Source organism: Streptomyces cyaneofuscatus (assembly GCF_033109485.1).
Taxonomy (GTDB): domain Bacteria; phylum Actinomycetota; class Actinomycetes; order Streptomycetales; family Streptomycetaceae; genus Streptomyces; species Streptomyces cyaneofuscatus.
On record NZ_CP137002.1, the window covers coordinates 3,930,182 to 4,158,411 of the forward strand.

Annotated in this window: 210 protein-coding genes, 6 tRNA genes and 3 pseudogenes (2 of these 219 running past the window's edge); 103 read left to right on the forward strand and 116 right to left on the reverse strand. The window is 70.6% G+C overall.

From position 1 onward, the window contains the following. From R2B67_RS17325 to R2B67_RS17370, 10 genes are all read right to left on the reverse strand, one after another. Positions 1-860: the 5' portion of an ArnT family glycosyltransferase gene (locus R2B67_RS17325; RefSeq protein ID WP_317819340.1), read on the reverse strand. 1,306 nt of this gene lie to the left of the window's left edge; the window shows 860 of its 2,166 coding nt (coding positions 1-860); its start codon is at positions 858-860; the stop codon falls past the left edge of the window. Then, entirely contained in the window at positions 857-2,233 is a 1,377-nt protein-coding gene (locus R2B67_RS17330; RefSeq protein WP_317819342.1) for a bifunctional glycosyltransferase family 2/GtrA family protein, read from the reverse strand. The genes R2B67_RS17325 and R2B67_RS17330 overlap by 4 nt, the downstream gene beginning before the upstream one ends. A 26-nt stretch (positions 2,234-2,259) precedes the next feature. Beyond that, complete coding sequence (locus R2B67_RS17335; protein WP_317824891.1) at positions 2,260-3,867, reverse strand: sensor histidine kinase; 1,608 nt, start codon at positions 3,865-3,867, stop codon at positions 2,260-2,262. A gap of 46 nt (positions 3,868-3,913) precedes the next feature. Further along, on the reverse strand, positions 3,914-4,660 hold the full coding sequence (locus R2B67_RS17340; protein WP_018513669.1) for a response regulator transcription factor: 747 nt from the start codon (positions 4,658-4,660) through the stop codon (positions 3,914-3,916). A gap of 78 nt (positions 4,661-4,738) precedes the next feature. After that, positions 4,739-5,623 carry an amidohydrolase family protein gene (locus R2B67_RS17345; RefSeq protein ID WP_317819344.1) on the reverse strand — a complete coding sequence of 295 codons (885 nt, stop codon included), beginning with the start codon at positions 5,621-5,623 and terminating at the stop codon, positions 4,739-4,741. Positions 5,624-5,664: 41 nt separating this feature from the next. Continuing rightward, the gene (locus tag R2B67_RS17350; RefSeq protein ID WP_317819345.1) at positions 5,665-6,567 is read right to left on the reverse strand and encodes a DUF2797 domain-containing protein; all 903 of its coding nucleotides are present in this window, start codon (positions 6,565-6,567) and stop codon (positions 5,665-5,667) included. Positions 6,568-6,637: 70 nt separating this feature from the next. Beyond that, positions 6,638-7,276: a hypothetical protein gene (locus R2B67_RS17355; protein ID WP_317819346.1), complete on the reverse strand. Its 639-nt coding sequence runs from the start codon at positions 7,274-7,276 to the stop codon at positions 6,638-6,640. 88 nt (positions 7,277-7,364) lie between these two features. Beyond that, positions 7,365-7,973: an excalibur calcium-binding domain-containing protein gene (locus R2B67_RS17360; RefSeq protein ID WP_109978690.1), complete on the reverse strand. Its 609-nt coding sequence runs from the start codon at positions 7,971-7,973 to the stop codon at positions 7,365-7,367. A 225-nt stretch (positions 7,974-8,198) separates the two neighbouring features. Then, entirely contained in the window at positions 8,199-8,534 is a 336-nt protein-coding gene (locus R2B67_RS17365) for a hypothetical protein (protein ID WP_317819347.1), read from the reverse strand. 33 nt (positions 8,535-8,567) lie between these two features. Beyond that, complete coding sequence (locus tag R2B67_RS17370; RefSeq protein ID WP_317819349.1) at positions 8,568-9,272, reverse strand: signal protein; 705 nt, start codon at positions 9,270-9,272, stop codon at positions 8,568-8,570. A 172-nt stretch (positions 9,273-9,444) separates the two neighbouring features. Between R2B67_RS17370 and R2B67_RS17375 the strand changes: the two genes are divergently transcribed. Both R2B67_RS17375 and R2B67_RS17380 read left to right on the forward strand, forming a co-directional pair. After that, a complete protein-coding gene (locus tag R2B67_RS17375) occupies positions 9,445-10,389 on the forward strand; it encodes an RNA polymerase sigma-70 factor (protein ID WP_317819350.1) in 945 nt (314 codons plus the stop codon). Between the two features lie 93 nt (positions 10,390-10,482). Next, on the forward strand, positions 10,483-11,703 hold the full coding sequence (locus tag R2B67_RS17380; protein WP_317819352.1) for an NAD(P)/FAD-dependent oxidoreductase: 1,221 nt from the start codon (positions 10,483-10,485) through the stop codon (positions 11,701-11,703). Between the two features lie 1,328 nt (positions 11,704-13,031). On the opposite strand, the pseudogene R2B67_RS17385 reads toward R2B67_RS17380, so the two are convergent. Beyond that, positions 13,032-13,331, reverse strand: a pseudogene (locus tag R2B67_RS17385) (hypothetical protein); the annotation flags it as partial. 251 nt (positions 13,332-13,582) lie between these two features. Between R2B67_RS17385 and R2B67_RS17390 the strand changes: the two are divergent. Together R2B67_RS17390 and R2B67_RS36035 are read left to right on the forward strand one after the other, a co-directional pair. Then, complete coding sequence (locus R2B67_RS17390; RefSeq protein ID WP_317819354.1) at positions 13,583-14,185, forward strand: dihydrofolate reductase family protein; 603 nt, start codon at positions 13,583-13,585, stop codon at positions 14,183-14,185. A 163-nt stretch (positions 14,186-14,348) separates the two neighbouring features. Further along, positions 14,349-14,678: pseudogene (locus tag R2B67_RS36035) on the forward strand (protein kinase); the annotation flags it as partial. 227 nt (positions 14,679-14,905) lie between these two features. On the opposite strand, the gene R2B67_RS17395 reads toward R2B67_RS36035, so the two are convergent. Further along, a tRNA-Arg gene (locus R2B67_RS17395) sits at positions 14,906-14,978 on the reverse strand. Between the two features lie 224 nt (positions 14,979-15,202). Next, positions 15,203-15,293, reverse strand: a tRNA-Ser gene (locus tag R2B67_RS17400). A 298-nt stretch (positions 15,294-15,591) separates the two neighbouring features. Between R2B67_RS17400 and R2B67_RS17405 the strand changes: the two genes are divergently transcribed. Beyond that, a complete protein-coding gene (locus R2B67_RS17405) occupies positions 15,592-16,143 on the forward strand; it encodes an SSI family serine proteinase inhibitor (protein ID WP_018513694.1) in 552 nt (183 codons plus the stop codon). A gap of 247 nt (positions 16,144-16,390) precedes the next feature. Next, entirely contained in the window at positions 16,391-20,590 is a 4,200-nt protein-coding gene (locus R2B67_RS17410; protein ID WP_317819356.1) for a response regulator, read from the forward strand. Positions 20,591-20,674: 84 nt separating this feature from the next. Here R2B67_RS17410 and R2B67_RS17415 read toward each other — a convergent pair whose 3' ends face one another. From R2B67_RS17415 to R2B67_RS17455, 9 genes are all read right to left on the reverse strand, one after another. After that, complete coding sequence (locus tag R2B67_RS17415; RefSeq protein ID WP_317819357.1) at positions 20,675-22,327, reverse strand: long-chain fatty acid--CoA ligase; 1,653 nt, start codon at positions 22,325-22,327, stop codon at positions 20,675-20,677. 153 nt (positions 22,328-22,480) lie between these two features. Further along, positions 22,481-23,047, reverse strand: a complete 567-nt coding sequence (locus R2B67_RS17420; RefSeq protein WP_018513697.1) for a SigE family RNA polymerase sigma factor — start codon at positions 23,045-23,047, stop codon at positions 22,481-22,483. A 181-nt stretch (positions 23,048-23,228) separates the two neighbouring features. Further along, positions 23,229-24,395, reverse strand: a complete 1,167-nt coding sequence (locus R2B67_RS17425) for a lipid-transfer protein (RefSeq protein WP_317819358.1) — start codon at positions 24,393-24,395, stop codon at positions 23,229-23,231. Then, positions 24,392-24,862, reverse strand: a complete 471-nt coding sequence (locus R2B67_RS17430) for a MaoC family dehydratase (RefSeq protein WP_317819360.1) — start codon at positions 24,860-24,862, stop codon at positions 24,392-24,394. The genes R2B67_RS17425 and R2B67_RS17430 overlap by 4 nt, the downstream gene beginning before the upstream one ends. Further along, positions 24,859-25,902, reverse strand: coding sequence for an acyl-CoA dehydrogenase family protein (locus R2B67_RS17435; RefSeq protein ID WP_317819362.1), 1,044 nt, complete (start codon positions 25,900-25,902; stop codon positions 24,859-24,861). Before R2B67_RS17435 ends, R2B67_RS17430 begins: the two co-directional genes overlap by 4 nt. Before the next feature lies 1 nt (position 25,903). Beyond that, complete coding sequence (locus R2B67_RS17440) at positions 25,904-26,893, reverse strand: bifunctional MaoC family dehydratase N-terminal/OB-fold nucleic acid binding domain-containing protein (protein ID WP_317824892.1); 990 nt, start codon at positions 26,891-26,893, stop codon at positions 25,904-25,906. A 44-nt stretch (positions 26,894-26,937) separates the two neighbouring features. Next, positions 26,938-28,116, reverse strand: coding sequence for an acyl-CoA dehydrogenase family protein (locus R2B67_RS17445; RefSeq protein ID WP_317819364.1), 1,179 nt, complete (start codon positions 28,114-28,116; stop codon positions 26,938-26,940). A gap of 237 nt (positions 28,117-28,353) precedes the next feature. Next, positions 28,354-28,668 carry a hypothetical protein gene (locus R2B67_RS17450; protein ID WP_317819366.1) on the reverse strand — a complete coding sequence of 105 codons (315 nt, stop codon included), beginning with the start codon at positions 28,666-28,668 and terminating at the stop codon, positions 28,354-28,356. 257 nt (positions 28,669-28,925) lie between these two features. After that, positions 28,926-29,471 (reverse strand): pyridoxamine 5'-phosphate oxidase family protein, encoded by a 546-nt coding sequence (locus tag R2B67_RS17455; RefSeq protein ID WP_317819367.1) that lies wholly within the window; start codon positions 29,469-29,471, stop codon positions 28,926-28,928. A gap of 101 nt (positions 29,472-29,572) precedes the next feature. Here R2B67_RS17455 and R2B67_RS17460 point away from each other — a divergent pair, with 101 nt between their 5' ends. Beyond that, positions 29,573-30,460: a bifunctional DNA primase/polymerase gene (locus tag R2B67_RS17460; RefSeq protein WP_317819369.1), complete on the forward strand. Its 888-nt coding sequence runs from the start codon at positions 29,573-29,575 to the stop codon at positions 30,458-30,460. 127 nt (positions 30,461-30,587) lie between these two features. Continuing rightward, positions 30,588-32,729 (forward strand): LamG domain-containing protein, encoded by a 2,142-nt coding sequence (locus R2B67_RS17465; RefSeq protein ID WP_317819370.1) that lies wholly within the window; start codon positions 30,588-30,590, stop codon positions 32,727-32,729. 170 nt (positions 32,730-32,899) lie between these two features. On the opposite strand, the gene R2B67_RS17470 is transcribed toward R2B67_RS17465, so the two are convergent. Then, a tRNA-Ser gene (locus tag R2B67_RS17470) sits at positions 32,900-32,986 on the reverse strand. An 86-nt stretch (positions 32,987-33,072) separates the two neighbouring features. Then, positions 33,073-34,791 carry a S1C family serine protease gene (locus R2B67_RS17475; RefSeq protein WP_317819371.1) on the reverse strand — a complete coding sequence of 573 codons (1,719 nt, stop codon included), beginning with the start codon at positions 34,789-34,791 and terminating at the stop codon, positions 33,073-33,075. 201 nt (positions 34,792-34,992) lie between these two features. On the opposite strand from R2B67_RS17475, the gene R2B67_RS17480 reads away from it, so the two are divergent. From R2B67_RS17480 to R2B67_RS17490, 3 genes are all read left to right on the forward strand, one after another. Beyond that, entirely contained in the window at positions 34,993-35,838 is an 846-nt protein-coding gene (locus R2B67_RS17480; protein WP_317819372.1) for a glycerophosphodiester phosphodiesterase, read from the forward strand. A gap of 94 nt (positions 35,839-35,932) precedes the next feature. Further along, a complete protein-coding gene (locus tag R2B67_RS17485; RefSeq protein ID WP_109978635.1) occupies positions 35,933-36,541 on the forward strand; it encodes an ATP-binding protein in 609 nt (202 codons plus the stop codon). 179 nt (positions 36,542-36,720) lie between these two features. After that, positions 36,721-37,686 carry a DUF5926 family protein gene (locus R2B67_RS17490; protein WP_317819374.1) on the forward strand — a complete coding sequence of 322 codons (966 nt, stop codon included), beginning with the start codon at positions 36,721-36,723 and terminating at the stop codon, positions 37,684-37,686. Positions 37,687-37,907: 221 nt separating this feature from the next. On the opposite strand, the gene R2B67_RS17495 is transcribed toward R2B67_RS17490, so the two are convergent. Further along, a complete protein-coding gene (locus R2B67_RS17495) occupies positions 37,908-38,270 on the reverse strand; it encodes a hypothetical protein (RefSeq protein ID WP_317819376.1) in 363 nt (120 codons plus the stop codon). A gap of 451 nt (positions 38,271-38,721) precedes the next feature. Next, on the reverse strand, positions 38,722-39,405 hold the full coding sequence (locus tag R2B67_RS17500) for a bifunctional DNA primase/polymerase (RefSeq protein ID WP_317819377.1): 684 nt from the start codon (positions 39,403-39,405) through the stop codon (positions 38,722-38,724). Positions 39,406-39,976: 571 nt separating this feature from the next. Between R2B67_RS17500 and R2B67_RS17505 the strand changes: the two genes are divergently transcribed. Continuing rightward, positions 39,977-41,467: a PP2C family protein-serine/threonine phosphatase gene (locus tag R2B67_RS17505; protein ID WP_317819379.1), complete on the forward strand. Its 1,491-nt coding sequence runs from the start codon at positions 39,977-39,979 to the stop codon at positions 41,465-41,467. A gap of 142 nt (positions 41,468-41,609) precedes the next feature. After that, a complete protein-coding gene (locus R2B67_RS17510) occupies positions 41,610-43,091 on the forward strand; it encodes an aminopeptidase P family protein (protein WP_237326911.1) in 1,482 nt (493 codons plus the stop codon). Between the two features lie 30 nt (positions 43,092-43,121). Here R2B67_RS17510 and R2B67_RS17515 read toward each other — a convergent pair whose 3' ends face one another. Further along, a complete protein-coding gene (locus tag R2B67_RS17515; protein ID WP_317819381.1) occupies positions 43,122-43,709 on the reverse strand; it encodes an ATP-binding protein in 588 nt (195 codons plus the stop codon). 302 nt (positions 43,710-44,011) lie between these two features. Here R2B67_RS17515 and R2B67_RS17520 point away from each other — a divergent pair, with 302 nt between their 5' ends. The 9 genes from R2B67_RS17520 to R2B67_RS17560 all read left to right on the forward strand — a co-directional run bounded on the left by R2B67_RS17520 (position 44,012) and on the right by R2B67_RS17560 (position 54,147). After that, positions 44,012-44,863, forward strand: a complete 852-nt coding sequence (locus R2B67_RS17520; RefSeq protein WP_317819382.1) for a hypothetical protein — start codon at positions 44,012-44,014, stop codon at positions 44,861-44,863. Between the two features lie 210 nt (positions 44,864-45,073). Further along, a complete protein-coding gene (locus R2B67_RS17525; RefSeq protein ID WP_317819383.1) occupies positions 45,074-45,832 on the forward strand; it encodes a YcnI family copper-binding membrane protein in 759 nt (252 codons plus the stop codon). 115 nt (positions 45,833-45,947) lie between these two features. Further along, positions 45,948-46,607: an SCO family protein gene (locus R2B67_RS17530; RefSeq protein ID WP_317819384.1), complete on the forward strand. Its 660-nt coding sequence runs from the start codon at positions 45,948-45,950 to the stop codon at positions 46,605-46,607. Next, positions 46,604-47,053 carry a copper chaperone PCu(A)C gene (locus R2B67_RS17535; RefSeq protein WP_317819386.1) on the forward strand — a complete coding sequence of 150 codons (450 nt, stop codon included), beginning with the start codon at positions 46,604-46,606 and terminating at the stop codon, positions 47,051-47,053. The genes R2B67_RS17530 and R2B67_RS17535 overlap by 4 nt, the downstream gene beginning before the upstream one ends. Before the next feature lie 13 nt (positions 47,054-47,066). Further along, positions 47,067-48,977, forward strand: a complete 1,911-nt coding sequence (locus R2B67_RS17540; RefSeq protein WP_317819387.1) for a copper resistance CopC/CopD family protein — start codon at positions 47,067-47,069, stop codon at positions 48,975-48,977. A gap of 40 nt (positions 48,978-49,017) precedes the next feature. Then, positions 49,018-50,310 (forward strand): iron uptake transporter deferrochelatase/peroxidase subunit, encoded by a 1,293-nt coding sequence (gene efeB, locus R2B67_RS17545; protein ID WP_317824893.1) that lies wholly within the window; start codon positions 49,018-49,020, stop codon positions 50,308-50,310. 91 nt (positions 50,311-50,401) lie between these two features. Then, positions 50,402-51,337 carry a prephenate dehydratase gene (pheA, locus tag R2B67_RS17550; protein ID WP_018513722.1) on the forward strand — a complete coding sequence of 312 codons (936 nt, stop codon included), beginning with the start codon at positions 50,402-50,404 and terminating at the stop codon, positions 51,335-51,337. Between the two features lie 711 nt (positions 51,338-52,048). Beyond that, positions 52,049-53,326 carry a serine--tRNA ligase gene (gene serS, locus R2B67_RS17555; RefSeq protein ID WP_317819389.1) on the forward strand — a complete coding sequence of 426 codons (1,278 nt, stop codon included), beginning with the start codon at positions 52,049-52,051 and terminating at the stop codon, positions 53,324-53,326. Next, a complete protein-coding gene (locus R2B67_RS17560; RefSeq protein WP_317819390.1) occupies positions 53,323-54,147 on the forward strand; it encodes an HAD family hydrolase in 825 nt (274 codons plus the stop codon). Before serS ends, R2B67_RS17560 begins: the two co-directional genes overlap by 4 nt. A 98-nt stretch (positions 54,148-54,245) precedes the next feature. On the opposite strand, the gene R2B67_RS17565 is transcribed toward R2B67_RS17560, so the two are convergent. From R2B67_RS17565 to R2B67_RS17585, 5 genes are all read right to left on the reverse strand, one after another. Beyond that, positions 54,246-54,953 carry a hypothetical protein gene (locus tag R2B67_RS17565; RefSeq protein ID WP_317819392.1) on the reverse strand — a complete coding sequence of 236 codons (708 nt, stop codon included), beginning with the start codon at positions 54,951-54,953 and terminating at the stop codon, positions 54,246-54,248. A 329-nt stretch (positions 54,954-55,282) separates the two neighbouring features. After that, a complete protein-coding gene (locus R2B67_RS17570) occupies positions 55,283-56,002 on the reverse strand; it encodes an ABC transporter permease (RefSeq protein WP_018513726.1) in 720 nt (239 codons plus the stop codon). A gap of 30 nt (positions 56,003-56,032) precedes the next feature. Then, positions 56,033-56,944, reverse strand: a complete 912-nt coding sequence (locus tag R2B67_RS17575; protein ID WP_317819394.1) for an ABC transporter ATP-binding protein — start codon at positions 56,942-56,944, stop codon at positions 56,033-56,035. Continuing rightward, positions 56,941-57,849, reverse strand: a complete 909-nt coding sequence (locus R2B67_RS17580; protein WP_317819396.1) for an ABC transporter permease — start codon at positions 57,847-57,849, stop codon at positions 56,941-56,943. The genes R2B67_RS17575 and R2B67_RS17580 overlap by 4 nt, the downstream gene beginning before the upstream one ends. Continuing rightward, a complete protein-coding gene (locus tag R2B67_RS17585) occupies positions 57,846-58,952 on the reverse strand; it encodes an ABC transporter ATP-binding protein (protein WP_317819398.1) in 1,107 nt (368 codons plus the stop codon). The genes R2B67_RS17580 and R2B67_RS17585 overlap by 4 nt, the downstream gene beginning before the upstream one ends. A gap of 198 nt (positions 58,953-59,150) precedes the next feature. Between R2B67_RS17585 and R2B67_RS17590 the strand changes: the two genes are divergently transcribed. The 4 genes from R2B67_RS17590 to R2B67_RS17605 all read left to right on the forward strand — a co-directional run bounded on the left by R2B67_RS17590 (position 59,151) and on the right by R2B67_RS17605 (position 63,457). Beyond that, entirely contained in the window at positions 59,151-60,011 is an 861-nt protein-coding gene (locus R2B67_RS17590) for a M24 family metallopeptidase (protein WP_317819399.1), read from the forward strand. Continuing rightward, entirely contained in the window at positions 60,008-61,780 is a 1,773-nt protein-coding gene (locus R2B67_RS17595) for an SDR family oxidoreductase (protein WP_317819400.1), read from the forward strand. Before R2B67_RS17590 ends, R2B67_RS17595 begins: the two co-directional genes overlap by 4 nt. After that, complete coding sequence (locus R2B67_RS17600; protein WP_381074351.1) at positions 61,777-62,766, forward strand: MerR family transcriptional regulator; 990 nt, start codon at positions 61,777-61,779, stop codon at positions 62,764-62,766. The genes R2B67_RS17595 and R2B67_RS17600 overlap by 4 nt, the downstream gene beginning before the upstream one ends. Before the next feature lie 148 nt (positions 62,767-62,914). Continuing rightward, a complete protein-coding gene (locus R2B67_RS17605; RefSeq protein WP_237326895.1) occupies positions 62,915-63,457 on the forward strand; it encodes an RNA 2'-phosphotransferase in 543 nt (180 codons plus the stop codon). 13 nt (positions 63,458-63,470) lie between these two features. Here R2B67_RS17605 and R2B67_RS17610 read toward each other — a convergent pair whose 3' ends face one another. Then, complete coding sequence (locus R2B67_RS17610) at positions 63,471-64,373, reverse strand: LLM class flavin-dependent oxidoreductase (RefSeq protein WP_317819402.1); 903 nt, start codon at positions 64,371-64,373, stop codon at positions 63,471-63,473. 150 nt (positions 64,374-64,523) lie between these two features. Here R2B67_RS17610 and R2B67_RS17615 point away from each other — a divergent pair, with 150 nt between their 5' ends. Beyond that, complete coding sequence (locus tag R2B67_RS17615) at positions 64,524-65,369, forward strand: Cof-type HAD-IIB family hydrolase (RefSeq protein ID WP_317819404.1); 846 nt, start codon at positions 64,524-64,526, stop codon at positions 65,367-65,369. A 78-nt stretch (positions 65,370-65,447) separates the two neighbouring features. Here the strand turns inward: R2B67_RS17615 and R2B67_RS17620 are convergent, their stop codons facing one another. From R2B67_RS17620 to hisC, 5 genes are all read right to left on the reverse strand, one after another. Beyond that, positions 65,448-67,157, reverse strand: a complete 1,710-nt coding sequence (locus tag R2B67_RS17620) for a sensor histidine kinase (RefSeq protein WP_317819405.1) — start codon at positions 67,155-67,157, stop codon at positions 65,448-65,450. Positions 67,158-67,267: 110 nt separating this feature from the next. Next, positions 67,268-70,816 (reverse strand): thiol reductant ABC exporter subunit CydD, encoded by a 3,549-nt coding sequence (gene cydD, locus R2B67_RS17625; RefSeq protein ID WP_317819406.1) that lies wholly within the window; start codon positions 70,814-70,816, stop codon positions 67,268-67,270. Between the two features lie 102 nt (positions 70,817-70,918). Further along, on the reverse strand, positions 70,919-71,920 hold the full coding sequence (cydB, locus tag R2B67_RS17630) for a cytochrome d ubiquinol oxidase subunit II (RefSeq protein ID WP_317819408.1): 1,002 nt from the start codon (positions 71,918-71,920) through the stop codon (positions 70,919-70,921). Positions 71,921-71,938: 18 nt separating this feature from the next. After that, positions 71,939-73,450: a cytochrome ubiquinol oxidase subunit I gene (locus R2B67_RS17635; protein WP_317819409.1), complete on the reverse strand. Its 1,512-nt coding sequence runs from the start codon at positions 73,448-73,450 to the stop codon at positions 71,939-71,941. A gap of 294 nt (positions 73,451-73,744) precedes the next feature. Beyond that, positions 73,745-74,824 (reverse strand): histidinol-phosphate transaminase, encoded by a 1,080-nt coding sequence (gene hisC, locus R2B67_RS17640; protein ID WP_317819411.1) that lies wholly within the window; start codon positions 74,822-74,824, stop codon positions 73,745-73,747. A gap of 409 nt (positions 74,825-75,233) precedes the next feature. Here hisC and R2B67_RS17645 point away from each other — a divergent pair, with 409 nt between their 5' ends. The 3 genes from R2B67_RS17645 (at position 75,234) to R2B67_RS17655 (ending at position 78,709) form a co-directional block, all read left to right on the forward strand. Beyond that, positions 75,234-76,346 carry a LacI family DNA-binding transcriptional regulator gene (locus R2B67_RS17645; RefSeq protein ID WP_076967683.1) on the forward strand — a complete coding sequence of 371 codons (1,113 nt, stop codon included), beginning with the start codon at positions 75,234-75,236 and terminating at the stop codon, positions 76,344-76,346. Between the two features lie 196 nt (positions 76,347-76,542). Beyond that, complete coding sequence (locus R2B67_RS17650) at positions 76,543-77,706, forward strand: metallophosphoesterase (RefSeq protein WP_109978617.1); 1,164 nt, start codon at positions 76,543-76,545, stop codon at positions 77,704-77,706. 181 nt (positions 77,707-77,887) lie between these two features. Next, positions 77,888-78,709 carry a hypothetical protein gene (locus R2B67_RS17655; protein WP_317819413.1) on the forward strand — a complete coding sequence of 274 codons (822 nt, stop codon included), beginning with the start codon at positions 77,888-77,890 and terminating at the stop codon, positions 78,707-78,709. An 88-nt stretch (positions 78,710-78,797) separates the two neighbouring features. On the opposite strand, the gene R2B67_RS17660 is transcribed toward R2B67_RS17655, so the two are convergent. After that, complete coding sequence (locus R2B67_RS17660; RefSeq protein WP_109978615.1) at positions 78,798-79,154, reverse strand: DUF805 domain-containing protein; 357 nt, start codon at positions 79,152-79,154, stop codon at positions 78,798-78,800. Between the two features lie 372 nt (positions 79,155-79,526). Between R2B67_RS17660 and R2B67_RS17665 the strand changes: the two genes are divergently transcribed. Next, complete coding sequence (locus R2B67_RS17665; RefSeq protein WP_317819414.1) at positions 79,527-80,243, forward strand: hypothetical protein; 717 nt, start codon at positions 79,527-79,529, stop codon at positions 80,241-80,243. 58 nt (positions 80,244-80,301) lie between these two features. Here R2B67_RS17665 and thiC read toward each other — a convergent pair whose 3' ends face one another. Continuing rightward, the gene (thiC, locus tag R2B67_RS17670; RefSeq protein ID WP_317819415.1) at positions 80,302-82,107 is read right to left on the reverse strand and encodes a phosphomethylpyrimidine synthase ThiC; all 1,806 of its coding nucleotides are present in this window, start codon (positions 82,105-82,107) and stop codon (positions 80,302-80,304) included. 196 nt (positions 82,108-82,303) lie between these two features. Here thiC and R2B67_RS17675 point away from each other — a divergent pair, with 196 nt between their 5' ends. After that, entirely contained in the window at positions 82,304-83,656 is a 1,353-nt protein-coding gene (locus R2B67_RS17675) for a YibE/F family protein (RefSeq protein WP_317819416.1), read from the forward strand. 29 nt (positions 83,657-83,685) lie between these two features. On the opposite strand, the gene R2B67_RS17680 is transcribed toward R2B67_RS17675, so the two are convergent. The 4 genes from R2B67_RS17680 to R2B67_RS17695 form a co-directional block, all read right to left on the reverse strand. Further along, complete coding sequence (locus R2B67_RS17680; RefSeq protein ID WP_026241793.1) at positions 83,686-84,123, reverse strand: SsgA family sporulation/cell division regulator; 438 nt, start codon at positions 84,121-84,123, stop codon at positions 83,686-83,688. Positions 84,124-84,224: 101 nt separating this feature from the next. Continuing rightward, positions 84,225-84,995: an IclR family transcriptional regulator gene (locus R2B67_RS17685; protein WP_317819418.1), complete on the reverse strand. Its 771-nt coding sequence runs from the start codon at positions 84,993-84,995 to the stop codon at positions 84,225-84,227. 268 nt (positions 84,996-85,263) lie between these two features. Beyond that, positions 85,264-85,491, reverse strand: a complete 228-nt coding sequence (locus R2B67_RS17690; protein WP_317824895.1) for a DUF5326 family protein — start codon at positions 85,489-85,491, stop codon at positions 85,264-85,266. A 139-nt stretch (positions 85,492-85,630) separates the two neighbouring features. Beyond that, positions 85,631-85,948 (reverse strand): cupin domain-containing protein, encoded by a 318-nt coding sequence (locus tag R2B67_RS17695; protein ID WP_018513840.1) that lies wholly within the window; start codon positions 85,946-85,948, stop codon positions 85,631-85,633. A gap of 87 nt (positions 85,949-86,035) precedes the next feature. On the opposite strand from R2B67_RS17695, the gene R2B67_RS17700 reads away from it, so the two are divergent. From R2B67_RS17700 to R2B67_RS17715, 4 genes are all read left to right on the forward strand, one after another. Beyond that, a complete protein-coding gene (locus R2B67_RS17700) occupies positions 86,036-86,413 on the forward strand; it encodes a phage holin family protein (RefSeq protein ID WP_018513841.1) in 378 nt (125 codons plus the stop codon). 43 nt (positions 86,414-86,456) lie between these two features. Next, positions 86,457-87,581, forward strand: a complete 1,125-nt coding sequence (locus R2B67_RS17705) for a cystathionine gamma-lyase (protein ID WP_317819420.1) — start codon at positions 86,457-86,459, stop codon at positions 87,579-87,581. Positions 87,582-87,625: 44 nt separating this feature from the next. Further along, positions 87,626-88,105, forward strand: coding sequence for an NUDIX domain-containing protein (locus R2B67_RS17710; RefSeq protein WP_018513843.1), 480 nt, complete (start codon positions 87,626-87,628; stop codon positions 88,103-88,105). A gap of 129 nt (positions 88,106-88,234) precedes the next feature. After that, positions 88,235-89,101 carry a GNAT family N-acetyltransferase gene (locus tag R2B67_RS17715; RefSeq protein ID WP_317819423.1) on the forward strand — a complete coding sequence of 289 codons (867 nt, stop codon included), beginning with the start codon at positions 88,235-88,237 and terminating at the stop codon, positions 89,099-89,101. Between the two features lie 25 nt (positions 89,102-89,126). Here the strand turns inward: R2B67_RS17715 and R2B67_RS17720 are convergent, their stop codons facing one another. Both R2B67_RS17720 and R2B67_RS17725 read right to left on the reverse strand, forming a co-directional pair. Further along, on the reverse strand, positions 89,127-89,552 hold the full coding sequence (locus R2B67_RS17720; protein ID WP_317819424.1) for a GlcG/HbpS family heme-binding protein: 426 nt from the start codon (positions 89,550-89,552) through the stop codon (positions 89,127-89,129). An 87-nt stretch (positions 89,553-89,639) separates the two neighbouring features. Then, positions 89,640-90,851 carry an MFS transporter gene (locus R2B67_RS17725; protein WP_317819426.1) on the reverse strand — a complete coding sequence of 404 codons (1,212 nt, stop codon included), beginning with the start codon at positions 90,849-90,851 and terminating at the stop codon, positions 89,640-89,642. Positions 90,852-90,991: 140 nt separating this feature from the next. Here R2B67_RS17725 and R2B67_RS17730 point away from each other — a divergent pair, with 140 nt between their 5' ends. Both R2B67_RS17730 and R2B67_RS17735 read left to right on the forward strand, forming a co-directional pair. After that, positions 90,992-91,450: a MarR family winged helix-turn-helix transcriptional regulator gene (locus R2B67_RS17730; protein ID WP_161266402.1), complete on the forward strand. Its 459-nt coding sequence runs from the start codon at positions 90,992-90,994 to the stop codon at positions 91,448-91,450. A gap of 28 nt (positions 91,451-91,478) precedes the next feature. Then, positions 91,479-91,931, forward strand: a complete 453-nt coding sequence (locus tag R2B67_RS17735) for a GNAT family N-acetyltransferase (protein ID WP_018513848.1) — start codon at positions 91,479-91,481, stop codon at positions 91,929-91,931. An 86-nt stretch (positions 91,932-92,017) separates the two neighbouring features. Here the strand turns inward: R2B67_RS17735 and R2B67_RS17740 are convergent, their stop codons facing one another. From R2B67_RS17740 to R2B67_RS17750, 3 genes are all read right to left on the reverse strand, one after another. Further along, positions 92,018-93,397, reverse strand: coding sequence for a serine hydrolase domain-containing protein (locus R2B67_RS17740; RefSeq protein WP_317819430.1), 1,380 nt, complete (start codon positions 93,395-93,397; stop codon positions 92,018-92,020). Positions 93,398-93,436: 39 nt separating this feature from the next. Beyond that, entirely contained in the window at positions 93,437-94,093 is a 657-nt protein-coding gene (locus R2B67_RS17745; RefSeq protein ID WP_317819431.1) for a M15 family metallopeptidase, read from the reverse strand. A 79-nt stretch (positions 94,094-94,172) separates the two neighbouring features. Next, positions 94,173-94,751, reverse strand: a complete 579-nt coding sequence (locus tag R2B67_RS17750) for a winged helix-turn-helix domain-containing protein (protein ID WP_317824896.1) — start codon at positions 94,749-94,751, stop codon at positions 94,173-94,175. 112 nt (positions 94,752-94,863) lie between these two features. On the opposite strand from R2B67_RS17750, the gene def reads away from it, so the two are divergent. After that, on the forward strand, positions 94,864-95,526 hold the full coding sequence (gene def, locus R2B67_RS17755; RefSeq protein ID WP_317819433.1) for a peptide deformylase: 663 nt from the start codon (positions 94,864-94,866) through the stop codon (positions 95,524-95,526). 58 nt (positions 95,527-95,584) lie between these two features. Here def and dnaB read toward each other — a convergent pair whose 3' ends face one another. Next, positions 95,585-97,063, reverse strand: coding sequence for a replicative DNA helicase (gene dnaB, locus R2B67_RS17760; protein ID WP_026241797.1), 1,479 nt, complete (start codon positions 97,061-97,063; stop codon positions 95,585-95,587). A gap of 459 nt (positions 97,064-97,522) precedes the next feature. On the opposite strand from dnaB, the gene R2B67_RS17765 reads away from it, so the two are divergent. Further along, complete coding sequence (locus R2B67_RS17765) at positions 97,523-98,860, forward strand: MATE family efflux transporter (RefSeq protein ID WP_317819434.1); 1,338 nt, start codon at positions 97,523-97,525, stop codon at positions 98,858-98,860. Between the two features lie 189 nt (positions 98,861-99,049). Here R2B67_RS17765 and rplI read toward each other — a convergent pair whose 3' ends face one another. The 4 genes from rplI to rpsF form a co-directional block, all read right to left on the reverse strand. After that, complete coding sequence (gene rplI / locus R2B67_RS17770; protein ID WP_018513854.1) at positions 99,050-99,496, reverse strand: 50S ribosomal protein L9; 447 nt, start codon at positions 99,494-99,496, stop codon at positions 99,050-99,052. Between the two features lie 18 nt (positions 99,497-99,514). Further along, a complete protein-coding gene (gene rpsR / locus R2B67_RS17775; RefSeq protein WP_003967857.1) occupies positions 99,515-99,751 on the reverse strand; it encodes a 30S ribosomal protein S18 in 237 nt (78 codons plus the stop codon). A gap of 43 nt (positions 99,752-99,794) precedes the next feature. Then, entirely contained in the window at positions 99,795-100,400 is a 606-nt protein-coding gene (locus R2B67_RS17780; protein WP_317819440.1) for a single-stranded DNA-binding protein, read from the reverse strand. 74 nt (positions 100,401-100,474) lie between these two features. Next, positions 100,475-100,765 (reverse strand): 30S ribosomal protein S6, encoded by a 291-nt coding sequence (rpsF, locus tag R2B67_RS17785; protein ID WP_015609864.1) that lies wholly within the window; start codon positions 100,763-100,765, stop codon positions 100,475-100,477. Between the two features lie 350 nt (positions 100,766-101,115). On the opposite strand from rpsF, the gene R2B67_RS17790 reads away from it, so the two are divergent. The 3 genes from R2B67_RS17790 to R2B67_RS17800 all read left to right on the forward strand — a co-directional run bounded on the left by R2B67_RS17790 (position 101,116) and on the right by R2B67_RS17800 (position 103,848). Beyond that, positions 101,116-101,457 (forward strand): hypothetical protein, encoded by a 342-nt coding sequence (locus R2B67_RS17790; RefSeq protein WP_317819443.1) that lies wholly within the window; start codon positions 101,116-101,118, stop codon positions 101,455-101,457. Positions 101,458-101,619: 162 nt separating this feature from the next. Further along, positions 101,620-102,738 carry a lipid II:glycine glycyltransferase FemX gene (locus R2B67_RS17795; protein WP_018513857.1) on the forward strand — a complete coding sequence of 373 codons (1,119 nt, stop codon included), beginning with the start codon at positions 101,620-101,622 and terminating at the stop codon, positions 102,736-102,738. 78 nt (positions 102,739-102,816) lie between these two features. Further along, positions 102,817-103,848, forward strand: coding sequence for an alanine racemase (locus R2B67_RS17800; RefSeq protein ID WP_018513858.1), 1,032 nt, complete (start codon positions 102,817-102,819; stop codon positions 103,846-103,848). A 46-nt stretch (positions 103,849-103,894) separates the two neighbouring features. On the opposite strand, the gene R2B67_RS17805 is transcribed toward R2B67_RS17800, so the two are convergent. Both R2B67_RS17805 and R2B67_RS17810 read right to left on the reverse strand, forming a co-directional pair. After that, positions 103,895-105,397 carry a glycosyltransferase family 87 protein gene (locus R2B67_RS17805; protein ID WP_317819447.1) on the reverse strand — a complete coding sequence of 501 codons (1,503 nt, stop codon included), beginning with the start codon at positions 105,395-105,397 and terminating at the stop codon, positions 103,895-103,897. 171 nt (positions 105,398-105,568) lie between these two features. Further along, positions 105,569-108,277: a transglycosylase domain-containing protein gene (locus R2B67_RS17810; RefSeq protein ID WP_317819449.1), complete on the reverse strand. Its 2,709-nt coding sequence runs from the start codon at positions 108,275-108,277 to the stop codon at positions 105,569-105,571. Positions 108,278-108,676: 399 nt separating this feature from the next. Here R2B67_RS17810 and R2B67_RS17815 point away from each other — a divergent pair, with 399 nt between their 5' ends. The 3 genes from R2B67_RS17815 (at position 108,677) to R2B67_RS17825 (ending at position 111,896) form a co-directional block, all read left to right on the forward strand. Next, on the forward strand, positions 108,677-109,360 hold the full coding sequence (locus R2B67_RS17815) for a PadR family transcriptional regulator (RefSeq protein ID WP_018513862.1): 684 nt from the start codon (positions 108,677-108,679) through the stop codon (positions 109,358-109,360). A gap of 59 nt (positions 109,361-109,419) precedes the next feature. Further along, positions 109,420-110,502, forward strand: coding sequence for an inositol-3-phosphate synthase (locus tag R2B67_RS17820; RefSeq protein WP_026241799.1), 1,083 nt, complete (start codon positions 109,420-109,422; stop codon positions 110,500-110,502). A 125-nt stretch (positions 110,503-110,627) separates the two neighbouring features. Beyond that, positions 110,628-111,896 carry an MFS transporter gene (locus tag R2B67_RS17825; RefSeq protein ID WP_317819450.1) on the forward strand — a complete coding sequence of 423 codons (1,269 nt, stop codon included), beginning with the start codon at positions 110,628-110,630 and terminating at the stop codon, positions 111,894-111,896. Positions 111,897-111,997: 101 nt separating this feature from the next. Here R2B67_RS17825 and R2B67_RS17830 read toward each other — a convergent pair whose 3' ends face one another. Further along, complete coding sequence (locus R2B67_RS17830) at positions 111,998-113,440, reverse strand: CCA tRNA nucleotidyltransferase (RefSeq protein ID WP_317819451.1); 1,443 nt, start codon at positions 113,438-113,440, stop codon at positions 111,998-112,000. 182 nt (positions 113,441-113,622) lie between these two features. Between R2B67_RS17830 and R2B67_RS17835 the strand changes: the two genes are divergently transcribed. The 7 genes from R2B67_RS17835 to trxA all read left to right on the forward strand — a co-directional run bounded on the left by R2B67_RS17835 (position 113,623) and on the right by trxA (position 123,305). Beyond that, positions 113,623-115,917: a DUF6049 family protein gene (locus R2B67_RS17835; protein WP_317819452.1), complete on the forward strand. Its 2,295-nt coding sequence runs from the start codon at positions 113,623-113,625 to the stop codon at positions 115,915-115,917. A 50-nt stretch (positions 115,918-115,967) separates the two neighbouring features. Then, the gene (gene murJ / locus R2B67_RS17840) at positions 115,968-118,130 is read left to right on the forward strand and encodes a murein biosynthesis integral membrane protein MurJ (RefSeq protein ID WP_317819453.1); all 2,163 of its coding nucleotides are present in this window, start codon (positions 115,968-115,970) and stop codon (positions 118,128-118,130) included. 129 nt (positions 118,131-118,259) lie between these two features. After that, a complete protein-coding gene (locus tag R2B67_RS17845) occupies positions 118,260-120,002 on the forward strand; it encodes a protein kinase family protein (protein ID WP_317819454.1) in 1,743 nt (580 codons plus the stop codon). A 111-nt stretch (positions 120,003-120,113) separates the two neighbouring features. Next, positions 120,114-120,839, forward strand: a complete 726-nt coding sequence (sigM, locus tag R2B67_RS17850; protein ID WP_317819456.1) for an RNA polymerase sigma factor SigM — start codon at positions 120,114-120,116, stop codon at positions 120,837-120,839. Continuing rightward, positions 120,836-121,840: an anti-sigma factor family protein gene (locus tag R2B67_RS17855; protein WP_317819458.1), complete on the forward strand. Its 1,005-nt coding sequence runs from the start codon at positions 120,836-120,838 to the stop codon at positions 121,838-121,840. Before sigM ends, R2B67_RS17855 begins: the two co-directional genes overlap by 4 nt. A gap of 113 nt (positions 121,841-121,953) precedes the next feature. Beyond that, on the forward strand, positions 121,954-122,925 hold the full coding sequence (gene trxB / locus R2B67_RS17860) for a thioredoxin-disulfide reductase (protein WP_317819460.1): 972 nt from the start codon (positions 121,954-121,956) through the stop codon (positions 122,923-122,925). Between the two features lie 44 nt (positions 122,926-122,969). Further along, entirely contained in the window at positions 122,970-123,305 is a 336-nt protein-coding gene (gene trxA, locus R2B67_RS17865; protein ID WP_018489839.1) for a thioredoxin, read from the forward strand. A gap of 86 nt (positions 123,306-123,391) precedes the next feature. On the opposite strand, the gene R2B67_RS17870 is transcribed toward trxA, so the two are convergent. The 9 genes from R2B67_RS17870 to rpmH form a co-directional block, all read right to left on the reverse strand. Continuing rightward, positions 123,392-124,009 (reverse strand): GNAT family N-acetyltransferase, encoded by a 618-nt coding sequence (locus R2B67_RS17870; RefSeq protein WP_317819463.1) that lies wholly within the window; start codon positions 124,007-124,009, stop codon positions 123,392-123,394. 323 nt (positions 124,010-124,332) lie between these two features. Then, the gene (locus R2B67_RS17875; RefSeq protein ID WP_317819464.1) at positions 124,333-125,412 is read right to left on the reverse strand and encodes a ParB/RepB/Spo0J family partition protein; all 1,080 of its coding nucleotides are present in this window, start codon (positions 125,410-125,412) and stop codon (positions 124,333-124,335) included. After that, positions 125,409-126,482: an AAA family ATPase gene (locus tag R2B67_RS17880; RefSeq protein ID WP_078533204.1), complete on the reverse strand. Its 1,074-nt coding sequence runs from the start codon at positions 126,480-126,482 to the stop codon at positions 125,409-125,411. The genes R2B67_RS17875 and R2B67_RS17880 overlap by 4 nt, the downstream gene beginning before the upstream one ends. Before the next feature lie 317 nt (positions 126,483-126,799). Next, positions 126,800-127,516 carry a 16S rRNA (guanine(527)-N(7))-methyltransferase RsmG gene (gene rsmG / locus R2B67_RS17885; RefSeq protein ID WP_018513875.1) on the reverse strand — a complete coding sequence of 239 codons (717 nt, stop codon included), beginning with the start codon at positions 127,514-127,516 and terminating at the stop codon, positions 126,800-126,802. 109 nt (positions 127,517-127,625) lie between these two features. After that, positions 127,626-128,138: a Jag family protein gene (locus R2B67_RS17890; protein ID WP_109978597.1), complete on the reverse strand. Its 513-nt coding sequence runs from the start codon at positions 128,136-128,138 to the stop codon at positions 127,626-127,628. Positions 128,139-128,152: 14 nt separating this feature from the next. Beyond that, positions 128,153-129,406 carry a membrane protein insertase YidC gene (yidC, locus tag R2B67_RS17895; protein WP_317819467.1) on the reverse strand — a complete coding sequence of 418 codons (1,254 nt, stop codon included), beginning with the start codon at positions 129,404-129,406 and terminating at the stop codon, positions 128,153-128,155. A 3-nt stretch (positions 129,407-129,409) separates the two neighbouring features. Then, a complete protein-coding gene (gene yidD, locus R2B67_RS17900) occupies positions 129,410-129,769 on the reverse strand; it encodes a membrane protein insertion efficiency factor YidD (RefSeq protein ID WP_076967656.1) in 360 nt (119 codons plus the stop codon). After that, on the reverse strand, positions 129,766-130,137 hold the full coding sequence (rnpA, locus tag R2B67_RS17905; protein WP_076967655.1) for a ribonuclease P protein component: 372 nt from the start codon (positions 130,135-130,137) through the stop codon (positions 129,766-129,768). Before rnpA ends, yidD begins: the two co-directional genes overlap by 4 nt. Before the next feature lie 19 nt (positions 130,138-130,156). Further along, positions 130,157-130,294 carry a 50S ribosomal protein L34 gene (gene rpmH / locus R2B67_RS17910; protein ID WP_003967884.1) on the reverse strand — a complete coding sequence of 46 codons (138 nt, stop codon included), beginning with the start codon at positions 130,292-130,294 and terminating at the stop codon, positions 130,157-130,159. A gap of 381 nt (positions 130,295-130,675) precedes the next feature. Here rpmH and dnaA point away from each other — a divergent pair, with 381 nt between their 5' ends. From dnaA to R2B67_RS17960, 10 genes are all read left to right on the forward strand, one after another. Continuing rightward, on the forward strand, positions 130,676-132,523 hold the full coding sequence (gene dnaA / locus R2B67_RS17915) for a chromosomal replication initiator protein DnaA (protein ID WP_109978595.1): 1,848 nt from the start codon (positions 130,676-130,678) through the stop codon (positions 132,521-132,523). An 895-nt stretch (positions 132,524-133,418) separates the two neighbouring features. Next, the gene (dnaN, locus tag R2B67_RS17920; protein WP_015609839.1) at positions 133,419-134,549 is read left to right on the forward strand and encodes a DNA polymerase III subunit beta; all 1,131 of its coding nucleotides are present in this window, start codon (positions 133,419-133,421) and stop codon (positions 134,547-134,549) included. Between the two features lie 172 nt (positions 134,550-134,721). Next, positions 134,722-135,606, forward strand: a complete 885-nt coding sequence (gene gnd / locus R2B67_RS17925) for a phosphogluconate dehydrogenase (NAD(+)-dependent, decarboxylating) (RefSeq protein WP_018513881.1) — start codon at positions 134,722-134,724, stop codon at positions 135,604-135,606. A 66-nt stretch (positions 135,607-135,672) separates the two neighbouring features. Continuing rightward, on the forward strand, positions 135,673-136,803 hold the full coding sequence (recF, locus tag R2B67_RS17930; protein WP_109978594.1) for a DNA replication/repair protein RecF: 1,131 nt from the start codon (positions 135,673-135,675) through the stop codon (positions 136,801-136,803). 101 nt (positions 136,804-136,904) lie between these two features. Continuing rightward, entirely contained in the window at positions 136,905-137,408 is a 504-nt protein-coding gene (locus R2B67_RS17935) for a DciA family protein (RefSeq protein ID WP_018513883.1), read from the forward strand. A 421-nt stretch (positions 137,409-137,829) separates the two neighbouring features. Next, positions 137,830-139,899, forward strand: coding sequence for a DNA topoisomerase (ATP-hydrolyzing) subunit B (gene gyrB, locus R2B67_RS17940; RefSeq protein WP_018513884.1), 2,070 nt, complete (start codon positions 137,830-137,832; stop codon positions 139,897-139,899). Positions 139,900-139,946: 47 nt separating this feature from the next. Then, on the forward strand, positions 139,947-142,586 hold the full coding sequence (gene gyrA, locus R2B67_RS17945) for a DNA gyrase subunit A (protein ID WP_018513885.1): 2,640 nt from the start codon (positions 139,947-139,949) through the stop codon (positions 142,584-142,586). A gap of 93 nt (positions 142,587-142,679) precedes the next feature. After that, positions 142,680-143,300, forward strand: a complete 621-nt coding sequence (locus R2B67_RS17950) for a DUF3566 domain-containing protein (RefSeq protein WP_030563083.1) — start codon at positions 142,680-142,682, stop codon at positions 143,298-143,300. 78 nt (positions 143,301-143,378) lie between these two features. Beyond that, positions 143,379-143,452: transfer RNA gene (locus R2B67_RS17955), tRNA-Ile, on the forward strand. Between the two features lie 332 nt (positions 143,453-143,784). After that, a complete protein-coding gene (locus tag R2B67_RS17960; RefSeq protein ID WP_317819474.1) occupies positions 143,785-144,018 on the forward strand; it encodes a type II toxin-antitoxin system RelB family anti-toxin in 234 nt (77 codons plus the stop codon). Positions 144,019-144,165: 147 nt separating this feature from the next. Here the strand turns inward: R2B67_RS17960 and R2B67_RS17965 are convergent, their stop codons facing one another. The 3 genes from R2B67_RS17965 to R2B67_RS17975 form a co-directional block, all read right to left on the reverse strand. Continuing rightward, entirely contained in the window at positions 144,166-144,345 is a 180-nt protein-coding gene (locus R2B67_RS17965) for a hypothetical protein (RefSeq protein ID WP_317819475.1), read from the reverse strand. Positions 144,346-144,751: 406 nt separating this feature from the next. Further along, the gene (locus R2B67_RS17970; protein ID WP_317819476.1) at positions 144,752-144,940 is read right to left on the reverse strand and encodes a hypothetical protein; all 189 of its coding nucleotides are present in this window, start codon (positions 144,938-144,940) and stop codon (positions 144,752-144,754) included. Between the two features lie 14 nt (positions 144,941-144,954). Then, a complete protein-coding gene (locus tag R2B67_RS17975) occupies positions 144,955-145,224 on the reverse strand; it encodes a hypothetical protein (protein WP_317819478.1) in 270 nt (89 codons plus the stop codon). A gap of 368 nt (positions 145,225-145,592) precedes the next feature. On the opposite strand from R2B67_RS17975, the gene R2B67_RS17980 reads away from it, so the two are divergent. Continuing rightward, positions 145,593-145,721 carry a hypothetical protein gene (locus R2B67_RS17980; RefSeq protein WP_317819480.1) on the forward strand — a complete coding sequence of 43 codons (129 nt, stop codon included), beginning with the start codon at positions 145,593-145,595 and terminating at the stop codon, positions 145,719-145,721. Between the two features lie 522 nt (positions 145,722-146,243). Here R2B67_RS17980 and R2B67_RS17985 read toward each other — a convergent pair. From R2B67_RS17985 to R2B67_RS18020, 7 genes are all read right to left on the reverse strand, one after another. Then, positions 146,244-146,582, reverse strand: a complete 339-nt coding sequence (locus R2B67_RS17985) for a hypothetical protein (RefSeq protein WP_317819481.1) — start codon at positions 146,580-146,582, stop codon at positions 146,244-146,246. 118 nt (positions 146,583-146,700) lie between these two features. Beyond that, positions 146,701-147,132, reverse strand: a complete 432-nt coding sequence (locus R2B67_RS17990) for a DUF6941 family protein (RefSeq protein WP_317819482.1) — start codon at positions 147,130-147,132, stop codon at positions 146,701-146,703. Continuing rightward, a complete protein-coding gene (locus R2B67_RS17995) occupies positions 147,129-147,593 on the reverse strand; it encodes a hypothetical protein (protein ID WP_317819483.1) in 465 nt (154 codons plus the stop codon). Before R2B67_RS17995 ends, R2B67_RS17990 begins: the two co-directional genes overlap by 4 nt. Then, positions 147,578-147,982 (reverse strand): hypothetical protein, encoded by a 405-nt coding sequence (locus tag R2B67_RS18000; protein WP_317819485.1) that lies wholly within the window; start codon positions 147,980-147,982, stop codon positions 147,578-147,580. The genes R2B67_RS17995 and R2B67_RS18000 overlap by 16 nt, the downstream gene beginning before the upstream one ends. 268 nt (positions 147,983-148,250) lie before the next feature. Further along, entirely contained in the window at positions 148,251-148,931 is a 681-nt protein-coding gene (locus tag R2B67_RS18005; protein ID WP_317819487.1) for a hypothetical protein, read from the reverse strand. A 33-nt stretch (positions 148,932-148,964) separates the two neighbouring features. Continuing rightward, positions 148,965-149,192 carry a hypothetical protein gene (locus R2B67_RS18010; protein ID WP_317819488.1) on the reverse strand — a complete coding sequence of 76 codons (228 nt, stop codon included), beginning with the start codon at positions 149,190-149,192 and terminating at the stop codon, positions 148,965-148,967. A 720-nt stretch (positions 149,193-149,912) separates the two neighbouring features. Then, the gene (locus R2B67_RS18020; protein WP_317819490.1) at positions 149,913-150,155 is read right to left on the reverse strand and encodes a VWA domain-containing protein; all 243 of its coding nucleotides are present in this window, start codon (positions 150,153-150,155) and stop codon (positions 149,913-149,915) included. On the opposite strand from R2B67_RS18020, the gene R2B67_RS18025 reads away from it, so the two are divergent. Both R2B67_RS18025 and R2B67_RS18030 read left to right on the forward strand, forming a co-directional pair. After that, positions 150,088-151,371 (forward strand): tyrosine-type recombinase/integrase, encoded by a 1,284-nt coding sequence (locus R2B67_RS18025; RefSeq protein WP_317819492.1) that lies wholly within the window; start codon positions 150,088-150,090, stop codon positions 151,369-151,371. The two genes, R2B67_RS18020 and R2B67_RS18025, sit on opposite strands and share 68 nt — an antisense overlap. Beyond that, positions 151,350-152,183, forward strand: coding sequence for a hypothetical protein (locus R2B67_RS18030; RefSeq protein ID WP_317819494.1), 834 nt, complete (start codon positions 151,350-151,352; stop codon positions 152,181-152,183). The genes R2B67_RS18025 and R2B67_RS18030 overlap by 22 nt, the downstream gene beginning before the upstream one ends. A 441-nt stretch (positions 152,184-152,624) precedes the next feature. On the opposite strand, the gene R2B67_RS18035 is transcribed toward R2B67_RS18030, so the two are convergent. Then, positions 152,625-152,993: a DUF6344 domain-containing protein gene (locus tag R2B67_RS18035; RefSeq protein WP_317819496.1), complete on the reverse strand. Its 369-nt coding sequence runs from the start codon at positions 152,991-152,993 to the stop codon at positions 152,625-152,627. 291 nt (positions 152,994-153,284) lie between these two features. On the opposite strand from R2B67_RS18035, the gene R2B67_RS18040 reads away from it, so the two are divergent. Together R2B67_RS18040 and R2B67_RS18045 are read left to right on the forward strand one after the other, a co-directional pair. Beyond that, a complete protein-coding gene (locus R2B67_RS18040) occupies positions 153,285-153,419 on the forward strand; it encodes a DLW-39 family protein (RefSeq protein WP_003958712.1) in 135 nt (44 codons plus the stop codon). Between the two features lie 332 nt (positions 153,420-153,751). Continuing rightward, positions 153,752-155,071, forward strand: coding sequence for a hypothetical protein (locus tag R2B67_RS18045; protein ID WP_317824897.1), 1,320 nt, complete (start codon positions 153,752-153,754; stop codon positions 155,069-155,071). A gap of 9 nt (positions 155,072-155,080) precedes the next feature. Here R2B67_RS18045 and R2B67_RS18050 read toward each other — a convergent pair whose 3' ends face one another. Beyond that, a complete protein-coding gene (locus R2B67_RS18050; protein WP_317819497.1) occupies positions 155,081-156,445 on the reverse strand; it encodes a serine/threonine-protein kinase in 1,365 nt (454 codons plus the stop codon). Between the two features lie 126 nt (positions 156,446-156,571). Next, positions 156,572-157,120 (reverse strand): helix-turn-helix domain-containing protein, encoded by a 549-nt coding sequence (locus tag R2B67_RS18055; RefSeq protein ID WP_030563091.1) that lies wholly within the window; start codon positions 157,118-157,120, stop codon positions 156,572-156,574. 180 nt (positions 157,121-157,300) lie between these two features. Between R2B67_RS18055 and R2B67_RS18060 the strand changes: the two genes are divergently transcribed. Continuing rightward, positions 157,301-157,373: transfer RNA gene (locus tag R2B67_RS18060), tRNA-Ala, on the forward strand. A 123-nt stretch (positions 157,374-157,496) separates the two neighbouring features. Here R2B67_RS18060 and R2B67_RS18065 read toward each other — a convergent pair. Then, positions 157,497-158,009 (reverse strand): DUF3515 family protein, encoded by a 513-nt coding sequence (locus tag R2B67_RS18065; protein ID WP_317819500.1) that lies wholly within the window; start codon positions 158,007-158,009, stop codon positions 157,497-157,499. Between the two features lie 238 nt (positions 158,010-158,247). Further along, positions 158,248-158,964, reverse strand: a complete 717-nt coding sequence (locus R2B67_RS18070) for a DUF5324 family protein (RefSeq protein WP_317819501.1) — start codon at positions 158,962-158,964, stop codon at positions 158,248-158,250. Between the two features lie 298 nt (positions 158,965-159,262). On the opposite strand from R2B67_RS18070, the gene R2B67_RS18075 reads away from it, so the two are divergent. Next, entirely contained in the window at positions 159,263-159,790 is a 528-nt protein-coding gene (locus R2B67_RS18075) for a peptidylprolyl isomerase (protein ID WP_237326855.1), read from the forward strand. Between the two features lie 116 nt (positions 159,791-159,906). Continuing rightward, on the forward strand, positions 159,907-160,812 hold the full coding sequence (locus tag R2B67_RS18080; protein ID WP_018513894.1) for a rhomboid family intramembrane serine protease: 906 nt from the start codon (positions 159,907-159,909) through the stop codon (positions 160,810-160,812). 292 nt (positions 160,813-161,104) lie between these two features. On the opposite strand, the gene crgA is transcribed toward R2B67_RS18080, so the two are convergent. Beyond that, on the reverse strand, positions 161,105-161,359 hold the full coding sequence (gene crgA, locus R2B67_RS18085) for a cell division protein CrgA (RefSeq protein ID WP_018513895.1): 255 nt from the start codon (positions 161,357-161,359) through the stop codon (positions 161,105-161,107). A 142-nt stretch (positions 161,360-161,501) separates the two neighbouring features. Here crgA and R2B67_RS18090 point away from each other — a divergent pair, with 142 nt between their 5' ends. The 6 genes from R2B67_RS18090 (at position 161,502) to R2B67_RS18115 (ending at position 165,904) form a co-directional block, all read left to right on the forward strand. Continuing rightward, on the forward strand, positions 161,502-162,269 hold the full coding sequence (locus R2B67_RS18090; RefSeq protein WP_317819505.1) for a DUF881 domain-containing protein: 768 nt from the start codon (positions 161,502-161,504) through the stop codon (positions 162,267-162,269). 31 nt (positions 162,270-162,300) lie between these two features. Continuing rightward, positions 162,301-163,005 (forward strand): class E sortase, encoded by a 705-nt coding sequence (locus R2B67_RS18095; RefSeq protein WP_381074318.1) that lies wholly within the window; start codon positions 162,301-162,303, stop codon positions 163,003-163,005. Positions 163,006-163,094: 89 nt separating this feature from the next. Continuing rightward, positions 163,095-163,283 (forward strand): hypothetical protein, encoded by a 189-nt coding sequence (locus R2B67_RS18100; protein WP_018513898.1) that lies wholly within the window; start codon positions 163,095-163,097, stop codon positions 163,281-163,283. After that, the gene (locus R2B67_RS18105) at positions 163,280-163,918 is read left to right on the forward strand and encodes an aminodeoxychorismate/anthranilate synthase component II (RefSeq protein WP_018513899.1); all 639 of its coding nucleotides are present in this window, start codon (positions 163,280-163,282) and stop codon (positions 163,916-163,918) included. The genes R2B67_RS18100 and R2B67_RS18105 overlap by 4 nt, the downstream gene beginning before the upstream one ends. Beyond that, entirely contained in the window at positions 163,915-165,150 is a 1,236-nt protein-coding gene (locus R2B67_RS18110) for a class E sortase (protein WP_317819508.1), read from the forward strand. The genes R2B67_RS18105 and R2B67_RS18110 overlap by 4 nt, the downstream gene beginning before the upstream one ends. A 25-nt stretch (positions 165,151-165,175) precedes the next feature. After that, positions 165,176-165,904, forward strand: a complete 729-nt coding sequence (locus tag R2B67_RS18115) for a class E sortase (RefSeq protein ID WP_018513901.1) — start codon at positions 165,176-165,178, stop codon at positions 165,902-165,904. 102 nt (positions 165,905-166,006) lie between these two features. Here R2B67_RS18115 and pknB read toward each other — a convergent pair whose 3' ends face one another. The 6 genes from pknB to R2B67_RS18145 form a co-directional block, all read right to left on the reverse strand. Beyond that, positions 166,007-168,010 (reverse strand): Stk1 family PASTA domain-containing Ser/Thr kinase, encoded by a 2,004-nt coding sequence (gene pknB / locus R2B67_RS18120; protein ID WP_237326850.1) that lies wholly within the window; start codon positions 168,008-168,010, stop codon positions 166,007-166,009. Between the two features lie 172 nt (positions 168,011-168,182). Beyond that, complete coding sequence (locus R2B67_RS18125) at positions 168,183-169,640, reverse strand: peptidoglycan D,D-transpeptidase FtsI family protein (protein WP_109978578.1); 1,458 nt, start codon at positions 169,638-169,640, stop codon at positions 168,183-168,185. Continuing rightward, positions 169,637-171,037, reverse strand: coding sequence for an FtsW/RodA/SpoVE family cell cycle protein (locus R2B67_RS18130; RefSeq protein WP_317819511.1), 1,401 nt, complete (start codon positions 171,035-171,037; stop codon positions 169,637-169,639). Before R2B67_RS18130 ends, R2B67_RS18125 begins: the two co-directional genes overlap by 4 nt. Positions 171,038-171,059: 22 nt before the next feature. Further along, a complete protein-coding gene (locus tag R2B67_RS18135) occupies positions 171,060-172,508 on the reverse strand; it encodes a Stp1/IreP family PP2C-type Ser/Thr phosphatase (protein ID WP_018513905.1) in 1,449 nt (482 codons plus the stop codon). Between the two features lie 135 nt (positions 172,509-172,643). After that, complete coding sequence (locus R2B67_RS18140; protein ID WP_003967913.1) at positions 172,644-173,162, reverse strand: FHA domain-containing protein FhaB/FipA; 519 nt, start codon at positions 173,160-173,162, stop codon at positions 172,644-172,646. Positions 173,163-173,172: 10 nt separating this feature from the next. After that, positions 173,173-174,027 carry an FHA domain-containing protein gene (locus tag R2B67_RS18145; protein ID WP_109978576.1) on the reverse strand — a complete coding sequence of 285 codons (855 nt, stop codon included), beginning with the start codon at positions 174,025-174,027 and terminating at the stop codon, positions 173,173-173,175. A 318-nt stretch (positions 174,028-174,345) separates the two neighbouring features. Here R2B67_RS18145 and R2B67_RS18150 point away from each other — a divergent pair. Continuing rightward, positions 174,346-174,428, forward strand: a tRNA-Leu gene (locus tag R2B67_RS18150). 304 nt (positions 174,429-174,732) lie between these two features. Continuing rightward, positions 174,733-175,596: a ScbR family autoregulator-binding transcription factor gene (locus R2B67_RS18155; RefSeq protein WP_317819514.1), complete on the forward strand. Its 864-nt coding sequence runs from the start codon at positions 174,733-174,735 to the stop codon at positions 175,594-175,596. Positions 175,597-175,724: 128 nt separating this feature from the next. On the opposite strand, the gene R2B67_RS18160 is transcribed toward R2B67_RS18155, so the two are convergent. Beyond that, positions 175,725-176,336, reverse strand: a complete 612-nt coding sequence (locus R2B67_RS18160; protein WP_317819518.1) for an FMN-dependent NADH-azoreductase — start codon at positions 176,334-176,336, stop codon at positions 175,725-175,727. Positions 176,337-176,471: 135 nt separating this feature from the next. Here R2B67_RS18160 and R2B67_RS18165 point away from each other — a divergent pair, with 135 nt between their 5' ends. From R2B67_RS18165 to R2B67_RS18180, 4 genes are all read left to right on the forward strand, one after another. Continuing rightward, positions 176,472-176,825 carry a winged helix-turn-helix transcriptional regulator gene (locus tag R2B67_RS18165; RefSeq protein ID WP_317819519.1) on the forward strand — a complete coding sequence of 118 codons (354 nt, stop codon included), beginning with the start codon at positions 176,472-176,474 and terminating at the stop codon, positions 176,823-176,825. A 125-nt stretch (positions 176,826-176,950) separates the two neighbouring features. Beyond that, the gene (locus tag R2B67_RS18170) at positions 176,951-178,423 is read left to right on the forward strand and encodes a DUF2252 domain-containing protein (RefSeq protein WP_317819521.1); all 1,473 of its coding nucleotides are present in this window, start codon (positions 176,951-176,953) and stop codon (positions 178,421-178,423) included. Positions 178,424-178,539: 116 nt separating this feature from the next. After that, complete coding sequence (locus tag R2B67_RS18175; protein WP_317819522.1) at positions 178,540-179,436, forward strand: J domain-containing protein; 897 nt, start codon at positions 178,540-178,542, stop codon at positions 179,434-179,436. A 69-nt stretch (positions 179,437-179,505) separates the two neighbouring features. Beyond that, the gene (locus R2B67_RS18180) at positions 179,506-179,850 is read left to right on the forward strand and encodes a rhodanese-like domain-containing protein (RefSeq protein WP_317819523.1); all 345 of its coding nucleotides are present in this window, start codon (positions 179,506-179,508) and stop codon (positions 179,848-179,850) included. A 40-nt stretch (positions 179,851-179,890) separates the two neighbouring features. Here the strand turns inward: R2B67_RS18180 and R2B67_RS18185 are convergent, their stop codons facing one another. From R2B67_RS18185 to paaA, 6 genes are all read right to left on the reverse strand, one after another. After that, positions 179,891-181,039 carry an acyl-CoA dehydrogenase family protein gene (locus tag R2B67_RS18185; RefSeq protein WP_317819524.1) on the reverse strand — a complete coding sequence of 383 codons (1,149 nt, stop codon included), beginning with the start codon at positions 181,037-181,039 and terminating at the stop codon, positions 179,891-179,893. 105 nt (positions 181,040-181,144) lie between these two features. Further along, positions 181,145-182,203, reverse strand: a complete 1,059-nt coding sequence (locus R2B67_RS18190) for a 2Fe-2S iron-sulfur cluster-binding protein (RefSeq protein WP_317819525.1) — start codon at positions 182,201-182,203, stop codon at positions 181,145-181,147. Then, positions 182,204-182,701, reverse strand: a complete 498-nt coding sequence (gene paaD, locus R2B67_RS18195; RefSeq protein WP_018513915.1) for a 1,2-phenylacetyl-CoA epoxidase subunit PaaD — start codon at positions 182,699-182,701, stop codon at positions 182,204-182,206. Further along, complete coding sequence (paaC, locus tag R2B67_RS18200) at positions 182,695-183,411, reverse strand: 1,2-phenylacetyl-CoA epoxidase subunit PaaC (RefSeq protein ID WP_317819529.1); 717 nt, start codon at positions 183,409-183,411, stop codon at positions 182,695-182,697. The genes paaD and paaC overlap by 7 nt, the downstream gene beginning before the upstream one ends. Continuing rightward, a complete protein-coding gene (gene paaB / locus R2B67_RS18205; protein WP_018513917.1) occupies positions 183,408-183,698 on the reverse strand; it encodes a 1,2-phenylacetyl-CoA epoxidase subunit PaaB in 291 nt (96 codons plus the stop codon). Before paaB ends, paaC begins: the two co-directional genes overlap by 4 nt. Next, a complete protein-coding gene (gene paaA, locus R2B67_RS18210; protein ID WP_018513918.1) occupies positions 183,695-184,756 on the reverse strand; it encodes a 1,2-phenylacetyl-CoA epoxidase subunit PaaA in 1,062 nt (353 codons plus the stop codon). Before paaA ends, paaB begins: the two co-directional genes overlap by 4 nt. A 115-nt stretch (positions 184,757-184,871) precedes the next feature. On the opposite strand from paaA, the gene R2B67_RS18215 reads away from it, so the two are divergent. From R2B67_RS18215 to R2B67_RS18225, 3 genes are read left to right on the forward strand one after another with little or no spacing between them, the layout of a single operon-like run. Continuing rightward, a complete protein-coding gene (locus R2B67_RS18215) occupies positions 184,872-185,690 on the forward strand; it encodes a DUF5819 family protein (RefSeq protein WP_317824898.1) in 819 nt (272 codons plus the stop codon). Continuing rightward, a complete protein-coding gene (locus R2B67_RS18220) occupies positions 185,687-187,051 on the forward strand; it encodes an HTTM domain-containing protein (RefSeq protein ID WP_317819532.1) in 1,365 nt (454 codons plus the stop codon). Before R2B67_RS18215 ends, R2B67_RS18220 begins: the two co-directional genes overlap by 4 nt. After that, positions 187,048-187,758, forward strand: a complete 711-nt coding sequence (locus R2B67_RS18225; RefSeq protein ID WP_317819533.1) for a TrmH family RNA methyltransferase — start codon at positions 187,048-187,050, stop codon at positions 187,756-187,758. Before R2B67_RS18220 ends, R2B67_RS18225 begins: the two co-directional genes overlap by 4 nt. A gap of 5 nt (positions 187,759-187,763) precedes the next feature. On the opposite strand, the gene paaN is transcribed toward R2B67_RS18225, so the two are convergent. Then, positions 187,764-189,464: a phenylacetic acid degradation protein PaaN gene (gene paaN, locus R2B67_RS18230; RefSeq protein ID WP_317819535.1), complete on the reverse strand. Its 1,701-nt coding sequence runs from the start codon at positions 189,462-189,464 to the stop codon at positions 187,764-187,766. Positions 189,465-189,620: 156 nt separating this feature from the next. Here paaN and R2B67_RS18235 point away from each other — a divergent pair, with 156 nt between their 5' ends. Continuing rightward, entirely contained in the window at positions 189,621-190,226 is a 606-nt protein-coding gene (locus R2B67_RS18235) for a TetR/AcrR family transcriptional regulator (RefSeq protein ID WP_317819536.1), read from the forward strand. A gap of 34 nt (positions 190,227-190,260) precedes the next feature. Here R2B67_RS18235 and R2B67_RS18240 read toward each other — a convergent pair whose 3' ends face one another. Beyond that, positions 190,261-190,866, reverse strand: coding sequence for an Lrp/AsnC family transcriptional regulator (locus R2B67_RS18240; RefSeq protein WP_381074307.1), 606 nt, complete (start codon positions 190,864-190,866; stop codon positions 190,261-190,263). Between the two features lie 260 nt (positions 190,867-191,126). On the opposite strand from R2B67_RS18240, the gene pdhA (R2B67_RS18245) reads away from it, so the two are divergent. From pdhA (R2B67_RS18245) to R2B67_RS18275, 7 genes are all read left to right on the forward strand, one after another. Then, on the forward strand, positions 191,127-192,284 hold the full coding sequence (pdhA, locus tag R2B67_RS18245; RefSeq protein ID WP_317819539.1) for a pyruvate dehydrogenase (acetyl-transferring) E1 component subunit alpha: 1,158 nt from the start codon (positions 191,127-191,129) through the stop codon (positions 192,282-192,284). Next, positions 192,281-193,312 carry an alpha-ketoacid dehydrogenase subunit beta gene (locus R2B67_RS18250; RefSeq protein ID WP_073875095.1) on the forward strand — a complete coding sequence of 344 codons (1,032 nt, stop codon included), beginning with the start codon at positions 192,281-192,283 and terminating at the stop codon, positions 193,310-193,312. The genes pdhA (R2B67_RS18245) and R2B67_RS18250 overlap by 4 nt, the downstream gene beginning before the upstream one ends. Beyond that, complete coding sequence (locus R2B67_RS18255; RefSeq protein ID WP_317819542.1) at positions 193,312-194,754, forward strand: dihydrolipoamide acetyltransferase family protein; 1,443 nt, start codon at positions 193,312-193,314, stop codon at positions 194,752-194,754. The genes R2B67_RS18250 and R2B67_RS18255 overlap by 1 nt, the downstream gene beginning before the upstream one ends. 91 nt (positions 194,755-194,845) lie before the next feature. Continuing rightward, entirely contained in the window at positions 194,846-195,775 is a 930-nt protein-coding gene (locus R2B67_RS18260) for an NTP transferase domain-containing protein (RefSeq protein ID WP_317819544.1), read from the forward strand. Continuing rightward, positions 195,772-197,283 carry a molybdopterin molybdotransferase MoeA gene (locus tag R2B67_RS18265; protein ID WP_317819546.1) on the forward strand — a complete coding sequence of 504 codons (1,512 nt, stop codon included), beginning with the start codon at positions 195,772-195,774 and terminating at the stop codon, positions 197,281-197,283. Before R2B67_RS18260 ends, R2B67_RS18265 begins: the two co-directional genes overlap by 4 nt. Before the next feature lie 31 nt (positions 197,284-197,314). After that, positions 197,315-198,436 (forward strand): potassium channel family protein, encoded by a 1,122-nt coding sequence (locus R2B67_RS18270; protein ID WP_317819548.1) that lies wholly within the window; start codon positions 197,315-197,317, stop codon positions 198,434-198,436. Between the two features lie 48 nt (positions 198,437-198,484). Next, positions 198,485-199,471 carry an NAD(P)H-quinone oxidoreductase gene (locus R2B67_RS18275; protein WP_317819550.1) on the forward strand — a complete coding sequence of 329 codons (987 nt, stop codon included), beginning with the start codon at positions 198,485-198,487 and terminating at the stop codon, positions 199,469-199,471. A gap of 60 nt (positions 199,472-199,531) precedes the next feature. Here the strand turns inward: R2B67_RS18275 and R2B67_RS18280 are convergent, their stop codons facing one another. The 6 genes from R2B67_RS18280 to R2B67_RS18305 form a co-directional block, all read right to left on the reverse strand. Beyond that, on the reverse strand, positions 199,532-200,080 hold the full coding sequence (locus tag R2B67_RS18280) for a bacterial proteasome activator family protein (RefSeq protein WP_026241814.1): 549 nt from the start codon (positions 200,078-200,080) through the stop codon (positions 199,532-199,534). Positions 200,081-200,178: 98 nt separating this feature from the next. Then, on the reverse strand, positions 200,179-203,040 hold the full coding sequence (locus R2B67_RS18285; protein WP_317819551.1) for an FtsX-like permease family protein: 2,862 nt from the start codon (positions 203,038-203,040) through the stop codon (positions 200,179-200,181). Continuing rightward, positions 203,037-203,861: an ABC transporter ATP-binding protein gene (locus tag R2B67_RS18290; RefSeq protein ID WP_317819553.1), complete on the reverse strand. Its 825-nt coding sequence runs from the start codon at positions 203,859-203,861 to the stop codon at positions 203,037-203,039. Before R2B67_RS18290 ends, R2B67_RS18285 begins: the two co-directional genes overlap by 4 nt. 159 nt (positions 203,862-204,020) lie before the next feature. Beyond that, positions 204,021-204,644, reverse strand: coding sequence for a PadR family transcriptional regulator (locus R2B67_RS18295; RefSeq protein WP_030563167.1), 624 nt, complete (start codon positions 204,642-204,644; stop codon positions 204,021-204,023). Between the two features lie 94 nt (positions 204,645-204,738). Then, on the reverse strand, positions 204,739-205,041 hold the full coding sequence (locus R2B67_RS18300) for a hypothetical protein (protein WP_317819554.1): 303 nt from the start codon (positions 205,039-205,041) through the stop codon (positions 204,739-204,741). 634 nt (positions 205,042-205,675) lie between these two features. After that, a complete protein-coding gene (locus R2B67_RS18305) occupies positions 205,676-207,334 on the reverse strand; it encodes a protein kinase domain-containing protein (protein WP_317819555.1) in 1,659 nt (552 codons plus the stop codon). Between the two features lie 370 nt (positions 207,335-207,704). Here R2B67_RS18305 and R2B67_RS18310 point away from each other — a divergent pair, with 370 nt between their 5' ends. Continuing rightward, entirely contained in the window at positions 207,705-209,354 is a 1,650-nt protein-coding gene (locus R2B67_RS18310) for a protein kinase domain-containing protein (RefSeq protein ID WP_317819556.1), read from the forward strand. Between the two features lie 15 nt (positions 209,355-209,369). Here the strand turns inward: R2B67_RS18310 and R2B67_RS18315 are convergent, their stop codons facing one another. From R2B67_RS18315 to R2B67_RS18325, 3 genes are all read right to left on the reverse strand, one after another. After that, entirely contained in the window at positions 209,370-210,401 is a 1,032-nt protein-coding gene (locus R2B67_RS18315; RefSeq protein WP_237329491.1) for a phosphotransferase enzyme family protein, read from the reverse strand. 63 nt (positions 210,402-210,464) lie between these two features. Continuing rightward, positions 210,465-210,902 (reverse strand): pyridoxamine 5'-phosphate oxidase family protein, encoded by a 438-nt coding sequence (locus tag R2B67_RS18320; RefSeq protein WP_018513940.1) that lies wholly within the window; start codon positions 210,900-210,902, stop codon positions 210,465-210,467. Positions 210,903-210,991: 89 nt separating this feature from the next. Further along, the gene (locus R2B67_RS18325) at positions 210,992-211,651 is read right to left on the reverse strand and encodes a response regulator (RefSeq protein WP_018513941.1); all 660 of its coding nucleotides are present in this window, start codon (positions 211,649-211,651) and stop codon (positions 210,992-210,994) included. A 349-nt stretch (positions 211,652-212,000) separates the two neighbouring features. Between R2B67_RS18325 and pdhA (R2B67_RS18330) the strand changes: the two genes are divergently transcribed. The 3 genes from pdhA (R2B67_RS18330) to R2B67_RS18340 are packed head-to-tail and all read left to right on the forward strand — an operon-like array spanning position 212,001 to position 215,584. Continuing rightward, a complete protein-coding gene (gene pdhA / locus R2B67_RS18330) occupies positions 212,001-213,161 on the forward strand; it encodes a pyruvate dehydrogenase (acetyl-transferring) E1 component subunit alpha (RefSeq protein ID WP_018513942.1) in 1,161 nt (386 codons plus the stop codon). A 2-nt stretch (positions 213,162-213,163) separates the two neighbouring features. Continuing rightward, a complete protein-coding gene (locus tag R2B67_RS18335; RefSeq protein WP_237326821.1) occupies positions 213,164-214,144 on the forward strand; it encodes an alpha-ketoacid dehydrogenase subunit beta in 981 nt (326 codons plus the stop codon). Positions 214,145-214,159: 15 nt separating this feature from the next. Then, complete coding sequence (locus R2B67_RS18340) at positions 214,160-215,584, forward strand: dihydrolipoamide acetyltransferase family protein (RefSeq protein WP_317819558.1); 1,425 nt, start codon at positions 214,160-214,162, stop codon at positions 215,582-215,584. Between the two features lie 70 nt (positions 215,585-215,654). On the opposite strand, the gene R2B67_RS18345 is transcribed toward R2B67_RS18340, so the two are convergent. Then, positions 215,655-216,281: a TetR/AcrR family transcriptional regulator gene (locus R2B67_RS18345; protein ID WP_317819560.1), complete on the reverse strand. Its 627-nt coding sequence runs from the start codon at positions 216,279-216,281 to the stop codon at positions 215,655-215,657. A 61-nt stretch (positions 216,282-216,342) separates the two neighbouring features. Here R2B67_RS18345 and R2B67_RS18350 point away from each other — a divergent pair, with 61 nt between their 5' ends. Further along, complete coding sequence (locus R2B67_RS18350) at positions 216,343-216,825, forward strand: SRPBCC family protein (protein ID WP_317819561.1); 483 nt, start codon at positions 216,343-216,345, stop codon at positions 216,823-216,825. Between the two features lie 116 nt (positions 216,826-216,941). Here the strand turns inward: R2B67_RS18350 and R2B67_RS18355 are convergent, their stop codons facing one another. From R2B67_RS18355 to R2B67_RS18365, 3 genes are all read right to left on the reverse strand, one after another. Next, positions 216,942-217,844: a D-alanyl-D-alanine carboxypeptidase family protein gene (locus tag R2B67_RS18355; RefSeq protein ID WP_317819563.1), complete on the reverse strand. Its 903-nt coding sequence runs from the start codon at positions 217,842-217,844 to the stop codon at positions 216,942-216,944. 143 nt (positions 217,845-217,987) lie between these two features. Continuing rightward, positions 217,988-218,653: a cation efflux transmembrane domain-containing protein gene (locus tag R2B67_RS18360; RefSeq protein ID WP_317819565.1), complete on the reverse strand. Its 666-nt coding sequence runs from the start codon at positions 218,651-218,653 to the stop codon at positions 217,988-217,990. A 3-nt stretch (positions 218,654-218,656) separates the two neighbouring features. Then, entirely contained in the window at positions 218,657-218,992 is a 336-nt protein-coding gene (locus tag R2B67_RS18365) for an ArsR/SmtB family transcription factor (RefSeq protein WP_317819567.1), read from the reverse strand. A 230-nt stretch (positions 218,993-219,222) separates the two neighbouring features. On the opposite strand from R2B67_RS18365, the gene R2B67_RS18370 reads away from it, so the two are divergent. Together R2B67_RS18370 and R2B67_RS18375 are read left to right on the forward strand one after the other, a co-directional pair. Then, positions 219,223-219,906: a GntR family transcriptional regulator gene (locus tag R2B67_RS18370; RefSeq protein ID WP_018513949.1), complete on the forward strand. Its 684-nt coding sequence runs from the start codon at positions 219,223-219,225 to the stop codon at positions 219,904-219,906. After that, entirely contained in the window at positions 219,903-221,210 is a 1,308-nt protein-coding gene (locus R2B67_RS18375) for an MFS transporter (RefSeq protein ID WP_030563201.1), read from the forward strand. The genes R2B67_RS18370 and R2B67_RS18375 overlap by 4 nt, the downstream gene beginning before the upstream one ends. A 71-nt stretch (positions 221,211-221,281) precedes the next feature. Here the strand turns inward: R2B67_RS18375 and R2B67_RS18380 are convergent, their stop codons facing one another. Then, the gene (locus tag R2B67_RS18380) at positions 221,282-222,106 is read right to left on the reverse strand and encodes a maleylpyruvate isomerase family mycothiol-dependent enzyme (RefSeq protein ID WP_018513951.1); all 825 of its coding nucleotides are present in this window, start codon (positions 222,104-222,106) and stop codon (positions 221,282-221,284) included. A 211-nt stretch (positions 222,107-222,317) separates the two neighbouring features. Between R2B67_RS18380 and R2B67_RS18385 the strand changes: the two genes are divergently transcribed. Beyond that, positions 222,318-223,112: a carbon-nitrogen family hydrolase gene (locus R2B67_RS18385; protein WP_317819570.1), complete on the forward strand. Its 795-nt coding sequence runs from the start codon at positions 222,318-222,320 to the stop codon at positions 223,110-223,112. Positions 223,113-223,184: 72 nt separating this feature from the next. On the opposite strand, the gene R2B67_RS18390 is transcribed toward R2B67_RS18385, so the two are convergent. Further along, positions 223,185-223,676 (reverse strand): LURP-one-related/scramblase family protein, encoded by a 492-nt coding sequence (locus R2B67_RS18390; protein WP_317819572.1) that lies wholly within the window; start codon positions 223,674-223,676, stop codon positions 223,185-223,187. Between the two features lie 64 nt (positions 223,677-223,740). Between R2B67_RS18390 and R2B67_RS18395 the strand changes: the two genes are divergently transcribed. Beyond that, on the forward strand, positions 223,741-225,558 hold the full coding sequence (locus R2B67_RS18395) for an NHL domain-containing thioredoxin family protein (RefSeq protein ID WP_317819573.1): 1,818 nt from the start codon (positions 223,741-223,743) through the stop codon (positions 225,556-225,558). 50 nt (positions 225,559-225,608) lie between these two features. On the opposite strand, the gene R2B67_RS18400 is transcribed toward R2B67_RS18395, so the two are convergent. The 4 genes and pseudogenes from R2B67_RS18400 to R2B67_RS18415 all read right to left on the reverse strand — a co-directional run. Next, on the reverse strand, positions 225,609-225,830 hold the full coding sequence (locus R2B67_RS18400; RefSeq protein WP_018513955.1) for a DUF6458 family protein: 222 nt from the start codon (positions 225,828-225,830) through the stop codon (positions 225,609-225,611). A 100-nt stretch (positions 225,831-225,930) separates the two neighbouring features. After that, positions 225,931-227,229: a M18 family aminopeptidase gene (locus R2B67_RS18405; RefSeq protein WP_317819574.1), complete on the reverse strand. Its 1,299-nt coding sequence runs from the start codon at positions 227,227-227,229 to the stop codon at positions 225,931-225,933. 137 nt (positions 227,230-227,366) lie between these two features. After that, a pseudogene (locus tag R2B67_RS18410) lies at positions 227,367-227,615 on the reverse strand (Uma2 family endonuclease); the annotation flags it as partial. A gap of 109 nt (positions 227,616-227,724) precedes the next feature. Next, on the reverse strand, positions 227,725-228,230 hold the final stretch of the coding sequence (locus tag R2B67_RS18415) for an acyl-CoA dehydrogenase (RefSeq protein WP_018513957.1). The gene runs 1,321 nt beyond the window's last position; the window shows 506 of its 1,827 coding nt (coding positions 1,322-1,827); the start codon falls outside the window, past its right edge; the stop codon is at positions 227,725-227,727.

Here is a 228,230-nt window from a genome sequence, read left to right on the forward strand (position 1 = left end):
CCGCCCCCACCGACGCTCCCGGTCTCCTCACCGTTGAGCCGGCCGAGCCCGTTGTAGCCGAAGGTCAGCTCCAGGAACGAGTTGCTCTGCGAGCCTCCGACGTACGGCCGCGACGACGCGGGCATCAGCTCCACGATCGCCACCCACCAGCCCCCGGCGACAGCCATCGTCAGTGCGGACAGGGCGAGTTGGCCGAGCCGCTTCCGTACGGAAACCGGGGCGCACACCGCGTACAGCACGGCCAGCGGCGGCAGGATCAGGAACGCCTGCAAGGTCTTCGTCAGGAACGCGAACCCCACCGCGACGCCCGCCCAGAGCAGCCACTTCGTCCGCCCGTCCTCCAGCGCCCGCAGCACGCACCACACGGTGACGGTCATCAGCAGGGCGAGCAGCGCGTCCGGGTTGTTGAACCGGAACATCAGCGCGGCGACCGGCGTCAGCGCGAACACGCCGACCGCGATCAGCCCGGCGACCGGCCCGAAGCGACGGCGTACGGCGGTGTTGAGCACGGCCGCCGTGGCCACGCCCATCAGGACCTGCGGGGCCAGGATCGCCCAGGAGTTGAGCCCGAAGAGCCGTACCGACAGGGCCATCGGCCAGAGCGCGGCCGGGGGCTTGTCGACGGTGATGGCGTTGGCGGAGTCCAGCGAGCCGAAGAAGAGCGCCTTCCAGCTCTGGCTGCCCGCCTGGACGGCGGCGGAGTAGAAGGAGTTGGCGTAACCGGAGGCGCTGAGGTTGTAGAAGTACGCGAGCCCGACGGCCAGGAGGAGCCCGTACAGCGCGGGGCGTGCCCAGCGGGGGCCGGGCACCGGGCCGGGCGTCGGCGGGGCCGGCATCGCCGGGGCGAGGGTCGTGGTCATCGGAGGTCCTCGGGTTCGGAGCAGGTGGAGGCGTGGGTGGAGGCGTGGGTCGTGGCATGGGTGGTGGCATGGGCATGGCCGTGGGCGCGGGCCGGGAAGACCCAGGCGCGCAGGAGCAGGAAGCGCAGCACGGTGGCGGCGAGGTTGGCGGTGATCAGCACGGCCAACTCGGCACCGTGGGAGGGAGATCCGGAGGCCACCCCCAGGGCCGCGAGCGAACCGCTGGTCAGGGCGAGGCCGATCGCGAAGACGACGAGGCCCTGGGCCTGATGGCGTACGGCTCCGCTCCGGCCGCGTACGCCGAAGGTGAGCCTCCGGTTGGCGGCGGTGTTGGCGACGGCGGAGACGAGGAGCGCGCCGCCGTTGGCGAGCTGCGGGCCGACGCCGAGCCGGAAGAGGGAGTAGAGGGCCAGGTAGAAGAGGGTGGACAGGGCCCCGACCACACAGAACCCGACCAGCTGCCGGGCCAGTCCGCGCGGCACCCCGGTCAGCGCGCGGTCGCGCGGGTCGTCGCCGAAGGGCCGGGCCAGCCGGCCCAGCGGCAGGGCGCCCACGGCGAGCGCACGCCCCACCCGCCACACCCCTTTCAGGTCCTCGGTGGCCGTCCGCACGATGTGGACGGTCGAGTCGGGGTCGTCGATCCAGTCGACGGGCACCTCGTGGATGCGCAGCCCGGCCCGTTCGGCGAGGACCAGCAGCTCGGTGTCGAAGAACCAGCCGCTGTCCTCCACCAGCGGCAGCAGCCGCTCGGCCACCTCGCTCCGGATCGCCTTGAACCCGCACTGGGCGTCGCTGAATCCGGCGGCTAGGGAGGAGCGCAGGATGAGGTTGTAGGCGCGCGAGATGAACTCCCGCTTCGGCCCGCGCACCACCCGCGCACTCCGGGCGAGCCGCGAGCCGATGGCCAGGTCGGAGTGGCCGGAGATCAGCGGGGCGACCAGAGGGAGGAGGGCGTTGAGGTCGGTGGAGAGGTCGACGTCCATGTAGGCGAGGACGGGCGCGTCGGAGTCGGTCCAGACCGTACGGAGCGCCCGCCCGCGCCCCTTCTCCTCCAGCCGTACGTACCGCACCCCGCGCAGCTCCGCCGCGAGCCGGGCCGCGACGGCGGGCGTGGCGTCGGTGCTGGCGTTGTCGGCGACGGTGATGCGGAAGGCGTACGGGAAGGTGCGGGAGAGGTGGTCGTGGAGGCGCAGGACGCAGGGGCGGAGGTCCTTCTCCTCGTTGTATACGGGGACGACGACGTCGAGGACGGGGACGGCGGAGGGGGCGGCGGGGAGGTGATCCCGGACCGGCAGATGGCCTGTGTCCCCTCCCGTCCCGCTGCCGCGGCCGTTGGCGACGGGGCCGCTCCGGAGGCTGTCGGTGGTGGTCATGGCACCGAGATTCGCCAACCGCGCTGTCACACCGGTGTGGTGAGCCTGTCCCTGCCCTGTGAGTGCTCGTACGGGTCTGCTTCCGCCGGCAGCTCGACCGCGAAGACCGTACGGCCGGGCGTCGAGTCGACCCGTACGCGGCCGCCGTGCGCGGAGACGACGGCCTGCACGATGGCGAGACCGAGGCCGGTGGAACCGGTGGCCGTCCTCTCGTCGGCGGCCCGGCGCGAACGCGAGGCGTCACCGCGCGCGAACCGCTCGAAGACGTGCGGCAGCAGCTCGGCGGGGATGCCCGGCCCGTCGTCCCGCACCTCCAGCGTGACCGGCTGATCGGCACGTACGGACGGCTGGACGGACGGCCGTACGGAGACCGTCACCGTGGTCCCCGGCGGGGTGTGGGTACGGGCGTTGGCCAGCAGGTTGACGAGCACCTGCTGGAGCCGGGCGGGGTCGGCGCGTACGGTCACGGGCTCGTCCGGCAGCTCCAGCCGCCAGCGGTGGTGAGCGTCCTGGCCCTCCCCGCCCTGGTCGGCGGCCCGGGCATCGCTGACCGCGTCCACGACCAGCGGCAGCAGATCAGTGCTCTCGTACGAGAGCGGGCGTCCGGCATCCAGCCGGGCCAGCAGCAGCAGATCCTCCACCAGCCCCGTCATCCGGTCCGCCTCCGACTCGATCCGCCCGAGCGCGTGCCGGATGACGGGGTCGGACTCGGACGCCGACGCCTCGCGCCCCGTCGCCCGCCGGGTCAGCTCGGCGTACCCGCGGATCGAGGCCAGCGGGGTGCGCAGCTCATGGCTGGCGTCGGCGACGAACTGCCGTACCCGCGTCTCGCTCTCCTGCCGGACCACCAGCGCCGAACCGACGTGCCCCAGCATCCGGTTGAGCGCCGCACCGACCTGCCCGACCTCGGTACGGGGATCGGCCTCGGCGTCCGGGACGCGTTCGAGGAGCGCCACCTCACCGCTGTGGAGCGGGAGTTCGACGACCCGGGTGGCGGTGGCGGCGACCCGGCGGAGCGGGCGCAGGGCGACGCCGACGAGGACGGTGCCCGCGAGGGAGGCGGCGATGAGCCCGGCGGCGGTGACGCAGACCTCGACGACGATCAGGGTGGTGAGCGCCCCGCTCACCTCGGCGGTGGGGATCCCGACGAGGACGGTGCGGCCCTCGGTGGTGGTGGCGGCCTCGACGCGGTAGCCGCCGAGGCCGGGCAGCTCGACGCTCCGTGCGTCGACGCCGGCCGCCGGGGCCGCCGCCTCCAGCGCCCGCTGCTGGGCCTCCGTCAACGGCTTCGCGCTCTCCTGGGAGCGCAGCCCGCTGTCCTCGACGACCGTCGACGCGGTGATGTCCCCGCCGTCGTCGACGAGGGCCCCGAACGTGCCGAGCGGCTGCCCGCCCCCGCCGACGAAGCCGAGCGGACCGGCGTCCCGCAGGGCCTCGGGCAGCGGCCCGGGGCCGGGCGGCCGCTCCGCGCGTACGGCGATGGAGCGGAGCTGGTCGTCGAGCTTGCCGTACATGTAGCTGTGGAAGGCGATGGCGGTGACGGACCCGATGACGGCAGCGACGACGGCGATCAGGGACACGGCGGACACGACGAGCCGGGTCCGCAGGGTCCAGGGCCGCCGCAGCCCTTCCACAGCCACGCGCTCACTCACCCGCCTACTCACCCGCCTACTCACCCGCCTACTCACCGGGCTTGATCAGATACCCCGCCCCACGCCGGGTGTGGATCATCGGCGTCCGTCCGGCGTCGATCTTCTTGCGGAGGTAGGAGATGTAGAGCTCGACGACGTTGGCCTGGCCGCCGAAGTCGTAGTTCCAGACCCGGTCGAGGATCTGCGCCTTGCTGAGCACCCGGCGCGGGTTGCGCATCAGGAACCGCAGCAGCTCGAACTCCGTGGCGGTCAGGTGGATCGCGTCCCCGCCCCGGCTCACCTCGTGGCTGTCCTCGTCGAGCACCAGGTCCCCGACGGTGAGCGTCGACTGGCTCCGCTCGGCCGCGAGCGCCGTACCGGAGCGGCGGATCAGCCCGCGCAGCCGGGCCACGACCTCCTCCAGGCTGAACGGCTTGGTCACGTAGTCGTCGCCGCCCGCCGTGAGCCCGGCGATCCGGTCCTCCACGGCGTCCCGGGCGGTGAGGAAGAGGACGGGCACGTCGGAGAGGTCGCGCCGGAGCCGGCCCAGCACGGCAAGCCCGTCCATGTCCGGGAGCATCACGTCCAGGACCACCGCGTCCGGGCGGAAGTCCCGGGCCGCACGGACGGCCCCGGCCCCGTCGGCGGCGCTGCGCACCTCCCAGCCCTCGTACCGCAGGGCCATCGAGAGCAGCTCGGCGAGCGGAGCCTCGTCGTCCACGACCAGGACGCGCACGGGCGTACGGTCCGGCCTGAGCAGTTCGGTACGCCCCTGGGGCGCGGTCGTCGTCGTCATGGGCACCAGCCTGTGAGGCGCCCGTGAGAGAAGCCTGACCCGTTTCTGTGAATTGCCTGAGAAAGCGGGCCCTGGCTGTCAGGCTACGGGGCTTCCGAACAACGCCTCCGCGTTCCGGTAACAGACGGCCCGCAGCCACTCATCCCCCAGCCCCAGCCGCTCCAACGCCTCCAACTGGTGGACGTACGGATACGGAATATTGGGGAAGTCCGTCCCGAGCAGGATCCGGTCCCCGAGATCGGCCAACCGCCCCCTCTGGCCGCCCGGGAACGGCGTGAACCCCTCACTGAAGTCGGTGAACGCCATCGTCGTGTCGAGCCGCACCTCCGGGTACGCGGCCGCCAGCGCCAGGAACTCCGCGTACTCCGGCATCCCCATGTGCGCCACGATCAGCCGCAGCCGGGGATGACGCGCGAGGAGCCGCCCGATCGGCTCGGGCCCGGTGAACCTCCCCGGCGCCGGCCCGGACCCGCAGTGCATGACCACCGGCACCCCGGCCTCCGCGAGCAACCCCCAAGCTCCCTCCAGCAGGGGGTCGTTGGCGTCATAGTCCCCGACCTGGAGATGCGACTTGAAGACCCGCACCCCGCCCTCCACTGCCTCCTTCACGTACAACTCCACGCCCTCCTCCGGGAAGAGGGTCGCGGTGTGCAGGCAGTCGGGCACCCGGGCGGCGAAGCCGACGGCCCAGTCGTTGAGCCAGCGGGCCATGCCGGGCTTGTGCGGGTAGAGCATGGAGGTAAAGCGGAGCACCCCGAACGACCTTATGAGGGCGAGCCGTTGCTCCTCCTCGTACCGATAGGTGATCGGCCACTCCAGCCCGGTGAGCGGCCCGGCGGAGTCGAAGTAGGCCCACACCTTGCGCAGGACCTGCTCGGGCATGAAGTGGGTGTGCACGTCGATGATGCCGGGCAGCCCGAGCCGCTCCCAGAACCGCACGACGTCAAGGGTGCCGTCTTCCACACCCAACTCCTCACCGGTCGACGGGCCCTCACGGGGCAAGGTCAGAACAACCCACCCTGCACGCCCCCACCCCCGATGTCGACGAGAGGGACACGTACATCGTTCGCCGCGGCCGGGTCCACGGCAGCGAGCTCCCACCCGGTGATGAGCCGCGTATCCAGCACCACCACGCCACCACGCCCACCCTCGCCCCCGTCCACGGCCAGATGAAGATCAGGCCCGGCGGCAGCCACCAACTCACCTTGCACCAAGCCCCCGTCGACCAGCTCACGCACCGACCGCGTGGCGTGGGGAGCACGGTCCAGCCCGAAGATCCCGCCGTGATCGACCACGTCGAGAGGCAGCCGCTCCAACGACTCGGGCCACCCGCGCCCTTCAAGCTCCGCGGCCCGCCCGTACAACTCCACCACCTCACCGAACCGCTCCCGCTCACCCGGCAGTTGGCCCCGCACGGCCCGCTTGCGGGTGTACGGAATCCGGTCCGGCACCCCGAGGGCGGTCCGCAGCACCTCCTCGGTCCGCCGGGCGGCCATCAGGGGCCCGCGCCCCAGCCAGCTGAAGACCACGGCCCCCTGCTCGCGGAGCCGCGCGGCACCCCGCTCCTCGCGGGTGATCCCGACCTTGACCAGGCCGGGCCCGAACCAGGCGAGATAGACGCGGTACGTCCGCGGGTCGTCCAGCAAGGTATCGGCGGCCACCGAGTGGGCCCGGTCCAGCCGCGCACACTCCGGGCACCGGGCCCCCGTACTGCGCACGGACACCACGGCCCCCAGCGGGCACGCGTTCCCCCGGGCCCCCACACAGTGCCGCTCCCCCACCGCGCGGAACCCGAGCCCGACCCCGTACGCAAGGGTGCTCACCCGCCGCTCGGCACCCTTGCTCCACCCCAGCTGCGGCACATCCCCCGGCCACGCGACCCCGGTACACCGCCACCCGAAGGCCACGCGAACTCCGCCTCTCTCCGCCACGCCCCGGACAACCCCGACGACGCCGCCCCTCACTCCTCCGCGAAGGCTAACGGGCCCCGGGAGCGAGCCCCTCCGCACCACCGACGAGGCGCCCCTCACCACCCTCGACACCGCCACCCTTGATACGGGCACCCTCGATACGGGCACCCTCAGTACCGACACCCTCGATCCGCTGCCGCATCGCGGCCATCCGGCGGACGAAGCGCCGGTTGAACCAGACCATCCACCCCAGGAACGCGGCACCGAACGCGAGCCCCCACAGGCCCGCCCCCACGTTCCCGGCGGCGAACCAGAACATGGGGGTCCCGAAGAAGATCAGCGCCAGCAGCGGGAAGGCCCACCACCGGTTGCGCCGCAGCTTCTCCTCCCGGCGCCGGATGAGCCGGATCATGGCAGCCTGTTCGGCCGGGTCCTCGGGCAGCTCGCCGTTCTTCGCGATACGCCGCTCCAGCTCCGGCACACGCGCGGCATCGGTCCCTACCGCCCGGGCGTCACGGCGCCGGCGCCGCATCACGAACCACGTCATGAACCCGGCGTAGACGAGCCCGCCGACCAGGATGCCGGGCCACCCCGACCACCCGTCGAAGGCCAGCCGGATGCCGACCCACACCACCAGCACCAGCAGCCCCACCGCCCACCACCGGTCCTGCCACCGCTGCACCTGGCCGTGCTCCTTCGACCCCATCGGTAACCTCCGAGCCGGGCGCGCCCATCACGCCCCGTGCCCTTCCGGCTACCCCGGCACCGGACCCTGATGCGGCGGGCGCGGCGGCTCAGGGGATGTACGGCTCGCAGGCGACCCCGTCACCGTCCCGATCGAGATGGTCCCCATATCCGGGGTCACCCGTGTACAGGGGCGCGTCCCCGGCCTCCTCCGCCGCATCACAGTTCTCGTACGACGGGGACGGCGAGGCCTCCGGCTCGTCGCTCGGCGTGGTCCCGTCCTCCTCCGGCCCCTCGACCTCCCGCACCTCGGCCGACGTGATCACCCCTGAACGAACGGTGTACGTCCCCTCGAAGAGCTTCACGCTGCCGTCGCTCTGGAGCGCCTCCAGCTCCGCCCGGACCGTGTCCCCTGCCACGCCCAGGATCCGGACGGTGTCGCGCTCCGTCCCGGCGAGGCCATCGACGAAGGTCTCGTAATCGCCGGCGAGGTTCTTACCGCCCAGCTCCCAAGCCGCCCGGTAGTCCTGGGCGTTGATGGCGTCGAAGTAGGCGACCACGGTCGCCTCCGCGCCCAGGGCACTCGACGTGGACGGCGCCGGAGGCGGTGCACTCTTCTCCGGGGAGGGCGGCCTCTTCTCCGGGGAGGCGGTGACGGTACTGGTCACCGTGGCGGTCACCTCGGCCGGGGCCGAGGAGGTGGAGGCAGGCGCGGCCACGGACGTCGAGGCGGCCCCTCCGTCGGCTCCACCACTCCCGGCACACGCCCCGGCCCCGACGATCCCGACAGCTCCCACGACCACAGCGCACCCCGCGCTCCGCAGCCCCGACCGAACAAGCCTGTTCACGCCATCACCTCGCCGAGGAGCCCCGAGAGGAGGACCATCCCTTCCAGCTTCCTCCCGGCCGGACGCCTCCGCCCCTCGATCTTGGTCGGAGGGCCCTCACACGCGGCCAGGGGCGTCCCGCCCACCCCGCCGGGCCGCGTAACGCCTGCGCAACTGGACGACGACCCCCACCGCCGTCGAGATCAGCATGAGTACCAGACCGGTGCCACGCACCGGACCCAGCGGCCAGTCCTCCTCACTCCCGGCCAGGGAGTACCCGCCGAGGGACGCGACCGAGCACCCCATCAGCACCCAGCCGACGGTCCCGCACCGCACCACCCACAACGGGCCGGCCGGCACCGGCGCAGAACTCTTCCTGCGCCACGACTGCCCGCCGACGACGGCAACCAGCAACCCTCCCGCCACGAGGAGCACCCCGTGCACCGCATCCATCACCGGGTTGGTGTCCTCTCCACTCCATGCTCGTCAGAACAGCCGGGCCTCGTCCGCGACGGGTGCCGCGTCAGTGATCGGCCTGAGCATCGCCTGCCCAGGCCCGGACGACTCCTCCGGCAGCTGCCCGGCCGCCTCCTCCGACGGCTGCCCGGACGGCGCCCCGGACGACTCCTCGACGGTCAGCCGGTATTCCGCGCCGACCGAAAGACCAGTCGACCGACCACTGAACTTCAGGATGTGCTGCCCCGGCCCCGGCGCGGGCAATCGGACCCACAGGCCGCACCCCGTGGTGGTGAAGCGCCCCGCTTCTCCCGTGATCGCGTTCCCCTCCAGCCCCTGCACGGTGATCGACTCGCCTGCGTAGACCTCCGGTTCGACCGGCATGCCGTCCAGGAGCGCGGTGCCCTCCGCATCACGCAGGAAAGCCAGGCAGTCCTGCGCGCTCCCGAACAGGTTCACGAGCGGAAACACGATCGGCCGCCCTTGCGGAACGGTGCACGCGCGCTCGACCTCACCACCGAAGGTACCCGCCAGGAACCAGACGTCCTCCGGCTGATTCCGGTCGCAGACGCTTCCGTCCTCGTCGGCGACGGGGTTGGTCTCCTCCGGCTCGGACGCCGCCCACGTCCACCACTTGCCCTGCAACTCGGCCGAGGCGGAAACCGGTTCTCCCGCCGTCGTCATGGCCGGGCCGCAGCCCGCCGCCGAAACCACCGCCAGGGCGGCAAGCCCCATTGCCCACGTGGATCTCATACGTCCCCCTGACTCACCGAGCGGCTGCCAGAACCCCCCGGCGCAGCGCGAAACCGTTGGCGCGCACCCTACCGACAGGGCCGCGAGCCTGACTTCCTCGGCAAGGCCCCGCATGCCCAAGGCTCCACACACCGGCGAGCGTAGGATCCGGACCATGGCTCTGACGCGGACCCACATGGACCGGTTCGAGGCCTCCATGCCCCGCCTGGAGGCCATCGCCTACCGCCTGCTCGGCTCGGCGAGCGATGCCGAGGACGCCGTGCAGGACACCTTCCTGCGGTGGCAGGCCGCCGACATCGACCGCATCGAGGTCCCCGAGGCCTGGCTGACGAAGGTCCTCACCAACGTCTGCCTCAACCAGCTCACCTCGGCCCGCGCCCGGCGTGAGTCGTACGTCGGCCAGTGGCTGCCCGAGCCGCTGCTCGCCGGGGACCCGATGCTCGGCCCCGCCGAAACCGCCGAGCAGCGCGAGTCGGTCTCGTACGCCGTCCTCACCCTCATGGAGCGCCTGACGCCCAACGAGCGGGTGGTGTACGTGCTGCGGGAGGCGTTCGACTACCCGCATCGGAAGATCGCGGAGATCCTCGACATCACCGAGGCCTCCTGCCAGCAGATCTTCCACCGCGCCAAGAAGCACGTGGCGGAGGGCAGGGCCCGTACCGAGATCGACGAGGCAGCAGCCAGGCGGATCGTCGAGGAGTTCCTCACGGCCGCCACCAGCGGCCGGACCGAGCCGCTCGTCCGCCTCCTCACCGCGGACGTCGTCGCGATCGGCGACGGCGGCGGGAAGGTGCCGGCGCGCACCAAGCCGTGCCAGGGCGCGCTCGCGGTCGCGAAGTTCATGCGGGGCCTGTTCAAGCCCGGCAAGGCCAAGCGCGATCTGGTCGGCGGCTCCCCCGAGGTCCACCTCACGACCGCCAACGGCGCCCCGGCCGTCGTGGTCGTCCTCGACGGCCGGGTCATCGGCGTCCTGTGCGTGGAGATCACGGCGGAGGGCATCGCCGCGTTCCGCAGCCAGGCCAACCCCGACAAGCTCGAACGCGCGACGAGGCAGTGGGCGGCCACGGACCACGGAGAGCCCCTGCTCCACGCCTTCTGACCACCCTGTGATGCAGGTCACACACTCCACCTGTCAGGAAACAGCGGGCTGCCCGGTTCAAGGGACGAAACCGCGCGAGACAGGAGTCGGGACATGCAGGTCAGGCAGCTCACGCAGCACCGCATCATCGTCATCGGAGCCGGATACGCCGGAGCGATCGCCGCCGGCCGCCTCGCCAGGCGGCTGCGCCGCGAGGACGTCGCCATCACCCTCGTCAACCCCGAGCCGGACTTCGTGGAGCGGGTCAGGCTGCACCAGCTCGCGGTCGGCCAGGAGCTGAGGCCCCGCCCGTTCGCCGAGATGTTCGCGGGTACGGGGGTCCGGCTGCGGCTCGCGAGGGTGACGGCCGTAGACGTGGACCGCAAGACGGTCACGGTCACCGCCACCGACGCCACAGCCGGGGAGGAACTCACCTACGACACCCTCGTGTACGCCCTGGGCAGCGCCTGGAACACCCACGACGTCCCCGGCACCGCCGAACACGCCCACGACATCGCCGGCCGCCCCGGAGCACTCCGGCTGCGCGAGCGCCTGGCCGCCCTGGGCGCCGGGCAGCCCGTGGTCGTAGTAGGCGGCGGCCTCACCGGCCTGGAGGCGGCAACGGAGATCGCCGAGGCCCGCCCGGACCTGGACGTGGCCCTGGCCGCCCGCGCCGCACTCGGCGACTGGCTCTCCCCCAAGGGCCGCCGCCACCTGCACAAGGTCTGCGACAGGCTCGGCATCACGGTCCACGAACACACGACGGTCACCGCCGTAGCCGCGGACCACGTCACCACCGCGTCCTCCGTCATCCCCGCATCGGTCACGATCTGGACGACAGGCTTCGCGGTCCACCCGATCGCGCAGGCAACCGCGCTGAAGACCGACACCACGGGCCGAATCGAGGTCGACAACACCATGCGCTCGGTCTCCCACCCGGACGTGTACGCCATCGGCGACGCGGCCCTGGTGACGGGCCCGAACAACAAGCCGCTGCGCATGTCGTGCGCCTCGGGCGTCCCCACCGCATGGCAGGCCGCCGACTCCATCGCGTCCCGCCTCACCGGCACGAAGCCCACGACGGTCCCGCTGCGCTACTTCAACCAGTGCATCTCGCTGGGCCGCAAGGACGGCCTGATCCAGTACGTCACCGCCGACGACCAGTCCCGCCCCGCCGCCCTCACCGGCAAGACCGCCGCCCTCTACAAGGAACTGGTCTGCAAGGGCGCGGCCTGGGGCGTAGCCAACCCCACCCTCGCCAAGCCCACCCGCCGCCTCAGCGTCGTACAGGGACCGACCCCCTTGCCGCACCCCACCGCCGCGAACGCCGGATAACGCGAGAGGCCCCCCAGGATCTCCCCTGGGGGGCCTCTCGCCTGCTGTGCACTCGGCAGGATTCGAACCTGCAACCTTCTGATCCGTAGCTCTAGCCGGATCGGTCAGCTACGGCCATACCAGCCGCTACGAAGCCCCGGAGAGCCGATAGCGGACGGGGAAGGCAACTGAGGTTGCGGTACTCCGCTGGTGTACCCAGGTCGTGATCAGCATGGCCGCGACTGCGGCAGCATCGGCATACGCTCCGATCAAATCTCCCAGCGTGGGCCACGTGATCATCACGACGGCGATCACGGTGACAAGCCGCCTCCGAGCAGGGGGGTTTGACAGCTCCCATGGTGCACGGGTCAAACTCATAGATGAGCCTCCATTGGTTCACCGCCCGCCCCACCGCTGCGCTTGCAGGCTTTTGCGGTGCGGGCGGGCTTTCCTGTGCCCATATTGAGGGCTGCCGTGGCGGAGAAGCCAACCGGAACTTGTTGAGGAAAAGAGGGCCACCAACATGCCTATTGTGGGGGGTTGGGGCAGACCGGCAGGTCTGAGTTAGAGGCTCTGAACTGCCAATTCGTCGGGTACTTAGCACATGCCGCTGACATCCATTAAACGAATACCACCTTTGAACCGGGTGCAATGTCGGCATAGAGTGCAACTTCTTTCGCAATTAGGCGTGTTGCAGATCACGTGACATGCGCAGCTCCCAGTAGCCGAACCACGCCAACCCACCACTCACCTCGGCTCCCATCCCGTCCGCCTTCGACCCACACACTGTGGAGCGGTCGTGGTTCAGGGCGTCAAGGTGGAGCGCGCCACTGTACGAACGACCTTGACGCCCTGGGCCGCGACTGCTCGGCTCTGCCTGGGTCGAAGGTGGTCCGGATGGGAGCCCCACGACGCTCGCCCCGCTCCGGCCCGCACTCGCGAACGGCACCCCTTCCATCCCGGAGTCTGAGCGCCCTCGCCGGAGGCATCCTCGTGAAGCCGCGGGCTTGGTTCTCGACTCAGGGGCCGTAGTTCGCTGCGGCCCCATGGGCCCGGCCTGGGTGCCGAAGGCACAGAGGGCCGGGCCCAAGGGGCCAGCCCGCGCCTCGCACGGGCACTTGATGACGTAGCGAAACCTGTAACAACTCCAGGCGACGCCTGCGTCGGCTCGGCCGTTCGCCGGGTGGGCTCGGGGAGCGTTCCTCTCACTTCTGCATGCTGCCTCTGCCAGCACCAGCCGGTGCACTACAGATCGGTCGGGGCGTGAGCGCTTCGCTGACCCGTGATCCGTCTCCTGCCTCCCCCGCCGAATGCATCTCTCGTATGCGTCAGTGTGACGCGAACTTGCCTGGGTCCGGATCGCCGGTGCTGATCCGGCCGAACTGGGTGTGGGCTTCCGAGATCGCGGTGTGGGTCGCGCCGTGGTTGCCGAGGGCTGCGTCGGCGAGGGCTTCGCGCATCGCAAGCATGGCCAGTACGCGCGTCGTCGTCCCCGCAGGCGCTCTGGCCTGGTCCTGAGCGGCTGTGACGAGTGCGAGGGCGTCGCCGGGCTTGTCGTGGTAGGTGGCCTGGAGGCTCATGCAGGCGAGGACATCGGCCATGAACTGGTGGTCACCGATGGCCTTGGCCAGGCTTAGGGATTCGGTGAAGTTGTCGACTGTCGCCATCTGTTGTCGTCGGCCGCCCTCGGACGGCCCACAGACGGCCCAGGAATGGAGCGCTGCCGCAGGGCACCTGAGGCTCAGCCTCCGGCAGTGCTCGCATTCGTACTCCCGATGCGCGACCTTCGGAATCTCCCAACAGCCTGTGCGAAGATCGCCATGCGATCGGGGGGCCGTCAATTCTGCACGAAACGGTCGCTTCGAGCCGCACATCGCAGCCAATCGACGAAAGGCCATCCGTGCGCAGGCTCGTCTACTACATCGCCACCACGCTCGACGGTTTCATCGCCGGACCGGACGGCGCCGATCCCACCGGCCCGAACGGCTTCTGGCCCATTCCTGACGATTACCTTCAGCACATCGTGACCGAGTACCCGGAGACGCTGCCCGCTCCAGCCCGAGCGGCACTGTCCGTCACGGCCGAGGGGACGCGCTTCGACACCGTCCTCGAAGGACGACGCAGCTACGAGATCGGCCTCGCGGCCGGGATCACCGATGCCTATCCCCACCTGCGTCATCTCGTCTTCTCACGAACCCTGCATGAGAGCCCGGACCCTGCCGTCGAGCTGGTAGCTGATGATCCAGTGGCGAAGGTGCGAGAGCTGAAGCAAGAGGACGGCAAGGACATCTGGTTGATCGGTGGCGCGGAGCTGGCCAACGCTCTGTATGCCGAGATCGATCAGCTGATCCTCAAGGTGGGATCACTGACTATCGGTGCCGGAATACCGCTCTTTTCTCATAAGTCCACCTTCGAACCGCGCCGCTGGGAACTCACAGACCACACAACCCTGAAGAGCGGAGCGCTCTTCCTCACCTATACGCGCGCCACCGACCAGACCTGACCCTGCCGACGAGGTCGGCGAAGCCTCAACGACCGCGTCAAGGCGACGGGCGCCGGCCGACACTGAGGGCGGCGCCCGTACGAGGCCGAGGCTTTGAGGTCTGTGCTCATCCTTATCAACAGTGCGACGCGGACTGCGGCTGACCGTAGGGCCGACCGGCCCTACCGCGCTCGCCCCCGCACGCGAGGGGGCCGTGCTGCGTCGCCTCGGCTTGGACGACCTGGCGTACGGCCAGTGGCAACGCGGAACGTGGAACCTCCAGCCGTGGCACGAAGGGCCGGACCTCTACCGGCTGTGGGAGCCCTGCCGCGCGAAGGAATCGCCCGCCGAACCGCCTGCCGGCGTCGCACTGGGCTGTGTCGAGGCGCTGGCCGAGCTTCACACAAGGGGCTGGGCACACGGTGACGTACAGCCCGCCCACTTCATCATCGGGCCGGAGCGCACGCACATCATCGACCTCGCTCTTGCCGGAGGCTGGCACGTACCCGCTGGGCGACCTGATCGACACCATGCTCAGTCCGGTTCCCGGCGACCGGCCCACGATCCAAGAGGTCCGTGAGGCACTGCGCTAAGCCTCGCCGGCCCGCCGGCATCGTCCCGAAGCGTCCCAGGCGAGGCGGGGGTCGGCTGACACGGTTGCTGTACGTCTGCTGTACGTCGCTGCTGTCCGCCCCTGAAACGGCAGAGGCCCCGGATTTCTCCGGGGCCTCTGGCCTGCTGTGCACTCGGCAGGATTCGAACCTGCAACCTTCTGATCCGTAGTCAGATGCTCTATCCGTTAAGCTACGAGTGCTTGGCGTTCCGGGCTTTTCTGCCTGGTCGGCGTTGCGGGAACAACATTACATGACCTGCGCCGTGACGCGAAATCCATTGCCCGCACCGCCTCTGACCTGCGGAAACGCTCTTCTGAGGCCGATCCCGGGCGCCCCCTTGACCGCGCCGTCCGCCGGCGCAGGACGGCCACGCTCCGGGAACGGCCGAAGCCCCGTGCCAGGGGCACGGGGCTTCGGGGTGGAGCGGAGGCGGAGGGATTTGAACCCTCGATGGGCTTTAAGACCCAAACCGCATTAGCAGTGCGGCGCCATAGACCGGACTAGGCGACGCCTCCTCCACACACCTCGCGCGGACGCGAGTGGTGCGTGCAGATGATGACACAGTCGAACGTCGTGCCACCAATCGCCGCTCAGGTTACTAGCCATGCGGGGGCCAGGGCAAAGCACTTCGGCGTGGTGGCGCAACGTCCGGGCGGGAGAGGCGTTAGAGAGGCGGGGAGGCTTCGGCCTCCGCCGGTCGGGAGCGGCCGGGTGCGGCCGTGAGCGGTCGGCCCGCCGTCCAGCACCCGGCCGCCCGACTCGACTACCCGTCGCATCCGCGGTCGTCCGTGACGCGGAGATACAGGAGCCCGCATGTTGCGCCGTCTCGCTCTCGCCGCCGTCGTATCGCTCGCCGCCCTGGCCACCACAGCACCCGCCGCGACCGCCACCGGCCCGGTGCCCTCGGCCGTGCCCACCGCCGGGCCCCTCTCCTCGGCCTTCCCCGCCCTCGGGCCGCTGCCCGTGCCGCTCCCGCCGCTCCCCTCGTTCCTGGACGGCGGCAGCGGTGTCGGCCAGGAGAAGCCCGCCGCGCGGACCCGGCTCACCGTGACCGTGGAGCGCTCCGGGGTCGCCGGTGCCGACGGGACGTTCGAGCTGACCTGCGGGCCCACCGGGGGCACCCACCCCGAGCGGCAGGGCGCCTGTGACCGGCTCGCGGAGGTCGGGGCGACCCGGGCGGGGCAGGACCTGTTCCAGCCGGCGCCCCAGGGCACCATGTGCACCATGATCTACGGCGGCGACGCCTCCGCCCGCATCGTCGGAACCTGGGAGGGCCGGGCCGTGGACACCACCGTGACCCGGGGCGACGGCTGCGAGATCGCGCGCTGGAACAACCTGGTTCCGGTGCTCCCCGATCTCCGATAGAGCCGTCGGCGATCTTCGACGACGCCCTCGCCGTACCGCGTCCGCGCACGTCACAGGGTGCGCGGACGCTCACGTCATAGGCCGGCGGCGTACACGCCGTGCACAGAACCTTGGTGAGAGCTCCCCCTCATCCGCCGCCCCCGGGCCCTCCCCTGGCCTTAGACTCCTCCAGTGACAGTCTGCGGCCCGAGGGGCAAGATGGGGCCCGCTGTCGGCAAGGTGCGGTAATCAGGGAGGAAGCGTCGTCGTGAGCAGCAGGCCATCCCGAGGCACTGCTCGCCTCGCAGCCATACTCGATGCCCTTCCGGACGGGCTTCTGCTCGTCAATTGCAACGGCACGGTCGTCAACGCCAACGCCATCGCCCTCGAAATGTTCGAGACCCCGGGCACCGCGCTCGTCGGTCGCGGGCTGCTGGATCTGCTGCCGGAGTTCGACTCCAAGCTGATCCCGGGATCGATGCGCCGGCCCGAGGCTGCGGACGAGCAGGGCAGGACCAAGCCGACGCGCATGATCGCGCGCCGCACCGACCGGCACGAGTACCCGGTCGAGGTCACCAGCGCCAGCCTGGACAGCGGCCAGGCCGCGTACAACGACATCCACTCCAGCTACACCGGTGACGAGCTGCTCATGCTCGTCGTACGGGACCTCTCCGGCACCGTCGACACCGAGGCCGAGCTGGCCCGCTCGCAGCGCCAGACCGAGATGATCCTGCGCGCCGCCTCCGAAGGCGTGGTCGGCACCGACACGGACGGGCGCGTCGTCCTGGTCAACCCCGCCGCCGCCCAGATCCTCGGCTTCCGGGCCAGCGACCTCGGCGGCCAGGAGCTGCACCCGCTGATCCTGCACTCGCGTGCGGAGGGCGAGCCGTTCCCGTACGAGGAGTCGCCGCTCGCCGACACCCTCAAGTCCGGGCGCAAGCACCGCGTGCGCGGGCAGGTGCTCTGGTCCAAGAGCGGTGCTCAGGTGCCGGTGGATCTGACGACCGCGCCGGTACGGGACGGGGACCAGCTCGTCGGTGCGGTGATGACGTTCACCGACCGTCGCCCGTACGAGGAGCTCTCCGCCCAGCACAAGAACGTCGTCGCCGAGCTGACCACCAGCCACTCCGACGAGGTCACCGCCCTCAAGGAAGCGCACGCGGCCGAGCTGGAGGCGCTCAAGGAGGCCCACGCCGCCGAGCTCGCCGACCGGACCGAGCGGTACGCCGCCGAGGCCGAGGCGCAGGCCGAGCTCCTCGCCTCCGTGGGCGCCCAGCACTCCCAGCTCACGGCCGTCCTCGGCGGTTCGCTGCGCGGGCCCCTGGAGGAGCTGCGCGGTGAGCTGTCCATGCTCGCCGCCGACCCGGCCGGGCAGCTGTGGCCCGAGGCCAACCAGATCCTGCACCACCTCGCCGCCGGGTACGCCCGGATGACCACCCTCGTCGACAGCGTGCTGAGCTACCAGCGCCTCGACGCGGGCGTGGAAGGGCTGCACAAGGCCCCCGCGATGATCGACGGGATCGTGACGGGCGGGATCGACGGGGCGGTCGAGCTGATCGGCCCCGGGCGCGCCCAGTTCGCCGTGCACGCCCCGCCCATCGAGGCCGAGGTCGACGCGGTCCGGCTCGCCACCGCCCTCGCCCATCTCGTCGCGGACGTCTGCGGTGTCGACTCGACCGGCAAGACCCGGGCCGTCCCCGGCGGCGGATACGTCGATTCCACCGTCGTCGTGGCCGCCGCCCAGCGCGGTGACGTCGTACGGATCGAGGTGCGCGGGCCGTTCGCCGGGGGAGACCCGGTGCACGAGCCGATCGTGCGCGGCATCGTGCAGGCCCACGGCGGTGTGCTCCAGACCCACGAGATGCCGGGCATGAGCGGCAGCGCGTACGTCCTCGACATCCCGATCGGTGCCGGCTCGGGCGCCATCGTGCCCCCTGAGGTGCCGGTGGAGACCTCCCTGGCTCCGCCCCCGCCGCCCGCGCCGTCCGAGGGTGTCGGGGCTCCGGGGGTCACCAGCGGCGGGCGGCGCCGGGCGCGCCGGTCGTCGACCGACGCGTTCCTGGACAGCCCCGGCGGTGCACCCGACGCCGAGGCCGCCGTCGCGGAGGGCCAGGGAGCGGCAGGCCCCGGGGACGGGCCCGTCGCCGAGCCGACCGGGCGGCGCCGGGCGCGCCGTGGTCCGGCCGCGGACGAGGAGCAGGTGGTTCCCGAGCTGATCCCGGCCCAGCAGGGCGAGGGGTCGGGGCGCAGGCGCGGACGGCCCAGCCCGGCGGAGAGCGGGCCGGAGGGCACGGTCGCAGCCGGAGTCGGAGGCGGAGGCGAAGCCGGGGGGAACGGTGGTGCGGAGAGCGGGCCGCCGCAGATCGGGCCGCCGCAGATCGCATCTGAGACCGGATCGCCTCAGACCGGATCGCCTCAGATCGCCCAGCAGCAAGCTCAGCAGCAGCCGCAGCGCCAGGCCCTCGCGCTGACCTCCGCCGCGTCCTCCGCGCCGTCCGAGGGCTCCGTCGTCACCGCGGCCGAGGGTGCCCAGGGTGCCGGACGTCCCCAGCGCGGGCAGACCGTGCCGCCGCAGGGCGTACCGGTGGACCCGCAGCAGCCGGTACCGCCCGCCGGACGGCGGGCACGGCGTGAGGGCGAGCACCGCCCTGCCCTCCCCGCCCTCGCGGCCGGCAGCGGCGGTACGAGCCCGGAGCACGGCCCGAACGGACAGAACGGGCAGCACGGCCAGACTCAGCAGGCCCAGGCCCAGCAGCCCGGTGGCCGTCGGGCCCGCCGCGCGCTCGCCGCCGCCCAGGAGCGCACCGCCGCCGAGCCCGGTCCGCGTACGGCCTTCGCCCTGCCGCCCGCCGACGCGGACCGGGCCCCGGCCACCGCGTCGGCCACCGCACCGGCCCCCGCCCCCGCGTCGGTCCAGGCACCGGGCCCCGCCCCCGTACCCCCGTCCGGCGACGACAGCCACCACGGGCGCACCGCCCCCGAGGCCGGCCACACGCCCCCGCAGGCCCATCCCGTGGCGCCGCAGGCCGACTGGGCGGGAGCCCCGGACCAGGAAGCACCCCTCCACGGCGACGCGGCACCGGACGACCGGTCCTGGGGCGACAACGGGCAGACCGCCCACGCGACCGGCACCGGGCAGACCGCCCACACCACCGGCACCGCGGCCGTCCCGGCGGCGCATCCGGCCGACTCCGGCGCGGGCGTTCCGCTGCCGGACGCGCGGCGGCAGCCGCTGCCCGCCGAGGAGCCGATGGCGGGCGTCAACCCGGACTCCACCCAGGGGCGCGCGTTCAGCGTGCGGACGCTGGGCCAGGGGGTGCCGTTCGCGCAGCACCTCACCCAGCAGCAGAACCAGCCCGCCCCCGCCCCGCCGAGCCAGCAGCACAGCCTCGGCGGTGCCGGCCGGCGCCGCAAGCTCTCCGCCCCGCCGGAGGGCGAGCGCCCCACGGCCCCGCCGCCCGCCGCAGGCATGGACCCGGCCACGGCTCAGGGCACCCAGGGACAGCAGCCCTCAGCTCCCCAGCAGCCCCAACAGCCCCAGCCCCAGTCCTCGGAGGGGCAGGGGCCCACCGACCCCACCAACCCGGGCTCCGGCCAGTTGCTGGCGCCTCCGGTGGCCGAGGGGCGCGCGTACGCCATAGGGGCACCCGACGAGGGCGCCGAGGGTCCCGAGCCGCTGGACGGGCCCGGCGGTGCGGTCGAGGTCGCCAACCGGCCCCAGCCCCGCCCCCTCGACGACGAGCTGCCGCCCGAGCCGCTGGACAACCCGCGCCGGCTGCTGGTCTGGCCCGCCCCCGACGTACCGACGCAGCAGGCGCTCAGCGACCGCGGCTACCGTCCGGTGATCGTCAACTCCCGTGAGGAGGTCGACGCCCAGATCGCCGCGTTCCCCGCCGCGCTCTTCGTCGACCCGCTGACCGGGCCCATCACGCGTACGGCGTTGCAGTCGCTGCGCCAGGCGGCCGTCGCCGCCGAGGTCCCGGTGCTGGTCACGGCCGGGCTGGGGCAGGCGACCCGGGAGGCCGCCTACGGTGCGGACCCGGCCGTCCTCCTCAAGGCGCTGGCCCCCCGCGACAGCGAGCAGCATCCGCCCCGTGTCCTCCTGATCGAGGAGCACGAGGAGATCGCGGCGGCGCTGGCGCAGACCTTGGAGCGGCGCGGGATGCAGGTCGCCCGGGCGGCGACCGACAGCGAGGCCGTCGACCTGGCGGGCCGGATGCGGCCGAACCTGGTGGTGATGGACCTGATGCAGGTACGTCGTCGGCGCGCCGGGATCATCGACTGGCTGCGGGCCAACGGCCAGCTCAACCGCACCCCGCTGGTCGTCTACACCTCGGCCGGGATGGACCCCTCGGAGCTGCCGCGGCTCGCTTCCGGGGAAACCGTTCTCTTCCTGGCGGAGCGGTCGACCAGCGACGAGGTGCAGTCCCGGATCGTCGATCTGCTGGCGAAGATAGGCACCAACTGACCACGCACAGAGGCGGGGGCGGTACGGGAGTTCCCGTACCGCCCCCGCCCTGTTTCACGTGAAACCAAGGCCGGAACCGACGCCTCAGAGCTGGGTGACGTCCAGCTCCCCGGCCGCGTACTGCTTCCGGATCACCTTCTTGTCGAACTTGCCGACGCTCGTCTTCGGAACGGCGGGGATCACCGACCACCGCTCCGGCAGCTGCCACTTGGCGATGCCCGACTCGGCGAGGAACGCCTTCAGCGCCTCGTAGTCGACATCGGCGGCACCCTCCTTGAGGACCACCGTCGCCAGCGGCCGCTCGCCCCACTTCTCGTCCGGTACGGCGACGACGGCCGCCTCCGCAACGTCCGGGTGGGCCATCAGCGCGTTCTCCAGCTCGACGCTGGAGATCCACTCGCCGCCGGACTTGATGACGTCCTTGGCCCGGTCGGTGAGGGTGAGGTAGCCGTCGGTGCTGATCACGCCGACGTCGCCGGTCTTCAGCCAGCCGTCCTCGCTGAACTTGTCCTCGGGCCGCAGGTGCTCGCCGTCGGCCCCGCCGTAGTACGCGGCGGCGATCCAGGCGCCACGGACCTCCAGCTCACCGGCCGACTCGCCGTCCCACGGCAGGTACTCGCCCGCCGGGCCGACCAGCCGCGCCTCCACACCGGCCGGGAAGCGGCCCTGGGTGATGCGGTACGGCCACTCCTCCTCGGCGCTCAGTCCGGCGGGCGGGTGGGCCATGGTGCCGAGCGGCGAGGTCTCCGTCATGCCCCAGGCGTGGCAGAGCCGGACGCCGAGCTTGTCGTACGCCTCCATCAGCGACGGCGGGCAGGCCGCACCGCCGATGGTCACGTTGGCCATGGAGGTGAGGTCGCGCGGGTTGGCGGTGACCTCGGCGAGGAGGCCCTGCCAGATGGTGGGCACCGCGGCGGCGTGCGTCGGGCGCTCGCGCTCGATCATCTCGGCGAGCGGGGCGGGCTGGAGGAAGCGGTCCGGCATGAGCATGTTGACGCCGCTCATGAAGGTGGCGTGCGGCAGGCCCCACGCGTTTACGTGAAATTGAGGGACCACGACGAGCGTGGTGTCCTTGTCGGTCAGCCCCATCGACTCCGACATGTTGACCTGCATGGAGTGCAGGTAGATCGAGCGGTGGGAGTAGACGACGCCCTTGGGGTCCCCGGTGGTGCCGGAGGTGTAACACATGGCGGCGGCCTGGCGTTCGTCCAGCTCCGGCCAGTCGTACGTGGTCGGGCGGCCCGCGATCAGCTCCTCGTAGTCGTGCACGCGCGGCGCGACCCCGGCGAGCGCCGAGCGGTCGCCCGGTCCGGAGACGACCACGTGCTCGATGCTCGGCAGGTGCGGCAGCAGCGGCACGAGGAGCGGCAGCAGCGTGCCGTCCACGATGACGACCTTGTCGTCCGCGTGGTTGACGATCCAGGCGAGCTGCTCCGGAGGCAGCCGGAGGTTGAGGGTGTGGAGCACAGCCCCCATGGAGGGAATCGCGAGGTACGCCTCCACGTGGACCGAGTTATTCCACATGAGAGTCGCAATACGCTGGTCGCCGTCGACGCCCAGTTCGTCGCGGAGCGCGTTGGCCAGCTGGGTCGCGCGGGTGCCGATCTCGGCGAAGGTGCGTCGATGCGGCTCGGGTTCGCCGGTCCAGGTCGTGACCTGCGACTTCCCATGGATCGTCATCCCGTGGTGCAGGATGCGGGTGACAGTCAGCGGTACGTCCTGCATGGTGCTCAGCACGGCGTCCTCCCGGTGGGCGCTACGCGGCAGTAGGGTTGCGCTGATTCTGCGCACATACCAAGCGGTATGTCACTACTCGCGGGAGAAAATTCCTCTCCGGGGCACGTGGGCGGGCCTGTCCGGGGGGTGCCAGGGGATGCCCGGTCGCGGTCCTCAGCGGACCGGTGTCAGCTCCGGGTCCTCGCGGAGCTTGCCGAGGGCGCGGGAGACGGCGCTCTTCACCGTACCGATCGACACCCCGAGCACCTCGGCCGTCTGCGCCTCGCTGAGGTCCTCGTAGTACCTCAGGACGACCATCGCCCGCTGGCGGTCCGGGAGCTTGAGCACCGCGCGCCACATCGCGTCGTGCAGCGACTGCTGCTCGGCCGGGTCGGGCGCCGCGGCACCGCCCTGCTCGGGCAGCTCCTCGCAGGCGAACTCGTCGACCTTGCGCTTGCGCCACTGCGAGGTCCGGGTGTTCAGCAGCGCCCGGCGGACGTACCCGTCCAGCGCCCGGTGGTCCTCGATCCGCTCCCATGCGACGTACGTCTTGGCGAGCGCGGTCTGCAGCAGGTCCTCCGCGTCGCACGGGTTCGCGGTGAGCGAGCGTGCGGTGCGCAGCAGGACCGGGCCCCGGGCCCGGACGTACGAGGAGAACGACGCGTACGGCGCGTGGGTCGGGTGGCCGGCGGCGGTGGCGGAAGCCGCCCTGGAGGCGCCCGTGCAGACTGGCGTGGTCATGTACTCAACGCTAGGAGCGGGGCCCGCCGAGGGGATCGCCCCCAGGTCCCGAAGGGCCGTCCGCCTCAGGTTGTAGGGCCGGCTCGCCCTCCACCTCCTGAAGGTGGACGGGCCGTCGTCCGGCCTTAAGGGTCCCCCCTGCCCCGCCATCAGGGTCCGGCCCGGCGGCGGCCCGGCCGGTTCAGCCGTCCGCGCCGAGGATCAGCCCGGACGTCGGGACCCCCGTACCGGCCGTGACCAGGGACCTCGACGCCCCGGCCACCTGGTTCACCGAGGTGCCGCGGATCTGCCGGACGGCCTCCGCGATGCCGTTCATCCCATGGAGGTAGGCCTCCCCCAGCTGACCCCCATGGGTGTTCAGGGGCAGCGCGTCCGCCGCGACGAACGCCCCTCCCTCCCCCGGACCGCAGAAGCCGAACTCCTCCAGCTGCATCAGGACGAACGGCGTGAAGTGGTCGTAGAGGATGCCCACGTCGATATCGGCCGGGGCAAGACCCGAGCTCCGCCAGAGCTGCCGGGCGACCACCCCGGTCTCGGGCAGCCCGGTCAGCCCGTCGCGGTAGAAGCTCGTCATCTGCTCCTGGGACCGGCCCGCGCCCTGCGCAGCCGCCACGACGACGGCGGGCGGCCGGGGCAGGTCGCGGGCGCGCTCCACGCTGGTGACGACGAGGGCCTGGCCACCGTCGGTCTCCTGGCAGCAGTCGAGCAGCCGCAGCGGTTCGACGATCCAACGGGAGGCGGCGTGGTCGGCGAGCGTGATCGGCTGCCCGTGGAAGTACGCCGCCGGGTTCCGCGCCGCGTGGCGCCGGTCGACCACCGCCACGTGTCCGAAGACCTCGGGGTCGAGCCCGTACGTGTGCAGATAGCGCTGGGCCGCCATCGCCACCCAGGAGGCGGGGGTGAGCAGCCCGGACGGCAGGTTCCAGCCGAGCGCCGTGCCCTCGGCGGTGGGCTCGCGCCGCTGGACGCCGGAGCCGAAGCGGCGGCCGGAGCGCTCGTTGAACGCCCGGTAGCAGACGACGACGTCGGCCACCCCGCTCGCCACCGCGAGGGCGGCCTGCTGGACGGTGGCGCAGGCGGCGCCGCCTCCGTAATGGATGCGGGAGAAGAACGACAGCTCGCCGATGCCTGCTGCCTGGGCGACGGTGATCTCGGGGCTGGTGTCCATGGTGAAGGTGACGAGGCCGTCGACGTCGGCGGGGGTGAGTCCCGCGTCGTCGAGGGCGGCGCCCACGGCCTCGACGGCGAGCTTGAGTTCGCTGCGGCCGGAGTTCTTGGAGAACTCGGTGGCCCCGATGCCGACGACGGCCGCCTTTCCGCCGAGGGTGTCGGGCCTGCGGATGCTCATGCGCCGCCCTCCCTGGTGACGGCGATGGCGACGGCGACAGCGCCGGCGATGGCGACGGTGGCCTTTCCGCTGACGTGACGCCCTATACGGTTGTCGCCGGTGACCGCGACCTCTATAAGGGTGTGGTTTTCGCTTTTCGGAGCCACGTTCTCCAGGTTTTCCAGGGCGGTGATACGACCGGTCAACCTGAGCAGATCCCCCGGGTAGTTGGGCGCCCCGAGGCGGATCGCGACCTTCCGGAGAACGGCCGTCGGCCCGAAGTGGTCGGTGATGTAGCGGCCGACGAGCCCGTTGGTGGTGAGGATGTTCATGAAGATGTCGGGGGAGCCCTTCTCCCGGGCCAGTTCGGCGTCGTGGTGCACGTCCTGGTAGTCGCGGGAGGCGAGGGCGCCCGCGACGATCAGGGTGCGGGTGACGGGGATCTCCAGAGGGGGCAGTTCGTCGCCGACGCGGTAGGCCTCCGTCATGACGTGCCCTCCATCCGGTCGCTCCCGATCAACAGGCCGAGCTCCTCCAGGAGTTCCGCGCCGCACCCCAGGTACGCGTCGAGCTGACGGCCCCAGAGGAAGTGCCGGTGGACCGGGTGGTCGAGGTCGGCCCCGGTGCCGCCGTGCAGGTGCTGCCCGGCGTGCACGACCCGCCGACCCGCCTCCGAGGCCCACCAGGCGGCCGTCAACGCCTGTGCCTCGTGGTCCAGTTGCCGGTCGCGCCGCCACGCCGCCTCGTACGCCGTGACCCGGATCGCCTCCGTGTCCATGTGGGCGTCGGCGGCACGGAGCAGGACCCCCTGGTTGGTGGAGAGCGGCCGCCCGAACTGCTCCCGGGTCGTGGTGTGCTGGACCGCCCGGGCGAGGGAGCCCGCGCAGACGCCCGCCTGAAGCCCGGCGAAGGCGGTCCGGCTCGCGGCGAGGACCGCGGCGCAGGCCCCCGGGCCCGTACCGAGGGGCTCTCCCCGTACGCCGTCGAGGCCGAGCCGCCCCGCCGACCAGGGCGCGGTCGTCTCCACGGCCACCACGGTCACCCCCGGCGCCCGGGTGTCGACGATCCACAGCCCCCGCTCCGCGTCCGCCACCAGCACATGGGTGGCGTCCCGCAGCCACGGCACCCAGGGCACGACCCCGTACAGCGCCCCCTCCACCGCCCGCACTCCGCCCCGCGCCGGGAAGGCGCCCGTCGCCACCGCCGTACCGTCGCGCAGGGCGGGCAGCAGGCGCCCCCGCTGCTCCGCCGTACCGTGCTCGGCGACCGCGAGGAGCCCGTACACACAGGTCGCCGCCAACGGGACCTGGGCGGTGGTCCGGCCCTGTTCCTCCAGGAGCAGGACCAGGCCGAGGAGCCCGATGTCCTCCACCGCGCCCGGCAGCCCGGCCGCGCACAGTTCCTTCCACAGCTCGGCGTCCGTGCCCGTCCCGGCCGTCACCAGCCGCTCGTGCGTCGAGAGATCGCCGAAGATCCGCGCGGCAAGCCCCTGCGCCGCCGCCTGCTCCTCGCTCGGGGTGAAGTCCATCTCAACCGCCTTCGCTCGCCCGGAAGACCGGAAGTTCCAGATCGGGGTCCGTACGCAGGAACTCCAGGCGTACGGGCAGGCCGATGCGCACCTTGTCGTACGGCACCCCGACCAGGTTGCCGACGATCCGTACGCCCTCGGCGAGCTCGATGAGCGCGACGGCGTACGGGCCGCCCTCGCCCGACGGGTCGAAGGCGGGGAAGGACGGGTGGTGCATCACGACATGGCTGAATACCGTGCCCTCACCGCTCGCCTCGACCGTGTCCCACTCCTGGCCGGCGCAGGCGTTGCAGCCGGGGAGCCAGGGGAAGCGGAGGGTGGCGCAGCCGGTGCAGCGCTGGATGAGGAGGCGGTGCTCGGCGACCCCGGCCCAGAATCCGGCGTTGTCGCGGTTGATGACGGGCCGGGGACGGAGAGGTGCTTCGTGCTTCGCCTTCGCGGTTCTCGGTTGCGCGGGATTCCGTTGCGCGGGTTGGTACTTGAGGATGCGGAAGCGGTGCGTCCCGGCGGGTTCGCCGTCGGCGCGGACGTCCATGCGGGTGGTGACGAAGTAGCCGGTGCCGAGCCTGGTGGTCTTACGGCGGGAGACGGCCTCGATGACGGCGTCGAAGGTGATCAGGTCGCCGGGGCGGAGCGGCCGCAGATACTCCTGCTCGCAGTCGGTGGCGACGACGGAGGTGTACCCGGCGCCGTCGAGCAGCCCGAGCAGTTCGTCGTACGCCGCCGAGCGGCCGGTGCCGTGCGAGTGCCCGGCCAGCCCGCCCATGGTCCAGGCCTGGAGCATGGTGGGCGGGGCCACGGCGTCGGGGCCCTGGTAGGCGGGTGAGGTGTCGCCCATGGCCTCGCACCAGTGCCGGATCATGGGCAGGTTGACGGGGTCCTTGCCGGTGCCGGCGGTGGCGGCGGGGCGGCCGGCGTAGGCGGTGAGCCGTTCGTACAGGGGGTCCGGGGCATCGGCCGGCATGTCCTGGCCGTCCCGCACGTCCCGCATGTCCTGGCCGTCCCGCGCGTCCTGGCCGTCCCGGCCGCCCGGCTTCACCGCTTGCCCCGCGTCATCCCGAGCCGCATGGTCGCGACGATCTCGCGCTGCACTTCGCTGACGCCGCCGCCGAAGGTGTTGATCTGCGCGGCCCGGTTCATCCGCTCCAGCTCACCGCCGGCGCTGCCTTCCGCGCCGAAGCAGCCGGCCGACCCGCCCCGCAGAAGCCCGACGTCCCCCACCACCTCCTGGCACATCCGATAGACCTCCACCGCGCTCTCGGTCCCCGCGAACTTCACGCCGCTCGCCTCCCCGGGAGCCAGCGCGCCCGACCCCACGGCCCCGACCAGCCGCCAGTTCAGCAGCCGGGTCGCCGCGAGCCGGGCGTACGCCTCCGCGAGCCGGGCACGTACCCACGGCTCGTCGATCCGGCGGCGCCCCGTGGCGGGGTCGGGGGTACGGACGTGGGCGAGGGCCTCCTCGTAGAAGTCCTCGGCCTGCATGCCGATGGCGGCGAGGGCGACGCGTTCGTGGTTGAGCTGGTTGGTGATGAGCCCCCACCCCTGATTCTCCTCCCCGACGAGGTTCGAGGCGGGAACGCGTACGCCGTCGTAGTAGGTGGCGGTCGTGGTCAGCCCGCCCACCGTCTCGATGGGTGTCCAGGAGAAGCCGGGATCGTCGGTCGGCACGAGGATGATCGAGATGCCGCGGTGCTTGGGGGCGTCGGGGTCCGTACGGCAGGCGAGCCAGATCCAGTCGGCCTGCTGGGCGTTGCTGGTGAAGATCTTCTGCCCGTCGATGGCCCAGTCGTCGCCGTCGCGCACGGCGCGGGTGCGCAGGGCCGCCAGGTCCGTACCGGCTTCGGGCTCGCTGTAACCGATCGCGAAGACGAGGTCGCCGCTGAGGATGCGGGGCAGGAAGTACGCCTTCTGCTCCTCGGTGCCGTACTTCATCAGGGTCGGGCCCACGGTGTTGAGGGTGACCATGGAGACGGGGGCGCCGGCCCGGTACGCCTCGTCGAAGAAGACGAACTGCTCGTCGGGCCCCCGCCCCTGCCCGCCGTACGCGACGGGCCAGCCGAGGCCGAGCATCCCGTCGGCGCCGATCCGCCGGAGCAGCCGTCGCTGCTCACCCGGATCGTCGCGCCGGCTTCCTCGCTCGGGCAGCACGGCCGCGAAGTACGCGCGCAGTTCGGTACGCAGCTGCTGCTGGCGCTCCGTCGGGACGAGGTGCACGGCGGACCTCCAGGGCGGGATTCACGTCAGCGGAACCGTTTCTGACTGTCCGTCAGTTCTACTTCCCCTGTCAAGAGTCGAGGGTCAGGAGCAAGCGCAACGGCAACGCCAACGGCAGCAGCCCGCACGGGGCACCGAAGTGCCGCCGCACGGGCTGCTGTTCAACCGACCGGAACCCACCCCCCGGGAGGTCCCGGACGCCTGATCACCGAGGAGGCGTGGTGGCTGCCGGGGTCATCACCAGAAGAACGGGGTGAAGTTCACGTCGACGCTGTGGTCCGACTGGTCGATGGCGGTGAAGGCCGAGCCGCTCACCTGGGCCGAGGTGTTCTGATTCGACGCACCGGCCCCGACGGCCTGCTGCTGCGTCGTGGACGCGTTGCCGGTGTTGTTGCCGCCGACGCCACTGCCGCCGACCGTCGCCACGGCCGCGTTCGATCCGTCGTTCGCGAAGGAGCCGTTGTCCGCCAGGGCCACACCGCCGCAGAGGGCGACGGTCAGGGGCAGCGCGGCGACTGCGGCGAGAACACGAGCGGTACGGATGCTTGCCATGTCATTTCCTCCAGGAACCGGAAGTCCGGCTTCAGTTGGTTCATGTGCGGTGGTTCATGTGCGGCTGGTTCCGGGGAAGTTGGCCGACCGCCCCGGTGCTGGTCACGACGTCGCGAGACCAGAGTTGCCCAGCACATCCCCGGTGAACCATGCTGTGCCGCCCGATTCCCCCGCAAGCATGAAGAAGAGGCGATAAACCCCTCCGGGACAGCGAAGGCGAGAAGGCAAGGCCCCGACGTCCTCGAACAGCAAGCCCGCTAGAAGGTGTACCGGGTATGACTGAACACCTGGCCGTCGTGCCCGAAGCCGTACGCCGTGATGGGGGCCACCGCGAACAGCAGGTCCCTGCCCTCGCGGATGCTGTCGCCGAAGCCGAAGAAGGCGCCCTCCGGCGAGGTGATGTGGTCGCCGTACTGCGCCTCGAACGCGGCGATGGCCTCGTCCTGCCGCGCCGGATCCGTCACCTGCTCCGCCGTGCCCTCGACCACGATGTCGAGGCCGCCCGCGAGTGAGCCGTGCCCGGTGGTGAGCGCGCAGTGGGCGTTGCCGGCCAGATTCCTCGCCTTCTGCCCGCCCGGCCCGGTGCTGAAGAACAGCGTCCCGTCGTACCAGGCGGCCATCAGCGGTGTGACGTGCAGCCGGCCGTCCGCCCGGACGGTGGTGATCCAGAAGACCTCGGCGTCACACAGCCGGCGCTGGGCCTCGGCCCAGTCGGTGGCGGTGACGTTCTCCGCACCGGGGCGCGGGTTGAGCGCGGAGCTGTAGCGGGCGTCGAGCTCGGTCGTGGGCTGCCGAGGAGTCATGCGGAACCACTTCCCTCTCCTTACGACAAAGGCTACGCAGCCCGGACCGGTGGCGCTCGCCCCCACTTCCCTTATTCGAACTCATGTACGAAACTAAAACCATGGCCACCATCGACCGGCAGACCGCCACCTTGGCCCTCGCCCACGCCCTCTCCGCCGCCGGGCGCGGGCTCCCCGTCTTCCCCCTGTCCGCCACCAAGCTCCCCGCGCTGCGCTCCCCCCACCACAGCGAGCAGCCGCCGGTCCACTGCCGGGGCGAGTGCGGGCTGCCGGGCCACGGGGTGCACGACGCCACGACGGACCCCGCGGCCGTCCGGGCCCTCTTCGCCGCCGCGCCCCGGGCCACTGGCTACGGCATCGCCTGCGGACGCGCCCCGCACCGGCTCATCGGCATCGACCTGGACATCGACACCGCGCACGGCAACGACTCGGTGGGCGCACTCCAGCAGCTGGCCCTCCAGCACCTCTTCACGATCCCGCCGACGGTCACCGTCCTCACCCCGAGCGGCGGCCGCCACCTCTGGCTCACCGGCCCCGCCGACACCACGGTCCCCAACTCGGCCGGCCGCCTCGCCCCCGGCATCGACGTCCGCGGCACCGGCGGCTACCTGGTCGGCCCCGGCTCGGTCACCGCCCACGGCCGCTACCGCCTGGCCCCCGGCACCGCCCACCTCCCCCCGGCCCCCTGCCCCCGCGCCCTCCTCCGCCTCCTGACCCCGCCACGCCGCGAACCCACTCCTTCCGGCCATCCCGGCAAGGAAACGCCCCCCGGCCGCAGGGGCGAGGGCCTGATCCAGTTCGTCCTGGCGGCCCACGAGGGCCAGCGCAACACCCGCCTGTTCTGGGCCGCCTGCCGCGCCTACGAACACGGCTTCGGCGACGCCCTGGCCGACGCCCTCACCACGGCGGCGGTCCGCACAGGCCTCACGGAACAGGAGGCGCGCGCGGCGATCGCGTCGGCGGAGCGGCTGACGCGGGGGCGGGGGTGACATCACCCGGCGGACGACCGCCGAACCGGGTCCTGACCCGGCGATACTCAGGAGCGGTCCGCGCGCGCCGCTGCTAGCCTCCCACCGCCGACGATCTTCGATGGCGTCACAGGGGAGGGGTACAAGCATGGTGAGACGTACGGGAGTTGGACGGGCGAGACGGGCGACCGCGGTTGCGGTGGTCGCCGCCGGGACGGTGCTGGCGGCGCCGGGCACCGTACTGGCGGCGACCGGCGCGCTCCCGCCGAAGCAGCCGCTGACTGCCGACCTGGAGACGGGCGGCGAACCGTGCGTGTCCGGGGACGAGCGGCCCTACGTGGGATCCGTCCCGCGGCTGACGGCACAGCTGTACGGGCCCGGCGGCGGACAGCCGGGCCAGGTGAACCGCGTACGAGGTGAGTTCGAGGCCTGGTGGCAGGGCGAGGGCGGCGCCGAGGAGCGCGTGACCATGACCACCACCACGATGTCCGACAGCTCCCCGTTCAGCTGGCAGCTGCCGAGCGAGATCCCCGACGAGACCGTCATTTCCTGGCGGGTACGTGCCGTCAACGACGCCGGGGCGTCGGCCTGGAGCAGCGAGGGGGCGGGAGCGCCCTGCCAGTTCGTGTACGACCGCACCCTGCCCGACGCCCCGGTCGTCACCTCCGGCGACTACCCCGATGACCACACCTGGACGCCCGGAGTCGGCGTCCGAGGGACCTTCCACGTCACGGCGCAGGCCGACGACATCACGGCCTACGCCTACTCCTTCATCGGCGGACCGGCGAAGACGGTCGAGGCCGGGCCCGACGGATCGGCCGAGATCCGCTTCCTGCCGGAGAGCGCCGGCGTGCAGACCCTCTCCGTACAGGCACAGGACCGGGCGGGCAACCGTGGCCCGCGCACCAGCTACACCTTCCGGATCGGGGAAGGCCCCGCCCCGGTGGCGCGATGGAAGCTCGCCGACGCGGCGGGCTCCCGCTCGGCCGCCGCGGAGACCGGTGCCGCCGCCCGTGCCGGTGCCGGCGTCACCTTCCGTGCGCCCGCGCCCTCCGGCACGCCGCTCACCGCCACCGCCTCGCTCGACGGATCGGGGCACGGCTTCCTGACCCCGGGCACCCCGGTCGTCACCGACACCGCAAAGACCTTCGCGGTCGGCGGCTGGGTGCGGCCGGGACGCGTGGACGGCACCCGTACGGTCCTCTCGCAGGACGCGGGCACGGCACACGCCTTCGCCCTGGGCCTGACCCAGGTCGCGGGCGCCCCCCAGTGGTCGTTCTCCGTCGGCGGGGCGCGGGTCACGGGCGGACTTCCCGAGACCGGCGCGTGGGCCCATGTGCTGGGCCAGTACGACGCGGAGACCGGCACGGCACGGCTGTACGTGAACGGCCGTGCGTCCGGCGAGGAGGTGGCCGTCACCCCCGTGGCGGGCGAGGGCGCCTTCCAGATCGGCAGGGCGCGTGGCGCGCAGGGGTACCGGGACCGATGGCAGGGCGAGATCGGTGACGTACGCGCGTACGACCGGATCGTCGTGGCCTCCGAGGTGAAGGACCTCGCCACCCGTGCCCCGCGGCGGCTCGGCCACTGGGCGCTCGACACCGCGCCGGACGGCCTCGCCCCGGAGGAGGGCGGCGGCGCGCCGCTGAAGCTGGGACCGGGCGCTTCGCTCTATCGCCTCGACCCGTGCGACCCACTGGATCCTGAGTGCGGGCAGGACTTCCCGCTGGAGACGGACGGCGACGGCCACCTCCGACTCGACGGCGTAACGGGCCACGCCGCCACGGACACGCCCGTGGTCGACACCTCGGGGAGCTTCACCGTCAGCGTCCGGGTCCGGCTCGCCGACGACGAGCCGGCAGGACCGATGACCGCGATCTCCCAGGGCGGCGAGCACGGCGACGCCTTCAAGGTGCGCTTCGACCCGGAGAACTCCAGCTGGGACCTGGTGTTGGCGCACGCCGACGCGCCGGCCGCGCCGGAGACCGTGCTGAGCCGGATCGAATCGCCGGACGGCAACAGCGGGCCCGGCCACCGGGTGACCGTCGTCCATGACGCCTCCGCCCGACAGGTGTCCCTCTACGTGGACGGGGTGAAGTTCGACGACGGCGGAACGGCCGACTTCGCCGCCGCCTGGAAGAGCACGGGCGGGCTCCAGCTCGGCCGGGGCCGCACCGCTGACGGATGGGGCGAGTATCTGCACGGTGCGGTGGACAGCGTGTTCGCCTACGAGGGCGCGCTGAGCCAGGAGGAGATCCGCCGGCTGCCGTGGCTGCCGGCCACCGGCCGCTGATGAAAGCCACCGCCGCCCCGGGCCTCATCCCGGAGCGGCGGTCGCGCTCCGTGCACTGCTCGGCATCCGGAAAGCCGCGGTCGTGACACACGTCCGGCGGCGGTGGCCGGGGGTGCCCGGGCATGGCGGAGGCCCCCGACCGGACGTACTGGTCGGGGGCCTCTCGCCTGCGGTGGGTGTGGGATTTGAACCCACGGTGACATCGCTGCCACGACGGTTTTCAAGACCGTTCCCTTAGGCCGCTCGGGCAACCCACCCCGCGTCGGCGGCCCCCGGGCCGTGACGGCCGACGGGCCGTCAGGGCCCTGTGGGGCCGGTTCGACGCTCGGTACAGCCTAGCCGGTCAGCTGTCGCCCTCGCGCTGGCCCAGGGTGACTTCGGCCGTCGCCGTCTTGCCGTCGCGCTCGTAGGTGAGGGTGACCTTCTCGCCGGGCTTGCGGGTCCAGATCTCGCCGATCAGGGTGGGGCCGCTGTCGATCACGGTGTCGTTGAATTTGGTGATCACGTCGCCCGCCTTGAGGCCCGCCTTGGCCGCCGGGCCGTTCGGGGTGACGGAGGGGGTGTTGCCGGCGCCCTCGGGGGAGATCTCGGCGCCGCCGGTCTTCTCCTCCATGGAGACCGTCGCGCCGATCACCGGGTAGACCGGCTTGCCCGTCTTGATCAGCTGCTCGGCGACGTTCTTCGCCTGGTTGATCGGGATCGCGAAGCCGAGGCCGATGGAGCCGGCCTGGGACTGGCCGAGGCCGCCGCCCGTCGACTGGATCGCGGAGTTGATGCCGATGACCGCGCCCGTGGCGTCCAGCAGCGGGCCGCCGGAGTTGCCCGGGTTGATCGAGGCGTCGGTCTGCAGGGCGCTCATGTAGGAGTTTTTGTTGCTCTGGCCGTCCCCGGAGGCGACCGGGCGGTTCTTCGCGCTGATGATGCCCGTCGTCACCGTGTTGGACAGGCCGAAGGGGGCGCCGATCGCGATCGTCGAGTCGCCGACCGCCACGCCCTCCGAGTTGCCGAGGGGGAGCGGGGCCAGGCCCGCCGGGGGGTTCTTCAGCTTCAGCACGGCCACGTCGTAGCCCTGCGCCCGGCCGACCACCTCGGCCGCGTACTTCTTGCCGTCGGAGAACGTCGCCGACAGCTCGCCGGACTCCGCCGCGGAGGCCACCACGTGGTTGTTCGTGAGGATGTGGCCCTCCTTGTCGTACACGAAGCCCGTGCCCGTGCCGCCCTCGCCGTCGCCGCCCTGCGCGTCGATCGTGACCACGCTGGGAAGCGCCTTCGCCGCGACGCCGGCCACGGTGCCCGCCGGGCGCTTGAGGTCCCTCGGGCTGTCCGACGCCGAGACGGTGGTCGAACTGCCGGAGGAGCCGTTGTCGTTGCGGTCGGCGGCCCAGAAGCCGAGCGCGCCGCCGATGCCGCCCGCGACCAGGGCCGCCACCGCGACCGCCGCGACCAGGCCGCCGGCGCCCCGGCGCTTGCCGTTGCCGTGGGAGGGGTCGTGGCCGGGCTGCGGGACCGGGGCTCCCCAGGCCGGGCCGTGGCCGCTCCCGTTGCCGATGCCGCCGCCGGGGGTGTGCGCCGCGCCGCCGCCCGCGTAGGAGGGGACCGCGGGCGGAGGCGGGGGCCAGGAGGCGGCGTCCGCGGGGGGCTCGGGCGCCGCCCCGTAAGGGGAGTGCGGGGGCTGATGGGGCTGCTGGGGGGTGTGGGGCTGGTGAGCCTGGGGGGCCTGGTGGGTGTGCGTGCCGGGGTACGCCGGGGGGTCCTGGTGGGTGCCCGTCTGCGCCGGGGAGCCCTGGTGCGTGGGGGTGTGGCGCGGTGCGTCCGCGTGCGTCGGAGTGGGGGGCGGGGTCGGGGCATCAGCCGGGGGCGTCGCCCCCGTACCGGCGCTGTCCGTGGCTCCGTCGCGTACGCCGTCGTCCGCTGCCGGGGACGCCGGGGACGCCGGAGTGGGCGCAGCAGGCGTAGATCCCGCGGCCGGGTCGGGAGTGGTGGCCGGCACGGGAGGTGCGGGCGGAACGGACGGCACGGCCGGTACCGCGTTGCCCTCGGTGCCCTCGTTCTCGGTGCTCACAGCTCTTTACTCCTCGGTTCCACTCGGCATCCAGTCGGCATTCGGCAAGAAATCCGCTGTGCACGTGTCTGCGGTCAGCTTTTCCCACAGCACGTCGGGCCACTGTAAGCAGGACCTGTGCATCCGCACACCAATCTTTACATCAGACAAAACGGTCCTCCAGGGTGACATGTGCTCGCCTACCCCCACGGCGGTGACACCATGACCCGGGTGACCCACGCACGGCAGCGCAGCCCGCAGACCTCGATCCAGGTCGTCGCCCATCGCGGAGCGTCCGACGACGCCCCCGAACACACCCTGGCCGCCTATCGCAAGGCGATCGAGGACGGTGCCGACGCCCTGGAGTGCGATGTACGGCTGACCGCCGACGGCCATCTCGTCTGCGTGCACGACCGCCGGGTGAACCGTACGTCGAATGGGCGCGGCGCCGTCTCCGCCCTGGAGCTCGCCGATCTCGCCGCCCTCGACTTCGGCTCCTGGAAGGACCGCGAGGAGTCGCCGGACTGGGATCCGGTGCCGGGCGAGCTCACCTCCGTACTCACCCTGGAACGGCTCCTGGAGCTCTTCACCGAGGTACGGGCCACCGGGCGGCCGCTGCAGCTGGCCATCGAGACGAAGCACCCCACCCGTTGGGCCGGACAGGTCGAGGAGCGGCTCCTCCAGCTGCTGAACCGCTTCGAGCTGGCCTCGCCGCCGGCCGACGAGCCCTCCCCCATCCGCATCATGAGCTTCTCCGGCCGCTCCCTGCACCGCGTCCAGGCCGCGGCGCCCGCCCTGCCGACCGTCTACCTGATGCAGTTCGTGTCACCCCGGCTGCGCGACGGACGGCTGCCCGCCGGTTCCCGGATCGCCGGACCCGGCATGCGGATCGTGCGCAGCCACCCCGGGTACATCGAGCGGCTGCACCGGGCGGGCCACCGGGTGCACGTGTGGACCGTGAACGAACCGGCCGACGTGGAGCTCTGCGCCGAACTCGGCGTCGAGGCGATCATCACCAACCGCCCGAAGCAGGTTCTGTCCCAACTGTCACAACTCGGGCGTATTTAGCACAGAACGGCACCCCACTGGCACGCGACAGCACCCCCGCACCACCATGACGGGGAGTACACCGGCGCATTCGCTGAGCGTTCAGTTGTGTCGAGTGCGTCACCGGCAGCCCCTTGGCCGGTTTCCGGTGCAGCTCAGTGGGGCATCCAACCCGTGGCGTGGGGCAAAGGAGGTCTCGGGGGTGGCGTTGGTGGTGGCACAAGAGGTGCCTGCGTCGTCGAGCATGGCCGTTCCCCATGGCCCTGCGGGCGTGGGGCAGGCACGGCACCGGATGCGTGAGCAGTTGCGCAGCAACGGGGTGTCGGACGCGGTCGTGGACGACGCTGTTCTCATTCTTTCCGAACTGCTCAGCAACGCCTGCCGGCACGGCAGGCCGCTGGGACGGCACACCGATGTCGGTGACGGCGACATCCGGGCCGCCTGGCGCGTGGACACGGGCGGCGGTCTGACCGTGGAGGTCACGGACGGCGGCGGGCCCACCCGGCCCGTTCCGGCCACCCCTTCGGTGACGGCACGCGGCGGCCGGGGGCTCAACATCATCAGCGCCCTGGCCCAGGAGTGGGGTGTACGGGACGACTCGTCGGGCGAGGTCACCGTCTGGGCCCACGTCCCCTGCCCGAAGCCGCCCGAGCTGGGCGCGGTCGGCGGACTCACCGGGTTCGAAGGGCTCGACTTCTCCGACGTCCTCGACGACGCGAGCTGAGACGGCCGCCCAGGCGACGCGAGCTGAGAAGGCGGCCCATCGGCGACACCACTCGGCTCGCCGACACCGTTCGGCAGGGCGGCCGGTGAGGGCGGAGGCAGGCGCGTGTGCCGCGGTGGTGCCGCGGGCGGCTAGGCTCGCGCCGAGACCGCACCGTCGCAATCAGGAGAATGCCCACCATGGCCAAGAAGCGCCCTCAGACCAAGGCCGGGAAGCAGCAGCTCAAGGACGGTGAGATCCCGGTCGTCGGGGCCCGTGAGCCCTGCCCGTGCGGTTCGGGCCGTCGCTACAAGGCGTGTCACGGACGCGCCGCCGCCCAGGCCGTGACCGAGCTCGTGCACCGCCCGTTCGAGGGACTCGCGGGCGAGTGCGACTGGGTCGCCCTGCGCGAGCTGGTGCCCGCCGCCACGGTCGAGCTGACGCTGAAGGGCGGGCTGCCCGAGGGCGTTCCGTCGGTGACGCTGGCGACCGTCCTGCCGATGGCCTGGCCCGCCCTGCGCCGCGACGACGGTTCCGTCCTCCTCGCCCTGCAGAACGACACCTCCTCCGGCGACCTCAGCCGCGACCTCGCGGACACGCTCCAGCGCGCGCTGGAGGTCGAGCCCGGCACCCCGGTCACCGCCCGCCGCGTACCGGCCGACGGGCCGCGCCTGCAGGATCTGCTCGACCCGGACGCCGCGTTCGAGCCGGTCGTCCACACCGGGTTCGAGTTCTGGGTGCCCGACGCGGAGAACGCCACCCCCGAGGTGGCCGCCTCCCTGGAGCGCGCGAACGCCGCCGCGATCCCGACGGTGCTGCTCTCCGGCGCGGACGCCGCGTACTGGTGCGAGACCCCGGAGAAGAACCACCTGCGCTGGGTCATGCAGCACCCCGAGGAGCAGCTCCTCGACGCGCTCGCCCGGCTGCACGCCGCCGGCACCTCCTCGCTGGGCGAGGACACCCGGCTGGTCGGCTCGTTCCGCGCGCACGGCCTGGTCGTTCCCGTCTGGGACCTGCCGAGCTCGATGGGGGCCGAGGCGTGCGAGAAGCCGGCCGTCGCGTTCGCCGAGCGGCTGGCGGCGGCGCTCGCCTCCGACGCCCCGCTCACCGCCGAGGAGCGCCGGGCCCGTGGCGGGCTCACCAACCGCCAGGTGACGCTCAGCTGACCCTGGTGGGGCGCCGCCGAGTCGGTGACCCGCGTCACAACTCACCGTACTCACAAGTAAATCGCCGCCCTCATAGGCGAGATCGAATTTGCGAACGGCAGATCTCTTGTTACCGTTCTAGAAGCCCGGTCGCTGGTGCATCCCCCGTCGCCAGCGACCGGGCGTCTTCGTTTCCGGCCGTGACCCGCACCGGCCGGGCCTACCGCGACCCGCCCGCGCACTCAGTCCGATGCGCCCGGCGCACGGTGCGATCCGGCCCTCAGCAGCAGCGGCGCCTGCTCCACCGGCCCCGCGCCCGCGTACTCCGCCACCGCCGCATAGGCGCCGGGACCACCCGCCGACGCGCCTCGCGGGGTCTCACAGCTGCCCGGCTCGTCGTCGGCCGCCAGGACACAGTGCAGCTCCACGGTCCGCCCGCCCGGCCCCACCAGGGTGAGTACGGCGCGGAGTTCCTTACCGGAGGTGTTGCGGTGGTACGCACGCGCCCAGGTCTCGCCGCCCCCGGTCATGACACAGGTCTGCGCCTCGATGCCCTCCGGCGAGACGAGCTCGGGACCGCACCGGGCGGCGCCCTCGCGACTCATTTCCGTTGGCGATAGCGATGACGACGCCGACGGATGCTGAGAAGGGGAGTGGTCCACCTCGTCACCGGATGGTTCATCAGAAAGCTTTTTCTCCAGCATTTCTGATGAACTGTCCGGATATTTCTCCTCTGTCGATACGGGGGCCGGGGAACCGCCGGGATCCGCGGAAGCAACGATTGGAATCAGGCACGCGAACGCGGCGACAGCCGTCAGAGCGATCATGCGGAGATTCATGGTGGCCCCCTTGCCGACCGCGCGGGCAATCACGGAAACGCGACTACGCGGAAACCCGACTACGCGACTACGCGGGTATTCGGGGCGACGATATCGACGTGAGGCACGCGGCCGGGCCGTCCGGCACCCGTTCACCGCGCATACGGCCCGGCTCACACCCGTACGAGTGAGACGCACGCGCGAGACGTACGCGAATGGGGGCCGGGCCGCCCGCCCGTCAGTACGCGAGCCGGCTGCCACCGTCCGGGGCGCCGGTGCTCGCCTCGACCAGGGCGTCCAGGACCGCCTCGACATCCGGGAGCCAGGGAGCCGCCGCCCCCGGCGAAGGGGGCCGCTCCCAGCGCACCTGGCCCGCGCCGGTCTCGGACGGGGGCAGGACGAGATAGCCGCCCTCCCCGTGGAAGCGGAGCGAGCTGGGCACCCAGTCCTTGCTGTACAGCAGCTCACCGAGCCGTTCCAGCGTGTACGGGGCCACCAGCAGCGACCACCGGGTGGGTGTCGCCACCACGGGGCCCAGCCGCATGCCCATGCGGTCGAGGGCGACCAGGGCCTTCGCACCGGCCAGGGCGGGCAGGCTCACCGCGCAGGGGGCCCGGCCGCCGGTCGCCAGCATCACCGGGGCCGTGGGGCGGCTGGTCCACCACCAGCGCACCATGCGCTCGTCCGTGGTGGCCGCCAGCAGTCCGGGGTCGAAGGGGTGCGCGCCGGGAACGGCGCAGTCGGGGTCGCGGCAGGCGCAGCCGAGGCCACGCCCGTCGGGCAGGGCGGCCGGCGCGGTCCCGGCTCCGGGGAGCACGGGCCACTGCCATGCGGTGGCGAAGGTCAGGGCCGCGTCGCGCCGGGCGGCACCCTCCTTGCGCCGGAGCCGGAGCCTGCGTCGCCTTCCGAGGATCTCGCGCATGAGCGCTCGTTCCTTTCCGTTGAACGCCGAGTCCACATGACGCTCGCGCGGGGGTGGGACATCGCGCGAGCGTCTCTTCGCTGTGCGTACGTGCTCATCAAGTTCTGCGGTACGGGTTCTGCCGTACGGGCGTGCCGTCGGTACCGAGCGTGAGCCGAGCCGAGCCGAGTGGAACCGATCCGAGTGGAACCGATCTGAGGTGGTGCCGAGCTGCGTGGAGCCGGGGGCGCCCGCCACGGGCGCCGCGTGCCTGCCGGCCGGGCCCGAACCCGCCGCGTGGGGCGGAGGCGTGACCGTCACTGATCGCGACCGTCACGGGTAAGGACGTCCGGACCCGCTGTCAGGTTCCTGAGCGATCACATCCGCCCGTGAGCGTCTGCCCCGGGCATCGCCGATTACGTACCCAGCCTGCCCGGAATGACGCCGCCCCTGGGATTTCCTCCCGGAGACACCCCTTGTTGAGCCTTGTTGAGCTGCCCTAGTCGACCGCAAATAGCTGCCGCAGGGTGCATTTTTCGGCCAAGTTGACTCACACTGGAGGGGAGCGAATCCGGCGAGCCTCCAGGGGACAATGCTGGACATCGGGTTACTTGTGCGTGTACATGTGGATGCACTGATAGTGGCGCAGAATCACATGGGGGTTTGCGATGCTATTCGACGAATCGCACCGGCCGGAAAGCTGGCTGCCATGAGCGCCCCACACCTGCCGAAAGTGGCTGGAATCGATCCAGAAGTTGCGGTTTCAACGCACACTGCCGCTCCTCTGAGAGAGGTTCCGGCAGCGCCCGGAGCCTTCATCCAGGACCGGCTCGCGGGCTGGGTCTCGGACCTCACGACCCTGCACGAACTCACCGAGCGGCTGGCCTCCACCGCCACCCTCGATACCGCCCTGAACGAGCTGCTGCACGCCGGAGCCGCCCTCGTGGGAGCCCGCCGCGGACTCCTCGTCCTGGAACCGGCGGACACCACGGCCACGCCGTCCACCACCCTCGGACTCGGGCTCAGCCACGCCGATCTCGGCCACATCGAGACCGTGGAGCGCGGCGCCACCGCCCTGGGCCGCGTCCTCGACGGGCACCCCGGCACCGCGGACGGGCTCACCACCCCCGACCTGTTCGGCGACCCGGACCTGGATCCCCGCCACCGCGAGGTCGCCACCCGCCTCGGCTATGCCGCCAGTTACGCCCTGCCCCTCGCCTCCGAGGCGGCCGGACGGCTCGGCGCGGCGGTCTGGCTCTACGACGAGCCCGGCGAGCCCTCGGAGAAGCAGCGCCACCTCGTCGGCCTCTACGCCCGGTACGCCACCGAGCACCTGGCCCGCCTGACCGAGCTGGAACGCGCCCGCGCCGATGTGGCGACCGTCGCCGAGGAGCTGCTGCCCAGCCGGCTGCCCCGCATCCCCGGCGTCCAGCTGGCCGCCCGGCACCGGACCGGCCCCCGAGGCGGCGGCGACTGGTACGACGCGCTGCCGCTGCCCGACCACGCGCTCGGCCTCGCGGTCGGCTCGGTGGGCGGATCGGGGCCGAGCGCGATGGCCGCGATGGGCCGGCTGCGCGCCAGCCTGCGGGCGTACGCCGTGATGGAGGGCGAGGACCCCGTCGCCGTACTCTCCGATCTCGAACTCCTGCTCCGGCTGACCGAGCCCGCGCGGACCGCCACCGCCCTCTTCGCCTACTGCGAGCCCGCCGCCCGCAAGGTCGTCCTCGCCGGGGCCGGGCACACCCCGCCGCTGGTGCTCGGCGACCGGCGCTGCGAGTTCGTCGAGACCACGCTCTCCGCCCCGCTCGGGATGCTCGCCTGCTGGGAGGCGCCGAGCGTGGAGTTCTCCCCCGCGCCGGGAGAAACGGTGCTGCTCTACACGGACGGTCTGCTGCGCCGCACCGGCGACGCGATGGACCGCGCCTTCGCCCGGCTGCACTCCGCCGCCGCCTCCGTACCGAAGGCGGGCCGGCACGATCCGGACGCCGTCGCCGACCACGTCCTGCGCACGATGCTGCCCGACGGGCTGGACCGGAGCGACTCCACCGAGGACGTGGTCATCCTCGCCGCGCACTTCGACTGAGACCGCACACGTCGACCGAGACCGCGCACGTCGACCGATCTCCCGGTGGCCTCTCCGGTAACAGGCCTTTCGGCCCTGGGCCCCCTTCCGTACGCCCGTACGATGGGTGTTGGTCCAGTGTCGTATCAAGGAGAGTCACATCGTGTCTGAGGAGCTCATCCCGGAGACCCCGGAGCAGGAGACCGAAGAGAACGAGGCAGCGGAGCCGATCAAACAGCGGAAGAACGGCCTGTACCCGGGCGTCTCCGACGAGCTCGCCGAGAACATGAAGTCGGGCTGGGCCGACACCGAGCTGCACGGGCTCGAACCGATCGCCCAGGCCGAGCACACCGCCGCCCGCCGCGCCGCGCTCTCCGCGCGCTTCCCCGGCGAGCGCCTGGTCATCCCCGCGGGCAACCTGAAGACCCGCTCCAACGACACCGAGTACGCCTTCCGCGCCTCCACCGAGTACGCGTACCTCACCGGCGACCAGACCCAGGACGGCGTCCTCGTCCTGGAGCCGACCGGCGACAGCGGCCACCAGGCCACCATCTACCTGCTGCCCCGCTCCAACCGCGAGAACGGCGAGTTCTGGCTGGACGGCCAGGGCGAGCTGTGGGTCGGCCGCCGCCACTCCCTCGCCGAGGCCGAGCAGCTGCTGGGCCTCCCCGCGAAGGACGTCCGCGAGATCGCCGCCGCGCTCACCGAGGCCACCGGCCCGGTCCGTAACGTACGCGGCCACGACGCGTCCATCGAGGCCGCCCTCACCGACAAGGTCACCGCCGAGCGCGACGAGGAGCTGCGCGTCTACCTCTCCGAGGCCCGCCTCGTGAAGGACGCCTTCGAGATCGCCGAGCTCCAGAAGGCCTGCGATGCCACCGCGCGCGGCTTCGAGGACGTCGTCAGGAGCCTGGACAAGGCCGAGGCGACCAGCGAGCGCTTCATCGAGGGAACGTTCTTCCTGCGCGCCCGCATCGAGGGCAACGACATCGGCTACGGCTCGATCTGCGCCGCCGGACCGCACGCCACCACCCTGCACTGGGTCCGCAACGACGGCGCCGTCCGCTCCGGCGACCTGCTGCTCCTGGACGCCGGCGTGGAGACCAACGAGCTCTACACCGCCGATGTGACGCGCACCCTGCCGATCAACGGCACGTTCTCGCCGCTCCAGCGCAAGATCTACGACGCGGTGTACGAGGCCCAGGAGGCGGGCATCGCCGCCGTGAAGCCCGGCGCCACCTTCCGCGACTTCCACGACGCCTCGCAGCGGGTGCTCGCCGAGAAGCTCGTCGCGTGGGGCCTGCTCGGCGACCTGTCCGTGGACAAGGTCCTGGAGCTCGGCCTCCAGCGCCGCTGGACCCTGCACGGCACCGGTCACATGCTCGGCATGGACGTCCACGACTGCGCCGTCGCGCGCACCGAGGCGTATGTCGACGGCATCCTGGAGCCGGGCGTCTGCCTGACCGTGGAGCCGGGCCTCTACTTCCAGGCCGACGACCTGACCGTTCCCGAGGAGTACCGGGGCATCGGCGTCCGGATCGAGGACGACATCCTCGTCACCGAGGACGGCAACCGGAACCTGTCCGACCAGCTGCCCCGCCGGGCCGACGAGGTCGAGGCCTGGATGGCTCAGCTGAAGGGCTGATCCCGTCCGCCCAGTGGCAGGGCGCGCCGCTCACACCATGAGCAGCGCGCCCTCCCGCCATTTCAGGACCTTGTCGAAGCTGACCACCGCGCCCCGGCCCGGCCGGTTGCCGAACTGGACGTGGTCGGCGAGCTGCTCGATGAGGTCCAGCCCGCGGCCGCTCTCGGCGACGCAGGGGATGTACGGGGCGAACGTGGGCTGGGCACCGACGGGCTCGGCGCCCTGGGTTTTCTCGGTGTGCTCCGGGTGCTGAACCCGTTCGATGTGCTCCGCGTGTTCGGTGTGCGCGGCTGGGCGAAGCGCGCGCCGGGCGGGGAAGCCCGGCCCCGAGTCGGCCACCTCGATACGGCATTTCTCGCCGTCCAGATAGGCCGTGACCCGGTACTGCCCGGAGTCCGCCGGGGTCCTTCCGGTTCCGCGATCCCCGTGCTCCGCCAGGCCCGACCGGTCGCCGCCGTGTTCGACGGCGTTGGCACAGGCCTCGCTGAGCGCGACCGAGAGGTCGAAGGAGATGTCCGGATCCACCCCCGCGGTTTCCATGGTGCCGAGCAGAAAACGACGGGCGAGCGGAACGCTCGCAGCTTCGCGCCGCAAATGGAGTGACCACCAGATGCTCATGCTCCAGCCTCCTGGCTGCGGCTCGACGTACCGATACGTATTGCCGCACAAGGCACTTCGTAAGCACGGATCGGCCGTGAGAGCCCTCATTCGGCGGATGCGGATATTCCGCGCACCGGTGTATGGCCTCGACCACGGAAGCCGGGCGGGTCCCGGAGGATGAGCGTCCACAGTCCGTACATCCCCCGCCAACAGCCACGACAAGCACGCTTTGCGGACGGAGGCTCGCGCATGGGGACGGAGGCTGACCTTCCGGACCTGCCGTACCGCGGCGGGGTACGCAGTGCGATGATGTTCCGGCCATGTCCACGCCTGTCGCACACGCCGGAGCCGGTCTGCGGCTCATGAGGGCCGCGGTGTTCACCGCGGTCTGCGTCGTGCTGTCCGCGGCGGGGCACGCGTTCGCCGCCGGGGCGCCCGTCCCCGCGTGGACCCTGCTCGCCGGATTCCTCGGCGTCCTCGCCGTGGCCTCGGCCCTCGCCGGACGGGAACGCTCCCTGCCGTCGATCGTGGGTGCGCTGGCGGGCGGCCAGGTCGCCCTGCACGTCCTCTTCGCGTACGGCAGCCACGGCAGCGCGCAGGCCGTCGTCGCCGCCGCGCCCCGGGGCAGCGGCGAGAACCCGCTGATCCGTTTCGCCGCCGGGCTGGTGTGCGGTGGAGGGCCGGGGCAGATCGACGCCGCCGACGCCCACCGCATCGTCACCACGGCGGGCATAGACCCCTCCACGGTCGCGGGCCACGGCCACCTCGCGTCGGGAGCGGCGGCCACGGCGGCTCCGGACGGTGGATCCGGCCTGGCCGCGGCGTACGCCTCGGTGGCCGCGCTGCTGCCCGGCCTGCCGATGTTCCTGGCCCACCTGCTGGCCGCGCTCGCCGCCGGCTGGCTGCTGCGGCGCGGCGAGGCCGCCCTCTTCCGGCTGGCCCGGCTCTCGGCGTACGGCGCGCAGGCGCTCGCGGCCGGCGCCCGGCTGCGCTCCCTGCGCGCGGCGCTCGCGCTCGTACGCGCCCTGCGCGCCGGAGCGCGTGAACAGCTCGCGAACGGCCCGCGCGCCCCGCGTACGGCCGACGACGAGCCGGCCCCCGCCACCGGGGACCCTCTGCAGCACCTGGTGATCAGGCGCGGGCCTCCGGCCCCGTACGCCCTCGCAGCCTGACACGACACCTGCGCCCACCGCCGCCGTACCCGAGCACCGACCGTCCACACCGGGCGGCTCCTCAGGGGCGGCTCTCCCGGGCATGGCCGGATTCCTCATTCCTCGACGGACGGACCGGACGAGGTGTCGTGCCGCCGTCGTGCACCCGCGCGCCGGACCACCGTGTTCCTCTTCCGACGTATCCCTCTTCCTCTGTGGAGTGTTCCTGCCATGAGCGCCACCAACGTCTCCCGCATCGCCATCGCCGCCGGCGTCGCCGCGTCCACCGTCCTGCTGCTCGCCGGTCCCGCCGCCGCGCACGTCAGCGTCCAGCCGCAGGGCGAGGCCGCCAAGGGCGGTTACGCCACCCTCAACTTCAAGGTCCCCAACGAGCGGGACCAGGCCTCCACGGTCAAGCTCGAAGTGAACTTTCCGGCCGACCACCCGCTCTCCTCCGTCACCCCCGAGGCCGTGCCGGGCTGGAAGATCGCGATCACCAAGGGCAAGCTCGACAAGCCCCTGGAGGTGCACGGCCGGAAGATCACCGAGGCCGTCACCAAGGTCACCTGGACCGCCGACGGCTCCAAGATCGCGCCCGGCTACTTCCAGCAGTTCCCGGTCTCCGTCGGCCAGCTCCCCGAGGACGCCGACCAGCTGGTCTTCAAGGCCATCCAGACGTACGACAACAAGGAAGTCGTCCGCTGGATCGAGGAGCCCAAGGGCGGCGAGGAGCCCGACAGCCCCGCCCCGGTCCTGAAGCTGACCGCCGCGACCGAGGACCACCACGGCGGTGGCGCGGCCGCCCAGGGCGACGACGACCACCAGGCCGACGACAAGGCGGCCTCGGCGGAGGGCGACAAGAAGGAGACGCACGCCGCGTCCTCCTCCTCCAGCGACACCACGGCCCGCACCCTGGGCATCATCGGCATCCTCATCGGGATCGCGGGCGTCGCGTTCGGCGTGCTCGCCGGCCGCCGCCGTACGGCCTGATCCACCGGACCGGGCCGTACGGCGTACGCGTACGGCCCGGCCCGCCCGGTCAGGCCGTCGACGTACGGCCCGGCCCCCGGTCCCACCACCCGCACCACATTCAGGACACCCCCTCATGCGCAACAGAAAAGCAGTGACGGCCCTGGCGTTCGCCGCCGCGGCCGCACTGGCCCTCTCGGCCTGCGGAACCAGCGGCGGCAAGGCGGAATCCTCGTCGATCGCCGATGTCGAGGCCTCGCCGAAGACCCAGGCCGCGACCGTTCTCGACCAGCCGTTCACCAAGCCGGACCTCGTCCTCACCGACACGAACGGCAAGGAGTACGACTTCCGCGAGGCGACCAAGGGCAAGCCGACGCTCATCTACTTCGGCTACACCCACTGCCCCGACGTCTGCCCGCTGACCATGAGCAACATCTCCATCGCCAAGCGGGACCTGCCCAAGGCCGACCAGGACAAGCTCCAGGTCGTCTTCGTCACCACCGACCCCGAGCGCGACACCCCCGCCTCGCTCGGCAAGTGGCTCAAGGCCCAGGACCCCACCTTCACCGGTCTCACCGGCGACTTCCCCACCATCCAGGCGGGGGCGCGCAAGATCGGCATCGGCATCGAGCCGGCGACGAAGGACAAGAACGGCAAGCCCGTCTCGATGCACGGGGCGCAGGTCGTCGCCTTCTCCCCGAAGACGGACGGCGGCTATGTGCTGTACGGCGAGGACACCACCGCCGAGGAGTACGCGAAGGACCTCCCCAAGCTGATCAAGGGGGAGAACCCGTGAACCGCCGCACGGTCCTCGCCGGTGCTCTCGCCCTCACCACGGGGCTGGCGCTGGCGGGGTGCTCCACCGGGAGCGACGAGCCCGAGCTGAAGGTCGTCGGCGCCTATCTGCCGCAGCCCGTCAGCGACATGGCCGCCGGCTTCCTCGTCGTACAGAACAGCGGGGGCGCCGCCGACCGGCTCACCTCGGTGACCAGCCCGCTCTCCGACGACGTCACGATCCACGAGACGAAGAACCAGCAGATGCGCGAGGTCGAGTCGTTCGAGGTGCCGGCGGGCGGTGAGCTCGACCTCGAACGCGGCGGCAACCACATCATGTTCATGGACCTCAAGAAGCAGCCCAAGCAGGGCGAGAAGGTCTCCGTCGAGCTGCACTTCGAGAAGGCCGGCCGCATCACGGTCGACCTGCCGGTGAAGGAAACCACCCACAACCCGAAGAAGCAGTGAGGGTCCGACCGTGATGACTGCCACCGCCCCGCGCCCCGGAGCGTCCCCGATACGGCGGCCGTTCACCGCCGCCGCGCTCGCCGTCGCCCTCGTCAGCCTGGTGTTCGGGCTGATCCTGGCCGGCGCCGGACCGGCGTCCGCGCACGCCGCCCTCACCGGGAGCGACCCGCAGGACGGGGCGGTGGTGGCCACCGCGCCGAAGGAGGTCACCCTCACCTTCTCCGAGGCGATCGCCGTCGGCGACGGATCGATCCGGGTCCTGGACCCCAGCAGCAAGCGCGCCGACACGGGCGTCGAGCCGAAGGACCTCTCCGACGGCTCCACCGTCCGGTACGGCGTCGAGCTGCTCCCCGGCCTGCCCGACGGCACCTACACGGTGGCCTGGCAGGCGATCTCCGCCGACAGCCACCCCATCTCCGGCGCCTTCACCTTCTCCATCGGCGCCCCCTCCGAGACCACCGTGGCCCTGCCCTCCGAGGAGGTGGGCGGTGGACCGGTCGGCGTGGTCTACGGCATCGCGCGGTACGTCGCGTACGCCGGGTTCACCCTGCTCGTGGGCGGCGCGGCCTTCGTCCTGGGCTGCTGGCCCCGGGGCGCGTCCGTGCGGCCGATGCAGCGGCTCGTGGTGCGCGGCTGGGTCACGCTGACCGCGGCGACGCTGGTCATGCTGCTGCTGCGCAACCCGTACACGGGCAGCGGGAAGTTCGCCGACGCCTTCGACCTGGACGGGCTCCAGGCCGTCCTGGACACCAAGCCGGGCGCCGCCCTCGTCTCGCGGCTGCTGCTGCTCGGCGCGGCCGCCCTGTTCATCGCCGTCCTGTTCGGTACGTACGCCCGGCGCGAGGACGTCGTCGAGAAGAAGGACCTCACCTTCGGCCTCGCGGTCGGCGGCGGGGTCGTCGCGGCGGGCATCGCCGCCACCTGGGCCATGTCCGAGCACGCGTCGACCGGCATCCAGGCGGGGATCGCCATGCCGGTGGACGTCCTGCACCTGCTGGCCGTCGCCGCCTGGCTCGGCGGGCTCGTCTCGCTCCTGGTGGCGCTGTACCGGACGCCGGACATCGGGAGCGAGGCCGTACGGCGGTTCTCCCGGGTCGCGTTCGGCAGCGTCCTCGTCCTCGCGGCGACCGGGATCTACCAGTCGTGGCGGCAGGTCGGCTCCTGGTCGGCGCTGACCGGGACGCGGTACGGGCAGCTCCTGATCCTCAAGGTCGCGCTGATCGCGGTCCTGCTCGCCGTGGCGTGGTTCTCGCGGCGGTGGACGGGGCGGCTCACGGATACGGCGGTGCCCGCCTCGGTGGAGCCGGAAGCCGCCACGGAACCGGATGCTGAGGTCGCGGACGGTGTCGCCCCCGAGCGCGCCGCCCAGCTGGCCCGTCAGCAGGCCGTCCTGACCGCCACGAAGAAGAAGCGGATACGGGACGCCGACCCGGAGCGTTCCGGGCTGCGCCGCTCGGTCCTGGCCGAGGCGGCGATCGCCGTGGTCCTGCTGGCCGTCACCACCGTGCTGACGTCGACCGAGCCTGGCCGTACGGAGGTGGAGGCCAAGGGCGCCTCCAGCTCGGCACCCGCCCCCGCGGCGGGGCCCGTCAACCTGAGCATGCCCTTCGACACCGGCGGTCAGAACGGCAAGGGGACCGTCCGGATCGACATCGACCCCGGGCGCACCGGCTCCAACGAGATGCACGTGTGGGTCGACGGCAGCGACGGCAAGCCGATGGACGTCCCGGAGCTGAAGGTGGCCCTCACCCTGGAGGCGCAGGAGATCGGGCCGCTGCCGGTCGTACCGGACCGGCTCGCCGAGGGGCACTGGTCGGCGAGCGGCGTCCAGATCCCGATGGCGGGGGAGTGGAAGGTCGACGTGACGGTACGGACCTCCGACATCGACCAGGTCACCATCGACAAGAACGTGAAGATCGGCTGAGTACGTGAGCAGGACCGAGAACGTGAGCAGCACTGAGAACGTGAGCAGGGCTGAGAACGGCGAACCGGCTCCGGCCCCCGCTGCGGGCCGGGTCTCGCGGCGGCGGCTGCTGGGCGGCGTGGGCGCGGCGGGTGCCGCCGGGCTGGTGCTGGGCGCGGGCGGCGGGGCGACCGGATACGCCGCGACCCGCCCCGATCCGCCGACCGCACTGACGACCCTCGGCTCCACCGAGGCGATGTTTCACGGGAAACATCAACCGGGGATCACCACTCCGCTTCAGGCCCGGGGCCATCTCGTCGCCTTCGACCTGGTGGCGGGCGCGGGCCGCAAGGAGGCCGTGGCCCTGATGCGGCGCTGGTCGGCGGTGGCGAGGGAGCTGATGGCGGGCCGCCCGGCGGCGGGCGCGGCGGACGGGCCCGGCCACGACACCGGCATCGCGCTGGACGCGGGGCCCTCGTCCCTCACGGTCACCTTCGGCTTCGGCCGTACGTTCTTCGCGCGTACGGGCCTCACCTCGCGGCTGCCCGCAGGCCTCGACCCGCTGCCCGCGTTCTCCTCGGACCAGCTGGACGCCAGGCGCTCCGACGGCGACCTCTGGGTGCAGATCGGCGCCGACGACGCCCTGGTCGCCTTCCACGCCCTGCGGGCCGTACAGAAGGAGAGCGCGGGAACAGCAAAGGTGCGGTGGCAGATGAACGGCTTCAACCGCACCCCTGGGGCCACGGCCCGGCCGATGACCGCCCGCAACCTGATGGGCCAGATCGACGGGACCGGCAACCCGAAGCCGGCCGACGAGGACTTCGGGCGGCGGGTGTTCGTGCCGGCCTCCCCCGGCACCCCGCATGAGTGGCTGGAGGGCGGTTCGTACGCCGTGGTCCGCCGGATCAGGATGCTGCTGGACGACTGGGAGAAGCTCCCGGTGGACCACCAGGAGCGGGTCATCGGGCGGCGCAAGGCGGACGGCGCCCCGCTGAGCGGCGGGGGCGAGACCACGGAGATGGACCTCGACAAGGCGGGCCCGGACGGCCGGCTCCTGATCCCCGACAACGCCCACGCCCGGATCTCCTCCCCCGAGAAGAACGGCGGAGCCGCCATGCTGCGGCGGCCGTTCTCGTACCACGACGGGATCGCGGAGGACGGCACCCCGGACGCCGGGCTGCTCTTCGTCTGCTGGCAGGCGGACCCGTTCAAGGGGTTCGTGCCCGTGCAGCGCAAGCTCGACCGGGGCGACGCGCTGTCGCCGTTCATCCGGCACGAGGCGAGCGGGCTGTTCGCGGTGCCGGGCGGGGCGGCGGAGGGAGAGTACGTGGGGCAGCGGCTGCTGGAGTCCTGAGGCGGGGGTGTCGTACGGGGGTTGCGCGCTCGGCCCCGACCGGATTCTGAGACGGCGAGGCCCTCGCCGTACGGCGCAATAGGGTGAGCGTATGTCAGCCACGCGCTACGCCTATCTCGGTCCCGAAGGGACCTTCACCGAGGTCGCCCTCCGCACGCTCCCGGAAGCCGCCACCCGCGAGCTCGTCCCGATGGTCTCCGTACCGGCGGCCCTGGACGCCGTACGCAACGGGGAGGCGGCGGCGGCTCTCGTGCCGATCGAGAACTCCGTCGAGGGCGGCATCACGGCCACGCTCGACGAGCTGACCAGCGGCGAGCCGCTGATGATCTACCGCGAGGTACTGCTCTCCATCACCTTCGCGCTGCTCGTGCGGCCAGGCACCAAGCTGTCGGACATCAAGACGGTCACCGCTCACCCGGCCGCCCAGCCGCAGGTGCGCAACTGGATGGCGGCCCACCTCCCGCAGGCCGCGTGGGAGTCGGCGGCGTCCAACGCGGACGGCGCCCGGCTGGTCCAGGAAGGGCGCTACGACGCCGCGTTCGCCGGTGAGTTCGCCGCCGCCACCTACGGGCTCGAACCGCTGGTCACGGAGATCCACGACGCGGAGAACGCCCAGACCCGCTTCGTCCTGGTGGGCCGCCCGGCCCGGCCGTCCGCCCCGACCGGGGCCGACAAGACGTCCGTGGTGATCTGGCTGGGCGACGACCACCCCGGTGCGCTCCTGGAACTGCTCCAGGAGTTCGCGGTGCGCGGCGTCAACCTGATGCTGATCCAGTCGCGCCCGACCGGCGAGGGGATCGGCAACTACTGCTTCGCCGTGGACGCCGAGGGGCACATCGCGGACCGGCGGGTGGGGGAGGCGCTGATGGGGCTGAAGCGGATCTGCCCGAAGGTGCGGTTCCTCGGTTCGTACCCGCGGGCGGGCGTATCCGCCGAGGAGGTCCGGCCGCTGCGGGCGGGCACCTCGGACAGCGCCTTCACCGAGGCCTCCGACTGGCTGGCGCGCAGCCAGGACGGCCGGATCTGAGAGCGGATCCGACGGCGGATCTGACGGCGGTCGACGGCGACTCGTCCCGGCCCGGACCGCTCCGGCCCGGACCGGACCGGACCGGACCGGAGCAGAGTGCTCCGTTTCGGGTCGTCCTGCGCGCTCCGCTGTGGTCCTACCTACAGATAGTCATCCGCCCACAGAGTTATCCACAGGCTGGCTTCTCGACCTGGGGACAAGTCGACACCCCAATACGACATCATCGACAAATCAACGCAGTGGGTCCGGGTGCATCCACAGGGGGCCGTCCCGGTGCGAGCCCTCCCGGGTCGCGCGAATTCCCTTGATCAACTCACCAGAGCGACACATTGCCACCCGAATGAGCGTGCGGGGCAGGTTTCGGCTGCGAACACCGGGGGATCGACGGCCCTTCGTCCAGCCTCCGGAACATTCCGTTCCTGGATCCACAGAACTTCTTCACAGCCTGTGGATAACCATTCCGGAACGCCCCCTCCTGTGGACAACACAAGGGAGAGCGGCCCCAACTCCCCCTCGGCCGAAGGCTCGTACGTCAAGAGAGCCTGCACCTTCTGCCCTGTTCAGGGGAGTTAACCGCCGTTATTGACGCAGCCCGCCGGATCGCGCCCCGCGATTCCCCCTCAGAAATATCAATTCCGGCAATTCGGTCAAAGTGACACGCTCGGCAATATCGGTTCGAGTGCGAGATCCACGCACCGGTAGCCTGGAGGGGTGATTGACCTTCGCCTGCTCCGTGAGGACCCCGACCGTGTTCGCGCCTCCCAGCGCGCCCGTGGAGAGGACGTCGCGCTCGTCGACGCCCTGCTCTCCGCCGACGAGCTGCGCAGGTCGTCCGGCGTCCGCTTCGACGAACTCCGCAACGAGCAGAAGTCGCTCGGCAAGCTGATCCCCAAGGCCACTCCCGAGGAGCGCGCCGAGCTCCTCAAGAAGGCCGAGCAGCTCAAGGCCGACGTCAAGGCGGCCGACGCCGCCCAGGACGAGGCCGACGCCGAGGCCAAGCGGCTGCTCCTCCAGCTCGGCAACATCGTCCACGAGGACGTGCCGGTCGGCGGCGAGGAGGACTTCGTCGTCCTGGAGACGCACGGCACCATCCGCGACTTCGGCGCCGAGGGCTTCGAGCCCAAGGACCACCTGGAGCTCGGCGAGGCGCTCGGCGCCATCGACATGGAGCGCGGGGCCAAGGTCTCCGGCTCGCGGTTCTACTACCTGACGGGCGTCGGCGCCCTCCTGGAGCTCGCCCTCGTCAACGCGGCGATCGCCCAGGCCACCGAGGCCGGCTTCATCCCGATGCTGACTCCCGCGCTGGTCCGCCCGCGCGCCATGGAGGGCACCGGCTTCCTCGGCCAGGCCGCGGAGAACGTGTACCACCTGGAGAAGGACGACTACTACCTGGTCGGCACCTCGGAGGTGCCGCTCGCCGCGTACCACATGGACGAGATCGTGGAGGCGGACAAGCTGCCCCTGCGCTACGCGGGCTTCTCCCCCTGCTTCCGCCGCGAGGCCGGGACGTACGGCAAGGACACCCGCGGCATCTTCCGCGTCCACCAGTTCGACAAGGTCGAGATGTTCTCGTACGTCGACCCGGCGGACGCCGAGGCCGAGCACCGCAGGCTCCTGGAGTGGGAGAAGCAGTGGCTCACCGGCCTCGAACTGCCCTTCCAGGTCATCGACGTCGCCACCGGTGACCTCGGTGCGTCCGCCTCGCGCAAGTTCGACTGCGAGGCGTGGATCCCGACCCAGGGCAAGTACCGCGAGCTGACCTCCGCGTCGAACTGCGACAGCTTCCAGGCCCGCCGCCTCTCCGTCCGGATGCGCGAGGGCAAGAAGGTCCAGCCGCTGGCCACGCTGAACGGCACCCTTTGCGCCGTACCGCGCACCATCGTGGCGCTGCTGGAGAACCACCAGCTGCCCGACGGTTCGGTCCGGGTGCCCGAGGTGCTCCGTCCGTACCTGGGCGGGCGCGAGGTCCTGGAACCGGTCGCCAAGTGACCTTCCCCTTCAAGCTCGTCGCGACCGACCTCGACGGCACCCTGCTGCGCGGGGACGACACGGTCTCCGAGCGCACGCGCGAGGCACTGGGCGCCGCCACGGCGGCCGGTGCCGCGCACATCATCGTCACCGGGCGTTCGGTCCCCTGGACCCGGTACATCCTGGACGACCTGGGCTACGACGGCCTCGCCGTCTGCGGCCAGGGCGCGCAGGTCTACCACGCGGGCGAGCACCGGCTGCTGACCTCGCTGACCCTGGACCGGCAGCTCGCCGGGCTCGCGCTCTCCAAGATCGAGGCGGAGGTCGGCCCGCTGGCGCTGGCCGCCAGCCGCGACGGCCTGGAGGGCGAGGTGCTGGTCGGCCCGGGCTACCGGGTGCAGGAGGGGCCGCTCCCGTACGTCTTCGTGGACGACCACACGGAGATGTGGACCGCCCCGCTGAACAAGGTCTACCTCCAGCACCCGGAGCTCGACGACGACGCCCTGGCCACCGTCGCGCGGTCCGCCGTCGGCAATCTGGTCGACGTGGTCATGGCGGGCCCCGGCGTGGTGGAGATCCTCCCGCTCGGGCTGAGCAAGGCGACCGGCCTCTCGCTGGCCGCCCGTCGGCTCGGGGTGAAGGCCGCCGACACCATCGCGTTCGGTGACATGCCGAACGACATCCCGATGTTCGGCTGGGCGCAGCACGGCGTGGCCATGGCCAACGCCCACGACGCCCTGAAGGCCGTGGCGCACGAGATCACCGCGTCCAACGAGCACGACGGCATCGCGGTGGTCCTGGAGGAGCTGCTCCGCACGGGCTCCCTCGCCGCACCCCACTGACGTAACACCGCTGTCGGCCCTGTTGACGTAGCACCGCTGTCGGCCCTGTCCGGACGCCACTGGATCCCAGCGGCGGCCGGACAGGGCCTTTTCACGGCTCAGCGGCGTCCGGTACGGCGCCGCAGGTCCTTCAGCTGATGCGCGAAGGCCTCCATGCGCGCGTCGAAGCGGGCGTCCATCCGTACGACGTCATGAGACAGGTCGGAGAGCCGCACGCTCATCGCGCCGACCAGCTGCTGCGTCACCTCCACCTTCCGGTCCAGGCTGTCCAGCCGCTCCGACATCCGGCAGAGCACCGGCCCGAGCTCCTGGAGCGCACTGCCGACATCGGCGAGGCAGCTCTCGATCCGGGTGACCCGCACTTCGAGCGCTTCGTACTCGGCCCGGAGCGTCCCCTCGGCGTCGAGGAGGTACGTACGGACGCAGCGGGCGATGTCGCTGTCGCGAAGAAGCATGGCGACATTGAGGACGGTTCGGCGGGTGTAGAGGGTCAGCTGAGTAGCTGCCTGTGGATAACTTTCCCCCTCCCCACCTCCCCATAGGGACAACATGTCCCTATGGAAGACGCGCAGCTCAGAGCCTCGAAGCAGCGTCAGCCCGTTCTCGATCACCTCTTCCCGATGGCGCTGGGTCACCTTTTTGACGGCCTCTGTGGATACTTCGAAGTAACGTGCCACATCCTCTGTGCGAACGTGAATTCCGTCCGGGAGCATGACAAGGCTCTTCACCTTGTCGAGGATGTCGACGCGCCCCATCTGCTCGACGCGCAGCGCGCGCGATTCGAGCAGGGCGACTTCCGTGGACATGGGCATGCCTTCCGTACGAGGGAATGACAAGGGACGGCCCCTACCCCGGGCTGCAGGGGTGGAGGACGCTCACGGTTGCCACTCACTCGATGACCGGACCGGTGGGCTGAGCCTCACCCGGGTCCGGCACTCCCCGATTTCACGCACGCTACGACGCCACGGATTCCAGTTGCCTCCACGCACCCTGCCCAACGACCCGATAAACGTACGGTTACGCGCACATCTGTCCCGCTCTTACGACTGTCCCGTACATACGACAACCCCCGCCCTCCGGGAAACAGGGGACGGGGGTCGCAGGGGATGGCACCGGGATCAGGCCCGGCCAGGGCTCACTCCTCCCCGGCCAGCTTCAGCGCGCGCAGCTTCTGGCCCGCGTACCAGGTGGCGGCCACGGTGACGGCGGCCAGCAGGACCGTCGCGAGCGGCAGCCCCACGTCCGAGGTGACCATGCCCTGGCCGGCCACCTTCTCGGCGACGGCGAGGGACCACTGCTGGACGCTGAGCGTCCGCGCCCCCGGCACCAGGCTGCCGAAGAGGGCCTCCCAGACCAGCGCGTACACCAGGCCGATGACCACCGCGTGGCGGCTGACCGTGCCGAGCAGCAGGAACAGCGCGCTGTACGCGATCGAGGCGACGAGCGCCGCGATCGTGTAGGCGATCGCGATCTGCTGCCCGTTGCCGTTCAGGATCAGCCCCGCGAGCAGGGTCGGCAGGGCGGAGAAGACCATGGTCACCGCGATGGCGACGATCAGCTTGGTAAAGATGATCGTGGGGCGCTTCACCGGCTTGGCCAGCAGGTAGACGATCGAGCCGTCGTCGATCTCGGGGCCGATCGCACCGGTTCCGGCGATCACCCCGATCAGCGGCACCATCGTGGCGATGGCGAACCCGCCGAGGACGTTGGCGGCGACCTGGTCATCGGCCCCGGCGAACATGCGCACCGCCGCCGCGAGGAGCAGCAGCAGCGCGGGCAGGACGAACAGGATGGCGGCCCGGCGCCGGCCGAGCAGGGCCCGGTAGGTGAGCCGGGCGACTGTGGGGTCGTACATGACGGTGCACAGCTCCTTTCAGGCCACTACTCAGGCCGCTACGAGGTAGGAAAAGACCGATTCGAGGGACTCGTCGGACGGGGAGACGGTCAGCAGCCGGATGCCCTGTTCACGGGCGACCTTCGGCAGCAGTTCGGTGAACCGTCCGAAGTCGACGGCCTGGATCCGCAGGGCCTTCTCCGTCAGGTCGACCTCGATACCGGCCGTCGACGGGTCCGCGATGAGCGCGGCGGCGAGCGCCCGGTCGTCGCTGGAGCGGACCAGGTAGCGGTGCGGCCGGTCCGTCATCAGGCGGCGGATCTTGCGGAAGTCGCCGGAGGCGGCGTGCCGGCCCGCGACGATCACCTCGATGTGCGAGGCCAGCTGCTCGACCTCTTCGAGGATGTGCGAGGAGAACAGGACCGTACGGCCCTCGGCCCCCATCCGCCGCAGCAGCTCCATCAGCTGCATCCGCTGCCGCGGGTCCATCCCGTTGAACGGCTCGTCGAGGAGCAGCACCGAGGGCTCGTGGACCAGCGCGGACGCCATCTTCACGCGCTGGCGCATGCCCTTGCTGTACGTGGAGATCTTGCGGTCCTGCGCGTACTCCATCTGGACCGTGGCCAGGGCCCGCTGCGCCTCCACCCCGCCCAGGCCCTGGAGTTCGGCGTTGGCGACGACGAACTCCTTGCCGGTCAGGAAGTCGTACATCCCTTCCCGCTCCGGGACGATGCCGATCTTCTTGTAGACGCTCTCGTTGCGCCAGATCGGCTGCCCGTCGAGCGTGACCTTCCCCGTCGAGGGGGCGAGGAAGCCGCCCATCATGTTGATGAGCGTGGACTTTCCGGCACCGTTCGGGCCGAGCAGTCCGGTGACACCGGGGCCCACCGTCATGGAGACGTCGTTGACGGCGACCACATTGCCGAACCAGCGGGAGGTGTGGTCGATCTCGATGGTGGTCACAGCCCGACCCTCCGGTAGCGGCGCATCAGGACGGCGTACGAGCCGGCGACGAGCGCGAGAACAACGAACAGGTAGACCACTCCCGTACCGGCCCCCGGGCCTTCCCCTCCGGGGAAGGCGGAGGTGGCGCCGAGGAACGCGGTCTGTACGCCGTCGATCAGCGTGATCGGCGAGAAGAGGCCAAGCCACTCCACGGCCCCGGGCGAACCGGTCTCCCAGGCGATGGCCTGGACCGTCGAGACGGCGCCGTAGGAGATGGTCAGCACCGCGATGACCGCGGCGACGCCGAAGCCCCGGCGCGGGGTCAGGGCGGCCATCACCAGGCCGAGCCCGGCGAACAGCACGGACAGCAGCGCCACCGACACCAGCCCCTGGCCGAACCACTTGGTCTGGTCGGCGAAGTCGAACTTCGCGAGCAGAGAGCCCACATAGAGGATGAGCAGCGGCGCCCCGGTGAGGATGAAGAGCGCGGACGCCGTGGCGGCGAGCTTCGCCAGCACGTAGTCGGCCCGTTCGATCGGCCGCGAGAAGTACAGGGGGACGCTCTTGAAGCGGAGGTCCCTGGAGACCGCCTGTGGGGCCTGTGCGGCGATGAAGAGGCCGATGACCGCCTGCAGATAGATCGCGTACGACGTGTATTTGACGACGAGTTTGGTGGCGTCCGGCGCTGCCATGGAGACGGCCACCAGGATCGCCGCGACCAGGGTCATCACGCCGAACAGCAGCATGGGCAGCACCTTGGACTTGGCGGAACGGCCGAGTCCGAAGGAGCCGCGCAGGGTCTGCGAGTAGAGCGAGCGGCGGGCGTAGGCCCGGCCGAGCCGCCTGCCGTCGTAGGAGCGGTAGCCGATGTTGTGGATCCGGGACGTGTCGCGCCCGGCCGCGGCCTTGGTCTCGGTGCTCATCGCGACCGCTCCCCTTCCTTCTGGTACGGCCCCGGCGTGGCGGCCTGCTGTACGGCACCGGCGGCGGGGGCCGGGACGGTGTGCGCGGCGCCCTGTTCCGTACGGAAGACCTCGGCGATGTGGTGGCGGCGCTGCTCCATGCGGATCAGGCCGAGCCCGAGCCCGGCGACGCTGTCGCGGACCAGGTCGTACGTCTCCTCGCCGGTGGCCTCGACCAGCAGGATGTGGCCCGCGCCCGGCAGCCCTTCCGCGTCGAGCCCGTCCTGGCCGACCAGCGCGACGCCGGCCTTCGTGAGGACCTGGCGCAGGGCGCCGGTGCCGTCGGGGTGGGTGTCGCTGTCGGTCACCTCGACCGCGAGGGTGGTGGTGATCTGCGTGAAGTCGCTGGTGGAGCTGGAGCGCAGGAGGGCTCCGCCGTCGATGACGACGACGTGGTCGCAGGTGCGTTCCAGCTCACCCAGGAGGTGCGAGGTGACCAGGACGGAGATGCCGAAGTCGGTGTGGATGCGGCGGATCAGGCCGAGCATCTCGTCGCGGCCGACCGGGTCGAGGCCGTTGGTCGGCTCGTCGAGGAGGACCAGCTGAGGGTCGTGGACCAGGGCCTGGGCCAGCTTGACCCGCTGCTTCATACCGGTCGAGTAGCCGCCGATGGGGCGGTAGCGCTCCTCGTAGAGGCCGACATGGCGCAGGGTGTCCGCCGTACGCTCACGGGCCGCGGTCGGCGGCAGCCCCGACATGCGGGCCATGTGCACGACGAATTCGGTGGCCGACACATCGGGCGGGAGGCAGTCGTGCTCCGGCATGTACCCCACCCGCTCCCGGATGGCGGCACCGCTGGTCGCCACATCGAGCCCGAGCACCGCGGCCCGGCCTTCGGTGGCGGGGGAGAGACCAAGAAGGATCTTGATCAGCGTGGACTTGCCGGCTCCGTTGGAACCCACCAGACCGGTCACACCTGGTCCGATGTCCAACGTGAGCCGGTCGAGCGCGGTCACCCGGGGGAACCGCTTGCTCAGGGCTTCGGTAGCGATAACGGCAGTCACGGATATGACGGTAGTGGCGCGGGCCACAGGGATCGTCAGCCCTGACGGCTGGATCGGCATCAGACTCCAGACGTACGGCCCCGTAGGGGGACCCCGCGAAGGAGGAGTTCCGGACTCCGGGGGTGGGGGCGAGAACTCTCCGGCCCGGAGTTGTCCACAGGCCCGTGCACACCCCTTGACGTAGCCGCTGGACATTGTCACATTCATCAGTGTCACGTTACGGGCACGTACCGCACACGGCAGGGAACGGACGGTGGCATGACCGGCATGACCTCGGCAGTGCAGAACGAAATCTCCCCGGAGCTGCGGGGGTTCAGGGAAGTGCAGCGCCTCGCCTACGCCTGCGCCGAGGCCGTCGCCGGTCAGCTCAGATCAGGGGTGACCGAGCGCGAGGCGGCCCGGATGCAGCGGGTGTGGCTGCGGGAACGGGGCGTGCGGGACTGGTTCCACCTGCCCTTCGCCTGGTTCGGCGACCGGACGGCGTTCGCCGGGTTCAAGGTGCCGCTCCAGTTCTTCCCGACCGACCGGAAGCTGGAGCCGGGCATGCCGTTCATCCTGGACATGGCTCCGGTCTACCAGGGATATACCGCCGACGTCGGATACTCGGGCTGTCTCGGCCTCAACCCGCTCCACGACAAGCTCCTTGCCGACCTGGAGGCGCACCGCGAGCTGATCCTGCGGGAGGTGCGGGAGCGCCGTTCGCTGCGCGAGATCTATGAGGACGTCGAACGCCTCATGACCGCCCAGGGGTACGCGAACAGGCACCGGGCGTACCCCTTCGGCGTGATCGCGCACAAGGTGGACCGCGTCGCCGAACGGCGGTGGTCCCCCAGTGTGTTCGGGTTCGGCACGCAGTCCCTCAAGGGGCTGGTGAGCGACGCGGTGCACGGCCACCGGGACGGCTGGTCGCCGCTGTGGAGTCCTTACCGCTTCTCCGACCATCCCCCGCAGCCCGGTCTGTGGGCGGTCGAACCCCACCTCGGATTCCGGGGTACGGGCGCGAAGTTCGAGGAGATCCTGGTCGTCACCGACTCCAAGGACCCCGAGCAGAGCGCTTTCTGGCTGGACGACGATCTGCCGCATGTGCGGCGCTGGGCCGAGGAGAAGGTGTCGGCGTGAATCTGCCGGGAGCGCGTGAGCGCCGGGTGCGTACGGGTGGCGTGGAGCTGTGCGTCGCCGAGCTGGGGGACGGGGACCGGCCGACGGTGGTGCTGGTCCATGGGTACCCGGACAGCAAGGAGGTCTGGTCCGAGGTCGCCGTGCGGCTGGCCGAGGAGTGGCATGTCGTGCTCTACGACGTGCGGGGCCACGGCAGGTCGACGGCGCCCAAGCCACTGCGGGGCGGCTTCACGCTGGAGAAGCTGACCGACGACTTCCTCGCGGTGATCGACGCGGTCAGCCCGGACCGGCCGGTCCATGTGGTGGGGCACGACTGGGGCTCCGTGCAGTCCTGGGAGTTCGTCACGGTCGGCCGGACCGAGGGCCGGATCGCTTCCTTCACCTCGATGTCGGGGCCGTCCCTGGACCACTTCGGGCACTGGATCAAGCAGCGGATGACCCGGCCCACCCCGCGCCGGGTCGGTCAACTGCTGGGCCAGGGCGCCAAGTCCTGGTACGTGTACATGCTCCATACGCCGGCGCTTCCGGAGCTGGCCTGGCGCGGGCCCCTCGGCAAGCGGTGGCCCGGGATCCTCCAGCGGCTGGAGAAGGTGCCCGCGGGCGACTACCCGACCGCCTCCCTGCCCGACGACGCCGCCCACGGGGCCTGGCTCTACCGGGACAACGTCCGGGCCCGGCTGGGCAGGCCGCGCGCCGACGCCTACGCCCACGCACCGGTCCAGCTGATCACGCCGACCGGCGACTCCTTCCTCTCCGAGCGGCTCTACGACGACCTGGAGCAGTGGGTCCCCCGTCTGGTGCGCCGGTCGCTGCCGGCCAAGCACTGGGTGCCGCGGACCCGGCCCGACCAGCTGGCCGCGTGGGTCGGGGAGTTCGCCGCCGCCCACGAGACGGGCGGCCAGGAGGGGACGCCGGTCCAGCAGCCGGCGGCGCAGGGGCGGTACGCGGAGCGGTTCGGCGGTCAGCTGGTCCTGGTGACGGGTGCCGCCTCCGGGATCGGGCGGGCCACGGCCTTCGGCTTCGCCGAGGCGGGCGCCCGGGTGGTGGCCGTCGACCTGGACGCGGAGGGGGCCGCCAGGACGGCGGAGCTGGCCCGGCTGGTCGGGGCTCCGGCGGCCTGGGGAGAGGCGGTCGACGTCAGCGACGAGGCGGCGATGGAGAAGCTCGCCGCCAAGGTCGCCGCCGAGTACGGCACCGTCGACGTCCTGGTCAACAACGCGGGGATCGGCCTCTCCGGCTCCTTCCTGGAGACCACGAGCGAGGAGTGGAAGAGGGTCCTCGACGTCAATCTCTGGGGTGTCATCCACGGTTGCCGGATCTTCGGCAAGCAGATGGCCGACCGGGGCCAGGGCGGCCACATCGTCAACACGGCTTCGGCCGCGGCCTTTCAGCCCTCCCGGGCGCTGCCCGCCTACAGCACGTCGAAGGCGGCCGTGCTGATGCTGAGCGAGTGCCTGCGGGCCGAGCTGGCGGAGAAGTCGATCGGGGTCAGTGCCATCTGCCCCGGCATCGTCAACACCAACATCACCGCCACCTCCCGCTTCGCCGGGGCCGACGCGGCGGAGGAGCAGCGGCTGCGGGAGCGGGCCACCCGGCTCTACGGGCGGCGCAACTACCCGCCGGAGAAGGTCGCCGACGCGATCCTTGACGCGGTCGTGCGCAACCGGGCCGTGGTGCCGGTGACCCCCGAGGCTCGCGGTGCCCGGCTGCTCTCCCGGGTCAGCCCCGGTGCGCTGCGACGGCTCGCCCGGCTGAAGCCGCCGCTGTGAGCGGGCGCGCGGCGGGCGCGGGCTCCGGACCGGGGCCCGCGGCGGCGGGGGGCCGGAGCGCCACCGAGTACCGGATCGAGGACCTGGCCCACGCCAGCGGGGCGACGGTGCGCACGATCAGGGCGTACCAGGACCGGGGGCTGCTGCCGACGCCCGAGCGGCGTGGGCGGGCCAATGTGTACGGGGAGGCGCATCTGGCCCGGCTCCTCCAGATCGCGGACCTGCTGGAGCGCGGCTACACCCTGGCCAGCATCAAGGAGTTGCTGGAGGCGTGGGACGCGGGGCGGGGGCTGGGCGGGGTGCTCGGCCTGGTCGCCGAGGTGCACGGGCCCTGGACCGACGAGGAGGCCGACCGGATCACCCGCGAGGAGCTGGACGCGAGGTTCGGCGGCTCGCAGGACGACGAGGCGATCGCCGAGGCGGTGGAGCTCGGGGTGCTGGAGCGCGTGCCGGGCAAGACCGACGAGTTCCTCGTACCGAGCCCGCAAGAGCTGGCGGTGGCGGTCGAGTTGCACGCGGCTGGTGTCCCTCTGCTCGCGATCTCCGGGCATCTCAAGGAACTTCGCGGCCAGGTCGAGCACATAGCCTCCCGTTTCCTGGAGTTCACCACCGAGCACGTCTTCGCCCGCTATCTCGGCCACCGGCCGCCCACCGACTCCGACGCGGCCGAGGCGGCGTCGATGGTGCGCCGACTGCGACCGCTCGCGCAGCAGACGGTGGACGCCGAACTGGCGCGCGCAATGCAGAGGTTCGCCACCCGTCACCTCCATCACCACCTCGGCTCGTCGGAGGACGCCATCGAGGGGAGCGAGACCCGTCCGGTGCTGCTCCCGGCGAGGACAACGCAGGCCGTGCAGGATCTTGTTGGCGCCGACCAGGTGGCGGCCTTCGTCACCGCTGCCGCCGAACGTGAGCTGCAGGCACGTACGTTGGACGCGCTTGCCTCATCTCATGCAATAGCCAACAAAGTTGACGAAAAGGGCTAAATCGTAAGCTCGTTGTCCACAGAACCGTCAAATAGCCTGTGGATAAGTAGAGTTGGCTGTGGATCAAACATGAGTGCGGAGAAAGACGAAAAGAATCCTGTAAGAAATCCGGATGCACCGATGAACGGCCCAGGGGCACTCTGGCGGGATGGACGAACGCCGCACCGTCAAGGTGTCCAAGTACCTCTCAAAGCATCTGCGCCATGAGCCGGGGCGCATCGGCATCACCCTCGACGACAACGGCTGGGTGGGCGTCGAGACGCTGCTGGGCGCGGCGGCCCGGCACGGTTTCGCCATCACCCGCGCCGAGCTCGACCACGTCGTCGCCGCCAACGACAAGCGCCGCTTCACGGTGGACGGCGACCGCATCCGCGCCAACCAGGGCCACACCGTCACCGTGGACCTGGACCTGCCGCCCGCGGAGCCACCGGCGTACCTCTACCACGGCACGGTGGCCCGGGTGCTGGACGCGATCCGGGCCGAGGGCCTGCGCCCCATGGCCCGCCACCACGTCCACCTGTCCCCCGACCGCGAGACGGCCACCCGGGTCGGCGCCCGGCGCGGCCGCCCCCTGGTCCTCACCGTGGACGCGGGCGCCATGCACCGCGCCGGCCATGTGTTCCGGGTCAGCGCCAACGGGGTCTGGCTCGCCGACGCCGTACCGCCGGAGTTCCTGCTGCTCAGGGAGTGAGTCCTCCCGGCCGTCAGGCCAGCTGGGCGGGCGCCTCCGTCGCGATGCGCTCGTAGACGGCCGGATCGATGGCGAAGTCGGAGTCCGGGATCGGGGCGTGGACGGCGATCTCGGTGAAGCCGAGCTCCGCGTGGCGGCCCGCGAAGTCGACGAAGGCGTCCACCGACTGCATCGGGGCGTTGCGGTCGGGCGTGAACCCGGTGAGCAGGATCCGGTCCAGCTCCGAGGCGTCCCGGCCGACCTCCTCGCAGGCGGCGGCGAGCTTCTTGCTCTGCTCCCGGAGGGCCTCCACCGACTGCTCGGGGGTGCCGGTCTCGTACAGCTTCGGGTCGCCGGTGGTGACCCACGCCTGCCCGTACCGGGCGGCCAGCTTCAGACCGCGCGGCCCGGTAGCGGCGACCGCGAAGGGCAGCCGGGGGCGCTGGACGCAGCCCGGGATGTTGCGGGCCTCCACGGCGGAGTAGTGCGTCCCCTGCTGGGTCACCGCGTCCTCGATGAGCAGGCGGTCCAGGAGCGGAACGAACTCGCCGAACCGGTCGGCCCGCTCCCGCGGGGTCCACGCCTCCTGCCCCAGCGCGGTGGCGTCGAACCCGCTGCCCCCGGCGCCGATGCCGAGGGTGATCCGGCCACCGGAGATGTCGTCCAGGGAGATCAGCTCCTTGGCCAGGGTCACGGGGTGGCGGAAGTTCGGCGAGGTGACCAGCGTGCCGAGGCGCAGCCGGCTCGTGGCGGTCGCGGCGGCGGTGAGCGTGGGGAGCGCGCCGAACCACGTCCTGTCACGGAAGGACCGCCAGGAGAGGTGGTCGTACGTGTACGCGGTGTGGAAACCCAGCTCCTCCGCGCGCTGCCAGCGCTCACGGCCCCCTTCGTGCCAGCGGTGGACGGGCAGGATCACAGTGCTCAGGCGCAAGGTCATGCCTCTGAGCCTACGGCCGCCCCCGAGTGGAACGACCTTCCCAGGATCGCTTGGCATATGCCTCAGGAATGTTCCGCAGCTCAGGGGCGCGCCCACTCAAATGTGCGCCCCTCCGCACGCACGTGCACCCCGGTGGGCGAGAATGGCGGGGTGACCTCAGCTACCGATGCGCCTCTGCCTGCCGTGACCCGGCTGATCGCGACCGACCTCGACGGCACCCTGCTGCGTGACGACAAGACGCTCTCCGCGCGCACCGTCGCCGCGCTCGCCGCGGCCGAGGAGGCCGGCATCGAGGTCTTCTTCGTCACCGGCAGGCCGGCCCGCTGGATGGGCGTCGTCAGCGACCATGTGCAGGGCCACGGGCTGGCGATCTGCGCGAACGGCGCCGTGGTCACCGATCTGCGGGCGGACCGCGAGCTGATCACCGTACGGGCGCTGGAGCGCGAGGCCGCCCTGCACGTCGTGCACACCCTGCGCGACGCCGCCCCCGGCACCTCCTTCGCCGTCGAGCTGACCACCGGCATCAACTACGAGCCGTCCTACCCGCCCTTCCATCTGGACCCGGGCGCCACGGTCGCCATCGCGGAGAAGCTGCTGCACGAGGACGTGCCGGGCGACGGCGCCCCCGTGCTCAAACTCCTCGCCCACCACACCGAGATGCCCCCGGACGCCTTCCTCGCCCTGGCCCGTACGGCGGCCGGTGACCGGGCCTCCATCACCCGGTCCAGCCCCTCCGCGCTCCTGGAGGTCAGCGGGCTCGGGGTCTCCAAGGCCAGTACGCTCGCCGCCTGTTGCGACGAGCGCGGCATCTCCGCCGCCGAGGTGGTCGCCTTCGGCGACATGCCGAACGATGTCGAGATGCTCGGCTGGGCCGGTTCCTCGTACGCGATGGGCAACGCCCACCCCGCCGCCCTGGCCGCCGCTTCGGGTCAGACCCTCACCAACGAGGAGGACGGCGTGGCCGTGGTCATCGAGCGGATCCTCGCCACCCGCTGACCACGCGCACCGCCCGGCGCACAGCGCCTCCCCTGAAGCCAGCGGCTCCCCTCCAGCTCACAGCGGCTCCCCTGAAGCTCACAGCGGCGCCTCCCACACCACCGTCGTACCGCCCCCGTCCTCCCCGATGCCCGGGCCGAACCAGCTCGCCCCGCCCAGCGACTCGGCCCGGCGCGCCAGATTGCGCAGACCGCTGCGGCGGCCGCCCTCCGGGATGCCCACCCCGTCGTCGGACACCGTCAGCCGCACCGCGGCCCGGCCGTCCGGCAGCACCGCCGTGGCGTCGACGACCACGTCGATCACCGAGGCTCCGGCGTGCCGGAAGGCGTTGGACAGGGCCTCGCGGAGCGCGGCGACGAGGTTCTTGCCGGTCAGCTCGCCGACGAGCGCGTCCACAGCGCCCAGGAAGCGGTGCGAGGGCTTGAAGCCGAGCGGCACCGCCGCCATGTTGATCTCCCGCAGGACGCGGGTGCGGAGCCCCGAAGGGGCCTCGGCCGGTTCCTGCTGGAGCGCGAAGATGGCCGTACGGATCTCCTGGATGGTCACGTCCAGCTCGTCGACCGCCCGGCCCACCCCGGTCCGCACCTCGGGGACCACCGACCTGCGCTGGGCGCTCTCCAGCATCATCCCGGTGGCGAACAGCCGCTGGATGACGAGGTCGTGGAGGTCGCGGGCGATCCGGTCCCGGTCCTCGTAGACCGCGAGCCGCTCCCGGTCGCGCTGCGCCTCGGCCATCATCAGCGCGAGGGCGGCCTGCGAGGCGAACTGGGTGGCCAGCGTCCGCTCGGCCCGGCTGAACGGGCGCGCCCCCCGCGCCCGGGGAGTGGCCAGGGCGCCGAGCACCCGGCCGCCGCTCTGCAGCGGCAGCAGCATGCTGGGCCCGAACCGGCTGGCCAGCCTGGTGACCATCCGGCTGTCGGTGGCCGAGTCGTCGACGAAGACCGCCTCGCCCGCCAGCAGCTTCGCCACCACCGTGGAGCGGGCCGGGATGATCACCCCGAGCGAGTCCGCGGGCTCGTCGGCGGAGACGGCGACGATCTCCAGACCGCCGTCCTCCGTGGGCAGCAGCACGATCCCGGCCGCCGAATCGGCGAGGTGGCGGGCCTGCTCGGCGACGACGGAGAGCGCGTCGTCGGCGTCCCCGCCCGAGAGGAGGGCGGTGGTCACCGCCACCGAGCCGTCGATCCAGCGCTCCCGCTGGCGGGCCGCCTCGTACAGCCGGGCGTTGCCGATGGCGATCCCGGCCTCGGTGGCGAGCACCCGCACCATGTGCAGGTCGTAGTCGCTGAACTCGCCGCCGCCCAGCTTCTCGGTCAGGTAGAGGTTGCCGAAGACCTCCCCCTGGACCCGGATGGGTACGCCGAGGAAGCTCCGCATCCGGGGATGGCCCGCCGGGAATCCGGCGGACCGGGGATCACTGCTCAGATCCGCCAGCCGTACGGGGTCGGGGTCGTGGATCAGCGCGCCCAGCAGGCCCCGGTGGCCGTCGGGTCTGCGCCCGATCGCCCGGGCCACATCGTCCGGGACCCCGTGGGTGACGAAGTCGGAGAGCCCCTCGCCCGCCTCGTCGACGACGCCGATGGCGGCATACCGGGCATGGGCGAGCTCGGCCGCGGTCGCACAGATGCGGTCCAGGGTGGAGTGCAGCTCCAGCCCCGTGCCGACCGAACGCATCGCCTCCAGGAGCTGCGGGACCCGGGCGGTGAGCTCGGCGGAGAGGCCCTGCAGGCTGCGAGCGGCCTCGGTGGCGGGATCGAGTGAGTCCTGCGGGTCCGGCTGCTCTGCCATGACCTGAGCCTAGTTAGTGGCGATAGGGGAGGAAAGTCGGATTTCTCTCCCCGGTAGCCGTGGAGATCACGTTGGTAGCCGTGGAGATCACGTTTCGGGCCCCACGGGGCTCACACCGCCACCGTCTCCGCCTCCCGCTCCAGCATCCGGCGCAACGGTCCCTCCTCGGCGGCGAGCTCCGCGTACGGGCCGCGCTGCACCACCCGGCCCGCGTCCAGCACCAGCACCTCGTCGACCGCCTCGACCCCGGCCAGCCGGTGGGTGATCAGGACGGTCGTCCGCCCTTCGGTCGCCGCCAGCAGGTCGGCGGTGAGCGCGTCGGCGGTCGCCAGGTCGAGGTGCTCGGCCGGCTCGTCCAGGACCAGGACCGGGAAGTCGGCCAGCAGCGCCCGGGCCAGGGCGAGGCGCTGGCGCTGGCCGCCGGAGAGCCGGGCGCCGTGCTCGCCCACCGGGGTGTCGAGCCCCTCCGGCAGGGAGCGGACCCACTCCAGCAGCCGGGCCCGGGCGAGCGCGTCGTCCAGCTCGGCGTCGGTCGCCCCGGTACGGGCGAGGCGCAGGTTCTCCCGGATGGAGCTGTCGAAGACGTGGGCGTCCTGGGCGCACAGGCCGACGGAGCGCCGTACGGTGTCGCCGTCCAGAGCGTCCGCCCGTACACCGCCGAGGCTGTACGTCCCCGAGGACGCGTCCAGGAAGCGGAGGAGGACCTGTGCGAGCGTCGTCTTGCCGGAGCCGGAGGGGCCGACGACCGCGATCCGGCGGCCGGGCACCAAGGTGAGGTCGAGCGCTGCGAGGGCGTCGCGACCGGCCCCCGGGTAGCGGGCCGACAGACCCCGCACCTCCAGCGGGAACGGCGAGGCGGGCGCATCGGCCGGGGTCACGGGCTCCTGTACGGGGACGGGGGCGTCGAGCACCTCGTACACCCGCTCCGCGCTCCGCAGCACCCGCTGGCGGTACTGCACCGCGAGCGGCATCCCGGTGACGGCCTCGAAGGCGGCGAGCGGGGTGAGCACCACCACCGCGAGCGCGACGCCGGTCAGGCGCCCGTCGTTCACGGCGGGGACGGCGACGGACGCGGCGGCCACCACCGTGAGCCCGCAGACCAGGGCGGAGAGCCCGCCGCCCAGGGCCGTCGCGGTGGCCGCGCGGGAGGCGATCCGGGTCAGCAGGGTGTCGGCTCCCCGCATGTGGGCCTGCCGGGCCGGGAGCGCCCCGGCGACGGTCAGCTCGGCCGTGCCGCCGAGGAGATCGGTGACCCGGATGGCCAGGGCGGCCCGGGCGGGGGCCAGCTGACGCTCCGTACGGCGGGCGACTCCACCGCTGACCAGCGGCACCCCGGCCCCGGCGACCAGCAGCCCGACCGCCAGGATCACGCCCGCCTCGGGCAGCAGCCAGCCGGTGAACCCGGCGGCGGCCACGGAGACCGTGAGCGCGGTCCCGGCGGGCAGCAGCCAGCGCAGCCAGTAGTCCTGGAGCGCGTCCACGTCGGCGACGAGCCGGGAGAGCAGGTCGCCCCGGCGGACCGTGCGCAGCCCGGCGGGCGCGACGCGTTCGAGGCCCCGGTAGACCGCCACCCGGAGTTCGGCGAGCAGCTTGAGCACGGCGTCGTGGGAGACGAGGCGCTCCGCGTACCGGAAGACCGCCCGGCCGATACCGAAGGCGCGCGTCGCGGTGACCGCCATCATCAGGTAGAGCACCGGCGGCTGTTCGGAGGCGCGGGAGATCAGCCAGCCGGAGACGGCCATGAGCCCCACGGCCGACCCCACGGCGAGGCTGCCCAGCAGCAGTGCCAGGGCGAGCTGCCCGCGCTGCGCACCCGCCGTCTGCCGGACCCGCGCAAGGACGGAGCGCGCGTCGGTCTCCCGCAGCACGTCGGTCGCGCCCTCCCGTACGTCCCCGGACTCCAGCAGGTCCGCCGCCTCCAGCACATCCCCGGGGCGCCGCGCGTCCAGCGGCTCACCACCGGCGAGGGGCTGCGGAACGGGCAGTCCGGGCGCGTCTGTCGTGGCGGGCACGGAAGCGTCCACGTCCCGCGGCTCCAGCGTCACCACCCGGTCCGCCACCGCCAGCAGCGCCGGGCGGTGGACGACCAGCAGCACGGTCCGGCCCGCCGCCAGCCTCCGTACGGCCTCGACGATCCCCGCCTCCGTCTCGCCGTCCAGGCTCGCGGTCGGCTCGTCCAGGAGCAGCAGTGGCCGGTCGGCCAGGAACGCGCGGGCCAGGGCGAGGCGCTGGCGCTGACCGGCGGAGAGCCCGGCCCCGTCCTCGCCCAGCAGGGTCCGCTCCCCGTCGGGCAGCTCCCCGACGAAGTCGTACGCCCCCGCGTCCCGCAGTGCCGCCACCACCGCCTCGTCGTCGGCGTCGGGCCGGGCGAGGCGGACGTTCTCCGCGATCGTGCCCGCGAAGAGGTGCGGGCGCTGCGGGACCCAGGCGATCCGGCTCCGCCAGCGCTCCGGGTCCAGCTCCGCGAGGTCCCGGCCGCCGACCCGGACGCGCCCCTCATCGGGTTCGGCGAACCCCAGGACCACGTTCAGCAAGGTGGACTTGCCGACGCCGCTCGGGCCGACCAGGGCGACGGTCTCCCCCGGCTCGACGGTGAGGGACGCGGCGTCCAGCGACGGGTCGGTGCGGCCCTCGTGGCGTACGGTCACGCCCTCCAGCTCCAGGCGCACCGAGTCCGGGACGTCCTCGGTGCCCGCTGCCCGGGGCTCGGTCTCCAGGACCGCGAAGATCTCCTCGGCGGCCGACAGTCCCTCCGCCGCCGCGTGGTACTGCGCCCCGACCTGCCGGATCGGCAGATATGCCTCCGGGGCCAGGATCAGGACCACCAGGCCGGTGTAGAGGTCGAGTTCCCCGTGGACGAGCCGCATGCCGATGGTCACGGCGACCAGGGCGACCGACAGGGTCGCGAGCAGCTCCAGGGCGAACGAGGAGAGGAAGGCGATCCGCAGGGTGCGCAGGGTGGCCCGCCGGTACTGCGTGGTGATGGTGCGGATCGACTCGGCCTGGGCCTTGGCGCGGCCGAAGACCTTGAGCGTCGGCAGCCCGGCGACGACGTCCAGGAAGTGGCCGGAGAGCCGGGAGAGCAGCTGCCACTGCCGGTCCATCCGGGACTGCGTGGCCCAGCCGATCAGAATCATGAAGAGGGGGATGAGGGGCAGCGTGACCACGATGATCGCCGCCGAGACCCAGTCCTCGGTGACGATCCGGGCCAGCACCGCCACCGGCACGACGACCGCGAGCCCGAGCTGCGGCAGATAGCGCGCGAAGTAGTCGTCGAGCGCGTCGACCCCGCGGGTCGCCAGCGCCACCAGGGAGCCGGTGCGCTGCCCGCTCAGCCAGCCGGGGCCCAGGAGCGCGGCCCGCTCCAGGAGCCGGCCGCGCAGCTCGGACTTGACCGCCGCACTCGCCCGGTGGGCCGCCAGCTCGGTGAGCCAGGCGACCAGGGCGCGGCCGACGGCGACCGCCGCGAGCAGGAGCAGCGGGGTACGCAGCTCGGTGACCGTGAGCCCGTCCTCGAACCCGCCCACCACGATCTCCGCGATGAGCATCGCCTGGGCGATCACCAGCGCGGCGCCGACCAGGCCGAGACCCACCACGGCCGCCAGGAAGAAGCGGGTGGCCCGGGCGTACCGCAGCAGACGCGGATCGATCGGTTTCACGTGAAACATCCCCCAGCAGCGGGATCGTCGGGATCAGCAGGGTCAACCAGGCGCGCTGGGCCGTGTTTCACGTGAAACACGGCCCGTCGGGGCCGGTGCGGATCAGTGCGCATCCGCGATGTGCTGGGTGCCGATCCGCTTGCGGAACACCCAGTACGTCCAGCTCTGGTACAGCAGCACCATCGGTGTGGCGATGCCGGCGCACCAGGTCATGATCTTCAGCGTGTACGGCGTGGACGAGGCGTTGGTGACCGTGAGGCTCCACGCCTCGTTCAGCGAGGACGGCATGACGTTCGGGAAGAGCGTCAGGAACAGCATCCCCACCGCCGCCACGATCGTCAGCCCCGAGAACGCGAAGGACCAGCCCTCGCGCCCCTTGGCGATGGCGCCGATCGCCGCCACCAGCGCCACCACCGCCACGATCAGCGCCGCCAGGCTCCAGCGGTCACCGCTCGCGGCCTGGGTCCAGAGCAGGAAGCCCAGCGCGAGCACGGCCGTGGCCAGCCCCAGCTTCAGGGCCAGCGAGCGCGCCCGGACCCGGATGTCCCCGGCCGTCTTGAGCGCGGCGAACACCGCACCGTGGAAGGTGAAGAGGAAGAGCGTGACGAGCCCGCCGAGGATCGCGTACGGGTTCAGCAGGTCGAAGAAGGTGCCGACGTACTCCATGTCGGCGTCGATCTTCACCCCGCGCACGATGTTCCCGAACGCCACGCCCCACAGGATCGCGGGGATCAGCGAGGTCCAGAAGATCGCGTTCTCCCAGTTGGTCTGCCACCGCTCCCCGGTCCGCTTGGCGCGGTACTCGAAGGCGACCCCGCGCACGATCAGACAGAGCAGGATGATCAGCAGCGGCAGGTAGAAGCCGGAGAACAGGGTGGCGTACCACTCGGGGAAGGCCGCGAAGGTCGCGCCGCCCGCGCTGAGCAGCCAGACCTCGTTGCCGTCCCAGACGGGCCCGATCGTGTTGATGAGGACCCGCCGCTCCTTGCGGTCGCGGGCGAGCAGCTTGGTGAGGACCCCGATGCCGAAGTCGAATCCCTCCAGGAAGAAGTAGCCGATCCAGAGGACGGCGATGAGCACGAACCAGATGTCGTGGAGTTCCATCTCTCAGCTCCTGTGCTCTCAGTACGAGAAGGCCATGGGCCGGTCGGCGTCTTCGTCGTCGTGGCCGTTGATCCGGGTGGGCGGGTTGAGGTCGGACTCGGTGAGCTCCGGCGGCCCGGCCTTGATGTACTTCACGAGCAGCTTGACCTCGATGACCGCGAGCACGGCGTAGAGGAGGGTGAAGAAGATCATCGAGGTGAGGATCTCGCCCTGCGATACGCCGGGGGAGACCCCGTCGCGGGTCTGGAGGACCCCGTAGACCACCCAGGGCTGGCGGCCCATCTCGGTGAAGATCCAGCCCCAGGAGTTGGCGATGAGCGGGAAGAGCAGGGTCCAGAGCGCGGTGAGCCAGTAGAGCTTGGCGAACTTCGGGCTGAGCGCCTTGTTCCGGAAGAGGACCAGGTTCGGCACCTCGTCCTCGCCGGTCCGCAGCGCCGGTGGCAGCAGGAACTTCCGCCGGGTCAGCCAGAGCCCCAGCAGGCCGAGGCCGAAGGAGGCCATCCCGAAGCCGATCATCCAGCGGAAGCTCCAGAACGCGACCGGGATGTTGGGCCGGTAGTCGCCGGGGCCGTACTTCTCCTCCAGCGTCTTGTTGATGTCGTTGATGCCCGGGACGTAGGAGTTCGGGTCGTTGTCGGCGAGGAAGGAGAGCACCCCGGGGAGCGAGATCTCGACGGAGTTGTGGCCCTCGCTGACATCCCCGTACGCGAAGATCGAGAAGGGCGCGCGTTCCTGGCCGTCCCAGAGCGCCTCGGCGGCGGCCATCTTCATCGGCTGCTGGCGGAACATCACCTTGGCCAGCTGGTCGCCGCTGACGGCGGTGAGCAGTCCGGCGATGACGACCGTGACCAGACCCAGCCGCAGCGAGGTCCGCATCACCGGGATGTGCTTCTTGCGCGCCAGGTGGAAGGCGGCGATCCCGACCATGAAGGCCCCGCCGACCAGGAAGGCGGCCGTGATCGTGTGGAAGAACTGCGTCACCGCGGTGTCCTGGGTGAGCACCTTCCAGAAGTCGGTGAGCTCGGCGCGGCCGCGCTCCTCGTTGATGCGGTAGCCGACCGGGTGCTGCATCCAGGAGTTGGCCGCCAGGATGAAGTAGGCGGAGAGGATCGTGCCGAGCGAGACCATCCACATGCAGGCGAGGTGGATCTTCTTCGGCAGCCGGTCCCAGCCGAAGATCCACAGCCCGATGAAGGTGGACTCGAAGAAGAAGGCGATCAGCGCCTCGAAGGCGAGCGGAGCGCCGAAGACGTCACCGACGAAGCGCGAGTAGTCGGACCAGTTCATGCCGAACTGGAACTCCTGGACGATGCCCGTCACGACGCCCATGGCGATGTTGATCAGGAACAGCTTGCCCCAGAACTTGGTCGCCCTGAGGTACTTCTCGTTGTCCGTCCGCACCCAGGCGGTCTGCAGGCCGGCGGTGAGCGCGGCGAGCGAGATCGTCAGCGGAACGAAGAGGAAGTGGTAGACGGTGGTGATGCCGAACTGCCAACGCGCCAGGGTCTCCGGCGCCAGAGCGAGGTCCACGTCGTCTTTCTCCTTACGTCGCCGTGGTGACACCACGTCGCCGTGGCCACACCGGGCACTCTGCCCCTTTAATCCCACCGATCGCGGGAGGAATGGGGGCACGCTTGTGAACGCGTTCACATTCACAAGCAATTATGGCGCACACACTTTCGGGCCGTTCGCCGGGGGTACCCCTTTCGGCCGGAGACGCCCCCGGGCCGTACGCGAGAGGCCCGTGACGTACGCAGAAGGCCCCGGACCTCGTCGATCGAGGTCCGGGGCCACCGGTCGTACAGGCGGCGGAGCGCCGGGCCGCTACAGCTCCGCGCGGAACGCCTCCGCCGCCTTCAGGAAGAGGTCGTTGCCCTCGCTCTCCCCGATCGAGACCCGTACGCCCTCACCCTTGAACGGACGCACCACCACACCGGCCCGCTCACAGGCGGCGGCGAAGTCGAGGGTCCGCTCGCCCAGGCGCAGCCAGACGAAGTTGGCGTGCGACTCCGGAACGGTCCAGCCCTGCCGCACCAGCTCCTCGCTCACCCGGCTCCGCTCGGAGACCAGCGAACCGACCCGGCCCAGCAGCTCGTCCTCGGCGCGCAGCGAGGCGACCGCCGCGTCCTGGGCGAGCTGGCTGACGCCGAAGGGGACGGCGGTCTTGCGCAGCGCCGCGGCCACCGGCTCATGGGCGACGGCGAACCCGACCCGCAGCCCCGCCAGGCCGTACGCCTTCGAGAAGGTCCGCAGCACCGCCACATTGGGCCGGTCCCGGTAGATCTCGATGCCGTCGGGCACATCGGCGTCGCGGATGAACTCCTTGTACGCCTCGTCGAGCACCACCAGCACATCGCTCGGCACCCGGTCCAGGAACCGCTCCAGCTCGGCCCGGCGCACCACGGTCCCGGTGGGGTTGTTCGGGTTGCAGACGAAGATCAGCCGGGTCCGGTCGGTGATCGCCGCGGCCATGGCGTCGAGGTCGTGCACCTCGCCGCTGGTCAGCGGGACCTTCACCGAGGTCGCGCCGCTCACCTGCGTGATGATCGGGTACGCCTCGAAGGACCGCCAGGCGTAGATGACCTCGTCGCCCGGGCCCGAGGTGGCCTGGAGCAGCTGCTGGGCCACGCCGACCGATCCGGTGCCGGTGGCGAGGTGCGAGAGCGGCACACCGAAGCGGTCGGACAGCTCGTTCATCAGCCCGGTGCACGCCATGTCCGGGTAGCGGTTGAAGCTGCCCGCCGCGGCGAGCGCGGACTCCAGGACCCCCGGCAGCGGCGGGTAGGGGTTCTCGTTGGAGGACAGCTTGTACGCGACCGGTCCGTCGGCCGCCGCAGGCTTGCCCGGCACATAGGCGGGAACGCCGTCCAGCTCGGCGCGCAGCTTGGGGCTCGTCTCGCTCACCGCAGGTCCTCCTCGACCGTCGTACACATCCATACCGTCGTACACATCAATACTGCTCACCTTATGAGGATTGGGCGCCGCTGCGAATGGCCCGGGCGCGGAATCTCCCGCAGTGCCGGGAATGGTCCGCACGAGGGGCCTCCTCAGGGGGGAGCGTTTCCGGTTCCGGCGCGCGCCCGTGTCTCACGCCGTGGCGCGCGTCCCCCGAAGTGGTGAGTTGAGACCTCTTCGAGACATCGACCATTCAGCAGGCCGCCAGCCGCCAACACCTGACACACTGAAGCCAGAGCCTCCAACAGCCTTTCTTTGCAAGGCGCTTGATGCTTAATGATCATGCAGAAACGTGCCTGTCAATGGGTGCATATGCGACCGGACCGACCGCCCCCCGGAGCCCTACTATCGGCTCGCCATGACAGCAGCAGGGAAGCACCAGGTGAGCCGGACGGAGACCCCCCGGCGCAGCGGCCGGCCAGGACGGGCGGGGATCCGTGATGTGGCCGCCGCGGCCGGAGTCTCGATCACGACCGTCTCCGACGCGCTCAACGGCAAGGGCAGGCTCCCGGACGCCACCCGCAGCCATGTCCGCGAGGTCGCAGAGCGCTTGGGCTACCGCCCCTCCGCAGCGGCCCGAACCCTCCGTACGGGCAAGTCGGGGCTGATCGGCCTGACCGTGACCACGTACGGGGATGAACCTTTCACCTTCACCGAATTCGCGTACTTCGCGGAGATGGCGAGAGCCGCGACCTCGGCGGCGCTCGCCCGGGGCTACGCCCTGGTCATCCTCCCCGCCACCTCCCGGCACGACGTCTGGTCGAACGTCGCGCTCGACGGGACCGTCGTCATCGACCCCTCCGACCAGGACCCGGTCGTCACCGAACTCGTCCGCCAGGGACTGCCTGTCGTCTCGGACGGCCGCCCGGCCGGGACGCTCCCCGTCACCGCCTGGGTCGACAACGACCACCGGGCCGCCGTGCTCGACCTCCTTGACCACCTCGCCGCCGCCGGAGCCCGCCGCATCGGCCTGCTGACCGGCACCACCACCGACACGTACACCCGGCTCTCCACCACCGCCTACCTCCACTGGTGCGAGCGGGTCGGCCAGGATCCCGTCTACGAGTCCTACCCGGCGCACGACCCCTGCGCGGGCGCGGTCGCCGCCGACCGGCTGCTCGCCCGCCCGGACCGCCCCGACGCGGTCTACGGGCTCTTCGACCCCAACGGGACCGATCTCCTCGCCGCTGCCCGCCGCTACGGCCTGCGGGTCCCCGAGGACCTGCTGCTGGTCTGCTGCAGCGAGTCCACCGTGTACGCGGCCACCGAACCGCCCATCACGACGCTCTCTCTGAAGCCCCGCCGCATCGGCACGGCCGTCGTCCAGCTCCTCATCGACGCCATCGAAGGCGTGGAGCACGACGGGCCGGTGGAGCAGGTGATACCGACGGAGCTCATCGTCCGGACCTCCTCGCAACGCCGTCCGCCGCGCACCACGGTCAGCGCGCCACGCTCCCCGAGCAGGGACTGATCGTCTCTTGAGCAGGGACCGATCGTCTCTTTTCGGACCAATCGGCCGGTGAACTGTACGTGCGCCCGGATTCACCACCCCTGGTGCGTCACACAGATCGATCCGCATTCCTATGATGGGCGCACGACACCGCGGACCACCTCTACCAGGCAGGGCCCGTCAGGTGTACGGCGGCGCGACGGTGGTGGAGGGGTCGATGACTCAGGGGGCCGGTCAGGAACCCGTGGTGCGGACGGCGACGTTGCGTGACTTCAGAGTTCCGCCGTACGCACAGACGCCCGTACCACCGCAGGCGCCCGGCGCGGCACCGCACCCGCCCGTGCTCCCGCACGCGCCGGCGCCGCCCGCCCCGGTCCCACACGCCTCCGTGCCCCCGCACGCTCCGGCGCCGCCCCACCCGCCGCACCCCGGCAACGCGAACGTCGGCGACGAGCCCCCGGAGGGGTACACCCCCACCGAGCGCGACCTCCCCGTCATCAACCGCGGCGACACCGTAAAGATGGAGACCGTCCCCGAACCCCGCCCCGTCAACGGGGAAGGGCGCGGCCCGCTCTTCGTCGTTGGCGACGTCCACGGCTACCTGGACGAGCTGGTGGCCGCCCTCGCCGCCCAGGGCCTCATCGACGCCGACGGCAACTGGGCCGCGGGCAACGCCCGGCTCTGGTTCCTGGGCGACTTCACCGACCGCGGCCCCGACGGCATCGGGGTCATCGACCTCGTCATGCGGCTCTCCGCTGAGGCGGCCGCCGCGGGCGGCTACTGCAAGGCCCTGATGGGCAATCACGAGCTGCTGCTCATCGGCGCCAAGCGGTTCTCCGACACCCCCGTCAACTCCGGTGCGGGCACCGCCACCTTCCAGGCCGCCTGGCTGCTCAACGGCGGCCAGAAGAGCGACATGGACCGCCTCCAGGACGTCCACCTCCAGTGGATGTCCCGGCTCGACGCGGTCGTCGAGGAGGACGGGCATCTGCTGATGCACTCCGACACGACGGCCTACCTCGACTACGGCTCCACCATCGAGGACGTCAACGACACCATCACCGCCATTCTCACGCGCAACGACGCCGACGAGTGCTGGGACCTCTTCCGCAAGCTCACCAAGCGCTTCGCCTTCCGCGACGAGGGCGGCGCCGAAGCGGTGCGCGAGCTGCTGACGACGTACGGCGGACAGCGCGTCGTCCATGGTCACAGCCCGATTCCGTACCTCCTGGGCGAGGTCGGCACCGAGGACGGCGAGGACGGTTCGGGGCCGGTGGTGAACGGCCCGCACGTGTACGCCGAGGGGCTCGCCATCGCCATGGATGGCGGAGTGACCATGGCCGGAAAGCTTCTGGTCGTCCAACTCCCCCTGCATGACTGACCTTCGGCGGGGAAGACGCTTCTGGATCGGACCGCACCGATCATCGGGCCTATTTCCGGAAACACCCTGTCACCACGCGCCGTGAGCGCTCTACCATCGGCTCATCAGTGGCAGGCTCTCCTCCGTTTCCGCCCGATCGCCCGGTCAACGCGGGCCGCCGGGCCCGACGGAGCATCGGGGGATGCAGATGACAAGCGCTCCGCACCTGCAGGCCGAGGACGGTCCCGAGTACGCCCGGATACTGGGCGACGCACTGCGTCACGCCCATGAACGCCCGGACCTGGAAGGCGTCGGCGACCGGCTCAACACCGAACAGCTGCGCACGATGGCGCTCAACGCCACAGGGCTGATCACCGCGGCCGCGGCCACCGAGTACGAGCACTACGTGAAGGCCCGCGCCGAGCTGCGCGCGGCGAGCGCGACCGTACCGGAGGGCGAGAGTTACGGGGACACGTCGTCGGCTACCGGGCCCGGCGCCGGCGTAGGAGCGGTCCTCACGGTCCTGACGCCGCTCCTGGCGGGCACCGCCGCCGTGATCTTCCTGCTCGTCGGCTATCTGATGCGTGCGGTCAGCCCGTCCGTCGGCTTCGGGACCACCATGATCGCGGCCGGGTGGTTCTTCGCGGCCGTCGCCGCCGCGGCCATCCTGGTCGCCGCCGTGGGGCTGCTCGTCACCGCCCTGCGCAACGGCTCGACCTCCCTGGCCGCCCAGGACGAGGAGGACGAGCTTCCGGAGGAGGTCGCCCGGGCCAGGGAGGCCTGGCGCCACGCCCTGCTGGAGCGCGGCATCCTGCCGTTCCTGCGGGACGCCCTGGCCGACCCGACCGCGGGCCCCGCCGCCCGGACCCCGCACCGCTCACCGAACCGGATCCCGAAGGTCGGCTACAGCAGGCCGGACTTCTCCGGCCCCGAGGAGGGCCCGTCGGCCGGACCCCGCCCGACGTTCACGAGCCCCGACTTCACCAGCCCGGACTTCGGCGGCCCGGACCACCGGCCGGAATAGTGCCCCAGGCTTCCGAAAACGCCACAGGCCGGGGCGGCGAATGCCGCGCCCGGCCTGTGCGGTGCTCCGGCCCTGCCGGAGCGGTGGATCAGCCCACCTGCGGGGCGAGCTTCGGGTTGGTGCCGTACTGGTTCGGCTCCTGCTTGCCCTCGGAGGCGAGGAAGACGATCAGGATGATGAAGCCGACCAGCGGGATCAGCCCGATCAGCAGCCACCAGCCGGAGCGGCTGGTGTCGTGCAGGCGGCGCACACCGACGGCGAGCGTCGGGATGAGGATCGCGACGGCGTAGATGTAGGAGAGGAAGTCCGCGCCGATCAGACCGCCGATGATCGACAGCACCAGGCTGATGACGAAGCTGATGAGCGTGAACATCCAGTACTCCTTGCGGCGCGCGCGCCCGCTGAAGCCTGCGTAGTTCTTGAGTACTGCCAGGTACCAGTCCATGGTGTTTCCCTCCCCGAGGCCCCCGTGCGAGGGCCGCCAAAATTCAGCCAAGCAAGCCGGAAAGTAAGCCACAGATAAGGAACAGGTCAAGCCCAGTTGACGCAGCTGCGAAACGTACATCCACCTGCCACACGACTGTGTCCATACTGTCGCCTGACAAGCGGCTGAACCGTGCCGAAGGTGATCAATCCGGCAAGAGCGGCGTAGGGCAAGGATCCTGGCGGTGCGTTGATCGTGACGCGGCACCGCGCGGTACGGCTCCACGTCGGCTCGGCACGAACACCTTTTGGCATCAGGCCGGTTGCACGATTAGCGTCGGCCCCTCATCGACATCTGTCCGGGGGACGCATGCAAGCGCGCAGAACACGGCTGATGGCGACAGCCGTGGGAGCCGTCATAGGGCTGTTCCTCGCTTCGGGCTGTGCCCCGGCGCAGGCCCAGAAGTCCGCCACCGAGGCCCCGACTGCCACCGAAGCACCGTCCGCCGCCCCTCCGGCCAAGGCTTCGGTGGCGCCGCTGACGGTGGCCCAGCTCAAGAGCCTCGCCCTCAAGATCGGGGAGGTTCCGCAGGCGCGCGAGCCCCTCAATGCGCGGGAACCCCTGCCGGAGGGAAGCGGGCGGTCCTTCCCTCCCGTATCCGTACCCGCCTGCCAGACCCTCATCGGTGTCCGTAGCGGCGAGGCGTCATTCGCTCGTGTCTTCCAGCACTTCAACTGGAAGAAGAACATCATGGGCGGCGGCTCGACCCTCGCCTCCTACGAGGACGGCCAGGCCGAACGGCGCTTCGCGGAACTCAAGCGCTCCCTCGCCACCTGTCGGCACTACGAGGGAGAGGGCTTCGTCGGCCCCTACAGCGCGACCGTGACGACGGAGGCACCACCGGAGTTCGGTGAAGAGGCGGTGTCCTTCCGCGAGATCATCCCCATGGGCCCGGAGAACGGCGGCGACCGCAACGAGCAGTTCGTCGTGGTCCGCACGGGGAACACCATCGCCACGTTCACCGAGCTCAGCATCGGCAAGGACTTGTTCTTCCCCCCGGAGCTGATCACCCGGCAGGTGGAACGGCTGCGGAACGCTCAACCATCCTGATCACAGACACCTACGCCCGGCCGGCCCCCGTGGGCGCCGACCGGGCGTAGGTGGCAGGTCAGTCGGCGATCGGCAGGTAGACCCGGTTGCCGGCCGCCGCGAACTCCTTCGACTTCTCGGCCATGCCCTCCTCGATCTCCTCCTGCGAACCGCCGTGCTGACGCCGGATGTCCTGGGAGATCTTCATCGAGCAGAACTTCGGCCCGCACATGGAGCAGAAGTGCGCCGTCTTCGCCGGTTCGGCGGGCAGCGTCTCGTCGTGGAACTCCCGGGCCGTGTCCGGGTCGAGGGCCAGATTGAACTGGTCCTCCCACCGGAACTCGAACCGTGCGTCGGAGAGCGCGTCGTCCCACTCCTGCGCGCCCGGGTGCCCCTTGGCGAGGTCGGCCGCGTGGGCGGCGATCTTGTAGGTGATCACGCCCGTCTTCACGTCGTCCCGGTTGGGCAGCCCCAGGTGCTCCTTGGGCGTGACGTAGCAGAGCATCGCCGTTCCCCACCAGGCGATCATCGCGGCGCCGATGCCCGAGGTGATGTGGTCGTAGGCGGGCGCGACATCCGTGGTCAGCGGGCCGAGCGTGTAGAACGGCGCCTCCTCGCAGATCTCCTGCTGGAGGTCGATGTTCTCCTTGATCTTGTGCATCGGGACGTGCCCGGGGCCCTCGATCATCGTCTGGACGCCGAACCGCTTGGCGATCGTGTTCAGCTCGCCCAGCGTGCGCAGCTCGGCGAACTGCGCCTCGTCGTTGGCGTCCGCGATCGACCCGGGGCGCAGCCCGTCACCGAGGGAGTAGGTGACGTCGTACGTCGCGAGGATCTCGCAGAGCTCCTCGAAATGCTCGTAGAGGAACGACTCCTTGTGGTGCGCCAGGCACCAAGCCGCCATGATCGAGCCGCCGCGCGAGACGATGCCGGTCTTACGGCGGGCCGTCAGCGGGACGTACGGCAGGCGCACTCCGGCGTGCACCGTCATGTAGTCCACGCCCTGCTCGGCCTGTTCGATCACGGTGTCCTTGTAGATCTCCCACGTCAGCTCCTCGGCTCGGCCGTCCACCTTCTCCAACGCCTGGTAGAGCGGCACCGTTCCGATCGGTACGGGGGAGTTGCGCAGCACCCACTCGCGGGTGGTGTGGATGTTGCGGCCGGTGGACAGGTCCATGACCGTGTCGGCGCCCCACTTGGTCGCCCAGGTCATCTTGTCCACCTCCTCCTCGATGGAGGAGGTGACGGCCGAGTTGCCGATGTTGGCGTTGACCTTCACCAGGAACCGCTTGCCGATGATCATCGGCTCGATCTCCGGGTGGTTGACGTTGGCCGGCAGCACCGCCCGGCCCGCCGCGATCTCCTCGCGTACGACCTCGGCCTCGACGTTCTCCCGGATCGCGACGTACTCCATCTCCGGCGTGATCTCCCCGCGCCGGGCGTACGCGAGCTGGGTGACGGGCCGTCCGTCGCGGCTGCGGCGCGGCTGGCGCGGGCGGCCGGGGAAGACCGCGTCCAGGTTGCGCAGCCCGCCGCGCGGCGAGGTGTGCTTGAGCCCGTCGTCCTCGGGGCGGACCGGGCGGCCCGCGTACTCCTCGGTGTCGCCGCGGGCGATGATCCAGTTCTCCCGCAGGGGCGCGAGGCCCCGCCGGACGTCGGTGTCGATCCCGGGATCGGTGTACGGCCCCGACGTGTCGTACAGCGTCACGTCCTTGCCGTTGGTGAGGTGCACCTGTCGGACCGGCACCCGGAGGTCCGGGCGCGAGCCCTGGACGTACCCCTTGTGCCAGCCGATGGACTTCCCGGCCTCGTCGTTCGGAACCGTGCCGTCCGGCGTTCCGTCGTTCCGTTTCGAGGCAGGCGTGCGTGCGTCCGCTGTGGTCATGAGACCTACTCCCTACGCCGGCATTACCCGGTAACAGGTTCGGCGGTCGGCGCAGCGTGTCCCGTACGGATGTACGGCGGTCAGCGCCCTCTCAGCCCGGTGCTCCGAGCTCCCGCGTGTGCAAAGGTGCCTCCACGCTAGCGTCCTTTCCGGCGAGCTGACCAGAGGGCCCTCCTGTTCTTGCGATGATCGCCCCGTGACCTCCCCCCAAAGCGACCCCGCGCCCCAGCCGCCTCAGCCGCCCCAGGGCCATGTGCACGGCCACACGCACAGCCACGGACCCGCCGCTCCCGTCTCCAAGCATCTGCGCAAGGTCATCGCCGCTGTGGTGATCCCCTTCGCCACGGCGGTCGTCGTCGGCCTGATCGCGTTCTGGCCCGGCGGCGTCCCCGACCACGAGCGCACCGGCGTCGGATTCGACCGGCAGACCCAGGACGGCAAGGTCGTCCAGGTCGTCAAGGTCGACTGCGCCGACGTCAACGCCGCGCAGGTCCCCCCGACCGGTGACACCTCCACCCCTTCGGGCCGGGAGGCCGTCAACGAGCAGGAGGGGGAGTGCGCGAAGGCGACCGTCGAGGTGACCAGTGGCGACGACAAGGGCCGTAAGTTCGTCGAGGTGGTCCAGCCCGACGCGCCCCGCCAACTGCGCGAGGGCCAGGGCGTGGTCGTGGCGTACGCCCCCGACGCGCCCCGCGACCTCCAGTACAGCGTCACCGATGTGAACCGGAAGATCCCGATGACGCTGCTGGCCGCGATCTTCGCGCTGGCGGTGATCGCGGTGGGCCGGATGCGCGGGGTGATGGCGCTGGTGGCGCTGGCCGTCTCGTTCGCCGTACTGACCCTGTTCATCCTGCCGGCGATCCTGCAGGGCTCGAATCCGCTGGTGGTGGCGGTGATCGGGGCCAGCGCCATCATGCTGGCGGCGCTCTACATGTGCCACGGGGTGACGGCCCGGACGTCGGTCGCGGTCGTCGGCACGCTGATCTCGCTGCTGCTGATCGGGCTGCTCGGCTCCCTGTTCATCGGCTGGGCGGACCTGAGCGGCAACACCGACGACAACACCGGCCTCATCCACGGCCTCTACCCGGACATCGACATGAGCGGTCTGCTGCTGGCCGGTGTCATCATCGGATCGCTCGGGGTGCTCGACGATGTGACGGTCACCCAGACCTCCGCCGTCTGGGAACTGCACCAGGCGGACCCGCAGATGGGTTGGCGCGGGCTGTACCGGGCAGGTATCCGGATCGGACGGGACCACATCGCCTCGGTCGTGAACACCCTGGTGCTGGCGTACGCGGGCGCGGCGCTGCCCCTGCTGCTGCTCTTCTCCATCGCCCAGTCCAGTGTGGGGACGGTGGCCAACAGCGAGCTGGTCGCCGAGGAGATCGTCCGGACGCTGGTCGGTTCGATCGGTCTGGTCGCCTCGGTGCCGGTGACGACGGTGCTCGCCGCACTGGTGGTCTCCGCGGACCGCCCGGGCGCCTCCACCTCCTCGTCCACGGCCGCCGCCCCCGCACGGACGGGCAGGGGCCGCCGCCGTAAGGCGTGAAGGGCGCGAGGCCAGGAGGTGCGTGGCGCTCAGCCCGCGTTCTGCTCCTCGGCGAGGATGCGGCCGAGCGCCTCCTCCAGGTTCCCGTCGAAGTCACCCAGCGTGTGCTCCTGACCGAGGGGCACCAGCTTGTCGGTTCTGTCGAGGAAGGCGACGAGCGGTGCCGTACCGGCCCGGAACAGCGCGCGGTCCGCGCCGACCTGGAGGCGGATGTGTACATCGCACAGACCCTCGGGTTCGGTCGGCCCGATGTGCACATCGCCGTCGCCGCTCGGGCTGTTGAGCCCGTCCAGCAGCAGCTCGCGGCCGAATGCCCAGGTCACAGGGGCATCGCCGGGCAGATGGAACGTCATCCGGATGGCATAGGGATCAGCCACCTCGTACCGGAGCTCCACCGGAATACGGAACGAGAGCTCCTCGGAGACGAGGAAGCTCATCATGACCTCTGCTTGAACCGACTCGCGCATCGTTCAACCCCGCAGTAGATGAAACTGGCCAGGAATGATCCCCTATGGCCCTATTGACGCCATCGTGGTGCACGCGATAGCAGATCACAAGGAGTGATTTTTCAGATACTGATAGAGAACACGAACGAACGCAAGAGGCTCGCCACTTCGCCACGTAGCTGTTCGACTGCGGGCAGCAACCGTTCTTCCCGATCCAGGGGTACGGAAATGGCCATCGCCGCAATGGTGGCACCGGCTGTGACGGGAATGGCGGCGCAGACGGTCCCCAGTGCGTACTCCTGGCGTTCGATGACCGGTTCACCCCGACGCAACGTTCGCAGCCGCTCCAGAAGTGCCGCGCGATCTCGCACTGAGTAACGAGTAAGGGGCCGTACGGGGTGCCGGTCGAGGTGATCCTCGCGGTCCTTCTCGTCGAGCTGGCCGAGAAGGCACTGCCCGATCGCGTGCGCGTGGCCGGTCTCCCGGAAGGAGGCCCACTCGTCGACCGCCGGGGCCTCAGGGGCGTCCGCGACCGCGATGAGCTCGATCTCGCCGTCGCGGTAGACGGCGCAGTACACCGGGACCCCGAGGGCGTCCCGCCAGTGCGCGAGGGAGTCGGCGATGGAAGCGGGGCGGTGTCTCGCGGCCCGGGCAGTGGTGAGGTTCTCGGCGGCCGCCCCGAAGAGGAAGACACCGTTCTCGCGGCGGAGATAGCCCTCATGGGTGAGGGTGCGCAGCAGGTGGTACGCGGTCGGCAGCGGAAGGCCGGCCTCCCGTGCGAGTTGCTTGGCGGGCGCCCCGTCCCGATGGGTGCCCACAGCCTCCAGCAGCCTCAACGCCCGCTGAACCGAACCGATCAACGTCGGGACAGTGGTGCTCGATGCCGTGGTCAAAGGTCACCCCCAGGCATGGTGACGGGCCGTCAGCCCTCCCGTGGAGGCCGCCCCCACGGGCCCGCCGCACCCACGACCGGACGGTCGTTCACACCACTGGTCACTCGGTCGGGTCGGTGACAGAAGGTCACATTCCATATGGCGGCAGCGTTGTCACTGTATCGGCCGCCTCCGGCGGGAGGGAGTTTTCCTCCTGGACTTAGCTCAGCTGGGCTAATCCGCAGGCCTGTGCGTACCCCCGGCCCCGCACCGGCCCGCGGCGGCCTTCCTACCAGTCACCCCGTGAGGACGACGAGGACGACGAGGACGTGAACTTGCGTACGACGAAGATCAGACCGCCGACCAGGACGACGAAGACCAGCACCTTGAAGAGCAGGCTGATCACAAAGCTGAGCACGCTGGCGATCAGTCCGCCGAACACGACGATCGCGATGACGGGCACCGCGATCCACTTCACCCACCAGGGCATTCCCGCGACTATCTCCCGCACGGCCATCGCCATCTACCTCGTCTCTCTGGGTTCCTGCCTCGATGCTAAAGGCGCGGGGGACCCCGGCGGGGGCCTCGCAGCCCTTGAAGACCCCTGATCGAACCCTTAGGGAACCCGGGGCCCCGGCGACCTCCGTCGGGAGGCCTCAGCCCTCCGGCGGCGAGAAGACGACCATCACCCGCAGGTTCTCGGTGATGTGGTGGAACTTGTGGGCCACTCCGGCCGGCACATAGACGACGCTCCCCCGGCCGACCTGCGTCGTCTCCGTCCCGACCGTGATCGACGCCCGGCCGCTGACGACGAGGTACACCTCGTCCTGCTGGTGCGGCTGCTGCGGGTCGAGGTCGCCCGCGTCCAGGGCGTACAGGCCGACGGACATGTTCCGCTCCCGCACGAACTGCAGGTAGGCGCCCTCGTTGGCGGCCCGCTCCGCCTCCAGCTCGTCCAGTCTGAATGCCTTCATGGCCCGTCCACCCCTTGTGACCCGTGCTACGGGTTCCGCATGCGCTGTCGGTGTCCACCACCGATCATGTCTGCCACGATCAGACACATGAAGAATTTCGCAGTCAAGACGATCGCCAACGCGGGTGCGCTGGCCGTGGCCATCTGGCTGATCGGGAACATCACGCTGGAGGGCGGCTCCACCGGCCGCAAGATCCTCACCCTGATCCTGGTCGCGCTGATCTTCGGTCTGGTGAACTTCCTGGTCAAGCCGCTGGTACAGCTCCTGACATTCCCGCTGTTCATCCTGACCCTCGGACTGATCACCCTGGTGGTCAACGCCCTGATGCTGCTGCTGACCTCCTGGCTGGCCGGCGTCTTCGACCTCAGCTTCCATGTCGAGGGCTTCTGGACCGCCGTACTCGGCGCCCTGATCATCTCGGTCGTCTCCTGGGCCCTCAACATGGTCCTGCCGGACGAGGACTGAGCCGGACCCACTCGCATCGGCTTACATCGACTTACGGAGCAGCATGAGCACCATGGGCGACGGAACGCGCGCGGTACGCGCCGGACTTCCCGAACCGGAGCAGTACGAACCGACCCTGCCCGGGCCGGTCTTCGCCGCGCACTTCCACCTCTCCGGCGAACCGGTGGGCCCCTATACCTACGGCCGGGACACCAACCCGACGTGGACCCACCTGGAGCGGGCCATCGGCGAGCTGGAGGCGCCCGGCGAGGACGTGAGCACCACGGTGTTCGCCTCCGGGATGGCGGCGATCACCGCCGTACTGCTCTCCCAGGTCCGCACCGGGGACACCGTGGTGCTGCCGGACGACGGCTACCAGGCGCTGCCGCTCGTACGGGAGCAGCTGACGGCCTTCGGCGTCGAGGTCCGCACCGCGCCGACCGGCGGCGACGCCCAGCTGGCGCTCCTTGAGGGGGCGAAGCTGCTGTGGATCGAGAGCCCCTCCAACCCGGGCCTCGACGTCTGCGACATCCGCCGGCTTGTGGCCGCCGCGCACGAGGCGGGCGCGCTGGTCGCCGTCGACAACACCCTGGCCACCCCGATCGGCCAGCGCCCGCTGGAGCTCGGCGCGGACTTCTCGGTCGCCAGTGACACCAAGGGCATGACCGGGCACGGCGACATCCTGCTGGGCCATGTCACCTGCCGCGATCCCCTGCTGACCGCCGATGTACGGCGCTGGCGCAAGGTGGTCGGAGCGATCCCGGGCCCGATGGAGGCCTGGCTCGCCCACCGGTCGCTCGCCACGCTCCAGCTGCGCATCGACCGTCAGTGCACCACCGCTCTGGCCCTCGCCGAGGCGCTCGCCAAGCGGGCCGAGGTCACCGGACTGCGGTATCCGGGGCTGCCCGCCGACCCGTCGTACGGGATCGCCGTGCGCCAGATGCGGCGCTTCGGTTCGGTGGTCTCGTTCGAGCTGGCCGACCGGGAGACGGCGGAGCGCTTCCTGACCGCGCTGCGGCTGGTCGACGACGCGACGAGTTTCGGGGGCGTACGGTCCACCGCCGAGCGCCGGGGCCGGTGGGGCGGCGACGCCGTGCCGGAGGGCTTCATCCGCTTCTCCGTCGGCGCGGAGGACCCGGAGGACCTGCTGGCGGACGTCGAGCGGGCGCTGGACGAGGCGGTCCGGTAGGCCGGAGGAGTTTCAGACGGGCCCGCGCGGGCCACTCTCTTGCCATGACCGAACGTCCTGTGGTCAAGCGCACCGCACGCGCCATCCTGCTCGACGGTGACGACCTCGTCCTCATCAAGCGCACGAAGCCGGGGGTCGATCCGTACTGGCTCACACCCGGCGGCGGGGTCGAGCCGGAGGACGCCACCGTGGTCGACGCTCTCCACCGCGAGGTCGACGAGGAGCTCGGCGCCAAGATCGTCGATGTGGTGCCCTGCTTCGTCGACACCGTCGAGCACATCGCGGACAGCGGCGTCACCGGGGTGAAGGTCCAGCACTTCTTCGTCTGCCGGCTCGCGTCGATGGACGTCACCCGACGGCACGGCCCGGAGATCGACGAGCCGTGCGGGGAGTACGAGATCGTCCGGGTGCCGTTCAGCCGGGTGGGGATCGCCGCCGTCCACCTCGTACCGCTCTCCCTGCGCCACTATCTGGACGGCAACATCGAGGGCGTTCGGGCGATGCACGCGCCCGACCTGAGCTGACGGGCCCGGACTCGCGCGGCCGCGGCCGCGCTTCATGTTTCACGTGAAACCAGGCGGGGGCACTTCGGTTCTCGGCCAGTTCCGGGAAACCGGTGGACGGGCGATCATCACGTCGGACAGCCTGGCCCCATGCACAGCCCCTCACCCCTGCCCCTCGTCGACCTGCCCGTACGGCGCCTCACCCGGGGAGACCTGGTCGCCTGCGCCGACCTCTCCGAGGACCGAGGCTGGCCACGCGACGAGCACCGATGGGGGCTGCTGCTCTCCGCGGGTACGGGGTACGGGATCGCGGAACCCGACGGCAAGGGCCTGGTCGCGGCCTGCGTGGTGACGTCGTACGGGCCCCGCCTGGCGACCGTCGGCATGCTGCTCGTCGCCGCACGCCACGCCCGCCAGGGGATCGCCAGGCGGCTCATGCGCCATGTAATGGAGGAGACCGGGTCCACCCCGCTCGCGCTGTACGCCACACCCGAGGGACAGCGGCTCTACGAGGAGCTCGGCTTCGCCCAGGTGGGCCGGACCGAGCGGGTCCTCGGCCGGTTCCGGGCGGAGGATGGGCCGGCGGCCGTCACCACGCGTCCGGCCGCCGCGGACGACCTCCAGGCGATGGTCCGCCTCGACCTGCCGGTCTTCGGTACCGACCGCACGCACCTCATCGCCCGGCTCCCGGCCTTCTCCGACCGGCTCCGGGTCGCGGAGGAGAACGGCGAGCTGACCGGTTACGCGGCCCTCTGGCCGAGTGGCGACGCCCATGTCGTCGGCCCGCTCATCGCGCGCGACACGGCCACCGCGAAGGCCCTCGTCACCGCGCTGGCCGCCACGACGGACCGGCCGCTGCGAGCGGATATCGACGCGCGCCATGAGGAGCTGCTCGGCTGGCTGGTGGAGCGCGGCCTCGAACCGGGCTCCCGTACGACGGTGATGACGTACGGCGTAGCGGACCTGCCGGGCGACGCCACCCGCAGGTTCGCCCCGCTCACCATCGCGACGGGCTGAGGCCCCCGGCTACGGGTGCTCGACCTCAGACGAGGGAGTCCGCGGCGGCGGAAGCGAACCCGTGGTCCTGCTCCGGCGCTCCTCCGCCGACCCCGATGGCGCCGATCAGCCGGCCGTCGCGGTGCAGCGGGATACCGCCGGCGATGAAGAGCAACGGGCGGTCCAGCGCGGTCGGCAGGGTGTGGAAGAGCCCGCCGGGCTGCACGGCGTCGACCAGGTCCGCGGTGGGGGCGTCGAGCTGCAGCGCGGTGAACGCCTTGCGGGTGCTGGTCTCCCCGGCGATGAGGGCCGCCCGGTCGTCGCGCCGGAAGGCCAGCAGGTGGCCGCCCGCGTCCACGACGCTCACGGCGACGGCGACCCCGGACGCCTCGGCGGCGCTGCGGGCGGCTGCGACGAGAGCCTCGGCGTCCTGGATGGTCAGCGGGGCGACAGCGGTGGCGGTGGTGCTCATGGAATTGCTCCTGATCGTTGTGTGGTGCGGTGAGGGGGGTGGTGCGGTGGGGTCGGTGGTGCGGTGGGGGAGGGTCCGGGGCGGGGCTCAGTGCCGGGCAGGGGCGGCGACCGGCGCGGGGCTGCTCCCTGCGACGATCCGCCCTTCGGCTCCGGCGGTACGGCGCTCCAGCAGGCTGGAGACCACGGCCAGCACCAGGGCGGACGCGGCGAGGACCGCGCCGACCCAGTTGGGGGCGGTGTAGCCGAGGCCCGCGGCGATCACGAGGCCGCCGAGCCAGGCGGAGAGGGCGTTGCCGAGGTTGAACGCCCCGATGTTGACCGCGGAGGCCAGGGTGGGGGCGCCCGCCGCCTGGTCGAGGACCCGCTTCTGCAGCGGGGGCACGGTCGCGAAGCCGAGGGCACCGATGAGGACGATGGTGACGGCCGCCGCGACCTTGTTGTGGGCGGTCACGGTGAAGAGGCCGAGCACGAGGGCGAGCGCGCCGAGCGAGACGTACAGCATCGGCATCAGATGGCGGTCGGCGAACCGTCCGCCCACCAGGTTGCCGCCCACCATGCCGAGGCCGAAGAGGACCAGCAGCCAGGTGACGGAGGAGGCCGAGAAGCCGGCGATCTCGGTCATCATCGGGGTGATGTAGGTGATCGCGGCGAAGACCCCGCCGAAGCCCAGGACGGTCATGGCCATCGCGAGCAGGACCTGGACATTGCGGAACGCGGCCAGTTCGTGGCGGACGCGTACGCCCTCGGGCTTGGGCTGCTCGGGGACGAGCTTCGCGACTCCGACGAGCCCGATCACCCCGAGGAGCGCCACCAGGACGAACGTGGTCCGCCAGCCTGCGGACTGCCCGATGTAGGTGCCGAGCGGGACGCCGACGACATTCGCGACGGTAAGTCCGGTGAACATCATGGCGATGGCCCCGGCCTTCTTCTGCGGGGCGACGAGATCGGCCGCGACCACGGAGCCGATGCCGAAGAAGGCGCCGTGCGCGAGGGAGGCGACCACCCGGCCGGCGAGCATGACGCCGAAGACGGGGGCGAGGGCGGACACGACGTTGCCCACGATGAACAGCCCCATCAGGAGCATCAGCATCCGCTTACGGGTGACCCGGGTGCCCAGGAGGGTCATCAGCGGGGCGCCGAGGACGACCCCGAGCGCGTAGCCGGTCACCAGGAAGCCTGCGGTCGGGATCGAGATCTGGAAGTCCGCGGCAACCTCGGGGAGCAACCCCATGATCACGAACTCGGTCGTTCCGATCCCGAATGCCCCGATGGCCAGGGCGAGGAGCGCGAGCGGCATGGGTTTTCACCTTCCCTGAAGATTGCGTCTGCGCCTTACGAGCGTCCACAATAATTGCAGGCGCTGGTTAATTGCAAACGCGGGCTATTGCAGGCGTCCCCTATCCTGGAACCACGCAGCTCCCGCCCGGAGGAGAGACCATGACCGCGACCGACCCCGCCCTGACCGCCCTCGCCCAGGGCTGGTGCGCCCTCTCCCTGCTCCACGGGAAGATCGAGGCCCGCATCGAGCGCGCCCTCCAGTCGGGCCACGGGCTCAGCGCGCGGGAGTATTCACTGCTCGACGTGTTGAGCCGGCAGCACAGCGGCCCCGGCGGCCATCTCCAGATGAAGCAGGTCGCCGACGCCGTGGTCCTCAGCCAGAGCGCCACCACCCGCCTGGTCACGAGGCTGGAGGACCGCGGGCTGCTGACCCGGTACCTGTGCGACACCGACCGGCGGGGCATCTACACCGATGTCACCGAGGCCGGGCTCACCCTGCTCGCCGAGGCCCGGCCGACCAACGACAGCGCCCTGAGGGCGGCGCTCGACGAGGCGTCGGAGAACCCCGAGCTCGCGCCCCTGGTCCGGGCTGTGGAAGAGCTCAAGGTCCCGGTCTGACAGCTGCGGAGCGCGTAATCTGCCGATCATGAGCGATCTTGAGATACGCCCCGTTGCCGAGACCGACCTGGACGCCGTGGTGGCCATGCTGGCCGACGACCCGCTCGGCGCGCAGCGCGAGTCGCCGGACGACCTCACCCCGTACCGCGCGGCGCTCCGGCGGCTGGCCGACGACCCGAACCAGCATGTCGTCGTCGCCGTCCGCGAGGGCCGTGTGGTCGGAACCCTCCAGCTGACCGTGGTCCCCGGGCTGTCCCGGCGCGGTGCCACCCGCTCGATCATCGAAGGCGTCCGCATCCACGCCGACGAGCGGGGCAGCGGGCTCGGTACGCAGCTGATCCAGTGGGCGGTCGACGAATCCCGCCGCCAGGACTGCCGGTTGGTGCAGCTGACCTCGGATGTCACCCGCGAGGATGCGCACCGCTTCTACGAGCGGCTCGGCTTCACGGCCAGCCACGTGGGCTTCAAGCTGGCTCTCTGAAGGACTCGCTTTTTTGCACGACAACGGCCGGTGGGGTGGGTGTTTCACGTGAAACACCCACCCCACCGGCCGTCACAGCTCAGGCGTCAGCCGCCGAGCCCCCGCCAGCCCGCCGGGTCCAGTCCCCCGGGAACGTCCGCTCCCGCCTCATAGGGTTCACGGGTGAAGGCGAACGAGCCGAGGTCGAGGTGGTCGACCGAGCCGTCGGCCCTGCGGACGACGCGAAGGGTCTCCCCCGCGTAGTAGTCGTCCTGGCCCGTCCAGGTGCCGTCCGACCGGGGCGTGAAGGCCGCTCCCCGACCGGTACCGCCCAGCGGCCTGAGCTCAAGGCCCCGGCCCCCGGTCAGCCGCAGCGTGAACGTGTGGGTCCCCCAGTGCCAGATCCCGGTCAGGGCCAGCAGCTCCTCGTCGGCCTCGGGCAGCGGGCGCCAGGGCTCCGGGATCCGCGGCTCCGCGTCCGCGACGATGCTCAGGAGCTCGGCGGCCACCGTGGCGGCGGGCAGCCCAGAGGTGGCGTTGGCGAGGGCGACCGCGGCGACGTCGTCGTCCTCGCTGAACCACAGGCCGGCGACGAACCCGGGCAGCGAACCCGCGTGCCCGAAGAGGACCCGGCTGTCGGTCTTCACCACCTGAAGCCCGAGGCCGTAGGCGTTGCTCCCGCCCTCGGCGGCGGGCGCGGCGGGCGTCCTCATCTCCCGTACGGAAGCGGCCGACAGGACCCGGTCGTCGCCCTCGGCCAGAAAGGCCGCGAAGCGCAGCAGGTCGGCCGCGGTCGACCAGAGCTGGCCGGCGGGCGCCATCAGCCCCAGATCCTCGGCAGGCTCGCGCACCACCACATCGGCCCAGGGATGGACGGCCCAGCCCTCCGCGTACGGAGCGACCGGCCCGACCGTCGTACGGTGCATGCCCAGCGGCTCCAGGATCTCGCTGCGCAGCGCCTCCTCCCAGGAGACTCCGCGGACCGCTTCGATCAGCGAACCCAGCAGGGTGTAGCCGGGGTTGGAGTAGTGGAAGCGGTGGCCCGCCGGGTGCATCTGCGGCCGCTCGCCGAGTACGTCGCCGAGCTCCGGCCGCAGGGTCCCCGGCGTCCGCTCCCACCAGGGGGCAGGCGCCTCAGCGCCGAGCCCCGCGCTGTGGCCGAGCAGTTGGAAGACGGTCGCGCCGCCCGCTCCGGTGCCGGGGAGGTGCTTCTCCAGCTGGTCGTCCAGGTCGATCAGCCCCTCGTCCCGCAGCCGCAGAACCAGAACCGCGGTGAATGTCTTGGTGATCGAGCCGATCCGGTACTGCGTATCGGCGTCCGGCACCTGCCCCTCCAGGCCCGTACGCCCCCCGCTCCAGACGATCCGGCCCTCCCGCTGCACGGCGGCCGCAAGAGAGGGCGCACGGCCCTCCCGCTGTGCCGTGGCGAGTCGATGGAGGAGGGAGCGGCGGGTGCTGGGGAGCAGTTCTTCACTGGGAGAAGTCATGGTCAACCCATACCAGGCAGGGAGTTTTGATGTCTGCGGTCAGTGGAATTCCCGGGGCCCGTAGAGAGCGGCAGCCGCTCCTTCCTTCAGGGCCCAGTAGCGGTCTCCGTACGACCAGTGCCACCACTCCGTCGGGTAGTTGACCAGGCCGGCGGCGGCGAGCGCCGTGCTCAGGATGTCCCGGTGGGAGCGAGCCTCAGGGCTGATGTTGTCGGCGTGGGTGTAACAGGCGCCGGCGCTCTCCTCGGGGGAGGCGTTCATCCGCGTGCCCATGTCGAGCTCGCGCCCCTCGTCATCGGCGAGCGTCAGGTCGACGGCGGCACCGGCGCTGTGCGGGGCGATCTCGGGCGGGGACACGTAACGGCTGGCCGCCGAACGGAGCTGCTCATCGGCCCAATCCGGTTGCTCGGCGCGGAGTTGGGCTGCGTACTCATCGAAGTAGCGGCGCTGGAGGGACGGCGGGCGATAGCCCTCGACGAACAACAGCCGCAACCCCGAAGGCAGCTGTCCCTGTGCTGCGAGGAGTCGGTCGAGCACCCCTTCCCGCAGGTGGGCGAAGGCACCGGCGGAGTCCGACCGCTTCCGCTCGTCGACCAGCAGCAGGCCGCCCCTGCGCACATCCACCAGCGGCTCCCCGCACTCCTGGACGGGCACGGCCGCAACCTTCGGGTCGGACATCAGAACGATCTCATTCATGAAGCGATCATCTCGTGGCCCCGCGGGGCTCACGGCGGAGCCCCGTTCCAGGTTCCGGGTGGTAACAGCCAACGGCTTCTCAGCCCTGGTCAGCGCCGTCTGCTGAGTGAGGGAGAAGAGGGAAGAGCCGGCTGATGAGGGCCACCGGGCGGGCGCTTTCGGGCCGGGACAGGCGTCGTTGTTCGCGGCCTTGGTAGGGCGCGAGCGTCCGTCGGATCACATCCGCGACCCGGCGCATCTCTTCAGGTGTCAGGTAGGCGACGGTGCTGAAGGCTTCGTCGTGGCGCCATTCGGACGGCGCCTCATCTCGTTGGTTCTGCCATCGTTGCCAGCTCTCGTCCTCCAACCCCCTGGCCAGGTCACCGAACTGATCTTCCATAGCTCCGTCGGCAGCGGCGTTGTGCTGCCTCAGGCGCCAGGGCCGTGCGCGGCCCCCGCTGTGGGGCGCTTCTTCGATGTATCCGTGGCGTGCGAGCTGCCGCAGGTGAAAGGAGCAGAGACCCGAGCTGTAGCCCAGCCGGGAGGCGGCTTCGGTCGCCGTGAGGGCACCGACTTCGGCGAACAGGCCCAGCAGGGCTGTCCGGACCGCGTGCTCTCGTAGTTCTCTTCCGTTGCTGGCCGTCTGGCCGTCCGGGGGGTTGAGGTCATCTTCAGTCACTTTGCAAAGTCTGCTACTTTGCAAAGCTCCTGGCAAGCAGTAGTTCTTGCTGAAGGCATCGGCCGCGGTGACCTCCGCGGCATCTGCGGCGTGCGCAAAAGGGGAGACAGCCATGTCTGTTCGTCACGAGCAGTCCCGTCCCGTCGACCGGCGAGTTCGCGTGCAGGGCCGCCCCGTCGAGACCTATCCGGCTCTGCCGCCGGAGGTGGAACAGGGATCGGTTCGCAGGATCACGGTGGTGGGTGAAGAGATCCTGAGCCGTTCGTGCCAGGAGGTGACCGAGTTCGGCTCCCCTGAGTTGTCCAGCCTGATCAACGACATGTTCCTGACGATGCATGTCGCCGACGGTGCCGGCCTGGCGGCCAACCAGGTGGACGTCGACCTGCGGCTGTTCGTCTATGACTGCCCGGACGACTACGGAATCCGGCATGTCGGCCACATCATCAACCCGGTTCTGGACCTGCCCGATCCGGAAAGCCGCCGGCTCCTTGACGACTTCGAGGGCTGTCTGTCCGTGCCCGGTGCCGGAACGGCGGTTCCCCGCACCGATCGGGCTGTCGTCCGCGGGTTCGACAAGGACGGCAACCCCCTCGTCATCGAAGGAACGGGCTACTTCGCCCGGTGTCTGCAGCACGAGACCGACCACCTCTTCGGTCACACCTATCTCGACAGGCTCTCCAAGCGGGACCGTAAAGAGGCGCTGCAGCAGATGGCAGAGCACCGGGAGGACGTTCTCGCCCGACGCGCCAGGAAGGCAGCCGGTTTGACGCAGTGAGAGGGGGACGGTCCGTACGCCGGCCTACGCGCAGGACCGGGGACCCGCACGGTCACCCTCAGGTCTGCGCCATGTCCACGAAGCGCGAGTAGTGGCCCTGGAAGGCCACGGTGATGGTGGCCGTCGGGCCGTTACGGTGCTTGCCGACGATGATGTCGGCCTCGCCCGCGCGCGGTGACTCCTTCTCGTAGGCGTCCTCGCGGTGGAGCAGGATGACCATGTCCGCGTCCTGCTCGATGGAGCCGGACTCACGCAGGTCGGAGACCATCGGCTTCTTGTCCGTGCGCTGCTCGGGACCACGGTTCAGCTGCGAGAGCGCGATCACCGGGACCTCCAGCTCCTTGGCCAGCAGCTTGAGGTTTCGGGACATGTCCGAGACCTCCTGCTGACGGCTCTCGGACCGCTTCGACCCGCCGGCCTGCATCAGCTGGAGATAGTCGATGATCACGAGCTTGATGTCGTTGCGCTGCTTGAGCCGACGGCACTTCGCGCGGATCTCCATCATCGACAGGTTGGGGGAGTCGTCGATGTAGAGCGGGGCGGCCGAGACCTCCGGCATGCGGCGCGCGAGCCGCGTCCAGTCCTCGTCCGTCATCGTGCCGGACCGCATGTGGTGCAGGGCCACCCGCGCCTCGGCCGACAGCAGACGCATCGCGATCTCGTTGCGCCCCATTTCGAGGGAGAAGATGACGCTGGGCAGGTTGTTCTTGATCGACGCGGCGCGGGCGAAGTCCAGCGCCAGCGTGGACTTGCCCATGGCGGGGCGGGCCGCGATGACGATCATCTGGCCGGGGTGCATGCCGTTCGTCAGGGCGTCGAGGTCGGTGAAGCCCGTCGGGACGCCGGTCATCTCGCCGCTGCGCGACCCGATGGCCTCGATCTCGTCGAGTGCGCCCTCCATGATGTCGCCCAGGGGGAGGTAGTCCTCGCTGGTGCGCTGCTCGGTGACCGCGTAGATCTCGGCCTGTGCGGAGTTGACGATCTCGTCGACGTCCCCGTCGGCCGCGTATCCCATCTGCGTGATCTTCGTACCGGCCTCGACGAGCCGCCGCAGGACCGCGCGCTCGTGGACGATCTCCGCGTAGAAGGAGGCGTTGGCCGCGGTCGGGACGGACTGCACCAGGGTGTGCAGGTACGGCGCCCCGCCTACCTTGGTGATCTCCCCGCGCTTGACCAGCTCGGCGGCGACTGTGATCGGGTCGGCCGGCTCGCCCTTGGCGTAGAGGTCGAGGATCGCCGTGAAGACGGTCTCGTGCGCCGGGCGGTAGAAGTCGTGCCCCTTGATGACCTCGACGACCTCGGCGATGGCGTCCTTGGACAGCAGCATGCCGCCGAGCACCGACTGCTCCGCGTCCAGGTCCTGGGGAGGTACCCGTTCGAACGCGGGGGAGCCACCGCCCCAGCCCTCGTCGGAGCCCCGGTCGTGCCGGTCCTCGCGGCCCCCCTTGCGCTCCCCTCGGCGCTGGCGGGAGGCGGGCAGACGGTCGCCGGGACCAGCCTCGGTCCAGGGGTCGTCCAAAGGCTCGGGGATGCTCACCCGGCCCACCTCCTCCCGTCCGCTTCGCGGACCTAGCCGTGCCACTCTTTCTTACGGCACGGCGCTGACAAACAAGTCGCCCGACTCCGCTTCCGGCGCGTCTGGTTCTGCTGATTCCGGTGCCGGAACGGAGTGCGGGCGCCGGACCACGGTAGGCCTGTCCGCACCGTCAGCCAATCTGGTTATCCACAGGGCATGTGGATGACGGACCAGATGCTGTGGAGAAGTCCGCAGAACCTGTGCACGGAACGGGGGACAGCACTGTGGACAAACTCATAGCAGGACCAGCATCACCCACTTGACCTGCATGTTCTCCATCCACTGACTGTGGGGGAGAAAAACTTTCGCCCCGATTTCAAGATCACGGCAAACCGCTCCCGGATGAACGCGCCAGCGGCGCCCGGGTAAGGGACACTTGACCGTTGCATCTCTTACCTGTGGAAGATTAGATTGGCCCTCATGACTCCGGCCCCCACCACTCCCCGAACAGGCCGTCGACGGCACGACCGCGAGATCATCGCCCTCGCCGTACCGGCGTTCGGCGCGCTGGTCGCCGAGCCCCTGTTCGTGATGGTCGACAGCGCCGTCGTCGGCCACCTCGGCACCCCGCAACTGGCCGGTCTCGGAATCGCGGCGGCCCTGCTGATGACCGCCGTGAGCATCTTCGTCTTCCTCGCCTACGCCACCACGGCCGCCGTCGCCCGCCGTGTCGGGGCGGGCGATCTGCCCGCCGCAATCCGCCAGGGCATGGACGGCATCTGGCTCGCCCTGCTACTCGGTGCCGTCGTCGTGGCGCTCGCCATCCCCTCGGCCCCCTGGCTCGTCGACGTCTTCGGCGCCTCCGACACCGCCGCCCCGTACGCCATCACGTATCTGCGGATCTCCAGCCTCGGCATCCCGGCGATGCTCGTCGTCCTCGCCGCCACCGGCGTGCTGCGCGGACTCCAGGACACCCGCACCCCGCTGTACGTCGCCATCGGCGGTTTCACGGCGAACGGCATCCTCAACGTGACCCTCGTCTACGGGGCCGGGCTCGGCATCGCCGGATCCGCCTGGGGCACGGTGATCGCCCAGGTGGGCATGGCGGTCGCCTACCTCATCGTGGTCGTACGCGGAGCCCGTAGGCACGGCGCCTCCCTCCGCCCCGACGCCGCCGGCATCCGGGCCAGCGCCCGCGCGGGAGTGCCCCTGCTGGTCCGGACCCTGTCGCTCCGGGCCGTCCTCATGATCGCCACCGCCGTGGCCGCCCGGCTCGGCGACACCGACATCGCCGCGCACCAGATCATCCTCTCCCTCTGGAGCCTGACCGCGTTCGCCCTCGACGCCATCGCCATCGCCGGGCAGGCCATCATCGGCCGGTACCTGGGGGCGAACGACGAGAAGGGCGCCCGCGAGGCCTGCCGTCGCATGGTCGAGTGGGGCATCGGCTGCGGCATCGCACTCGGGGTGCTGATCGTGCTCGCCCGGCCTCTCTTCATCCCGCTCTTCACCAGCGATCCCGCGGTGAAGGACACCCTGCTCCCCGCCCTCCTGGTCGTGGCGGTCTCGCAGCCGATCGCCGGAGTGGTCTTCGTCCTGGACGGGGTCCTGATGGGAGCGGGAGACGGACGCTACCTCGCGTGGGCCATGCTGGTGACGCTGGCCGTCTTCGCCCCCGTCGCGCTTCTGGTGCCTGCCCTCGGCGGCGGCCTCACCGCCCTCTGGTGGGCGATGACGCTGATGATGGCCGTCCGGCTGATCACCCTCTGGGTGCGTACCCGCTCCGGCCGCTGGATCGTCACCGGAGCGACCCGCTGATACGCGGGCTCCACGGACCGTTTCACGTGAAACGGAAGCGGAGGCGGAGACGGAAATGGTCCGCGCCTGTTTCACGTGAAACGGTCTGTGGGCCTGTTTCACGTGAAACAGGCCCACAGACCCACACACAGCAAAGGGCCGCACCCCCAACGGGGTGCGGCCCTTCACCTGCTCTGCTGAGCTCTGCCCTTAGGCAGCAACGACCTCGACGGCCAGCTTCGCAGCGACCTCGGGGTGCAGACGGACGGACACCTGGTGCCCGCCCAGCGTCTTGATCGGCGAACCGAGCTCGACGCGACGCTTGTCGACGTCCGGACCACCGGCGGCCTTGATCGCCGAAGCGACGTCAGCCGGGGTGACCGAGCCGAAGAGACGGCCGGCGTCGCCGGAGCGAACAGCCAGACGGACCTTCACGCCCTCGAGCTTGGCCTTGATCTCGTTGGCCTGCTCGATCGTCGCGATCTCGTGGATCTTGCGGGCGCGGCGGATCTGCGCCACGTCCTTCTCGCCGCCCTTGGTCCAGCGAATGGCGAAGCCACGCGGGACCAGGTAGTTGCGGGCGTACCCGTCCTTGACGTCGACGACGTCGCCGGCGGTGCCGAGGCCGGAGACCTCGTGGGTGAGGATGATCTTCATGCTGTTGTCACCCTTCCCTTATCGCGCGGTGGACGTGTAGGGCAGCAGCGCCATCTCACGGCTGTTCTTGACAGCCGTGGCGACGTCACGCTGGTGCTGCGTGCAGTTGCCGGTGACGCGGCGGGCACGGATCTTGCCGCGGTCGGAAATGAACTTCCGCAGCATGTTCGTGTCCTTGTAGTCCACGTACTGGGTCTTGTCCTTGCAGAACGCGCAGACCTTCTTCTTAGGCTTGCGCACAGGCGGCTTCGCCATGGTGTTTCTCCTGTGTGATCAAGAAGTGGGGGTACGAGCCGCCCTAGAAGGGGGGCTCGTCCGAGTAGCCGCCGCCGGAGCCACCGGAGCCACCGGAGCTTCCGCCCCAGCCGCCCCCGCCGCCCTGCTGGCCGCCTGCCGGCGCGCCGGTCGCCCACGGGTCGTCGGCGGGTGCACCGCCGCCGCCCTGCTGGCCACCGCCACCGGAGCCGCCGCCCCAGTTGCCGCCACCCTGCTGGCCGCCACCGCCGCCGTATCCGCCCTGGCCGCCCTGACCGCCGCGACCGGTGGTCTTGGTGACCTTGGCCGTGGCGTTCTTGAGGCTGGGGCCGACTTCCTCGACGTCCAGCTCGTAGACCGTGCGCTTGACGCCCTCACGGTCCTCGTAGGACCGCTGCTTCAGCCGGCCCTGCACGACAACGCGCATGCCTCGCTGGAGCGACTCCGCGACGTTCTCCGCCGCCTGACGCCAGACCGAGCAGGTGAGGAACAGGCCTTCGCCGTCCTTCCACTCATTGGTCTGCCGGTCGAAGATGCGGGGAGTGGACGCGACACGGAACTTCGCGACCGCCGCACCGGACGGGGTGAAGCGCAGCTCGGGGTCGTCGACGAGATTGCCGACGACCGTGATGACGGTCTCGCCTGCCATGGGTGAACCTCTCGGCGGGGATTGCTTCTGGCTGCTTGCTGCTACTCGGACCCGAAAACCGCTGAGCTAGATGCTCAGTGGATCTCGGGACGGAGGACCTTGGTCCGGAGGACCGACTCGTTCAGGTTCATCTGGCGGTCGAGCTCCTTGACGACCGCAGGCTCGGCCTGCAGGTCGATGACCGAGTAGATGCCCTCGGGCTTCTTCTTGATCTCGTAAGCGAGCCGACGACGGCCCCAGGTGTCGACCTTCTCCACCTTTCCGTTGCCCTCACGGACGACGGAGAGGAAGTTCTCGATCAGCGGGGAGACTGCTCGCTCCTCGAGATCGGGGTCGAGGATGACCATCACCTCGTAGTGACGCATGTGGAACCCACCTCCTTTGGACTCAGCGGCCACGGTCGTTCCGTGGCAGGAGGGTCGTGATGCGTAGCGCAACGGCGTCTGTCGAAAGAACACCCGGCACTGACGATCCGCTCCCGGGAAGATTCCTGGGGGAGGGGCTCGCCGCGCTGGCCTGGGCAGACACCGGTGCAGACCGTACAGACTACCTGTAGACCGGCTTCCGGTTGAAATCCGGAGGTCAGCGGGCACATCCGGTCCGGATCCGCCCTCCGGATCCCGGAGGGCGGATCCGGAGCCTCAGGGGCACAATCGAGACAGATGCGGTGTGAGAGGCGCTACATTCCACCGCCCGTCCGGCCAGGAGGTCATCCATGGCACAGACCATTCGTCCCGTCGGCTCCCGGTCCACGACCGGCCGCCCCGCCACCGGCTCGCTCTTCGCGACGGACGGCAGGCCGCACCCCGTCCAGGACGTCCTGATGGTGGTGACCGGGGTGCTCGGCGTCCTCGCCTTCGTGACGGCGATGTTCCACCACCTGCACCTGATCAGCTCTTGGGCGGGGCTGGTCGGCATTCTCACCGGCCTCTACGGCCAGTACATCTCGAAGACCACCTGGGAGAGGTTCGGCCTGATCATGGGGATCGGCGCCTCCGCGGTCGGTTTCTACCTCGGCATGGCGCACGGCGGCCTCTTCGGCGGCGTCATCACCTGACCGGCGCAGGACCCGGTGCGGCCGTCCAGGCGGCCGCGCCGGTCCACCGCGGGCGTTCCGGCCCTACGCGGCCAGGCCGGGTGCCCCTCGGTCGCAGTAGGCTTCGGCGCGAGAGCCGGAGCCCCTGACCGATGGGGACACACCTGCCGAGGAGCGCCCCGCATGAGCCTGACCCTGAGGACCATCAGCCGAGAGCAGCATCTGGCGTACATCCAGAGCCTGCCCTCGGCCAGTCACTGCCAGGTCCCGGCGTGGGCTGATGTGAAGACCGAGTGGCGCTCGGAGAGCCTGGGCTGGTTCGACAAGAACGGCGAGATCGTCGGCGCCGGGCTCGTCCTGTACCGCCAGCTGCCGAAGATCAAGCGCTACCTGGCGTACCTGCCCGAGGGCCCGGTCATCAACTGGTACGCGCCCAACCTGAGCGACTGGCTCCAGCCGATGCTCGCCCACCTCAAGCAGCAGGGCGCGTTCTCCGTGAAGATGGGCCCGCCGGTGGTCATCCGGCGCTGGGACTCCGCGGCCATCAAGTCCGGCATTCAGGACCCGGACGTGAAGCGCCTGCGCGACGTCGAGGCCACCCACATCGAGCCGCGCGCCTTCGAGGTCGCGGACCGGCTGCGGAAGATGGGCTGGCAGCAGGGCGAGGACGGCGGCGCCGGATTCGGTGACGTACAGCCTCGTTACGTCTTCCAGGTGCCGCTGGCCAACCGCTCCCTGGAAGATGTCCTCAAGGGCTTCAACCAGCTGTGGCGCCGCAACATCAAGAAGGCCGACAAGGCCGGTGTCGAGGTCGTCCAGGGCGGCTACGAAGACCTGGCCGAGTGGCAGCGGCTCTACGAGATCACGGCCGTGCGCGACCACTTCCGCCCGCGCCCCCTCTCGTACTTCCAGCGCATGTGGACGGTCCTCAACTCCGAGGACCCCAACCGGATGCGGCTCTACTTCGCCCGCCACAACGGCGTGAACCTCTCAGCCGCCACGATGCTCGTCGTCGGCGGGCACGTCTGGTACTCCTACGGCGCCTCCGACAACATCGGGCGCGAGGTCCGGCCGTCGAACGCCATGCAGTGGCGGATGCTCCGCGACAGCTACGCGATGGGCGCCACCGTCTACGACCTGCGCGGCATCAGCGACTCGCTGGACGAGAACGACCACCTCTTCGGCCTGATCCAGTTCAAGGTCGGCACCGGCGGCGAGGCCGTGGAGTACGTCGGCGAGTGGGACTTCCCGCTGAACAAGGTGCTCCACAAGGCGCTCGACATCTACATGTCGCGCCGCTGACGCGCTTCAATACCCCCCTCGGCACACCCCGTTCGCTCCCTGATTCACCGCAGCCACCAGAAAGGTTCCGGGCCGGCCATGGCGCTCTCCCTCTACGTCGACACCGCGCGCTGGCGGGCGCACCAGAAGTCCGTGATCGACCAGTTCCCCGGCCTCGTACCGGTCTGCAAGGGCAACGGGTACGGCTTCGGCCACGAGCGGCTCGCCGACGAGACGATCCGCTTCGGCTCCGACACCCTCGCCGTCGGCACGACGTACGAGGCCGCCACGATCAAGGACTGGTTCAGCGGCGACCTGCTCGTCCTGACCCCGTTCCGGCGCGGTGAGGAGCCCGTACCGCTGCCGGACCGCGTCATCCGGTCCGTCTCCTCCGTCGACGGGGTGCACGCCCTGGTGGGCGCCCGGGTCGTCATCGAGTGCATGAGCTCGATGAAGCGCCACGGGGTCAAGGAGGAGGAGCTCGGGCTGCTGCACGCGGCGATCGAGGACGTACGCCTCGAAGGCTTCGCACTGCACCTGCCGCTGGACCGCACCGACGGCTCGGACGCCGTCGAGGAGGTCATAGGGTGGATGGACCGCCTGCGCGCCGCCCGGCTGCCGCTGCACACCATGTTCGTCAGCCATCTGCGCGCCGAGGAACTGGCCCGGCTCCAGCAGCAGTTCCCGCAGACCCGCTTCCGCGCCCGCATCGGCACCCGGCTCTGGCTGGGCGACCACGAGGCTACGGAGTACCGGGGGGCCGTCCTGGACGTCACGCCCGTCACCAAGGGCGACCGGTTCGGCTACCGCCAGCAGAAGGCCGCTTCCGACGGCTGGCTGGTCGTCGTCGCGGGCGGTACGTCGCACGGGGTCGGCCTGGAGGCGCCCAAGGCGCTGCACGGGGTGATGCCGCGGGCCAAGGGGGTCGCGCGCGCCGGTCTGGCCACGGTCAACCGGAACCTGTCGCCGTTCGTCTGGGCGGGCAAGCAGCGGTGGTTCGCCGAGCCGCCGCACATGCAGGTGTCGATCCTGTTCGTGCCGTCGGACGCGCAGGAGCCCCGGGTCGGTGACGAGCTGGTCGCCCATCTGCGCCACACGACCACGCAGCCCGACCGGCTCGTCGACCGCTGAGCAGGCCGCCCCGGGGCCGTACGGACCGCTGAGCGAGCGGCCCCGGTCAGTGCTCCCGGGCCGCGCCCCACTCCACCTGGGGCCCGGTGACCGTCGGGGCCGTGTGCCCGGACGTCCGGGCGTCGGGTGCCAGCACGAACGCGTCCGGCGCCCCGTCGAGCACGCCGCCCGACGGGTCGTCCGACCCGTCCCGGCGCACCGGGTCCTTCTCCGGCAGCAGGATGTCCCGGACGACCAGGGCGCACAGGTAGAGCGTGCCCAGCAGGTGCAGGGCGATCGCGAGCTGGTACCCCTCCTGCGGCAAGCCCTGGTGCTTGTCGCCGCCGCTCGTGTACGCGAGGTAGAACCAGATCCCCAGGAAGTACATGACCTCGCAGGCCTGCCAGATGAGGAAGTCGCGCCAGCGCGGCCGGGCCAGGACCGCGAGCGGGATCAGCCAGAGCACGTACTGCGGTGAGTAGACCTTGTTCGTCAGGATGAACGCGGCCACCACCAGGAACGCCAGCTGGGCGAAGCGCGGCCGGCGGGCGGCGGTGAGTGCCAGGCCGGCGATGCCCGCGCAGAACACGACCATCAGGACCACGGAGGCGGTGTTGACCGTCTCCACGTCGATGGGCTTGCCGGTGCGCTGGGTGATGATCAGCCAGAACGAGCCGAAGTCGATGGGCCGCTCCTGGCTGAAGGTGTAGAACTTCCGCCACCCCTCGGGGGCGTAGAGCATCACCGGCAGGTTCACCGCCAGCCAGGCCGCCCCCGCGCCGAGCAGGGCGGTGCCGTACTCCCGCCACCGGCCGGCCCGCCAGCAGAGCACCAGGAGCGGGCCCAGCAGCAGGACGGGGTAGAGCTTGGCGGCCGTCGCGAGGCCGATGAGGATGCCGAACGCGAGCACCCGGCCCCGCGACCACATGAGCATCGCGGCGGCCGTCAGGGCGACGGCCAGCAGGTCCCAGTTGATCGTGGCGGTGAGGGCGAACGCGGGGGCCAGCGCGACCAGCAGGCCGTCCCAGGGGCGCCGCCGGTGGGTGCGTACGGTGCACACGGCGATGACGACCGCGCAGATCATCAGCATGCCCGCGTTGACCATCCAGTACATCTGCTCGCGCTGCTGGATGGGGTCGCTGTCCGGCGTGAGGGTCAGCCAGGAGGCGATCTGCATGAACACCCCGGTCAGTACGGGGTACTCCAGGTACTGCATGTCGCCGCTCAGCCGGTCGAAGTACGGGATCAGACCGTCGGCGAAGCCGCGTCCCAGGAAGAGGTGCGGGATGTCGGAGTAGCAGGCGTGCGTGTACTGGGAGGTGGCTCCGCGGAACCAGGCCCACTCGTAGCAGGGGATCTTCTGGACCATGCCGAGCGCGAACATCCCGATCATGGTCAGGGCGACGACCCGGACGGGCGTCAGCGGACCGTCGCCGAGCCGTGCCCAGCGCCCCACCCGCCCGCCGAACAGCTCACTGCCGGCCGCCGCGACCTCGTCCTGATCGGTGGGCCGCACGACGGGCCGCTCCTGCTGCTGCACGCTCGTGTCCTCTGCACTGGGGCTTGGCATGCCGCACATCCTGCCGTACGGGGCTGTGGCCGGGGCATGGACCGGCCCAGGACACGGGCAGGGGCCCCTGGTGGCCCGGAACGCGACGAGGGCCGCCGCACCGTCTCTCCGGTGCGGCGGCCCTCGTCCTACGGGCGTCCAGGGCCGTTCACGGGCCCTGCTGCGGTGCGGCTATCCGCCGTTGGCACCGCTCCATAGGCCGCCGTTGGCCCCGGCGTTCCCGCCGTTGGCACCTTCGGTGGTGCCGGTGTTGGCGCCGCCGTCCGCTCCCGCGTTGGCACCGCCGTCAGCTCCGGCGTTGGCACCACCTTCGGTGGTGCCGGTGTTGGCCCCGCCGTCCGCTCCCGCGTTCGCGCCCCCGTCGGCTCCTTCGTTCGCTCCACCGCTGCTGGGGTTCTGGCACTCCCGGTCCCAGAAATCGCAGGTCTTGCTCGGCGTGGGTGACGGGGTGGTGGGCGTCGGGGACGGCGACGGCGGCTCCGGCTCCTCGGTGGAGGGCGTCGGCGAGGGCGTCGGGCTCGGCGTCGGGGACGGGGTCGGGCTCGGGCTGGCCGCGCCACCGCCCCAGACCTCCTCGCCGATGGGCTGCGGCTTCGGGAAGGAGAGGACCTTCTTGTTCTTCATCGCCGCAGTCATGTAGTCGTGCCAGATGGACGCCGGGAACGAGTTTCCGTGGATCTTCTTCTCGCCGCCGGTGCCGAACATCTCCTCGAACTTGCGCTTGGTGTTGGTCTCGTCGTCGTCCAGGCGGAACATGCTGATCGCCGTCGAGAGCTGCGGGGTGTAACCGACGAACCAGGCGGACTTGTTGCCGTCCGTCGTGCCCGTCTTCCCCGCCGCCTCACGTCCTTCGAGGCGCGCGGGCTGGCCGGTGCCGTTCTCCACCACGTTCTTCAGCACGTCCGTGATGTTGTCAGCGATGAGCGTGGAGAAGGCGCGCTTGGGCTGCTTCTTGTGCTGGAAGACGGGCTTGCCGTTCTGCTTCACCTCGGTGACCGAGTACGTCGGGTTCTGCTGGCCGCTCGTGGCGAAGGTGGCGTAGGCGCCCGCCATCCGGATGGCGCTGGGCGAGGACGTACCGATGGAGAACGACGGAACGGTGGAGTCCGCCATCATGCCGTCGTCCTTCAGTCCGGCGGCGACGGCGGCTTCCTTGACCTTGTCCGTCCCGACGTCCATACCGAGCTGCACGAAAGGGGAGTTGGCCGACTGCTCCATGGCGTGCCGCAGGTCGACCTCGCCGTGGTCGTAGTCACCGTCGTTGGTCTGGAGCCACTCGTTGTCGTCCTTGTCCTTCCAGACCTCGCCGTTGTACTCCTTGATCTGGAGCTTGTTGTCGCCGTTGTAGATGCTCTCCGGCGAGACGATGGTGCGCTGGGACTCGTCCTGGTCGGGCCCGAGCTTCGGGTCGCGTACGCCGTACTGCATCGCCGCGGCCAGGACGAAGGGCTTCCACGTCGAGCCGACCTGGGCGCCGGTGGCGTCGGCGTTGTTGGTGAAGTGCTTGGTGGCGTCCTGCCCGCCGTACGTGGCGAGGATGGCGCCCGTCTTGGTGTCCACCGAGGCTCCGCCGAACTCCACGTGGGTGTCCGTCTTCGGACGCTCCTCGGGGCGGATCTTGGCCTTGTAGACCTTGTCCACCGCCTTGGCGAGCTGGTCCACCTTCGTCTTGTCGAAGGTGGTGTGGATCTCGAAGCCGCCGAGCTCCATGTCCTTGGCCGTGATGTTCTCGGTGTTGTTGGCGAGGAAGTACTTACGCGCCAGCTCCACCAGGTAGCCGGTCTGACCGCCCAGCTTGGCGTTCTTCTTCGGCGCCACGGGCTCGGGGAACTCCTTGTACTTCGCCCGCTCCTCCTGCGACATCTTGCCGTCCTTGACCTGCTCGTCAAGGATCCACTTCCAGCGCTCCTCGGCGCGTTCGCGGTTCTTCTCCGGGGTCGCGCCCTTGGGGTCGATGTCGACAGCCCCGGCCGGGTCGTAGTAGCTCGCGCCCTTGAGCAGCGTCGCCAGGAAGGCGCACTCGCTCGGGTTCAGGTCCGTGGCGTCCTTGTCGTAGTACGTACGGGCCGCGGCCTGCAGACCGGAGGCGCCACGTCCGTAGTAGGAGACGTTGAGGTAGCCGGCCATGACCGTCTCCTTCTTCTCCTCCCCGGCGACCTTGAGGGTGATGAAGAGCTCTTTGAACTTCCGCGAGAGCGTCTGGTCCTGGTTGAGCCGCGAGTTCTTCACGTACTGCTGGGTGATGGTCGAACCACCCTGGGTCTGACCGCCCGTGGCCATGTTGAACACCGCGCGGCCGATGCCCTTGGGGTCGATGCCCTGGTCCGTCCAGAAGCTCTTGTTCTCGGCCGCGACCACGGCGTTGCGCATCGCCACGGGGATCTGCTCGTAGCTGATCTCCTGACGGTTGGCCACACCGCCGGTCGCCACCATCTGGTCGCCGTTGGCCCAGTAGTAGACGTTGTTCTGAGCCTTGGCGGCATCCTGGATGTTCGGCTTGTCGACCAGGGCGTACGAGACGCCTGCCACGCCCATCAGCATGCCGAGAAAGCCCACGCAGAGGCCCGAGACGAGCTTCCACGAGGGCAGCCAGCGACGGAATCCGTACCGGCCGTGCCGCGGGTAGTCGATCAGGCGCTTCTTGCCGGGAGGCCCGGCGTCACCGCCACCCCGTCGGCGGCCCCCGCCTCGCTGAGCCGCTCGGCGGGCCTCGGCACGGCTGCCGTACTGGCGCTCCTCGCCCTGCGGCTCGGCATGTGACACGGATGTAGCTCTGCGTGACGGCGCTGCTCGGCGTCCTGTTGACTGCTGGGCGGCTCGTCTGGCCGCGGCCCGCCCGCCACCTTGCGGCTGAGACGATTTGCGACGGTGCTCGCTCATGGAACGACTACTCCTCGGGCAGGCGAGAGCGCCTGGAAGCGGCAGTTGAGATCCGGTCCCCCCGAATTACGGACCAGCCCTGCGGAAGGCTCATCCGCAGTACATCCGGCAGTCCGCGATAACTGACGCACAACGGCGCCTCACGGTTCCCGGTGGTCTGCATGCCGCACAGACTACGCACGGTCAAAACCCTCCTAGGGCCGAACTTCACCCCAAACAACGCAAGTCGCTCCCTACGAATTGGCGATGTGACGCCGCTCACGAAGGTCACCCTTGTCGAACCCGTCGGACCGATCTATCGTGCTGATGTATCGAGTCGATACATCAGCACGGCATAAGTACGTCAGTGGATCCGGCAGACGGTTCCCGCGGAACCAGCGGCAGAAGGAGGAGACGCACGTGAGCCGACGCTCCGGCATCCTCGAGTTCGCCGTCCTGGGGCTGCTCCGCGAGTCTCCGATGCACGGCTACGAGCTGCGCAAACGCCTCAACACCTCGCTCGGCATCTTCCGTGCGTTCAGCTACGGGACTCTCTACCCGTGCCTCAAGACGCTGGTGGCCAGCGGGTGGTTGATCGAGGAGCCCTCCGGCGACGAGGCCGACGCCACGCCCGCCTCATCCCTCACCGGGCGCCGGGCGAAGATCGTCTACCGGCTGACGGCGGAAGGTAAGGAGCACTTCGAGGAGCTGCTCTCGCACACCGGTCCGGACGCCTGGGAGGACGAGCACTTCGCCGCACGCTTCGCCTTCTTCGGCCAGACCGAACGCGACGTGCGGATGCGGGTCCTCGAAGGCAGGCGCAGCAGGCTGGAGGAGCGTCTGGAGAAGATGCGCGCCTCCCTCGCCCGCACCCGTGAACGACTCGACGACTACACACTTGAGCTGCAGCGACACGGCATGGAGTCCGTGGAGCGCGAAGTGCGCTGGCTGAACGAGCTCATCGAGAGCGAGCGGTCGGGACGGGATCAGAGACGATCCTCGCCCGAGGGCTCTGCTCAGCAGGACACATCAGGAGAGACGGGCGGCCTGCCCCGGCACCGGGGTGACACCCCGCCGGATCCGTCCGACGACACCGCCAAGTGAAGTCACCGCATTCCGCGGGGACTTCATCGGAAACACCGATTACACAGGGAGCAACCGGAATGGGTTCGGTTCGCGTAGCCATCGTAGGCGTGGGCAACTGCGCCGCCTCGCTGGTGCAGGGCGTCGAGTACTACAAGGACGCAGATCCGGCCGGCAAGGTGCCCGGCCTGATGCACGTCCAGTTCGGCGATTACCACGTCAGCGACGTCGAGTTCGTCGCCGCCTTCGACGTCGACGCGAAGAAGGTCGGCCTCGACCTCGCGGACGCCATCGGCGCCAGCGAGAACAACACCATCAAGATCGCGGATGTGCCGAACACGGGCGTCACCGTCCAGCGCGGCCACACCCACGACGGTCTGGGCAAGTACTACCGCGAGACGATCGAGGAGTCCGCGGACGCCCCGGTCGACGTCGTCCAGGTCCTCAAGGACAAGCAGGTCGACGTCCTCGTCTGCTACCTCCCCGTCGGTTCCGAGGTCGCCGCGAAGTTCTACGCGCAGTGCGCCATCGACGCCAAGGTCGCGTTCGTCAACGCTCTCCCGGTCTTCATCGCCGGCACCAAAGAGTGGGCGGACAAGTTCACCGAGGCCGGTGTCCCGATCGTCGGCGACGACATCAAGTCCCAGGTGGGCGCCACCATCACGCACCGCGTGATGGCGAAGCTCTTCGAGGACCGGGGTGTCATCCTGGACCGCACGATGCAGCTGAACGTCGGCGGCAACATGGACTTCAAGAACATGCTCGAGCGTGAGCGCCTGGAGTCCAAGAAGATCTCGAAGACGCAGGCCGTCACCTCGCAGATCCGTGACCGCGAGCTCGGCGAGGACAACGTCCACATCGGCCCCTCCGACTACGTGGCCTGGCTGGACGACCGCAAGTGGGCGTACGTGCGCCTCGAGGGCCGTGCCTTCGGTGACGTTCCGCTGAACCTGGAGTACAAGCTCGAGGTGTGGGACTCCCCGAACTCGGCCGGTGTCATCATCGACGCCGTCCGTGCGGCGAAGATCGCCAAGGACCGCGGCATCGGTGGCCCGATCCTCTCGGCTTCGAGCTACTTCATGAAGTCCCCGCCGGTGCAGTACTTCGACGACGAGGCTCGCGAGAACGTCGAGAAGTTCATCAAGGGCGAGACCGAGCGCTGAACCGGCTCTCACGCCTGACCGCATCACCGGAGCACTGAGCGGCGACGCTCACCTCCTCCTGCCGCACGTCGGGGGTCCCCGGGCAATCCGCCCGCGGACCCCCGACGTGTGTGACGCTTGCTCCCATGTCTGTCGCGCGTGATCTGCGCACTCTGCTGCGCCTGCGGAACTTCCGCCGCCTGCTCACCGTGCGGCTCCTGTCCCAGTCCGCCGACGGCGTCTACCAGGTCGCCCTCGCCGCGTACGTCGTCTTCTCGCCGGAGAAGCAGACCTCGGCGGCCGCCATCGCCTCGGCCATGGCCGTACTCCTCCTCCCGTACTCGCTGATCGGCCCCTTCGCGGGCGTCCTGCTGGACCGCTGGCCCCGCCGCCAGGTCTTCCTGTACGGGAACCTCCTGCGGGCCGCCCTGGCCTCCTGCACGGCCCTGCTGATCCTCGCCTCGGTACCGGACTGGCTCTTCTACGCCTCGGCCCTCTGCGTCACCGCCGTCAACCGCTTCGTGCTGGCGGGGCTCTCCGCCGCGCTGCCGCGGGTGGTCGACGACGAGCGGCTGGTCGTCGCCAACTCGCTCTCCCCTACGGCCGGTACCCTCGCCGCCACCGCGGGCGGTGGCCTCGCCTTCGTCGTACGGCTGGTGGCCGACGAGTCGGACGCGGCGGTCGTCCTGCTGGGGGCCATGCTCTATCTGCTCTCCGCGCTGGCGTCGCTGAGCCTGCCGCGCACGCTGCTGGGGCCCGATCCCGACGGAACGCCCCTCCGGCTGCGGGCCGCACTGACCGTCACGGCCCACGGGCTCGTCGCCGGACTCCGCCACCTGGCAGAGCGCACGCACGCGGCCCGGGCGCTGGCCGCGATGACCGTGCTCCGCTTCTGCTACGGCGCGCTCACCGTGATGGTGCTCATGCTCTGCCGCTACGCCTGGTCGGACGGCGACTCCGACGGTCTGGCCCTGCTCGGCCTGGCGGTCGGGGCCTCCGGTGCGGGATTCTTCGTCGCCGCCGTGGTGACCCCCTGGGCCGTGGGGCGGCTCGGACGGTACGGATGGATCACGGCCTGCGCCGGATCCGCGGCCGTCCTGGTGCCCGCCCTGGGGCTCTCCTTCACCCCCTTGCCGATGCTGATCGCCGCCTTCGTGCTCGGCGTCGTGACCCAGGGATCGAAGATCGCGACGGACACGGTCGTCCAGACGTCTGTGGACGACTCCTTCCGCGGCCGGGTCTTCTCGCTCTACGACGTGCTCTTCAACGTCGCGTTCGTGGGCGCTGCCGGGGTCGCGGCGCTACTGCTCCCGCCGGACGGCAGATCCGTCGCCGTGGTGGCCGGAGTAGCCGTCCTGTACGCGGCCGTCGCGGTGGCCATGTTCCGTCGGCGCTGGACGAGCAGCGGCGGATAGCCGGTCCCGGATGTGCTGAGGGGCGTTGTTTCACGTGAAACAACGCCCCTCAGCACATCCGGTGTGGGTGATGTTTCACGTGAAACATCACCCACACCGGCTCAGCTCTGCTCCGCCCACCACTCCTTGAGCGCCGCCACCGCCGCGTCACGCTCCATCGGGCCGTGCTCCAGCCGCAGCTCCAGCAGGAACGCGTACGCCTTGCCAATCACCGGCCCGGGGCCCACCCCCAGCGTCCGCATGATCTCGTTGCCGTCCAGATCCGGGCGGATGGAGTCGAGCTCCTCCTGCTCCTGGAGCAGGGCGATCCGCTCCTCCAGCCCGTCGTAGGTCCGGGAGAGGGCGTTCGCCTTGCGCTTGTTCCGGGTCGTGCAGTCCGACCGAGTCAGCTTGTGGAGGCGTTCCAGGAGTGGTCCGGCGTCGCGCACGTACCGGCGGACGGCGGAGTCTGTCCACTCCCCGTCGCCGTACCCGTGGAAGCGCAGGTGGAGCTCGACCAGCTTCGACACGTCCTTCACGAGGTCGTTGGAGTACTTCAGCTCGGTCATGCGCTTCTTGGTCATCTTGGCGCCGACCACCTCGTGGTGGTGGAACGAGACCCGGCCGTCCTTCTCGAACCGCCGCGTCCTCGGCTTGCCGATGTCGTGGAGCAGGGCCGCCAGCCGCAGAACGAGGTCGGGGCCGTCCTCCTCCAGGTCGATGGCCTGTTCCAGGACGGTCAGCGAGTGCTCGTAGACGTCCTTGTGACGGTGATGCTCGTCACTCTCCAGCCGCAGCGCGGGGAGCTCGGGCAGCACATGGCCGGCCAGCCCGGTGTCGACGAGGAGGCCCAGGCCCTTGCGGGGGTGGGCGGAGAGAAGGAGCTTGTTGAGCTCCTCGCGGACCCGCTCGGCGGAGACGATCTCGATCCGGCCGGCCATCTCCGTCATCGCGATGACGACCTCGGGGGCGACCTCGAAGTCCAGCTGCGCGGCGAACCGGGCGGCACGCAGCATGCGCAGCGGGTCGTCCGAGAAGGACGCCTCAGGCGTCCCCGGGGTGCGCAGCACGCGCTCGGCCAGGTCCTTCAGGCCGCCGTGCGGGTCGACGAACTCCTTCTCCGGCAGCGCGACAGCCATCGCGTTGACCGTGAAGTCCCGGCGCACGAGGTCGTCCTCGATGGAGTCGCCGTAGGAGACCTCCGGCTTGCGCGAGGTCCTGTCGTACGCCTCCGACCGGTAGGTCGTGACCTCGATCTGGTAGCCGTCCTTCTGGGCGCCGACGGTGCCGAAGGCGATCCCGACCTCCCACACCGCGTCGGCCCAGGGACGGACGATGGCCAGCACGTCCTCGGGGCGGGCGTCGGTGGTGAAGTCCAGGTCGTTCCCGAGCCTGCCGAGCAGCGCGTCGCGGACCGAGCCGCCGACCAGCGCGAGGCCGAATCCGGCCCCCTGGAAGCGGCGGGCGAGGTCGTCGGCGACCGGGGACACTCGCAGCAGCTCACTCACCGCGCGATGCTGCACCTGGTTCAGTGCACTGGCGTTCTCTTCGTTGGCGTTCGGCACAACAGAAAAGGGTACGTGCACCGACCGGTCGCGGCGTCATCGTTTATCCGGGCCCTGCGGGCCTCCCGCGATCATGTGAGCCGGACCCCAGCACTTCGGCCCTCCGCACCTCGTTACCATGCGGGGACGCAGGACCGACAACGATCGACAGACTCCGATGACGACGAGGGACGGGTAAGCGCGTGGCCCAGGCGGCAGACATCCAGGGGATGCGTCCCTCTCCTGCCCGCCGATGGCTGCGGCGCACGGTCTCCGTGGTCCTCGGGGCACCTCTGCTGGCCGGACTGCTGGCCGTCCCGGCGACCGGGAGCGCGGGGGCCGCCGAACCGGCGAAGGCCCCCACGGGATCCCGCACCGTCGATGTGTCCCTGGACACGCTCTCCCCCGCCGCCCCCGTCGAGGGGGACACCCTCACCGTCTCCGGGACGCTCACCAACAAGGGCAAGGAGACGATCGACGACGCAGAGGTCGACCTGCGGGTGGGCCCCCGGCTCTCCGGCCGGGGAGAGGTCGACGACGCCGCCAAGCGCAAGGGCTACACCCCGGGCGCCGACCCGGCCCCGATCGACGACAAGTACACGGTGAAGATCCCCAAGCTCGCCAAGGGGATCAGCCAGAACTTCACGCTCACCGTTCCCGTCGACAAGCTGGACCTCGACGCCTCGGGCGTCTACCAGCTGGGGGTCTCGGTCTCCGGCCGCACCGCGGCCACCCCCTACGAGCAGGTGCTGGGCATCGAGCGCTCGTACCTCCCCTGGCAGCCCGAGAAGAGCGACAAGAGGACGAAGCTCACCTTCCTCTGGCCGCTGATCGCCTCTCCGCACGTCACCGCCGAGACGCGCTCCGACGAACAGCAGACGCCGGTGTTCGCCGACGACAAGCTGGCCGAGGAGCTGGCGCCGGGCGGACGTCTGCAGCAGATGGTCGCCCTCGGCAGCCGGCTCCCCGTCACCTGGGTCGTCGACCCGGACCTGCTGGCGAGCGTCGCCGCGATGGCCGGGGGGTACGAGGTCAAGTCCGGTGACACGACCGTGCCGGGCAAGAACCGGGCCGTAGCAGGACAGTGGATCACCGCCCTGCAGAAGGTCGTCGAGGACGGCAAGGTGATCGCCCTGCCGTTCGCCGACCCGGATCTGGCCTCCATCGCGCACCGGGGCAAGAAGGTCTCCGGCACGCTGAGCCATCTGCAGAACGCCTCCACGGTGGGCGCCACCACGGTGGAGACCATCCTCCACGCGAAGCCGTCCACCGACTTCGCCTGGCCCGTGAACGGCGCGGTCGACCCGGGCATCGTGGATGTGGCGACCTCCGCGGGCGCCCATCACGTGATCGCCCGCAGCGACAGCTTCCCGGAGACCGGCGGCCTGCCGTACACCCCGACGGCGGCACGGCCGATCGGCGGGGGCACCACCGCCGTCGTCGCCGACTCCCGGCTCTCGGCCGTCTTCGACCGCAGCATGCTCCGGGCGGGCGCCTCGACCCTCGCGGTCCAGAACTTCCTCGCGCAGACCCTCGCGCTGAACGAGCAGGCGCCGGACAAGGAACGCAGCATCGTCGTGGCACCCCAGCGGATGCCCACGGCCGCCCAGGCGCAGTCGATGGCACGCGCCCTGGAGGCCCTCTCGGGCGACCGCTGGACGCAGCCGCAGGACCTGGTCGCCGCCGCCGAGGCGAAGCCGGATCCGCTGGCGACCACGAAGGTGCCGCGGGCCTCCGCGTACCCGAAGAAGCTCCGCAGCCAGGAGCTGCCCACCCAGGCGTTCCAGGACATCCGGACCACCCAGGGCTCCATCGACAGCTTCGAGACCATCCTCACGCTCCCCGAGCGTGTGGTGACCCCCTTCGGCAACGCGGTGAACCGCTCGATGTCGACGTCCTGGCGGAGCCGCTCCCAGGAGGCGCAGACCTACCGGGACGACGTGCTCAAGCACCTCAAGGACCTCACCGGAGAGGTCCAGCTGATCGCCAAGTCGGACGTTACCCTCTCCGGCCGCAGCGCGACGATCCCGGTGACCGTGCAGAACAAGCTGGTGCAGGGCGTCGACCGGCTCGTCCTGAGGCTGAAGTCGGACAACATCCGGCTGAAGTTCAACGACGGCGGGACGATGGCCGAACTGCCGGTCCGGATCGGGGGCGGGCACAGCCAGTCGGTGAAGTTCGACACGGCGACCAGCGCCAACGGACGCGCCCAGGTGACCGCCCGGCTCTTCACCGAGGACGGCACGCCGTACGGCGAGGAGATGACCTTCACCGTGAAGGTCTCCGAGGTCACCCCCACCGTGCTGCTCGTCATCGCCGGCGGACTGCTCCTCCTGGTGCTGGCCGGGGTCAGGATGTACAGCCACCGCAAGCGCGCCGTGGCAAGCGACACGGCGAACGGCGACGGCGGCGAACCCGAGCAGCCGAGTGACCCGACCCCGGACACCGGACCGGAAAGCGGGGCCCCGTCGGGAACGGGTGAGAAAGTGGACCGTTGAGCGATGTCCGTCATGGCCGGCCGGCCGGGGACGATGAGGTAGGGGTTTCGATGAACGCGCCGTACGACGGTGACCGCGGCCAGGGCGCCGGCGGAGCAGGGTCTCCGTCCGGCCCCCCGGTTCCTCCTGGCCCGGGCCAGGACGGCCAGGTGCCGCCCGACCCGTACCTCCAGCACGCCTACGAGGACGACCCCTACCGGGCGCAGGACCTCGCGGCCCAGGACCCGGTGGGCGAGGCGCTCTACGACCGGGCGTCCCACCCGCCGCCGCCCCCGGGCACCTACCAGGAGCCGCAGGCGCTGTACCAGCAGCCGCCCGCGGCCCCGCACGCCCCTGACCCGCGCATCTGGGCCCAGACACCGCCTCCCGAGCCCTCGGGGCCCTCACGCCACCTCCCGTACGGCGACCGTCCGGCGACCACACAGTTCGTCGGCGTCGACGACCTGGTCACGCAGGCGTCGGACGACCGGCGGGAGCCGGACGCCTTCGCCCACCTCTTCCGGGACCAGGAGGGGACGGGGAAGGTCCCCGGCCCGCCCGAGCCGGAACCCGCCCCCGCTCCCGTCCCGCCGAAGTCCGGCGGCGGCAAGTTCTCCGGGGTGCTGAAGTCCAGCGCGCTGATGGCCGCCGGCACCCTCGTCTCCCGGCTCACCGGCTTCATCCGGTCCCTGGTGATCACCGCGGCTCTCGGCGCCGCGCTGCTCGGTGACAGCTTCACCATCGCGTACACGCTGCCGACCATGATCTACATCCTCACCGTCGGCGGCGGTCTCAACTCGGTCTTCGTCCCGCAGCTCGTCCGCGCCATGAAGGACGACGAGGACGGCGGCGAGGCCTTCGCCAACCGGCTGCTGACCCTGGTGATGGTCGCGCTCGGCCTGATCGTGGGCATCGCGGTCCTCGTCGCGCCGGTGCTGATCCAGCTGATGTCGAACACCATCGCCGACGATGTCGCCGCCAACAGCGTCGCCGTCACCTTCGCCCGGTACTGCCTGCCCACCATCTTCTTCATGGGCGTGCACGTGGTGATGGGTCAGATCCTCAACGCCCGGGGCCGGTTCGGCGCGATGATGTGGACCCCGGTCCTCAACAACATCGTCATGATCATCACGTTCGGCCTCTTCATCTGGGTCTACGGCACCTCCGCCGAGTCCAGGATGGGCGTGGACACCATCCCGCCGGAGGGCATCCGGCTGCTGGGGATCGGCACCCTTCTCGGGCTGGTCGTCCAGGCGCTGGCGATGATCCCGTACCTGCGCGAGGCGGGCTTCCGCTTCCGCCCCCGCTTCGACTGGAAGGGCCACGGGCTCGGCAAGACGGTCAAGCTGGCCAAGTGGACCGTGCTGTTCGTCCTGGCCAACCAGGCCGGCGTCCTGGTCGTCACCCAGCTCGCCACCGCCGCGGGCAAGCTGTCCGGCAAGGACGGCACCGGCTTCCTCGCCTACTCCAACGCCCAGCTGATCTGGGGCATGCCGCAGGCCATCATCACCGTCTCCGTCATGGCCGCGCTGCTGCCCCGCATCTCCCGCGCCGCCCACGACAACGACCCCGGCGCGGTCCGCGACGACATCTCGCAGGGGCTGCGCAACTCCGCCGTCGCCATCGTCCCGGTCGCCTTCACCTTCCTCGCGCTCGGCCTGCCGATGTGCACCCTGCTGTACGCCTCCAGCGGCGCCGAGGCAGCCCGCTCCATGGGCTTCATCCTGATGGCGTTCGCCCTCGGCCTGATCCCGTACTCCGTGCAGTACGTCGTGCTCCGCGGCTTCTACGCGTACGAGGACACCCGCACCCCCTTCTACAACACGGTCATCGTGGCGGCCGTCAACGCCGCCGCCTCCGCCCTCTGCTACCTCGTCCTGCCCGCCCGCTGGGCCGTCGTCGGCATGGCCTTCTCCTACGGCCTGGCCTACGCGGTCGGCGTCGGTGTCGCCTGGCGCCGACTGCGCACCCGGCTCGGCGGCGACCTGGACGGTGCGCATATCGTGCGGACCTACGCCCGGCTCTGCATGGCGGCGGTACCCGCGGCCGTCATCGGCGGCGGCATCGGCTTCGCGATCCTCGAACTTCTCGGCACGGGCGCTCTCGGATCGCTGGCCGCGCTGATCTGTGGCGGCACCCTCCTCATGGGCGTCTTCTTCGTCGCGGCGAAGAAGATGCGCATCGAAGAGGTCAACGGCCTGGTCGGCATGGTCCGTGGGCGGCTCGGACGCTGAATGAGCGCACGGCCGCACAACCATCGCCGGACTCCGCGTGTCGTGGATAGCGCCGGAGTGTGGGCACAATTGGCGTGACTGTGGCGAGCTGGCCGGCTTCGCGCAACGGATGGGGAGGCAGGAACGACGGTGGCGGAACGTAGCACGGCTGCCGTCGACGTGGCCGACAACGGCGGCGACGAGCCGCTGGCCGCCAAGGCGGACAAGGCCACGAACGACGGAACGGCGCAGGCCGAGGAGACCGAGGGCGCGAGCCCCGAGACGCCCGAGAACCCCAAGGGTCACGACGGCGGGCGGGCACGTTCCGAGGCCGTTCCGGCGACCCCCGATGTACACAGCGGCCACAAACTGGCCGAGCGCTACCGGCTGGAGGAGTGCGTCACCCGTCTGGACGGCTTCAGCAGCTGGCGGGCGGTCGACGAGAAGCTGCGCCGCGCGGTCGGCGTCCACCTGCTGCCCGCGAACCATCCCCGGGCCCGCTCCGTGCTGGCCGCGGCCCGGTCGTCCGCCCTGCTCGGCGATCCCCGCTTCGTCCAGGTCCTCGACGCCGTCGAGGAGGACGATCTCGTCTACGTCGTCCACGAATGGCTCCCGGACGCCACCGAGCTCACCGCTCTGCTGGCCGCCGGACCGATGGACGCCCATGACGCCTACCAACTCGTCAGCCAGCTCTCCCACGCGATGGCGGCCGCCCACCGTGAGGGCCTGACGCACCTTCGGCTCACCCCCGGCGCCGTCCTGCGCAGCTCCACCGGCCAGTACCGGATCCGCGGCCTCGCCGTGAACGCCGCCCTGCGCGGCATCACCTCCGAACGCCCCCTGCGTCAGGACACCGAGGCGATCGGCGCTCTCCTGTACGCGGCGCTGACCAAGCGCTGGCCGTACGAGAGCGACGCGTACGGTCTCTCCGGGCTGCCCAAGGGCATGGGGCTCATCGCTCCGGACCAGGTCCGCGCCGGCGTCCACCGCGGCCTCTCCGAGCTCGCCATGCGCGCCCTCGCCAACGACGGGGCCACCGCCTCCCGGCAGGAACCCCCCTGCACGACCCCGGACGAACTGGCCAAGGCCGTCGCGGCCATGCCCCGCGTCCTGCCGCCGGAGCCCACGTTCGCCGCCCAGCCCGTCTACCAGCAGCCGGTCTACCAGCGGACGACATATCAGCAGGGCACCTACGGAAGGCCGTCCACCCATCCGTCGTCGGTGCCCCAGCCGGTGCTGGCGGCCCCTCCGGCGCCCCTCCAGAGCCGTACCGGACGGGTACTCAAGTGGAGCGTCTCGGCCCTCCTCATCGCCGCTCTCGGCCTCGGCAGCTGGCAGCTCGCGGAGATCCTGCTCGACCAGCGCAAGGGCTCCGACGACACCGGCGTCACCCAGCCGACCGACGACGAGAAGCCGGCGCCCGCCCCGCCCAAGCCGCTGACCATCGCGGACGCCACCGAGTTCATGCCCGACGGTTCGGGGATCCAGCCGGGGGACGTACCGAACACCATCGACGACGATTCCTCCACGGCGTGGGTCACCCCTCGCTACCGGGGCTTCGCCCACTTCGGCAACCTCCCGCAGCGCCGGCAGGGCAGCGGGATCATCGTCGACCTGGGCAAGGTCCAGGACGTCCGTTCCGTCGAGGTGGACATGTACCGCAGCGGTCAGACGACGGCGGTGTTCGCCGCGGACCCGGACGCCTCCTCACCCTCCTCGCCGGCGGACTTCCCCCAGCAGATCGTCAAGAAGACGGTCGCGGAGAAGACGCTCAAGGAGGAGCTGGAGAAGCCCGTCCGGACGCGCTACGTCCTGATCCACATCACGGAACTGCCCGCGGACGGCACCGGCGGCTACCGCGGCGGGATCAACGGCATCTCCGTCCTCGGCTGATCGGGAGGCTGATCAGGAGCTGGTGTGGAGACTCCGCACCGGCCCTGATCACCTGGCGCGCGGACCGTTAATGTGGCACACGACATCGGATCCGGCTCGGAGGGGGGCACGGTGGATTCCGTTCCACCAGAGGCACCGGGCGACTCGGACCTGCTGGCCCGCCATGTGGCGGGCGACCCCGACGCCTTCGGTGAACTCGTACGCCGCCACCGCGACCGGCTGTGGGCCGTGGCGCTGCGCACCCTCGGGGACAGGGAAGAGGCGGCCGATGCCGTCCAGGACGCCCTCGTCTCCGCCTTCCGGGCCGCCCACACCTTCCGCGGCCAGTCCGCCGTCACGACCTGGCTGCACCGCATCACCGTCAACGCCTGCCTCGACCGGGTCCGCAAAGCGGCCTCCCGCAAGACATCACCGGTGGACGACGCGGAACGGCTCGACCAGCTCCTGGAACCCCACGAGTCGGCCGAGGCCCCCGCCGAACGGCAGGATCTGCACCGCCAGCTCTTCGCCGCCCTGGCCACCCTCCCCGCCGAACAGCGCGCGGCCCTCGTCCTGGTCGACATGCAGGGTTATCCCGTGGCCGAGGCCGCCGACGTCCTGGGCGTCCCGACCGGGACCGTGAAGAGCAGGTGCGCCCGGGGACGGGCGAGACTGGCCCCCCTGGTCCGGCACCTGCGCGGCGCGACCGGCGACGAGGACCCCGACGGGGAGAGCGGGGGGAGCCACGGCACCGGAAGGAACCGGACGCCCGGTGCATCCGTCCCACCTGCGTCAGGACCGCAGGACGCAGGAGCGAACGATCCGGCCGCTGTGAAGGGAGGAGGTGGACGCCCGTGACATCCACGACCGGCACGGCCCAGCACCCGGAGGTCTCCGAGATCTCCGATCTCACCGAGGGGCTGCTCACCCCTTCCCGCGCGGGAGAGATCCGCGACCACCTCGCGGAGTGCGAGCTGTGCGCGGAGGTACGGGACTCCCTGGAGGAGGTCCGCGAGCTGCTCGGCGCCCTGCCGGACCCCGAGCCGATGCCCGAAGACATCGCCGCCCGGATCGACGCGGCGCTCGCCGCCGAGGCCCGTCCGGGCTCCCCCGCCGACGGGACGGCCGACGACTCCCGGGCTACCGCTGTTTCACGCGATGCCGCTGTTTCACGTGAAGGTGCCGATGTTTCACGTGAAACAGAGAGCGCGGATATCGGCGGCCCGTCCTCCGTGACGCCCCGCACCGGCTCCTCCCCGGCCCGCCCGACGGGCCACCCTCAGGGCCCCACAGGGCCCGGGCGCAACCGTGCCCGACGCCGTCGGCGTGCGGTGTTCCTGGGCACCGCGTGCGGCGCCGCGATCATCGGCATGAGTGTCTTCTTCCTCCAGAACCTGTCGTCGTCCTCCGACTCCTCGGGTGCGTCGGCCGACCGTGCTGTCAGCGCATCCGAGGGCGGGGCACACGCCTACTCCCAGGACACGCTGGAGACCGAGGTGCAGGACCTCCTGGCCGGTGACGTGGGCGCGGAGGACTTCACCGGGCAGAAACGGTCGCCGAGCGAGGACGAGCAGGCAGTCCCCGAGGCGGAGTCCCCCGACACCAAGGCCTCCAGGAGCCCGCTCGTCGCCCCTGCCGTCGCTGTACCCCCGTGCGTGCAGCAGGCCACCGGCCGCACCACCCCGGCCCTCGCCATCGACGAGGGGACCTATCAGGGGACGGACGCCTTCCTCGTCGTCCTTCCGCACCCGAGCGACCCCACCCGCGTGCAGGCCTATGTCGTCGCCTCCTCCTGCGTGGACACCGCTCCCGGGTCGACCGGTCGGCTGCTGCTCACAGAGGCGTACGACCGCCCCTGAGGACCGCTACGGCACGTCGGGAATGCAACACCCGTAGGATCCGTTGGGTGGGGTGAGAGTCGTTGAACCGACCCCGTAGGCAGTAGGCAGTCTGCAGAGACGAGGAAGAACCCGTGAGCGACGTCCGTAATGTGATCATCATCGGCTCCGGACCGGCCGGGTACACGGCCGCGCTCTACACCGCTCGTGCCTCACTGAACCCGCTGGTCTTCGAGGGCGCGGTGACGGCCGGCGGCGCGCTGATGAACACCACCGACGTGGAGAACTTCCCCGGCTTCCAGGACGGCATCATGGGCCCCGAGCTCATGGACAACATGCGAGCCCAGGCCGAGCGCTTCGGCGCCGAGCTGGTTCCCGACGATGTCGTCGCGGTGGACCTCACCGGCGACATCAAGACGGTCACCGACACGGCGGGCACCGTGCACCGTGCCAAGGCCGTCATCGTCACCACCGGCTCCCAGCACCGCAAGCTCGGGCTGCCCAACGAGGACGCCCTCTCCGGCCGCGGTGTCTCCTGGTGCGCCACCTGCGACGGCTTCTTCTTCAAGGACCACGACATCGCCGTGGTCGGCGGCGGCGACACGGCCATGGAGGAAGCGACCTTCCTCTCCCGCTTCGCCAAGTCCGTCACGATCGTCCACCGCCGCGACACCCTGCGGGCCTCCAAGGCGATGCAGGACCGGGCCTTCGCCGACCCGAAGATCAAGTTCGCCTGGGACAGCGAGGTCGCCGAGGTCAAGGGTGAGCAGAAGCTCTCGGGCCTGACCCTGCGGAACACCAAGACCGGCGAGCTCTCCGAGCTCCCGGTGACCGGCCTCTTCATCGCCGTCGGGCACGACCCGCGCACCGAGCTCTTCAAGGGCCAGCTGGAGCTCGACGACGAGGGGTACCTGAAGGTCGAGGCGCCCTCCACCCGTACCAACCTGGCCGGTGTCTTCGGCGCCGGTGACGTGGTCGACCACACCTACCGGCAGGCCATCACCGCCGCCGGCACCGGCTGCTCCGCCGCGCTGGACGCCGAGCGCTTCCTCGCCGCGCTGGCCGACGCGGAGCCCGCCGAGCCGGAGAAGACCCCGGCAGTCTGAACTTCCCCACCGCACGCCCACCCCGAGAGACTAAGGAGGCCGCCGTGGCCGGCGACCTGAAGCACGTAACCGACGACACGTTCGACGATGTCGTCCTCAAGAGCGAGAAGCCCGTTCTGGTCGACTTCTGGGCTGCCTGGTGCGGCCCGTGCCGTCAGATCGCTCCCTCGCTGGAAGCGATCGCGGCGGAGCACGGCGACCAGATCGAGATCGTCAAGCTCAACATCGACGAGAACCCGGCCACCGCTGCCAAGTACGGCGTGATGTCCATCCCGACCCTGAACGTCTACCAGGGCGGCGAGGTCGCCAAGACCATCGTCGGCGCCAAGCCGAAGGCCGCGATCCTCCGCGACCTCGAAGGCTTCATCAGCGCCAAGTAGCCACGCGCGCCCCGGCGCGATGTTTCACGTGAAACGGGCCCACCCCCTCAACGGGGTGGGCCCGTTTCCGTACCGTCCGAGTCCGCTCAGAGCGGGCGCAGCGCCGGTTCCTTCTGCACTGCCCCCAGGAGCCGGTCGAGAGCCATCTCGACATCCTCCTTCCAGGAGAGCGTCGTCCGCAGTTCCAGTCTCAGTCGCGGATACCGGGGGTGGGGCCGCACGGTCTTGAAGCCGACCGCCAGCAGGTGATCCGCCGGGAGCACGCAGCCGAACACTTCCGCCCGGGCGTCCCCGAACGCCTCGATCGCCTTGAAGCCCCGGCGCAACACGTCCTTGGCCACCGTCTGCACCATGACGCGACCGAGCCCCTGGCCCTGATACCCCGGAACGATCAGACCGGTGATGAGCTGAACGGCGTCGGGGGAGACCGGGCTGGTGGGGAAGGCCGTCGAGCGTGGGACGTAGGCAGGCGGCGCATAGAGGACGAACCCCGCCGGGACGTCGTCCACATAGACCACCCGACCGCAGGACCCCCACTCCAGGAGCACCGCGGAGATCCAGGCCTCCTTCTCCAGCTCCGGCTTGCCCGCCTTTACCGCGGCTTCCCCGCTGACCGGGTCAAGCTCCCAGAAGACGCACGCACGGCAGCGCTCGGGGAGATCTTGAAGGTTGTCCAAGGTGAGCGGTACAAGCCGACGCCCCATGGCGGCGATCCCTCACTTCTCTCGCCCGCCGCATTGCGTGCGGCCGCCAGCGCGTTCCGTTCGTGGAACAGACTGCCGACGAATCCCCCGACGGCTCCCAGGCCCAGCCCGACCGTCACCAGCCGGCTGCGGCTCACTGTTCGCAAGGTCCCCGCCCTCCTCCGAGGTCGATCACCGTGGATGCGCCATCCCAGATCGCATCGTATCCACCCAGAGGTGATGCGGATACCGAGAGAGGGCAAAGGGCGGGCCGTGTTCCGGTGAGCACCGGAACACGGCCCGCCCTTTCACGCGGTCCTACGGGCAAGCGGACGCCAGGGGAGTCAGCTCTCGTCGTCCTCGTCGGGAGCCTCGGCGAGACGGCGCTCCAGCACCTTTCCCTCACCCGGGGCGAGGGAGCCGAGAATCCGCTCCAGATCCTCCATCGAGGCGAACTCGACGGTGATCTTCCCCTTCTTCTGGCCCAGGTCGACCTTCACCCGGGTCTCGAAGCGGTCCGAGAGCCGGGTCGCCAGATCGGTCAGTGCGGGGGACAGCCGCGCACCGGCCCGGGGGCCCTTCGGCTTGGGCGAGCTCGTGGGACGCGAACCCATGAGCGTCACGATCTCCTCGACCGCGCGGACCGAGAGCCCCTCCGCCACGATGCGGTGGGCCAGCCGGTCCTGCTCCTCGGAGTCGTCCACCGACAGCAGGGCGCGGGCGTGGCCGGCCGAGAGAACGCCCGCGGCCACCCGCCGCTGCACGGGCGGCGAGAGCCGCAGGAGGCGCAGTGTGTTGGACACCTGGGGCCGGGACCGCCCGATCCGGTCGGCCAGCTGGTCATGGGTGCACTTGAAGTCCTTGAGGAGCTGGTCGTACGCGGCAGCCTCCTCCAGCGGGTTCAGCTGAGCCCGGTGGAGGTTCTCCAGCAGGGCGTCCAGGAGGAGCTTCTCGTCGTCCGTGTCGCGGACGATGCTCGGAATCCGCTCCAGGCCCGCTTCACGGGAGGCGCGCAGACGGCGCTCGCCCATGATGAGCTCGTAGCGGTCCGCCCCCACCTTGCGTACGACGACCGGCTGAAGAAGACCCACCTCCTTGATGGAGGTGACCAGCTCGGCCAAGGCGTCCTCGTCGAAGACCTCACGGGGCTGACGGGGGTTCGGCGTGACCGAACCGATGGGCAGCTCGGCGAAGTACGCACCGGACGTCCCCGACTCCTGGTCCGGCGCGGACGCCGGCTCCGGCACCACTGGGGACGACGGGAGTGCGGTCACCTTCGCGGCCGCCACCCCTCGCTCCGCCGTCAGAACCGGTCCCCCACCGGGGGCGGAACCGCCCCCGGGGCCCGGGACCTGCTTCTCCTGGGGAGCGGCGGGGATCAGCGCACCGAGCCCACGCCCCAGCCCTCTACGTCGCTCACTCACTGAATGCCCTCCGAAACGTTCTGCTGGCTGTTCTGAATCGCGTGGGCGTGCTGGGCCTCGTAGTGCACCCCGACACCCCGCAGGGCGATCTCCCGGGCGGCTTCGAGGTACGAGAGCGAGCCGCTGGACCCCGGGTCGTAGGTCAGCACGGTCTGCCCGTAACTCGGCGCCTCGGAGATACGGACGGACCGCGGGATGCTCGTCCGCAGCACTTCCTTGCCGAAGTGGGTACGGACCTCCTCGGCGACCTGGGAGGCGAGCCTGGTCCTGCCGTCGTACATGGTCAACAGGATCGTGGACACATGCAGATCCGGGTTCAAGTGGCCCCGCACCAGGTCGACATTGCGCAGCAGCTGACCCAGGCCCTCCAGCGCGTAGTACTCGCACTGGATGGGGATCAGTACCTCCGCCCCGGCCACCATCGCGTTCACCGTGAGCAGGCCGAGGGAGGGCGGGCAGTCGATGAGGATGTAGTCCAGCGGCTGCTCGTACGCCTGGATGGCCCGCTGGAGCCGGCTCTCCCGCGCCACCAGCGACACGAGCTCGATCTCCGCACCGGCGAGATCGATCGTCGCGGGGGCGCAGAAGAGACCCTCGACGTCCGGAACAGGCTGCACCACTTCGGAGAGCGGCCGGCTCTCCACCAGCACGTCATAGATCGACGGAACGTCGGAGTGGTGATCGATCCCCAGCGCCGTGGAGGCATTGCCCTGGGGGTCGAGGTCGACCACCAGGACCCGAGCACCGTGCAGGGCCAGCGAAGCAGCGAGGTTGACCGTCGTGGTCGTCTTACCGACCCCGCCCTTCTGGTTGGCCACCACGATGACGCGGGTCCGGTCAGGGCGAGGCAGCCCCTCACCGGCACGACCGAGGGCCTCCACGGCCAGCTGGGCAGCGCGACCGATGGGTGTGTCGTCCATCGGCGGCGGTGTTTCACGTGAAACACCGTCCCCTACGGACTCGCTTCGGGGGCCGGGGACCGGATCGGTCATCGGTCCCGCGATGTTGGCGTCGGACCGCAACGGTTCACTCTCCTCGACTTCAGGCTCGCAATGAGGAGAGCCTGCCATGCTTTCGGGGTCGTGAACCAGCGAGGCCCGCTGATCTGTGGATGAATCCGGGTGTGTGGACAACTCGGTAACCCGTACGGGTTTCCGGTCGCGCGGTGCGGCAGCCGCACGACCGCGGCCGATGATTCCCTGCAGCAGAGAGCGACGTTTCACGTGAAACACGATGCCCCCGCATCGCAACTACCAGGCCACGACACTCCGCAGGGGGTACAGATGGCCGCTTTCCCGGCATTTCACTGCTAGACGGCAGAGATCTCTTGGAAGGGGCCATGCCGGACCGTTCTCCACCCGGCCGGCCCCGACGCGAGCGGCAGCCCTCAGCGGCGGCGTCGGGTGCGCCCCACCCGCGCGGCCTTGGCCCTCTTTGCGGCGAACCTCACACCACCCGGGCTCTCGCCCACCACCACGCGCACCACCGTGGAGAGCGGATCGACCACGCCCTCGCCGACCTGGAGCACCTCGGTCTCCAGCACACCGAGCTTGCTCAGGGCCGCCCGGGCGCCGTTGATCTCCTCCTCGGCGGTGTCGCCCTTCAGCGCGAGCATCTCCCCGTAGGGCCGCAGCAGGGGCACGCCCCAGCCTGCCAGCCGGTCCAGCGGCGCCACGGCACGAGCGGTCACCACGTGGACGGGCTGAAGCGTCCCGAGGACCTCCTCGGCCCTCCCGCGCACCACCGTCACATGGTCCAGGCCGAGCAGCTCGACGACTTCCTGGAGGAAGTTCGTCCGGCGGAGCAGCGGCTCCAGCAGCGTGATCTTGAGGTCGGGGCGTACCAGGGCCAGCGGGATACCGGGCAGGCCGGCGCCCGAGCCCACATCGCAGACCGTGACGCCTTCCGGCACCACCTCGGAGAGCACAGCGCAGTTCAGCAGGTGCCGCTCCCACAGCCGCGGCACCTCACGGGGGCCGATCAGGCCCCGCTTCACGCCGGCATCGGCGAGCAGCTCCGCGTACCGGACAGCCTCCGGGAAGAGCTCTCCGAATACCGCCTGCGCCTCTTCAGGTGCCTGGGGGAGCTCTGCAGCGTCCGTCACGGGGACCGTCCTTCCGTACCGCACTAGCGCACTGGGGGTGGCTGACTATCAGGCTGACAAAGATCGGCCCCGCCTGCGAACAGACGGGGCCGACAGTACAAGGATCCGGTCAGGCCGGGAGTACGACGACGAAGCGCTGCGGCTCCTCGCCCTCCGACTCGCTCCGGAGACCGGCTGCGGCGATCGCGTCGTGCACGACCTTGCGCTCGAACGGCGTCATCGGGTCCAGCTTGACCGGCTGGCCCGAGGTCTTGACGTCGTTGGCGGCCTTGGCACCCAGCTCGGCGAGGATCTCGCGCTTCTTGGCCCGGAAGCCGCCGATGTCCAGCATCAGACGGCTGCGGTCGCCGGTCTCCCGGTGGACCGCCAGCCGGGTCAGCTCCTGGAGCGCCTCCAGCACCTCACCGTCGCGCCCCACGAGCTTCTGGAGTTCACGCGGGGAGTCGCTGATGATCGATACCGCGGCCCGGTCCGCCTCGACGTCCATGTCGATGTCACCGTCAAGGTCGGCGATGTCGAGCAGGCCTTCGAGGTAGTCGGCTGCGATCTCCCCCTCCTGCTCCAGGCGGGTCAGAGTGTCGCTCCCCTCGGCGGCGGCCTTGGAGGTGGTGCCTTCCGTCACGGGTGGACTCCTTCTTACTTCTTGGACGGGTGCTTGGGCCGCTGCGGGCCCTTGCGCTGTCCGGACTTGGCTTGGCGTGAGGAGCCGGAGGCGGACTTGCCCGCCGACGTCGGCTTGTCGTCCTGCGGTGCGTCCTGCTTCTGGAGCGAGGTCTTGGAGCCGGCCGCGGGCTCGTCCTTGGCGGCCGCACCGGCGGTGGCGGCCGTCTGGCGCTTCGCCTTGGTCTGGCGCTTGGGCTGCTGGCGCTTGGCCGCGGCGCCCTCTCCCTCGGGAACGACCTCGCCCTTCTTGACGGTGCCGTCCTCCTGGGCGACGAGACCCTTCTTGCTCAGCCCGGTGATGAACTTGCGCTCGATGTCGTTGCGGTCCGGCCCCTTGGCCACGATCGCCTTGACGGTCCGGCGCTGTGTCCGGCCACGGACCTGACCACGGGAGTCGACGGTCTTGAGCACCCGCTGGAGGTAGGCGTCCTGCGCCTTGCTGCCCGGCGTCGGGTTCTGGTTGATCACGTACATCTGCTGACCCATGGTCCAGACGTTCGTGGTCAGCCAGTAGACGAGGACACCGACGGGGAAGTTGACACCCATCACGGCGAAGATGACCGGGAAGATGTACATCAGCATCTTCTGCTGCTGCATGTACGGGGTCTTCACCGTGAGGTCGACGTTCTTCGTCATCAGCTGGCGCTGGGTGAAGAACTGCGAGGCCGACATGAGCACGATCATGACGGCGGTGACGACCCGGACGTCCAGCAGCGAGGCGTCGAGCGAGTTGAGCTTGTCGACGCTGTCGGTGAACTTCGCGGCCAGCGGCGCGCCGAAGATGTGGGCCTGACGGGCGCTGTCCAGCAGTTCCTGGTTGATCGCGCCGATCTTCTTGCCCGAGGCGATGGACGACAGCACGTGGTACAGGGCGAAGAAGAACGGGGACTGCGCCAGGATCGGAAGGCACGAGGAGAGCGGGTTGGTGCCCGTCTCCTTGTACAGCTTCATCATCTCTTCGGACTGACGCTGCTTGTCGTTCTTGTAGCGCTCCTGGATCGCCTTCATCTTCGGCTGGAGCACCTGCATGTTGCGGGTCGACTTGATCTGCTTCACGAAGAGCGGGATCAGGCAGATCCGGATCAGCACCACCAGGGACACGATGGACAGGCCCCAGGCCCACCCGGAGTCATCGCCGAAGAGCGCTCCGTAGACCTTGTGGAACTGGACGATGATCCATGAGACGGGCGTGGTGATAAAGCTGAACAGACTGGCAATCGTGTCCACTAATCAGGCTCCTTGAGCATTGGGCGAGGTCTCTGTGGCCGGGCTCGGGGGTTCGGAGACCGGCCCCCCGGACGGCACATCAGCGGCGGGCTCCCCGCCCTTGCCGCCGCGCAGGCCGTTGCGCAGCAGTTCGTGCCACCGCGGACGCTTGCGTTGCGGGACATGGTCCACACCGCCGGGTGACCACGGATTGCATCGCAGGATGCGCCAGGCGGTCAGCGCCGTTCCCTTGATCGCACCGTGCCGGTCGATAGCCGTATATCCATAGTGGGAACACGACGGGTAATAGCGGCAGACAGGCCCGAGGAGTGGGCTGATCGTCCACTGGTACAGCTTGATGAGGGCAAGCAGCGGGTACTTCATCTCGCGCCCCCTCCCAGCAACCGCTGAAGGGCGGCATCCAGGTCTCGGGCCAGCTGTGCATGGTCGGCGTCGCCCGCACCGGGCAGCGCTCGTACGACAACAAGGCTACCGGGGGGCAGCTGCGCCAGCCGGTCGCGGACCAGATGGCGAAGCTTCCGCTTCACCGCGGTGCGGACGACCGCCCCTCCCACCGCTTTGCTGACAACGAAACCCGCACGCGGCGCGGGGAGAGTCTCCCCCGTCACGTGCGGGTCCGTTTCACCGCTGCGTAGATGGACGACGAGCAGTGGACGTCCGGCTCGACGTCCTCGTCGTACCGCGGTCGCGAAGTCCTCGCGCCGCCTCAGCCGATTCTCGGTAGGCAGCACGTCATGGACCTGTAAGCGATCAGGCGGACAGGCTGCTGCGGCCCTTGCCGCGGCGGTTCGCGAGGATCGCACGGCCGGCACGGGTACGCATGCGCAGACGGAAGCCGTGGGTCTTGGCGCGACGGCGGTTGTTCGGCTGGAAGGTGCGCTTGCTCACTCGGGGGCTCCAGAAATGATTCGTGTCTTGGCGGGACATCGCCTGGCTGTCACCGTGCGCCCACGAGGAACTCGCGTAAACGCCTTAGTGCACCGCTTCACAATCACAGATCGTGATCTTTGCCCATCGGAGGCAGGCGGCAGCAGCCATCGACAACTCGACCTGGTCACGGTACGCGCGGCTACGCCATCCGGTCAAACCGGCTCCGCGCGACCCCCCATTGTGCACAGCCTGTGGACAACAACTTGAACCGTGCGGCCCGGCCTGACTACCGTGGCTGAACTCCGGTTCTTTTCCTTCCCGACTGCCGGGCCTCACCCATCCCGACCCACCCCGTCCCGAGAACCACACATTCGTGGGACATGCGAGAGAGCGTGCCTTGTGGCTGACGTACCTGCCGATCTTGCCGCAGTGTGGCCACGAGTGCTGGAACAACTCCTCGGGGAGGGCCAGCAGGGCATCGAGCCGAAGGACAAGCAGTGGATCGAGCGCTGCCAGCCGCTGGCACTCGTCGCCGACACCGCACTCCTGGCCGTCCCCAATGAATGGGGCAAGCGCGTCCTCGAGGGGCGCCTCGCCCCGCTGATCAGCGAGACGCTGACCCGGGAGTGCGGCCGCCCCATCCGGATCGCGATCACCGTCGACGACTCCGCGGGCGAGCCGCCCTCCCCGCCGGCGCCCCCCATGCACCAGTCGCACCAGAGCCAGCAGGGCCACCGCTACCAGGGGCAGCCGCGTGACGACGGGCGCGACGACGGGTACGACGGGTACGGCCACCGCCCCTCCGACGACGGCATGCCGACAGCCCGCCCGGCCTACCCCGACTACCAGCAGCAGCGCCCCGAGCCGGGCGCCTGGCCGCGTACCCAGGAGGACCTCTCCTGGCAGCAGCCGCGGCACGGGGGCTACCAGGACCGCGAGCAGCCCGCCTCCGACACCTACCGCGAGACCGAGTCGTACCGCGACCAGCCCTCCGAGCAGTGGCGCGAGCCCTACGGCACCGGCCGCCCCCAGCAGCCGCAGCACGACTACCGGTCGCAGCCGCCCGAGCGCCAGGGGTACGAGCAGCAGCGCGACCGCCACGACCAGCACGACCAGCAGCACCGCCAGGGCGGTCCCGGCCCCGGGCGCACCGGCGGTCCCGGTCCCGGCCCGATGGGCGCCCAGCCCGCCCCCGCGCCGGGACCGGGTGAGCCGCACGCCCGGCTGAACCCGAAGTACCTCTTCGACACCTTCGTCATCGGCGCCTCCAACCGGTTCGCGCACGCCGCCGCCGTAGCAGTGGCCGAGGCACCCGCCAAGGCGTACAACCCCCTTTTCATCTACGGGGAGTCGGGGCTCGGCAAGACCCACCTGCTGCACGCGATCGGGCACTACGCGCGCAGCCTCTACCCGGGCACCCGGGTGCGGTACGTGAGCTCGGAGGAGTTCACCAACGAGTTCATCAACTCGATCCGCGACGGCAAGGGCGACACCTTCCGCAAGCGGTACCGCGATGTCGACATCCTCCTGGTCGACGACATCCAGTTCCTGGCGAGCAAGGAGTCGACGCAGGAGGAGTTCTTCCACACCTTCAATACGCTGCACAACGCGAACAAGCAGATCGTGCTCTCCTCGGACCGGCCGCCCAAGCAGCTGGTGACGCTGGAGGACCGGCTCCGCAACCGCTTCGAGTGGGGGCTGACCACCGATGTCCAGCCGCCCGAGCTGGAGACCCGGATCGCCATCCTCCGTAAGAAAGCGGTGCAGGAGCAGCTGAACGCGCCTCCGGAGGTCCTGGAGTTCATCGCCTCGCGGATCTCGCGCAACATCCGTGAGCTGGAGGGCGCCCTGATCCGGGTGACGGCCTTCGCCTCCCTCAACCGGCAGCCGGTGGACCTCGGGCTGACCGAGATCGTGCTGAAGGACCTGATCCCGGGCGGCGAGGAGTCGGCACCGGAGATCACCGCGCCGGCCATCATGGCGGCCACTGCGGACTACTTCGGTCTGACCGTGGAGGACCTCTGCGGATCCTCGCGCAGCCGGGTCCTGGTGACGGCGCGCCAGATCGCCATGTATCTGTGCCGGGAGCTCACGGATCTCTCGCTGCCGAAGATCGGCGCGCAGTTCGGCGGCCGCGACCATACGACGGTGATGCACGCGGACCGGAAGATCCGGGCGCTGATGGCCGAGCGCCGCTCCATCTACAACCAGGTCACCGAGCTCACCAACCGCATCAAGAACGGCTGACGAAGCCCTCTCAAGACCTCACAAGGCGCCTCGCACCGACCTCCCACGGTCCGTGCGAGGCGCCTTTCGTCGTTCCTGAGGGGTCCCGGGAGCCGTCGCAGCGGTCTCCTCCGCACCGGGACTGTTCGAATACGGGCTGCTCAGAGGCCCTTCTCCACAGATGTGCGGAGTTTCTTCCGTCCACAGCCTGGGGACCGGGAAGTTGTCCATATTGCGTCCACAGGCCCGGCTGCCGATACTCCATCAGGCCAGGTCACGTGGTTGGGGATTTGTGGTCAACCGTGATCCACAGCCTGTGGACAGTTCTCTCGTCCACAGGGGGAGCTTCCGGTTGTCCACCGTCGGCCCACAAGCTGGACGCTGTTGTCCCCAGCTCGGACCGGCTTCTCCACACCTTCGTCCACTGTTCGGCAACGGAACACGCCCTCTCACCACCCGGAGTGAAAGGCGTCACACCAAGCTGCCTGATTGGGCTGTGGGGAACGTGGGTAAAGCTGGGGACAGGCCTGGGGAGAAGTGACCCCCTCCTGTGCATCGGGTGTGCAGAACTTCCGCCCGTCCACAGAAAGCCCCGGTTGTCCACGGGTGCCACCCACAGGGTCGGTGGACAAAAAACCGGTGCTGACCTGCGCAAACGACGTTATCCACGGTTTCCACAGGGCCTACTACTACTACCACTCAGAGTTAGCCAAGAATCCGCTTCGAAGTGGGGCCTGTGTACAACTCGACCGGCGACCGCCTCGCCGCGTTTTGCTCGACTTGACCCCGAGCAGCAACGACTGTCGGTGCCGTGCGTCAGACTGGACCCCGGAGCCACCCCGGCCGTCGGCAGGGAACTCCGGTCCAGACGACGAAGGCCAGCAGTGCGAGCGAGCAACAGCAGGAGGCGGTTCCGGTGAAGATCCGGGTGGAGCGCGATGTACTCGCGGAGGCGGTGGCCTGGGTGGCCCGCAGCCTCCCGGCCCGTCCGCCGGCGCCCGTTCTCGCGGGCCTTCTGCTGAAGGCCGAGGACGGAGCCCTCTCCTTCTCCAGCTTCGACTACGAGGTCTCGGCCAAGGTCTCCGTGGACGCGGAGGTCGACGAGGACGGCACGGTGCTCGTCTCCGGCCGGCTGCTCGCCGACATCTGCCGCGCCCTCCCCAACCGCCCGGTGGAGATCTCCACAGACGGTGTACGAGCCACGGTGGTCTGCGGCTCCTCGCGCTTCACCCTCCACACACTGCCTGTGGAGGAGTACCCGGCGCTGCCGCAGATGCCGACCGCCACGGGCACCGTCCCGGGTGAGGTCTTCGCATCGGCCGCCGCCCAGGTCGCCATCGCCGCGGGCCGCGACGACACGCTGCCCGTGCTGACCGGTGTGCGCATCGAGATCGAGGGCGACACCGTCACCCTCGCCTCCACCGACCGCTACCGCTTCGCGGTCCGCGAGTTCCTCTGGAAGCCGGAGGACCCGGAGGCCTCCGCGGTCGCCCTGGTGCCCGCCAAGACGCTCCTGGACACCGCCAAGGCGCTCACCAGCGGTGACACGGTCACCCTGGCGCTCTCCGGCTCCGGTGCCGGTGAGGGGCTGATCGGTTTCGAGGGCGCGGGACGCACGACGACCACGCGGCTGCTCGAAGGCGACCTGCCGAAGTACCGCACGCTCTTCCCCACCGAGTTCAACTCGGTCGCGGTCATCGAGACCGCCCCCTTCGTCGAGGCCGTCAAGCGTGTGGCCCTCGTCGCGGAGCGCAACACCCCGGTCCGGCTCAGCTTCGAGCAGGGCGTGCTGATCCTGGAGGCCGGTTCCAGCGACGACGCACAGGCTGTGGAGCGCGTCGACGCGGTGCTGGAGGGCGACGACATCTCGATCGCCTTCAACCCGACGTTCCTGCTGGACGGTCTGAGCGCGATCGACTCCCCGGTCGCCCAGCTCTCCTTCACCACGTCCACCAAGCCCGCCCTGCTCAGCGGGCGCCCGGCCGTGGACGCCGAGGCGGACGACGCGTACAAGTACCTGATCATGCCGGTGCGCCTCTCCGGCTGACGCGGTTGATCCAGCTGTTCCGGATTCTCCCGGTGGGCCCGTTCGGCGCGGAGCGGGCCCACCGCGCTGTCCCGGCCGTGCTGTCCCGCCGTGCTGAGCCCCGCCGGGCGTAGGCTCGGACCCGGGCGGGCAACGCCCCGACGCTATCGCCACGACGCTTAAGGAATCTCTGATGGAGCTCGGTCTCGTCGGCCTCGGCAAGATGGGCGGCAACATGCGCGAGCGCATCCGCCGCGCAGGCCACACCGTCATCGGTTACGACCGCAACCCGGATGTCGCCGATGTCCACAGTCTCGAAGAGCTTGTGGGCAAGCTGAAGGGCCCGCGGGTCATCTGGGTCATGGTCCCGGCCGGTGCCGCGACCCAGTCCACGATCGACGAGCTCGCCGAGCTGCTCTCGCCCGGCGACGTCGTCGTCGACGGCGGGAACTCGCGCTGGACCGACGACGAGAAGCACGCCGTCGAGCTGGGCCTCAAGGAGATCGGCTTCGTCGACTGCGGCGTCTCCGGCGGTGTCTGGGGCCTGGAGAACGGCTACGCCCTGATGTACGGCGGCACCGAGGAGAACGTGGCGAAGGTCCAGCCGATCTTCGACGCGCTCAAGCCCGAGGGCGACTTCGGCTCCGTCCACGCGGGCAAGGTCGGCGCCGGCCACTTCGCGAAGATGGTCCACAACGGCATCGAGTACGCCATGATGCAGGCCTACGCCGAGGGCTGGGAGCTCCTGGAGAAGGTCGACTCCGTCACCGACGTGCGCGAGGTCTTCCGCTCCTGGCAGGAGGGCACGGTCATCCGTTCCTGGCTGCTCGACCTCGCGGTCAACGCCCTGGACGACGACGAGCACCTGGACAAGCTCCGGGGCTTCGCCGCCGACTCCGGCGAGGGCCGCTGGACGGTGGAGGCCGCGATCGACAACGCGGTGCCGCTGCCGGCCATCACGGCGTCCCTGTTCGCGCGGTTCGCCTCGCGCCAGGACGACTCGCCGCAGATGAAGATGATCGCCGCGCTGCGCAACCAGTTCGGCGGCCACGCGGTCGAGTCCAAGAACGAGAACTGATCGCGCCGCCGGCCCAGCGCCGGCGCCGCGACAACAAGGAAGCACTGTCGGGAGAGGTCGGCCACCATGCACGTCACCCATCTCTCGCTGGCCGACTTCCGCTCGTACGCCCGGGTCGAGGTCCCTCTCGACCCGGGCGTCACCGCGTTCGTGGGGCCCAACGGGCAGGGCAAGACCAATCTCGTCGAGGCCGTCGGCTATCTCGCCACCCTCGGCAGCCACCGGGTCTCCTCGGACGCCCCCCTGGTGCGGATGGGCGCCGAGCGGGCCGTGATCCGCGCGGCGGTGACGCAGGGCGAGCGCTCCCAGCTGATCGAGCTGGAGCTCAACCCCGGCCGCGCCAACCGGGCCCGTATCAACAGGTCCTCGCAGGTCAGACCGCGTGACGTGCTGGGGATCGTACGGACGGTGCTGTTCGCGCCGGAGGACCTGGCGCTGGTCAAGGGCGACCCCGGGGAGCGGCGGCGGTTCCTGGACGAGCTGATCACCGCGCGCTCGCCCCGGATGGCCGGGGTCCGCTCCGACTACGAGCGGGTGCTCAAGCAGCGCAACACCCTGCTGAAGTCCGCCGCGATGGCCCGTCGGCACGGCGGCCGCTCGATGGACCTGTCCACCCTCGACGTCTGGGACCAGCACCTGGGCCGGGTCGGCGCCGAGCTGCTCGCGCAGCGCCTGGACCTGATCGCCACGCTCCAGCCGCTGGCCGACAAGGCGTACGGGGACGTGGCGCCGGGCGGCGGCCCGGTGACCCTGGAGTACCGCAGCTCGGTGGGCGAGGACATCGACCCGGCGAGCACCCGCGAGGCCCTGTACGAGCGGTTGACCGCGGCGCTCGTCGGGGTCCGCAAGCAGGAGATCGAGCGCGGGGTGACGCTGGTGGGCCCGCACCGGGACGACCTGCTGCTCGGCCTGCGCTCCATGCCCGCGAAGGGGTACGCGAGCCACGGGGAGTCCTGGAGCTACGCGCTGGCGCTGCGGCTGGCCAGTTACGAGCTGCTGCGCGCCGAGGGCAACGAGCCGGTGCTGGTCCTGGACGACGTCTTCGCCGAGCTGGACGCCCGCCGCCGGGAGCGGCTGGCGGAGCTGGTGGCCCCGGGCGAGCAGGTGCTGGTGACGGCCGCGGTGGCGGAGGACGTGCCGGGCGTGCTGGCGGGGGCGCGGTACGCGGTGTCGGCGGGCGAGGTGGAGCGGGTATGACCGGCCGCGGTGAGGAGTCGGGGAGCGTTTCCCGTACGGACGGTACGGGCGCCGGAGCAGCTGGTACGCCGGCGGCCGCCGGGAGCCCCAAGTCCCCCGAGGTGTCCGGGGTCGACCTCGCCAGGGTCGCGCTGCGGGCGGCGAAGGAGCAGGCCAGGGCGCGGGGCGCGGCGGCCCAGCAGAAGAAGCAGGCGAGGCGCGGCGGCGGGCTGCGCTCCGGGGCCCGCTCGGACGGCCGCGATCCGCAGCCCCTGGGCTCCGCGATCAACCGGCTGATCACCGAACGCGGCTGGGAGACCCCGGCGGCGGTGGGCGGTGTGATGGGGCGGTGGCCGCAGATCGTGGGCGACGATCTGGCCAACCACTGCGTCCCGCTCCGCTACGACGAGGACCCGGCCGCGCGGGTGCTCACTGTGAGCTGCGACTCCACGGCGTGGGCGACCCAGCTACGGCTGCTGGCCCCGCAACTGGTGGCCCGGCTCAACGCGGATCTGGGGCAGGGCACCGTACGGATGATCAAGGTGCTCGGTCCGGGGGGCCCGGAGCGCCGGTTCGGCCCGCTGCGGGCGCCCGGCAGCAAGGGGCCCGGCGACACCTACGGGTGAGTGCCCCACCGCCCTCCGACTTCTGACCGGACTCGTCACGCCCCAACCCTGAGCTGCACTTTTGGCTGGATCTTGTCGTGTCCCTGATGCTCGCGCACGGGGCTTCGGGCGGCCCGGAGCTCCCGGTTCACCACGGTTCGTACCGGCGGAAACCGGGGGGTGCGGCCGGAGCGTCCCTCACCGTAGCGGGAGGTTGACAGGCCGAAGCGCTCAATGCCCGTCAGGGCCTCTTGGGGCCCCTCCCTGAATATGGGGAGTCGTCAACCGCCGATTCAGGGCGGCACATGCGTACTCAGGTACCGGCAAACCCCCATTCATGTCAGTGCTACCGGTAGACTGGTGAGTAATCCCGCCGCTGAGGCGGGAGTCGTCGATACAAGCCGAACGACGCAGCCGCTCCCGCCTGTCCGGAAGACGGCCTGTGCTGTGCCAGAAAGGGCGCTTCGTGGCCGATTCCGGCAACCCCAACGAGAACATTCCGTCCACAGCCGGCGAGTCGGGCGAGGCCGCGACCTCGTACGACGCCAGCGCGATCACCGTGCTGGAAGGGCTGGACGCGGTCCGCAAGCGGCCTGGTATGTACATCGGCTCGACCGGTGAGCGCGGCCTGCACCACCTCGTGCAGGAGGTCGTCGACAACTCGGTCGACGAGGCGATGGCGGGTCACGCGACCACCATCGACGTCACGATCCTCGCCGACGGCGGCGTGCGCGTGATCGACAACGGCCGTGGCATCCCGGTCGGCATCGTGCCGTCCGAGGGCAAGCCGGCCGTCGAGGTCGTGCTCACCGTGCTGCACGCGGGCGGCAAGTTCGGCGGCGGCGGCTACGCCGTCTCCGGCGGTCTGCACGGCGTCGGTGTCTCCGTCGTCAACGCCCTGTCCACCCGGGTCGCGGTCGAGGTCAAGACCGACGGCTACCGCTGGACCCAGGACTACAAGCTCGGTGTCCCCACCGCCCCGCTGGCCAAGCACGAGGCCACGGACGAGACGGGCACGTCGGTCACCTTCTGGGCCGACGGCGACATCTTCGAGACCACCGAGTACAGCTTCGAGACCCTCTCGCGCCGCTTCCAGGAGATGGCGTTCCTCAACAAGGGCCTCACCCTCAAGCTGACCGACGAGCGCGAGTCGGCGAAGGCCACGGCGGGCGCCGACAGCGCCGAGGCCGTCGAGGTGCCCGAGGAGGAGACGACGCGGTCCGTCACGTACCACTACGAGAACGGCATCGTCGACTTCGTCAAGTACCTCAACTCCCGCAAGGGCGACGTCATCCACCAGTCGGTGATCGACATCGAGGCCGAGGACAAGGACCGTCTCCTCTCGGCCGAGATCGCCATGCAGTGGAACACGCAGTACACCGAGGGGGTCTACTCCTTCGCCAACGCGATCCACACGCATGAGGGCGGTACGCACGAGGAGGGCTTCCGCGCCGCGCTGACCTCCCTGGTCAACCGGTACGCGCGCGACAAGAAGCTGCTGCGCGAGAAGGACGACAACCTCACCGGTGAGGACGTACGCGAGGGCCTCACCGCGATCATCTCGGTGAAGCTGGGCGAGCCGCAGTTCGAGGGCCAGACGAAGACCAAGCTGGGCAACACGGAGGCCAAGACCTTCGTGCAGAAGGTCGTCCACGAGCAGCTGACGGACTGGTTCGACCGCAACCCCAACGAGGCCGCCGACATCATCCGCAAGGGCATCGCCGCCTCGACCGCCCGCGTGGCGGCCCGCAAGGCGCGCGACCTGACGCGGCGCAAGGGGCTCCTGGAGAGCGCCTCGCTGCCCGGCAAGCTGAGCGACTGCCAGTCGAACGACCCCACCAAGTGCGAGATCTTCATCGTCGAGGGTGACTCCGCCGGTGGTTCGGCGAAGTCCGGCCGCAACCCGATGTACCAGGCGATCCTGCCCATCCGAGGCAAGATCCTGAACGTCGAGAAGGCGCGGATCGACAAGATCCTGCAGAACACCGAGGTCCAGGCGCTGATCTCGGCCTTCGGCACCGGGGTCCACGAGGACTTCGACATCGAGAAGCTCCGCTATCACAAGATCATTCTGATGGCGGACGCCGACGTCGACGGCCAGCACATCAACACCCTGCTGCTGACCTTCCTCTTCCGCTTCATGCGGCCGCTGGTCGAGCAGGGCAACGTCTACCTGTCGCGTCCGCCGCTCTACAAGATCAAGTGGGGCCGGGACGACTTCGAGTACGCGTACTCGGACCGGGAGCGCGACGCGCTCGTGGCGCTCGGCAAGCAGAACGGCAAGCGGATCAAGGAAGACTCGATCCAGCGCTTCAAGGGCCTCGGCGAGATGAACGCCGAAGAGCTGCGCGTCACGACCATGGACGTCGACCACCGGGTCCTCGGCCAGGTCACGCTGGACGACGCGGCGCAGGCCGACGACCTGTTCTCGGTGCTCATGGGTGAGGACGTCGAGGCACGGCGCTCGTTCATCCAGCGCAACGCCAAGGACGTCCGCTTCCTCGACATCTGAGTCGGCCGTACCAGCGACGCCGCAGCTCGAAAGGACTTTGACCAGCAATGGCCGACGAGAACACCCCTGTGACACCTGAACCCGTGACGCCCGAGGAAGAGACCGTCCCCGGTGTGGGCCTGCGTGTCGAGCCCGTCGGGCTCGAGACGGAGATGCAGCGCTCCTATCTCGACTACGCGATGTCCGTCATCGTCTCGCGTGCGCTGCCCGACGTACGGGACGGCCTCAAGCCCGTCCACCGCCGGGTGCTGTACGCGATGTACGACGGCGGGTACCGCCCCGAGAAGGGGTTCTACAAGTGCGCCCGCGTCGTCGGTGACGTCATGGGTACGTACCACCCGCACGGCGACTCCTCCATCTACGACGCCCTGGTGCGCCTCGCGCAGCCGTGGTCGCTGCGGATGCCGCTCGTGGACTCCAACGGCAACTTCGGTTCCCCGGGCAACGACCCGGCCGCCGCCATGCGGTACACCGAGTGCAAGATGATGCCGCTGTCCATGGAGATGGTCCGGGACATCGACGAGGAGACCGTCGACTTCCAGGACAACTACGACGGCCGCAACCAGGAGCCGACGGTCCTGCCGGCCCGCTTCCCGAACCTGCTGGTCAACGGCTCCGCGGGCATCGCGGTCGGCATGGCGACCAACATCCCGCCGCACAACCTGCGCGAGGTCGCCGCCGGTGCCCAGTGGTATCTGGAGCACCCCGAGGCCTCGCACGAGGAGCTGCTGGACGCGCTGATCGAGCGCATCAAGGGCCCCGACTTCCCGACCGGCGCGCTGGTCGTGGGCCGCAAGGGCATCGAGGAGGCGTACCGCACCGGCCGCGGCTCCATCACGATGCGCGCGGTCGTCGCGGTCGAGGAGATCCAGGGCCGCCAGTGCCTGGTCGTCACCGAGCTGCCGTTCCAGACCAACCCCGACAACCTCGCGCAGAAGATCGCCGACCTGGTCAAGGACGGCAAGGTCGGCGGCATCGCGGACGTCCGCGACGAGACCTCCTCGCGTACGGGGCAGCGCCTGGTCGTCGTCCTCAAGCGGGACGCGGTCGCCAAGGTCGTCCTGAACAACCTGTACAAGCACACCGACCTCCAGACGAACTTCGGCGCCAACATGCTGGCGCTCGTCGACGGCGTCCCGCGCACGCTCTCGATCGACGCGTTCATCCGCCACTGGGTGACGCACCAGATCGAGGTCATCGTCCGGCGTACGAAGTTCCGGCTGCGCAAGGCCGAGGAGCGGGCGCACATCCTGCGCGGCCTCCTGAAGGCCCTGGACGCCATCGACGAGGTCATCGCCCTCATCCGCCGCTCCAACACCGTGGAGATCGCGCGTGAGGGCCTGATGGGCCTGCTGGAGATCGACGAGCTCCAGGCCAACGCGATCCTGGAGATGCAGCTGCGCCGGCTGGCCGCGCTGGAGCACCAGAAGATCACCGCCGAGCACGACGAGCTCCAGGCGAAGATCAACGAGTACAACGAGATCCTGGCCTCGCCTGCCAAGCAGCGCCAGATCGTCAGCGAGGAACTGGCCGCGATCGTCGAGAAGTTCGGCGACGACCGGCGCTCCAAGCTGGTGCCCTTCGACGGTGACATGTCCATCGAGGACCTGATCGCCGAGGAGGACATCGTCGTCACGATCTCCCGCAGCGGCTATGTGAAGCGCACGAAGACGGACGACTACCGCTCGCAGAAGCGCGGCGGCAAGGGGGTGCGCGGAACGAAGCTGAAGGAGGACGACATCGTCGACCACTTCTTCGTCTCCACGACGCACCACTGGCTGCTGTTCTTCACCAACAAGGGCCGCGTCTACCGGGCCAAGGCCTACGAGCTCCCGGACGCCGGCCGGGACGCGCGCGGTCAGCACGTCGCCAACCTGCTGGCCTTCCAGCCGGACGAGAAGATCGCCCAGATCCTGGCGATCCGCGACTACGAGGCCGTGCCGTACCTGATCCTGGCGACGAAGGGCGGTCTGGTGAAGAAGACCGCGCTCAAGGATTACGATTCGCCTCGCTCGGGCGGTGTCATCGCGATCAACCTGCGCGAGATGCCGGAGGGCGGCGACGACGAGCTGATCGGTGCCGAGCTGGTGTCGGCGGAGGACGATCTGCTGCTCATCAGCAAGAAGGCGCAGTCGATCCGGTTCACCGCGACGGACGACGCGCTGCGGCCGATGGGCCGTGCCACCTCGGGCGTCAAGGGCATGAGTTTCCGTGAGGGAGACGAACTGCTCTCGATGAATGTCGTCCGGCCCGGTACGTTCGTCTTCACCGCAACCGACGGCGGGTACGCCAAGCGCACCCCCGTCGACGAGTACCGCGTCCAGGGCCGCGGCGGCCTCGGCATCAAGGCTGCCAAGATCGTCGAGGACCGGGGCTCGCTCGTCGGTGCGCTGGTGGTCGAGGAGACCGACGAGATCCTCGCCATCACGCTCGGCGGCGGTGTGATTCGTACGCGAGTCAATGAAGTCAGGGAGACGGGCCGTGACACCATGGGCGTCCAACTGATCAATCTGGGCAAGCGGGATGCCGTCGTCGGCATCGCGCGCAATGCCGAGGCCGGTCGTGAGGCGGAAGAGGTCGATGGGGCCGATGATGCTGAGAGCGAGACGGCCGAGGTCCACGCCGAGAGCGTGGTAGAGGGCACTGTCGAGGGCACGGAGCCTTCGACCGGGGAGCACGAGGAGTAGAGCGTGAGTGGAGCCACGGGCGCCGGTTCGGCCGCTTCCGGAGCAGGAGCGAACGGTGCCCGTGGCCCTGCCACGGACTCCCAAGGGGGCACTGTGACGGACACACGAGGGCCTCAGCCCCAGTACGAGGGTTACGCGACCGGGCCGCTGCCCGGCGAGCGTGAGCCCGCACCGGGGCCGTCGGGGCCGTACCACCCGCCTCAGGCGTACCAGGCGCCCGGCGGGGGCACCCAGGGCGGCCAGCAGCGCCCCGGGCAGGGCGGGGGCACGCTGGGCGGCGCGCAGGGCGTGGGCGGCGCCCAGGCGACGCGTAAGCCGCGTACGGGGGCGCGGACCACTCCGCGTACCCGCAAGGCCCGACTGCGGGTGGCCAAGGCCGACCCGTGGTCGGTGATGAAGGTCAGCTTCCTGCTGTCGATCGCGCTGGGCATCTGCACGGTGGTGGCGGCGGCGGTCCTGTGGATGGTGATGGACGCGATGGGCGTCTTCTCCACCGTGGGCGGCACGATCAGCGAGGCCACCGGCTCGAACGAGAGCAACGGCTTCGATCTGCAGTCGTTCCTCTCGCTGCCGCGGGTGCTCATCTTCACGTCGGTCATCGCCGTGATCGACGTGGTGCTGGCCACCGCGCTGGCGACGCTGGGCGCCTTCATCTACAACCTGTCGGCGGGCTTCGTGGGCGGCGTCGAGCTCACGCTGGCCGAGGACGAGTAGCGCGCCGAGTATCGATTTTGGGACTGGCCCCGACGTGCGCTAATCTTCAGAAGTCAGCGCGGAGCAACACAGCGCGGCGGGGCTATAGCTCAGTTGGTTAGAGCGCATCCCTGATAAGGATGAGGCCACAGGTTCAAATCCTGTTAGCCCCACAGCGGCGTAACGCCAGGTCAGAAGGCCGGTAGATCCCCAGGATCTACCGGCCTTCTACATTTGATGATCTTGGTACCCCGCTACTACCCCGTAACTTCCTGGCGGGGTCGATCCGTATCCGGTGAAATCGGCAGGGGGGGCGTCGTGCTGCACACAGTAGACGGCCCCACCCCGCGCGAGGGGTGGGGCGGCGTACCCCGGCCAGATGCGGCCGAGGAGGTGCGGTCGATGGTCGGACGTCCATCACAACCCGACCGCACGCTTTCCCATGATCGCCAAATTTACCTAGCCAGGTAAAGGCATCGGATCATGATCGTCTGACGGTGGACCGGTGACGACCGACCCGCCCCCGGACTGGGAGCTTCCCAGACGGCAGCAGATCGGCCGACGCCTGCGCGGCCTCCGCGAGGATCGCGGTCTGACGCAGGTACAGCTTGGCGAACAGGCTGGGATGGACCACAAGACTGTCCACCGCATCGAGTACGCCATCAACGACCCGAGCCTCGGCATGCTGCTCCGCCTGGCGGCCGCCCTCAACGTTGAGCTCGCCGAACTCGTCGCCTAGAGCAGGACTCCGCCCTTTCTCGGCTGCGGGCGCCTTCGCCTACGTTCCCCGAGCGAATCGCGCCGTGCCAGATGTTGATGCTCGCCGTGCACTCGACGATCGAAGCGATCTGCTTCCGGGACAGGGGAACGTCGACGTTCCGGAGCATCACGCCCCCTCGTCGGCCTCCTGGTCCTGCTGCTGGGCCTTGTAGACCGCCGTCAGTCCAGACATCAGCTGGGTGATGAGGGCCAAGCCCTCTTCGACGCCGGACTCATCCTTCGGGGGCACGAGCTTGAGGGACCGGTCCACGGCGATGCCGACGGCGGACATCAGGGTCCGCTTCACGTCGGCGGGAGCCTCGGAAAAGGTGTGGTCGTTGTACGTGTTTTCCTTGCCGCCGAACGACCAGACTGCGGTCTCTTCCCAGAGCTGCGCCCGAATGCGCTCGGCGTCGTCCTGGAGCTTCTCGGCGAGCCGTGCCCGGCGGTCAACGAGGTCCGCCTGACGTACCTCTGTGGCGGCGGCGACCTGCCGGGCGGCGAAGGAGATGCCGAGCTTTCCGGCCTCTTCGCTGATCGTGCGCCCGGACCGGACGAGTTCCTAGCGATGGCGTTGCGGCCCTTGCCCTCGGCGTGCAGCTCGAGGATGCGCGCGCTCCTTGTCGGTGACCGGGTTGGCCTTCGCCATGGTCACCCCCTGGACGTGTCGGGGCCCCGGCCGCTCGAGCAGACGACCGGTCCCAGCTCGGGGGCTACTCCTTCGCGACCAGGGCTTCGAGCGCCTTCGTCAGCTCATCGCGCCGCTCATCGGAGGTGAGCGCCTGGTCCCGCGCGCCGAAGGCCAAGGCGAAGCGGCCGACCTGCCGCCAGTCCGCGTCCTTGGGCATCTCCTTCACCCAGTGCGCGGCGACCTTCGGCGTCCCGAACCCGTAAATGGACACCGTGTCGGTGGTGATCAGTGCGGCGCAGTCGTTCGCGTGCGGCTTCTCGCCCGCGGCCTCCTGCGAGCAGCCAGCCGGGCGTCCGTCGGGTCGCCGAGGGTCTTGACGCCGGTGGCGTCGGCGAGGCCGGTCGCCGCGGTTTTCGCGGTGAGGCCGGCGGGCTGGCTGCTGGTTGGGGCGGACGGCTTCGACTCGGTGGTCGGCTCGGCGGCCGGGTCGCAGGCAACGAGAGCGAGCAGGAGAGCGGCGCCGGTGACGTCGGCCGCGGTGGTGCGGGTGCGCATGATCCCCCGAGGACAGGTGCGATCGAGGCACCAGCATGGCGGTACCGTGGCCACAGTGTGGAGGAAACGCGAAGGCCCGCACAGTGGCGGGCCCTTATGTCCGGGCACGCCGGACTTGGGGACAGGATGCGTCATCGATCACCGATAGGCAAGTGCGGGTCGCGGAGGGGCTGCGACGAGCTTCAGATTCGTCCCCGTGGCTCGGCTAGTCGCTCCGACACAACATGTGGGGGCTTCACTCGATTGCCTCACCCACACGTACTATGGACTCGCCGAACACGTTCTCCCCTGAACTCGACGAGCTAGCGGTTGAGTTCGCAGGCTCCGGCGCCACTCGGGTGCCGGTTGGAGGATGGAGGGAGGCGCGGGTGAGCTCGGATCTGGAGAAGCCCCGCCGTAAGTGGACCAGCGCAGAGAAAGCGCAGGTGTGGCTGACGGTGGTGGGCATCCTGGTGGCGATCATCGCCCTCGTGGGCCAGTTCGCTCAGCTCCGCTGAGTGTCCACGGATGAGAACGGTCGTGACCGGTCGCTGCGCAACGCAGCGAGCCCGGTCTGCATATGGGCGACCGGGCTCGTGAACTGCGACGAAGGGCTCAGCTCTGGCCGGAGCTGAGCTCTGCGTCGTTCGCAGGGGGGATAATTAGTCCTCCCCACTGACATTGAGGGTACTGGAGTGTCGGCGTCAATTGCGCAGGGGACCGCCAAAATGACGGGCCAGACCGCTGAATTGGCGGGGCCGGGTGGCAATTGGCCCGCAATGTCTGGGTGAAAATTCGCCGCTTCAGCAATGCCATTTGCTGTGGTCCTGCGCATCATCGCAGGTCAGGAGCTTACGCGCCGGTAGACCTGGCGTTCTGCGAGGGCGGCGGTGACGGTGGCCCCGCGCCAGCGCTTGGGCCGGCTGTCGGGCTCGTCGGGGGGCGGATCGTCCCGGGGGCGATGCCCACCAGCTCGGCGATCTCGCGGGCGGTGCACAGTCGGCGCGGCTCGAGTTCAGGGGGGCACCTCGGCGGCACTGTTACTGCTCGGCGGCGTCGTCGATCAGGTCCTGGAGACCCTGTTGCCCCTGCTTGTTGTGCTGGCTGAGGCCGTCCATGTACATGTCGAGGTACTCGTCTTCGGGGACTGCGTCGCACTCGGTGGGCTTCGGGTCGGAGCCGGTCTCCGGGTCGAAGTCCGCCGGTCTTTCGCTGAGCATCGCGGCGAAGGCGTCCACGCACTGCTTGGTGACCTCGGCCTTGCTGAGCGCAGGCGCCGAGCTGCTCGCGGCCGGCTTCTCTGGTGCAGGGTCAGCGCTGGAGCAGGCGGTGAGGGCGGCGGCCAGGAGTATCGCGGTGGTGGCGGTGGGGGTGCGCATGGTGTGTCCCCTTGGTGTGAGGTGTGGGGGACATCATGCGGTACGAGCAGGGGGGTGGGGGAACGGGTGAGGCCCCACCGACGGGGATGGCGGGGCCTCATCTGTTGGCTGCCTATGTTCAGGCCATCCGGAAGGTGACGCCGGGGATTTCGGCCTTTGTGATGAAGACGGAGAGACGTGTCAGCTCGTGACCGTCGACGGCGACGGTCACGGTGTGCTCACCGGGGTTGGTGAACTGAATGGCCCGGATGGGGATGGCCACCGGGAGCTGAGGGATCAAGTCCTCGGCTGCGGACGGGTCGACGGTCGGCCCATCCCAGCCTAGTTCGGCTCTTCCTACGCCTTGGCCTTCGCTGTCTTTGATCTCGACGGTCATCGTGTGCCTGCCTGCGAGGTCGTCGAGACCTTCGCCTTGCAGCAGGATGGCGAGGTCCAGATCGGGCGCGCCGGGCAGGGCGAGCGAGCAGCGTGTGACTCCGGCTCCGAGGATGTGGAGAAGTCCCTCTCTGACGGTGGCGCGGTCGCATAGGACAGCCATGTTCAGCTTCACGCTGTTTCGCCTGCTTCCATCACAGCTGCGATCGGGCGCAGGGAGTTCGGGGCTGTCGTGTTCGGGGCCGGAGCGATCCCGCCTGCGGTGGCTGCTACCGCGGCCGCGCTCACGAGGAGGGGGGCGACGATGTTGTAGCGGATGTAGCTGGCAGCGGACGAGGTGGCCTGGCGGCGGTCGGCCAGGTACACGGTCTTGGGCTGCAGGGTGGGCACGGTTGCGTCGTCCGTCATGGCACCCCAGTCGACGTCCAGGTAGGCAACGCCGTGTGCGATGCGCCGAACGGTGGCGGGGGCTGCCACTTCGTCTTCGGACTCGAAGGCGGTCACAACGTCGCCCACGGCGATGTAGCCGTCCGCATCGTCCAGGTAGGCGGGGGTGTGGCCGTTGGCGTCCCGACTGTTCAGGTCGATCTCGATGCGCACGCGGGGGCGGGTGGCGGAGGTCACTTGCTGGGCCATGACAGGTTCCTCCTTGATCCGGCTGCCAGTAGGGCGGCCAACCTTTTAACGTCCGTTTCCTTGAGTTCGTTACCGAGGATCACGTCATGATGATGCAGCGGCGGCTCTGAACGTTCCACTCGGAAGCCTTGGTCCTCAAGCTGTCGGCGGGTTGTTACGGCGGCCTTCTTGCCGTTGACCGGGGCTGTTTTGCAGATCGTCTCGATCAGTTCATCGATGCTCGTCTCGTAGTCGGGCCGGACGATACCGAACGTGGAGATGGCGTAGATCGGGTGCTTGCCTTCTGCCTGGAGACGGCCGTGGTCGCGCTGGGCCTTCTCCATGATTTTTTCCTCGCTGAACGGAGAGAACCGCACAATCATGAGCTCCCCCGCCGGAACCTCTGTCACGCGCTCAAGGTACAGGAGCAGGGGCGCGCCGTCAGGCTGCTGCGGAGGGGTACGGCAGGGGGAGCCAGCCGGGCCTGTACGCCGCGGGCCGGGGGTGGCTGGTGTGGTGGTCAGTGAGTGTGGGCGGGGTAGTGGCCGCCGCAGCGCAGGCGGTACGGCAGCTCGCGCGGGGTGAAGCGGAGGGCGAGGTGAGTGAGCGCCATGGTCAGGCCCTCTCGTGGTGGCGGGTGCGCGAGCCGAGCGCGAGGCGGGCGGCGATCTCGGCCTCTTAGTCCTGGAGCCACCGCTGTGTCCGGACGGGCAGCGGGCGGGCTTGGTGGCGCATCACCGTGGACCACATGCCCTTGCCGACGGCGGATACTGCGGCCCCGGCCAGCCCGACATAGAGGGCTTCCTCGACCCAGCCGTGGGCAGCGACGATGGCCATGTCCACGGCGAGGTCCCAGTTGCCGACGGTGCGGGGGCCGGCGGCGCGCGCGGGGTCGTACCGGGCGAGCCATTCCAGGGCCATGCACACCACCCAGGCGAGGGCGAACGCCGCGGCGGCGAGGTAGGCGATAGGGGCGACGACGGCGTGGGCGAGGAGATTGTCCGGAGCATGACCCCGGAAGGCCTGCGGAAGCTGGCGCGCACGGACCCTGAGTGGACCATCTCGGCTGAGGACTACGCGGCGGGCGGCGGGCAAGTGGCCGCTGGTGGCGGTGAGCAGCTGCTCGGCGAGCGAGTCGGCGGTGCGGCGGGCGTTGTGGGCAGCCGTGCGCCACCGGACCACGTTGCTCAGGGCCCGGTCGAGGCGGCGTTTCAGGTCGGCGTACCGGCGACGGCCGAGCGGCTCACGGCCGCGGTCCTCCGACCACCACCGGAGGAGTTCGAGGGCCTGGGCGTGGTCCTTGGGGGTGATGGCCTGGAGGAAGGTGTCGGCCAGGCGCTCGCGGAAGGTGTCGCCCATGCCGGAACCCCACAGGGTCCAGTCGATGAGGGATCAGAGCTGGTCGGGGTGCTGGACGGGGCGCGGCTCGGTGGCGGCCTGCTCGGCGGCGAGGGCGGCCCGGATGCTGGTGAGGTGGGCTTCGACTTCGTCGCGGAGGTCGCGGCGTGCGTCAGCAGCCAGTGCCTCTTTGCTGCGGAGTCTGCGGATGGTGGCGAGGTGGGCGTCGATCTCGTCGGCGAGGTTCTGCTCGGCGCAGCGGCGGGTGGTGAGTCCGAACATGGTGTGGGTGCTCCTGGCGGTGTGCCGGGGGCGGGCCCTCGCGTAGGGCCCCAAGTCCGGTCGTACAGGTGGTCAGATTCCGGGTCGGCGGATGCCGAGGAACCTGTCGAGGGCGCGGCGTACGCGCTTCGGGAGGCCGAGGTACAGGTGGACGAGCAGCGGGTCGTCCATCAGCTGCGGCGGGCGATGCTGTCGAGGTACTGGGCCATGACGAGGTTGTGCCGGGCGTCGGCGATGGCGTTGTGGTGGCCGGCCTCCTGCTTGGGCAAGTCGTCCGGGTGAGGCCGAGGCGCTTGGCCTCGGTGACCAGGTCGTCGGTCTGCATGGGCAGGCTGGCGGGAAGGTTGGACATGGGGCCGAAGAGCTGGGCGTAGGCGACGTGGTCGTACGCGGAGTAGTGGGCCCAAAGCTGCGGGTCCGGGGTCTCCTGGATGAAGCGCTGGACCATGCGGGCGATCTGGGCGCGGGGGCGGACGTCGGGGTCGGTGATGTCCAGGCGGTCCAGGCCGCGGAAGCCGGGCGGGTTGTGGTGGATGGGCAGGCTGGGCCAGACGTTGGCCATGAGCCAGCCGTGGCGCTGGACGGCGGCCTGGTCGAACTGGCTGCTGACGGCGTAGAGCTCGCGGCCGTCCTCGGCGACCATCCCAATGCTGATGAGGTCGATGGTGCGGCCGTCGTCGAGGAACTCGGTGTCGTAGAAGATGCGCATGGTGTGGCTCCTCAGTGGGTGCGGATGATGCCGGCGGTGCGGGCGGCGGTGAGCCACTGGCCGTACTGGGCGGTGATGCCGTCGTAGAGGTCGGCGTCGGACACGGTCAGCGGGTCCTTCGCGTGGAAGAAGGACGCGTTGTCGACGGCTCGGCCGGGCACGTCGTCGAGGGACTCCAGGAAACTGATGCGGTTCCCGAAGCCGATGAACGCCCAGAAGATCGGGTGGCCGACCCAGACCGGTGAGGAGACCACTCTCGACCGGGACAGTCGGAGCTACCGCAACCGCATCGAGTCGAACTGGGGCAAGACGAAGCTGTACGAGTTCAGCTGGCTCGGCATCCAGACCTGGGTCAACAGCCTGCATGACGCCAACGGGGGACCGCTCGCCGCGTCCTCCGTTGTGAAGGCATTCCAGATCCTCGACCGGATGCTGGAGGCCGCCAAGCTCGACCGGCGCCTCCCTTTCAACCCGGCCGAAGGCGTGAAGCTCCCCCGGGTGAAGAAGCAGCACCCCGAGGATCGGCGGCCGCCAACGTACGCACAGCTCTGGCTGATCCGCGCGAACCTGCCCGACTACATGCACGCGCTCCAGATCGTGGCTCAGGAGACCGGACTCCGGTGGGGTGAGCTGGCCGGTCTCCGCTGGTGCTGGGTCGACCTCAAGGCCCGGCGCCTGCACGTACGGGAGGTGCTCACCGAGGTGCGCGGGAAGATCAAGCGCAAGGCCTACCCGAAATCTGACGCTGGCCTGCGCACCGTGCCGCTTACCGGCCTGGCGTGCAGAGTTCTGCGCGAACTCTTCGCCGTGGAGTCGGACGCCAGCACCGCAGTCTCCGAGCCGGTCGACGGCTTCCGCGAGAACGAGCTCGTGTTCCACGGCCGTAACAAGAAGAGCCGCCAGGGGCAGCCGTACCGGGCACCGATCCGCCGGTCCGCGTTTCGGCGGCTCTGGATCAAGGCGATCAAGGCGGCTGGCGTTGCGCGGATGAAGGTCAAGAAGTACTGGGCCGAGGAGCCGCACCCGGAGACCGGCCGGATGCGGAAGGTGGAGAGGGCGCGAACCGACTACTGGCCGGACTTCCACGACCAACGTGATGCGTACGCGTCTCGTCTCCACGACCGCGGCGTGCCGGAGGTGATCGTGCAGGAGGTCCTCGGGCATGAGCGCGCTGGCAAGGTCAGTGGCTCTACACCCACGCCGCTGCCGACTTCGCTAGTCAGGTGCTCGCAGCCCTGGAGCAGAAGAAGCCAGGGTCGAAGCGTTCGTTGCGTCTGGTCGCGTGAATCCCATATTTGCTGCAGCCGCAGCGCGTCGACATCTACTGTCCACTCATGCATATGGACGCTGCAGGGCTGGAAGCATCCTCGCGCCGATGGATGGGTGCGGCATTCACGGCCTTCTCTGATGGGCAGCTCGCGGAAGGCATGGCGGTTCATCACGCGGGTGTGGCTACCGAACATCTACTGAAGGCGTTCCTCGCCAGCCTTCACCCGGTGCTGGTAGTTGACGGCAGGGACTTCGAGTCCTTGCTCTACGCCACAGGACATGGTCCGAGACTGCAGGTTCAGGGGACCCAGACGAGGACGATTCAACTCGGGGAGGCATATGACCGGGTGCAGAAGATCCTGAAAACCAAGCTCCCGCCGCGACCTAGGCCGCCTAAGCCGTGGCCGCTTGCTGACGCCCGCAACGGAGTCGCCCACGCAGGCTTTCACGACAGTACGAAGGTGACAGAGGTCTTCACCAAGTGCCTCGAAGTGATCGACGTGCTGCTTGCTGAGCTTGGGGTTGGCTTCGAGTACTGGGGCGATCACCTAGCCCTGCACGACGAACTGGTTGCCGTTCAGGTAGAGGAAGGGCGTCTCCGAGTACAGGGAAAGCTGGCCAAAGCGCGTCGAACCTTTTCGACGAGATACGGGGGCTTGCATGATCGAGATCGCCTACTCGTGCTGGCTGCAGCCGCGAGGATCAATCCGGTGGGAGGCTATGGGCACGACGCGCCAGCGGTCTGCCCGGCGTGTGCAATGCAGGGTTGTCTGCGAGGAGAAACCTGGGCAGACATCTTGGCGGATACGGTGGTTTTGTACCCCAGTTACTTCGACTGTGGAGCCTGTGACCTGAGGCTCGAAATGGAAGAACTGGACATGGTTGGACTGCCGATCGGGGACGGGGTCGATCTGGAGATTGCGCCAGCAGACTTCTACGAAGACTGGGAGCCGGACGAGGACTTCGAGTTGGATGACGAAGATCCCCTGGTCGACGCCGACGTGGACCGGTGACGGCGTCGTGCTGGTAAGCGTGGAAAGATGGCTCGACCTACCCCAGGACTACCCCAGCAGCCGGGCAAGCCGAGCAGGGTTCTACGAATGCTTGCCGATGTAGATCGATGTTGGGCCAGGCGCGGCGGGCATCCCGGGTGACCTGCGGTTGTCCTCATATACAGGGCCGGGTCCTGATAAGGATGAGGCCACAGGTTCAAATCCTATTAGCCCCACAGGAACGAAGACCCCCAGTAAGCAATGACTGGGAGTCTTTGCGCTGGGCGGGACGGGGGCGGGGTGTACAGGCGCCGGGTGTGCCGGAAGCCTGTGCTGTACGGCGCGGGCACCCCTTCTCGTACTGCACCGGCCCCGGGCGCACGGAAAGGCCCCCGGCACACGGAAAAGGCCCCCGGCCGGTGTGAACCGACCAGGGGCCCCGGGGGGCGGTGGGCGCCGGGATCAGGGGGGCGGGGCCGGGGAGTCGCCTTCCGGGGCTGTGTGGTGGGCGGCGGCGGTGGTGCGGGTCGCGGACGCCGGGTCGGCCGACAGATGGCGGGTGGCCGGGGAGGAGCCGTGGGCCTCGGCCCGGATGCGCTGCTTCATCGTGGGCGGCAGGGCCCGGTCACGCGGAAGGGTCCATCGGACCGAGGGGGCGAGCGGAGTTGCCGCGGTGGCACCCGTGTGCTCCTGGGTCGTGGCGCTCGGCTGCGCGGCGTTCGTGGCGTTCGCGGCGCTCGCCGTGGCGGTGGCGAGGCCCAGCGACGCCAGCAGGGTGAAGAAGGCGGTGATGAAGGCGGTCCAGATGCTCTTGGGCTGGAAGGTGCTCATGGCCCCTCGCTTTCGGGTGGTCCGGTTGCTGACTTCTCCGATCATGTGGATCCGGGCCGCGATTTCGGGGAGCGACGCCCGCAGTGCGCCGATCTTCGGATTAACACCACTCGTATGGTGCAACCGGGGCTGACGGACCGTCCGGAACGCGTTACGGGGGTCGGCGGGGGCCTCGTCGGGGTGCCGGGGGCGGGCTGCTTTTGGGTTCCAGGCAGGTCACCGATCGGTATCGGCCGGTGTGTATAGTCGGCGGCAGAAGGCCCCTATTCCAAGGAAAGACGAGGTCGCGCGGTGAAGAAGCTTCTCCTGGTCGCACTGGCTGCCATCGGCGGGCTCCTCGTGTACCGCCAGATCCAGGCGGATCGCGCCGAGCAGGACCTGTGGACGGAGGCAACCGACTCCGTGCCCGCAGGTTCGGGTGTGTGAGACGGCACAGTCTGTTACGGGCCCCGGTCGCTGAGCGGCCGGGGCTTCGTGCTGTCCGGGCCCCCGGCGGTGTCGCCGCGCTGTTGCGTGATCGTGACGGCAGCCGTCTTGAGTTCACCTCGGCAAATTTGTAGCTTGCTGAAGCAAATTGGCTGGGCTTCCTTCCGTGGGGGCGGTGGGCCCGGCGGTCGTGGCCGTACCTGCACAAGTCGGGCAATCCGGCTTTCGCCGGAGACAGTAGTGGTGCGGTCGGGGCAGGATGGACCGGCAGTGCGGCCATGCGGACGACGAGGGGGAAGCGCGTGAAGAGGCAGCGCAACAGGGGGCGGGCGATGCTGGCGGCACTCGCCGCGATGTGCGCCGTGGCGGCGCTGCCGGGACAGGCGTACGCGGACGGCCCGCCGGCGTACGGCTTCGACCCCGGCGCGAAGAACGTGCAGGGCGCGGTGCGCAACGCCGAGGCCTCGGTCCTGCAGCCGGGGGCGGTGTACCGCAGCTCGATCGAGCCGGGCGAGCAGCTCTACTACCGGGTGAAGCTCGACAGCCTCACCGACGCCTATGTCTCGGCGGTCGCCGTGCCGAAGAGCGGCGGCTCGGTGGCGTACGGGGACGGGATCACCGTCAGCATCCGGGACCTCAACGACTCGCGGTGCAGCTCCAACCAGACCACCTTCGGCTCGGGCGAGACACCGCGGCCGATCGCCGCGTACGCGCACCGGACCATCGGCAAGGGGTCGAGCACCACCTGCAAGGAGGCCGGGACGTACGACGTCCTCGTCGAGCGCGAGAGCAAGCCCACCTCCAGCCCCGAGGCCTGGAACCTGGAGCTGCGGTTCGTCGAGGAGCCCGCGCTGAAGAGCGGCGGGCCCACGGAGACCACCGCGCCGAAGGACTGGCCCTCGGCCACGCCCGCCCCCCTGGACGTCGAGGCGCAGAAGCGTACGGGCGGCAGCAGTTACTACGACGCCACCAGCCTGACGACCGGCGAGTGGATCGACGAGATCGCCCCGGGCCAGACCCGCTTCTACCGGGTGCCGGTGGACTGGGGGCAGCAGATCTACGCTTCCGCCGTGCTCAGCAACACCACGGCCGACTCGACGGAGTTCATCGGCAACGCCCTCACCCTGTCGCTCGACAACCCCGCCCAGGGGCACATCACGGACACCTCCCTCTCGTACTCCGGCAAGTCCGCGACCACGGCGCTGAAGCCGCTGCCACCGGTGGCGTACCGCAACCGGTACGACTACAGCTCGCAGGTCAGCACCCTGCGCTTCGCGGGCTGGTACTACCTGTCGGTGACGCTCAGCCCGAAGGTCGCCGAGAGCTACGGCAAGGACCCGATCGCGCTGACGATGTCGGTCCAGGTGAAGAACGAGGCCGGTGCGTCGCCGTACGACGGTGACCCCGGGATCTTCGCGGTGACCGAGAAGGACAAGGAGCTGGCCCAGAGCGGCGACAGCGCTCCGAAGGCCGCGAAGAGCGCGACGATGCAGGTCGTCGCGGCGGGAGCGCTCGGGACGGGCGCCGTGCTGGTGCTCGGCCTCGGCGCCTGGACGCTGCTGGCCCGCCGCCGCGCGGCCGCCGCCGGCGGACCCGGCCAGGCCCACCAGCAGCAACCGCCGTTCGGGGGGCCGCCGCAGCAGGGCTGGTGACGGCCGCCCTTACATCTGGGTGAGCGCCCAGATGCCGACCGCGAAGCAGATCAGCGCCACCACCAGTACCGGGACCGCCACCTTCGGGGGCGGTCCCGGCCGCGTCTGCCGTACGGGAACGGGGGCGGCGAAGGAGTGTGGTTGTGGCTGCTGGTGGTGCCGGGCCGTATAGGGGCGGGTGGCCGAGGCGTCGTGCGGTACGCCGGAGGTCGGCGCCTGGGAGGGGTCCGGGGCTGCGACGGCGTACGGCGATGGCGACGGGGCGGCGGGCTGGGCGGGCAGCGGGGCCGAGGGCGGGTGTGGCGTGGCGATGGGCGCGGACGCTGATGTGGGCTGGTGGAACTGGGGTTGCTGCGGCTGCTGTTGAGGTTGCTGTGGTGGCGGGGGCGCCAGGTGGAAGCTGCCGGTCTCGGACATGGAGACGGGCGGGGGTGGCGATACGGGCGGCTGCGGTGCGTCGGATGGCTGCGGTGCGTCGGATGGCTGAGGCGCCTTCACAGGGCCGTCGGGGCCGAACCCCGCGGGCAGCGGCCCGATCTGGTCGAACACCTCCACCGGCTCGTCGTCGAGGCCGGGCTCGGGCAGCATCTCGACCGCCGCGGTCAGGGCCTTGCGCGCACCCGTCGCCGTACGGAACCGGGCCTGCGGATCCGGCTGGAGCAGACCGGCGAGCACCTGCCAGAGCGGCTCGGGGATGCCGTCGGGGGCGCCCGGGGTGCCGTGGGCGGCGAAGTGCTCGACCAGCGCCTGGGAGTCGGGCTTCTTGCCCTGGAGGAGGTAGAGGGCGACCAGGCCGACCGCGAAGAGGTCCGCGGGGAAGTCGGGCTCGGCGCCCATCATCTGCTCGGGGGCGAAGTAACCGGGCGTGCCGACCACGTAGTTGGTCTCGGTCAGCCGGGGCTCGCCCTTGCGCATCGAGATGCCGAAGTCGGAGAGGCGCAGATGGGGGCGGCTCGTTCCGGTCGCCTCCATGAGGATGTTGGCCGGCTTGATGTCCCGGTGGACCACCCCTTCGGCATGCACAGTGGAGAGGCCGGAGAGCAGCTGGTCCAGGAGCAGGCAGACGAAGCGCGGGGGCAACGGGCCGTAGTCGCCTATGACATGGGCGAGCGAGCCGCCGCTCACCAGATCCATGGTGAACAGGACCTTGTCGTCGTCGGCGGCCCAGCTGGCCGGGGCGAGGACATGCGGGTGCTCGATGCGTAGAGCCTGCTCGCGGACGAAGCGCAGCAGCGTGTGCGCGTCGCTCTGCTGCAGGACCTTGGCCGCGACGTACCTGCGGCGCCGTTGGTCCCAGGCCCGCCAGACGGCGCCGACCCCACCACGACCGATCGGATCGATCAGCTCGTACCGACCAGCGAAGACCTCACCCATTGCGCTGTGCCCGCTCCCAGTTCCTGTTGTCGCCGCGGCTCTGCGGGGACCAGGGACCCCGGCTGTGCGAGGCCCTGGTTCCGTCGTCGTACGGCCGTACGGTCCTGCCGTCGCGCTTTCGAGCCGCTAGCTCTGGTGTCCCTCGTAGTGCGCGACCGCGTCCGCGGTGCGGCCGGCCCCGTACACCCGGAGGAACTCTGCCAGTTCCGGGTGGGTCGGGGCGAGGGCGTCGGCGGCATCGATGATGTCGCCGGCCGCCGAGACCGACCTCAGCAGGGACTGGATCTCGCGCACCACGCGGCGGACGGTGGGGGCGCCGCCGGTCGACGCGGTCTGGCCGGTGCCGGTCAGGACGGACCCGCCCTGCGATTTCTTGATCTCTTCCATCCGGTCGGTGGCCTCGCCCGCGCTGACGCTGCCGTCCGCGACCTGGCTCGACAGCTCCTGAAGTGCCTGGACGCGCTGGACGACCGCCGGGTTCCCGATCTTGGCCCGCTGGCCGCTCATCAGCTGGGAGAGCATCGGGGCGGACAGCCCGAGAACCGCGGCAAGCCGTGCCTGGTTCAGGCCGAGATCGTCGATCAGCCGGCGGAAGAGCGCCCCCAGCGGCTCCCCGTACCAACTGCGCTGAAGCTCTCTGGCTCTTGCCGTCGCCTCTTGCTGCGCTGCGTCCATTGCGTCTCCCCTTCGCTGCGGCTTCGCTGCTGCGAACCTCGTCGAGCATCTTACGGAGCGTGGTCGTCCACCGGGAGTCCCTATCCTTTTGCAAGATGGGGTGGAGCACCCGGTACTCTTGTCCCGGATGGTTGCCGTGGCGCGGACGTGTTTCGGCGTTGTCCTTGTTTGCTGTGTTTCGGGGCCTTAGCTCAGTTGGTAGAGCGCTGCCTTTGCAAGGCAGATGTCAGGAGTTCGAATCTCCTAGGCTCCACATCGATGAACACCCCCTGCCCGACGGAAACGCCGGGCAGGGGGTGTTCTGCGTCGCTCCGGCCGTCGCCGTGACGTCGCTGAGCAGAAGCAAAGCGGCTGGTGTGCCGTCTGACCAGCGGTGTCATCCGGAGGGCGACGGGGGCTGCACGTCGTCGAGGTTGATGCACTTCGTGTACGTCTTCACGGGCTCGACCAGTGCGGACAGGTCGACCAGGACGTCGTCCACGGCGGCCACGTCGTCGGAGACCACGACCTCCACGGCCGGGTCGCGGCCGTAGGTGACGACCACCTTCCCGCCGTCCTTCGACCGGTCCTCGCGGAAGACCCAGTCCACGCCGTCGACGGTCGCGCACGGGTCGAGGGTCGGGACGGGCAGCTCGACGCCGCAGCGCAGCACGATCGCGTTCTCGCCCCAGACCGCGACGCCCGGGCGGTCGGTGAAGGTCAGGTCCTGGCCGCCGAGGCGGTCCGGGTAGCGGTCGGCGAGCTGTTTGCAGGCCGCGTCGCCGGCGTGCGGTGCGGCGGTGACGCCTTCGCCCGGTGAGTCCGCGCCGCACGACACCAGGACACCGGCGGCCAGTACGGAGGCCGCCGCGGCGAGTACGGCCCTCCGCGGCCGGGGGATGCGCACCACAGGAAGGACCTTTCGTGAGGGCGGGGACGACCGGCGGAAGCTACACCCGCGCCGGCCCCTCGTGGCTCAGTGTGTCACTCGCTCCACGGCGGCTGTGGGCGAGGGGCGGGTGACCGCCCGGTGTGCTCGGGGGCCTTGCCGGAGGCACGACAAGAACGCCGGTCCCCCGCAGGGCCGGTGAAGGCCTGCGGGGGACCGGCGTTCTCTTCTTTTACGTGCGGTTACGGCGGCGGCGCCCTCAGGGGCGGTCGTCGAGGCCCGGGGTGTCCCCGTTCGCCTCGGCCTCGGCCTGCTTGGCCTTGACCTCCGGGTCGAGCACGGCCTGGCCGCTGCCGTCGACCGAGCTCAGCGGCGAACGGTCGTCACCCACCTCGGTGGCGACGGGCGGCTCGACCAGCCAGTCCGGGTTGGCCTGCTTGTCCCACCAGCGCCAGGCGGCATAGGCGCCGCCGGCGACGATGCCCAGCACCAGGAGCCCCTTGGTCGCCCGGCCGGCCCTGGCCCGGCGCTCGTGCTTGCGGGCCAGCTTCTGGATCTCCTTGGCCGTGACGTTGCTCCGCAGTGCGGCCAGCGCGGCGGCGCTGCGGGCGGTCGCCTGCTCGGCGACCGGCACGGCCACCGCCCTGGCGTGCTCGACGCGCGGCGCGGTGTAGTCGGCGGCGGTCCGGGCGGCCTTCCGGGTCGAGTGCGCCGCACGCTGCGCGGCCTCGTCGACCTTCGGCGGCACATGGGTCAGGGCCTGTTCGATACGCGGTGCGAGATGGGACTCGTACTGGACGCGGGCCTGCTTGGCGGCCTTGGTCACCTTGGGCGCGAGCTGGACACGGGCCTCGTGCGCGTAATGTGCAGCCTGCTTCTTGGCCGTGTCGGCGTACGGCGCCACCACTTCCGCGGCGTGCTGCGCGCTGTCCCTGGCCGAGTCGGTTGCGGCGCGCACGCTGTCGATGCGGGTCACGGGATCCTCCTCCTTGGTGGCGGGTAGGTACTCCGCCTTTCCGCCCCATGCGAAATCATGCCTGTTGCGGCCATGACCGGCACTCAGAACGGGCATCCGGGTCATGATCGCTATTTCCGTCAAAACGGTTCAAGTCGGTAAAACGGTGCAAGTGAAGTGTGCCGACGACAATGCCATGGTTCGGCGGTTAACGCGCCGTTCTGCCAGGCATCCGGCCGTACATTTCCCGGTACGTGGGAGGATCGGCGGACGTCGGCGAAGGATGCGGACGTCAGCGAAGGATTACGGAAGGCAGATCGTGGCCGAGGAGCTTTACGCCACCTTGAAGACCAGCCAGGGCGACATCGAGATCCGGCTTCTGCCGAACCACGCGCCCAAGACGGTCAGGAACTTCGTCGAACTGGCCACCGGAGAGCGCGAGTGGACCAACCCGGAGACCGGCGCGAAGTCCACGGACCGGCTGTACGACGGCACCGTCTTCCACCGGGTGATCAGCGGGTTCATGATCCAGGGCGGCGACCCGCTGGGCAACGGCACGGGCGGCCCAGGCTACAAGTTCCCCGACGAGTTCCACCCCGACCTGGCCTTCACCAAGCCGTACCTGCTGGCCATGGCCAACGCGGGCCCGGGGACCAACGGCTCGCAGTTCTTCCTGACCGTCTCGCCGACCGCCTGGCTGACCGGCAAGCACACCATCTTCGGCGAGGTAGCCGACGAGGCGGGCCGCAAGGTCGTCGACGCCATCGCGGCCACCCCGACCAACCCCCGTACCGACCGCCCCGTGCAGGACGTGGTCATCGAGTCGGTCGTCGTCGAGACCCGCTGACGTCCCGCTCCGACGGGAACCAACCGCCCCGCCCGTCCGTACTGTTACATAGCGGACCAGCGGGGCGGCCGTGCGTGCGGTGCCCCGGGGTGAGACCGAGAGGCAGGCCAGGACCGATGGACCAGCAGCCGCCGGCGGGCCGGGGCGTACCGGAGGGCGGGGAAGCCGTGCCGACGTGTTACCGGCACCCCGACCGGGAGACCGGGATCAGCTGCACGCGCTGCGAGCGGCCGATCTGCACCGAGTGCATGGTCAGCGCCTCCGTCGGCTTCCAGTGCCCCGACTGCGTACGCCAGGGCTCGGGCACCGGCCACCACCCGGCCGCGAGCATGCCCCGCACGCTGGCCGGCGGCACCGTGGCCGCCGATCCGCGGCTGGTCACCAAGATCCTGCTCGGCATCAACCTCGCGGTCTTCGTCCTGGTCGCGGCCGCTCCGGAGTCCCTGCTCAACGATCTGGTGCTGCTCGGCCGGGCCTGGGACCCGACGCCGCCGCCCGGCTCGATCGAAGGCATCGCCGAGGGCCAGTGGTATCGCCTGGTGACCTCGATGTTCCTCCACCAGGAGGTGTGGCACATCGGGTTCAACATGCTGGGGCTGTGGTGGCTCGGCGGGCCGCTGGAGGCGGCGCTCGGCCGGGTCCGCTATCTCGCGCTCTATCTGCTCTCCGGGCTCGCGGGCAGTGCCCTGACCTATCTGATCGCCGCGCCGAACCAGCCGTCGCTCGGGGCCTCCGGTGCGATCTTCGGCCTGCTGGGCGCCACCGCGGTGCTGATGCGCCGGATGAACTACGACATGCGCCCGGTGCTGATCCTGCTGGCGCTGAACCTGGTCTTCACCTTCACCATGGGCGGGATCGCCTGGGAGGCGCATGTCGGCGGTCTCGTCGCGGGCGTCCTGATCGCGATAGGGCTGGTGCACGCACCGCGCGAGCACCGTACGGCTGTGCAGGCCGGGGCCTGTGCGCTGGTGCTGCTGGCGTCGGTGGCGATCATCGCGGCCCGCACGATGTCCCTGAGCTGAGCCGCGTTCGTAGCGCTCATGGGGGCGGGAAGGAGGCCTCTGCCCCCAGGGCAGACCCCAGTTGTCCACAGTGAGGGCGGGATCTTGTGCATGGCAAGGGGAACATCTGTGCCCACCGTCGCTGAGCTGGGTTTTTCCTGCAGGAAAACGAGGTGCAGCCCCCCTCGGAGAGGGAGGCTGCAGTCACACCGGCGTCAACTTGAGTGCAGGTTATCCACAGATCGTCTGACCTTTTCCCCCGGCTGTGGATAACTCTGTGGGTAACTCAGGGCAAGGCTTGCGTGAGGGCGCGCTACTTCCACTGCGTGGAGACGGCGAAGCCACCGGCGATGAAGCCGAAGCCCACGACGATGTTCCAGTTGCCCAGGGCGTCGATCGGCAGATCGCCTTCGGTCACGTAGAACACCACGATCCAGGCCAGCCCGATGAGGAACAGGGCCAGCATCACCGGAGCGACCCAACTGCGGTTGGTCAGCTTTATAGCGGTTGCCTGCTTCGCCGCGGGCGGCGTGAAGTCGGCCTTCTTGCGGATACGTGACTTCGGCACGAGGGACTCTCCTGTCGATGCGCTGCGTGACCGCGCAGGGATCTGTGGCGGGCGCCGGGGCGGGGATGCCAGGGGGCATGCTGCCTCCCCCGGGCGTCCGTTAGCGTAGTGCTTCCATGGCGCCCGATGAGATAAGGGTACGTTGAGCAATTCTGCCGACTCTCCCGAAGGCCCGGTCCGGCACACCTCCGTGTGGGCGGCCCGGGGGCTCACCGCTGCCGTTTTCGCCCTGGCCGGACTGATCTTCGTCACCAGCGCCAACACGGCCAAGGGCACCAACCTGCGCAGCGACTCCTCCTTGCTCAAGCTCTCCGACCTGATCAAGGAACGCAGCGAGAACAACGCCGAGCTGAACGACTCAGTCGCCTCCGCGCGGGCGGACATCGACGCGCTCGCCCAGCGCGACGACGGCTCCACCGAGGCCGAGGACGCCAAGCTGAAGGCCCTGGAGAAGGCGGCCGGCACCACGAAGATCACCGGCGACGCCGTCAGCGTCACCCTCAACGACGCGCCCCCCGACGCCACCGCCAACCCCGGCTACCCCGAGCCCCAGCCCAACGACCTGGTCATCCACCAGCAGGACCTCCAGGCCGTGGTGAACGCCCTCTGGCAGGGCGGGGCGCGCGGGATCCAGGTGATGGACCAGCGGCTGATCTCCACCAGCGCGGTCCGCTGCGTCGGCAACACCCTGATCCTCCAGGGCCGCGTCTACTCCCCGCCGTACAAGGTCACCGCCGTGGGCGACCCCGACAAGCTCAAGCAGGCGCTCAACAACTCCACGGCGATCCAGAACTACCAGCTGTACGTGAAGGCGTACGGGCTGGGCTGGAAAGTCGACGAGGACGACGCGGTGACTCTTCCCGGCTACTCGGGCACAGTGGACCTCCACCACGCGAAGCCTGTGGAGTGAACCCGAGCTGATCCCCCGGGGAGGCCGTCCGGTGTCGTCACGACTGTCGGCGCGATCGTTACGGCTCGTCGTCAGAACCTTCAGTGAACTGTGCATCACCGTGGGCGCCTTGATCATCCTGTTCGTCGCCTACGTTCTGCTGTGGACGGGCGTCAAGGCAGCCGACGCGGCCGAGGGCGAGATCGAGACGCTCCACAGCCGCTGGGCCCAGGAGCCCGCGGCCCTTTCCCCCGGCCCCTCCTCGTCCCCGTCCCCGGCCCCGTACCGCGACGGAAAGCCCTTCGCGACGCTGCACATCCCCCGCTTCGGCGCCGGCTGGGAGTGGCCCGTCCTGGAGAACACCGAGGCCAGGACCTTGCAGAAGGGGCTCGGCCACTACAGCGGCACCGCCCGCCCGGGGGAGACCGGCAACTTCGCGGTCGCCGGGCACCGCCGGACCTACGGAGACCCCTTCAAGGACTTCCCCCGGCTGCGCCCCGGGGACGCGGTGATCGTCAACGACGGCACGACCTGGTTCACGTACCGCATCGCCAAGGAGCCCTACCGGACCGTGCCCACCGACACCGCCGTCGTCGACCCCGTCCCCCGCCGGTCCGGCTTCGAGGGGCCCGGCCGCTACCTGACGCTCACCACGTGCGAGCCCGAGTGGGGCAGCAGCCACCGGCTGATCGCCTGGGCCCACCTGGACGCGACGCGGCCGGTGAGCGAGGGGAAGCCGCCGGACCTTACCGGCTGACCCGGGCCCGGCCGGGGTTTTCCACAGGCTGCCCCACGCTCCGGCCGCGGCACTCTAGTCTGGTGCGGGTACCGAATGAAGGGGTCAGCATGTACGGCTGGATCTGGCGGCATCTGCCGGGCAACGCATGGGTGCGCGGCGTCATCGCCCTCGTGCTGGTTCTGGCGGTCGTCTACGCGCTGTTCCAGTACGTCTTCCCCTGGGCGGAGCCGCTGCTCCCGTTCGGTGAAGTGACCGTCGACGGCGCGAGCGCCGGTGGGGCAGGAGCCGGGCAGTGAGCGCACGCATCCTCGTCGTGGACAACTACGACAGCTTCGTCTTCAACCTCGTCCAGTACCTGTACCAGCTCGGCGCCGAGTGCGAGGTGCTGCGCAACGACGAGGTGACCACCGCCCACGCCCAGGACGGCTTCGACGGCGTCCTGCTCTCCCCCGGCCCCGGCACGCCCGAGCAGGCCGGGGTCTGCGTGGAGATGGTGCGCCACTGCGCGGACACCGGCGTTCCGGTCTTCGGCGTCTGCCTGGGGATGCAGTCCATGGCCGTCGCGTACGGCGGTGTCGTCGACCGGGCCCCCGAGCTGCTGCACGGCAAGACCTCGCCCGTGGACCACGAGGGCAAGGGCGTCTTCGCCGGGCTGCCCTCCCCCTTCACCGCCACCCGCTACCACTCGCTCGCCGCCGAACCGGCCGCGCTGCCCCCGGAGCTGGAGGTCACGGCCCGCACGGCGGACGGCATCATCATGGGGCTCCGCCACCGGGACCGGGCCGTGGAGGGCGTGCAGTTCCACCCCGAGTCGGTCCTCACCGAGTACGGACACCTGATGCTCGCCAACTGGCTGGAGCAGTGCGGCGACCAGGGGGCCGTCGCGCGGTCGGCGGGGCTCGCGCCGGTGGTGGGCAAGGCCGCGGCGTGACCACCCGCCCCGAGGACGACACCGGACTTCAGGGCCCGCCGCTGCCCGATCCGCTCAACGACCCGCTGCCCGGGCAGCACGCCTCCCCGTGGTTCCGGAGCGGGACCGTCCAGGGGGACGCGGGCGGCGGACGGCAGGGCGTGGCGCCGGTGGAGGGGACTGTGCCGCCTACGCCGGCGTACGGGGGGCCTCAGGCGCCGCAGGGGGCCCCGAACGAGTGGTACGACCCCGAGGGGTACCGACGGGACTGGTACGGCTCCCAGCAGGCCCCTGCGCCCCCTGCCGCGCCCTCTCCCGCGCCTTCCCCTGCGCCCTCTCCCGCACCTTCTCCTGTGGCGGCTCCGGCCGACGAGACCCTGGGGTTGCGGACCGCGGACACCCGCCGAATAGTGGCGGAGCCGTACGAACGGTCCGAGCCGGTCACCGGAGGGCGGGCCGAGCGGCGCCGGGCGGCCAAGGGGCGCGGTGGCCGCCGCCCCGCCCCGCCGGCCGGGCATGCCACCGCGCCCTCCGCCCCCATGTCCCGGATGGAGGCGCGACGCGCGGCGAAGGCGGCCAAGGACAGTCCGGCCGTGGTCGCCAGCCGGGCCGTCGGCGAGATCTTCATCTCGCTGGGCGTCCTGATGCTGCTGTTCGTCACCTACCAGCTCTGGTGGACCAACATCCGGGCCGAGCAGATCGCCGGCCAGGAGAAGAGCAAGATCCAGGAGGAGTGGGCCAAGGGGGCGGGCAAGCCCGGGGTGTTCGCGCCGGGCCAGGGCTTCGCCATCATGCACATCCCCAAGCTGGACGTCGTCGTTCCGATTGCCGAGGGCATCAGCAACGAGAAGGTCCTCGACCGGGGCATGCTCGGCCACTACGGCGAGGGCAAGCTGAAGACGGCGATGCCCGAGGACAAGCAGGGCAACTTCGCCGTGGCGGGCCACCGCAACACCCACGGCGAACCGTTCCGCTACGTCAACAAGCTCACCCCCGGCGACCCGATCGTGGTCGAGACGAGGGACGCGTACTACACGTACGAGATGACCAGCGTCCTGCCCTCGACCGTGCCGTCCAACATCTCGGTGATCGAACCGATCCCGGTCGGATCGGGGTTCACCAAGCCCGGCCGGTACATCACGCTGACCACCTGCACCCCGGAGTTCACGAGTACCTACCGGCTGATCGTCTGGGGCAAGATGGTCGACGAACGGCCGCGCAGCGAGGGGAAGCCCAAGGCGCTCGTGGGCTGAACATCATCACGACAGGGGCGGTGCGGTGACGGCGAGGACCGAGCACGACGAGCGGACCGACGTGTCCGCGCCCCCCGCGCCCCGGCCGAGCAGGCACCCCATCGCCACGGCCGTCAGCGTCTTCGGGGAGCTCCTGATCACCGCGGGCCTGGTGCTCGCGCTCTTCGTCGCGTACTCGCTGTGGTGGACCAACGTGCTCGCCGACCGCGAGGCCGACCGGCAGGGTGACACGGTCCGCAGCAAGTGGGCGGACGGGCCGGGCGCCCTGGACACCAAGGACGGCATCGGCTTCCTGCACGTCCCCGCCATGAAGAACGGCGAGGTGCTGGTCAAGAAGGGCACCGACCCCAAGACCCTGAACAACGGCATCGCGGGCTACTACACGGACCCCATCCCCTCCGCCCTCCCCTGGGACGACGAGGGCAACTTCACGCTGGCCGCGCACCGGGACGGCCACGGCGCCAAGTTCCACAACATCGACAAGCTGAAGAACGGTGACGCGCTGGTCTTCGAGACCAAGGACACCTGGTACGTGTACAAGGTCTACAAGTCGCTCCCCGAGACCACGAAGTTCAACGTCGACGTGATCCAGCCGGTCCCGGAGGAGTCGGGCGTCAAGAAGCCCGGCCGCTACATCACGCTGACGACCTGCACCCCGGTCTACACCTCGAAGTACCGCTACATCGTCTGGGGCGAGCTGGAGCGTACGGAGAAGGTCGACAAGGACCGTACGAAGCCGGTGGAGCTGCTCTAGCCGTCTCCTTCGCACGCACGGGTCATGAGGAAGGGCCCCGGTCACCATCGATGGTGACCGGGGCCCTTCTTCGCGTGCCTACGCGGCCTGCGGGCGGGTGGGCTACCTGCCCGACGGGCCTCCGAAGATGCCTCCGCCGCCCTGGTCCCCGCCGCCGCCCGGGGTGGCGAAGATGTTGACCGCCGAGTTCTTGTCCACGGTCTCACCGACCCCCGGCTGCACGACGGCCACGACGGCGTTGTCCTCCTGCGACCCCTGGACGTTGCCGACCTGCAGGCCCGCCTCCTGGAGCTTCGCCTTGGCCTCGCCGAGCGTCAGGCCCTGGATCTGCGGGACCTGGGTCTTCTCCGGCTCCGGCGGCTCCGTCGGCTCGACCGGGCCCTTGGAGACCTTGAGGACGATCTGCGCGTCCTTGGCGTGCTTGCCGGGCTGCGGGGTCTGCTCGATGACCGTGTCCTTCGGCTCCTCGGAGTCGACGTCGGTCCGCGAGATGTTGGTGAAGCCGATGCCCCGCAGCTGCTGTTCCGCCGCCGCGAAGGTGCGCGTGCGCATGTCGGGCAAGTCCAGGGTCTCCTTCTTGGCGACCGTGATGGTCACCTCGGAGCCGTCCTCCGCCTGACTGCCGCCGTCGGGCTTCTGCTTGATCACCGTGCCCTCGGCCTTATCGGACTCGACCGCGGTCACGTTGACCGTGAAGCCCTTGTCCTCCAGGGCCTTGCGGGCGCCGTCCTCGGACTTCTCCAGGACGTCGGGCACCTCGATCTTCGGGGCGCCGGTGGAGACCATGACCTCGACGGTCCCGTTCTCCTCCATCTCGCCGTTCTCGGGGGTCTGCGAGCAGATGTCGCCCTTCTCCTGCTGTTCGCACGGCTCCTCGCCGGCGACCTTCAGGACGACCCCGGCTCTCTCGACGAGCTGTTCCGCCTCCTTGACGGTGGAGCCGACCAGGTTCGGCACGGGGACCTGGTTGTCGTTGCCGCTGTCGCTGAAGACGGCCCGGCCGATGAGGATCGCGCCGATGAGCACCAGGATGCCCGCGACGACCAGCAGGATCGTCGAGGTGTTGCTCTTCTTCTGCGGCTGGCGCCGACGGCTCGCGCGGTCGTCGTAGCCGTAGCCGCCGTCGTCCGGGTTGACCGGCGGCAGCATCGACGTCGGGGCGTTGTTCGGGTCGGTCGGGCGCAGGGCGGTGGTGGGCTGGTCGGCGTTGTAGCCGTCGTAGCCCCCGTACCCCGCGGCGCCCATCGCCGCGGCTGCCGCGACCGGCCGGCCGTCGAGGCAGGCCTCGATGTCGGCCCGCATCTCGTCGGCGGACTGGTAGCGGTAGTCGGGGTCCTTGGTGAGCGCCTTCAGCACGATCGCGTCCATCTCGGGCGTGATCTCGGGGTCGAAGTTGCTCGGCGGCTGCGGCTCCTCGCGCACGTGCTGGTAGGCCACGGCGACGGGCGAGTCCCCGACGAACGGGGGCCGGACCGCGAGGAGCTCGTAGAGGAGGCAGCCGGTGGAGTACAGGTCGGAGCGCGCGTCGACCTGCTCGCCCTTGGCCTGCTCCGGGGAGAGGTACTGGGCGGTGCCGATGACCGCGGCGGTCTGCGTCATGGTCATGCCGGAGTCGCCCATGGCCCGGGCGATGCCGAAGTCCATGACCTTGACCTGGCCGGTGCGCGTCAGCATGACGTTGGCCGGCTTGATGTCGCGGTGGACGATCTGCGCGCGGTGCGAGTACTCCAGCGCCTGCAGGATGCCGACCGTCATCTCCAGCGTGCGCTCGGGCAGCAGCCGGCGTCCGGAGTGCAGGAGCTCCCGCAGGGTCGACCCGTCGACGTACTCCATCACGATGTACGGGATGGAAACCCCATCGACGTAGTCCTCGCCGGTGTCGTAGACGGCGACGATCGCGGGGTGGTTGAGCGAGGCGGCCGACTGGGCCTCACGGCGGAACCGGGCCTGGAAGGACGGATCGCGGGCCAGGTCGGCCCGGAGCGTCTTCACAGCTACGGTGCGGCCGAGCCGGGTGTCGTGGGCGAGGTAGACCTCGGCCATGCCACCACGGCCGAGCACCGAGCCCAGCTCGTACCGGCCGCCGAGGCGACGCGGCTCTTCCATAACTGTTCCAGCCCTCTCCGTCAGTCCTGACCGCACCCGTGTGTGTGGTCCGGCGGTGCGCTGTTCGCGCATACGCTACCGGGCACGGGTGGAGTGATCAGCCCGCACCCGTCAGCCGATATCCGACCGGTATCCGATGTCCGGAATGGGCGGGCGGAAGCCGTGACGGGTCTCACTGCTTGCCGTCGACGACCGCCTTCATCACGTCACGCGCGATCGGGGCGGCCAGCCCGCCACCGGAGATGTCGTCCCGGTTGGCGTTGCCGTCCTCGACCACGACGGCGACGGCGACCGGGGAGCCGTTGGCGGTCTTCGCGTACGAGATGAACCAGGCGTACGGCTTCTCGCTGTTGTTCAGACCGTGCTGGGCGGTACCGGTCTTGCCGCCCACTGTGACGCCGGGGATCTGTGCCCTGGTTCCCGTACCGTCCTTGACGACGGTCTCCATCATCTGCTGGACCTTCTGGGCGTTCTCCCCGGACAGCGCGCGGCCGAGCTCTTCGGGTTCGGCGGTGTAGATGTCGTCCAGGTTGGGCGCCTGGCGCTTGGCGACCATGTACGGCTGCATCAGCTTGCCGTCGTTGGCGATGGCGGAGGCCACCATGGCCATCTGGAGCGGGGTGGTCCGGTTGGACGCCTGGCCGATGCCGGCCATCGCGTTCTGCGGCTTGTTGTCCTCGGGGTAGATGCTCGCGTCGGCGCGGACGGGGGTGAAGACTTCCTTGTTGAAGCCGAACTTGTCCGTCTGCTCGATCATCTTCTTGTTGCCGAGGTCGTCGCTGATCTTCCCGAAGACGGAGTTGCACGACACCCGCAGGGCTTCGCGCAGCGAGGCGTCCTTGCAGGGGATGTTGCCCTCGTTCTGGAGCGGGATCTGCGTCTGCGGCAGCGTCCAGGGCAGCGGGGAGTCGGTCTTGGCGTCGATGTCGTCGTAGAGCCCGTTCTCCAGGGCGGCGGCGGCGGTGACGACCTTGAAGGTGGAGCCGGGGGGGTAGGTCTCGCGCAATGCCCGGTTGAGCATCGGCTTGTCCTTGTCCTTCAGGAGCTTCTGCCGGGCGTCCGAGTCTTCGAGCGAGTTCCCGGCGAAGACCGAGGGGTCGTACGACGGGGTGCTCGCGAGAGCCAGAATCGCACCGGTCTGCGGGTCAAGGGCGACGACGGCGCCCTTCTTCTCGCCGAGCCCCTTGAAGGCCGCCTTCTGCGCCGCGCCGTTGAGGGTGGTGACGACGTTGCCGCCCTGCTTCTTCTTCCCGGTGAACATCGACAGCGTCCGGTCGAAGAACAGCTGGTCGCTGTTGCCGGTGAGGATGCCGTCCTCGAGGTTCTCCAGCTGCGAGGAGTCGAAGGCCTGGGAGGAGTACCCGGTCACGGGGGCCCAGAGGGGGCCGTCCTTCCAGACCCGCTTGTACTTGAAGTCCCCGTCCTCGGTCTCGGCAGAGCCGGTGACCGCCTTGCCGTCCACGATGATGTCGCCCCGCTCGTGGGCGTAGCGCTCGATCTGGACGCGGCGGTTGTACTTGTGGCTGTTCAGCTCGTCCGCACGGACGTACTGGAGCCAGTTGTCCCGGATCAGGAGGGCCAGGACGAGGATTCCGCAGAAGATCGCGATCCGGCGCAGTGGCTTGTTCACGGTCGGACCACCTGCGTCATCTCTGCGTCGGTCGAGGGTGCGGGCGCCGGGGCCGGGCGGCGTGCGGTGTCGCTGATCCGGATCAGGATGGCGATCAGGGCCCAGTTGGCCAGTACGGAGGAACCGCCCGCCGCCAGGAACGGCATCGTCATACCGGTGAGCGGGATGAGACCCATCACACCGCCGGCCACGACGAACACCTGGATGGCGAAAGACCCGGAGAGGCCGATGGCCAGGAGCTTGCCGAACGGGTCGCGGGCCGCCAGCGCGGTGCGCACGCCGCGCTCCACGATCAGGCCGTAGATGAGGAGCACACCCATCATCCCGGCGAGCCCCAGCTCCTCGCCGACGGTGGCGAGGATGAAGTCGGAGTTGGCGGCGAAGCCGATCAGGTCGGAGTGGCCCTGTCCGAGACCGGTCCCGAGGGTGCCTCCGGAGCCGAAGGCCATCAGGGACTTGGCCATCTGCTCGCTCGCCGGCTCCACGCCCCAGCCCGCGAACGGGTCGAGCCACGCGGTGACGCGCTGCTGGACGTGCGGTTCGAACGAGGCGACGCCGACAGCACCGATCGCGGACATCAGCAGACCGAAGACGATCCAGCTGGTGCGCTCGGTGGCGACGTACAGCATCACGACGAACATGCCGAAGAAGAGCAGCGAGGAGCCGAGGTCGGTCTCGAAGACCAGGATCAGGATCGAGAAGGCCCAGACCATCAGGATCGGGCCCAGGTCGCGGCCGCGGGGCAGGTAGAGACCCATGAAGCGGCGGCTGGCCAGAGCCAGGGCGTCCCGCTTGACCATCAGGTAGCCCGCGAAGAACACCGCGATGATGATCTTGGCGAACTCGCCGGGCTGGAGCGTACCGACGCCGGGGATCTTGATCCAGATCTTGGCGCCGTTCACCGCGGGGAAGAACATCGGCAGGATCAGCAGGAACAGCGCCACGAGCATGGAGATGTACGTGTACCGCTGGAGGATGCGGTGGTCCTTCAGGACGGCCAGGACCGCGACGAGCATGCCCACGCCGATCGCCGAGAACAGCAACTGCTTCGAGGCAGCGGGGGCGAAAGTCTTCAGAGCCTGGAACCGGTCGGACTGGTCCAGGCGCCAGATGATCGCCAGGCCGAGGCCGTTCAGGAGCACGGCCAGGGGCAGCAGCAGCGGGTCGGCGTACTTGGCGAACCTCCGCACCGCGAGGTGGGCGACGCCGCCGAGCAGGGCGAGCCCCGCTCCGTAACCGAGCATGCCCGAGGGCAGCTCGCCGTTGAGGGCGAGGCCCACGTTGGCGTAGGCGAACACCGAGATGGCGACGGCGAAGATGACGAGCGCCAGCTCGGTGTTGCGGCGGCTCGGTGCGTCGATCGCGCCGATGGTGGTCGTGTTGGTGACAACGCTCATGGTGCTGAAGGCCCCCTACGGCTTACTGCTTACCGCACTGCGGGACCAGCTTCTTCTCTTCCTCCGAGAGGCTGGGGCCGGGAGTGGGAGTCGCGGTGTTCGGCTTGGTCCCCGTGGTGGGGGGAGTGGCGGAATTCTCGGCCTCGGCCTCGGCCGCGCGGCGCTGCGCGTCCTTCTTGCAGGCGGATGCCTGGGCGGCGAGCTCGTCGACCTTCTTGCGGGCGTCGGTGATGCTGCCCTCGGCGATCGTCGCCTCGACCTGCTTGCGCTGGTACGGCGGCAGGTACTTGAGCTCGATCTCGGGGTGGTTCTTCTCGACCTCGGAGAGCGAGATCCAGGCGAGGTCCTGGCTGATGCCGCGGAACAGCGCCACGTTCTCGTTCTGCGCGCCGACGTAGAACTGGGTCTGCGTCCAGCGGTAGCCGCCGTAGAGGCCGCCGCCGATCACGCCGAGGATCAGCACGGTGAAGACGGACCGCTTGAGCCACTTACGGCCGCCGCGCGGCTTGGCCAGGTCGTCGTCCGTGTAGGAGTCGTACGAGCCGTCCGGCATGGAGCCGTAGCCGGAGTCACCGCTGCCGGGCGGGCCGAAGCCGCCCGAGGGGGGCGGGACGGGGCGGCCGAGACCGGCCGCGCGGCCGGCCGGGGTCTGCATGGCCCCGCCGTCGTTCAGCACCGTCTGGTTCTCCGCGACCGCGCCGACGACGACCGGGGTGTCGCTGAGCCGGCCGGCCAGGGTGTCGTTGTTGTCGACGTCCAGGACGTCGGCCACGATGCAGGTGATGTTGTCGGGGCCGCCGCCGCGCAGAGCGAGCTGGATGAGCTCCTGGATGGTCTCCTGCGGGCCCTGGTAGCTGGCCAGGGTCTCTTCCATCGTCTGGTGCGAGACCACGCCGGAGAGGCCGTCGGAGCAGATCAGATAGCGGTCGCCGGCGCGGACCTCACGGATGGAGAGGTCCGGCTCGACGTGGTCGCCGCTGCCCAGCGCCCGCATCAGCAGGGAGCGCTGCGGGTGGGTCGTGGCCTCTTCCTCGGTGATGCGGCCCTCGTCGACGAGGCGCTGCACCCAGGTGTGGTCCTGGGTGATCTGGGTCAGGACGCCGTCGCGCAGCAGATACGCGCGGGAGTCGCCGACGTGCACCAGGCCGAGTCGCTGGCCGGTCCAGAGAAGGGCGGTGAGCGTGGTGCCCATGCCCTCCAGCTGGGGGTCCTCCTCGACCATGACGCGCAGCTGGTCGTTGGCCTGCTGCACGGCGGTGGCCAGTGAGGTCAGGATGTCCGAACCCGGGACGTCGTCGTCGAGCTGGACGAGCGTGGAGATCACCTCGGAGCTGGCGACCTCACCGGCCGCCTGGCCGCCCATGCCGTCGGCGATGGCGAGCAGACGGGGTCCGGCATAGCCGGAGTCCTCGTTCCCCTCCCGGATCATGCCCTTGTGCGATCCGGCGGCGAAGCGCAGGGACAGACTCATGCGCACCTGCCCCGTCGACGCCGCGTCGGGGTACAGCCTGTCTCGAGCCACACTGCCCACCCTCCGGTCGGGAACCGGGCAGCGTCCGTCGTCCAGGCCGCTGCGGCTCGCTCGCTCCGCTCGCTCATTGTCGTACTACTTCCGCAGCTCGATGACGGTCTTGCCGATACGGATCGGCGCGCCCAGCGGAACAGGCGTCGGGGTGGTGAGCCGGGTCCGTTCCAGATACGTGCCGTTGGTGGACCCGAGATCCTCCACGATCCACTGGCCGTCCCGGTCGGGGTAGATCCTGGCATGCCTGCTGGACGCGTAGTCGTCGTCCAGCACGATCGTCGAATCGTGGGCCCGGCCCAAAGTGATGGTCTGGCCCTGGAGCGCGACCGTGGTGCCCGTGAGGGTGCCTTCGGACACGACCAGCTTGGTGGGTGCCCCGCGGCGCTGGCGCCCGGGCTGCTGGCGCTGCTGGGGCGGCGCCGCTTGTTGTTGTTGGCGGCCCTGTTGCGGGCGCGCGTCGGCGGCAGTGCGGCGTGAGCCGCGCTGCGTGACGCGCGTTCCGAACAGGTCGCTGCGGATGACCTGGACGGCCACGATCACGAACAGCCACAGAACAGCCAGGAAACCTAGCCGCATGACCGTCAGGGTCAGCTCTGACATTGCCCCCGCTTCACCCTTCGGCTTGCCGGTAAACGATGGTGGTGCTTCCCACGACGATCCGTGAGCCGTCGCGGAGCGTAGCGCGGGTGGTGTGCTGCCCGTCCACCACGATGCCGTTGGTGGACCCGAGATCCTGGATCGTCGAGGGCGTTCCGGTCCGGATCTCACAGTGCCGGCGCGATACGCCGGGGTCGTCGATCCGCACGTCGGCGTCGGTGGATCGTCCCATCACCAACGTCGGGCGGGAAATCTGATGGCGTGTGCCGTTGATCTCGATCCAGCGCCGCACCTGGGCGTCCGGCAGGGCGCCGGGCCCGGCCGGGGGCCGCCGGTCGCTCGCGGGGGCCGAGGGCCGTCCACCGCCGGGCGGCGGGGCCGCGGGCATCGGCGGAGCGGCGGCCGGCGGGTAGCCGTAGCCACCGGGGGCCTGCGGGGCGGGCCGCCCGGGGGCGGGCCGCTGGGGCTGGTCGAACTGGTCCTGCTGTGACGAACTCGACGCCAGGGTGCGGCTGCGCACCCGGTAGAGACCGGTGTCGAGGTCGTCGGCCTTCTCCAGGTGGACCTTGATCGGCCCCATGAAGGTGTAGCGCTGCTGCTTGGCGTAGTCGCGCACCAGGCCGGACAGCTCGTCGCCCAGCTGTCCCGAGTACGGGCTGAGCCGCTCGTAGTCGGGAGTGGAGAGCTCGACGATGAAGTCATTGGGGACGACGGTCCGCTCGCGGTTCCAGATCGTCGCGTTGTTGTCGCACTCCCGCTGGAGAGCTCCCGCGATCTCCACCGGCTGCACCTCGGACTTGAAGACCTTGGCGAAGGTGCCGTTGACCAGCCCTTCGAGGCGCTGCTCGAAACGCTTCATGACCCCCATGGGGCACCTCCTCCGGTGTCATCGTCCCTGTACTGCTTACTGATCGTATCCACGCGTCGGGAAATCGGCTGGTTCCCCTTCTCTGCCCTGTGGATGAGTGTCACCCCTCACACGGATCGTAGAGGTGGCCTCCTCACAGTGTCCCGCACACGCGATGCTCTCTGGAGGAGTGGGGGCGGTCGCTCCGCGTTCCCGCTTCCCCTCCCGGGATCGGCGAAACAACGGATGTGAATCCACCCTGTCCAGCGTGCTAATCTTCCGGATGTCGCCAGGCGCTCGCACCACACAGGTGAGAGAGAGTCTGGAAACACCACTCTTGCGCGAGTGGCGGAACGGCAGACGCGCTGGCTTCAGGTGCCAGTGTCCTTAGGGACGTGGGGGTTCAAATCCCCCCTCGCGCACAACGGCAGTCGCTTGCGACTGTGAGTTGATTCGGGAGAACCCCCGCTTCGGAGAGATCCGGAGCGGGGGTTCTTCGTTGTTGCGTCGTCGGTTCGCCGGCCGGCTGTGTCGGCGGTGGTGAGGCGGGGTAAACAGGGCGTGCGGTCGGTATGCCCGCCGGAACCCTGGGCGCTCACTGGAGCGGTTTCCGGACAGACCGATGGTCTGCGGGGCGGCGTCCATGCATACGCTGACCGCAGAGGCTGGATCGACGGCTGCTCGGCAGTGAAGGGCTGAGCGCACAGAACGTCCCGGAGGCAGGAAATGGCGAAGCAGGCTCGCGCGGTGCAGACGTGGCGGTCGATCGTGGATGCCGCGGCGAGTGTCTTCGACGACTACGGCTACGAGCGTGCCGCCATCTCGGAGATCCTCCGCCGGGCCAAGGTGACCAAGGGGGCGTTGTACTTCCACTTCGCGTCCAAGGAGGCCATCGCCCAGGCGATCATGGACGAGCAGACCTCCACGGTCGATTTCGCCCAGGAGGGATCGCCGCTCCAGTCGCTGGTCGACGGGGGCCAGCAGTTCGCCTACGCCCTGCGCCACAACGCGATGGCGCGCGCCGGGACCCGCCTCTCCATCGAAGGTGTCTTCCTCGGCGGGCCGCACCCCTGGGGCGACTGGATCGACGCGACGGCCCGGATGCTGGAGCTGGGCAAGGAGCGGGGCGAGGTGCTGCCGCATGTCGATCCGATGGTGTCGGCCAAGGTCATCGTGGCGTCGTTCACCGGTATCCAGCTGATATCGGAAGCCGACTCCGGTCGGGCGGATCTGCGCGAGCAGGTGGCCGAGATGTGGCGCCATCTTCTTCCGTCGATCGCCCACCCCGGTGTCATCGCGCACATCAAACCGGAGGGTCGGGTGGATCTCGCGGCCCAGGCGCGCGAGAAGGCGGAGCAGGCCGAGCGGGAGGCCCGGGAGATCGCCGCCGCCGCGGAGGCGGCCCGTGGGGCCGCCGCTGCCGGCCGGAACGGTGGGGGAGCCGGGGGCGGCCCGCGCGGCGGTGGGGGCGGTCGCGGTACGCGGGACCAGCCCGAGGGGGAAGGTGCCGACGAACCTGCCGGGGCCGGGGCCGGGGCCGGGGCCGATTCCGAGGTCGGGGCGACGGCGGCGGCCGGTGGGCGGATCTGACCGGACGGGCTGTGCCGTGCCGTGCCCTGCTGTGCTTCGTTTCACGTGAAACGTCCGGTTGAACACAGGGCCGCGGGACTCGATCGAGTCCCGCGGCCCTGTGTTTCGTTGTTGCGGTACCCGCCGGATCAGGCGGCGAGGCGGGTGGCGAGGGCCTTGGCCTTCTGCCGGGCCTCGTCGAAGGCCTTGGCGCGGGAGGCCTCGGCGAGCGGGACCAGCTCGGCCATCGACGGCTGCGTGTGGGCGAGGGTCAGCTCCGGAACGATGAAGTCCACCTCGGCGGAGAACATGCTCGTGAGCAGCTTCTCCAAGTAATTCTGGACAAATTCGAAGTCCTCGCGCGGGGTGCCCGGCGCGTACGAGCCGCCGCGGCTGGCGACGACGGTCACCGGGGTCCCCGCGACGGGGGAGTCCGGTCCCGTGTTGTGGCCGACGACGATCACCTGGTCCAGCCAGGCCTTCAGGGTCGACGGGATCGTGAAGTTGTACATCGGGGCACCGATCAGGACGGCGTCCGCCGCCGCCAGCTCCTCGGCGAGCTCCCGGCGCAGCGGGTCGTCGGCGCCCGCGACCACCGCTGCCGCGTTCAGGTGGGGTACCGGGTCGGCGGCGAGATCGCGGTGGACGACGGTCCCGTCCGGGTTCTCGTCGCGCCAGGTCTGGACGAACGCGGCGGTGACGTCCCGGGACGCGGAGCCCTGCGGGAGGACGGCGGAGTCGAGGTGCAGAAGCGTGGCCATGGGGATCTCCACAGAGAGCGAAGGGGATGGGTGGCGGCGGATGACGGGCACGCCACCCCTTTCCGTACGTAACTACTAATAGCATAGTCCCTTACTTTTCATAAGTGACCTACGGTGGCGCAGTACCCTGGGGGTATGGCAGATCACAGCGAGCAGACCTGTCGGCGGGTCGATGTGGGCATCAGTCGCGTCTTCGAACTGTTCGGCAAGCGCTGGACCGGGCCGATCGTCTCGGTGCTGCTCCAGCGGCCTGTGCACTTCGCGGAGTTGCGCCGCGCGATTCCCGGGATCAGCGAGCGCATGCTCTCGGACCGGCTGACCGAGCTCGGGGCGGCCGGCCTGGTGATCCGTGAGGTCGACGAGGGGCCGCCGCTGCGCGTCGCGTACCGCCTCACCGAGTCCGGCGCCGCGATGGAGCCGGCGCTCAAGGAGCTCGGGCAGTGGGCGGACACGTACCTCGCGGAACCGGAGCCGGGCACCGGCTGCTGAGACCGCGCTGAGACATCCGACGAGGGCTCCGACGAGGGCTCCGACCGGTGCTTACGGCCGCAGGGGGAACGGCGGTACGGTCGTGCTCGGTCGGAGAGTTGACGAGGCGGGGGAGGCGACGCTCCATGGGCGTCATCGAAGGCGTGGGCGTGAGCGGCGCGGGGGCGGGCCCCGGTGCTGGGGCGGCTCCGGAAGATCGGCCCGCGGGGGCGGAGCCCCGTATACCGGTCGTGCCCGGGTTCGCCCGGCGCGGGGAGGCGGGTTTTGCCAAGGCCGCGGGCAAGGCGCTCCGCGACCGGGTTCCGCGTTCCGCGCACGGTTCGCTGGTCCTGCCGTCGGGCCGTCCCGACGCGCTGCGGGCCGTCGAGGAGTCCAACCGGGGCCGGGTGCCGGGGCTCGCGCCGATCCGGGTCGGACGGATGGCCGCCTCACCCTTCGCCTTCCTGCGCGGCTCGGCCGGGCTGATGGCCCACGACCTGATGGGGACCCCGGTCACCGGGGTGGGCGCCCAGCTCTGCGGCGACGCACATGCCGCCAACTTCGGCCTGTACGGCGATGCCCGGGGCAACCTGGTCATCGACCTCAACGACTTCGACGAGACCGTCTTCGGCCCCTGGGAGTGGGACCTCAAGCGGCTCGCCACCTCGCTCGTGCTGGCGGGCCGGACCGCCGGGGCGGACGAGGAGACCTGCCGTAAGGGCGCGTACGACACCGTCGGCGCCTACCGGCGCACGATGCGGCTGCTGGCGCGCCTGCCCGCGCTCGACGCCTGGAACGCCATCGCGGACGAGGAGCTCGTCTCCCACACGGACGCCCGGGATCTGGTCGGCACCCTGGAGAAGGTCTCGGAGAAGGCCCGCAGGAACACCAGCGCCCGGTTCGCCGCCCGGTCCACCGAGGACTGCCTCGACGGCGGACGGCGCTTCGTCGACGCCCTGCCGGTGCTGCGCCGGGTGCCGGACGCGGAGGCCTCGGCGGTCGCTGCGGGGCTCGGCGCCTACCTCTCCACCATCTCCGAGGACCGGGTGCCCCTGCTGGCGCGGTACGCGATCCACGACGTGGCCTTCCGCGTGGTCGGCACCGGCAGCGTCGGGACCCGCTCGTACGTGGTGCTGCTGCTCGACCACCGTGGGGAGCCGCTGGTGCTCCAGGTGAAGGAGGCGCGTCCGTCGGTGCTGGCGCCGTATCTGCCTGCGGTCGGCTTCGAGGCGCCGCAGGAGGAGCACGAGGGCCGTCGGGTGGTGCTCGGCCAGAAGCGGATGCAGGTCGTCAGCGACATCCTGCTCGGCTGGACGGACGTGGACGGCAGGCCGTACCAGGTGCGCCAGTTCCGTAACCGCAAGGGCAGCGTGGATCCCGCCGCGCTCACCGTCGAACAGGTCGACGACTACGGCCGGATGACCGGCGCCCTGCTGGCCCGCGCCCACTCCCACAGCGCCGATCCCCGGCTGCTCGCGGGCTACTGCGGCAAGAACGACGAGCTCGACGCGGCGGTGGCCGACTTCGCGGTAGCCTACGCCGACCGTACGGAGGCGGACCACGCCGAGCTGGAGCGGGCGATCAAGGCGGGCCGGGTGGCCGCCGAGCGGGGGATATGAGGGCGCCGCGGTGACCTGCTCCGGCCCGGTGTCCGCCGCGCCGGGCCGGAGGCGGGGACCGTGCGCTCACGGGCCGTGCGGTACGGGGCGTGCGGCCGTGGCCATACGCTGGACGGGTGACCCACGAAGCCGCCGGGGTGCCTCCCACCCGGAACGATGATGACCGGCAGGACGACGACAGGCCCGCCGAGCCGCAGCAGCCCGCACCGGAAGCCGCTGCGTCAGCAGGAGACGCCGCGCCGCGTCCCGAGGCGCGGCTGGCCAAGGCCGTGCAGGCCGCCGAGCAGGCGCTGATCGAGTTCGAGATCGCGGTGGAGACCTTCCGGGTGGAGGTCGAGAACTTCTCCCGGCTGCACCACCAGAAGCTCGGCCCGATGTACGCGCGCCTCGACGAGCTGGACGCGCAGATCGCCGAGGCGCGGGCCGCGAAGACCGGTGACCCCGAGGACCTGCGCAAGGCCAAGGAGGCGCGGGACATCGTCATGCCGATGCCCGGGGTCGACGAGCTCTTCCACGACTGGATGGACGGCGACGGGCTCTCCCCCGAGGCGTCCGCCATGCTCACCGAGCAGCCCGTACGGCCGCCGAAGCGGGTCAGGCCGAGCGAGGAGGCCCGCAAGCTCTACCGCGAGCTGGCCCGCAAGGCCCACCCGGACCTGGCCCAGGACGAGCCGGAGCGGGAGCGCCGGGACGAGTTCATCACCCGGGTGAACGCCGCCTACGGGCGCGGTGACGTCGAGCTGCTCAAGGAGCTGGCGGCCGAGTGGGCGGCGGGCCCGGCCCAGCCGCTCGCCCCGCTCGGCGAGAGCGAGGAGCTCTACGCCCGTCTTGAGTGGCTCAGCAGGCGCAAGGAGCTGCTCACGGTGCTCGCCAAGGAGCTGGAGGAGGGCGCGATCGGCTCGATGCTCCGGATGGCCCCGGACGACCCGGACCAGCTGCTGGAGGACATCGGGGAGCAGTTGCTGGGCGAGGTGTCCCGGCGGGAGGCCGAGCTCGCGGAGCTGGTGCAGTAGCGTTCCCGGTGACTTGGGGGGTCTCCGGCGGACCCCCGGCCCGCGTACGTACGAGAGAAGGCATGACCCATGAATTTCGCCCCGCTGCCCTCGGTGGACGTCGCTCAGGTGCCGCTCGACGGCCTGGTCCTGGACGTCCGTGAGAACGACGAGTGGGCGGCCGGTCATGTCGAGGGCGCGCTGCACATCCCGATGAGCGACTTCGTGGCGCGGTTCGGTGAGCTGACGGAGGCCGCCGGGGACGGCCGTCGCGTCCATGTGATGTGCCGGGTCGGCGGCCGGTCCGCCCAGGTCACGCAGTACCTGGTCCAGCAGGGGATCGACGCCGTCAACATCGACGGCGGCATGCTCGCCTGGGACGGGGCCGGGCGCCCGATGGTGGCGGACGACGGGGCCTCGGCCTTCGTCCTCTGAGCCTTCCCGCGGGCTCTCCTCTCCCTGCGCGCTCGCCGCGTCAGGCCAGTGGGTGGGCGGCCAGCAAGTCGCCCAGCGCCTCCTCGTGGGCCGCCGCCGGGCCGAGGGAGAGCTCGATCTGCTTCGCCCAGGCGTGGAAGCGGTGCAGCGGGTAGTCGGTGTCCGCGCCGAAGCCGCCGTGCAGGTGCTGGGCGGTCTGCACGATGCGGCGCACCCCGTCGGAGGCCCAGATCTTCGCCACGGCGATGTCGCCCGCCGGGGGCAGCGGGCCTCCGGCACCGGTGGAGATCCGCCAGGCGGCCTGCCAGAGCGTCACCTCCATGGCCCGCAGGTCGATGTACCGGTCGGCGGCCTGCACCGCGACCGCCTGGAACGTGGCGACGGGAAACCCGAACTGCTCGCGCTTCCCGGTGTATTCGGCGGTCATCGCGAGCACCCGCTCGCCCAGTCCGAGCGCCAGCGCGCAGGTCCCCGTGGTGAGCAGGTCCCGCAGCCACTCCCAGGCCCCGGGCGCGGCGATCAGTTCGCGCGCCTCCACACGTACGCCGTCGAGCCGCACCTCCGCCAGGCGTTCGCCGCTGGTGGAGACCTGGTCCGCGAGGGTGACGCCCCGGCGGGCGGGGTCCACGAGGGCCAGGACGGCCCGGCCTTCGCCGGTGTGGGCGGGGACGGCTATCCGGTCGGCCACCTGGGCCCAGGGGACCGCCGACTGCACGCCGTCCAGCACCCACCCCGAAGGAGCGGCCGCGGGGCCCTCCGGCCGCGCGGTGACGGCGAGTTCGGCCGGGTCGTGGCCCGTGCGCCCGTTGGCCCCGGCGGTCAGGACCAGCTCGCCCCGGACAGCCCGGGGCAGCAGCTCGGCCGCGAGGCCGCTCTCCCCGTACCGCTCGACGGCCATGGCGACCGCGCAGCTCTCCAGCAGCGGGACCCTGGCCAGGACCTTGGCCGACTCGCGCAGCACCAGGAAGAGCGCGACCGGGTCGAGCCCGGCGCCGCCGTACTCCTCCGGGAGCGTGAGGCCGAGCAGGTCCGAGCCCGCGAGCTCGCCCCACAGCCGGCGGTCGATGTCCTCGGCCACGGCCCCCGGCGTCAGCGCGGGGCTGGGCACGCTGTCGGGCGCGACGCCGGAGAAGACCGCCCGGGCCGCCTCCACGGCTGCCTGCTGTTCCTCGGTGAAGGTGAAGTCCACTGTCCCGGCCTCCCGTTGGCGCCTTGAAACCCGAACCTTCCTGACGGGCCGTCAAGATAGAACAGGTTCTAGGAGAAGGGAAGGCAGGCGAAGGCGGGAGCGTCGTCAGCGGTCGAAGTCCAGCTCCACCTCCGGGGTGAGCGGATGCGACTGGCAGGCCAGCACGAAGCCCGCGTCCGTCTCCTCCGGCTCCAGCGCGAAGTTCCGCTCCATCCGGACCTCTCCCGAGACCAGGAACGCCCGGCAGGTCCCGCACACCCCGCCCTTGCAGGCGTACGGCGCGTCCGAGCGGCTCCGCAGCACCGTCTCAAGCAGCGACTCCGTGTCCTGGACGGGCCAGCTGCCGGAACGGCCGTGCAGGGTGGCCGTCAGCGTGGCGTCGGAGGGGGCGGCGACCTTGACGACCGTGACATCGGACGGGCCGTCGTCGACATGGAAGATCTCCTGGTGGACCCGCGTCCGGTCGACGTCCAGCGCGCGCAGGGCCTTCTCCGTCCCCCGTACGAGACCAAGCGGCCCGCACAGGAACCAGCCGTCCACCTCCGCCACCGGAAGCACCGCCGGCAGCAGGGCCGTGAGCCGCTCGGTGTCCAGGCGGCCGGAGGGGAGCCCGGTCGACTGCTCCTCCCGGGAGAGGGCGGTGATCAGCTGGAAGCGGTCCGGATAGCGGTCCTTGAGGTCGGCCACCTCGTCCAGGAACATCGTGGAGGCCGCCGTGCGGTCGCTGCGGATCAGGCAGAACCGCGCCTTCTCCTCCCGCGCCAGGAGGGTGGCCGCCATCGACAGCACCGGCGTGATCCCGCTGCCGCCGACGACCGCCGCGAAGAGGCCCGGACGCGGCTCCAGCACGAAGCGGCCCATCGGAGGCATGGCCTCCACCTGGTCCCCGACGGACAGCTCCTTCAGGGCGTAGGTGGAGAACGCCCCGCCCTCGACCCCGCGGATGCCGACCCGGACCACCGGCTCGGCGGGCTGCTCGGTGGCCGGTGCGCAGATCGAGTACGAACGGCGGATCTCCTTGCCGCCCACGCTGTAGCGCACGTTGAGATGCTGGCCGGGGGCGTGGCGGAAGATCTCGCGGAGCTCGGCCGGCACGGCGAAGGTCACGGCCACCGCATCGTCCGTGATCCGTTCGATCGCGCTGACCCGGAGCGGATGGAACATCTACAACTCCTTGAAGTGGTCGAACGGTTCGCGGCAGGCGACGCAGCGGCGCAGGGCCTTGCACGCCGTGGAGGAGAACCGGCTGAGCAGCTCCGTCTCCGTGGAGCCGCAGTGCGGGCAGCGCACCGAGAGCGTCAGGGGCACCGGGCCGCCGTCGGCGCTGTGGGCACGCGGGGGCGCTATGCCGAACTCGGCGAGCTTGCGGCGGCCCTCGGCGCTGATGTCGTCGGTCGACCAGGCCGGTGCGAGCACCGTGACCACGGAGACCTCGGGCACACCGTTCTCGTGGAGCACCCGCTCGATGTCGGCGGACATGGCCTCGATCGCCGGGCAGCCGGTGTACGTCGGGGTGAGCCGCACCGTCACCCGGCCCGGGCCCTCCACGTCAACGCCGCGCAGGACGCCCAGCTCGGCCAGGGTCAGCACCGGCAGCTCGGGGTCCGGGACGGAACCGGCGAGGGTGCGCAGCTCCGCCTCCAGCGGGGTGTCGGTCACCATGACGCCCCCGGGTGGCTGCGGTGCAGGTGCTGCATCTCGGCGAGCATCCGGCCGAACGGCTCGGTGTGCAGGCCCTGCCGCCCCGCACCCGCCGCCCAGGCCCCGGTGCGCGGCCCGGTCGGCAGCGTCAGCGTGGCCCGCTCCACGGTGGAGGTGACGGCCGAGAGCCAGGCGCTCTCCAGCTCCTCGGGGTCGACGCCGGAGCCGGTGGCGTCCAGCCCTTCGACCGGCTGGAACATCTCGCCGGTGAAGCGCCAGAGCGCCTCCAGGCCGGCCTGCATCCGCTCATGGCTCTCGGCGGTGCCGTCACCGAGCCGCAGGGTCCACTGCTCGGCGTGGTCGCGGTGGTAGGCGACCTCCTTGACGGCCTTCGCCGCGAGGTCCGCGAACTCACCGCCGCCGGCCGCCAGCCGCTCGTACAGCAGGTGCTGGTAGACCGAGAAGTAGAGCTGGCGGGCGATGGTGTGGGCGAAGTCCCCGTTGGGCTGCTCGACCAGCTGGAGGTTGCGGAAGGCCCGCTCTTCGCGGAGGTAGGCCAGCTCGTCCTCGTCACCGACGAGGGAGAGCAGCACCCGTGCCTGCCCCAGCAGGTCCAGGGCGATGTTGGCGAGCGCCACCTCCTCCTCCAGGACGGGGGCGTGGCCCGCCCACTCCCCCAGCCGGTGCGAGAGCACCAGCGCGTCGTCGCCGAGGGCGAGGGCAGCGCTCACAGGTGCTTCACCCCGTCCGGGATCTCGTAGAAGGTCGGGTGGCGGTAGGGCTTGTCGCCGGCCGGCTCGAAGAACGAGTCCTTCTCGTCGGGCGAGGAAGCGGTGATCTCGGTGGAGGGGACGACCCAGATGGAGACGCCTTCGGAGCGCCGGGTGTAGAGATCGCGCGCGTTGCGCAGGGCCATCTCGGCGTCGGGCGCGTGGAGGCTGCCCGCGTGGGTGTGGGAGAGCCCGCGCCGCGAGCGCACGAACACCTCCCACAGCGGCCAGTCGGTCGAGCTGCTCATGCCGTCTCCTCCACGTGCTGTGCGGGCTGTGCTGTCCGGATGGACGGGGTGGTGTGCTTGGCGGCGTACGCGGCGGCCGCGTCCCGGACCCAGGCGCCCTCTTCGTGGGCCCTGCGCCGCTGGGTGATCCGCTGCTCGTTGCACGGGCCGTTGCCCTTGAGGACCTCGTGGAACTCCGTCCAGTCGATCGCGCCGAAGTCGTGCTGGCCGCGCTCCTCGTTCCACCGGATGTCCGGGTCCGGCAGGGTCAGCCCCAGCGCCTGCGCCTGCGGCACGCAGATGTCAACGAAGCGCTGCCGCAGCTCGTCGTTGGAGTGCCGCTTGATCTTCCAGGCCATCGACTGCTCGGAGTGGGACGAGGCGTCGTCGGGCGGGCCGAACATCATCAGGGAGGGCCACCACCAGCGGTCCACCGCGTCCTGGGCCATCGCGTGCTGGGCCTCGGTGCCGCGGCTGAGGGCGAGCAGCAGCTCGTACCCCTGGCGCTGGTGGAAGGACTCCTCCTTGCAGATGCGGACCATCGCGCGGGCGTAGGGGCCGTAGGAGCAGCGGCAGAGCGGCACCTGGTTGGTGATGGCCGCGCCGTCCACCAGCCAGCCGATCGCGCCGACGTCGGCCCAGGTCAGGGTCGGGTAGTTGAAGATCGACGAATAGCGCTGGCGGCCGGCGTGGAGCTTGTCGAGCAGCTCCTCGCGGCTGGTGCCCAGCGTCTCGGCCGCGCTGTAGAGATACAGGCCGTGGCCTGCCTCGTCCTGGACCTTGGCCATCAGGATCGCCTTGCGGCGCAGAGAGGGCGCGCGGGTGATCCAGTTGGCCTCGGGCTGCATGCCGATGATTTCCGAGTGGGCGTGCTGGGCCATCTGGCGGACCAGCGTGGCGCGATACGCCTCGGGCATCCAGTCGCGCGGCTCGATGCGGTCGTCGGCCGCGACGGCCGCGTCGAAGACCGCGAGGCGTGCCGCGTCCGCCGCGTCGGGGGCTGTGCCTGCGGCCTGCCCTGCCGCTTTTGCCGTGCCTGAGGTGCTCTGCGTCTTCTGGTCCGCAGTCACTGCCGCCATCCCGGGCTCCCTACCGACCGATCGTTCGGTTCATTGACTTCAATGGTCGGTCGGAGGCCCGTAGGGTGTCAACCCTGTGGATAACCGAGTGGTGATCGATCGTGAGCGGGGCGGGATGGATGCGGACCACGACGGGAGCTCCGGGCGCGGGGATTCCGGCAGCGTGCACGAGGACGTCCGGCCGCAGGCCGTGAGCCCCGGCCCCGCCGGACCGGATGCTCCGGCACCCGAAGCGGAGGCTCCGGAGGCCGCCCCGGATCGCCCCGGGGCCGGCGTCGGCATAGCCGGCCTCTCGTTCGGCTACCAGGTCGTCGCCGCCCTGGCCCTCTCTCTCATCGGGCTCCTGGCCTGCGCACAGGTGGCCATGGTCTTCCTGCACGTCGCCCCGTCCAACACGCTGACCAAGCAGCACGGCAAGACGGTCGACGACTGGATCTACCCCGAGTTCGAACAGAACTGGAAGCTCTTCGCCCCCAACCCGCTCCAGCAGAACATCGCCGTCCACGTCCGGGCCGAGGTGGCCGGGGCCGACGGGCGCCGCACCACCGACTGGATCAACCTGACCGACGGGGACGCCGACGCGATACGCGGCAACCTCTTCCCCAGCCATGTGAACCAGAACGAGCTCCGCCGGGGCTGGGACTTCTACGTGAACTCGCACGACGACCGGAACAAGCCCAACGGGCTCCGCGGCGACCTCTCCGAGCGCTACATCCGGCGCATCGCGATGCTGCGGCTGGACGGGGTCGACCTGGGCGGCACGGTCGAACGGATCCAGATGCGGTCGGCGAGCAGCCTGATCACCCCGCCCTCGTGGTCCACCGAGAAGGCCGACACCCGCCCCACCTACCGCGAACTCCCCTGGTGGCCCGTGAACCCCGACGACCTGCCCGCACCGCGTGACGCGGCGCGCGCCGAGGAGGGGGACAAGTGACCACCACCCCGCCCACCCCACCGGTGACGGGCCGGCCCGCACCCGGTCCGGGCCCCGGCGCCCCGGCCTCCGGAGCACAGGACCGGATCGCCGCCGCCGGGACCGCTCTGGCCCGCGCCATCCAGCGCGTCACCGCATCGGCCCTCGGCCCGTACCAGAGCGCCGTCATCCGGATCGGCTTCGCCGCCACCTACCTGTTCTTCCTGGTGCGCGAGCTGCCGCACCGCCATGAGCTGTACGGCCCCGACAGCCCGTGGCACTGGGACCTGGCCCGGCAGCTCACGGCCGGGAACGAGGCCTTCTCCGTCCTCCTCTGGTCGGACAGCGTGCTCTGGTTCGAGGTGGTGTACGCGCTCACCATCCTGTCCGCCGCCGGTCTGCTGCTGGGCTGGCGCACCCGGACCATGTCGGTCCTCTTCATGGTCGGCGTGCTCTCCGTACAGAACCGCAGCGTCTTCATGGGCGACGGCGGCGACAACGTCATCCACCTGATGGCGATCTACCTGGTGTTCACGCGCTGCGCCCAGGTCTGGTCGCTGGACGCCCGCCGCGCCGCCCGCGACGCGGAGCGCGACGCGATGGGCCTGCCGTCCCGGCGGGACGCCGTGGGTCCGGTGCTCTGGGCGGTCCTCGGCCCGGTCCTGCTGGGGGCCACCCTGATGGACGGCCTCGGCGGGACCTGGTGGCTTCCGGTGCTGCTGTGGATCCTCTGGCTCTCCGCCGCCGCCTGGTGGGCCGCGAACCGCTTCGCGCCCGGCGGGCAGCCGCGCGTGCTGCTCGATGTGCTGGCCAACCTCGCCCACAACGCGACGCTTCTCGTGATCATGGTCGAGGTCTGCCTGATCTACGCGACCGCCGGCTGGTACAAGATCCAGGGCTCCCGCTGGCAGGACGGCACCGCGCTCTACTACCCGCTCAAGCTCGACTACTTCGCCCCCTGGCCCGCCCTCTCGGACGTGCTCGCCTCCAGCGGGCTGATGGTGATGGTGCTGACGTACGCGACGGTCATCGTCCAGGTCGCGTTCCCGTTCACCCTGTTCAACCGGCGGCTCAAGAACGTCCTGCTGGTCATCATGATCGGCGAGCACGCCGGGATCGCCCTGCTGCTCGGGCTGCCGTTCTTCTCGATGGCGATGATCGCGGCCGACGCGGTGTTCCTGCCGACGGTCTTCCTCGTCTGGCTGGGCGGTCGGACCGCGCTCGGCCGGCGGCTGCTCGGGTGGCTGCCAGGGCGGTCGCGCTCTCCTGAGGCCGGCGGCCCGCAGGAGGTGCCCACCGCGCGCCCGGCGCCGGAGGAACGCGACGGTACGGGGGAGGCCCCGCCGCACGGCACCGGCGGGGGCCATACGCTCGTCGGGTGAGCAGCGAGACCGGCAGCACCGGCAGTACCCCAGAGCCCGCCCCCGTGGACCCCGTCCCGGCGGAGCCCGTCCAGTACGACGACGGCTACGGGCAGGAGATCGGCGTCGGGCCGCACCCGCTGCCGTGGCCGGAGGGTGAGCGGTACGACCCCGAGCTGCTGGCCCACGGCGACCGGCGCAACGTCGGTGACGGCTACCGCTACTGGACGCGGGAGGCGATCGTCGCCGATCTCGACCTGCGGCGCCACGACTTCCATGTGGCCGTGGAGAACTGGGCCCACGACTTCAACATCGGCTCGGTCGTGCGGACCGCCAACGCCTTCCTGGCGAAGGAGATCCACATCGTGGGCCGACGTCGCTGGAACCGGCGCGGCGCCATGGTCACCGACCGCTACCAGCATGTGCGCCACCACCCGGACACGGCGGACCTGACCGCGTGGGCGGCGGCCGAGGGGCTGCCGATCATCGGGATCGACAACCTCCCCGGCGCCGTACCGCTGGAGCGGACCGAGCTGCCGCGCCGGTGTGTGCTGCTGTTCGGGCAGGAGGGTCCTGGCCTCACCGAGGAGGCGCGTAAACACGCCTCGATGGTGTGCTCGATCGCCCAGTTCGGCTCGACCCGGTCCATCAACGCGGGGGCCGCGGCGGCGATCGCGATGCACGCGTGGGTGCAGCGCTACGCCGATGTCCCCGACCCCCGCCGGTAAGACACCTACGCCTGGCGGCGGACCTCGACCACGCGGAAGCGGTTGGCGACGAAGGCCGCGTCGCACAGGGCCGCGTTGGCCGCCGGGTTGCCGCCCGAGCCGTGGAAGTCGGAGAAGGCCGCCGTCTGGTTGACGTAGACCCCGCCGGTCAGGTTCAGCGAGAGCTGGGCCGACTCGTCCAGGCAGACGTCCTCGATGGCCCGCTCCACCTCGGCGGAGGTGGTGTAGGCGCCGACGGTCATCGCGCCCTTCTCGCGGATCGTGCGGCGCAGCAGCTCCAGGGCGGCGTCCGTCGACTCGACCGCCACGGCGAAGGAGACCGGGCCGAAGCACTCCGAGAGGTACGCCGCGTCCTCGTCGGTCTTCGTCCCGTCGAGCTTCACGACGACCGGCGTACGGACGACGGCGTCGGGGAATTCGGCGTTGGCGACCGTACGCGAGGGGAGAGCCACCTCGCCCAGCTCACCGGCCGCCTCCACCCGGGCCTTGACGTCCGGGTTGACCAGCGCGCCCAGCAGGGCGGAGGCGCGGGCGTCGTCGCCGAGGAGTCCGGTGACGGCCGCCGCGATGTCGGTGACCACCTCGTCGTACGACTTGGCGCCGTCGTCCGTGGTGATGCCGTCCCGGGGGATCAGCAGGTTCTGCGGGGTGGTGCACATCTGGCCGCTGTAGAGCGAGAGGGAGAACGCCAGGTTGGCGAGCATGCCCCGGTAGTCGTCGGTGGAGTCGACGACGATCGTGTTGACGCCGGCCTTCTCCGTGTAGACCTGCGCCTGACGGGCGTTGGCCTCCAGCCAGTCGCCGAAGGCGGTGGAGCCCGTGTAGTCGATGATGCGGATCTCGGGGCGGACCGCGAGGGTCTTGGCGATGCCCTCGCCCGGCCGCTCGGCGGCGAGCGCGACCAGGTTGGCGTCGAAGCCCGCCTCGGTGAGCACCTCACGGGCGATTTTGACGGTGAGCGCGAGGGGCAGTACGGCCCTGGGGTGCGGCTTCACCAGCACAGGGTTGCCCGTGGCGAGCGAGGCGAACAGGCCCGGATAGCCGTTCCACGTGGGGAAGGTGTTGCAGCCGATGACCAGCGCGATCCCGCGGCCGGTCGTGGTGAACGACTTGGTCAGCTTCAGCGGATCGCGCTTGCCCTGCGGCTTGGACCAGTCCGCCGTCTCCGGCGTGCGGACCTGCTCCTGATAGGCGTACGCGACGGCTTCCAGACCACGGTCCTGCGCGTGCGGGCCGCCCGCCTGGAACGCCATCATGAAGGCCTGGCCGCTGGTGTGCATCACGGCGTGGGCCAGCTCGTGGGTGCGGGCGCTGATCCGCGCCAGGATCTCCAGACAGACCAGGGCCCGGGTCTCGGGACCCGCCGCGCGCCACGCGGCCGTACCGGCCTTCATCGCCGGGAGCAGGACGTCCAGGTCGGCGTGCGGATACTCGACGCCGAGCTCCGGGCCGTACGGGGAGGTCTCCCCGCCCGTCCAGCCGTCGGTGCCCGGCTGGCCGAGGTCGAGCCGGGTGTTCAGCACCGCGTCGAACGCGGCCTTGCCCTCGGCCGCCCCGAGACTGCCCGGGGCGCCGCCCTCGCCGTACGCCTTCGGGTGCTCGGGGTGCGGGGACCAGTACGCGCGCGTACCGATCGTGTCGAGGGCCTGGTCGAGCGTGGGCCGGTGGGTCTCGGACAGCTGCTGGGGGGTGAGCGCGGCGGCCATGGCGGACCAACTCCTCATCGAGCCGGGCGGGGACGTACGGACGGAGTTAGAGTAACCGAACGATCGGTCGGGACAAGGGGCCTCGGCGAACCTGTGGATAACTTCAGTGGTCCCCGCCTGCGCGGGGCAGGCCCCTCATGGGGGAGGATCGCGGACATGACCACGGCCAAGCGGGACACGTACACCCCGGAGACGCTGCTCACCGTCGCTGTTCGTGTCTTCAACGAGCGCGGTTACGACGGCACCTCCATGGAGCATCTCTCCAGGGCGGCGGGCATCTCCAAGTCCTCCATCTACCACCATGTGGCGGGCAAGGAGGAGCTGCTGCGCCGAGCCGTGAGCCGGGCGCTCGACGGGCTCTTCGCCATCCTGGAGGAGCCGGGGGCGGTGCGCGGGCGCGCGATCGAGCGGGTCGAATACGTCACGCGCCGGACCGTGGAAGTGCTGATGGCGGAGGTTCCGTACGTCACGCTGCTGCTGCGGGTGCGCGGCAACACCAAGACCGAGCGCTGGGCGCTGGAGCGGCGGCGCGAGTTCGACCACCGGGTGGCGGAGTTGCTGAAGGCCGCGGTGGCCGACGGGGATCTCCGGGCCGATGTGGACATACGGCTGGCCACCCGGCTGCTCTTCGGCATGGTCAACTCGCTGGTCGAGTGGTACCGGCCGCAGCCGGGCGGCTTCCCGGGCGAGGAACAGCTCGCCGACACCGTCGTCCAGCTCGCCTTCGAGGGGATGCGGGCGACCGGCGGCCGTAACGGCTGATTCCGGCCCCCGTCAGGCCGGCTCGGCCGGGCGGTCAGGCCAGCTCGGCCGGGCGGTCCGGGCGGGGGCCGAGGTCCGTCTCCTCGAAGACCAGCAGCGTGCGTGTCGACAACACCTCGGGGATCGACTGGATCCGGGTGAGGACCAGCTCGCGCAGCGCCCGGTTGTCCGGCGTGTGCACCAGCAGCAGGACGTCGAAGTCGCCGCTGACCAGCGCGATGTGCGTGGCCCCGGGCAGCGCCTGGAGCTGCTCGCGCACGGTGCGCCAGGAGTTCTGCACGATCTTGAGCGTGATGTACGCCGAGGCGCCCTGCCCGGCCCGCTCATGGTCGACCCGCGCCCCGAAACCGCGGATCACGCCGTCCTCGACCAGCCGGTTGATCCGGGCGTAGGCGTTGGCGCGCGAGACATGGACCCGCTCGGCCACCGAGCGTATGGAGGCGCGGCCGTCCGTCTGGAGGATGCGCAGGATGTCGCGGTCGATGGCGTCCAGGGGGCGCGCGGGCGGGGGCGTGGGGGACGCCGGGCCCGATGGCGGGGGCGGTGCCGAGGGCGTGGCGGCCGGGGCCGTCGAGGGCGTCGCCGGGGGCGCGGTCGGGCCGGGGTCCTCGCCTCTGTCGGCCATTTGTTCAGCTGCCATCTGCCCGCGCCTCCCTGTTGTGGACGACCTGCCTCTATCCCAGGCTGTGGAGAACCGTTTGTCCACAGGCTGAAGGTGCCTGTAGCCAAAATGCCCTCGCGACCGAACAATCGGTAGGTAAGGCACACCACAGCTGGTGCTTCGCCTGCTCCGCGACATCCTCGCGACATCTCTTGCCATCACCACCCATATCGACACCCTCGATCTCTCGATCTCCCGATCGCCACCCTGATCTCCATCGATGCCTGGAGGTGCTTTCCATGACGGTCCAAGAGCTGCCCGGCGCGGCCACCTACCGGCCCACGCCGCCCCCGGCCTGGAAGCCGATCACCGACCCCGCCCCGCTGCTCCCGGACCCGGAGCCCTACCGGGTGCTCGGTACGGACGCGGTCGCCGACGTCGATCCCGAGCTGCTGCTCCGCCTCCACGCCGAGCTGGTGCGCGGCCGCCGGTACAACACGCAGGCCACCGCGCTGACCAAGCAGGGCCGGCTGGCCGTCTACCCCTCCAGCACCGGCCAGGAGGCGTGCGAGATCGCCGCCGCCCTGGTGCTGGAGGAGCGGGACTGGCTCTTCCCCAGCTACCGGGACACGCTGGCTGCCGTGGCGCGCGGGCTCGACCCGGTCGAGGCGCTGACCCTGCTGCGCGGCGACCGGCACACCGGCTACGACCCGCGTGTCCACCGCATCGCCCCGCTCTGCACCCCGCTCGCCACGCAGCTGCCGCACGCGGTGGGCCTGGCGCACGCCGCCCGCCTCAAGGGCGACGACGTCGTGGCGCTCGCCATGGTCGGTGACGGCGGCACCAGCGAGGGCGACTTCCACGAGGCGCTGAACTTCGCGGCCGTCTGGAAGGCCCCGGTGGTCTTCCTCGTGCAGAACAACGCCTTCGCCATCTCCGTGCCGCTGGCCAAGCAGACCGCCGCCCCCTCCCTCGCGCACAAGGCCGTGGGGTACGGAATGCCGGGCCGCCTGGTCGACGGCAACGACGCGGCCGCCGTGCACCAGGTGCTCAGCGAGGCCGTGGCCCGGGCCCGGCGGGGCGGCGGGCCGACGCTGATCGAGGCCGTCACCTACCGCATGGAAGCCCACACCAACGCCGACGACGCCACCCGCTACCGGGTGGACAGCGAGGTCGAGGCCTGGCGGGCGCACGACCCGGTGCAGCTCCTGGAGCGCGAGCTGACCGGCCGCGGGCTCTTGGACGACGAGGGCATCGCGGCGGCGAAGGAAGCGGCCGAACGCATGGCCGCCACGCTGCGCGACCGGATGAACGCAGACCCGGAGCTGGCGCCGATGGACCTCTTCACCCACGTCTACGCCGAGCAGACCAGCCAGCTCCGCGAGCAGGCGGCCGCCCTGCGGGCCGAGCTGGACGCCGAGCAGGACCACGAGCACAGCGCGGAGGAAAGCCGATGACCACCGCGGCGACGAAAGCCGGCGGACGTACGGCGAAGGCGAAACCGGCCACCATGGCGCAGGCCCTCGGACGGGCGCTGCGCGACTCGATGGCCGAGGACCCGACCGTGCACGTGCTCGGCGAGGACGTCGGCACCCTGGGCGGGGTCTTCCGGATCACCGACGGGCTGGCCAAGGAGTTCGGCGACGACCGGTGCACCGACACCCCGCTGGCCGAGGCGGGCATCCTCGGAGCGGCGGTCGGCATGGCGATGTACGGGCTGCGGCCCGTGGTGGAGATGCAGTTCGACGCGTTCGCCTACCCGGCGTTCGAGCAGCTGATGAGCCATGTCGCCAAGATGCGCAACCGCACCGGGGGAGCCATGCCGCTCCCCATCACCGTGCGCGTTCCGTACGGCGGTGGCATCGGCGGCGTCGAGCACCACAGCGACTCCTCCGAGGCGTACTACATGGCCACCCCCGGCCTCCACGTCGTCACCCCGGCCACGGTGGACGACGCCTACGGTCTGCTGCGCGCCTCCATCGCCTCGGACGACCCCGTGGTCTTCCTGGAGCCCAAGCGGCTCTACTGGTCCAAGGCCGACTGGTCGCCGGAGGCCCCGGCCGCCGTCGAGCCGATCGGCAAGGCCGTGGTCCGGCGGACCGGGCGCAGCGCCACGCTGATCACGTACGGGCCGTCCCTGCCGGTCTGCATGGAGGCCGCCGAGGCGGCGGTCGCGGAGGGCTGGGACCTCGAAGTCGTCGACCTGCGCTCGCTGGTGCCGTTCGACGACGAGACGGTCGCCGCCTCGGTGCGGCGCACCGGCCGTGCGGTCGTCGTCCACGAGTCCCCCGGTTTCGGGGGCCCCGGCGGCGAGATCGCGGCCCGGATCACCGAGCGGTGCTTCCACCACCTGGAGGCCCCGGTGCTGCGGGTGGCCGGCTTCGACATCCCGTACCCGCCGCCCATGCTGGAGCGGCACCATCTGCCGGGAGTGGACCGGGTGCTCGACGCGGTGGCCCGGTTGCAGTGGGAGGCGGACAGCTGATGGCCCAGGTCCTCGAATTCAAGCTGCCGGACCTCGGCGAGGGGCTGACCGAGGCGGAGATCGTGCGCTGGCTGGTGGAGGTCGGCGATGTCGTCGCCATCGACCAGCCCGTCGTCGAGGTCGAGACGGCCAAGGCGATGGTGGAGGTCCCCTGCCCCTACGGGGGTGTGGTGACCGCGCGGTTCGGCGAGGAGGGTTCCGAACTCCCGGTCGGCGCACCGCTGCTGACGGTCGCGGTCGGCGCGACGGACGCCTCTTCCGCTGCCCCGGGGGACGACGGGACCGCCGCCGAGGAGCCTTCCGGCGGGTCCGGCTCCGGCTCCGGGAACGTGCTCGTGGGGTACGGGACCGGTGCGCCGGCCGCCCGGCGCCGGCGCATCCGGCCGGAGCGGAACACCGCCCCCGCCGCTCCTGCCGCTCCTGCTGCTCCCGCTGCGGTTTCCGCCCCCAGCCGCCCCGCGCCGGTCGCGGTCGCGATCGGTGAGGTGAACGGCCGGCAGGGGCCCGTGGCCGTGGTCTCCCCGCTCGTACGCCGGCTGGCCCGGCAGCACGAGATCGACCTGCGGGGGCTGACGGGATCGGGACCCGACGGGCTGATCCTGCGGGCCGACGTGGATTCCGCGATCCGGCAGGCGGGACAGGCCACGGAGGCGGCGACGCGTACAGCTGCCGAACCCGTCGTGGCGGAGGCGTCCACGGCCGTCGCGAGCCCGTCCGCCGCAGGCGCGGCCACCCCGGCGACCGCCGAGCGGATTCCGCTGCGCGGGGTGCGCGGAGCGGTCGCGGACAAGCTGTCGCGCAGCCGGAGCGAGATCCCGGACGCCACCTGCTGGGTGGACGCGGACGCCACCGAGCTGATGGCCGCCCGCGCCGCGATGAATGCCGCGTCGGGCCCGTCCGGCGGGCCCAAGGTGTCGGTGCTGGCCCTGCTGGCGAGGATCTGCACGGCAGCGCTGGCCCGCTATCCGGAGCTCAACTCCACCGTGGACACGGCCGCGCGGGAGATCGTGCGCCTGCCCGGCGTGCACCTCGGCTTCGCGGCGCAGACCGAGCGGGGCCTCGTCGTCCCCGTCGTCCGGGACGCGCACACCCGCAACGCCGAGTCGATCGGGGCCGAGATCGCCCGGCTGACCGAGCTGGCGCGGACCGGGAAGCTCAGCCCCGCCCAGCTGACCGGCGGCACGTTCACACTGAACAACTACGGTGTGTTCGGGGTCGACGGCTCGACGCCGATCATCAACCACCCCGAAGCGGCGATGCTCGGCGTCGGCCGGATCATGCCCAAGCCCTGGGTGCACCAGGGTGAGCTGGCCGTCCGTCAGGTCGTCCAGCTCTCCCTCACCTTCGACCACCGGGTGTGCGACGGCGGAACAGCCGGGGGATTCCTCCGGTACGTGGCCGACTGCGTGGAGCAGCCCGCGGTGCTGCTGCGCACCCTGTAGGCCTGCTGTTACGCGGACGCCTCCTCCGGCCCCGGTCTTGTCGGCCACCCCGGAGGGGGCGTCGGCGTCAGGTGGTGCCCATACTCGACGTATGACCGCCTACGACGTGATCGTCCTGGCCGGCGGGGCCGCGAAGCGGCTCGGCGGCGCCGACAAGCCGGCTGTCCGGGTCGGCGGCCGCGCGCTGCTCGACCGGGTGCTGGCGGCCTGCCCCGGCGCGGGCGCCACCGTCGTGGTGGGCGGCCGCAGGCCCACCTCCCGACCGGTCACCTGGACCCGCGAAGTCCCCGAGGGCGGCGGTCCGTTGGCGGCACTCGGCGCGGGGGTGCGGCTGACGACGGCGGAGCGGGTGCTCGTCCTCTCCGCCGACCTGCCGTTCCTGGGTCCCGCCACGGTCGAGGCGCTGCTCGCCGCCGCCGGTGAGGACGGCCGGGACGGCGCGCTCTGCACCGACCCCGACGGCCGTGACCAGCCGCTCGTCGCCGTCTACCGGGGCGAGCCGCTCCGTCGCGAGCTGGCCCTGATCGCCACCGAGCACGGCGGCCTGGCCGGGCTGCCGCTCCGGCTGCTGACCGGGGAGCTGGATCTCGCCCGGGTCGATGCCGGGCCGTACGCCGCGTTCGACTGCGACACTTGGGACGACATCGCCGCCGCTCGCGCCCGGATCAGGGAGCATGGGGCCGTGCTGGACGAATGGATCACCTCGGTCAAGAACGAACTGGGAATCGAACTCGACGTCGACACCGACGTCCTGCTCGACCTCGCCCGCGACGCCGCGCACGGGGTCGCGCGGCCCGCCGCACCGCTCACGACCTTCCTGGTCGGGTACGCGGCGGCCCGGGCGAGCGCCGGCGCGGGGCCGGAGGAAGCCGCGGCGGCGGTCGCCGAGGCCTCCCGCAAGGCCACCGCGCTCGCCCTGCGCTGGGAGGCGGAGGCGGAGGCGGAGGCCGAGGGCGCGGGCGCGGGCTCGGTGAAGGGGGCCCGGCCGGAGGCGAGCGGCGAATCGGCCGGAACACCATGACCGGCGACGACGCCGAAGAGCTGGCCGTCGAACAGGCCCTGGCGCTGGTCGGCGGCCGGAACCAGACGCGCGGCCGAGCCGACGATCAGGCGCGTGACCGAGCCAATGACCAGGCGCGTCACCGAGCTGACGATCGGACGGGCGATCAGGCAGGCGGTCGGACGGGTGATCAGACGGGCAGTCAGGCAGGCGATCAGATGCCGCACAACCAGAACCCCGGTGAGCCCGCCGACCCGCACCCCGCCCCGTATACGACACCCTCCCCCGCCCCCGCCCTCCCCTGGGACCGTGCGCGGGCCGTAGCCGCGCGGGCCGGGCGGGGCGGGCCGCTCGCGGTGGTCCGGCTGCCGCTCGACCGTGCCCTGGGCCATGTGCTCGCCGAGCCCCTCGCCGCCCTCACCGACCTGCCGTCCTTCGACACCTCGGCCATGGACGGCTGGGCCGTCGCCGGGCCAGGCCCCTGGACGTACGAGGAGGGCGTGAGCCTGCTCGCGGGGGTCGGGGAGAGCCCCGCCGCCGACCGCCTGCCCGACGGCACCGCCGTACGCATCGCCACCGGAGCCCGTACCCCCGCCGACACCACCGCGGTCATCCGCAGCGAGCACGCCCACGTCGACGAGGCCAGGGGCCTGCTCTCCACCCGGCGGCCCGTCGTCACCGGCCAGGACATCCGCCCCCGGGGCCAGGAGTGCCGCTCGGGCGACGAGTTGGTGCCGGCCGGCACGGTGGTCACCCCGGCGGTGCTCGGGCTCGCCGCCGCCGCCGGGTACGACGCCCTGCCCGCAGTCCCCCGCCCCCGCGTCGACGTCCTCGTCCTCGGTGACGAACTCCTCGCCGCGGGCCTCCCGCACGACGGCCTGATCCGCGACGCCCTCGGCCCCATGCTCGGCCCCTGGCTGCGGGCCCTGGGCGCCGAGGTCTCCGGCCCCCGCCGCCTCGGGGACGACGCCGAGGCCCTGCGTGAGGCCCTCACCTCCTCCGACGCCGACCTGATCGTCACCACCGGCGGGACCGCCTCGGGCCCGGTCGACCATGTGCACCCGGTCCTGGCCGCCCTCGGGGCCGAGCTGCTCGTGGACGGCGTCACCGTGCGCCCCGGCCACCCCATGCTGCTGGCGCGGTTCGCCCCGGACGGGCCGCACCTGGTCGGGCTGCCCGGCAATCCGCTCGCGGCCGTATCGGGGCTCCTGACCCTCGCCGAACCGCTCCTCGCGGGGCTCGCGGGCCGTCCGGCGCAGGACGCGTACCGGGCGCTCGTCCACGCCGATGTGCCCGGCCATCCGCACGACACCCGCCTCGTTCCCGTGGTCCACCGCGCGGGCCGGGCGGGCGGCCGGGACCATGTGGCGCCCCTGCGGTACAACGGTCCCGCCATGCTGCGCGGGATCGCCGGGGCGGACGGGCTGGCAGTGGTGCCCGCCGGCGGGGTACGGTCCGGCACCGAGGTGGAGATTCTGGATCTCCCATGGGCCCCGGCGACGCCGTGGACGGAAGGGTGTTTCACGTGAAACTGCCCGGCCACGAGAAGGGGTGTTTCACGTGAAACTTCCCGGCCAGGACGCGATGGCCCGCAGGGCCGACGAACACGTCGTACCGACGCGGGTGATGCTCCCCCGCCGGGTCACGCACGGTCCGGCACGGCAGGTCGGCAAGCGGCTGCTGATGGCGCTGCTCGTGCTGGCCGCGACGGTGCTGATCGTCTGGCTCGACCGCGCGGGCTACAACGACAACGCCGACGGCAAGGTCGATCTGCTGGACGCGGTCTACTACGCCACGGTCACCCTCTCCACCACCGGGTACGGCGACATCACTCCGTACAGCGCCGGAGCCCGGCTGATCAACGTGGTGCTCGTGACACCGCTGCGCGTGATGTTCCTGATCATCCTGGTCGGCACCACTCTCGAGGTCCTCACGGAACGGACCCGCGAGGACTTCCGGCTGAAGCGTTGGAGAGCCAACTTGCGTGACCACACCGTCGTCGTCGGCTTCGGGACCAAGGGCCGTTCGGCGATCCAGACCCTCTGCGCCACCGGCCTGCCGAAGGAGCAGATCGTCATCGTCGATCCCGCCTCCAAGGTGATCGAGGCCGCCAACGCGGAGGGCTTCACCGGCGTGCTCGGCGACGCCACCCGCAGCGATGTCCTGTTGCGGGCAGAGCTCCAGAAGGCGCGTCAGATCATCATCGCCACCCAGCGCGACGACACCGCCGTGCTGGTCGCGCTGACCGCGCGTCAGCTGAACCGCGGGGCGAAGATCGTGGCGGCGGTCCGCGAGGAGGAGAACGCGCCTCTGCTGCGGCAGTCCGGTGCCGACGCGGTGATCACCAGCAGCGGTGCCGCCGGCCGGCTCCTCGGCCTCTCCGTCCTCAGCCCGAGCGCGGGCACGGTGATGGAGGACCTGATTCAGCAGGGCAGCGGCCTCGATCTGATCGAACGGCCGGTGATAAAGGCCGAGGTGGGCAAGAGCGTCCGGGAGACCGAGGACCTGGTCGTCAGTGTGCTGCGCGGTCACCGGCTGCTCGGTTACGACGACCCGGCGGCCAGCCCGTTGCAGCTGACGGACCGGGTCATCACCATCGTGCGCGCCAGCCCGCCGTCCGGCTCCGGTCCGTCCGGCCCGTCCGGACCCTCCCTGCCTCATCTGCCGCCGCACCGCCCCTGAACCCGGCGGAACCGGCGTACGGGCGGCGCCGGGAGTAGCCTCGCGGCCATGCATGCGATCACGATCCCCGAACCCGGTGGCCCCGAGGCGCTCGTCTGGGCCGAGGTGCCCGATCCCGTACCCGGCGACGGCGAAGTCCTCGTCGAGGTCGTCGCCGGCGCCGTCAACCGTGCCGACGTCCTCCAGCGGCAGGGCTTCTACAACCCGCCGCCCGGCGCCTCCCCCTACCCCGGTCTGGAGTGCGCGGGCCGGATCGCGGCGCTCGGCCCGGGGGTGACCGGCTGGGCGGTCGGCGACGAGGTGTGCGCGCTGCTGTCCGGCGGTGGCTACGCGGAGAAGGTCGCCGTACCGGTGGGCCAGCTCCTCCCCGTACCGGCCGGCGTGGATCTGACGACGGCGGCCGCGCTGCCCGAGGTGACCGCGACCGTCTGGTCCAACGTCTTCATGGTCGCCCACCTCCGCCCCGGCGAGACCCTCCTCGTCCACGGCGGCTCCAGCGGGATCGGCACCATGGCGATCCAGCTGGCGAAGGCGGTCGGCGCCCGGGTGGCCGTCACGGCGGGCAGCCCGCAGAAGCTCGCCGAGTGCGCGGCGCTCGGCGCCGACATCCTCATCGACTACCGCGAGCAGGACTTCGTGGCGGAGCTGGCGAAGGCGACCGACGGGGCGGGGGCCGACGTCATCCTGGACATCGTCGGCGCCAAGTACCTGGACCGGAACGTGAAGGCGCTCGCCGTCAACGGCCGCCTGGCGATCATCGGCCTCCAGGGGGGCGTGAAGGGCGAGCTGAACCTCGGGGCCCTGCTGACCAAGCGGGCCGCCGTCACCGCGACCTCGCTGCGGGGCCGCCCGCTCGGCGAGAAGGCCTCGATCATCGCCGCCGTACGCGAACATGTGTGGCCGCTGATCGCGGACGGGGTGGTCCGGCCCGTCGTGGACCGTACGGTGCCCATGGAGGACGCCGCGGAGGCGCACCGGGTACTGGAATCCAGCGCCCACATCGGAAAGGTGCTGCTGGCGACCCCGAACGCCTAGAAACGCCGCGGGGCCCGGCACACACCACCGTGTGTGCCGGGCCCCGCCGCGTTCACGCGTCTACAGGTACGGCCCCGAACGGATCGGCCCGTGCGGGTCCCCGCCGCCTTCCTCGTCCTCGTGGGCCATCCCGGGCGGCAGCGCGCGGCGCATCTGCTCCAGCTGCGCGCGGGCCGCCATCTGCTGGGCGAACAGCGCCGTCTGGATGCCGTGGAAGAGGCCCTCCAGCCAGCCCACCAGCTGGGCCTGCGCGATCCGCAGCTCGGCCTCGGAGGGCACCGACTCCTCGGTGAACGGCAGGGAGAGCCGCTCCAGCTCCTCCACCAGCTCCGGCGCGAGACCGTCCTCCAGCTCCTTCACGGAGCTGGCGTGGATCTCTTTGAGCCGGACCCGGCTCGCCTCGTCGAGAGGAGCCGCCCTGACCTCCTCCAGAAGCTGCTTGATCATGCTGCCGATGCGCATGACTTTCGCGGGCTGTTCGACCATTTCCGTCACCGGGACCTCGCGCGACTCGTCGTCACTGGCACCGCCGCCGATAGCCATTCCGTCCTGGCCCACGACAAGGACCTGCGGGTGCTCCTGCGACCGGTCATTCCTCGGCATTTCCATGCCGCCATTGTCTCGCACACATGCCGTACATCACGTTGGTGCCCCCGGAAACGGATGATCCACCGTCTCCGGGGGCACCGGAAGGGCCCGGGGGAGCGCTATCCCGCCCGTCGGGCCAGCTTCTGCCGGGAGCTGGTGAGGGCGGCGGCGAGCAGCCCGGCCAGCACCGGGACGACCAGGGCCAGCAGCGCGATGGTCTCCCACGGCATCACGATCGGGGTGTACGCCGACTCCATCGGATCCGCCCGCATGTCCGCCAGCGCCGCGCGCAGGTCGGTCAGGCGCACCGCGACCGCCGGCACGATCCCCGCCAGCGTCCCCAGCAGCACCCCGGTCAGGGCGACGACCAGGCACTGGAAGCCGGAGAGCGAGCGCCGTACGCCCGGGGGCGCGCCCACCGCGCTGAGCGTGGTGAGGTCGGCCTCGGCGTCGGCCTTGGAGAGCCCGGTGGTGATGGCCGCCGCGCCCAGGGTCACCACTCCGGCGAAGAGGGCGAGGATCAGCAGGATCGCCGCGTCGTCGTCCTCCTGCTGGGTGCCGTTCGCGGTCATCACGTACGCGCGGTTTCCGGCCTGCTCGATCGCCGCGTCGGCCGCCTGCCGCTCGGCGCCGTTCGGCTCGCGGCTCAGCGTGTAGATGCTGGCGTGGTCCTCGGTATACAGGCCGAGTTCCTTCGCGGTCCGCTGCGGCAGGATCATCCGGATGCCGGGGGTGGACGCGTACCGGTCGGGAGCGACGTACACCTTCAGCCGTTCCGTGGTGGTGCGGGCCTTGCCGGGGTGGAGGGCCCGGTTCTTCTTGTCGTGCTCGCTGTAGGTGTTGACGGCCTTGAGGGTGACCTCGCCGTTCTCGGCGTACGCCGGGTTGAGCAGCACGGGTGTGCCCGCGGCCAGGGCCTTCGCCGCCGCCGGGTCGTCGAGCTTCACGTACGACGTGAGCAGCCCGGCGTCACCGATGACGATCTTGCTGTCGTCGTTGCCGAGGGAGACCGAGGTCCACCGCTCGTCCACGCAGGCGGGGGAGTTCATCAGCCGCTTGTGCTCGTCCGCCGAGACCCGCAGCGCGAGTTCCTTGGCGCCCTTGCCCTTGAGGGGGCAGGAGTGGCCCTCTCCGGTGGGTTTGACGAGCCCGATGGTTCCGCAGTCGTTCTCCTCCTCGTAGTACACCGAGCAGTCGCTGCCGGCCCAGACTCTTCCGATGTCGGCGCGCCCGCCGTTGACGGGGTAGTTCTGCTCGACGGCGGCCCGTGCACGGGGCAGGTTGGCCTTCTGGGAGGTGTCGAAGGCCATCACCGCAGCGGTGCCCGCGGTGAGGTTGGGCTCGTGGTCGTATGCCTGCTCGGCGGCGTTGCTGCTGGTGTACGTGGCGATGGCGACGCTGCCCGCGACGGCGGCCATCACGGCGGCGACGGCCGGTGCGGTACGGCCCCGGTTGCGGGCCGCGTCGCGCAGGGCGATGCGGGGCGTCAGCGGCAGCCGGCGGCCGAGCCGGCCGAGGAAGCCGACGATGACCGGGATGCAGCAGAGGAGGCCCAGCTCGGCGAGGACGGAACCGCCCGCGACCAGGTTGATGTTGCCGCTGACGCCTCCGTACACGGCGAGGGCGACGCCGATCGCCACCACGAGGGAGCCGACGACCGGCAGCACCCGGGAGCTGCGGCGGGAGCCGCGGCGTCCGGTGAGCGACTCCAGGACGGACTGCCGGCCCGCCACGATGGCCGGGGCGAGTGCGGCGAGGACCCCGGTGACCAGGCCGAGTACGGCGATGGCGAGGATCTCCCAGGGATGGACGGTCAGTTCGCCGAAGCGGCGGCCGGTGAAGTCCTCGATCATCGGGCGGAACAGGGCGGTGAGCCCGAATCCGGCCCCGACGCCGACGACCGCGCCGACCCCGCCGAGCACCGCACCACCCGCGAGCACCACGGCCCGCACCTGGCCGCGGGTGCCGCCGCACGAGCCGACCAGCCCCAGCTGGCGGCGCGAACGGCGGGCGCCCACGGCGAACGCCGGTCCGGCCAGCAGCACGATCTCCAGGACGGCCATGGCGGCCACGGTGAGGGCGGCCGCGGTCATCTCCGCGTCGTTCGTCTCCCAGCCCCCCATCTGCGCGGCCATGGGGACCTCGGAGTCCGGCGGCGGGTCCAGGACGACCTGCCGGGCCCGTACCACCACACCCTTCTCGTTGGCGGCGAGCACGTCCGACCAGGTCACGCCCGCCCCGGACGGGCCCTGGACCAGCCACTTCCGGTCGCCGGCCTGCGGCGGGAGGATCTCCTTGTCGCGGTCGGCGGCCTTCTGCCACGGGGCGATGACCGCTCCGGGGACGGCGAACAGGGACTCGGACTTCAGGTCGGCGGGGAGTTCCAGCGCGCCGGTGAGGGTGTAGGCCTGCTCGGGGCCGCGCACGGTGACGCGGTCGCCGACGGAGAGCCCGGCCGCCTTGAGGAAGGCCTCGGTCGCCGCGATCTCGTCCTTGGCCTTCGGGTAGGCGCCCTCGGTCAGCTCGACCCGGCCGCGCAGCAGCGGGTCCGCGACGGCCAGTTCGGTGATCTGGGTGTCGGTGATGCCGTGGCGGGTCGTCACGGACGCGGGCAGGGACTGCTCGGTGAGGTACCGGGAGCCCTTCGGGAAGGTCGCCGGTACGTCGACGGGCTTGCGCTCGTCCTCGGGCAGCGTGTCCGGAGCGTCCTCGGGCGTGCCCCACAGGACGCCGTCAGGCATCTGCTCCAGCCGGACCGGGCCCATGCCCTGGTCGATGAAGAGGGCGTCCGCCGCGCCCAGATCCGCCGTCAGATCCTCGGCGACGGTGGGCAGGGCGCTGCGGTACGTCAGGTCGGCGGCGGTCACACCGAGGACCGGCAGGGCGATCATCGCGACGACGAGGGCGCTGCGGCCCTTGGCCCGTACGGCGTCACGTCGGGCTATGCGGAAGGCGGCGCGCCATCCGGAGAAGAGGCTCACTTGGCGGCCTCGGCGGATCCGGAGGTGCCGGAGGCCCTGGGGGTTCCTGTCGCTCCGGTCGCTGCCGCGAGCAGCGAGTCGGCTCCGGTGGTCAGCGTCTGGTCGACGATCGACCCGTCGCGGAGGAAGACGACCCGGTCGGCCCAGGCCGCGTACCGGGGCTCGTGGGTCACCATCACTCCCGCCGCGCCCTGGTCGCAGCGGGTGCGGAGGAGGGCGAGGACGGCCTCGCCGGTCTCGGAGTCGAGCGCTCCGGTCGGCTCGTCGGCGAGGACGAGGCGCCGGTCGCCGACGAGGGCGCGGGCGATGGCGACGCGCTGCTGCTGGCCGCCGGACATCTCGTCGGGGAAGCGGTCGGCTATCTCGGTCAGCTTCATCTCGGCCAGTGCGGCGAGGGCCTCCTTGCGGGCCTTGCGCACGGAGACGCCGTCGAGTTCGCGGGGCAGCGCGATGTTCTCGGCGGCGGTGAGGGCCGGGATGAGGTTGTAGTCCTGGAAGACGTATCCGACGCTGCGGCGGCGCAGGGCGGCGACGCCCTTGCGGCCGAGGGCGGCGATGTCCTGGCCCTCGATGATCACCTGGCCGCTGGTGGCGTTGTCGAGCCCGCCGGCCAGGGTCAGCAGGGTGGACTTGCCGGAGCCGGAGGGCCCCATCACGGCGACCAGCTCACCCGGATACACCGAGAGGCTGATCCCGCGCAGGGCGTGCACCTCGGCGATGCCGGAGCCGTGGGTACGGGTCAGGGCCCGCAGTTCGAGTACGGGGTCGCCTGCGGGTGTCCCGGAGGACGGCGGCGGAGGTGTGGCGGCGGGCGAGGACATGGTGGGTGGTTCCCCCTAGGACGAAACGCGCTGGTCGTGGAGTGCGGAACGGGAAATGGGCGGCTGAGGTGGAGCTCGGCTCAGGAACGGGCGGCTGAGGAAGTGTCCGGTTCAGGAAACGGCCGCTTCAGGAAACGGGCGGCTGAGGAGGAGCCCCGCTCAGCGCCGGGTCTTCGTGCGACCGGTCAGGGAGCGGGCCGGGCCGCGGGTGGCCGCCGGGCCGGGTTCGGGCGAGGGCTCGGTGGCGGCGGCCTCGGCGAGGCGGACGAGCCGCGACTCGCAGTGGTCGAGCCAGCGGGCCTCGGCCTCCGCCTGGAAGATCAGCTGCTCCACCACGAGGAGCCAGGCGACCTCGTCCCGGTTGGCGGGGACGTCGGCCAGGGCCTGGGCCTTGAGCCGGGTGAAGTCCTGCATGGCCTTGAGGGTGTGGTGGCGCTGGGACTGGATGACATCGCGGATGTCGACACCCGGGGCCCCCACGGCCATGGCGAGCTTGATCGCCAGTTCGTCGCGGGGCGGGCTGGTGCGGTCCACCGGCGTCTCGAACCAGCTGCGCAGCTCGGCCCGGCCGTCGCCGGTGATCGCGTAGAGGTCGTGCCCGGCCTCGTCGGCCCCCTCCTGCACGACCATGCCGTCGCGCTCCAGGCGGCTGAGCGTCGTATAGACCTGGCCGACGTTCAGGGGCCAGGTGGAGCCCGTGCGGGACTCGAACTCGGTGCGGAGCTGGGAGCCGTACCGAGGGCCCCGCTCCAGGAGGGCCAGCAGCCCGTGGCGGATCGACATACTGAGTATGTATACCGAGTATGTCGCTCCTGGCAAGTCGCCTGAGGGAGTGGCCACGTGGTGCGGGAGTCCGCTCACACGGCGTGAAACGGAATCAGTTCACCCGGCGCAGACGGAAGGCGAGGAAGGCGATCCCGAGCCCCACCAGGGCGATGCCCGTACCCAGCGAGACCTGCTGCACCTGTCGTACGGCGGCGGCGTCCAGGGCGCGTGCACCCGCGCTTCCCGGATCGCTGAACGCCTCGGGCGGCGGGGTGAAGACCGGCAGGTCGGAGGCGCTCTCCTCGGGCCCGTCCGACGGCTCGGGACCGGTCGGCGTCTCGGCCCGCGCCAGCTCCAGCGGGGTCAGCGAACGCCCGGGACGGGCCTTCCCGGCCCCGGCCTCACGCCCGGCCATCGGCGCGGTCGACCCCGACACCTCGACGGAGGCGGAACGGCTGGGAGAGGGCGAAGCGGAACTTTCGGGGGCCTCGGCGCCCGCCACATCACCGGCATCCGCCGAAGGGCTCCCGACGGGCTCCGCAGGCTCCACGGCCCCTCTCGTACCGGAGACCCCGGAGGACGGCGGGAACAGCCCCGAGGGAAGCGCGGAGGAGGGTGCGGCACCTGACGGGAGGTCTGAGGGAAGACCCGATGGGCCTGATGGGCCTGATGGGAGGGGCGTGGCCGTAGCGCTCGACGCCCCGGAGGGCGTTGCGCCGACGGACGCCCCATCGGCGGCAGAGGAGGCGGAGGCGGGGGTGGACGCGGAGACGGAAGCCGACGCGGCCCCGCTCGGCGGCCCCAACGGCCCCAGCACCGCGCCAGCCGTCACCAGCAGACAGACCGCGCACCTCGACGACCACACGGCCGGACGTCCTGGAGCCATGAGATCAGCGTCACACGGGCTCCTGCATCCGGCATCCCGGACGGGCGAGGAGGAGATAACCGGCCGTTCCGGGGTCGATTACCGCCCCGGAACGGAGATCCGCAGCCCCGCAATGATCAAAAAAGAACACTCCGCGAGGCCGTGGCGCCCTCTACGGGACCGGTCAGGAAGACCGGCCCGTCGAGATCTTCAGCTCGAAGTGGGCGCCGCGCTCGGAGACGGCCGTACCCGAGGACGGGAACTGGCCGACGATCTGGCCCTCCGCGTACGTATTGCCCGGCTCCTCGATCTCCTTGATTGTCCAGCCGGCGGCCTGCGCGCACGCCTTCGCCGAGAGGATGTCCTTGTAGACGAAGTTGGGCGCCTGGACCTTCTTCGGGTCGTTGGAGTCCTCGGAGGCGTCCGTGCAGGCCGTCGTCTTCATCACGCGGTTGCGCTCCGGCGGCCGGTAGCCGTCCTCCGTGGAGGTCTCGCTGGTGCCCGGGTCGCCGCCCTTGCCCGCCTCGTCGTCCTTGCCGTCGCCCTGGAGGGCGAGCGCGGTGATCAGGCCGCCCACCGCGAGGAGCGCGACGACGATCGAGCCGACGATGACCGGCATGTTCCGCCGGGAGGAGCCGCCGCCCGTGGTGCCGACGGCCGTCTGGTGCTGCGGGTTGATCGTGTACGGCGGCGGGGTCTGGTGGGCGAGCGGGCCCGGCGTCGGGTAGCCCTGGGCCGCCTGCGGGTAGCCGTAGCCCGCCGCGGGCGTCGGGGCCGGCTGGTTGTACGGACCCGAGGGGCCCGACTGGTACGGCGGCTGCGGGTGCGGCTGGTACGGCGTCTGGACGCTCTGCGGGGCGGGGGTGGCCTGGTCGACGGGCGGGAACACCGCCGAGCCGACGCCCGCACCGCTGTTGGCCGGTCCGCCCCCGGCGACGATCACCGGGGCGCCGGTCTGGCCGCCCGACGCGTTCAGCACCCGGGCGATCTCGTCCCGCATCGCGGCGGCGCTCGGGAAGCGCTCGTTCGGATTCTTCTTGAGGGCGCGGGCGACGAGCGCGTCCATCGCCGGGGTGACCGACCGGTTGATGGCGGACGGCGCGACCGGCTCCTCCTGCACATGCGCGTACGCGATGGCGAGCGGCGAGTCCGCGTCGAACGGGATCCGGCCGGTGAGCAGCTGGAAGAGCATGATGCCGACCGAGTACAGGTCGGAGCGGGCGTCCACCCCGCGGCCGAGGGCCTGTTCGGGGGAGAGGTACTGCGGGGTGCCGACGACCATGCCGGTCTGCGTCATGGAGGTGACGCCGGACTGCATGGCGCGGGCGATGCCGAAGTCCATGACCTTCACGACGCCGCGCTTGGTCATCATGACGTTGCCGGGCTTGATGTCGCGGTGGACCAGGCCCATCTCGTGGCTGGTCTCCAGCGCGGCGAGCACGTCCGCCGTCACCTTGAGCGCCTTGTCGGCGGGCATCGCGCCGTACTGCCGGATGTCGTCGGCCAGCACCGAACCGAGCGGCTGCCCCTCGACGTACTCCATGACGATGTACGGCATCAGCGCGCCGCCGAGCTCGTCCTCGCCGGTGTCGAAGACCGAGACGATGTTGGTGTGCTGGAGCTTGGCGACGGCCTGCGCCTCGCGCCGGAACCGCTCGCGGAACGACTGCTCGCGCCCGAGCTCGGTGTGCAGGGTCTTGATCGCGACCTGGCGGTCCAGGGCGGAGTCGTACGCCAGGTAGACGGACGCCATCCCGCCCTCGCCGAGCAGGTCACGCAGCTGGTAGCGGCCGCCTGCGACCGCACCGCCCGCGTAGCGGCCCTGTGCGCCGTCCTGACTCATGACTTGCTTCCCCCTCGGCGGCGCGGCCCTGGCGCGCGATGTGCTGCACCCGCGACGTGATGCACACGCGATGTTTCTGTAGGACGCGGTCGCGTACGACCCGGTTCCCTGCAACGCGATTACGCGCCAAGTCTGCCCGAGGGGTCCGACACGTCAAGCCGGGTACCCGTTCCGTGACCCTACGCACAGGAAGCGTCTCGGAAGCGTTACAGGAAACGCATGGGTCCGTGGTGGAGGACACGCCGACCGGTCGGATGATCCGTCCGGTGCGGAACCTGGGTGTCCGGTGGAGGCTGTAGCGTGACGTGGCAATGCAGCAAGGCACCGTGAGAACCCGCGGACGCGCGGACAGATACGACGGCGAGGACTGATGGCACCCGATTCCGAAGCAAACGGCGGCGGATTTTCGGATGGCTCCGACGCCTGGGGTGTCGGTGGGGTCGTCGGTGACGGACGCTACCGGATGACCTACCGGCTCGGCCGGGGCGGCATGGCAGAGGTGTACGCGGCGGAGGACGTCCGGCTCGGGCGTACGGTCGCGGTCAAACTGCTCCGCTCCGACCTGGCCGAGGACCCGGTCTCCAAGGCCCGCTTCACGCGCGAGGCGCAGTCCGTCGCCGGCCTCAACCACCATGCGATCGTCGCCGTCTACGACTCCGGCGAGGACACCGTGGGCGGCCAGACCGTCCCGTACATCGTGATGGAGCTGGTCGAGGGCCGCACCATCCGCGACCTCCTCCTGACCGCCGAGGCGCCCCCGCCCGAGCAGGCCCTGATCATCGTCTCGGGGGTGCTGGAGGCGCTGGCCTACTCGCACCAGCACGGCATCGTGCACCGCGACATCAAGCCCGCCAACGTGATCATCACGGACTCCGGCGCGGTCAAGGTGATGGACTTCGGCATCGCGCGGGCGCTGCACGGCGCCCAGTCGACGATGACCCAGACCGGCATGGTCATGGGCACGCCGCAGTACCTCTCCCCCGAGCAGGCGCTCGGCAAGGCCGTCGACCACCGCTCCGACCTCTACGCCACGGGCTGCCTGCTCTACGAACTGCTCGCGCTGCGGCCCCCGTTCACGGGTGAGACCCCGCTCTCGGTGGTCTACCAGCACGTCCAGGACACCCCGGTGCAGCCGTCCGAGGTCTCGGACGTGGTGCCGCCGGAGCTGGACGGGCTGGTGATGCGCTCGCTGGCGAAGGACCCGGACGACCGGTTCCAGAGCGCCGAGGAGATGCGCGGACTGGTCCAGTACAGCCTGCAGATGCTCCAGGTGCAGGGCGGCCACACGGGCACGTGGAACACCGGTCCGGTCGCGCTGGGCGAGGGCGGCCAGACCCCGCCGCACGGGATGACGGGCTCGACCCGGGCGATGGGCCACCCGATGCACGGGGACACCTCGCAGGGTCCGATCCTGCCGCCGATGAACCCGGACGACGGCGGTTACAACGGCTACGACGGCGGTCGCGGCGGACAGCGGGGCGGTGGCCGGCGCAACAAGATGTGGCTCTTCGTGCTGCTCGCCCTGATCGCGATCGGCGCCGGCGTCGCCTTCGCCATCAACGCGGCGAAGGACGACGACGGCAACAAGAAGACGCCGGTCACACCGTCCACCTCCGTGAGCTCCTCCGAGGAGGAACCGTCGGAGAAGCCGTCCGACGAGGAGGAGCCGACGGAGGAGGAGCCGGAGCAGCCGAGCACCTCCACGGGCGGTCAGACGCAGCCCGAGCCGCCGCCGTACACCCCGCCGCCGACCCAGAGCCAGCCCTCGTTCACGCCGTCCCCGACCCCGTCGGACAACACGGACGCCGGGACGACGGACGGCAACACCAACGAGGGCACCACGGGCGAGCCGTCCGGCGACCCCACCGACCCGACCACCGACCCGGGCACCCCGGGCGGCGGCAACGGCGGCGAGCCCGGCGGCTCGGAGGGCGCGAACGGCGGCGCCAGCGCGGGCAGCGCCGGCAGCAGCGGCACCGGCGACACGACCGGCCCGGCAGCGGGAGGCACCACCCCCTAGGACTCCTGGGGACGCTCACTCCGTGAAGGCCGCGCACACCGCCTCGTACTCACGGGTCCACCACACCGCCAGGGCCGACACCGCAGGGAACTGCGGGTCGGCCCTTCGGTCGTCCAGGCGGTAGCGCCAGCGCAGTATCCAGAAGTCGTTGAGCCGCTCCCACCACACCCGGTGCACGGCGGCGGCCAGTTCGGCCGCCCCCGCCCCCGCCGCCCGCCGGTACGCGCGGGCGTACGCCCGTACCTTCGGCAGGTCCAGCTCCCCGCCCGGCTGCACGAAGAAGATGGCCGCCGCCCGGACCGCCTCCTCGGCGCGCGGCTGCACACCGAGCCGGTCCCAGTCCACGATCGCGACCGGATCGGCGCCCCGGTAGAGCAGGTTGAGCGGATGGAAGTCGCCGTGCACCCACCCGGTGGCGGGCCCGTCCGGCGTCGGCGGCCGGCGGTGGGCGTGCCGCTCCAGCAGCGCCCGGCGCTCCACGAGCCGGTGCACGGCGAGCTCGTCGAAGGCGTCGCGCGGGGTGTCCCGGGAGCGCTGCCCACGCGCCACGGCCAGCAGCTCGTCGATCAGCGCGAAGGTGTCGGCGGCGTGCGGACTGCCGTACCCGGCGGGTAACGGCCCGTCGGACGGCCCGGGTTCACCGTCCGCCGGCATGACCTGCTCAAGAGCGGTGTGTACGGCTCCGAGGAGCGTCCCGAGACGTCGCGACTGGTGGGGGGTGAGCTGGGATCCGACCCGGTGCAGTCCGTCGACCCAGGGGTGCAGGGCGTAGCAGCGGTCGCCGATCACGGTGACCGTGGTGCCCTCCGTGTCGGTCAGCGGCGGGACGACGGGTACGCCGAGCGAGGCCAGGCGCTGGGTGGCGTGGTGCTGGCGCACGATCGTGGCGCGCTCACCGGTGGCGTCGCCGATGTGCTTCTTGTCGAGGTGGTGCTTGAGGAAGTAGGAGCCGCGGGTGGTGGACACGCGGTATCCGTGGTTCAGCAGCCCCTTGGTGATCGGCTCGCAGGCGAGCGGTTCACCCACGTCCGGGTAGCGGCGCAGCACCTCGCCGACCGGGGGAACTGGTGGGCGGGTTACATATGAGCGCGGCACTTACCAAATGGTAGATCACGCTGCGTGGCGGACAAGCGGACTTGCGTCGAAGCCCAGAGTGTGCTCCGTGACGAAGTGCGGGTCGACCCGGAGGTAGGCCGGCGCGAAGGGCTCCCCGTTGGCGCGGACGGGAGCGGCACCGAAGAGTTCTTCCTGCTCAGGGCAGGGATGGACGATCTCGGCGGGCCCGGTGAACTGCACGGACCACAGCCTGTCGCCCTCGTCGGCCGAGGCGGCGTTGTAGTTGTCCGCCCCATAGGCGACGACGCTTCCGTCGCATGCCTCGTGGTAACCGAAGCCGCTGTGCATCCGCAGCAGGATGCGGCCGTCGCTCACGATGTGCCGGGCCACCGCCAGGAACGGCAGGGCGCGCATGCTGGTGGCGAGGCGGCCGTACGGGACCCGGCGGAGCAGCTCCATCGCCTGGGGCGCGGGGGTTTCGTCGGAGGGCATACGGTCCACTGTCCGGCACACGTAGGGGCCGGGTAAGAGTCCCCGGCCCCGGGTGGCCCGGGACCAAAGTCCCTCGGCCCTTCCGTGGGTCAGCGGCGCTCGGCCTGCATCCGGGCGACGTACGCCGCCGCCTGCGAGCGGCGCTCCATGCCCAGCTTGGACAGCAGGCTGGAGACGTAATTCTTGATCGTCTTCTCGGCGAGGTGCAGCCGCTCCCCGATGACCCGGTTGGTCAGCCCCTCCCCGATCAGGTCCAGGATCTTGCGCTCCTGCTCGGTGAGGTTGGCGAGCCGCTCGTCGCCCTTGGCGGTGCCGCCGTCGCGCAGCCGCTCCAGCACCCGGGCGGTGGCCACCGGGTCCAGCAGGGATTTCCCGGCGGCGACGTCCCGTACGGCATTGAGCAGTTCATTGCCCCGGATCGCTTTCAGCACATAACCCGACGCACCGGCCATGATCGCGTCGAAAAGCGCCTCGTCATCGGCGTACGAGGTGAGCATCAGGCATTTGATGTTCTCATCCAGCGAACGGACCTCCCGGCACACCTCGACCCCGCTGCCGTCGGGCAGCCGGACGTCGAGCACCGCCACATCGGGACGCGTCGCCGGAATCCTGACCAGGGCGTCGGCGGCCGTGCCCGCCTCGCCGACCACCTCGATATCGGGCTCGGAGGCCAGCAGCTCATGGACGCCACGCCGGACGACCTCGTGATCGTCGAGCAGAAATACCGTGATTTTTCCATCTTCGCGCACGGTCGCAGTCTCACACACTCGCCCCTCCTCCGCTCTTCCCAGCCGCTGATCCGCGGGATAACGTGCCGTTGTTCCGGCGGCCTGCAAGGCTGTTCCCAGTGCTGTGACCAGCAGAGCTTCGTGATTTTTTCGATTTACTTGGAAATCCAAGCAAAAACGCAGGTCAGATAGGGTTTCGCAGTTATGCGATGCACTGGGTAACGTGCCTATGACAGGGCGCTCGCCGGGGCACCTGTCACGCCTGTATCCCGGCCGAGAAGCACCCACCCCGTGCTCGGGTCCGGACACAGGCGAGCCGCACTGGTTTCCCGGCAGACCCCGGGGGCCGGACCGACGGAGGAGCACGCACGTGACCGTGGAGAGCACTGCCGCCGCGCGTAAACCGCGACGCGCCAGTAAGCGGACCAGCGCCGCGAAGAAGCCGCAGAGTTCCGAGCCCCAGCTCGTGCAGCTGCTGACGCCCGAGGGCGAGCGGGTCGAGCACCCGGACTACAGCATCGACCTGAGCGCCGACGAGCTGCGCGGCCTGTACCGGGACATGGTTCTGACCCGCCGCTTCGACGCCGAGGCGACCGCCCTCCAGAGGCAGGGGGAGCTGGGCCTGTGGGCCTCGCTGCTGGGCCAGGAGGCCGCGCAGATCGGCAGCGGCCGGGCGCTGCGCGACGACGACTACGTCTTCCCGACCTACCGTGAGCACGGTGTGGCCTGGTGTCGCGGGGTCGACCCCACCAACCTGCTGGGCATGTTCCGCGGGGTGAACCACGGTGGCTGGGACCCGACGACCAACAACTTCCACCTGTACACGATCGTCATCGGCTCGCAGACCCTGCACGCCACCGGCTACGCCATGGGCGTCGCCAAGGACGGCGCGGACTCGGCCGTGATCGCGTACTTCGGTGACGGTGCCTCCAGCCAGGGCGATGTCGCGGAGTCGTTCACCTTCTCCGCGGTCTACAACGCCCCGGTCGTGTTCTTCTGCCAGAACAACCAGTGGGCCATCTCCGAGCCCACCGAGCGCCAGACCCGCGTGCCGCTCTACCAGCGCGCGCAGGGTTACGGCTTCCCCGGCGTCCGCGTCGACGGCAACGACGTCCTCGCGTGCCTCGCCGTCACCCGCTCCGCGCTGGAGCGCGCCCGCCGCGGTGAGGGCCCGACCCTGGTCGAGGCGTTCACGTACCGCATGGGCGCCCACACCACCTCCGACGACCCGACGAAGTACCGGGCCGACGACGAGCGCGCCGCGTGGGAGGCGAAGGACCCGATCCTGCGGCTGCGCACGTACCTGGAAAGCTCCGGCCACGCCGACGAGGCGTTCTTCACCGAGCTGGAGACGGAGAGCGAGACCCTCGGCAAGCGCGTACGCGAGGTGGTACGGGCGATGCCCGACCCGGAGCCGCTGTCCCTCTTCGAGCACGGCTACGCCGACGGCAACTCCCTCGTCGACGAGGAGCGTGCCCAGTTCGCCGCCTACCAGGCATCGTTCGCCGACTCTGCCGAGGAGGGCAAGTAGCCATGGCCGTGGAAAAGATGTCCATCGCGAAAGCGCTCAACGAGTCGCTGCGCCACGCTCTCGACACCGACCCCAAGGTCCTCATCATGGGCGAGGACGTCGGAAAGCTCGGCGGCGTCTTCCGTATCACCGACGGCCTCCAGAAGGACTTCGGCGAGGACCGGGTGATCGACACGCCGCTCGCCGAGTCCGGCATCGTCGGCACCGCGATCGGCCTGGCCCTGCGCGGCTACCGCCCGATCGTGGAGATCCAGTTCGACGGCTTCGTCTTCCCCGCGTACGACCAGATCGTCACGCAGCTCGCGAAGATGCACGCCCGCGCGCTCGGCAAGATCAAGCTGCCCGTCGTCGTCCGTATCCCGTACGGCGGTGGCATCGGCGCGGTCGAGCACCACAGCGAGTCCCCCGAGGCGCTCTTCGCGCACGTCGCGGGCCTGAAGGTGGTCTCTCCGTCCAACGCGAGCGACGCCTACTGGATGATGCAGCAGGCCGTGCAGAGCGATGACCCGATCATCTTCTTCGAGCCCAAGCGGCGTTACTGGGACAAGGGCGAGGTCGACACCGAGTCCATCCCCGGCCCGCTCCACAAGGCCGTCACCGTCCGCGAGGGCAGCGACCTCACGCTCGTCGCGTACGGCCCGATGGTGAAGGTCTGCCTGGAAGCGGCCGCGGCCGCCCAGGAGGAGGGCAAGTCGGTCGAGGTCCTGGACCTGCGCTCGATGTCCCCGATCGACTTCGACGCCATCCAGACGTCGGTCGAGAAGACCGGCCGGCTCGTCGTCGTCCACGAGGCGCCCGTCTTCTACGGCTCCGGCGCGGAGATCGCCGCCCGCATCACCGAGCGCAGCTTCTACCACCTCGAAGCGCCGGTGCTCAGGGTCGGCGGCTACCACGTGCCCTACCCGCCGGCCCGGCTGGAGGACGAGTACCTGCCGGGTCTGGACCGGGTGCTCGACGCCGTCGACCGCTCGCTTGCGTACTGAGGGAAGAGAGAGGTCGTGACGACGATGACACAGACGTCCGCTCGCTTCCGCGAGTTCAAGATGCCCGACGTGGGCGAGGGGCTCACCGAGGCCGAGATCCTCAAGTGGTTCGTGCAGCCCGGTGACACGGTCACCGACGGCCAGGTCGTGTGCGAGGTCGAGACGGCGAAGGCGGCGGTGGAGCTGCCGATCCCGTTCGACGGCGTGGTGCACGAGCTGCGCTTCTCCGAAGGTACGACGGTCGATGTCGGCCAGGTGATCATCACGGTGGACGTGGCGCCGGGGAGCGAGGAGGAGGCCCCGGTGCCGGCTCCCGCGCAGGAGCCGGTGGGCGAGCCTGAGGCCTCGGCTGAGGAGCCGAAGGGCCGTACTCCGGTCCTGGTCGGCTACGGCGTCGCGGAGTCCTCCACGAAGCGCCGCCCGCGCAAGGGGGCTGCCGCTCCTGAGGCCGCCGCGGTGGCGGCGGCGGTGCAGGCGGAGCTGAACGGGCACGGTGCTGCGGCTCCCGTGATCGATGCTCCTCCGGTCGGCCGCCCGCTGGCGAAGCCGCCGGTACGGAAGCTGGCCAAGGACCTGGGGATCGACCTGGCGACGGTGGTGCCGACCGGTAAGGACGGCATCATCACCCGCGAGGACGTGCACGCGGCGGCGGCTCCGGCGGCTTCTCCTGCTGCGCCTGAGGCTCCGGCTCCTTCGGTGTCCGAGCCGGCGGCGGTTGCCGTGGAGGTCCCGGCCTCGGCCCGCGAAACCCGCATCCCGGTCAAGGGCGTCCGCAAGGCGATCGCGCAGGCGATGGTCGGCTCGGCCTTCACCGCGCCGCACGTCACCGAGTTCGTCACGGTCGACGTGACGCGCACGATGAAGCTGGTGGCGGAGCTCAAGGAGGACAAGGAGATGGCGGGGGTGCGGGTCAACCCGCTCCTGATCATCGCCAAGGCCCTCCTGGTCGCGATCAAGCGGAACCCCGAGGTCAACGCGGCCTGGGACGAGGCCAACCAGGAGATCGTGCAGAAGCACTACGTGAACCTGGGCATCGCCGCGGCCACGCCGCGCGGTCTGATCGTGCCGAACATCAAGGACGCGCACGACAAGACGCTGCCGCAGCTCGCGGCGGCCCTGGGCGAGCTGGTCACCACGGCGCGGGACGGCAAGACGTCCCCGGCGGCGATGGCGGGCGGCACGGTGACGATCACCAACGTCGGCGTCTTCGGCGTCGACACGGGCACCCCGATCCTGAACCCGGGCGAGTCCGCGATCCTGGCGGTCGGCGCGATCAAGCTCCAGCCGTGGGTCCACAAGGGCAAGGTGAAGCCGCGTCAGGTCACCACGCTGGCCCTCTCCTTCGACCACCGCCTGGTCGACGGCGAGCTCGGCTCCAAGGTGCTGGCCGATGTGGCGGCGATCCTGGAACAGCCGAAGCGCCTGATCACCTGGGCGTAGGTGCTTGGTCGGTGGGCCCGTACGTCTCCGGGACGTACGGGCCCACCGGCATGTCCGGGCCCGGGGGGTGTCAGTCGGTGCCCGGGACGGTCGGCGAGGAAGCCGGGCCGGTGGGAGGCGTCAGGAGTGCGGCCGAGGCCTCCTCCGCCAGGTCCTCGGCATGGGCGGGGAGGGGGCGGCCCGCCCGTAGGTGGCGACGGACCACGGAGAGCGGCAGATCGACCACGGCGAGAGCGACACGCTCGCTGTCCCGGGCCCCCTCGGCGCCAAGGCTCCGCGCGAGGGAACCGAGGGCGGAACGTACTCGTCGGTCGCCCCGGTCCGCGCGGTGCGTGTGTTCCTCGGACCAGTCGGACCGCCCGAAGTCCCCGGCACCGTAGAGGAGGAGAGCGGCTTCCTCCGGGTGGGCGCGGCTCCAGGCGACGACATGGCGTGCCGCCGCCCGGCCGGCGTGATACGCGTCGGCTTCGGCGCCGATGGCGGCGAAGTAGCCCTCCTGGAAGCGCTCCACCGTGCGCAGCCACACCTCGGCGAGCAGCGCGGTCCGTCCTGGGAACCGGTGGTACAGGGAACCGCTCGGGGCGCCGACGGCCTGGGCGACTGCGGTCATGGTCACCCCGGCCGGACCCGATGCGGCGGCCAGTCGGACAGCGGCGTCGAGGAGCTGGTCCGTGTCGAATCGGGGTGGCCTGGCCATGAACCAGAGAGTACGCTCCCCAGTATTAGAGGCATCTCTCTATATTGCTTCCGGGGGAGACATGGGCGTCTACAACGTGCACGAGCGGCTGCTGCCCGCGAAGGGGGAAGAGGTCGGAGCTCTGCTGGACACCTTGGCGGGCGAGGAGGACGGCCTGTGGCCGCGCCGGAGCTGGCCCTCGATGAAACTCGACCGCCCGCTGGCGCCCGGGGCGGCCGGCGGCCACGGCCCCGTCCGCTACACGGTCGCCGCCTACGTCCCCTCCACCTGGGTGCGCTTCACCTTCAGCGGGCCGCGTGGATTCCATGGATTCCACGAATACGCCGTCCTGCCGGTCGATGAAACGCACACGATCCTGCGCCACACCCTCGCCATGAACACCACTGGCCCGGCCCGACTCACCTGGCCGCTCATCTGGCGGCCCCTCCATGACGCCTTGCTGGAGGACAGCCTGGACCGTGCCGAAGGAGCGTGCACGGGTACGGTGGCGCACCCGGCGCGCCGGCGGCCCTACGCGCGCCTTCTGCGCGGCCTCGCGCGCTGACCCTGGGACGCCTTCCAGGCCGACCCGCGCCAGCGGCAGCAGCCGTAGGTACGGCAAAGGGGCCCGGCCCGCACATATCGTGCGGGCCGGGCCCCTTGCTCGTACGCGCCTGCGGGCTACTTCTTGAACCCGTAGTCCATCAACTTCTTCGCGTCGGCCGTGCGGTTCGCCTCGGAGGACGACGTGAGCACCGTGCCGATGACGGTCTTGCCCTTACGCGTGGCGGCGAAGACCAGGCAGTACTTGGCGGTCGGACCGGAGCCCGTCTTCACGCCGATCGCGCCGCTGTAGCTGCTGAGCATCTTGTTGGTGTTGGTCCACGACATGTAGCGGTAGCCACCGCTCTTCGTGGTGACCTTCTGCTTCGTCGACTTGGTCTTGACGACCGAGCGGAACGTGGCGTTCTTCATCGCCTGGCGGGCGATGATCGTCAGGTCGCGGGGGGTCGAGTAGTTCTTCCCACTGCTTATGCCGTCGAACGAGTCGAAGTTGGTGTTCTTCAGCTTGAGGCTCTTCGCCGTGGCGTTCATCTTGCCGATGAACGACTTCACACGGGCCGCGCGGGTGGAGCCGGTGCCGAACTTGTCCGCCAGCGCGTACGCGGCGTCGCAGCCGGACGGGAGCATCAGGCCGTAGAGGAGCTGGCCGACGGTGACCTTGTCGCCGACGATGAGCCGGGCGGACGAGGCGTTCTTCGAGACGATGTAGTCGCTGTACGCCTTCTGGATCGTGACCTTGGTCTTGAGGTTCACGTTCTTCTGCTGCAGCACCACGAGGGCGGTCATGATCTTCGTGGTGGATCCGGTGGAGCGGCGGGTGTCCGCGGCCTTGCTGAAGAGCGACTTGCCGGTGCCGCTGTTCATCACGAAGCCGCCCTTGGCGACGATCTTCGGAGCCGGCGGCGCCGCGGCGGCCTGCGCCGTCGAAGCGAAGGCGCCGCTCGCGAGCACCGCACCCGCGGTGAGAGCCACGGTGCTCGTGATGGTGACGCGATTGATGCGCTTGATCCCGATTTTCAACTGAACGCTCCAAATGCCCCTGATATGCGGCCACATATGGGTGCCGCTCGGTGGTGAGACGTCTGGGACGGGCCAATGGATGCGCTCCCGAACGGGTGAATTTGCACAGACTTGACCTTGGTCCGGATCGTCGGGCCCCCGCGTCAGGGGCAGGCCGTCCCGCCCGCGCCTGCCGCCGGGGCGCAGCATCCCCGGCCCCGCCAGGCGTCGCGGCCCTCCTTGACCGCGATGACGGCGATGGCGAGGGCGGCGACGGGGTCGGCCCAGGACCAGCCGAGCAGCGCGTTGAGGAGCAGGCCGACCAGGAGGACGGCGGAGAGGTAGGTGCACAGGAGGGTCTGCTTGGCGTCCGCGACGGCCGAGGCGGAACCGAGTTCGCGGCCCGCGCGGCGCTGCGCGGCCGACAGGAACGGCATGATCGCCAGCGAAAGCGCCGCAAGCGCGATGCCGGTGACGGAGCGTTCGGCCTCGCCGTCGCCCGCCAGCGCCCGGACCGCGTCGACGGAGACGTACGCGGCGAGTGCGAAGAACGAGACGGCGATGATCCGCAGGGCGGCCTTCTCCCTGGCCTCACGCACGGCGTGGTCGCGGGCGGAGAACTGCCAGGCGACGGCGGTGGCGGAGGAGACCTCGACGACGGAGTCCAGGCCGAAGCCGATCAGGGCGGTGGAGGAGGCGATCGTTCCGGCGGTGAGGGCGACGGCGGCCTCGATGACGTTGTAGGCGATGGTCGCCGCGACCAGCAGCCGTATCCGGCGGGCGAGCGCGTCACGGCGGGCCGGGGAGGGGCCGAGGGAGATCGCGGTCATCGCTCAGCAGCACCCTTCCGTCTCGGCGTCGGCACAGGTGCGGTCGGTCTCGACGGCCACGACGGCGGCGCGCAGGTTGTCCAGCGCGTCGCCGAGGCGTGCGTCGGCCAGCTGATAGCGCGTCCGGCGGCCGTCGGGCACGGTGGTGACGAGGCCGCAGTCGCGCAGGCAGGCCAGGTGGTTGGAGAGCCGGGGGCGGGAGATGCCCAGGGCGTCGGCGAGGTCGGAGGGGTACGCGGGGGCCTCGCGGAGGGCGAGCAGGAGGCGGCAGCGGATCGGGTCGGCGAGCGCACGGCCGAACTGTGCGAGCACCTCGATGTCGGGGGCGACGGTCAGCATGGTGCTTGACAGTACAGCCGATCCTGAATTCAGGGAAGGGTGAATCGAAGGGGCCCCGCGACCGTCGGGCGGGTCCCCGCGACCGTCGGGCGGGTCCCCGCGACCGTCGGGCGGGTCCCCGCGACCGTCGGGCGGATCCTCGGCCCGCCGGGCGGATCATCGGCCCCCGGGCGGGTCCAGAATCCGGACGCCCCTCCTCCATGCGTGCATGTTGTATCTATGCTGTGCGCATGCCTGCCGCACCCTCCGCCCCCGCCCGGTCGTCCCACGCCTCCCTCAAGCAGCCACCCGCCGCCGAGCGCGTCTACGCGCACATCAAGGAGGCGGTCCTGGACCGTCGCTACGAGGGCGGGACGCTGCTCACCGAAGGGGGGCTCGCGGACGCGGTGGGGGTGTCGCGGACGCCCGTGCGGGAGGCGTTGCTGCGGCTGGAGGTCGAAGGGCTGATCAAGCTCTACCCGAAGAAGGGCGCCCTCGTGCTCGCCGTCTCCGCACAGGAGATCAAGGACGTGGTGGAGACCCGGCTGCTGGTGGAGGAGTTCGCGGCGCGTAAAGCTGTTCCCGCGTCACCCCAGTTGATCGCGCGGCTCGAACAGCTCCTTGAGGAGCAGCGGCAGCTGGCCGAGGTCGGGGACCTGGCGGAAGTGGCCGTCAAGGACCGGTGTTTCCATGCCGAGATCGTCAAGAACGCCGGCAACGAGATCCTCTCGCGTCTCTACGACCAACTGCGCGACCGCCAGCTGCGGATGGGCGTCGCGGTGATGGAGGCTCACCCGGGCAGGATCGAGGCCAACATCACCGAGCACAGCGAGCTGCTGGAGGCGATCCGGGGCGGGAACGCCGAGGAGGCCGCGCAGGTCGTCCGGCGTCACGTCAGCCGCGTGCGGGTGCTGGTCAGGGGTGAGGACCGGTGAGTTCGGCCGCCCCCACGCTCTCCCTGCCCGGCGATCCACCCGGGGGGCGGCGCGCCGCCTGGGTCTGGGGCATCGGCGTCGCCGTCTACTTCGTCGCCATCATCTTCCGTACGAGCCTGGGCGTGGCCGGTCTCGACGCCGCCGACCGGTTCGACGTCAACGCCTCCGCCCTGTCGACGTTCTCCATCCTCCAGCTCCTCGTCTACGCGGGCATGCAGATACCCGTGGGGCTGATGGTCGACCGGCTCGGCACCAAGCGGGTCCTCACCATCGGGGCCGTCCTGTTCACGGTCGGCCAGCTCGGGTTCGCGCTCTCGCCGTCGTACGGGATGGCGCTCGCCGCCCGCGCCCTGCTCGGCTGCGGTGACGCGATGACCTTCATCAGCGTGCTGCGGCTCGGCAGCCGTTGGTTCCCCGCCCGGCGCGGGCCGCTGATCGGCCAGGTCGCCGCGCTGTTCGGGATGGCGGGCAACCTCGTCTCGACCCTCTTCATCGCCCGGGCCCTGCACAGCTTCGGCTGGACGACGACCTTCGTCGGCAGTGCACTGGCGGGGGTCGTCGTGCTCGTCCCGCTCCTGCTGTTCCTGAAGGATCACCCCGAGGGCCACGAGCCGCCGCCCGCCGAGCATGCGGGCGGCGCGTACGTCCGCAAGCAGATCGCCGCCGCCTGGCGGGAACCGGGGACCCGGCTCGGGATGTGGGTGCACTTCACCACCCAGTTCCCGGCGATGGTGTTCCTGCTCCTCTGGGGGATGCCGTTCCTCGTCGAGGCGCAAGGGCTGAGCCGGGGGACGGCGGGCACGCTGCTGACCCTGGTGGTGCTCTCCAACATGGTGGTGGGGCTCGTCTACGGGCAGATCATCGCCCGCCACCACGAGGCGCGTGCCCCCATCGCGCTGGGCACGGTCGGGACCACCGCCCTCCTCTGGGCCTGCGCGATCTTCTATCCGGCCGCTCACACCCCGATGTGGCTGCTGACCGTCCTGTGCGTGGTGCTGGGCGCCTGCGGCCCCGCCTCGATGGTCGGCTTCGACTTCGCCCGGCCCGCCAACCCGCCGGAGCGCCAGGGCACAGCGTCGGGGATCGTCAACATGGGCGGGTTCATCGCCTCCATGACGACGCTGTTCGCCGTGGGGGTGCTGCTGGACGCCACGGGCGGCAACTACCGGGTCGCCTTCGCCTCGGTCTTCGTCCTGGAGGCGCTCGGCGTCGCCCAGATCCTACGGCTGCGCCGCCGGGCGGCGCTGAGGGAACGCGACCACCATGTGGTCAGCCGGGTGGAGGCCGTGCACGTACCCGCGTAGGCCTCTGCGGTACGTGGTGCTCGGCGGCGCGCCCGCCCGCTCGGGAACTCCGGGGCGGGCGCCGCCGACAGCTAAGGGGTGACGGCGAAGTGGTCCAGGATCGCCGTGGCCAGCTCCTGGTCACCCTCGGCCTTGATCCGGTCGGCCACCGCTGCCGGACGGACCCGGCCGCAGGCGAGGCGTACGTACGTCTCCCAGTCCATCGAGAGCGTCACGGCCGGGCCCAGCGACGGGGAACCGTCTATCGAGCCGCGGCCCTCCGCGTCGACCCGTACCGTCCGCAGGAACTCCACCGGGCCGTGCACATCCAGCACCACGGCCGAGTTGGCCGGCGCGCCCGCGTCCTTGGCGATCACCTTCGGCAGTGCGGCGAGCAGGACGTCCCGGGTGATGTGCGCGCCGGGGGAGTCCAGGTTGCCCGGCTGGCCGAGCGTCGCCCGCAGGTCCTGCTCGTGCACCCACACGTCGAAGGCCCGCATGTTGTAGGCCACTTCGAGGGTCTGCTCGGCGCCGAGGGGGGCACGGACCGTCGTCTCGGGGGCGCGGGACTCGTTGCGCAGCTGCCGGGCGCGGCGGATGAGGACGTACTCCAGCTCGGACGTCATCTCCGGAGCGGTGTGGTGGCGCCGGACGTCGACCTGCATCTCCATGTAGCGGGCGAAGTCGCTCTGTACGTGGTAGAGGTCGCGCGGCAGCGTATGGATGGGCCGCGGGTCGCCGAGCATCTCGCACTCCATGCCGATGACGTGCGACACGATGTCCCGCACCGACCATCCGGGGCACGGCGTGCGGCGGTTCCACTCCCCCTCCGCGAGTGGCTTGACCAGGTCGGCTATCGCTTCGATGGAGTGGGTCGCGGAGTCGGCGTAGGTCTGGAGGCTGGGATGGACGGTCACGGGACCCCTCGGCGGTTCTTCGGTGCATGGGCTGGAGAGCAGGGTGCGCCGGCGGGCGGGCCGGCACGGACGACGCTGTCGTGGGCTGCGGGCTGCGGGCTACGTGGAGGTTCAGTCGCCTAAGTTACGCTGCGATCAGGCACCCCGGCAGTGCTTTCGTGTGACGATCGTAGGCCCGTGTTGACGGCTTGAATGCCAGGACGGTGGTAGTGTGCGCGCCTCCCTCATCCAGATCGCAGTAGACCCGGACGAATCCGTCGAGGCCCGCCGCGAGCGGGCGGCCTCCCTGGTGGTCGCCCAGCACGGCTCCGACCTGGTGGTCCTGCCCGAGCTCTGGCCGGTCGGGGCGTTCGCCTACACCGTCTTCGAGCAGGAGGCCGAGCCGCTCCAGGGACCCACCCACGACGTGATGGCGAAGGCGGCCGCCGAAGCGGGCGTCTGGCTGCACGCGGGGTCCTTCGTGGAGCGCGCCGCGGACGGCACCCTCTACAACACCACGCTCGTCTTCTCGCCCGACGGTGAGCGCGCGGCGGTCTACCGCAAGATCCACCGCTTCGGCTTCGACCAGGGCGAGGCGGCGATGATGGGCGCGGGTGAGGAGCTGGTGACCGTCGCCCTGCCGCAGACCACGCTGGGCCTGTCCACCTGTTACGACCTGCGCTTCCCGGAGCAGTTCCGCGGGCTCGTCGACGCGGGCGCCGAGACCCTCGTCGTGTCGGCGGGCTGGCCCGAGCGCCGCCGCGCGCACTGGACGCTCCTCGCGCAGGCCCGGGCCGTCGAGAACCAGGCGTACGTCCTCGCCCTCAGCACGGCCGGCACCCACGCCGACGTTCCGCAGGCCGGGCACAGCATCGTCGTCGACCCCTGGGGCGAGGTGCTCGCCGAGGCCGGGGCGGACGAGGAGATCCTGACCGTGGAGTTCGACCCGGCGAAGGTGGGCGCGACGAGGGAGCAGTTCCCGGCGCTGAAGGACCGCCGGCTGGGGCTCGCGTCGCCGAGCATCTGAGCGCTCTTCGTTGTTTCACGTGAAACGCCCTGTTTCACGTGAAACAACGAACTCCCGCGCCCAGCAAAGCGATCAGCCTTCCTTCTCCTTGTCCGCCAGCACGATCGCGCACATCGCCACGGCGATCAGCAGCGCGGTGTCCGCGTCCTCCCGGACCACGTCGATGCCGTACGTGTCCCGGATCGTCAGCCAGCGCCGCGAGACCTGGGCCAGCAGCTCACCGTCGTACTCGACGGCGAACTCGCGGTCCAGGATCTTGCCGCTGACGTCCATCTCCGTACCGTCCACCAGGGTCACCCGGTAGTGGTTGCGGAGCAGCGACAGCCGCTTGCGCTTGACCTTGGCCAGCTCCTCGCCGCCGCGCTCGATGAGCATGGTGTCGCGGAGGCTGATCAACTTCTGCCGCAGCTCGACCAGCACCCGGCCGTCGGCGTCCTTGAGCTCGAAGGTGTCACGCAGCCGCATGGCCTTGCCGTCGACCAGGAAGACCTTGCGGCCCTCGGTGTCCTCGATCCAGTAGTCGTCACCGATGGCGAAAAGCCGCTCACGTACGAGAAGTCTCATGCGACACAGGTTCCCCCGGGCCCCTGCGGAATGCGCGCAGGCGGGGTCGGTGTTGACTGGTGGCATGGCATCACGTGCACGCGTCCGCGCCCCCGAACTCATCGGCAAGGGCGGCTGGCTCAATACAGGCGACCGGCAGTACACCCTCTCCGAACTGCGAGGACGCATCGTCATCCTCGATTTCTGGACGTTCTGCTGTGTGAACTGCCTGCATGTCCTGGATGAGCTGCGGGAGCTGGAGGAGAAGCACCGCGACACCGTGGTGATCATCGGGGTCCACTCGCCGAAGTTCGTCCACGAGGCCGAGCACCAGGCCGTCGTCGACGCCGTCGAGCGGTACGAGGTCCACCACCCGGTCCTCGACGACCCCGAGCTGGCCACCTGGAAGCAGTACGCCGTACGGGCCTGGCCCACGCTCGTCGTCATCGACCCCGAGGGCTATGTCGTCGCCCAGCACGCGGGCGAGGGCCACGCCCACGCCATCGAGAAGCTGGTCGAGGAGCTGGAGGCCGAGCACGGGGCCAAGGGCACGCTCCGCCGGGGCGACGGCCCGTACGTGGCGCCCGAGCCCGTCGCCACGCATCTGCGCTTCCCGGGCAAGGCGCTGCACCTGCCCGACGGCGGCTTCCTGGTCTCCGACACCACCCGCCACCGCCTGGTCGAGCTGGAGGCGGACGGCGAGACCGTACGGCGCCACTTCGGCACCGGCGAGCGCGGGCTGCACGACGGCGGCCCGGACGAGGCCCGGTTCAGCGAGCCGCAGGGGCTCGCCGTGCTCCCGGACGGCCGCATCGCCGTCGCGGACACCGTCAACCACGCGATCCGCACCCTGGACCTCACGACCGGGGTGACCAGCACCCTCGCGGGGACCGGCCGTCAGTGGTGGCAGGGGACCCCGACCAGCGGCCCGGCGCGCGAGGTGGACCTCTCCTCGCCGTGGGACCTGGCCTGGTTCGGCGACCGGCTGTGGATCGCCATGGCGGGCGTGCACCAGCTGTGGACGTACGACCCCGAGGCCCAGGCCGTACGCGTCGCCGCCGGGACCACCAACGAGGGTCTGGTCGACGGGCCGGCCACCGAGGCCTGGTTCGCGCAGCCGTCCGGGCTCGCGGTCTCCGCCGACGGCGAGCGGCTCTGGGTCGCCGACTCCGAGACCTCCGCCCTGCGCTGGGTCGATCGGGACGAGCACGTGCACACCGCCGTCGGCACCGGCCTCTTCGACTTCGGCCACCGCGACGGGGCCGCCGCCCAGGCGCTCCTCCAGCACCCGATCGGCGTGACCGCGCTGCCCGACGGGTCCGTGGCGGTCTCGGACACGTACAACCACGCCCTGCGCCGCTACGACCCCGCCACCGACGAGGTCACCACGCTCGCGACCGACGTCCGCGAGCCCAGCGACGCCGTGCTGGTCGACGGCGACCTGGTCGTCGTCGAGTCCGCCCGCCACCGCCTCACCCGCCTCCGGCTGCCCGAGGAGGCCGTACGCGTCGCCGAGCAGGCGCACCGTACCCAGCGCGCCGCCACCGAGATCGCCCCGGGCACCCTCCGCCTCGACGTGGTCTTCCAGGCGCCGGCGGGCCAGAAGCTGGACACCCGGTACGGGCCCTCCACCCGGCTGCTGGTCTCCGCCACCCCGCCCGAGCTGCTGGCCGAGGGCTCCGGCGCGGGCACGGACCTCGGGCGCGACCTGGTCCTCGCGGACGGGGTCACCGAGGGCGTGCTGCACGTCTCCGCGATGGCGGCGTCCTGCGACGACGACCCGGCCAACGAGTACCCGGCCTGCCACGTCCACCAGCAGGACTGGGGCGTCCCCGTCCGCGTGACCGCGGAGGGAACGCCCCGGCTGCCGCTGGTGCTGGCAGGCATGGACGAGCAGGGCTGAAGCCGCGCGCCGACGGCCGGGCGGGCAAGGCCCCTCCTTGCCCGCCTCGGTCAGTGGTAGCGGGTCTGGTCGTCCTGGACGACCGTGGTGGTGGGCGGCACGACCATGCGCCGACGGCGCGCGATGCTCATGTAGACGAAGACCCCGATGAGGCCGACGAGCATCATGATCCAGCCGACCAGGTCGACATTGACGGTGTCCACCTTCCAGTCGGTCGCGAACGCCAGGATCGCGCCACCACCGATCAGGAGAATGCATCCTCCGAGCCCCATGATTCCCGCCTCCTCGACGGTCCGGTGTATCCGGATCGTGTAGGGGTCGGGTACCCGGTCGGACAACAACCATGTCCGAGAAGGTTGTTGAGCGTAGGTGTCAGTCCGTCAGGAACGCCGTGAGCGCGTTGGCCAGCAGATACGGGTCGTCGGCGCCGCACAGTTCACGCGCGCTGTGCATGGAGAGGATCGCGACCCCGATGTCCACGGTCATGATGCCGTGCCGGGCCGCGGTGATCGGGCCGATCGTCGTGCCGCAGGGCATCGAGTTGTTGGAGACGAACGTCTGCCACGGCACGCCCGCCTTCTCGCAGGCGGCGGCGAACACCGCGCGGCCGCTGCCGTCGGTGGCGTACCGCATGTTGACGTTGACCTTGAGGATCGGTCCGCCGTTGGCGACCGGGTGGTGCGTCGGGTCGTGCCGCTCGGCGTAGTTGGGGTGCACGGCGTGGCCGGTGTCGGAGGAGAGGCAGACCGTCCCGGCGAAGGCGCGGGCGCGGTCCTCGTACGTACCGCCCCGGGCGAAGACCGAGCGCTCCAGGACCGCGCCGAGGAGCGGCCCGTCGGCCCCGGTGTCGGACTGGGAGCCGTTCTCCTCGTGGTCGAAGGCAGCAAGCACGGGGATGTACGGGAGCTCCTCGTCCGGCTGTCCCGCGACGGCGGCCAGGGCGGCGGTCGCGGCGTGCACGGAGAGCAGGTTGTCCATCCGCGGCCCGGCGACCAGCTCGCGGTCGCGGCCCAGGTAGGACGGCGGCTCGATGGGGTGCGGCATGAGGTCCCAGCCGGTGACGTCCTCCGCGTCGACGCCGGCCTCCTCGGCGACGAACCGGATCAGGTCGCCCTCGGCCACCTCGCCGATCCCCCAGATCGGCTGCATGTGGCGCTGCCGGTCGAGCTTGAGGCCGTCGGTGTTGGCCGACCGGTCCAGGTGCACGGCCAGCTGGGGCACCCGCAGCAGCGCCCGGTCGATGTTGACCAGGCGGTCGGTGCCGTCCCGCAGCGAGATCCGGCCGGCCAGGCCCAGGTCCCGGTCGAGCCAGGTGTTCAGCAGCGTGCCGCCGTAGATCTCGACGGCGACCTGCCGCCAGCCGTACGACTCGGTGTCCGGCAGCGGCTTCACCCGCAGGTTCGGGGAGTCGGTGTGCGCGCCGACGATCCGGAACGGGGTGTGCGCGGACGCGCCCTCCGGCACGTACCAGGCGATGATCGCGCCGCCGCGGAGCACATACTTCCCGCCGGGGCTCGCGTCCCAGGCGGCGGTCTCCTCGACCTGACGGAATCCGGCCGCCTCCAGCCGGGCGGCCGCGTTGGCCACGGCGTGGTACGGGGACGGGCTCGCCGCCAGGAAGGACATCAGATCATCGGTGTGCGCACGGTCGAACCGGTGGCGAGAACTCATGGTCTTCACTGTATCGAGGGCCCCGAGTCCGGAATCCGGTGACCGGCTGGGTGGCTGCCCCGGGGGCTACAGCTCGTCGATCGCGGTCAGGTCGATGTCGATGTCGTACGGGGCGGAGAGCTTGAGGCGGTCGTGGTGCGGAGGCCGCTAGGGAGGTGCCGCCGTAGCCCCTGCTCCAACAGGCACATCGACAGCGTGTGGAAGGCGCGCTGCGGGCTGACGAAAACCAGGCTCCCGTCGATCAGCTAGGTATGCGGCGGGAGGTCGAGTGTGAAGAAGTCGTCCACTGTGTAGCCGTCCGGCGGAGGGACCGGCCAGCTGGAGCCGTCCGGCTGGCGGTACGGCGAGCGATCTGGCAGTTCCTCGGCGGTCAGGGTCTCCTCCATGGACCGGATTGTCGGCCCAGCGGCCCGCGTACCCAGCTGATACGACAGCGCCGCCACCCGAACGAATTCCGGATGGCGGCGCGTGTTGACGAAACAGGCGAGCGATTCCTTAGAACGCGGCCTCGTCCAGCTCCATCAGGGAGTTGTCGACGTTCTCGGCGAGCGCGCGCTCGGCGGAGACGCCCGGCAGGATGTTCGCGGCGAAGAACTTCGCGGCGGCGATCTTGCCCTGGTAGAAGGCCACGTCCTTGGCGGAGGCGGTCGGCAGCTTCTCGGCGGCCACGGTCGCGCCCTTGAGGAGCAGGTAGCCGACGACGACATCGCCGGAGGCCATCAGGAGGCGGGTGGTGTTGAGGCCCACCTTGTAGATGTTCTTGACGTCCTCGCCGGTGGCGGTGAGGTCGGTGATCATCGTGCCGACGATCGCCTCCAGGTCCACGGCCGCCTTGGCGAGCGAGTCCAGCGCGGGGGCCAGCTCCTCGTTGCCCTGGGCGCCCGCGAGGAACTTCTTGATCTCCTCGGAGAGCGTGTTGAGCGCGACGCCCTGGTCGCGGACGATCTTCCGGAAGAAGAAGTCCTGGCCCTGGATCGCCGTCGTGCCCTCGTAGAGGGTGT

Bases quoted from the DNA above. Each gene is read 5' to 3' on its own strand.
- R2B67_RS17370 (WP_317819349.1), bottom strand. From the start codon at position 9,272: ATGGGGCTTGCCGCCCTGGCGGTGGTTTCGGCGGCGGGCTGCGGCCCG.
- R2B67_RS17490 (WP_317819374.1), top strand. From the start codon at position 36,721: ATGGCCAAGAAGCGCCCTCAGACCAAGGCCGGGAAGCAGCAGCTCAAG.
- R2B67_RS18345 (WP_317819560.1), bottom strand. From the start codon at position 216,281: ATGGCCAGGCCACCCCGATTCGACACGGACCAGCTCCTCGACGCCGCT.
- R2B67_RS17690 (WP_317824895.1), bottom strand. From the start codon at position 85,491: ATGGCCGTGCGGGAGATAGTCGCGGGAATGCCCTGGTGGGTGAAGTGG.
- R2B67_RS17455 (WP_317819367.1), bottom strand. From the start codon at position 29,471: ATGACTCCTCGGCAGCCCACGACCGAGCTCGACGCCCGCTACAGCTCC.
- R2B67_RS18250 (WP_073875095.1), top strand. From the start codon at position 192,281: ATGACCACCGCGGCGACGAAAGCCGGCGGACGTACGGCGAAGGCGAAA.
- R2B67_RS17650 (WP_109978617.1), top strand. From the start codon at position 76,543: ATGACTCAGGGGGCCGGTCAGGAACCCGTGGTGCGGACGGCGACGTTG.
- R2B67_RS17565 (WP_317819392.1), bottom strand. From the start codon at position 54,953: ATGTCCACGGAAGTCGCCCTGCTCGAATCGCGCGCGCTGCGCGTCGAG.
- R2B67_RS17710 (WP_018513843.1), top strand. From the start codon at position 87,626: ATGACCGAACGTCCTGTGGTCAAGCGCACCGCACGCGCCATCCTGCTC.
- gnd (WP_018513881.1), top strand. From the start codon at position 134,722: ATGGAGCTCGGTCTCGTCGGCCTCGGCAAGATGGGCGGCAACATGCGC.
- R2B67_RS17735 (WP_018513848.1), top strand. From the start codon at position 91,479: ATGAGCGATCTTGAGATACGCCCCGTTGCCGAGACCGACCTGGACGCC.
- R2B67_RS17660 (WP_109978615.1), bottom strand. From the start codon at position 79,154: ATGGACTGGTACCTGGCAGTACTCAAGAACTACGCAGGCTTCAGCGGG.
- R2B67_RS17795 (WP_018513857.1), top strand. From the start codon at position 101,620: ATGAGCCTGACCCTGAGGACCATCAGCCGAGAGCAGCATCTGGCGTAC.
- R2B67_RS17975 (WP_317819478.1), bottom strand. From the start codon at position 145,224: ATGCGCACCCGCACCACCGCGGCCGACGTCACCGGCGCCGCTCTCCTG.
- R2B67_RS17525 (WP_317819383.1), top strand. From the start codon at position 45,074: ATGAGCGCCACCAACGTCTCCCGCATCGCCATCGCCGCCGGCGTCGCC.
- R2B67_RS17585 (WP_317819398.1), bottom strand. From the start codon at position 58,952: ATGCCGATCCAGCCGTCAGGGCTGACGATCCCTGTGGCCCGCGCCACT.
- R2B67_RS18180 (WP_317819523.1), top strand. From the start codon at position 179,506: ATGAATTTCGCCCCGCTGCCCTCGGTGGACGTCGCTCAGGTGCCGCTC.
- R2B67_RS17655 (WP_317819413.1), top strand. From the start codon at position 77,888: ATGCAGATGACAAGCGCTCCGCACCTGCAGGCCGAGGACGGTCCCGAG.
- R2B67_RS17700 (WP_018513841.1), top strand. From the start codon at position 86,036: ATGAAGAATTTCGCAGTCAAGACGATCGCCAACGCGGGTGCGCTGGCC.
- R2B67_RS18055 (WP_030563091.1), bottom strand. From the start codon at position 157,120: ATGGACGCAGCGCAGCAAGAGGCGACGGCAAGAGCCAGAGAGCTTCAG.
- R2B67_RS17465 (WP_317819370.1), top strand. From the start codon at position 30,588: ATGGTGAGACGTACGGGAGTTGGACGGGCGAGACGGGCGACCGCGGTT.
- R2B67_RS17365 (WP_317819347.1), bottom strand. From the start codon at position 8,534: ATGGATGCGGTGCACGGGGTGCTCCTCGTGGCGGGAGGGTTGCTGGTT.
- R2B67_RS17460 (WP_317819369.1), top strand. From the start codon at position 29,573: ATGGCCACCATCGACCGGCAGACCGCCACCTTGGCCCTCGCCCACGCC.
- def (WP_317819433.1), top strand. From the start codon at position 94,864: ATGTCTGTTCGTCACGAGCAGTCCCGTCCCGTCGACCGGCGAGTTCGC.
- R2B67_RS18025 (WP_317819492.1), top strand. From the start codon at position 150,088: ATGCGGTTCCCGAAGCCGATGAACGCCCAGAAGATCGGGTGGCCGACC.
- R2B67_RS17810 (WP_317819449.1), bottom strand. From the start codon at position 108,277: ATGAGCGAGCACCGTCGCAAATCGTCTCAGCCGCAAGGTGGCGGGCGG.
- R2B67_RS18320 (WP_018513940.1), bottom strand. From the start codon at position 210,902: ATGCCCTCCGACGAAACCCCCGCGCCCCAGGCGATGGAGCTGCTCCGC.
- murJ (WP_317819453.1), top strand. From the start codon at position 115,968: ATGAACGCGCCGTACGACGGTGACCGCGGCCAGGGCGCCGGCGGAGCA.
- R2B67_RS18170 (WP_317819521.1), top strand. From the start codon at position 176,951: ATGGGCGTCATCGAAGGCGTGGGCGTGAGCGGCGCGGGGGCGGGCCCC.
- R2B67_RS17985 (WP_317819481.1), bottom strand. From the start codon at position 146,582: ATGCGCACCCCCACCGCCACCACCGCGATACTCCTGGCCGCCGCCCTC.
- R2B67_RS17375 (WP_317819350.1), top strand. From the start codon at position 9,445: ATGGCTCTGACGCGGACCCACATGGACCGGTTCGAGGCCTCCATGCCC.
- rplI (WP_018513854.1), bottom strand. From the start codon at position 99,496: ATGAAGATCATCCTCACCCACGAGGTCTCCGGCCTCGGCACCGCCGGC.
- R2B67_RS18050 (WP_317819497.1), bottom strand. From the start codon at position 156,445: ATGGGTGAGGTCTTCGCTGGTCGGTACGAGCTGATCGATCCGATCGGT.
- paaN (WP_317819535.1), bottom strand. From the start codon at position 189,464: ATGGCCGCCGCGCTCACCCCCCAGCAGCTGTCCGAGACCCACCGGCCC.
- R2B67_RS18350 (WP_317819561.1), top strand. From the start codon at position 216,343: ATGGGCGTCTACAACGTGCACGAGCGGCTGCTGCCCGCGAAGGGGGAA.
- R2B67_RS18280 (WP_026241814.1), bottom strand. From the start codon at position 200,080: ATGGAAATGCCGAGGAATGACCGGTCGCAGGAGCACCCGCAGGTCCTT.
- R2B67_RS17540 (WP_317819387.1), top strand. From the start codon at position 47,067: ATGACTGCCACCGCCCCGCGCCCCGGAGCGTCCCCGATACGGCGGCCG.
- R2B67_RS18045 (WP_317824897.1), top strand. From the start codon at position 153,752: ATGCTGGCGGCACTCGCCGCGATGTGCGCCGTGGCGGCGCTGCCGGGA.
- R2B67_RS18160 (WP_317819518.1), bottom strand. From the start codon at position 176,336: ATGGCCACGCTTCTGCACCTCGACTCCGCCGTCCTCCCGCAGGGCTCC.
- R2B67_RS18155 (WP_317819514.1), top strand. From the start codon at position 174,733: ATGGCGAAGCAGGCTCGCGCGGTGCAGACGTGGCGGTCGATCGTGGAT.
- R2B67_RS18390 (WP_317819572.1), bottom strand. From the start codon at position 223,676: ATGAGACTTCTCGTACGTGAGCGGCTTTTCGCCATCGGTGACGACTAC.
- R2B67_RS17505 (WP_317819379.1), top strand. From the start codon at position 39,977: ATGCTGGACATCGGGTTACTTGTGCGTGTACATGTGGATGCACTGATA.
- R2B67_RS18260 (WP_317819544.1), top strand. From the start codon at position 194,846: ATGACCGCCTACGACGTGATCGTCCTGGCCGGCGGGGCCGCGAAGCGG.
- R2B67_RS17680 (WP_026241793.1), bottom strand. From the start codon at position 84,123: ATGCGCGAGTCGGTTCAAGCAGAGGTCATGATGAGCTTCCTCGTCTCC.
- R2B67_RS17610 (WP_317819402.1), bottom strand. From the start codon at position 64,373: ATGACCTTGCGCCTGAGCACTGTGATCCTGCCCGTCCACCGCTGGCAC.
- R2B67_RS18035 (WP_317819496.1), bottom strand. From the start codon at position 152,993: ATGAGCACCTTCCAGCCCAAGAGCATCTGGACCGCCTTCATCACCGCC.
- R2B67_RS18130 (WP_317819511.1), bottom strand. From the start codon at position 171,037: ATGAGCGTTGTCACCAACACGACCACCATCGGCGCGATCGACGCACCG.
- recF (WP_109978594.1), top strand. From the start codon at position 135,673: ATGCACGTCACCCATCTCTCGCTGGCCGACTTCCGCTCGTACGCCCGG.
- R2B67_RS18215 (WP_317824898.1), top strand. From the start codon at position 184,872: ATGGATGCGGACCACGACGGGAGCTCCGGGCGCGGGGATTCCGGCAGC.
- R2B67_RS17805 (WP_317819447.1), bottom strand. From the start codon at position 105,397: ATGCCAAGCCCCAGTGCAGAGGACACGAGCGTGCAGCAGCAGGAGCGG.
- R2B67_RS17530 (WP_317819384.1), top strand. From the start codon at position 45,948: ATGCGCAACAGAAAAGCAGTGACGGCCCTGGCGTTCGCCGCCGCGGCC.
- R2B67_RS17330 (WP_317819342.1), bottom strand. From the start codon at position 2,233: ATGACCACCACCGACAGCCTCCGGAGCGGCCCCGTCGCCAACGGCCGC.
- R2B67_RS17495 (WP_317819376.1), bottom strand. From the start codon at position 38,270: ATGAGTCGCGAGGGCGCCGCCCGGTGCGGTCCCGAGCTCGTCTCGCCG.
- R2B67_RS18265 (WP_317819546.1), top strand. From the start codon at position 195,772: ATGACCGGCGACGACGCCGAAGAGCTGGCCGTCGAACAGGCCCTGGCG.
- R2B67_RS17380 (WP_317819352.1), top strand. From the start codon at position 10,483: ATGCAGGTCAGGCAGCTCACGCAGCACCGCATCATCGTCATCGGAGCC.
- R2B67_RS17355 (WP_317819346.1), bottom strand. From the start codon at position 7,276: ATGGGGTCGAAGGAGCACGGCCAGGTGCAGCGGTGGCAGGACCGGTGG.
- paaB (WP_018513917.1), bottom strand. From the start codon at position 183,698: ATGAGCAGCTCGACCGACTGGCCGCTGTGGGAGGTGTTCGTGCGCTCG.
- R2B67_RS18005 (WP_317819487.1), bottom strand. From the start codon at position 148,931: ATGGGCGACACCTTCCGCGAGCGCCTGGCCGACACCTTCCTCCAGGCC.
- R2B67_RS17705 (WP_317819420.1), top strand. From the start codon at position 86,457: ATGAGCACCATGGGCGACGGAACGCGCGCGGTACGCGCCGGACTTCCC.
- R2B67_RS18405 (WP_317819574.1), bottom strand. From the start codon at position 227,229: ATGAGTTCTCGCCACCGGTTCGACCGTGCGCACACCGATGATCTGATG.
- rpsF (WP_015609864.1), bottom strand. From the start codon at position 100,765: ATGCGTCACTACGAGGTGATGGTCATCCTCGACCCCGATCTCGAGGAG.
- R2B67_RS18335 (WP_237326821.1), top strand. From the start codon at position 213,164: ATGGCCGTGGAAAAGATGTCCATCGCGAAAGCGCTCAACGAGTCGCTG.
- R2B67_RS17730 (WP_161266402.1), top strand. From the start codon at position 90,992: ATGACCGCGACCGACCCCGCCCTGACCGCCCTCGCCCAGGGCTGGTGC.
- yidD (WP_076967656.1), bottom strand. From the start codon at position 129,769: ATGAAGTACCCGCTGCTTGCCCTCATCAAGCTGTACCAGTGGACGATC.
- pdhA (WP_317819539.1), top strand. From the start codon at position 191,127: ATGACGGTCCAAGAGCTGCCCGGCGCGGCCACCTACCGGCCCACGCCG.
- R2B67_RS18010 (WP_317819488.1), bottom strand. From the start codon at position 149,192: ATGTTCGGACTCACCACCCGCCGCTGCGCCGAGCAGAACCTCGCCGAC.
- R2B67_RS17780 (WP_317819440.1), bottom strand. From the start codon at position 100,400: ATGGCAGGCGAGACCGTCATCACGGTCGTCGGCAATCTCGTCGACGAC.
- R2B67_RS17880 (WP_078533204.1), bottom strand. From the start codon at position 126,482: ATGGCAGGCTCTCCTCATTGCGAGCCTGAAGTCGAGGAGAGTGAACCG.
- R2B67_RS17590 (WP_317819399.1), top strand. From the start codon at position 59,151: ATGACCGGCATGACCTCGGCAGTGCAGAACGAAATCTCCCCGGAGCTG.
- paaD (WP_018513915.1), bottom strand. From the start codon at position 182,701: ATGGTGACCGACACCCCGCTGGAGGCGGAGCTGCGCACCCTCGCCGGT.
- R2B67_RS17500 (WP_317819377.1), bottom strand. From the start codon at position 39,405: ATGCGCGAGATCCTCGGAAGGCGACGCAGGCTCCGGCTCCGGCGCAAG.
- R2B67_RS18360 (WP_317819565.1), bottom strand. From the start codon at position 218,653: ATGACCGCGATCTCCCTCGGCCCCTCCCCGGCCCGCCGTGACGCGCTC.
- R2B67_RS18080 (WP_018513894.1), top strand. From the start codon at position 159,907: ATGGACCAGCAGCCGCCGGCGGGCCGGGGCGTACCGGAGGGCGGGGAA.
- R2B67_RS17695 (WP_018513840.1), bottom strand. From the start codon at position 85,948: ATGAAGGCATTCAGACTGGACGAGCTGGAGGCGGAGCGGGCCGCCAAC.
- rpsR (WP_003967857.1), bottom strand. From the start codon at position 99,751: ATGGCGAAGCCGCCTGTGCGCAAGCCTAAGAAGAAGGTCTGCGCGTTC.
- R2B67_RS17620 (WP_317819405.1), bottom strand. From the start codon at position 67,157: ATGGCAGAGCAGCCGGACCCGCAGGACTCACTCGATCCCGCCACCGAG.
- R2B67_RS18165 (WP_317819519.1), top strand. From the start codon at position 176,472: ATGGCAGATCACAGCGAGCAGACCTGTCGGCGGGTCGATGTGGGCATC.
- R2B67_RS17570 (WP_018513726.1), bottom strand. From the start codon at position 56,002: ATGTACGACCCCACAGTCGCCCGGCTCACCTACCGGGCCCTGCTCGGC.
- R2B67_RS18190 (WP_317819525.1), bottom strand. From the start codon at position 182,203: ATGTTCCATCCGCTCCGGGTCAGCGCGATCGAACGGATCACGGACGAT.
- R2B67_RS17765 (WP_317819434.1), top strand. From the start codon at position 97,523: ATGACTCCGGCCCCCACCACTCCCCGAACAGGCCGTCGACGGCACGAC.
- R2B67_RS18395 (WP_317819573.1), top strand. From the start codon at position 223,741: ATGGCATCACGTGCACGCGTCCGCGCCCCCGAACTCATCGGCAAGGGC.
- R2B67_RS17450 (WP_317819366.1), bottom strand. From the start codon at position 28,668: ATGGCAAGCATCCGTACCGCTCGTGTTCTCGCCGCAGTCGCCGCGCTG.
- R2B67_RS18240 (WP_381074307.1), bottom strand. From the start codon at position 190,866: ATGGCAGCTGAACAAATGGCCGACAGAGGCGAGGACCCCGGCCCGACC.
- R2B67_RS18235 (WP_317819536.1), top strand. From the start codon at position 189,621: ATGACCACGGCCAAGCGGGACACGTACACCCCGGAGACGCTGCTCACC.
- R2B67_RS17420 (WP_018513697.1), bottom strand. From the start codon at position 23,047: ATGACCACGCCAGTCTGCACGGGCGCCTCCAGGGCGGCTTCCGCCACC.
- R2B67_RS18140 (WP_003967913.1), bottom strand. From the start codon at position 173,162: ATGTCAGAGCTGACCCTGACGGTCATGCGGCTAGGTTTCCTGGCTGTT.
- R2B67_RS17740 (WP_317819430.1), bottom strand. From the start codon at position 93,397: ATGACTTCTCCCAGTGAAGAACTGCTCCCCAGCACCCGCCGCTCCCTC.
- R2B67_RS17800 (WP_018513858.1), top strand. From the start codon at position 102,817: ATGGCGCTCTCCCTCTACGTCGACACCGCGCGCTGGCGGGCGCACCAG.
- R2B67_RS17440 (WP_317824892.1), bottom strand. From the start codon at position 26,893: ATGCGGGACGTGCGGGACGGCCAGGACATGCCGGCCGATGCCCCGGAC.
- R2B67_RS17725 (WP_317819426.1), bottom strand. From the start codon at position 90,851: ATGCCGCTCGCGCTCCTCGCCCTGGCCATCGGGGCATTCGGGATCGGA.
- R2B67_RS17825 (WP_317819450.1), top strand. From the start codon at position 110,628: ATGTCTGTCGCGCGTGATCTGCGCACTCTGCTGCGCCTGCGGAACTTC.
- R2B67_RS17790 (WP_317819443.1), top strand. From the start codon at position 101,116: ATGGCACAGACCATTCGTCCCGTCGGCTCCCGGTCCACGACCGGCCGC.
- R2B67_RS17715 (WP_317819423.1), top strand. From the start codon at position 88,235: ATGCACAGCCCCTCACCCCTGCCCCTCGTCGACCTGCCCGTACGGCGC.
- R2B67_RS18300 (WP_317819554.1), bottom strand. From the start codon at position 205,041: ATGGCCGGGCGTGAGGCCGGGGCCGGGAAGGCCCGTCCCGGGCGTTCG.
- R2B67_RS18310 (WP_317819556.1), top strand. From the start codon at position 207,705: ATGGCACCCGATTCCGAAGCAAACGGCGGCGGATTTTCGGATGGCTCC.
- R2B67_RS18365 (WP_317819567.1), bottom strand. From the start codon at position 218,992: ATGCTGACCGTCGCCCCCGACATCGAGGTGCTCGCACAGTTCGGCCGT.
- thiC (WP_317819415.1), bottom strand. From the start codon at position 82,107: ATGACCACAGCGGACGCACGCACGCCTGCCTCGAAACGGAACGACGGA.
- R2B67_RS18370 (WP_018513949.1), top strand. From the start codon at position 219,223: ATGCCTGCCGCACCCTCCGCCCCCGCCCGGTCGTCCCACGCCTCCCTC.
- R2B67_RS17665 (WP_317819414.1), top strand. From the start codon at position 79,527: ATGGCGACAGCCGTGGGAGCCGTCATAGGGCTGTTCCTCGCTTCGGGC.
- R2B67_RS18135 (WP_018513905.1), bottom strand. From the start codon at position 172,508: ATGAGTCTGTCCCTGCGCTTCGCCGCCGGATCGCACAAGGGCATGATC.
- R2B67_RS17340 (WP_018513669.1), bottom strand. From the start codon at position 4,660: ATGACGACGACGACCGCGCCCCAGGGGCGTACCGAACTGCTCAGGCCG.
- paaA (WP_018513918.1), bottom strand. From the start codon at position 184,756: ATGGCGGCAGTGACTGCGGACCAGAAGACGCAGAGCACCTCAGGCACG.
- R2B67_RS18255 (WP_317819542.1), top strand. From the start codon at position 193,312: ATGGCCCAGGTCCTCGAATTCAAGCTGCCGGACCTCGGCGAGGGGCTG.
- R2B67_RS17405 (WP_018513694.1), top strand. From the start codon at position 15,592: ATGTTGCGCCGTCTCGCTCTCGCCGCCGTCGTATCGCTCGCCGCCCTG.
- R2B67_RS17745 (WP_317819431.1), bottom strand. From the start codon at position 94,093: ATGAATGAGATCGTTCTGATGTCCGACCCGAAGGTTGCGGCCGTGCCC.
- R2B67_RS18145 (WP_109978576.1), bottom strand. From the start codon at position 174,027: ATGGGGGTCATGAAGCGTTTCGAGCAGCGCCTCGAAGGGCTGGTCAAC.
- cydB (WP_317819408.1), bottom strand. From the start codon at position 71,920: ATGGAACTCCACGACATCTGGTTCGTGCTCATCGCCGTCCTCTGGATC.
- R2B67_RS17430 (WP_317819360.1), bottom strand. From the start codon at position 24,862: ATGACGGAGGCCTACCGCGTCGGCGACGAACTGCCCCCTCTGGAGATC.
- R2B67_RS18275 (WP_317819550.1), top strand. From the start codon at position 198,485: ATGCATGCGATCACGATCCCCGAACCCGGTGGCCCCGAGGCGCTCGTC.
- pknB (WP_237326850.1), bottom strand. From the start codon at position 168,010: ATGGAAGAGCCGCGTCGCCTCGGCGGCCGGTACGAGCTGGGCTCGGTG.
- pheA (WP_018513722.1), top strand. From the start codon at position 50,402: ATGTCAGCCACGCGCTACGCCTATCTCGGTCCCGAAGGGACCTTCACC.
- R2B67_RS17605 (WP_237326895.1), top strand. From the start codon at position 62,915: ATGGACGAACGCCGCACCGTCAAGGTGTCCAAGTACCTCTCAAAGCAT.
- R2B67_RS18295 (WP_030563167.1), bottom strand. From the start codon at position 204,644: ATGTCGATCCGCCACGGGCTGCTGGCCCTCCTGGAGCGGGGCCCTCGG.
- R2B67_RS18400 (WP_018513955.1), bottom strand. From the start codon at position 225,830: ATGGGGCTCGGAGGATGCATTCTCCTGATCGGTGGTGGCGCGATCCTG.
- R2B67_RS18100 (WP_018513898.1), top strand. From the start codon at position 163,095: ATGTACGGCTGGATCTGGCGGCATCTGCCGGGCAACGCATGGGTGCGC.
- R2B67_RS17515 (WP_317819381.1), bottom strand. From the start codon at position 43,709: ATGAGCATCTGGTGGTCACTCCATTTGCGGCGCGAAGCTGCGAGCGTT.
- R2B67_RS17820 (WP_026241799.1), top strand. From the start codon at position 109,420: ATGGGTTCGGTTCGCGTAGCCATCGTAGGCGTGGGCAACTGCGCCGCC.
- R2B67_RS17480 (WP_317819372.1), top strand. From the start codon at position 34,993: ATGACCCGGGTGACCCACGCACGGCAGCGCAGCCCGCAGACCTCGATC.
- R2B67_RS17720 (WP_317819424.1), bottom strand. From the start codon at position 89,552: ATGAGCACCACCGCCACCGCTGTCGCCCCGCTGACCATCCAGGACGCC.
- R2B67_RS17870 (WP_317819463.1), bottom strand. From the start codon at position 124,009: ATGGGGCGTCGGCTTGTACCGCTCACCTTGGACAACCTTCAAGATCTC.
- R2B67_RS17645 (WP_076967683.1), top strand. From the start codon at position 75,234: ATGACAGCAGCAGGGAAGCACCAGGTGAGCCGGACGGAGACCCCCCGG.
- gyrA (WP_018513885.1), top strand. From the start codon at position 139,947: ATGGCCGACGAGAACACCCCTGTGACACCTGAACCCGTGACGCCCGAG.
- R2B67_RS18305 (WP_317819555.1), bottom strand. From the start codon at position 207,334: ATGAGTCAGGACGGCGCACAGGGCCGCTACGCGGGCGGTGCGGTCGCA.
- R2B67_RS17995 (WP_317819483.1), bottom strand. From the start codon at position 147,593: ATGGCCCAGCAAGTGACCTCCGCCACCCGCCCCCGCGTGCGCATCGAG.
- R2B67_RS18290 (WP_317819553.1), bottom strand. From the start codon at position 203,861: ATGTCCTCGCCCGCCGCCACACCTCCGCCGCCGTCCTCCGGGACACCC.
- R2B67_RS17580 (WP_317819396.1), bottom strand. From the start codon at position 57,849: ATGAGCACCGAGACCAAGGCCGCGGCCGGGCGCGACACGTCCCGGATC.
- R2B67_RS17520 (WP_317819382.1), top strand. From the start codon at position 44,012: ATGTCCACGCCTGTCGCACACGCCGGAGCCGGTCTGCGGCTCATGAGG.
- R2B67_RS17435 (WP_317819362.1), bottom strand. From the start codon at position 25,902: ATGGACTTCACCCCGAGCGAGGAGCAGGCGGCGGCGCAGGGGCTTGCC.
- R2B67_RS17425 (WP_317819358.1), bottom strand. From the start codon at position 24,395: ATGAGCATCCGCAGGCCCGACACCCTCGGCGGAAAGGCGGCCGTCGTC.